The sequence below is a fragment of the Streptomyces sp. NPDC001781 genome (genome assembly GCF_053596035.1).
Genome location: NZ_JBSFFI010000005.1, coordinates 57,256 through 282,701 on the forward strand (window position 1 = coordinate 57,256; position 225,446 = coordinate 282,701).

Annotated in this window: 203 protein-coding genes, 1 tRNA gene, 3 pseudogenes and 1 riboswitch (1 of these 208 running past the window's edge); of the genes and pseudogenes, 127 read left to right on the forward strand and 80 right to left on the reverse strand. The window is 72.6% G+C overall.

Annotation, left to right across the window (positions count from 1 at the left end):
• A protein-coding gene (locus ACWCV3_RS06230) for an aminotransferase class V-fold PLP-dependent enzyme (protein WP_451219131.1) crosses the window boundary here: on the forward strand, positions 1–376 show its 3' end. 974 nt of this gene lie to the left of the window's left edge; the window shows 376 of its 1,350 coding nt (coding positions 975–1,350); its start codon lies beyond the left edge, outside the window; its stop codon occupies positions 374–376.
• 208 nt (positions 377–584) lie between these two features.
• On the opposite strand, the gene ACWCV3_RS06235 is transcribed toward ACWCV3_RS06230, so the two are convergent.
• Both ACWCV3_RS06235 and ACWCV3_RS06240 read right to left on the reverse strand, forming a co-directional pair.
• Entirely contained in the window at positions 585–866 is a 282-nt protein-coding gene (locus ACWCV3_RS06235; RefSeq protein ID WP_451219134.1) for an Lrp/AsnC family transcriptional regulator, read from the reverse strand.
• The gene (locus tag ACWCV3_RS06240) at positions 863–1,633 is read right to left on the reverse strand and encodes a rhomboid family intramembrane serine protease (protein WP_451219137.1); all 771 of its coding nucleotides are present in this window, start codon (positions 1,631–1,633) and stop codon (positions 863–865) included. Before ACWCV3_RS06240 ends, ACWCV3_RS06235 begins: the two co-directional genes overlap by 4 nt.
• Before the next feature lie 163 nt (positions 1,634–1,796).
• On the opposite strand from ACWCV3_RS06240, the gene ACWCV3_RS06245 reads away from it, so the two are divergent.
• The 5 genes from ACWCV3_RS06245 (at position 1,797) to ACWCV3_RS06265 (ending at position 7,096) form a co-directional block, all read left to right on the forward strand.
• On the forward strand, positions 1,797–2,036 hold the full coding sequence (locus tag ACWCV3_RS06245) for a hypothetical protein (protein ID WP_030810317.1): 240 nt from the start codon (positions 1,797–1,799) through the stop codon (positions 2,034–2,036).
• A 65-nt stretch (positions 2,037–2,101) separates the two neighbouring features.
• A complete protein-coding gene (locus ACWCV3_RS06250) occupies positions 2,102–3,445 on the forward strand; it encodes an NYN domain-containing protein (protein WP_451219140.1) in 1,344 nt (447 codons plus the stop codon).
• A gap of 209 nt (positions 3,446–3,654) precedes the next feature.
• Positions 3,655–4,695: an NlpC/P60 family protein gene (locus ACWCV3_RS06255; protein WP_451219143.1), complete on the forward strand. Its 1,041-nt coding sequence runs from the start codon at positions 3,655–3,657 to the stop codon at positions 4,693–4,695.
• Between the two features lie 179 nt (positions 4,696–4,874).
• Positions 4,875–5,879: an NlpC/P60 family protein gene (locus ACWCV3_RS06260; protein WP_451219146.1), complete on the forward strand. Its 1,005-nt coding sequence runs from the start codon at positions 4,875–4,877 to the stop codon at positions 5,877–5,879.
• Between the two features lie 29 nt (positions 5,880–5,908).
• A complete protein-coding gene (locus tag ACWCV3_RS06265; protein WP_451219149.1) occupies positions 5,909–7,096 on the forward strand; it encodes a hypothetical protein in 1,188 nt (395 codons plus the stop codon).
• Positions 7,097–7,099: 3 nt separating this feature from the next.
• Here the strand turns inward: ACWCV3_RS06265 and ACWCV3_RS06270 are convergent, their stop codons facing one another.
• Complete coding sequence (locus ACWCV3_RS06270) at positions 7,100–8,335, reverse strand: glycosyltransferase 87 family protein (RefSeq protein ID WP_451219152.1); 1,236 nt, start codon at positions 8,333–8,335, stop codon at positions 7,100–7,102.
• Positions 8,336–8,463: 128 nt separating this feature from the next.
• Here ACWCV3_RS06270 and ACWCV3_RS06275 point away from each other — a divergent pair, with 128 nt between their 5' ends.
• On the forward strand, positions 8,464–9,606 hold the full coding sequence (locus tag ACWCV3_RS06275; protein ID WP_451219155.1) for a glycosyltransferase family 4 protein: 1,143 nt from the start codon (positions 8,464–8,466) through the stop codon (positions 9,604–9,606).
• A gap of 50 nt (positions 9,607–9,656) precedes the next feature.
• On the opposite strand, the gene ACWCV3_RS06280 is transcribed toward ACWCV3_RS06275, so the two are convergent.
• Positions 9,657–11,465, reverse strand: coding sequence for an AMP-dependent synthetase/ligase (locus ACWCV3_RS06280; RefSeq protein ID WP_451219158.1), 1,809 nt, complete (start codon positions 11,463–11,465; stop codon positions 9,657–9,659).
• Positions 11,466–11,718: 253 nt separating this feature from the next.
• Here ACWCV3_RS06280 and ACWCV3_RS06285 point away from each other — a divergent pair, with 253 nt between their 5' ends.
• From ACWCV3_RS06285 to ACWCV3_RS06310, 6 genes are all read left to right on the forward strand, one after another.
• Positions 11,719–12,516: a metallophosphoesterase family protein gene (locus ACWCV3_RS06285; protein ID WP_451219161.1), complete on the forward strand. Its 798-nt coding sequence runs from the start codon at positions 11,719–11,721 to the stop codon at positions 12,514–12,516.
• A 97-nt stretch (positions 12,517–12,613) separates the two neighbouring features.
• Positions 12,614–13,054 carry an SRPBCC family protein gene (locus ACWCV3_RS06290; RefSeq protein WP_451219164.1) on the forward strand — a complete coding sequence of 147 codons (441 nt, stop codon included), beginning with the start codon at positions 12,614–12,616 and terminating at the stop codon, positions 13,052–13,054.
• Between the two features lie 49 nt (positions 13,055–13,103).
• Positions 13,104–14,276, forward strand: a complete 1,173-nt coding sequence (locus tag ACWCV3_RS06295; protein WP_451219167.1) for an ArsA family ATPase — start codon at positions 13,104–13,106, stop codon at positions 14,274–14,276.
• Positions 14,277–14,332: 56 nt separating this feature from the next.
• A complete protein-coding gene (locus ACWCV3_RS06300) occupies positions 14,333–14,839 on the forward strand; it encodes a DUF5304 domain-containing protein (RefSeq protein ID WP_451219170.1) in 507 nt (168 codons plus the stop codon).
• Between the two features lie 67 nt (positions 14,840–14,906).
• Entirely contained in the window at positions 14,907–15,860 is a 954-nt protein-coding gene (locus ACWCV3_RS06305) for an ROK family glucokinase (RefSeq protein ID WP_451219173.1), read from the forward strand.
• A gap of 66 nt (positions 15,861–15,926) precedes the next feature.
• Positions 15,927–16,682 (forward strand): endonuclease/exonuclease/phosphatase family protein, encoded by a 756-nt coding sequence (locus ACWCV3_RS06310; RefSeq protein WP_451219176.1) that lies wholly within the window; start codon positions 15,927–15,929, stop codon positions 16,680–16,682.
• Between the two features lie 3 nt (positions 16,683–16,685).
• On the opposite strand, the gene ACWCV3_RS06315 is transcribed toward ACWCV3_RS06310, so the two are convergent.
• Positions 16,686–17,273, reverse strand: coding sequence for a hypothetical protein (locus tag ACWCV3_RS06315; RefSeq protein WP_451219179.1), 588 nt, complete (start codon positions 17,271–17,273; stop codon positions 16,686–16,688).
• Positions 17,266–18,045, reverse strand: a complete 780-nt coding sequence (locus ACWCV3_RS06320; RefSeq protein WP_451219182.1) for an alpha/beta hydrolase — start codon at positions 18,043–18,045, stop codon at positions 17,266–17,268. The genes ACWCV3_RS06315 and ACWCV3_RS06320 overlap by 8 nt, the downstream gene beginning before the upstream one ends.
• A 160-nt stretch (positions 18,046–18,205) precedes the next feature.
• On the opposite strand from ACWCV3_RS06320, the gene ACWCV3_RS06325 reads away from it, so the two are divergent.
• From ACWCV3_RS06325 to ACWCV3_RS06340, 4 genes are all read left to right on the forward strand, one after another.
• On the forward strand, positions 18,206–18,955 hold the full coding sequence (locus tag ACWCV3_RS06325; RefSeq protein WP_451219664.1) for a lysophospholipid acyltransferase family protein: 750 nt from the start codon (positions 18,206–18,208) through the stop codon (positions 18,953–18,955).
• 29 nt (positions 18,956–18,984) lie between these two features.
• On the forward strand, positions 18,985–20,178 hold the full coding sequence (gene macS / locus ACWCV3_RS06330; RefSeq protein ID WP_451219185.1) for a MacS family sensor histidine kinase: 1,194 nt from the start codon (positions 18,985–18,987) through the stop codon (positions 20,176–20,178).
• A complete protein-coding gene (locus ACWCV3_RS06335) occupies positions 20,175–20,849 on the forward strand; it encodes a response regulator (protein WP_451219188.1) in 675 nt (224 codons plus the stop codon). The genes macS and ACWCV3_RS06335 overlap by 4 nt, the downstream gene beginning before the upstream one ends.
• Before the next feature lie 89 nt (positions 20,850–20,938).
• Positions 20,939–21,967, forward strand: coding sequence for a 6-phosphofructokinase (locus tag ACWCV3_RS06340; RefSeq protein ID WP_451219191.1), 1,029 nt, complete (start codon positions 20,939–20,941; stop codon positions 21,965–21,967).
• 7 nt (positions 21,968–21,974) lie between these two features.
• On the opposite strand, the gene ACWCV3_RS06345 is transcribed toward ACWCV3_RS06340, so the two are convergent.
• Entirely contained in the window at positions 21,975–23,894 is a 1,920-nt protein-coding gene (locus ACWCV3_RS06345) for an anthranilate synthase family protein (RefSeq protein ID WP_451219194.1), read from the reverse strand.
• 127 nt (positions 23,895–24,021) lie between these two features.
• Positions 24,022–24,078, reverse strand: coding sequence for a trp operon leader peptide (locus ACWCV3_RS06350; protein ID WP_401007001.1), 57 nt, complete (start codon positions 24,076–24,078; stop codon positions 24,022–24,024).
• 122 nt (positions 24,079–24,200) lie between these two features.
• Between ACWCV3_RS06350 and ACWCV3_RS06355 the strand changes: the two genes are divergently transcribed.
• Both ACWCV3_RS06355 and ACWCV3_RS06360 read left to right on the forward strand, forming a co-directional pair.
• Positions 24,201–25,556, forward strand: a complete 1,356-nt coding sequence (locus ACWCV3_RS06355) for a class II 3-deoxy-7-phosphoheptulonate synthase (RefSeq protein WP_451219197.1) — start codon at positions 24,201–24,203, stop codon at positions 25,554–25,556.
• A gap of 154 nt (positions 25,557–25,710) precedes the next feature.
• The gene (locus tag ACWCV3_RS06360; protein WP_451219200.1) at positions 25,711–25,962 is read left to right on the forward strand and encodes a (2Fe-2S)-binding protein; all 252 of its coding nucleotides are present in this window, start codon (positions 25,711–25,713) and stop codon (positions 25,960–25,962) included.
• A 19-nt stretch (positions 25,963–25,981) separates the two neighbouring features.
• On the opposite strand, the gene bfr is transcribed toward ACWCV3_RS06360, so the two are convergent.
• Positions 25,982–26,470 carry a bacterioferritin gene (bfr, locus tag ACWCV3_RS06365; RefSeq protein ID WP_451219202.1) on the reverse strand — a complete coding sequence of 163 codons (489 nt, stop codon included), beginning with the start codon at positions 26,468–26,470 and terminating at the stop codon, positions 25,982–25,984.
• Between the two features lie 153 nt (positions 26,471–26,623).
• Between bfr and ACWCV3_RS06370 the strand changes: the two genes are divergently transcribed.
• Complete coding sequence (locus tag ACWCV3_RS06370; RefSeq protein WP_451219205.1) at positions 26,624–27,256, forward strand: sulfite oxidase-like oxidoreductase; 633 nt, start codon at positions 26,624–26,626, stop codon at positions 27,254–27,256.
• Here the strand turns inward: ACWCV3_RS06370 and ACWCV3_RS06375 are convergent.
• From ACWCV3_RS06375 to thiO, 5 genes and pseudogenes are all read right to left on the reverse strand, one after another.
• Positions 27,220–28,167: a deoxyribonuclease IV gene (locus ACWCV3_RS06375; protein WP_451219208.1), complete on the reverse strand. Its 948-nt coding sequence runs from the start codon at positions 28,165–28,167 to the stop codon at positions 27,220–27,222. The two genes, ACWCV3_RS06370 and ACWCV3_RS06375, sit on opposite strands and share 37 nt — an antisense overlap.
• A gap of 57 nt (positions 28,168–28,224) precedes the next feature.
• The gene (pknB, locus tag ACWCV3_RS06380; RefSeq protein WP_451219211.1) at positions 28,225–30,162 is read right to left on the reverse strand and encodes a Stk1 family PASTA domain-containing Ser/Thr kinase; all 1,938 of its coding nucleotides are present in this window, start codon (positions 30,160–30,162) and stop codon (positions 28,225–28,227) included.
• A 91-nt stretch (positions 30,163–30,253) separates the two neighbouring features.
• A pseudogene (locus tag ACWCV3_RS06385) lies at positions 30,254–31,045 on the reverse strand (thiazole synthase); the annotation flags it as partial.
• A gap of 2 nt (positions 31,046–31,047) precedes the next feature.
• Positions 31,048–31,248, reverse strand: coding sequence for a sulfur carrier protein ThiS (gene thiS, locus ACWCV3_RS06390; protein WP_451219214.1), 201 nt, complete (start codon positions 31,246–31,248; stop codon positions 31,048–31,050).
• A complete protein-coding gene (gene thiO, locus ACWCV3_RS06395; RefSeq protein WP_451219216.1) occupies positions 31,245–32,429 on the reverse strand; it encodes a glycine oxidase ThiO in 1,185 nt (394 codons plus the stop codon). The genes thiS and thiO overlap by 4 nt, the downstream gene beginning before the upstream one ends.
• Positions 32,426–32,538, reverse strand: a riboswitch (TPP riboswitch). (Overlaps the previous gene by 4 nt.)
• Before the next feature lie 53 nt (positions 32,539–32,591).
• On the opposite strand from thiO, the gene ACWCV3_RS06400 reads away from it, so the two are divergent.
• The 6 genes from ACWCV3_RS06400 to ACWCV3_RS06425 all read left to right on the forward strand — a co-directional run bounded on the left by ACWCV3_RS06400 (position 32,592) and on the right by ACWCV3_RS06425 (position 37,403).
• The gene (locus tag ACWCV3_RS06400) at positions 32,592–32,942 is read left to right on the forward strand and encodes a hypothetical protein (protein ID WP_451219219.1); all 351 of its coding nucleotides are present in this window, start codon (positions 32,592–32,594) and stop codon (positions 32,940–32,942) included.
• An 83-nt stretch (positions 32,943–33,025) separates the two neighbouring features.
• Positions 33,026–34,213: an NAD(P)/FAD-dependent oxidoreductase gene (locus ACWCV3_RS06405; RefSeq protein ID WP_451219668.1), complete on the forward strand. Its 1,188-nt coding sequence runs from the start codon at positions 33,026–33,028 to the stop codon at positions 34,211–34,213.
• Positions 34,214–34,279: 66 nt separating this feature from the next.
• Positions 34,280–34,645: an Rv2175c family DNA-binding protein gene (locus tag ACWCV3_RS06410; RefSeq protein ID WP_161201646.1), complete on the forward strand. Its 366-nt coding sequence runs from the start codon at positions 34,280–34,282 to the stop codon at positions 34,643–34,645.
• Between the two features lie 109 nt (positions 34,646–34,754).
• The gene (gene thiE / locus ACWCV3_RS06415) at positions 34,755–35,402 is read left to right on the forward strand and encodes a thiamine phosphate synthase (RefSeq protein ID WP_451219223.1); all 648 of its coding nucleotides are present in this window, start codon (positions 34,755–34,757) and stop codon (positions 35,400–35,402) included.
• Positions 35,403–35,499: 97 nt separating this feature from the next.
• A complete protein-coding gene (gene metF, locus ACWCV3_RS06420; protein WP_451219226.1) occupies positions 35,500–36,423 on the forward strand; it encodes a methylenetetrahydrofolate reductase [NAD(P)H] in 924 nt (307 codons plus the stop codon).
• A gap of 56 nt (positions 36,424–36,479) precedes the next feature.
• Positions 36,480–37,403 (forward strand): SCO2102 family sporulation regulator, encoded by a 924-nt coding sequence (locus ACWCV3_RS06425; RefSeq protein ID WP_451219229.1) that lies wholly within the window; start codon positions 36,480–36,482, stop codon positions 37,401–37,403.
• Between the two features lie 7 nt (positions 37,404–37,410).
• On the opposite strand, the gene ACWCV3_RS06430 is transcribed toward ACWCV3_RS06425, so the two are convergent.
• The 4 genes from ACWCV3_RS06430 to ACWCV3_RS06445 form a co-directional block, all read right to left on the reverse strand.
• A complete protein-coding gene (locus ACWCV3_RS06430) occupies positions 37,411–38,901 on the reverse strand; it encodes a phytoene desaturase family protein (RefSeq protein ID WP_451219232.1) in 1,491 nt (496 codons plus the stop codon).
• A gap of 362 nt (positions 38,902–39,263) precedes the next feature.
• A complete protein-coding gene (locus tag ACWCV3_RS06435; RefSeq protein WP_451219235.1) occupies positions 39,264–39,890 on the reverse strand; it encodes a TetR/AcrR family transcriptional regulator in 627 nt (208 codons plus the stop codon).
• Positions 39,891–39,946: 56 nt separating this feature from the next.
• Complete coding sequence (locus ACWCV3_RS06440) at positions 39,947–42,031, reverse strand: YhgE/Pip family protein (protein ID WP_451219238.1); 2,085 nt, start codon at positions 42,029–42,031, stop codon at positions 39,947–39,949.
• Positions 42,003–42,806 carry an ATP-binding cassette domain-containing protein gene (locus ACWCV3_RS06445; RefSeq protein WP_451219241.1) on the reverse strand — a complete coding sequence of 268 codons (804 nt, stop codon included), beginning with the start codon at positions 42,804–42,806 and terminating at the stop codon, positions 42,003–42,005. The genes ACWCV3_RS06440 and ACWCV3_RS06445 overlap by 29 nt, the downstream gene beginning before the upstream one ends.
• Positions 42,807–43,003: 197 nt before the next feature.
• Between ACWCV3_RS06445 and ACWCV3_RS06450 the strand changes: the two genes are divergently transcribed.
• The 3 genes from ACWCV3_RS06450 (at position 43,004) to ACWCV3_RS06460 (ending at position 45,148) form a co-directional block, all read left to right on the forward strand.
• Positions 43,004–43,507, forward strand: a complete 504-nt coding sequence (locus tag ACWCV3_RS06450; protein WP_451219244.1) for an SAV_6107 family HEPN domain-containing protein — start codon at positions 43,004–43,006, stop codon at positions 43,505–43,507.
• Between the two features lie 189 nt (positions 43,508–43,696).
• Positions 43,697–44,485: a methyltransferase gene (locus tag ACWCV3_RS06455; RefSeq protein ID WP_451219247.1), complete on the forward strand. Its 789-nt coding sequence runs from the start codon at positions 43,697–43,699 to the stop codon at positions 44,483–44,485.
• Positions 44,486–44,761: 276 nt separating this feature from the next.
• The gene (locus ACWCV3_RS06460) at positions 44,762–45,148 is read left to right on the forward strand and encodes a DUF3040 domain-containing protein (RefSeq protein ID WP_451219250.1); all 387 of its coding nucleotides are present in this window, start codon (positions 44,762–44,764) and stop codon (positions 45,146–45,148) included.
• A gap of 155 nt (positions 45,149–45,303) precedes the next feature.
• Here the strand turns inward: ACWCV3_RS06460 and ACWCV3_RS06465 are convergent, their stop codons facing one another.
• The 4 genes from ACWCV3_RS06465 to ACWCV3_RS06480 all read right to left on the reverse strand — a co-directional run bounded on the left by ACWCV3_RS06465 (position 45,304) and on the right by ACWCV3_RS06480 (position 50,842).
• Positions 45,304–47,661, reverse strand: a complete 2,358-nt coding sequence (locus tag ACWCV3_RS06465; RefSeq protein ID WP_451219253.1) for a transglutaminase family protein — start codon at positions 47,659–47,661, stop codon at positions 45,304–45,306.
• Positions 47,658–48,971, reverse strand: coding sequence for a DUF58 domain-containing protein (locus ACWCV3_RS06470; protein WP_451219256.1), 1,314 nt, complete (start codon positions 48,969–48,971; stop codon positions 47,658–47,660). Before ACWCV3_RS06470 ends, ACWCV3_RS06465 begins: the two co-directional genes overlap by 4 nt.
• Positions 48,971–50,050, reverse strand: a complete 1,080-nt coding sequence (locus ACWCV3_RS06475) for an AAA family ATPase (RefSeq protein ID WP_451219259.1) — start codon at positions 50,048–50,050, stop codon at positions 48,971–48,973. Before ACWCV3_RS06475 ends, ACWCV3_RS06470 begins: the two co-directional genes overlap by 1 nt.
• Positions 50,051–50,272: 222 nt before the next feature.
• Positions 50,273–50,842, reverse strand: coding sequence for a beta-class carbonic anhydrase (locus tag ACWCV3_RS06480; RefSeq protein ID WP_451219262.1), 570 nt, complete (start codon positions 50,840–50,842; stop codon positions 50,273–50,275).
• A gap of 418 nt (positions 50,843–51,260) precedes the next feature.
• On the opposite strand from ACWCV3_RS06480, the gene rsmH reads away from it, so the two are divergent.
• The 16 genes from rsmH to ACWCV3_RS06560 all read left to right on the forward strand — a co-directional run bounded on the left by rsmH (position 51,261) and on the right by ACWCV3_RS06560 (position 69,098).
• Positions 51,261–52,217 (forward strand): 16S rRNA (cytosine(1402)-N(4))-methyltransferase RsmH, encoded by a 957-nt coding sequence (rsmH, locus tag ACWCV3_RS06485; protein ID WP_451219265.1) that lies wholly within the window; start codon positions 51,261–51,263, stop codon positions 52,215–52,217.
• Positions 52,218–52,260: 43 nt separating this feature from the next.
• Positions 52,261–52,803, forward strand: a complete 543-nt coding sequence (locus ACWCV3_RS06490; protein ID WP_451219268.1) for a hypothetical protein — start codon at positions 52,261–52,263, stop codon at positions 52,801–52,803.
• A 5-nt stretch (positions 52,804–52,808) separates the two neighbouring features.
• Positions 52,809–54,779 (forward strand): peptidoglycan D,D-transpeptidase FtsI family protein, encoded by a 1,971-nt coding sequence (locus tag ACWCV3_RS06495; protein WP_451219271.1) that lies wholly within the window; start codon positions 52,809–52,811, stop codon positions 54,777–54,779.
• A 44-nt stretch (positions 54,780–54,823) separates the two neighbouring features.
• Positions 54,824–56,503: a UDP-N-acetylmuramoyl-L-alanyl-D-glutamate--2,6-diaminopimelate ligase gene (locus ACWCV3_RS06500; RefSeq protein WP_451219274.1), complete on the forward strand. Its 1,680-nt coding sequence runs from the start codon at positions 54,824–54,826 to the stop codon at positions 56,501–56,503.
• Positions 56,504–56,507: 4 nt separating this feature from the next.
• Positions 56,508–57,923 carry a UDP-N-acetylmuramoyl-tripeptide--D-alanyl-D-alanine ligase gene (locus tag ACWCV3_RS06505; RefSeq protein ID WP_451219277.1) on the forward strand — a complete coding sequence of 472 codons (1,416 nt, stop codon included), beginning with the start codon at positions 56,508–56,510 and terminating at the stop codon, positions 57,921–57,923.
• On the forward strand, positions 57,920–58,993 hold the full coding sequence (gene mraY / locus ACWCV3_RS06510) for a phospho-N-acetylmuramoyl-pentapeptide-transferase (RefSeq protein WP_030810142.1): 1,074 nt from the start codon (positions 57,920–57,922) through the stop codon (positions 58,991–58,993). The genes ACWCV3_RS06505 and mraY overlap by 4 nt, the downstream gene beginning before the upstream one ends.
• Positions 58,975–60,417: a UDP-N-acetylmuramoyl-L-alanine--D-glutamate ligase gene (gene murD, locus ACWCV3_RS06515; RefSeq protein WP_451219280.1), complete on the forward strand. Its 1,443-nt coding sequence runs from the start codon at positions 58,975–58,977 to the stop codon at positions 60,415–60,417. Before mraY ends, murD begins: the two co-directional genes overlap by 19 nt.
• 70 nt (positions 60,418–60,487) lie before the next feature.
• Entirely contained in the window at positions 60,488–61,846 is a 1,359-nt protein-coding gene (ftsW, locus tag ACWCV3_RS06520) for a putative lipid II flippase FtsW (RefSeq protein ID WP_451219283.1), read from the forward strand.
• Between the two features lie 6 nt (positions 61,847–61,852).
• Positions 61,853–62,941, forward strand: coding sequence for an undecaprenyldiphospho-muramoylpentapeptide beta-N-acetylglucosaminyltransferase (gene murG, locus ACWCV3_RS06525; protein ID WP_031183759.1), 1,089 nt, complete (start codon positions 61,853–61,855; stop codon positions 62,939–62,941).
• Between the two features lie 28 nt (positions 62,942–62,969).
• Positions 62,970–63,764 (forward strand): cell division protein FtsQ/DivIB, encoded by a 795-nt coding sequence (locus ACWCV3_RS06530; protein ID WP_451219286.1) that lies wholly within the window; start codon positions 62,970–62,972, stop codon positions 63,762–63,764.
• A gap of 277 nt (positions 63,765–64,041) precedes the next feature.
• Positions 64,042–65,259: a cell division protein FtsZ gene (gene ftsZ, locus ACWCV3_RS06535; protein ID WP_451219289.1), complete on the forward strand. Its 1,218-nt coding sequence runs from the start codon at positions 64,042–64,044 to the stop codon at positions 65,257–65,259.
• A complete protein-coding gene (gene pgeF, locus ACWCV3_RS06540; protein ID WP_451219292.1) occupies positions 65,256–65,984 on the forward strand; it encodes a peptidoglycan editing factor PgeF in 729 nt (242 codons plus the stop codon). Before ftsZ ends, pgeF begins: the two co-directional genes overlap by 4 nt.
• 6 nt (positions 65,985–65,990) lie before the next feature.
• Complete coding sequence (locus tag ACWCV3_RS06545; protein WP_451219295.1) at positions 65,991–66,710, forward strand: YggS family pyridoxal phosphate-dependent enzyme; 720 nt, start codon at positions 65,991–65,993, stop codon at positions 66,708–66,710.
• Positions 66,711–66,839: 129 nt separating this feature from the next.
• The gene (gene sepF, locus ACWCV3_RS06550; RefSeq protein ID WP_451219298.1) at positions 66,840–67,481 is read left to right on the forward strand and encodes a cell division protein SepF; all 642 of its coding nucleotides are present in this window, start codon (positions 66,840–66,842) and stop codon (positions 67,479–67,481) included.
• 50 nt (positions 67,482–67,531) lie between these two features.
• Positions 67,532–67,822 (forward strand): YggT family protein, encoded by a 291-nt coding sequence (locus ACWCV3_RS06555; protein WP_451219301.1) that lies wholly within the window; start codon positions 67,532–67,534, stop codon positions 67,820–67,822.
• Between the two features lie 52 nt (positions 67,823–67,874).
• Complete coding sequence (locus ACWCV3_RS06560) at positions 67,875–69,098, forward strand: DivIVA domain-containing protein (RefSeq protein WP_451219304.1); 1,224 nt, start codon at positions 67,875–67,877, stop codon at positions 69,096–69,098.
• 271 nt (positions 69,099–69,369) lie between these two features.
• Here the strand turns inward: ACWCV3_RS06560 and ileS are convergent, their stop codons facing one another.
• Positions 69,370–72,507 (reverse strand): isoleucine--tRNA ligase, encoded by a 3,138-nt coding sequence (gene ileS / locus ACWCV3_RS06565; protein ID WP_451219307.1) that lies wholly within the window; start codon positions 72,505–72,507, stop codon positions 69,370–69,372.
• A gap of 748 nt (positions 72,508–73,255) precedes the next feature.
• Here ileS and ACWCV3_RS06570 point away from each other — a divergent pair.
• The 5 genes from ACWCV3_RS06570 to ACWCV3_RS06590 all read left to right on the forward strand — a co-directional run bounded on the left by ACWCV3_RS06570 (position 73,256) and on the right by ACWCV3_RS06590 (position 77,855).
• Positions 73,256–74,041, forward strand: coding sequence for a TraR/DksA C4-type zinc finger protein (locus ACWCV3_RS06570; RefSeq protein WP_451219310.1), 786 nt, complete (start codon positions 73,256–73,258; stop codon positions 74,039–74,041).
• A gap of 73 nt (positions 74,042–74,114) precedes the next feature.
• Positions 74,115–74,687 (forward strand): signal peptidase II, encoded by a 573-nt coding sequence (gene lspA / locus ACWCV3_RS06575; RefSeq protein WP_451219313.1) that lies wholly within the window; start codon positions 74,115–74,117, stop codon positions 74,685–74,687.
• A 68-nt stretch (positions 74,688–74,755) separates the two neighbouring features.
• Positions 74,756–75,700: an RluA family pseudouridine synthase gene (locus ACWCV3_RS06580; protein WP_451219316.1), complete on the forward strand. Its 945-nt coding sequence runs from the start codon at positions 74,756–74,758 to the stop codon at positions 75,698–75,700.
• Entirely contained in the window at positions 75,697–76,173 is a 477-nt protein-coding gene (locus ACWCV3_RS06585) for a GNAT family N-acetyltransferase (protein WP_451219318.1), read from the forward strand. The genes ACWCV3_RS06580 and ACWCV3_RS06585 overlap by 4 nt, the downstream gene beginning before the upstream one ends.
• A 95-nt stretch (positions 76,174–76,268) precedes the next feature.
• Complete coding sequence (locus tag ACWCV3_RS06590; protein ID WP_451219321.1) at positions 76,269–77,855, forward strand: Na+/H+ antiporter; 1,587 nt, start codon at positions 76,269–76,271, stop codon at positions 77,853–77,855.
• A gap of 96 nt (positions 77,856–77,951) precedes the next feature.
• On the opposite strand, the gene ACWCV3_RS06595 is transcribed toward ACWCV3_RS06590, so the two are convergent.
• A complete protein-coding gene (locus ACWCV3_RS06595) occupies positions 77,952–79,058 on the reverse strand; it encodes a mechanosensitive ion channel family protein (protein WP_451219323.1) in 1,107 nt (368 codons plus the stop codon).
• Between the two features lie 113 nt (positions 79,059–79,171).
• On the opposite strand from ACWCV3_RS06595, the gene ACWCV3_RS06600 reads away from it, so the two are divergent.
• The gene (locus ACWCV3_RS06600; RefSeq protein ID WP_451219326.1) at positions 79,172–79,741 is read left to right on the forward strand and encodes a dienelactone hydrolase family protein; all 570 of its coding nucleotides are present in this window, start codon (positions 79,172–79,174) and stop codon (positions 79,739–79,741) included.
• Positions 79,742–79,758: 17 nt separating this feature from the next.
• Here ACWCV3_RS06600 and ACWCV3_RS06605 read toward each other — a convergent pair whose 3' ends face one another.
• The 4 genes from ACWCV3_RS06605 to ACWCV3_RS06620 all read right to left on the reverse strand — a co-directional run bounded on the left by ACWCV3_RS06605 (position 79,759) and on the right by ACWCV3_RS06620 (position 84,523).
• Positions 79,759–81,429: an alkaline phosphatase D family protein gene (locus ACWCV3_RS06605; RefSeq protein WP_451219329.1), complete on the reverse strand. Its 1,671-nt coding sequence runs from the start codon at positions 81,427–81,429 to the stop codon at positions 79,759–79,761.
• 94 nt (positions 81,430–81,523) lie between these two features.
• Positions 81,524–82,348, reverse strand: a complete 825-nt coding sequence (locus ACWCV3_RS06610; protein ID WP_451219332.1) for a thioredoxin domain-containing protein — start codon at positions 82,346–82,348, stop codon at positions 81,524–81,526.
• 92 nt (positions 82,349–82,440) lie between these two features.
• Positions 82,441–83,136 carry a hypothetical protein gene (locus tag ACWCV3_RS06615; RefSeq protein WP_451219335.1) on the reverse strand — a complete coding sequence of 232 codons (696 nt, stop codon included), beginning with the start codon at positions 83,134–83,136 and terminating at the stop codon, positions 82,441–82,443.
• Positions 83,137–83,194: 58 nt separating this feature from the next.
• Positions 83,195–84,523 carry a DUF2252 domain-containing protein gene (locus ACWCV3_RS06620; RefSeq protein ID WP_451219338.1) on the reverse strand — a complete coding sequence of 443 codons (1,329 nt, stop codon included), beginning with the start codon at positions 84,521–84,523 and terminating at the stop codon, positions 83,195–83,197.
• A 201-nt stretch (positions 84,524–84,724) separates the two neighbouring features.
• On the opposite strand from ACWCV3_RS06620, the gene dnaE reads away from it, so the two are divergent.
• Positions 84,725–88,264 (forward strand): DNA polymerase III subunit alpha, encoded by a 3,540-nt coding sequence (gene dnaE, locus ACWCV3_RS06625; RefSeq protein WP_451219341.1) that lies wholly within the window; start codon positions 84,725–84,727, stop codon positions 88,262–88,264.
• 94 nt (positions 88,265–88,358) lie between these two features.
• Here dnaE and ACWCV3_RS06630 read toward each other — a convergent pair whose 3' ends face one another.
• Positions 88,359–88,529 carry a hypothetical protein gene (locus tag ACWCV3_RS06630; protein WP_451219344.1) on the reverse strand — a complete coding sequence of 57 codons (171 nt, stop codon included), beginning with the start codon at positions 88,527–88,529 and terminating at the stop codon, positions 88,359–88,361.
• Positions 88,530–88,754: 225 nt separating this feature from the next.
• On the opposite strand from ACWCV3_RS06630, the gene ACWCV3_RS06635 reads away from it, so the two are divergent.
• The 4 genes from ACWCV3_RS06635 to ACWCV3_RS06650 all read left to right on the forward strand — a co-directional run bounded on the left by ACWCV3_RS06635 (position 88,755) and on the right by ACWCV3_RS06650 (position 92,675).
• On the forward strand, positions 88,755–89,969 hold the full coding sequence (locus ACWCV3_RS06635) for an NYN domain-containing protein (protein ID WP_451219347.1): 1,215 nt from the start codon (positions 88,755–88,757) through the stop codon (positions 89,967–89,969).
• Positions 89,970–90,051: 82 nt separating this feature from the next.
• Positions 90,052–91,062, forward strand: coding sequence for an ABC transporter ATP-binding protein (locus tag ACWCV3_RS06640; protein WP_451219671.1), 1,011 nt, complete (start codon positions 90,052–90,054; stop codon positions 91,060–91,062).
• Between the two features lie 76 nt (positions 91,063–91,138).
• On the forward strand, positions 91,139–91,960 hold the full coding sequence (locus ACWCV3_RS06645; protein ID WP_451219350.1) for an ABC transporter permease: 822 nt from the start codon (positions 91,139–91,141) through the stop codon (positions 91,958–91,960).
• 34 nt (positions 91,961–91,994) lie between these two features.
• A complete protein-coding gene (locus tag ACWCV3_RS06650; RefSeq protein ID WP_451219353.1) occupies positions 91,995–92,675 on the forward strand; it encodes an AAA family ATPase in 681 nt (226 codons plus the stop codon).
• 5 nt (positions 92,676–92,680) lie between these two features.
• Here the strand turns inward: ACWCV3_RS06650 and ybaK are convergent, their stop codons facing one another.
• From ybaK to ACWCV3_RS06670, 4 genes are all read right to left on the reverse strand, one after another.
• On the reverse strand, positions 92,681–93,181 hold the full coding sequence (gene ybaK / locus ACWCV3_RS06655) for a Cys-tRNA(Pro) deacylase (protein ID WP_451219356.1): 501 nt from the start codon (positions 93,179–93,181) through the stop codon (positions 92,681–92,683).
• A 24-nt stretch (positions 93,182–93,205) separates the two neighbouring features.
• A complete protein-coding gene (locus tag ACWCV3_RS06660; RefSeq protein ID WP_451219359.1) occupies positions 93,206–93,946 on the reverse strand; it encodes an LON peptidase substrate-binding domain-containing protein in 741 nt (246 codons plus the stop codon).
• Positions 93,947–94,045: 99 nt separating this feature from the next.
• Positions 94,046–95,062, reverse strand: coding sequence for a hypothetical protein (locus tag ACWCV3_RS06665; protein ID WP_451219362.1), 1,017 nt, complete (start codon positions 95,060–95,062; stop codon positions 94,046–94,048).
• 157 nt (positions 95,063–95,219) lie between these two features.
• Positions 95,220–96,803 carry an oxidoreductase gene (locus ACWCV3_RS06670; RefSeq protein ID WP_451219365.1) on the reverse strand — a complete coding sequence of 528 codons (1,584 nt, stop codon included), beginning with the start codon at positions 96,801–96,803 and terminating at the stop codon, positions 95,220–95,222.
• A gap of 232 nt (positions 96,804–97,035) precedes the next feature.
• Between ACWCV3_RS06670 and hisD the strand changes: the two genes are divergently transcribed.
• The 9 genes from hisD to ACWCV3_RS06715 are packed head-to-tail and all read left to right on the forward strand — an operon-like array spanning position 97,036 to position 104,041.
• Positions 97,036–98,361 carry a histidinol dehydrogenase gene (gene hisD / locus ACWCV3_RS06675; RefSeq protein ID WP_451219368.1) on the forward strand — a complete coding sequence of 442 codons (1,326 nt, stop codon included), beginning with the start codon at positions 97,036–97,038 and terminating at the stop codon, positions 98,359–98,361.
• The gene (locus tag ACWCV3_RS06680) at positions 98,358–99,482 is read left to right on the forward strand and encodes a histidinol-phosphate transaminase (RefSeq protein ID WP_451219371.1); all 1,125 of its coding nucleotides are present in this window, start codon (positions 98,358–98,360) and stop codon (positions 99,480–99,482) included. Before hisD ends, ACWCV3_RS06680 begins: the two co-directional genes overlap by 4 nt.
• A complete protein-coding gene (gene hisB, locus ACWCV3_RS06685; RefSeq protein ID WP_085208601.1) occupies positions 99,479–100,072 on the forward strand; it encodes an imidazoleglycerol-phosphate dehydratase HisB in 594 nt (197 codons plus the stop codon). Before ACWCV3_RS06680 ends, hisB begins: the two co-directional genes overlap by 4 nt.
• Before the next feature lie 4 nt (positions 100,073–100,076).
• On the forward strand, positions 100,077–100,241 hold the full coding sequence (locus ACWCV3_RS06690; protein ID WP_401444687.1) for a hypothetical protein: 165 nt from the start codon (positions 100,077–100,079) through the stop codon (positions 100,239–100,241).
• Positions 100,232–100,879, forward strand: coding sequence for an imidazole glycerol phosphate synthase subunit HisH (gene hisH / locus ACWCV3_RS06695; protein WP_451219375.1), 648 nt, complete (start codon positions 100,232–100,234; stop codon positions 100,877–100,879). The genes ACWCV3_RS06690 and hisH overlap by 10 nt, the downstream gene beginning before the upstream one ends.
• A gap of 4 nt (positions 100,880–100,883) precedes the next feature.
• Entirely contained in the window at positions 100,884–101,609 is a 726-nt protein-coding gene (priA, locus tag ACWCV3_RS06700; RefSeq protein WP_451219378.1) for a bifunctional 1-(5-phosphoribosyl)-5-((5-phosphoribosylamino)methylideneamino)imidazole-4-carboxamide isomerase/phosphoribosylanthranilate isomerase PriA, read from the forward strand.
• Positions 101,606–102,001 (forward strand): RidA family protein, encoded by a 396-nt coding sequence (locus ACWCV3_RS06705; RefSeq protein WP_451219381.1) that lies wholly within the window; start codon positions 101,606–101,608, stop codon positions 101,999–102,001. The genes priA and ACWCV3_RS06705 overlap by 4 nt, the downstream gene beginning before the upstream one ends.
• Positions 101,998–102,756: an imidazole glycerol phosphate synthase subunit HisF gene (gene hisF / locus ACWCV3_RS06710; protein WP_451219384.1), complete on the forward strand. Its 759-nt coding sequence runs from the start codon at positions 101,998–102,000 to the stop codon at positions 102,754–102,756. The genes ACWCV3_RS06705 and hisF overlap by 4 nt, the downstream gene beginning before the upstream one ends.
• Complete coding sequence (locus tag ACWCV3_RS06715; protein WP_451219387.1) at positions 102,749–104,041, forward strand: MFS transporter; 1,293 nt, start codon at positions 102,749–102,751, stop codon at positions 104,039–104,041. Before hisF ends, ACWCV3_RS06715 begins: the two co-directional genes overlap by 8 nt.
• Here ACWCV3_RS06715 and ACWCV3_RS06720 read toward each other — a convergent pair.
• A complete protein-coding gene (locus ACWCV3_RS06720; protein WP_451219390.1) occupies positions 104,022–104,420 on the reverse strand; it encodes a VOC family protein in 399 nt (132 codons plus the stop codon). The genes ACWCV3_RS06715 and ACWCV3_RS06720 overlap by 20 nt on opposite strands.
• Positions 104,421–104,436: 16 nt before the next feature.
• Positions 104,437–105,072 (reverse strand): TIGR03085 family metal-binding protein, encoded by a 636-nt coding sequence (locus ACWCV3_RS06725; protein ID WP_451219393.1) that lies wholly within the window; start codon positions 105,070–105,072, stop codon positions 104,437–104,439.
• An 82-nt stretch (positions 105,073–105,154) separates the two neighbouring features.
• Between ACWCV3_RS06725 and hisI the strand changes: the two genes are divergently transcribed.
• The 11 genes from hisI to lgt all read left to right on the forward strand — a co-directional run bounded on the left by hisI (position 105,155) and on the right by lgt (position 114,046).
• Positions 105,155–105,535 (forward strand): phosphoribosyl-AMP cyclohydrolase, encoded by a 381-nt coding sequence (hisI, locus tag ACWCV3_RS06730; RefSeq protein WP_451219396.1) that lies wholly within the window; start codon positions 105,155–105,157, stop codon positions 105,533–105,535.
• A gap of 14 nt (positions 105,536–105,549) precedes the next feature.
• Positions 105,550–107,031, forward strand: a complete 1,482-nt coding sequence (locus ACWCV3_RS06735; RefSeq protein WP_451219674.1) for an anthranilate synthase component I — start codon at positions 105,550–105,552, stop codon at positions 107,029–107,031.
• A gap of 49 nt (positions 107,032–107,080) precedes the next feature.
• Complete coding sequence (locus tag ACWCV3_RS06740; protein WP_451219399.1) at positions 107,081–107,719, forward strand: TIGR02234 family membrane protein; 639 nt, start codon at positions 107,081–107,083, stop codon at positions 107,717–107,719.
• 168 nt (positions 107,720–107,887) lie between these two features.
• A complete protein-coding gene (locus ACWCV3_RS06745; RefSeq protein WP_086696430.1) occupies positions 107,888–108,145 on the forward strand; it encodes an HGxxPAAW family protein in 258 nt (85 codons plus the stop codon).
• Positions 108,146–108,238: 93 nt separating this feature from the next.
• Positions 108,239–108,697, forward strand: coding sequence for a DUF2752 domain-containing protein (locus ACWCV3_RS06750; RefSeq protein WP_451219403.1), 459 nt, complete (start codon positions 108,239–108,241; stop codon positions 108,695–108,697).
• A gap of 134 nt (positions 108,698–108,831) precedes the next feature.
• On the forward strand, positions 108,832–109,641 hold the full coding sequence (gene trpC / locus ACWCV3_RS06755) for an indole-3-glycerol phosphate synthase TrpC (RefSeq protein ID WP_451219406.1): 810 nt from the start codon (positions 108,832–108,834) through the stop codon (positions 109,639–109,641).
• 22 nt (positions 109,642–109,663) lie between these two features.
• A complete protein-coding gene (trpM, locus tag ACWCV3_RS06760) occupies positions 109,664–109,894 on the forward strand; it encodes a tryptophan biosynthesis modulator TrpM (protein ID WP_451219409.1) in 231 nt (76 codons plus the stop codon).
• Between the two features lie 82 nt (positions 109,895–109,976).
• Positions 109,977–111,263, forward strand: a complete 1,287-nt coding sequence (gene trpB / locus ACWCV3_RS06765; RefSeq protein WP_451219412.1) for a tryptophan synthase subunit beta — start codon at positions 109,977–109,979, stop codon at positions 111,261–111,263.
• Positions 111,260–112,078: a tryptophan synthase subunit alpha gene (gene trpA, locus ACWCV3_RS06770; RefSeq protein ID WP_451219415.1), complete on the forward strand. Its 819-nt coding sequence runs from the start codon at positions 111,260–111,262 to the stop codon at positions 112,076–112,078. Before trpB ends, trpA begins: the two co-directional genes overlap by 4 nt.
• A gap of 81 nt (positions 112,079–112,159) precedes the next feature.
• The gene (locus tag ACWCV3_RS06775; RefSeq protein ID WP_451219418.1) at positions 112,160–112,936 is read left to right on the forward strand and encodes a DsbA family protein; all 777 of its coding nucleotides are present in this window, start codon (positions 112,160–112,162) and stop codon (positions 112,934–112,936) included.
• An 84-nt stretch (positions 112,937–113,020) separates the two neighbouring features.
• Complete coding sequence (gene lgt, locus ACWCV3_RS06780; RefSeq protein WP_451219420.1) at positions 113,021–114,046, forward strand: prolipoprotein diacylglyceryl transferase; 1,026 nt, start codon at positions 113,021–113,023, stop codon at positions 114,044–114,046.
• Positions 114,047–114,105: 59 nt separating this feature from the next.
• On the opposite strand, the gene ACWCV3_RS06785 is transcribed toward lgt, so the two are convergent.
• Genes ACWCV3_RS06785 through ACWCV3_RS06815 form a run of 7 tightly spaced genes read right to left on the reverse strand, consistent with a single transcriptional unit; the run spans position 114,106 to position 121,814 of the window.
• Positions 114,106–114,912 (reverse strand): HpcH/HpaI aldolase/citrate lyase family protein, encoded by an 807-nt coding sequence (locus ACWCV3_RS06785; RefSeq protein ID WP_451219422.1) that lies wholly within the window; start codon positions 114,910–114,912, stop codon positions 114,106–114,108.
• Positions 114,909–116,123, reverse strand: coding sequence for a CaiB/BaiF CoA transferase family protein (locus ACWCV3_RS06790; protein ID WP_451219425.1), 1,215 nt, complete (start codon positions 116,121–116,123; stop codon positions 114,909–114,911). Before ACWCV3_RS06790 ends, ACWCV3_RS06785 begins: the two co-directional genes overlap by 4 nt.
• Positions 116,120–117,013 (reverse strand): ribokinase, encoded by an 894-nt coding sequence (rbsK, locus tag ACWCV3_RS06795; protein WP_451219427.1) that lies wholly within the window; start codon positions 117,011–117,013, stop codon positions 116,120–116,122. Before rbsK ends, ACWCV3_RS06790 begins: the two co-directional genes overlap by 4 nt.
• Positions 117,010–118,374, reverse strand: a complete 1,365-nt coding sequence (locus ACWCV3_RS06800) for an ADP-ribosylglycohydrolase family protein (RefSeq protein ID WP_451219430.1) — start codon at positions 118,372–118,374, stop codon at positions 117,010–117,012. Before ACWCV3_RS06800 ends, rbsK begins: the two co-directional genes overlap by 4 nt.
• Entirely contained in the window at positions 118,362–119,546 is a 1,185-nt protein-coding gene (locus ACWCV3_RS06805) for an ADP-ribosylglycohydrolase family protein (protein WP_451219433.1), read from the reverse strand. Before ACWCV3_RS06805 ends, ACWCV3_RS06800 begins: the two co-directional genes overlap by 13 nt.
• A 7-nt stretch (positions 119,547–119,553) precedes the next feature.
• Positions 119,554–120,666: an ADP-ribosylglycohydrolase family protein gene (locus tag ACWCV3_RS06810; RefSeq protein WP_451219436.1), complete on the reverse strand. Its 1,113-nt coding sequence runs from the start codon at positions 120,664–120,666 to the stop codon at positions 119,554–119,556.
• Positions 120,663–121,814: an ADP-ribosylglycohydrolase family protein gene (locus ACWCV3_RS06815; RefSeq protein ID WP_451219439.1), complete on the reverse strand. Its 1,152-nt coding sequence runs from the start codon at positions 121,812–121,814 to the stop codon at positions 120,663–120,665. Before ACWCV3_RS06815 ends, ACWCV3_RS06810 begins: the two co-directional genes overlap by 4 nt.
• 272 nt (positions 121,815–122,086) lie before the next feature.
• Here ACWCV3_RS06815 and ACWCV3_RS06820 point away from each other — a divergent pair, with 272 nt between their 5' ends.
• The 3 genes from ACWCV3_RS06820 to ACWCV3_RS06830 all read left to right on the forward strand — a co-directional run bounded on the left by ACWCV3_RS06820 (position 122,087) and on the right by ACWCV3_RS06830 (position 129,297).
• Positions 122,087–122,818, forward strand: coding sequence for a VIT1/CCC1 transporter family protein (locus ACWCV3_RS06820; RefSeq protein WP_451219442.1), 732 nt, complete (start codon positions 122,087–122,089; stop codon positions 122,816–122,818).
• Positions 122,819–123,236: 418 nt separating this feature from the next.
• The gene (gltB, locus tag ACWCV3_RS06825; protein ID WP_451219445.1) at positions 123,237–127,841 is read left to right on the forward strand and encodes a glutamate synthase large subunit; all 4,605 of its coding nucleotides are present in this window, start codon (positions 123,237–123,239) and stop codon (positions 127,839–127,841) included.
• Positions 127,834–129,297, forward strand: a complete 1,464-nt coding sequence (locus tag ACWCV3_RS06830; protein ID WP_451219448.1) for a glutamate synthase subunit beta — start codon at positions 127,834–127,836, stop codon at positions 129,295–129,297. The genes gltB and ACWCV3_RS06830 overlap by 8 nt, the downstream gene beginning before the upstream one ends.
• 99 nt (positions 129,298–129,396) lie before the next feature.
• Here the strand turns inward: ACWCV3_RS06830 and ACWCV3_RS06835 are convergent, their stop codons facing one another.
• Positions 129,397–130,314 carry a rhomboid family intramembrane serine protease gene (locus ACWCV3_RS06835; protein WP_451219451.1) on the reverse strand — a complete coding sequence of 306 codons (918 nt, stop codon included), beginning with the start codon at positions 130,312–130,314 and terminating at the stop codon, positions 129,397–129,399.
• A 291-nt stretch (positions 130,315–130,605) separates the two neighbouring features.
• Here ACWCV3_RS06835 and ACWCV3_RS06840 point away from each other — a divergent pair, with 291 nt between their 5' ends.
• The gene (locus ACWCV3_RS06840; RefSeq protein ID WP_451219454.1) at positions 130,606–131,817 is read left to right on the forward strand and encodes an esterase/lipase family protein; all 1,212 of its coding nucleotides are present in this window, start codon (positions 130,606–130,608) and stop codon (positions 131,815–131,817) included.
• A gap of 32 nt (positions 131,818–131,849) precedes the next feature.
• Here the strand turns inward: ACWCV3_RS06840 and ACWCV3_RS06845 are convergent, their stop codons facing one another.
• A complete protein-coding gene (locus tag ACWCV3_RS06845; protein WP_451219677.1) occupies positions 131,850–132,743 on the reverse strand; it encodes a hypothetical protein in 894 nt (297 codons plus the stop codon).
• A 147-nt stretch (positions 132,744–132,890) separates the two neighbouring features.
• Here ACWCV3_RS06845 and ACWCV3_RS06850 point away from each other — a divergent pair, with 147 nt between their 5' ends.
• A complete protein-coding gene (locus ACWCV3_RS06850; protein WP_031182885.1) occupies positions 132,891–133,229 on the forward strand; it encodes a chorismate mutase in 339 nt (112 codons plus the stop codon).
• 89 nt (positions 133,230–133,318) lie between these two features.
• Positions 133,319–135,799: an aminopeptidase N gene (gene pepN, locus ACWCV3_RS06855; protein ID WP_451219457.1), complete on the forward strand. Its 2,481-nt coding sequence runs from the start codon at positions 133,319–133,321 to the stop codon at positions 135,797–135,799.
• A 24-nt stretch (positions 135,800–135,823) separates the two neighbouring features.
• Here pepN and ACWCV3_RS06860 read toward each other — a convergent pair whose 3' ends face one another.
• Positions 135,824–136,318, reverse strand: a complete 495-nt coding sequence (locus ACWCV3_RS06860; RefSeq protein ID WP_451219460.1) for a GNAT family N-acetyltransferase — start codon at positions 136,316–136,318, stop codon at positions 135,824–135,826.
• Between the two features lie 149 nt (positions 136,319–136,467).
• Between ACWCV3_RS06860 and ACWCV3_RS06865 the strand changes: the two genes are divergently transcribed.
• On the forward strand, positions 136,468–137,826 hold the full coding sequence (locus ACWCV3_RS06865; RefSeq protein WP_451219463.1) for a pyridoxal phosphate-dependent decarboxylase family protein: 1,359 nt from the start codon (positions 136,468–136,470) through the stop codon (positions 137,824–137,826).
• Positions 137,823–139,256, forward strand: coding sequence for a lysine N(6)-hydroxylase/L-ornithine N(5)-oxygenase family protein (locus tag ACWCV3_RS06870; protein ID WP_451219466.1), 1,434 nt, complete (start codon positions 137,823–137,825; stop codon positions 139,254–139,256). The genes ACWCV3_RS06865 and ACWCV3_RS06870 overlap by 4 nt, the downstream gene beginning before the upstream one ends.
• Here ACWCV3_RS06870 and ACWCV3_RS06875 read toward each other — a convergent pair.
• A complete protein-coding gene (locus tag ACWCV3_RS06875; RefSeq protein WP_451219469.1) occupies positions 139,253–141,064 on the reverse strand; it encodes a bifunctional metallophosphatase/5'-nucleotidase in 1,812 nt (603 codons plus the stop codon). The genes ACWCV3_RS06870 and ACWCV3_RS06875 overlap by 4 nt on opposite strands.
• A gap of 150 nt (positions 141,065–141,214) precedes the next feature.
• Between ACWCV3_RS06875 and ACWCV3_RS06880 the strand changes: the two genes are divergently transcribed.
• Both ACWCV3_RS06880 and pyk read left to right on the forward strand, forming a co-directional pair.
• Positions 141,215–141,898, forward strand: coding sequence for an SIMPL domain-containing protein (locus ACWCV3_RS06880; protein WP_451219472.1), 684 nt, complete (start codon positions 141,215–141,217; stop codon positions 141,896–141,898).
• 159 nt (positions 141,899–142,057) lie between these two features.
• Positions 142,058–143,494, forward strand: coding sequence for a pyruvate kinase (pyk, locus tag ACWCV3_RS06885; RefSeq protein WP_451219475.1), 1,437 nt, complete (start codon positions 142,058–142,060; stop codon positions 143,492–143,494).
• A 4-nt stretch (positions 143,495–143,498) separates the two neighbouring features.
• Here pyk and ACWCV3_RS06890 read toward each other — a convergent pair whose 3' ends face one another.
• Positions 143,499–144,275 carry a transcriptional regulator gene (locus tag ACWCV3_RS06890; RefSeq protein WP_451219478.1) on the reverse strand — a complete coding sequence of 259 codons (777 nt, stop codon included), beginning with the start codon at positions 144,273–144,275 and terminating at the stop codon, positions 143,499–143,501.
• Between the two features lie 106 nt (positions 144,276–144,381).
• Positions 144,382–144,456 (reverse strand) — tRNA-Leu (locus ACWCV3_RS06895).
• A gap of 100 nt (positions 144,457–144,556) precedes the next feature.
• Here ACWCV3_RS06895 and ACWCV3_RS06900 point away from each other — a divergent pair.
• Entirely contained in the window at positions 144,557–145,216 is a 660-nt protein-coding gene (locus ACWCV3_RS06900; RefSeq protein ID WP_135790517.1) for an ANTAR domain-containing response regulator, read from the forward strand.
• 74 nt (positions 145,217–145,290) lie between these two features.
• Here the strand turns inward: ACWCV3_RS06900 and ACWCV3_RS06905 are convergent, their stop codons facing one another.
• From ACWCV3_RS06905 to ACWCV3_RS06935, 7 genes are all read right to left on the reverse strand, one after another.
• On the reverse strand, positions 145,291–146,007 hold the full coding sequence (locus ACWCV3_RS06905) for an ABC transporter ATP-binding protein (protein WP_451219481.1): 717 nt from the start codon (positions 146,005–146,007) through the stop codon (positions 145,291–145,293).
• Entirely contained in the window at positions 146,004–146,912 is a 909-nt protein-coding gene (locus ACWCV3_RS06910; protein WP_451219484.1) for an ABC transporter ATP-binding protein, read from the reverse strand. The genes ACWCV3_RS06905 and ACWCV3_RS06910 overlap by 4 nt, the downstream gene beginning before the upstream one ends.
• Positions 146,913–146,917: 5 nt before the next feature.
• On the reverse strand, positions 146,918–148,750 hold the full coding sequence (locus tag ACWCV3_RS06915) for a branched-chain amino acid ABC transporter permease (RefSeq protein WP_451219487.1): 1,833 nt from the start codon (positions 148,748–148,750) through the stop codon (positions 146,918–146,920).
• A gap of 5 nt (positions 148,751–148,755) precedes the next feature.
• A complete protein-coding gene (locus ACWCV3_RS06920; protein WP_451219490.1) occupies positions 148,756–149,688 on the reverse strand; it encodes a branched-chain amino acid ABC transporter permease in 933 nt (310 codons plus the stop codon).
• A gap of 114 nt (positions 149,689–149,802) precedes the next feature.
• Entirely contained in the window at positions 149,803–151,035 is a 1,233-nt protein-coding gene (locus ACWCV3_RS06925) for a branched-chain amino acid ABC transporter substrate-binding protein (protein WP_451219493.1), read from the reverse strand.
• 946 nt (positions 151,036–151,981) lie between these two features.
• A complete protein-coding gene (locus tag ACWCV3_RS06930; RefSeq protein ID WP_451219496.1) occupies positions 151,982–152,461 on the reverse strand; it encodes a PaaI family thioesterase in 480 nt (159 codons plus the stop codon).
• A 57-nt stretch (positions 152,462–152,518) separates the two neighbouring features.
• Positions 152,519–154,819, reverse strand: a complete 2,301-nt coding sequence (locus ACWCV3_RS06935; RefSeq protein ID WP_451219499.1) for an FdhF/YdeP family oxidoreductase — start codon at positions 154,817–154,819, stop codon at positions 152,519–152,521.
• Positions 154,820–154,985: 166 nt separating this feature from the next.
• Here ACWCV3_RS06935 and polA point away from each other — a divergent pair, with 166 nt between their 5' ends.
• Positions 154,986–157,709 (forward strand): DNA polymerase I, encoded by a 2,724-nt coding sequence (gene polA / locus ACWCV3_RS06940; RefSeq protein WP_451219502.1) that lies wholly within the window; start codon positions 154,986–154,988, stop codon positions 157,707–157,709.
• A 425-nt stretch (positions 157,710–158,134) separates the two neighbouring features.
• On the opposite strand, the gene ACWCV3_RS06945 is transcribed toward polA, so the two are convergent.
• Positions 158,135–159,019 carry a DUF4184 family protein gene (locus ACWCV3_RS06945; protein WP_451219505.1) on the reverse strand — a complete coding sequence of 295 codons (885 nt, stop codon included), beginning with the start codon at positions 159,017–159,019 and terminating at the stop codon, positions 158,135–158,137.
• Positions 159,020–159,332: 313 nt separating this feature from the next.
• Here ACWCV3_RS06945 and ACWCV3_RS06950 point away from each other — a divergent pair, with 313 nt between their 5' ends.
• Complete coding sequence (locus ACWCV3_RS06950) at positions 159,333–161,117, forward strand: lytic murein transglycosylase (RefSeq protein ID WP_451219508.1); 1,785 nt, start codon at positions 159,333–159,335, stop codon at positions 161,115–161,117.
• Between the two features lie 6 nt (positions 161,118–161,123).
• On the opposite strand, the gene hrpB is transcribed toward ACWCV3_RS06950, so the two are convergent.
• Both hrpB and ACWCV3_RS06960 read right to left on the reverse strand, forming a co-directional pair.
• The gene (hrpB, locus tag ACWCV3_RS06955; protein WP_451219511.1) at positions 161,124–163,688 is read right to left on the reverse strand and encodes an ATP-dependent helicase HrpB; all 2,565 of its coding nucleotides are present in this window, start codon (positions 163,686–163,688) and stop codon (positions 161,124–161,126) included.
• Between the two features lie 25 nt (positions 163,689–163,713).
• On the reverse strand, positions 163,714–164,535 hold the full coding sequence (locus ACWCV3_RS06960; protein WP_451219514.1) for a class I SAM-dependent methyltransferase: 822 nt from the start codon (positions 164,533–164,535) through the stop codon (positions 163,714–163,716).
• 386 nt (positions 164,536–164,921) lie between these two features.
• On the opposite strand from ACWCV3_RS06960, the gene rpsA reads away from it, so the two are divergent.
• The 4 genes from rpsA (at position 164,922) to ACWCV3_RS06980 (ending at position 168,678) form a co-directional block, all read left to right on the forward strand.
• On the forward strand, positions 164,922–166,421 hold the full coding sequence (rpsA, locus tag ACWCV3_RS06965; RefSeq protein ID WP_350749492.1) for a 30S ribosomal protein S1: 1,500 nt from the start codon (positions 164,922–164,924) through the stop codon (positions 166,419–166,421).
• 237 nt (positions 166,422–166,658) lie between these two features.
• Positions 166,659–167,597, forward strand: a complete 939-nt coding sequence (locus tag ACWCV3_RS06970) for a PAC2 family protein (protein WP_451219518.1) — start codon at positions 166,659–166,661, stop codon at positions 167,595–167,597.
• A 32-nt stretch (positions 167,598–167,629) separates the two neighbouring features.
• Positions 167,630–168,247 carry a dephospho-CoA kinase gene (gene coaE / locus ACWCV3_RS06975; RefSeq protein WP_451219522.1) on the forward strand — a complete coding sequence of 206 codons (618 nt, stop codon included), beginning with the start codon at positions 167,630–167,632 and terminating at the stop codon, positions 168,245–168,247.
• A gap of 50 nt (positions 168,248–168,297) precedes the next feature.
• Positions 168,298–168,678 (forward strand): tetratricopeptide repeat protein, encoded by a 381-nt coding sequence (locus ACWCV3_RS06980; RefSeq protein WP_451219525.1) that lies wholly within the window; start codon positions 168,298–168,300, stop codon positions 168,676–168,678.
• A 10-nt stretch (positions 168,679–168,688) separates the two neighbouring features.
• On the opposite strand, the gene ACWCV3_RS06985 is transcribed toward ACWCV3_RS06980, so the two are convergent.
• Positions 168,689–169,009 carry a DUF6343 family protein gene (locus ACWCV3_RS06985; protein ID WP_451219528.1) on the reverse strand — a complete coding sequence of 107 codons (321 nt, stop codon included), beginning with the start codon at positions 169,007–169,009 and terminating at the stop codon, positions 168,689–168,691.
• 116 nt (positions 169,010–169,125) lie between these two features.
• Here ACWCV3_RS06985 and ACWCV3_RS06990 point away from each other — a divergent pair, with 116 nt between their 5' ends.
• Positions 169,126–169,830, forward strand: a complete 705-nt coding sequence (locus tag ACWCV3_RS06990) for a class I SAM-dependent methyltransferase (protein ID WP_451219531.1) — start codon at positions 169,126–169,128, stop codon at positions 169,828–169,830.
• A 24-nt stretch (positions 169,831–169,854) separates the two neighbouring features.
• Here the strand turns inward: ACWCV3_RS06990 and ACWCV3_RS06995 are convergent, their stop codons facing one another.
• Positions 169,855–170,391 (reverse strand): RNA-binding S4 domain-containing protein, encoded by a 537-nt coding sequence (locus ACWCV3_RS06995; protein ID WP_451219534.1) that lies wholly within the window; start codon positions 170,389–170,391, stop codon positions 169,855–169,857.
• A gap of 134 nt (positions 170,392–170,525) precedes the next feature.
• Here ACWCV3_RS06995 and ACWCV3_RS07000 point away from each other — a divergent pair, with 134 nt between their 5' ends.
• Together ACWCV3_RS07000 and ACWCV3_RS07005 are read left to right on the forward strand one after the other, a co-directional pair.
• A complete protein-coding gene (locus ACWCV3_RS07000) occupies positions 170,526–172,046 on the forward strand; it encodes a YfcC family protein (RefSeq protein ID WP_451219537.1) in 1,521 nt (506 codons plus the stop codon).
• 34 nt (positions 172,047–172,080) lie between these two features.
• On the forward strand, positions 172,081–172,782 hold the full coding sequence (locus tag ACWCV3_RS07005) for a uracil-DNA glycosylase (protein WP_451219540.1): 702 nt from the start codon (positions 172,081–172,083) through the stop codon (positions 172,780–172,782).
• Position 172,783: 1 nt separating this feature from the next.
• Here the strand turns inward: ACWCV3_RS07005 and ACWCV3_RS07010 are convergent, their stop codons facing one another.
• Positions 172,784–173,233, reverse strand: a complete 450-nt coding sequence (locus ACWCV3_RS07010) for a GNAT family N-acetyltransferase (protein WP_451219543.1) — start codon at positions 173,231–173,233, stop codon at positions 172,784–172,786.
• Positions 173,230–173,640 carry a RidA family protein gene (locus ACWCV3_RS07015; protein WP_451219546.1) on the reverse strand — a complete coding sequence of 137 codons (411 nt, stop codon included), beginning with the start codon at positions 173,638–173,640 and terminating at the stop codon, positions 173,230–173,232. The genes ACWCV3_RS07010 and ACWCV3_RS07015 overlap by 4 nt, the downstream gene beginning before the upstream one ends.
• Before the next feature lie 94 nt (positions 173,641–173,734).
• On the opposite strand from ACWCV3_RS07015, the gene ACWCV3_RS07020 reads away from it, so the two are divergent.
• From ACWCV3_RS07020 to ACWCV3_RS07035, 4 genes are all read left to right on the forward strand, one after another.
• A complete protein-coding gene (locus ACWCV3_RS07020) occupies positions 173,735–174,556 on the forward strand; it encodes a nucleotidyltransferase domain-containing protein (RefSeq protein ID WP_451219549.1) in 822 nt (273 codons plus the stop codon).
• A 57-nt stretch (positions 174,557–174,613) separates the two neighbouring features.
• A complete protein-coding gene (locus ACWCV3_RS07025) occupies positions 174,614–176,464 on the forward strand; it encodes an FUSC family protein (RefSeq protein WP_451219552.1) in 1,851 nt (616 codons plus the stop codon).
• Between the two features lie 98 nt (positions 176,465–176,562).
• Positions 176,563–177,207, forward strand: a complete 645-nt coding sequence (locus ACWCV3_RS07030; protein WP_451219554.1) for a DUF899 domain-containing protein — start codon at positions 176,563–176,565, stop codon at positions 177,205–177,207.
• 189 nt (positions 177,208–177,396) lie between these two features.
• Positions 177,397–177,621: a hypothetical protein gene (locus ACWCV3_RS07035; RefSeq protein WP_451219556.1), complete on the forward strand. Its 225-nt coding sequence runs from the start codon at positions 177,397–177,399 to the stop codon at positions 177,619–177,621.
• On the opposite strand, the gene ACWCV3_RS07040 is transcribed toward ACWCV3_RS07035, so the two are convergent.
• The 3 genes from ACWCV3_RS07040 to ACWCV3_RS07050 all read right to left on the reverse strand — a co-directional run bounded on the left by ACWCV3_RS07040 (position 177,587) and on the right by ACWCV3_RS07050 (position 179,237).
• Positions 177,587–177,727 (reverse strand): hypothetical protein, encoded by a 141-nt coding sequence (locus tag ACWCV3_RS07040; protein ID WP_451219558.1) that lies wholly within the window; start codon positions 177,725–177,727, stop codon positions 177,587–177,589. The two genes, ACWCV3_RS07035 and ACWCV3_RS07040, sit on opposite strands and share 35 nt — an antisense overlap.
• Positions 177,728–178,116: 389 nt before the next feature.
• The gene (locus ACWCV3_RS07045; protein WP_451219680.1) at positions 178,117–178,509 is read right to left on the reverse strand and encodes a hypothetical protein; all 393 of its coding nucleotides are present in this window, start codon (positions 178,507–178,509) and stop codon (positions 178,117–178,119) included.
• A gap of 26 nt (positions 178,510–178,535) precedes the next feature.
• Entirely contained in the window at positions 178,536–179,237 is a 702-nt protein-coding gene (locus ACWCV3_RS07050; protein WP_451219561.1) for an ATP-binding protein, read from the reverse strand.
• Positions 179,238–179,478: 241 nt separating this feature from the next.
• Here ACWCV3_RS07050 and ACWCV3_RS07055 point away from each other — a divergent pair, with 241 nt between their 5' ends.
• A complete protein-coding gene (locus tag ACWCV3_RS07055; RefSeq protein ID WP_451219563.1) occupies positions 179,479–180,339 on the forward strand; it encodes a helix-turn-helix domain-containing protein in 861 nt (286 codons plus the stop codon).
• The gene (locus tag ACWCV3_RS07060) at positions 180,340–180,594 is read left to right on the forward strand and encodes a DUF397 domain-containing protein (RefSeq protein ID WP_030809830.1); all 255 of its coding nucleotides are present in this window, start codon (positions 180,340–180,342) and stop codon (positions 180,592–180,594) included. It begins immediately after the preceding gene.
• A gap of 93 nt (positions 180,595–180,687) precedes the next feature.
• On the opposite strand, the gene ACWCV3_RS07065 is transcribed toward ACWCV3_RS07060, so the two are convergent.
• On the reverse strand, positions 180,688–182,175 hold the full coding sequence (locus ACWCV3_RS07065) for a glutamate synthase subunit beta (RefSeq protein WP_451219566.1): 1,488 nt from the start codon (positions 182,173–182,175) through the stop codon (positions 180,688–180,690).
• A 240-nt stretch (positions 182,176–182,415) separates the two neighbouring features.
• Positions 182,416–183,177: a DUF2293 domain-containing protein gene (locus tag ACWCV3_RS07070; RefSeq protein ID WP_451219569.1), complete on the reverse strand. Its 762-nt coding sequence runs from the start codon at positions 183,175–183,177 to the stop codon at positions 182,416–182,418.
• Positions 183,178–183,280: 103 nt separating this feature from the next.
• Between ACWCV3_RS07070 and ACWCV3_RS07075 the strand changes: the two genes are divergently transcribed.
• Positions 183,281–183,913, forward strand: a complete 633-nt coding sequence (locus ACWCV3_RS07075; protein ID WP_451219571.1) for a uridine kinase — start codon at positions 183,281–183,283, stop codon at positions 183,911–183,913.
• Positions 183,914–183,944: 31 nt separating this feature from the next.
• Here ACWCV3_RS07075 and ACWCV3_RS07080 read toward each other — a convergent pair whose 3' ends face one another.
• Entirely contained in the window at positions 183,945–185,072 is a 1,128-nt protein-coding gene (locus ACWCV3_RS07080; protein WP_451219574.1) for a magnesium and cobalt transport protein CorA, read from the reverse strand.
• 176 nt (positions 185,073–185,248) lie between these two features.
• Here ACWCV3_RS07080 and ACWCV3_RS07085 point away from each other — a divergent pair, with 176 nt between their 5' ends.
• Positions 185,249–186,043 carry a methyltransferase gene (locus tag ACWCV3_RS07085; protein WP_451219577.1) on the forward strand — a complete coding sequence of 265 codons (795 nt, stop codon included), beginning with the start codon at positions 185,249–185,251 and terminating at the stop codon, positions 186,041–186,043.
• A gap of 12 nt (positions 186,044–186,055) precedes the next feature.
• Here ACWCV3_RS07085 and ACWCV3_RS07090 read toward each other — a convergent pair whose 3' ends face one another.
• From ACWCV3_RS07090 to ACWCV3_RS07105, 4 genes are all read right to left on the reverse strand, one after another.
• Complete coding sequence (locus tag ACWCV3_RS07090) at positions 186,056–187,009, reverse strand: carbohydrate kinase family protein (RefSeq protein WP_451219683.1); 954 nt, start codon at positions 187,007–187,009, stop codon at positions 186,056–186,058.
• A complete protein-coding gene (locus ACWCV3_RS07095; RefSeq protein WP_451219580.1) occupies positions 186,994–187,902 on the reverse strand; it encodes a pseudouridine-5'-phosphate glycosidase in 909 nt (302 codons plus the stop codon). Before ACWCV3_RS07095 ends, ACWCV3_RS07090 begins: the two co-directional genes overlap by 16 nt.
• Before the next feature lie 91 nt (positions 187,903–187,993).
• A complete protein-coding gene (locus tag ACWCV3_RS07100; RefSeq protein WP_451219583.1) occupies positions 187,994–188,548 on the reverse strand; it encodes a methylated-DNA--[protein]-cysteine S-methyltransferase in 555 nt (184 codons plus the stop codon).
• 48 nt (positions 188,549–188,596) lie between these two features.
• On the reverse strand, positions 188,597–189,466 hold the full coding sequence (locus ACWCV3_RS07105) for a glycerophosphodiester phosphodiesterase (RefSeq protein ID WP_451219586.1): 870 nt from the start codon (positions 189,464–189,466) through the stop codon (positions 188,597–188,599).
• Between the two features lie 279 nt (positions 189,467–189,745).
• Here ACWCV3_RS07105 and ACWCV3_RS07110 point away from each other — a divergent pair, with 279 nt between their 5' ends.
• From ACWCV3_RS07110 to aroQ, 7 genes are all read left to right on the forward strand, one after another.
• The gene (locus ACWCV3_RS07110) at positions 189,746–190,621 is read left to right on the forward strand and encodes an MHYT domain-containing protein (RefSeq protein WP_451219589.1); all 876 of its coding nucleotides are present in this window, start codon (positions 189,746–189,748) and stop codon (positions 190,619–190,621) included.
• A 41-nt stretch (positions 190,622–190,662) separates the two neighbouring features.
• Positions 190,663–192,810 (forward strand): excinuclease ABC subunit UvrB, encoded by a 2,148-nt coding sequence (gene uvrB / locus ACWCV3_RS07115; RefSeq protein ID WP_451219592.1) that lies wholly within the window; start codon positions 190,663–190,665, stop codon positions 192,808–192,810.
• A gap of 156 nt (positions 192,811–192,966) precedes the next feature.
• Positions 192,967–193,545: a TerD family protein gene (locus ACWCV3_RS07120; protein WP_030809798.1), complete on the forward strand. Its 579-nt coding sequence runs from the start codon at positions 192,967–192,969 to the stop codon at positions 193,543–193,545.
• Positions 193,546–193,586: 41 nt separating this feature from the next.
• Positions 193,587–195,353, forward strand: coding sequence for a TerD family protein (locus tag ACWCV3_RS07125; protein WP_451219595.1), 1,767 nt, complete (start codon positions 193,587–193,589; stop codon positions 195,351–195,353).
• Between the two features lie 221 nt (positions 195,354–195,574).
• On the forward strand, positions 195,575–196,570 hold the full coding sequence (locus tag ACWCV3_RS07130) for a TerC family protein (protein WP_451219598.1): 996 nt from the start codon (positions 195,575–195,577) through the stop codon (positions 196,568–196,570).
• Positions 196,571–196,733: 163 nt separating this feature from the next.
• Positions 196,734–197,834, forward strand: coding sequence for a calcium:proton antiporter (locus ACWCV3_RS07135; RefSeq protein WP_451219601.1), 1,101 nt, complete (start codon positions 196,734–196,736; stop codon positions 197,832–197,834).
• Positions 197,835–197,941: 107 nt separating this feature from the next.
• Positions 197,942–198,415, forward strand: coding sequence for a type II 3-dehydroquinate dehydratase (gene aroQ, locus ACWCV3_RS07140; RefSeq protein ID WP_451219604.1), 474 nt, complete (start codon positions 197,942–197,944; stop codon positions 198,413–198,415).
• 12 nt (positions 198,416–198,427) lie between these two features.
• Here aroQ and ACWCV3_RS07145 read toward each other — a convergent pair.
• From ACWCV3_RS07145 to ACWCV3_RS07155, 3 genes and pseudogenes are all read right to left on the reverse strand, one after another.
• A pseudogene (locus tag ACWCV3_RS07145) lies at positions 198,428–198,611 on the reverse strand (MBL fold metallo-hydrolase); the annotation flags it as partial.
• Positions 198,612–198,829: 218 nt separating this feature from the next.
• Entirely contained in the window at positions 198,830–199,666 is an 837-nt protein-coding gene (locus tag ACWCV3_RS07150) for an oxidoreductase (RefSeq protein ID WP_451219607.1), read from the reverse strand.
• Between the two features lie 34 nt (positions 199,667–199,700).
• Positions 199,701–200,273: a helix-turn-helix domain-containing protein gene (locus tag ACWCV3_RS07155; RefSeq protein ID WP_451219610.1), complete on the reverse strand. Its 573-nt coding sequence runs from the start codon at positions 200,271–200,273 to the stop codon at positions 199,701–199,703.
• A gap of 174 nt (positions 200,274–200,447) precedes the next feature.
• On the opposite strand from ACWCV3_RS07155, the gene ACWCV3_RS07160 reads away from it, so the two are divergent.
• Positions 200,448–201,134 carry an NADPH-dependent F420 reductase gene (locus ACWCV3_RS07160; RefSeq protein WP_451219613.1) on the forward strand — a complete coding sequence of 229 codons (687 nt, stop codon included), beginning with the start codon at positions 200,448–200,450 and terminating at the stop codon, positions 201,132–201,134.
• Positions 201,135–201,210: 76 nt separating this feature from the next.
• Positions 201,211–201,831 (forward strand): TetR/AcrR family transcriptional regulator, encoded by a 621-nt coding sequence (locus tag ACWCV3_RS07165; RefSeq protein WP_451219616.1) that lies wholly within the window; start codon positions 201,211–201,213, stop codon positions 201,829–201,831.
• 245 nt (positions 201,832–202,076) lie between these two features.
• Here ACWCV3_RS07165 and ACWCV3_RS07170 read toward each other — a convergent pair whose 3' ends face one another.
• Positions 202,077–202,730 (reverse strand): MBL fold metallo-hydrolase, encoded by a 654-nt coding sequence (locus ACWCV3_RS07170; protein WP_451219619.1) that lies wholly within the window; start codon positions 202,728–202,730, stop codon positions 202,077–202,079.
• A gap of 46 nt (positions 202,731–202,776) precedes the next feature.
• Entirely contained in the window at positions 202,777–203,463 is a 687-nt protein-coding gene (locus tag ACWCV3_RS07175) for a maleylpyruvate isomerase family mycothiol-dependent enzyme (protein WP_451219622.1), read from the reverse strand.
• Positions 203,464–203,688: 225 nt separating this feature from the next.
• Here ACWCV3_RS07175 and uvrA point away from each other — a divergent pair, with 225 nt between their 5' ends.
• Entirely contained in the window at positions 203,689–206,691 is a 3,003-nt protein-coding gene (gene uvrA, locus ACWCV3_RS07180) for an excinuclease ABC subunit UvrA (protein ID WP_451219625.1), read from the forward strand.
• A 70-nt stretch (positions 206,692–206,761) separates the two neighbouring features.
• Here the strand turns inward: uvrA and ACWCV3_RS07185 are convergent, their stop codons facing one another.
• The gene (locus tag ACWCV3_RS07185) at positions 206,762–207,673 is read right to left on the reverse strand and encodes a carbohydrate kinase family protein (RefSeq protein ID WP_451219628.1); all 912 of its coding nucleotides are present in this window, start codon (positions 207,671–207,673) and stop codon (positions 206,762–206,764) included.
• Entirely contained in the window at positions 207,670–208,758 is a 1,089-nt protein-coding gene (locus tag ACWCV3_RS07190; RefSeq protein ID WP_451219686.1) for a LacI family DNA-binding transcriptional regulator, read from the reverse strand. Before ACWCV3_RS07190 ends, ACWCV3_RS07185 begins: the two co-directional genes overlap by 4 nt.
• Positions 208,759–209,023: 265 nt before the next feature.
• On the opposite strand from ACWCV3_RS07190, the gene ACWCV3_RS07195 reads away from it, so the two are divergent.
• Positions 209,024–209,449: a Rieske (2Fe-2S) protein gene (locus tag ACWCV3_RS07195; RefSeq protein ID WP_451219631.1), complete on the forward strand. Its 426-nt coding sequence runs from the start codon at positions 209,024–209,026 to the stop codon at positions 209,447–209,449.
• A 39-nt stretch (positions 209,450–209,488) separates the two neighbouring features.
• On the opposite strand, the gene ACWCV3_RS07200 is transcribed toward ACWCV3_RS07195, so the two are convergent.
• Positions 209,489–210,439 (reverse strand): hypothetical protein, encoded by a 951-nt coding sequence (locus tag ACWCV3_RS07200; protein WP_451219634.1) that lies wholly within the window; start codon positions 210,437–210,439, stop codon positions 209,489–209,491.
• Between the two features lie 312 nt (positions 210,440–210,751).
• Here ACWCV3_RS07200 and uvrC point away from each other — a divergent pair, with 312 nt between their 5' ends.
• The 12 genes and pseudogenes from uvrC to ACWCV3_RS07260 form a co-directional block, all read left to right on the forward strand.
• Positions 210,752–212,851 (forward strand): excinuclease ABC subunit UvrC, encoded by a 2,100-nt coding sequence (uvrC, locus tag ACWCV3_RS07205; RefSeq protein WP_451219636.1) that lies wholly within the window; start codon positions 210,752–210,754, stop codon positions 212,849–212,851.
• On the forward strand, positions 212,848–213,849 hold the full coding sequence (gene rapZ, locus ACWCV3_RS07210) for an RNase adapter RapZ (protein ID WP_451219639.1): 1,002 nt from the start codon (positions 212,848–212,850) through the stop codon (positions 213,847–213,849). Before uvrC ends, rapZ begins: the two co-directional genes overlap by 4 nt.
• The gene (locus tag ACWCV3_RS07215; RefSeq protein WP_451219642.1) at positions 213,846–214,934 is read left to right on the forward strand and encodes a gluconeogenesis factor YvcK family protein; all 1,089 of its coding nucleotides are present in this window, start codon (positions 213,846–213,848) and stop codon (positions 214,932–214,934) included. The genes rapZ and ACWCV3_RS07215 overlap by 4 nt, the downstream gene beginning before the upstream one ends.
• Positions 214,925–215,914, forward strand: a complete 990-nt coding sequence (gene whiA / locus ACWCV3_RS07220) for a DNA-binding protein WhiA (protein ID WP_030809753.1) — start codon at positions 214,925–214,927, stop codon at positions 215,912–215,914. The genes ACWCV3_RS07215 and whiA overlap by 10 nt, the downstream gene beginning before the upstream one ends.
• A gap of 163 nt (positions 215,915–216,077) precedes the next feature.
• Positions 216,078–219,056 (forward strand): M14 family zinc carboxypeptidase, encoded by a 2,979-nt coding sequence (locus ACWCV3_RS07225; protein ID WP_451219646.1) that lies wholly within the window; start codon positions 216,078–216,080, stop codon positions 219,054–219,056.
• A 297-nt stretch (positions 219,057–219,353) separates the two neighbouring features.
• Positions 219,354–220,364, forward strand: coding sequence for a type I glyceraldehyde-3-phosphate dehydrogenase (gene gap / locus ACWCV3_RS07230; RefSeq protein ID WP_451219649.1), 1,011 nt, complete (start codon positions 219,354–219,356; stop codon positions 220,362–220,364).
• Between the two features lie 144 nt (positions 220,365–220,508).
• Complete coding sequence (locus ACWCV3_RS07235) at positions 220,509–221,720, forward strand: phosphoglycerate kinase (protein WP_451219652.1); 1,212 nt, start codon at positions 220,509–220,511, stop codon at positions 221,718–221,720.
• A 6-nt stretch (positions 221,721–221,726) separates the two neighbouring features.
• Positions 221,727–222,503 carry a triose-phosphate isomerase gene (tpiA, locus tag ACWCV3_RS07240; protein ID WP_451219655.1) on the forward strand — a complete coding sequence of 259 codons (777 nt, stop codon included), beginning with the start codon at positions 221,727–221,729 and terminating at the stop codon, positions 222,501–222,503.
• 122 nt (positions 222,504–222,625) lie between these two features.
• Complete coding sequence (secG, locus tag ACWCV3_RS07245) at positions 222,626–222,862, forward strand: preprotein translocase subunit SecG (RefSeq protein WP_030809737.1); 237 nt, start codon at positions 222,626–222,628, stop codon at positions 222,860–222,862.
• A 251-nt stretch (positions 222,863–223,113) separates the two neighbouring features.
• A complete protein-coding gene (locus ACWCV3_RS07250; RefSeq protein ID WP_003957010.1) occupies positions 223,114–223,449 on the forward strand; it encodes an RNA polymerase-binding protein RbpA in 336 nt (111 codons plus the stop codon).
• A 197-nt stretch (positions 223,450–223,646) separates the two neighbouring features.
• Positions 223,647–224,840 (forward strand): MFS transporter, encoded by a 1,194-nt coding sequence (locus ACWCV3_RS07255; RefSeq protein ID WP_451219689.1) that lies wholly within the window; start codon positions 223,647–223,649, stop codon positions 224,838–224,840.
• A gap of 76 nt (positions 224,841–224,916) precedes the next feature.
• Positions 224,917–225,446: pseudogene (locus ACWCV3_RS07260) on the forward strand (glucose-6-phosphate isomerase); the annotation flags it as partial.

Sequence of the window (225,446 nt, forward strand, 5' to 3'; positions counted from 1 at the left end):
GGGCCTCGCCGAGGTGCCCGGGCTGCGGGTGCTCTCGCTGTTCGGCGACGACGCCCCGCGGGTGGGCGTGCTCTCCTTCGTGGTGGAGGGCTGGAACAGCTCCCACCTGGCCGCCGCGCTCTCCGCCGAGTACGGCATCGGCGTCCGCGACGGCCTCTTCTGCGCCCACCCCCTGGTGCACGCCCTCCTCGGCACGGAGGCCGCCGAACAGGCCGGCTGCGGCACCGGATCCCTGAACGCCGTCCGCGTCAGTTTCGGCGCGGGTACGCCGGACGAGCACGTGACCCGTTTCGTGGCGGCGGTGCGCGAGCTGGTCACCCGGGGCGCCCGCTGGACCTACCGCACGGAGAACGGCCGCTGCGTCCCGGAGAGCTGAGCCCGAGCCGGGCGGCCTCGAAGACCCGGCCCGGCCGGAAGACCCTGGTGCTGTGACCGGAAAGGTTCACCGGCTCGCGGCGTCCGTCACGGCACCTCGCCGCATTGGCGCATCGCCCGAGTACATCCCGTACGCGGGCGGTGCTCCGCCTTGCGATGCACCGCACCGGACGCCGCTAGCTTTCCGGCAGACCTTTCCGGTCACAGCACTAGCTGTCCAGGCCGATGGCGAAGGCCGCTTCCAGGTCGTGCTGGGAGTAGGTGCGGAAGGCGACGTGGGTGTCGGTGCCCTCCACGCCCGGGATCTTGCTGATACGGCCGGGGATGACCTCGGCGAGGTCCTCGTGGCGGGCCACGCGGACCATGGCGATCAGGTCGTAGGTACCGGTGACGGAGAAGACCTCGCTCACGCTCTCCAGCGCGGCGATCCGCTCGGCGATCTCCGGAATCCGGTCCACGCTGGTCTTGATCAGGACGATCGCGGTGATCACGGCTGGTTCTCTCCCTTGGACGCCGTAGCCGGGGCGGCCCCAACTCTAGCCTCGCCCGGCCCGTCCTTCTCGCTCTGCTTCCGCCCGTACCTGAGCCAGGCGTAGCCGAAGCCCAGGCAGAAGCCGATCACATGGGCGAGGTAGGCGACGCCCGGGCCCTCGGGCGCGCGGCCCGCCGCGTACCACTGCAGGCCCGCCCAGAAGGGCAGCACCACCCAGGCCGGGAAGCGCAGCGGGAGGAAGAAGAGGAAAGGGAGGAGACTGGTGACACGGGCCCGCGGAAAGAGGTGGAGGAAGGCGCCGAGGACCGCGGAGATGGCTCCCGAGGCGCCGACCAGGGACTGCTCGGAGCCCGCGTTGGCCAGCGCGTACCCGAGCAGGGCGAGGTAGCCGCAGCCGACGTAGAAGAGGGCGAACTCGACGCGGCCCATCCGTTCCTCGGTGAGCACGCCGAAGACGAAGAGGAACAGCATGTTGCCGAGCAGATGCACCCAGCTCCCGTGCACGAACAGCGCGGTCACCGGGGTGAGCGCCTCGCGCACCGGCTCCGCGAAGAGCCCGGCCGGGATCACCCCCCAGTGCCGGAAGTACGCCCGCTGCGCCGCGAGCAGCGCGTCCCCGGTGCCGTACGCGCGGGTGAACCCGGAGGCCGGGCCCATGACGAAGATCAGGCAGCACAGGGCGATGAGGCCGTACGTCAGCGGCGCCGGGGTGCCCCGGACCGCCCTGACGGTCCGGGCGGCGGTCGAGCTCCACTCTCTGATCATGAACACAGAGCATGACGTAACCGGACGCAGTGGTACAGACCGCCTCGCCGCTTCGGACAGGCGGGCGGCGAACACCCGGCAGGCCGTAGGGTTACGGCCACACGCGCTCTACCCGGCGTGCGTCCAGTCCGCCAGACGCGACGAGAAGGAAGCGAGCTGCACCATGACGGTTCCTCCGCCGACCGCCACGACACGCTGGCGCTGCACCCTGTGCGGCAACCTCACCCGGTTCGACGTGACCCGTTCCTCCAAGGTCGTCGAGTACGTCCACCTCGACCTGGCCGGCGAACCGACGGTCGAGGAGCGCGAGGTGGTCAGTGAGACCATCGAGTCGGTCCGTTGCCGCTGGTGCAACGCGGTGGACCAGGTGGAACTCGTGGACAGGCCGGGCGCCGCCTCCTGAGGGCGGGGCGGTCCGCACGGGATCGGACAGGTGGATCGGGCATGTCGGGCATTGGGGTGTGACGGATGGTGGAGACCGCGGGCGGGGGGCCGGAGGACGGCACCGCCGAGGTGCTTGACCGTCCGCTGCCCGACGGCGTGCGCCGCCGCGTCGTGGGAATCGTCTCGGACGCCTTCGGCGCCCTGACCATGGCCGAACTGCCCGCCCCGCTGCGGCAGTACGCCCGGTTCACGCCTAACCGCCGGGCCAGGTTCGCCGGGAACGCGATGGCCGCCGCGCTGGAGACGGAACGCCTCTTCCGGCAGCGGATCGGCGAGCGGTACAAGGAGACCCAGCCCGAGCTGTGCGGCGCGCTGGAGGCGGGTTCCCCGCCTCCGGCGGCCGACCCCCTCGACGTCGCGGCCGCCGCCTACGTACTGCGCCCGCCCGGCTGGGCCAAGCTGGTCGCCGCGGCCGGCGAGGAGGCCGAGCGCGCGGACGCCGAGCGCGTGGACGAGGAGAGCCGCGCCGAGCTGGAGCAGCTGCGTGAGGAGCTGGAGCGGGCCCGCGAACACACCCGCGCCGAGACCGCCCGGCTGCGCGCCGAGCTGGACGCGGCGAAGAAGGAGGCCGACGCGCTGCACCGCAAGCTGCGCTCGGCCCTGAGCGACGTCAAGCGCGGGGAGGCCGCGCTGCGCAAGGAGCGCGCCGAGACCGAGTCCGCGCGGGCCGAGAGCCAGGCTGCCGTCTCCGCCGCCGAGAGCGAGTCCCGCCGGCTCAAGACCCGCCTGGGCGAGTCGGAGGCCGCGCTGGAGGCGACCCGCCGCGCGGTCCGGGAGGGCCGCAGCGTGGAGGACATGCGGGTACGGCTGCTGCTCGACACCGTCCTGGAGGCGGCCCAGGGGCTGCGCCGCGAACTCGCCCTGCCGCCGGTGTCGGTGCGGCCGGCGGAGACCGTGGACGCGGTCGAGCCGGGCCGGATGACGCCGAAGGACATCGCCGCCCGCGCTCTGTCCGAGCACGACCCGGCCGTCCTCGACCAGTTGCTCGCGCTGCCGCAGGCCCATCTGGTGGTCGACGGCTACAACGTCACCAAGACCGGCTATCCGCAGATGCCGCTGGAGAAGCAGCGGCTCAGGCTGCTCGGCCAGCTCTCCGCGCTCGCCGCCCAGACCGGCGCCGAGGTCACCTGTGTCTTCGACGGCGCCGAACTGGTCGCCCCGGTGCTGCTGGCGCCGCCGCGCGGGGTGCGGGTGCTGTTCTCCAAGCCGGGCGTGACGGCGGACGAGCTGATCCGCCAGCTCGTGCGGGCCGAACCGCCGGGCCGGCCGGTCGTCGTGGCCTCCACCGACCGCGAGGTGGCGGACGGCGTCGCCCGCGCCGGCGCCCGCCCGGTGGCCTCTGCGGTACTTCTCAAGCGACTGTCCTGAACGCCCGACGGACGTGCGTCATGCCCCTATTGGGGCTTGTGTGGACGACGGAACGTCAACCGGCTGTCACGCCTGGTGTGTTGAATGCAAAATATGCGGCGAGGGACGGGATTTTCTGCTGTGAGGATTTGAACTGATCACAACTGGGTCACTAGGGTCGGTTCGAACCTCCGAGCGGGTGATCACTCACAAGAAGGAGTTCGTCCTCCGTGGCGTCCCATCGTCGACCCAAGCAGCCGAGCCGCACGCGTGTCACCGTGCTCACCACCGCGGCTGCCGCCGCCGTCGCGCTGAGCGCGAACGCGGCCAACGCCGCCCCGAGCGAGAAGCCGGGCAAGACCGAGGTCAAGGCGCAGGTCGACAAGCTCTACGAGCAGGCCGAGCAGGCCACCGAGAAGTACAACGGCGCCAAGGAGAAGCAGGAGAAGCTCCAGAAGGAGATCTCCACGATCCAGGACAACGTCGCCCGGGGCCAGCAGGACCTCAACAAGCTGCGCGACGGCCTCGGTTCGCTCGCCACCGCCCAGTACCGCAGCGGCGGCATCGACCCCTCGGTCCAGCTCTTCCTCTCCGCCGACCCGGACGACTACCTCGACAAGGCTTCCACGCTCGACCAGTTGAGCGGCCAGCAGGTCGAGGCGCTGAAGAAGATCCAGGACAAGCAGCGCGAACTCGCCCAGCAGCGGGCCGAGGCCACCGAGAAGCTCAAGGACCTCGCCTCCACCCGCACCGAGCTGGGCAAGAAGAAGAAGGAGGTCCAGGGCAAGCTGGGCGAGGCGCAGCGCCTGCTCAACACCTTGACCGCCAAGGAGAAGCAGGCCCTGGCCGCCGAGCAGCAGCGCGCCGACCGCTCCTCCTCCGAGCGTGTCCAGCTCGGCAACGCCGTCCCCGCCTCGGGCCGCGCCGGAGCGGCGTTCTCCGCCGCCCAGAGCAAGATCGGCACCCCGTACGTCTACGGCGCCACCGGCCCCTCCTCGTACGACTGCTCGGGTCTGACCTCCTGGGCCTACGCCCAGGCCGGTGTCTCCATCCCGCGCACCTCCGAGGCGCAGGCCAACATCGGCACCCGGATCTACTCCACGAGCGACCTCCAGGTCGGCGACCTCGTCTTCTTCTTCAACGACATCCACCACGTGGGCCTCTACGCGGGCAACGGCCAGATCCTGCACGCCCCGCGCACCGGCACCGTCGTCCGCTACGAGTCCATGAGCACCATCGGCGGCCCGTTCATGTTCGGCGTCCGCGTCTGACACCCCCGCCACACCCGCCCGAACGGGCGAATCACGGCACCGCGCGACTCCTGGCGCCCCGCCGCTGACCTGCGTCGGCGCCGGGGCGTCACCGTGTGTGCGCACGGCGGTCGTTGGCCGGTGGGTGCCGCTCGGGCTACTGTCTGGCGCGTTTCCCGTCGTCCAGGGGAAGGACCGCCGTGGCGTCCCATCGCCGTCCCGCAACATCCGGATGCGACCGGGGTGCCGCCGCCCTGTGCGTGCTGTCGGCCGCGGCCGCCGCCCTCGGCGCCGTACCCGCCGCCCACGCGGCGCCCCGCGACGGCGCCCGCGCCGAACTGGACCGGCTCTACGCGGCGGCCGAGCGCGCCACCGAGGACTACGACCGGGCCGGCGAGCGCGCGGACAAGCTCCGCCACGAGGTCCGCGACGCCCAGGACCACCTCGCCCGCACCCAGCAGCGGGTCAACTCCCTGCGCGAGCGGCTCGGTTCGCTCGCTGGTGCCGAGTACCGCTCCGGAGGCATCGATCCGGCCGTCGCCCTGCTGTTCTCCGCCGACCCCGACGACTATCTCGACAAGGCGTCCGTCGTCGACCGCGTCGACACCCGTCAGGCGGGACAACTGCGCGAGCTGACCGGCGCGTTGCGCGACCTCGCTCAGGAACGGGCCGAGGCCGGGGCCAGGCTCGGCGACCTGGAGCGCAGCCGCAAGGCGGTGGCCACGCACAAGCGGCAGGTGCGCGAGCGGCTCGCCCGCGCCCGGCGCCTGTTCGACTCGCTGCCCGCCGCCGACCGTTCCGACTACGACCGGCCCTCCCGCTTCGGCCGCCCCGACCTCACCGGCCTCGGCGACCTCGACCCCCGTGCCGCCGCCGCGCTCGCCGCCGCCCGCTCGGCCCTCGGCCGCCCGTACGTGTGGGGCGCCAACGGGCCCTCCGGCTTCGACTGCTCGGGCCTCATGCAGTGGTCGTACGCCCGGGCGGGCGTCCAGCTCCCGCGCACCTCGCAGGCCCAGCGTGACGCCGGACACCGGGTCCCGCTCTCCCAGGCCCGCCCCGGCGACCTGGTGATCTACCGCTCCGACGCCAGCCATGTGGCGATGTACGTCGGCAACGGCCAGGTGATCCACGCGCCCCACCCCGGCGCCGCGGTGCGCTACGACCCGGTCGGCATGCTCCCGGTCTCCGCGGTGACCCGGCCCTGAGCCCAGCCCGCGCCCCGTACGATCGGACGGTGGAAGGCCGGGAGAGGGCGTGGCGAGCGGCGGCGGCGGGACTCTGCCTGCTGCTCCTGCCGGCGTTCTCCGGATGCGGCCACCGCGCCCCCGGCGCCGGCGCCCGCGCCGAGGTGCAGCGGGTGCTCGACCGCCGGGCCGCCGCCCTGCTCCGCCACGACGCGGCCGCGTACGCCACCACCGGCACCCGTACCCCCTACACCCGGCTCCGGGCGCTCCCGCTGGCATCCTGGGCCTACCGGATCACTTCGGTGCGCGCGGACGGCGCCGGTGCCGAGGCCGAGCTGAGCTACCGGGTCGCCGGGCTGGACACCGCGCCCGTCACCGCCCGCCGCACCCTCACCCTGAGCCGCACCGCCGACGGCGGCTGGTACGTCGCCGCCGAGGGGCCCGCGCGGGGCGCCGGGCAGCAGCTCTGGGACCAGGGGACGGTCGCCGCCGTCAGCGGCGCGCACAGCCTGGTGCTGGGCACCGGGCAGAGCACCGGGGAGCTGCGCGGCTACGCCCGGCTCGCCGACCGCGCCGTACCGGCCGTCTCCCGCGCCTGGGGCGCCCGCTGGGCCCGGCGGGTGGTCGTGCTGGTGCCCCGCTCGCTGGACGGCATGGCCGCGCTGCTCGGCTCGCCCGCCGCCCGGTACCGGGGCATCGCGGCCGTCACCACCGCCGAGACACCGGGCGCCGGACGGGCCCCCGCCGACCGTGTGGTGGTCAACCCCGAGGCCTACTCGGCCCTCGGCGACCTGGGCAGACAGGTCGTGCTCAGCCACGAGACCACCCACGTCGCGACCCGCTCCGCGACCACCGCCGCCACCCCGCTCTGGCTGTCCGAGGGATACGCCGACTGGACCGGGTACCTCGGCACGGGCCGCACCCCCGCGGACGTCGCCCCCGAGCTGACCCGCGCCGTCGCGGGCGGACGCGTCCCCGACGTGCTCCCCGCCGACGGGGACTTCGGCTTCACCGGCGACCCGGCCGGGCTGGCCCGCGCCTACGAGTCCGGCTGGCTGGCCTGCCGGATGATCGCGGAGCGCTGGGGCGAGGACGAACTGCGCGCCTTCTACCGGGCCGTCGGCGCCCACCGCACCCGGCCGGGCGCGGTGGAGGGCGCGCTGCGGCAGGTGCTGGGCACCACGCAGGAGGAGTTCACCGCCCAGTGGCGGGACTACGTCCGGGACCGACTGGGCTGACCCTCAGGGCGAGACGGGCGACCCGTCCGCCCGGTCCGCCGCGGCGGGGGCGGCGGCGGGGGGCACCGGGGAGACGGTGGAGCGCCACAGGATGCGGCCCGCCGTCAGGGAGGCGGCGACCAGCAGACCGTTGCGCACGACCATCAGCGTCACGCCGTACCAGTCGCTCGTCACCACGTGGATGAAGCCGATCGGGAACTCCAGCAGCGTGACCAGGGACGCCACGGCGACCATCAGCGCGGGCGCGGTCATCCGCGACGCGCGGTGCGTCAGGCACACCGCGGCCAGGCCGATCAGCCAGACCAGGTACTGCGGGCTGATCACCCGGCTCGTCACCGTGAACAGCAGCACCGCGGTGAACGCGGCCTCGGGCAGGGTCGGTTCGCCGGTCCGCGCCACCCGCAGCCGCCACAGCACGAGCCAGCCGAACACGGCCCCGGTCAGCACCAGCGCGGCCGTGCTCACCACCCCCACCCACGGGCCCAGGAACTCGATCGAGCCGTAGTTCAGCAGGACCTGGCCCTCCCAGCCGAAGTGCCGGGCCAGATGGAAGACCAGCGCGCCCAGCGACTCCACCTCGGTGCCCCGGTCCCGCTGGAAGGTCAGGAAGGCGAAGGCACCCGGCATCGACATCGCGAACAGGACCGCGAGCCCGGACGCCGTCACCGCCGCCGAGGCCCACGTACGGCGCCGGAAGGAGCCCGTCAGCAGCAGTGCCGGCCAGACCTTCACCATCGCGCCGAGCGCGGTCAGCACCCCGGACGCGCGGGGGTGCCGGGCGGCCACCAGCAGCGCGGCCACGGCCGGCGCGGTCACCATCACGTCGTAGCGCGCGTAGACGGTCGGCCCGAGCAGCGGGACGGCCGCCGTCCACAGCCAGGCACCGCGCGGCGAGCGCCCCGGCTCCCGGCCGTAGCGCACCAGCAGGCCGAGCACCGCGAGGTCGGTGAGGCAGCACAGGACGAAGAACGCGTGCGTGTAGTCCAGGAACGGCAGCAGACCGGGGGAGAGGACCGCCAGCGCCGCCGCGGGCGGGTACTGCCAGGTCACGTCGTCCAGCGGAAACGTTCCCTGACGCAGTACCTCGTACCAGCCCCGGTAGATCACCGACACGTCCGAGGTGACGTCCGGGCCCGCGACGGTGATCACCTTGAACACGGTCAGCAGCAGGACGGCACGGCTCGCCCCCCACACCGCCACGAGCCACGCCGCAGACCGCCCGGCGCCCTTGGTGTCCACGTGATCCCCTGCCGTTCGCTCGTGCGCCCTGCGCGCCGGAAGACTCATGATGTCCCTTACGGCCGTGTCCCTGCCACAGACTCCGCCCGGCCCGGTCCCGTAAGTCCCACCCGGTAGGGTCGGCGGCGATGCACAAGACCTTGATCGTGACCAACGACTTTCCGCCCCGCCCCGGCGGCATCCAGGCGTTCCTGCACAACATGGCGCTGCGCCTGGACCCGGACCGGATCGTCGTCTACGCCTCGACCTGGAAGCGCGGCCGGGAGGGCGCCGAGGCGACCGCCGCCTTCGACGCCGAGCAGCCCTTCACCGTCGTACGCGACCGTACGACCATGCTGCTGCCCACCCCGGCGGTGACCCGGCGGGCGGTGGGGCTGCTGCGGGAACACGGCTGCACCTCGGTGTGGTTCGGGGCGGCGGCGCCGCTCGGGCTGATGGCGCCCGCGCTGCGCCAGGCCGGCGCCGAGCGGCTGGTGGCCACCACCCACGGTCACGAGGCGGGCTGGGCCCAGCTGCCCGGCGCCCGCGGGCTGCTGCGCCGGATCGGCGAGTCCACCGACACCATCACCTACCTCGGCGAGTACACCCGGTCCCGGATCGCGGCCGCGCTCACGCCTCAGGCGGCCGGGCGCATGGTCCAACTGCCGCCCGGCGTGGACGAGAAGACCTTCCACCCCGGCTCCGGCGGGGACGAGGTGCGCGCCCGGCTCAAGCTCACCGGCCGGCCGGTCGTGGTGTGCGTCTCCCGGCTGGTGCCGAGGAAGGGCCAGGACACACTGATCCGGGCCATGCCCCTCATCCTCGCCGCCCAGCCGGACGCCGTACTGCTGATCGTGGGCGGCGGCCCCTACGAGGCCGACCTGCGCAGGCTGGCCGCCGAGGCAGGTGTCGCGGACTCCGTACGGTTCACCGGCGCGGTGCCCTGGGCGGAGCTGCCCGCGCACTTCGGCGCCGGGGACGTGTTCGCCATGCCGTGCCGCACCCGGCGCGGCGGGCTGGACGTGGAGGGGCTCGGCATCGTCTACCTGGAGGCGTCCGCGACCGGGCTGCCCGTGGTCGCCGGGGACTCCGGCGGCGCGCCGGACGCCGTGCTGGACGGCGAGACCGGCTGGGTGGTCCGGGGCGGCGAACCCGCCGAGGCCGCCGAACGCATCAACGCCCTCCTCGCCGACGAGGACCTGCGCCGCCGCATGGGCGGGCGCGGACGGCAGTGGGTCGAGGAGAAGTGGCGCTGGGACCTGCTGGCCGAACGCCTGAAGGTACTGCTCTGACACGGCGGCGCCGGGGACTGCCCGGCGCCGCGTCGCTCCACGACGGTTCGTCAGGAGGCGGGCTGCTTGGCGTAGAGCGCCTCGATGTCGGCCGCGTAGTCCTTGGCCACCACGTTCCGCTTCAGCTTCAGCGAGGGCGTCAGGTGTCCCGACTCCTCGGTGAACTGGATCGGCAGGATACGGAACTTGCGCACCGACTCCGCCTTGGAGACCGCCGCGTTGCCGTCGTCCACGGCCGCCTGGACCGCCGCGTTCAGCTCCGGGTCGTCGCGCAGCGACTCCGCCGTGGAACCGGCGGGCTTGCCGTGCTCGGCGGCCCAGCGGCCCAGGAACTCCTCGTCGACGGTGACCAGCGCGCCCACGAACGGCCTCCCGTCGCCCACCACCATGCACTCCGCGACCAGCGCGTGCGCCCGGATGCGGTCCTCGATCACGGCCGGAGCGACGTTCTTGCCGCCCGCGGTGACGATGATCTCCTTCTTGCGGCCGGTGATCCGGAGGTAGCCGTCCTCGTCCAGGGTGCCGATGTCCCCGGTGTGGAACCAGCCGTCGGCCAGCGCCTCGGCGGTGGCGTCCGGGTTGTTCCAGTACTCCTTGAACAGGTGCTCGCCGTGCAGCAGCACCTCGCCGTCGTCCGCTATCCGCACGACCGAGCCGGGCAGCGGCTGGCCGACCGTGCCGATCTTCTGCCGGTCCCACGGATTGAACGCCGTCGCCGCGCAGGACTCGGTCAGGCCGTAGCCCTCCAGCACCGAGAAGCCGATGCCCCGGAAGAAGTGGCCGAGCCGCTCGCCCAGCGGGGCGCCGCCGGAGATCGCGTACTCGCCCCGGCCGCCGAGCACCGCGCGCAGCTTGCCGTAGACCAGCTTGTCGAAGACCTTGTGCTTGAGCCTCAGCTTCAGCGACGGGCCCGACGGGGTGTCCAGCGCGCGGCTGTAGGCGATGGCCACGTCCGCGGCCCTGTCGAAGATCGCGCCCTTGCCGTCGGCCTGCGCCTTGGCCCGCGCGGTGTTGTAGACCTTCTCGAAGACGCGCGGGACACCGAGGATCAGCGTCGGCCGGAAGGCGGACAGCTCCTCGGTGAGGTTCTTGATGTCCGGGACGCAGCCCAGCTTGATCGGCGCCATCATCGGCGCGACCTGCACCAGCCGGCCGAAGACGTGCGCCAGCGGCAGGAAGAGCAGCACGGAGCACTCACCGGTGCGGAACAGCGGACGCAGCCGCTCCACGATGTTGCCGCACTCCGCGAAGAAGCTGCGGTGGGTCAGCACACAGCCCTTGGGGCGCCCGGTGGTGCCGCTGGTGTAGACGATGGTCGCCGGATCGTCCGCCTTGGCCAGTGAGCCGCGCTCGGTGACCGTCGCGTCGGAGACGTCCTGCCCGAGCCGCGTCAGCTCCTCCAGGCCCCCGGCCTCGATCTGCCACATGTGCTTCAGCGCCGGCAGCGACTCGCGCACCGAGTCCACGGCGGCCGCGTGGCCGTCCAGCTCCACGAAGACGGCGGTCGCGCCCGAGTCGGAGAGGATCCAGCGCACCTGCTCCGGCGAACTGGTCTCGTACACCGGCACGGTGACCGCGCCCGCGCTCCAGATGGCGAAGTCCAGCAGGGTCCACTCGTAGCGGGTGCGGGACATCAGGCCGACCCGGTCGCCCGGCTGCACGCCGGCGGCGATCAGGCCCTTGGCGGCGGCGTGCACCTCGGTGAGGAACTGCCGGGCCGTCACGTCCTGCCAGGCGCCGTCCACCTTGCGCGCCATGACGGCGACGTCCGGGTGCTGAGCGGCGTTTCTGCGGACGATGTCCGTCAGGTTGCCGTCGGCGGGGACCTCGTACAGAGCCGGAAGGCTGAACTCGCGCAAAACTGCTGCTCCTCGGGGCGGGTGCTCGCGGGGTCCCGCCTGCCGGGTTGTTTCTCCGGAGCACGACCGGACTGCCCGGACGTTACCCGCCGGTATGACCTCTGGGACAGGGGGTCCGTGCCAGATGTTCCATGCGTCACACGGGATGTCCCCCTTGAGCGCACAGTAGTCCACCACTTGACCAACGAGCGAGTAACCGCAGGCCAGACGGGCCACTGTTCACGTAGACCGCACACCTCTACCCTTGATCGCCATGGCTTCCACACCCGCCCGCGGCCCCCGGACCCGCGTCCACGTGATCAGCGACGTGCACGGGAACGCCCGTGATCTCGCGCGGGCCAAAGAAGGCGCCGACGCGCTGATCTGCCTCGGCGACCTCGTCCTCTTCCTCGACTACGCCGACCACTCGCGCGGCATCTTCCCCGACCTGTTCGGCGCGGAGAACGCCGACCGGATCGTGGAGCTGCGCACCGCCCGCCGCTTCGAGGAGGCGCGCGCCTTCGGACGGAAACTGTGGTCGGGGATCGGCACCGACCGGGAGGCCGCGATCGAGCGGGCGGTACGCCGCCAGTACGCCGAGATGTTCGCCGCCTTCCCCACTCCGACCTACGCCACCTACGGCAACGTCGACATGCCGGCCCTGTGGCGTGAGTACGCCGGACCCGGCACCACCGTGCTGGACGGCGAGCGGGTGGAGATCGGCGGCCGCGTCTTCGGCTTCGTCGGCGGCGGCCTGCGCACCCCGATGCGCACCCCGTACGAGATCGACGACGAGGAGTACGCGGCGAAGATCGAGGCCGTCGGCGAGGTCGACGTGCTCTGCACCCACATCCCGCCCGAGGTGCCGGAACTGGTCTACGACACCGTCGCGCGCCGCTTCGAGCGCGGCAGCCGCGCCCTGCTGGCCGCCATCGAGCGCACCCGGCCCCGCTACTCCCTGTTCGGCCACGTCCACCAGCCGCTCGCCCGCCGGATGCGGATCGGCGCGACCGAGTGCGTGAACGTGGGCCACTTCGCCGGGACCGGCAACCCGTGGGCGCTGGAGTGGTGACGGCGTGCCCGGGGCGGCGCGGTAGCCTTCACGCTGCACACACGTGCGCACCCCGCGCGTGAGAGAACGTCCGGCCGCATCTGGAGGAGCCACGGCGATGGCGGAACACACCAGTTCGAGCATCACGATCGAGGCGGCCCCGGCCGATGTCATGGCGGTGATCGCCGACTTCTCCCGCTACCCGGACTGGACCGGCGAGGTGAAGGAGGCCGAGGTCCTGGAGACCGACGGCCGCGGCCGCGCCGAGGAGGTCCGCCTCGTCATGGACGCGGGCGCCATCAAGGACGACCAGACCCTCGCCTACACCTGGACCGGCGAGCACGAGGTCTCCTGGACCCTGGTGAAGTCCCAGATGCTCCGCTCCCTGGACGGCAGCTACCTGCTCAAGTCCGTGGGCCCCGGCTCCACCGAGGTCACCTACCGCCTCACCGTGGACGTCAAGATCCCCATGCTCGGCATGATCAAGCGCAAGGCCGAGAAGGTCATCATCGACCGGGCGCTGGCAGGCCTGAAGAAGCGCGTCGAGACGGGTTCCTGACCCCGCGTCCCGCTCCGGCCGCGCCGAGGCTCCGTTACCGTTCAGCCTCATGCGCACCCTCCTGATCACCGGGCCCGGCGGCAGCGGCCGCACCAGTGTCGCCGCCGCCACCGGGCTCGCCGCGGCCCGCACCGGCGCCCGTGTGCTCGTGCTCGGCGCCGACCGTGCCGACACGCTCGGCGCCGCCCTCGGCACGGTGACGGGGCCCACGCCCACCGAGGCCGCCGAGAACCTCACCGTCTGGCGCCCCGACGCCGGCGCCCGCTTCCGCGAGGACCTCACCGCCTTCCAGAGCCGCGCCGGAACCGTCCTCGACCTGCTCGGCGCCTCCCGCCTGGACGCCGAGGAGGTCACCCCGCTGCCGGGCGCCGAGGAGCTGTCCGTGCTGCGCGCCCTGCGCGACGCGGCCCTCTGCGAGCGCTACGACCTGCTCGTGGTCGACCTCCCCCCGCTGGCCCGGGCCCTCGCCCTGCTCGCGCTGCCCGAGGAACTCCGCCGCTACCTGCGCCGCCTCCTGCCGCCCGAGCGGCAGGCCGCCCGCGCCCTGCGCCCGGTCCTCGGCCGCCTCGCCGGGGTCCCCATGCCGGCCGACCGGCTGTACGAGACGGCCGCCCGCTGGGACCTGGAGCTCGCCGCCGTCGAAGCCGTCCTCGCCGACAAGGGCACCACGGTCCGCCTGGTCGCCGAACCCGGCCCGGCCGGGGACGACGCCGTCCGCACCGCCACGCTCGGCCTCGCCCTGCGGGGACTGCGCCCCGAGACCGTGATCGCCAACCGTGTGCTGCCCGAGTCCGCCGACGGCACCTGGCTCGCCGGCCCCCGCGCCCAGCAGCTCAAGACCCTGGCCGACTGGGCCGGGGAGTACGACGTGCACACCGTCCCCCACCTCGGCCGTGACCCGCGCGGCACCGACGACCTCACCGCGCTCGCCCCGCCCGGCGTCAACCCCGTGCCCGCCCCCGTCGAGTGGCCGGTCACCGACCGCCTCGCCGAGGACGGCACCCTCGTCTGGCGGCTCCCGCTGCCCGGTGCCGTACGCGACGACCTCGACCTCATCCGGCGCGGAAACGAACTCGTCGTCACCGCCGGGCCCTTCCACCGGATCGTCGCCCTGCCCTCCGCCCTGCGCCGCTGCACCGTCGCCGGGGCCGCCCTGACCGACGGCGAGCTGTGCGTCCGGTTCGCGCCCGATCCCGCCCTGTGGCCCGGCACGAGACGGTGAACGGACTGCGCCGTTCGGGTAACGTCGAAGACGCGAACCGTAGTCAGGAGCCCGCCATGAGCGAAGAGCGCCCCGCAGCCCAGCCCCCCGAGGAGCCCGAAGCTCCTGAAGCGCCGCGCACGGGCGACGCCGACGCCTGGGCCACCGCCACCGCGGAGGACCTGGCCGCCGAGAAGGCCCGCCGCCGCGGCAACGGCCCGCCGCCCCCCGGCACGGCCGCCGAGGAGCTCGGCCGGCTCATCGACTCGGTGGCCGACAGGCTCTCCGGCCTGCGGTCCCCGTTGCTCGGCGCGGTCGCCGGGCCCGCCGCCCAGCAGGCGGTGCGCCAGATGGTCCAGCAGGCCAAGGCCGCCGTCGAACCGGTCGTCGAGCGCAACCCCCAGGTCTTCGACCACCTCGCCGCCGCGGGCAGCGAGCTGCTCGCCGCCTACCGCTCCGCCGTCCAGGCCCAGGAGCGGCGCTGGACCACCGGCCCCACCCCGCCGCCGGCGGACGAGCCGCCGGCCGGCCGCCGCGACCCCGGCGAGGGCACCGGACCGGGCGAGCGCATCGACCTGGACTGACGGTCTGCCCCCGTGGGGCCTCGGGTACCGTTGGCCCTAGCGGGGCTCGACCGGAACTGAGGGATTCATGGGACTCACCATCGGCGTCGACATCGGCGGCACCAAGATCGCGGCCGGCGTGGTCGACGAGGAAGGCAACATCCTCTCGACCTTCAAGGTGCCGACCCCCAGCACGCCCGAGGCCATCGTGGACGCCATCGCCTCGGCCGTGGAGGGCGCGCGTGCCGGACACGACATCGTCGGCGTGGGCATCGGTGCGGCCGGCTACGTGAACCGGCAGCGCTCGACCGTGTACTTCGCGCCCAACATCGACTGGCGCCAGGAACCGCTCAAGGAGAAGGTCGAGGCCCGCGTGGGCCTCCCGGTCGTCGTGGAGAACGACGCCAACGCGGCCGCCTGGGGCGAGTACAAGTTCGGCGCGGGCAAGGGCCACCGCAACGTCATCTGCATCACGCTAGGCACCGGCCTGGGCGGCGGCATCATCATCGGCAACAAGCTGCGCCGGGGTCACTTCGGCGTGGCCGCCGAGTTCGGCCACATCCGGATGGTCCCGGACGGCCTGCTGTGCGGCTGCGGCTCGCAGGGCTGCTGGGAGCAGTACGCCTCCGGCCGCGCCCTGGTGCGGTACGCCAAGCAGCGCGCCAACGCCACCCCGGAGAACGCCGACATCCTGCTCGGCCTCGGCGACGGCACCCCCGACGGCATCGAGGGCAAGCACATCTCGGTGGCCGCCCGCCAGGGCGACCCGGTGGCCGTGGACTCCTACCGGGAGCTGGCCCGCTGGGCGGGCGCCGGCCTCGCGGACCTGGCCTCGCTCTTCGACCCCTCCGCCTTCATCGTGGGCGGCGGCCTCTCGGACGAGGGCGAGCTGGTCCTCGACCCGATCCGCAGGTCCTACAAGCGCTGGCTGGTGGGCGGCAACTGGCGCCCGGTGGCCGACGTCATCGCCGCCCAGCTCGGCAACAAGGCCGGCCTGGTCGGCGCGGCGGACCTGGCGAGGGAGCCGGACCCGGTCATGTAGACCGGACGAGTGCACCGGCCTCAGGGGCGCGGGGACCGGTCCCCGCGCCCCGAGTAGGTTGGCCACATGCCATCCCCGTTCCCCAACTCCCGTACGGAGTCAGACGGTTCCGCGGTCATCAGGGTGCTCAGCTACAACGTCCGCTCCCTGCGCGACGACGTGGAAGCCCTGGCACGGGTGATCAACGCCTGCGCCCCGGACGTGCTCCTCCTCCAGGAGGCCCCCCGCTTCTTCCGCTGGCGCAAGAAGCTGGCCCGCCTCGCCAAGGACACCGGCCTCGTCTACCTCACCGGCGGAGCCCCCGCCGCGGGCCCCGCGATCCTCTGCTCCCTGCGGGCCCGGGTCGAGCGCACCGAGGACGTCCTGCTGCCGCTCACCCCCGGCCGGCACCGAAGGGGTCTCGCCACCGCGGTCGTCCGCTTCGGCACGGCGCGTGTCGGACTCGTCTGCTGCCACCTCGGCCTTGAGAAGGCCGAACGCCGAACCCAGAGCGGCCTGCTCCTGGACCGCCTGGGCGAACTGGGCGTGGACCACGCCGTGATCGGCGGCGACATCAACGAGGGCCCGGCCGGCCCCGCCTTCACCCGGCTCGCCGAAGCCCTCCAGGACGCCGCCGCCGTGGCCCCCCGGGGCGGCACGGACACCTTCCCCGCCGAGGCACCGGCCCGCCGCATCGACGCCGTCCTCGCCACCCGGGGCATCGAGGTGCTCGCCTGCGGCGTCCCCACCGGACTGCCCGGCGTCACCGGGAGCGACCTGAGGGCGGCCACGGACCACCTCCCGGTCCTGGCCGCCCTCAGAATCCCGGCGAGCTCCCGGTAGGGCTCAGACGACGGCCCCCCGGCCGGGGTCGTCGTCACCCTCGTCGTCCGTGCGCATCCGGGTCACCAGGGTGACGAACCCGCCGAGGAAGCCGCCGATGGCGAGCGTCGTCAGCCACCACGTCATCTCCCAGCCCAGCAGCACGGCGAGCAGCAGCAGGACGGGCCCGCCGACCACCCCGAGCCACGCGAACTTGGCCGTGGTGTCGGCGACGGGCAGCGGGGGCGGCTCGGGCGGTACGAAATGCCCCTCGTCGTCGTCATCGTCGTCGCCGGACTCCCCGGCGGTGTCCCCGGCCGGCTCGGCCGGGGTGTGGTCGCGCGGGCCGACGCCGGGAGCGAAGGTGACCGAGCTCCCCAGCGGCCGTACCGGCGCGGGCTTCTCACCGGTACCGTCCTCGTTTGGCTCCGGCTCCGTGTCCTTCTCCGGGAGCGCGAGGTCCTCGATGGAGCGGAAGGGCCTGGAGCCGGGCGGGTCCGGCGGCTCGTCGCCGTACCCCGCGACGATGGCACGCCAGGCGGCGTCCTCGTCGAAGGGCGTGCCGTGCTCGTCCGGCTCGCGGCCCTCGCGGTCGGAGTCGTGCTCAGCCAACGGGAGCCGTCCCTTCCTCACCGACACGTGGAGCGAGCCGGTCGAAGAAGGTGATGCTCTCCTCGACGATCCGGTCCGCGTCATGGTCCAACGTCGCCACGTGGTAGCTCTGTTCCAGCACGCTCTCGGTCACGTCCGTGGAGGACACCCGGCTCAGCACCCGCGCCGAGTCGGCGGCCGGGACCACGTGGTCGACGGCGCTGCGCAGCAGCAGCAGCGGCTGCGTGACCTGCGGCAGCTCACCGTCCAGCACGCGCAGGAAGCGGCGCAGGGAGTGGGCGGCGTGCAGCGGGACCCGGTCGTAGCCCAGCTCGGTGACGGCGCCCTTGGCGATGTCGCTGGCGATCCCCCTGGTCGAGGGCACCAGGTGCCGGAGCACGGGCAGGGCGTGCGCGGCGAGTCCGTGCACCCGGTTCGCCGGGTTGACGACCACCACGCCGGTGACGCGCTCGCCGTGCCTGGCGGCCAGCCGCAGCGCCAGCGCGCCGCCCATGGACAGCCCCGCGACGAACACCCGCTCGCAGCGCTCGGAGAGCTGCCGCAGCTCACGGTCGACGTGCGCGTACCAGTCCTCCCAGCCGGTGACCCGCAGGTCCTCCCAGCGGGTGCCGTGACCGGGCAGCAGGGGCAGCGACACCGACAGGCCGTGCGCGGCGAGGTGCTCCGCCCAGGGGCGCAGCGACTGGGGCGAGCCGGTGAAACCGTGGCAGAGGAGAACCCCCACCTCCCCGCCGTCGTGGCGGTACGGCTCGGCTCCGGGAAGGACCGGCACCTTTGGGGCTCCTGTTCCGGTATGTGGATCTCTGGGGAGTGCGGTACGGGCGGATGTGCTTCACCGTACGCGACCGCGTCGCCACCGACCAGGGTCGTCGGCGCCATCGGCGGCGGTCCGGGTTAAGGTCTGTGCGACGGAAACGGGAGGCACGCGGGTGTTGTACGGCACGATGAAGGTTGCCATCGGAGGGCCGCTGAAGGTCGCCTTCAGACCCTGGGTCGAGGGACTGGAGAACATCCCGGCCGAGGGGGCCGCCATTCTGGCGAGCAACCACCTGTCCTTCTCGGACTCGTTCTTCCTGCCCACGATGCTGGACCGCAAGGTCACCTTCATCGCCAAGGCCGAGTACTTCACCACCCCCGGAGTCAAGGGACGGCTGACGGCCGCCTTCTTCAAGGGCGTCGGGCAGCTCCCCGTCGACCGCTCCGGTGCGCGGGGTGCGGGCGAGGCCGCGATCAAGAGCGGCATAGAGGTGCTGGAACGCGGTGAGCTGTTCGGCATCTATCCCGAGGGCACCCGCTCGCCCGACGGCCGCCTCTACCGGGGCAAGCCCGGCGGTCTGGCCCGCGTGGCGCTGGCCACCGGGGCGCCGGTGATCCCGGTCGCGATGATCGACACCGAGAAGATCCAGCCGCCCGGCAAGGTGATGCCGAAGCTGATGCGTCCCGGCATCCGGATCGGCAAGCCGCTGGACTTCAGCCGCTACCAGGGCATGGAACACGACCGGTTCGTGCTGAGGGCGGTGACGGACGAGGTCATGTACGAGATCATGAAGCTCTCCGGCCAGGAGTACGTCGACATCTACGCGACCGCCGCCAAGCGGCAGATCGCGGAGGCGGCGAAGGCGGCGAAGGAAGCCGGCAAGGCCGGGAAGGACGCGGCGAAGGCGGAGAGGACCGGGGCCTAGCGACCCGGCCCGGGGGAGGCGGGGGCGCCATGGCCAGGGGCGAACGGGTCATGCGGATGTCGGTCGAGCTGCCGCTGTGGCGCGCGCTCACCGGCTACCGCGTCCTGACCATGCTGTACGCGATCGGTCTGGGCGCCGCCGCCCGCACCCACTTCGTGCGCCCCTGGCTGGCCCTCGCCTACTACGCGCTGCTGGTCCTGTGGACCCTCGCCACCGTGACCCGGGTGACCAGCGCGGCCCGCTGCACCCGGCGGTTCCTCGCGGCCGACCTGGCCGTGGCGGTCCTCGGCATCCTGCTCACCCCGCTCGCCGACGACCCGCAGCGGATCGCGGACGGCGGTTCCACCCTGCCGTCGATATGGACGGCGGGCGCGGTGCTGGCCTTCGCCCTCAAGGGCGGCTGGCGCTGGGCGGCCGGCGCCTCCACGGCGGTCGCCGCGGCCAACCTGGTCGAGCGGGGCGCCCCGGCGCGGGACACCGTGCACAACGTGATCCTGGTCTGGGTCGCGGCCATCGCCATCGGCTACGTGGTCGAGGTGGCCCGCGCCTCCGAGCGCACCCTCGCCCGCGCCCTGGAGATCGAGGCCGCCACCCGCGAGCGGGAGCGCCTGGCCCGCGACATCCACGACGGCGTGCTCCAGGTCCTGGCCATGGTGCAGCGGCGCGGCGCGGTCATCGGCGGCGAGGCGGCCGAACTGGGCCGGCTCGCCGGGGAACAGGAGATCGCCCTGCGCACCCTGGTCTCCAAAGGTCTGCTCCCCGCCGCCTCGACGCCCGCCGGGCAGGCATCGGCCGGCACCGGCCCGCTCGACCTGCGCTCGCTGCTCGCCCCGTACGCCGGGTCCCGCGTGAGCCTCGCCGAACCGGGGGCGCCGGTCACGCTGGAGGCGGCGGCGGCGCGGGAGGTGGCGGCCGCCGTCGGGGCGGCGCTGGACAACGTGCGGCGGCACGCGGGCGAGGACGCCCGTGCCTGGATCCTGGTCGAGGACGAGCCCGGCGAGATCGTCGTCACCGTCCGCGACGACGGCCCCGGCATACCGAAGGGCCGGCTCGCGCTGGCCGAGGGAGAGGGCCGGCTCGGCGTGGCCCAGTCGATCCGGGGACGGCTGCGCGAACTCGGCGGCAGCGCCGAGGTGATCTCCGTGCCCGGCCAGGGCACCGAGGTCGAGTTGAAGGTACCGAAGAGCGCCGGGACGGCGCGGGGGAAGGCGGAACGGCGATGACCGAGCAGGACCCGATCAAGGTGATGGTGGTCGACGACCACCCCATGTGGCGCGACGCGGTCGCCCGCGACCTGGCCGAGTCCGGGCTGCACGTCGTCGCCACGGCGGGCGACGGCGAGCAGGCGGTGCGCCGCGCCATGGCCGCCGCCCCGGACGTGCTGGTGCTCGACCTCAACCTGCCCGCCAAGCCCGGTGTGCAGGTCTGCAAGGAACTCATCGCCCACGACCCGGCCCTGCGCGTCCTGGTGCTCTCCGCCAGCGGCGAGCACGCCGACGTGCTGGAGGCCGTGAAGTCGGGCGCCACCGGCTATCTGCTGAAGTCGGCGTCCACCGGTGAACTGCTGGACGCGGTCCGCCGTACCGCCGTCGGCGATCCGGTGTTCACCCCCGGCCTCGCCGGACTGGTCCTCGGCGAGTACCGGAGGCTGGCCGCCGAGCCCGCGCCGGCCCCCGAGGCCGGAGCGCCGGGCGCGCCGCGGCTCACCGAGCGGGAGACCGAGGTGCTGCGCCTGGTCGCCAAGGGCCTGAGCTACAAGCAGATCGCGGAACGCCTGGTCATCTCGCACCGCACGGTCCAGAACCACGTCCAGAACACCCTGGGCAAGCTCCAGCTCCACAACCGGGTGGAACTGGTGCGGTACGCGATCGAGCGCGGCCTGGACGACGACTGATTCACCGGTTTCGCCCTTTCCACCTCGTTGGGTGACGGGTATCACCATTAGCGTGACTGAGTCGGTCATCGCGGCGAAAGGGACGGACCATGCGCGTCGGAGTGCTGACCGGAGGCGGCGACTGCCCGGGCCTCAACGCCGTCATCCGGGCCATGGTCCGCAAGGGCGTCCAGGAGTACGGCTACGACTTCACCGGCTTCCGGGACGGCTGGCGCGGCCCTCTCGAAGGCCGGACCGTCCCGCTCGACATCCCCGCCGTGCGCGGCATCCTCCCGCGCGGCGGCACCATCCTCGGCTCCTCGCGCACCAACCCCCTCAAGGCCGAGGACGGGGTGCGCCGCGTCCGGGAGACCCTCGCCGAACAGGGCGTCGACGCGCTGGTCGCCATCGGCGGCGAGGACACCCTCGGCGTCGCCGCGACCCTGTACGAGAAGCACGGCGTGCCCTGCGTCGGTGTGCCCAAGACCATCGACAACGACCTGTCCGGCACCGACTACACCTTCGGCTTCGACACCGCCGTGAACATCGCCACCGAGGCCATCGACCGGCTGCACACCACCGCCGAGTCCCACATGCGGGTGCTGGTCTGCGAGGTGATGGGCCGGCACGCGGGCTGGATCGCGCTGCACTCCGGGCTCGCCGGCGGCGCCAACGTCATCCTCATCCCCGAGCACCGCTTCGACCTGGACGAGGTGTGCGGCTGGATCACCTCCCGCTTCGAGGCGGCCTACGCCCCGATCGTGGTCGTCGCCGAGGGGGCGATGCCGAGGGACGGCGAGATGGTGCTCAAGGACGAGTCGCACGACTCCTTCGGCCACGTCCGGCTGTCCGGGGTGGGGGAGTGGCTGGCCAAGCAGATCGAGCGGCGCACCGGCAAGGAGGCCCGCACCACCGTGCTCGGGCACGTCCAGCGCGGCGGCACCCCGAGCGCCTTCGACCGCTGGCTCGCCACCCGCTTCGGTCTGCACGCCGTCGACTGCGTCCGCGACGGCGACTTCGGCAAGATGGTCGCCCTGCGGGGCACCCGCATCGTGCGCATCCCGATCTCCGAGGCGACCGCCCGGCTGAAGACGGTCGACCCGGAGCTGTACGCGGAGGCCGGGGTGTTCTTCGGCTGACCCCCCGCTACGATCCGGTGCGCGCCGTCAGCAGCCCGGAGACCAGCTCCCGCACCAGACCGGCGCCGTTGACGGTCAGCACCGACTCCGGGTGGAACTGCACCGACGCGAACCGCCCCGAGCGCAGCGCGTGCACCTCGCCGTCCGGGGTACGGCTCACCTGCACGCCGTGCGCGGCGAGTTCCCGCGCGGCCTCGTCGTCGCAGCGGGCGGTGAAGCTGTTGTAGAAGCCGACCGTCTCCGCCCGCCCGAACAGGTCGATCACCGTCTGCGCCCCCTGGTACGGCACCCGCTTGCGGACGATGTCGAGCCCGAGCTCCGCCGCGATCAGCTCGTGCCCCAGGCACACCCCGAGCACCCCGTGCCGGTGCTCGCGCAGCACGGTCGCGGTCAGCCCGCGCAGCCGCCGCATCCTCGCGTCGCCCGCGTCCGAGGGGTCACCGGGGCCCGGCCCGAGGACCACCGGGCCCTCGTGCGCCCGCACCGCCTCCGTCAGCCCCGGCTCGTCGAAGCGCCGTACGGTCACCTCCAGGCCGCCCGAGCGCAGCACGTGCGCCAGCATCGCGGTGAAGGTGTCCTCACCGTCGACCACCAGGGCGTGGGCGCCCAGCGGCGCGGCCGGTTCCCGCATCCGCAGCCAGAACGGCGCCAGCGCCGAGCGGCGCCCGTCCAGCGCGGCCCGCACCCGCGGGTCCTCCGCCAGCCGGGGCCGCTCCCGCTCCGTGCGCGGCCGGGCCGGGCGCACCCCGAGCGCGGCCAGGACGCCCGCCGCCTTGGCGTGGGTCTCGGCCACCTCGCCGGCCGGGTCCGAGCCGCGCACCAGGGTCGCGCCGACCGGCACGCTCAGCCGGCCGTCGGCGGCAATGTCGGCGGTGCGGATCAGGATGGGGGAGTCCAGGGTGCGGGCGCCCCCGGCGTCCCGGCCGAGCAGGGCGAGCGCGCCCGCGTAGTAGCCGCGCCCGGTGGGCTCGTACCGCTCGATGACGCGGCAGGCGTTCTGCACGGGCGAGCCGGTGACGGTCGCGGCGAACATGGTCTCGCGCAGCACGTCCCGGACGTCCAGCGAGGTCTTCCCGCGCAGCTCGTACTCGGTGTGCGCGAGATGGGCCATCTCCTTCAGCCGGGGGCCGACCACGACGCCGCCCCGGTCGCCGACGGTGCACATCATCTTCAGTTCCTCGTCGACCACCATGGACAGCTCCTCGGTCTCCTTGGCGTCGGCGAGGAAGTCCAGCAGGTGCTCCGGGGTCGGCCCCCCGGCGGGATAGCGGTACGTCCCGCTGATCGGGTTCATCACCACCGTGCCGCCGGACATCCGCACATGGACCTCGGGACTCGCCCCGACCAGCGTGCGCCCACCCGTCGCCCGCCCCCGCCCTTCCGGGGAAGGCCCTTCGGGCCCTTTCCCGGTGTGCACCACGAACGTCCAGTACGCGCCCCGCTCGCCCGTCAGCAGCCTGCGGAACAGCGCGAGCGCGTCGGCCCGCGAGAACCCGGGGATCTCGCCCCGGTAGGTCCGCCGGATCACGAAGTTGGCGCCCTCGCCCCGCCCGATCTCCTCGCGCAGCACCCGGCCGACGATCTCCCCGTACTCCTCGTCGGGCACGTCGAACCCGCCGTCCTCGACCCGCACCGGGTGGGTGGGCAGGGTGTCCAGCGCCCACGCGAGGGGGACCTCGTACGACTCCTCGGGGTGCAGCACCAGCAGCGGGGTGCCGTCGTCGCGGACGTCGAAGCCGCGCTCGCGGATCTGCCGGAACGGGATCAGCGCCAGGCCCTCGTCGGGCAGGTCGGCCAGCGCGTCGTGGGAGGTGACCGGGCCGAGCAGCACCTCCACGCGGGAGGTGTCGCGGCCTGGGGTGCGGCGGTGCAGCAGGGCGAAGGGACGGTCGCCGTCGGCGAGACGGGCCAGGTCGGGCAGGTTCATGGGGGTCCTTGTGCGTCGGGCGGTCCAAAAGCGGGGACGACGGACGCCGTTCGTGGAGCGGACCCCGGAAAACACCGAAGGCCGCCCCCCGGGCGGCCTTCGCGTAGGTCTCGGTGCTGCGCGCGAATCAGTGGGCCGCCGAAAGAGCGGTCCACCACCAGTTCTGGATCTGCTGCGCGAACATGGCGCCGACCCTACCGCACCGGTCCGTCCCGGCGGAGGCAGGGGCGTCCACGGAGCAGTCACCCCGTCTCACCCTTCGAGCGAGGCGGGGACCACCGGTTGCGACCCCGTAATGTGGGGAGGGTGACCGTGAACGCTGATTCCCGAGCCGTGGCCGCCGAGGCGACCTGGCGAGACCTGCCCGCGGCGCAGCAGCCCGAATACCCGGATACCGAGGCTCTGCGCGAAGTGATCGCGGAGCTGTCGACCTATCCGCCCCTCGTCTTCGCGGGCGAGTGCGACCAGTTGCGCGCCCGGCTCGCCGCCGTCGCCAAGGGTGAGGCGTTCCTGCTCCAGGGCGGCGACTGCGCCGAGTCCTTCGACGCGGTGAGTGCCGAGCACATCCGGGCCAAGGTCAAGACGATCCTCCAGATGGGCGCCGTGCTGACGTACGCCGCGTCCGTCCCGGTGGTCAAGGTCGGGCGGATCGCGGGCCAGTACTCCAAGCCGCGCTCCAAGCCCACCGAGACCCGCGACGGCGTGACCCTGCCGGTGTACCGGGGCGACTCCGTCAACGGCTTCGACTTCACCGAGAAGAGCCGCTACCCGGACCCCGAGCGGCTGAAGCGGATGTACCACGCCTCCGCCTCCACGCTGAACCTGGTCCGCGCCTTCACCACCGGCGGCTACGCCGACCTGCGCCAGGTGCACGCCTGGAACCAGGACTTCGTGAGGTCCTCGCCCTCCGGCCAGCGCTACGAGCAGCTCGCCCGCGAGATCGACCAGGCGCTGAACTTCATGCGGGCCTGCGGCGCGGAGCCGGAGGAGTTCAAGACCGTCGAGTTCTACTCCTCGCACGAGGCGCTGCTGCTGGACTACGAGTCCGCGCTGACCCGCGTCGACTCCCGCACCGGCAAGCTGTACGACGTCTCCGGGCACATGGTGTGGATCGGCGAGCGCACCCGGCAGATGGACGGCGCGCACATCGAGTTCGCGTCCAAGATCCGCAACCCGATCGGCATCAAGCTGGGCCCGACCACCACGGCCGAGGACGCGCTGCGCTACATCGACCGCCTCGACCCCGACCGCGAGCCGGGCCGGCTGACGTTCATCGTCCGCATGGGCGCCGACAAGATCCGCGACCGGCTGCCCGAGCTGGTGGAGAAGGTCACGGCGTCCGGCGCCACGGTGGCCTGGGTGACCGACCCGATGCACGGCAACACCTTCGAGGCGGCCTCCGGGCACAAGACCCGCCGCTTCGACGACGTGCTGGACGAGGTCAAGGGCTTCTTCGAGGTCCACAAGGGCCTGGGCACCCACCCAGGCGGCATCCACGTGGAGCTGACCGGTGACGACGTCACCGAGTGCGTGGGCGGCGGCGACGAGATCTTCGTCGACGACCTCCACCAGCGCTACGAGACGGCCTGCGACCCCCGGCTGAACCGCAGCCAGTCGCTGGACCTCGCCTTCCTGGTCGCGGAGATGTACCGGGACCAGTGAGGTCGCCTCGCCGCGGAGCGTGAAGTAGGGCGCGGATCACACGCGATCCGCGCCCTTCCCCTTCCCCGGCCCCCGCTCACTGGGTTAGGTTAGGTTTGCCTCACCGAGATCCGGCGACGGCGCTACACGGCGGTTTCGTCGGGAGGTGGACCTGGTGTTCGTCTGCAGTTGCTTCGGCGTCACCGAGCAGCAGGTCAAGCGGCACGCCGAGAACGGCGCCTGCACCCCGCGCCAGATCGCCTCCGCCTGCAAGGCCGGCACCGACTGCGGCGGCTGTGTCCGTCGCATCCAGGCCCTTCTCGGCCGGGGCGCGTGCCCGCGCCGCGAGCAGATCGCCGAGCGCCCGCCGGTGCTCGTCACCGCCACCGCCGAGGCGCCCGTACGCCGCCTCGGTGACGCCGCCTGACCCCGCCCGGCCCTTGGGTTCAGCCCGCGTCCGGCTGGACCTGCTCGATCACCGTGGACAGGTAGAGCGGCTCGCCCAGCTTCTCGATCAGGTCGAGCTGGGTGTCGAGGTAGTCGATGTGCAGTTCCTCGTCGGCGAGGATCGCCTCGAAGACGTTGGCCGAGGTGATGTCGCCCTTCGCGCGCATGATCTCCACGCCCCGGCGCAGCCGGTCGATGGCCTCGACCTCGATCTGCCGGTCCGCCCGGAACATCTCCGTCACCGTCTGGCCGACCGAGACGTGGAACAGCCGCTGGTAGTTGGGCAGGCCGTCCAGCATCAGGATGCGGTCGGTCAGGGTCTCCGCGTGCCGCATCTCGTCGAAGGACTCGGCCCTGGTGTACCGGGCGAGCTTGGTCCACCCCTTGTGGTCCTGGAGCTTGGCGTGCAGGAAGTACTGGTTGATCGCGGTCAGCTCGGCGGTGAGCTGTTCGTTGAGCAGCTCGATGACCTCGGGGTCGCCTGACATCGCAGTGGGCTCCTTCCGGACATTCCTGGCAGATTCTGCCGCATGATTCCACCGGCGCCCCGAGCCGTCCAGTAAGCGCACACTTAGTGGTTTATGCCCGAAATGTTCCTGCACTGGTCCGGTACACCCCGCCGGGTCTGTCAGGATGGAGGCATGGGGCATCCGGTGGAACGCGCGTCTGGGACGGGGGCAGCGGCAGATCTTCCGCCGGGGCAGCGGCACCAGCGCGGCTGGCCGGTCACGCACTACGGGCCCGTGCCCAAGTTCCGCCCCGAGCGCTGGGACTTCCGGGTCTTCGGCGCCACCGCCGACGGCGACAAGCGGTCCTGGACCCACGAGGAGTTCACCGCCCTGCCGTACGCCACCGTCGTGGCGGACCTGCACTGCGTGACGAAGTTCAGCATGCTCGGCGCCGAGTGGGGCGGGGTGCCCGCCCGCGCGATCCTCGACCTGGTCCCGCCGGCGCCGGAGGTCACCCACGTGATGGTCTGGGCGGAGTACGGCTTCAGCGCCAACCTCCGGCTGGCCGACTTCGCCGACGACCGGGCCATCTTCGCCATCCACAAGGACGGCGAACTCCTCACCGCCGAGCACGGCTTCCCGGCCCGCCTGGTCGTCCCGCACCTGTACGCCTGGAAGGGCCCGAAGTGGGTCCGGGGCGTGGAGTACATGACCGCCGACCGCCGGGGCTTCTGGGAACAGCGCGGATACCACAACGTGGGCGACCCCTGGAAGGAACAGCGCTACTCCTACCAGGAGGAGCCGGGCGACGGTCCGGAGCTCTGAGCCAGGTCCCGGCCGTCCCGGAGGCGCTTGAGCCGGGCCACGTCCGCCGCGTGGCCCTCCTTGCCGCCGGGGGTCTCGATGACCAGCGGGACGCCCGCCGTGGCCGGGTGCGCCATCAGGGCGCGGAACGGCTCCTCGCCGATGTGCCCGGAGCCGATGTTCTCGTGGCGGTCCTTGTGCGCGCCGGCCACGTCCTTGGAGTCGTTGGCGTGGATCAGCTTCAGCCGTCCCTCGCCCACGGTCTCCACCAGCAGATCGAGGGTCTGCCGCATGCCGTCCGGACCGGTCAGGTCGTGCCCGGCGGCGTAGACGTGGCAGGTGTCCAGGCAGACGCCGAGCCTCGGGTGGGCGTCCAGCGCCTCGAAGTACGGGCCGAAGTCCCAGGTCCGCGAGCACAGCGAGGAACCCTGCCCGGCCGTCGACTCCAGCAGCAGGAACGGGTCGTCGTCGTGGGTCAGCTCCTCCAGCAGCGGCAGCAGACGCTCGCGCACCTGCTTCAGGGCCACCTCGCGAGGACGCCCGCCGGTCGCGCTGCCGGTGTGCACCACCACGCCGAGCGCCCCGATGTCCCGCCCGCGCCGCAGCGAGTGCCGCAGCGACTCCACCGAGCGCTCCACCGTCGCCTCGGTGTGCGAGCCGAAGTTGATCAGATAGGGCGCGTGCACGTACGCCGGTACCGACTCCGCCGCGCAGGCCGCCCGGAACGCCTCGTCCTGGGCCGGGTCGCCGGCCGGGGTGGCCCAGCCGCGCGGGTTGGCGACGAAGACCTGCACGGTCTCCGCCCCCAGCTCACGGGCGTACCCGAGCCCCGTGGAGTGCAGCCCGCCGGCCACCGGCACATGCGAGCCGACGGGGTTGCGGAGGGCACCGGGGACGGTGAGGGGAGCTGCGGGGGACGGCTGGACTGTCACCCGTTCAGGGTGTCACGCCGTCCCGTCCGCCCGGACCGGCGGCCGCGGTGAGACCGGTCACCGGATGGTGATCGTGATCTCCGAGCCCTTGGGCGCCTCGTCGCCGCCCGCCACCGACTGCTTCTTCACGGTGTCGCCGAACAGCCCCAGCAGCCCGCGGTCCTCGCGCACCTCGAACCCGGCCGCCTCCAGCTTCCGGTGGGCGTCGTCCACGTTCGACCCGGTCACGTCCGGCACCCTCACCATCTCCGGGCCCTTGGACAGCGTCAGCGTCACCGTGTCGCCCTCGGCGCCCTGAGCACCCGGCTCCGGCGACTGGGCGGCGACCTGGCCCCTGTCGTAGTCGGAGTTGACGCGCTCGGCGGCGATCCGCACCTTCAGCCCGGCGTCGGTCAGGTCCTGCCGCGCGCTCTCCGCGTCCTCCCCGCCGACGTCCGGGATGTCGACGGGGGCGCCCTTGCTCACGACCAGCGCGATCGCCGAACCGGCGTGCCGCTCGGTGCCCGCCTCCGGCGTCGTACGGATCACCGAGCCCCGGCCGGCCTCGTCGCTGAACTCGCGGGTGACCATGCCGGGCTCCAGCCCGGCCGCCTTCAGCCGCTCCCGCGCCCGCTGCAGCGACTGTCCCGCCACCCTGGGCACCGCGACGGTACGCGGGCCCAGCGAGACCGTGAGCCCCACCGGACCGTGGCCCCGGACACGCGAGCCGGCCGACGGGTCGGTGCTGATGACCGTGCCCCGGTCCACCGTGTCGCTGTAGGCGCGCTTCACGCCGCCCACCTCCAGACCGGCCGCCCGCAGCCGCTGCTCGGCCTGTTCCTGGGTGCGCGACAGCACCGGCGGCACCTTGGTGAACTGGCCCGAGTTGATGTACCAGACACCGCCGCCTACGCCGAGGACCACCAGCACGGCCGCCAGCAGGGTCAGCAGCCCGCGCCGGGGCCGCCGCGAGCGTCCCGCGCCGCGCCGGGCGGTCGGCGGCTCGATGTCGGAGGTGTGCAGCACGCTGGTGACGTCGCGGACCGCCTCGTCGTCCCCGTCGACCGGGAGCGGCCGGACCGTCATGGCGCGCGGCAGCACGCTCGTCCGGTCGCCCGCGTTGTCGTGGACGCCGGAGCGGGCCTGCGGGGGCAGCGCGTCGAGCTGCTCCTCGGTGAGCGCGCCGCGCACCCTCAGCACCTCGCCCAGCAGCGCGGCCGCGTCCGCCGGGCGCAGCGCCGGGACGCGGGAGGTGGCCGCCGCCACCAGCCCGTCCAGCTCGGGGGCCAGACCCGGCGCCAGCGCCGAGGGCGGGGGCACGTCGTCGTTCAGGTGCTTGTAGATGACCTGGGCGGGGGAGTCGCCGGAGTGCGGCTTGGCGCCGGTCAGCATCTCGTAGAGCACGACACCCGAGGCGTACACGTCCACGCGCGGGTCGGCGGCGCCCTGCTCGATCTGCTCCGGGGCCAGGTAGGAGACGGTGCCGAGAACCGCGCCGGTGGTGCTGGTGACCGTGTCCACCGAGCGCACCAGACCGAAGTCGGCGACCTTGACCCGGCCGTCGTCCCCGATCAGCACGTTCTCCGGCTTCATGTCCCGGTGCACGAACCCGGCCCGGTGCGCCGCGCCCAGCGCGGCGAGCACCGGCTCCACGATGTCCAGCGCCGCCCTCGGCCGCAGCGCACCCCGCTCGCGCAGCACGTCGCGCAGGGTGCACCCGGCGACGTACTCCATCGCCAGGTAGACGTAACCCCCGTCGGTGCCCTGGTCGAAGACCTGCACCACGTTGGGGTGGGACAGCCGTGCCACCGACTTGGCCTCGCGGATGAACCGGTCCACGAAGGCGCCGTCGGCGGCCAGCGCCGGATGCATCACCTTGAGCGCCAGGACCCGGTCCAGCCGGATGTCCAGGGCCCGGTACACGGTCGCCATCCCGCCGACGGCGATCCGCGCCTCGACGCGATAGCGGCCGTCGAGCACCTGGCCGAGGAGGGGGTCGGAGAGGGTCGTATCCACGCGGGCGAGTCTACGAGGGGTGCGCTGCGGTGGCTCCCGCTGAGCCGTCCGGGTGAGCGGCTGCAGCAGAGCTGTGACCGTTCGGCGAGGTGAACGCCGGCCGCTCGGGGTCGAGGTCGGCCCGCCCCCCGCCGGGCGAGGACGCCCGCGCGAAACGGCGGCGGGGGATGCGTCCCGCCCGGTGCGCCAGGTATCCGGCGCGCACGGCGTGCCGCATGGCGGAGGCCATCGTCTCGGGGTCCTGGGCGCGGGTGACGGCCGAGGCGAGCATCACACCGGCGCACCCCAGCTCCATCGCCAGCGCCACGTCGGAGGCCGTACCGGCCCCGGCGTCCAGGATCACCGGCACGTGGGACTGCTCCGTGATCAGCTCGAAGTTGTGCGGGTTGCGGATGCCGAGCCCGGAGCCGATCGGGGAGCCCAGCGGCATCACGGCCGCGCACCCCACGTCCTGGAGCCTGCGGGCGAGCACCGGGTCGTCGTTGGTGTACGGCAGCACGGTGAAGCCGTCGTCGACCAGCGTCTCGGCCGCCTCCAGCGTCTCCACCGGGTCCGGCAGCAGGGTGCGCTCGTCGGCCACCACCTCCAGCTTCACCAGGCCGGTGCCGAGCGCCTCGCGGGCCAGCCGGGCGGTCAGCACCGCCTCCCCGGCGGTGAAGCAGCCCGCGGTGTTGGGCAGCACGCGGATGCCGAGCCTCTCCAGCACCGAGAGCACGGAGCCGTGCGCGCCCGGGTCGACCCGGCGCATCGCCACCGTGGTCAGCCCGGTGCCGGACGCGATCAGCGAGCGCTCCAGCACGTCCAGGCTGGGGGCGCCGCCGGTGCCCATGATCAGCCGGGAGTCCAGGGACAGGTCACCGAGGACCAGCGGATCGTCGGTCACGGTCAGCCTCCCTGCACGGCGGTGAGGACCTCGACCCGGTCGCCCTCGGCGAGGCCGGTCTCGGCCCACCGGGTGCGTGGGACCACGGTCTCGTTGACGGCGGCGGCCACCCCCGAGGACGCCGGGGTGAGGCCGCGTACGACGGCGTCCAGGGCGGTGCCGGGCGCCACCTCGCGGTGCTCGCCGTTGACGGAGATGTTCATGCGGAGGTCTCCAGAGTGCGGGAGGGGGCGGCGAAGCGGCGCGGCGAGAACGGGCGGGCCACCTCGGGCAGGCCCGCGCCGCACAGCACGTCGGCCATGACGTCCCCGGTGACGGGCGTGAGCAGCACGCCGTTGCGGAAGTGCCCGGTGGCCAGCAGCAGGCCGTCCAGGCCGGACGGGCCGAGCAGCGGGGCGTTGTCGGGGGAACCGGGGCGCAGCCCCGCCAGGGTCTCGGTGAGCGGCAGCTCGGTGATGCCGGGCACCAGCTCGTGGGCGTCCCGCAGCAGCTCGTACACCCCGCCCGCGGTGACCGTGGTGTCGTATCCCAGCTCCTCACTGGTCGCGCCGACCACCAGCTCGCCGTTCTCGCGCGGGACCAGGTACACCGGGCCGCCGCGCACCACGGCCCGCACGGTACGGCTGAGGAAAGGACGGTACCGGGGCGGCACGGTCAGCCGCAGCACCTGCCCCTTCACCGGGCGCACCGGCGGTACGAACGCCTCGGGCACCCCCTCCAGCCGCCCGCTGAGGCAGCCGCCCGCCAGCACCACCTGACCGGCGGCCAGGGAGGTGCCGTCCGCCGCGGTGATCCCGGTGGCCCGGTCCCCGGCGGTGTCGAGCCGCGCGGCCCGGGTGCGGTGGAAGGCCACCCCGGCCCGCTCGCAGGCGGTCAGCAGCGCGGCCGCCAGCCGCCGGGGGTCTATCCGGTGGTCGCCGTCGGCCCGCAGCCCGCCGCGCACACCGGGCGCCAGCATCGGTTCCAGCCGCCGGCACTCCCGCCCGGACAGCCACTGCGAGTCCAGCCCGCAGCGGAGCTGGAGGTCGTGCACCTCGCGGAGCTGGGCGCGGTCGTCGGTGTCGAAGGCGACGGCCAGCGTGCCCGAGCGGCGGTAGCCGAGGTCGTGGCCGGTCGCCTCGGACAGCTCGGCGGCGAACGCGGGATAGCGGCGGGCGGAGGCCAGGTTGAGGGCGAGTAGCCCCTCCTCGCCGTGGTGCAGCTCCGTGACCGCGGCCAGCATGCCGGCCGCGACCCGCGCGGCCCCGCCGCCTGGACCGGGGTCCACGACGGCGGCGCTCAGCCCCCGCCCGGCCGCGCGCCAGGCGGTGACCAGGCCGATGATCCCGCCTCCGACGACGAGGACGTCCGGGGCACCGGATCGTTCGGACGTACGTGACGGCATGGGCGTCTCGCCCCTCCCTTCGCCGGCATGACCCGGATCAGGTTCGTACGGTCGGAGGCCGCCAGCCTCCCTCTCAGCCCGGTGCGTCCGGGCTCCCGCGAGTGCAGTTACGGTTGGCCAGCCTAGCCGCCCGCCCAGCTCACCCGTAAGGGAGCCTCGCCCATGCCCCGCTCGCTCGACGGACTCACCCTCGCCCCCGTGGCCGACCAGGCGCCCGGCCAGGTGGGCACCGGCACCCGGTTCGCCTACCACGAGCACGACGGGCGGATCTGGGCCGAGTACGCGGGCGGCGACATCGCGCGCGGCCACCTCGTGGGCACCCGCGCCGGGGACCGGCTCGACTTCCGCTACGTGCAGCTCCGGCAGGACGGCACCACCGCCTCCGGGCACTGCGTCTCCACCGTGGTCGTACTGCCCGACGGCCGAATCCGGCTGGAGGAGGAGTGGGAGTGGGAATCCGGGCCGGGCGCGGGCACCAGCGTGGTGGAAGAGGTCGGTGCCGCCGCGCACTGACCGACGGTGAGCCGGACGACAGCCCCTAAGGTGGCGACGTGAACGAGCAGAGATCTTCGGCGGTCCAGTCACAGGAGCGGCGCGTGGTCGTCGTCGGGGCGGGCATGGCCGGGGTGCAGACCGCCGTCGCCCTGCGCGAACAGGGCTGCGCCGGTCCCGTCACCCTGATCGGCGCCGAGCCGCACCAGCCGTACGACCGGCCCCCGCTGTCCAAGGCCGTCCTGCTGGGCACCGCCGACGGCTCCGCCTTCGACGTGGACTTCGACTCGCTCGGCATCGACCTCCGGCTCGGCTGCGAGGCACTCGGCGTCCGCCCCGCCGACCACGAACTGGACACCGCCGCCGGACCCGTCCCGTACGACGTGCTGGTCCTCGCCACCGGCGCCGAACCCGTCCGGCTGCCCGGCACGGACCAGGCGCCCGGCGTACACCTGCTGCGCACCCTGGACGACGCCGAGCGGCTGCGCCCGGTACTGGCCGCACAGCACGACGTGGTGGTCGTCGGCGCGGGCTGGATCGGCGCCGAGTTCGCCACCGCCGCCCGGGAGGCGGGCTGCGCGGTGACCGTCGTCGAGGCCGCCGACCGCCCACTGGCGGGCGCCCTGCCCGCCGACGTCGCCGCCCCGATGACCACCTGGTACGCCGACGCCGGCGTCACCCTGCGCACCGGCGCCCGGGTGGCGGCCGTCGAGCCCGGCGCGGTCGTCCTGGACGACGGCACCCGCCTGCCCGCCGGCGCCGTCGTGGTCGGCGTCGGCGCCCACCCCGCCACCGGCTGGCTGGCCGGTTCCGGCATCGCCCTCGGCCCCCACGGCGACGTACTGGCCGACGACCGGCTGCGCACCTCGGCCGAGGACGTGTACGCGGTCGGCGACTGCACCTCCTTCCCCTCGGCCCGCTACGCCGAGCGGCTCCTCGTCCACCACTGGGACAACGCCCTCCAGGGCCCCCGCAGGGTCGCCGCCGACATCCTGGGCGAGGAGGCGGCGCCCTACGACCCGGTGCCGTACTTCTGGTCCGAGCAGTTCGGGCGGTTCGTGCAGTACGCGGGCCACCACGCGGCCGCCGACCGCACCGTGTGGCGCGGCGACCCGGCCGATCCCGCCTGGACCGTGTGCTGGCTGCGCGGAGGCCGCCTGGTGGCCCTGCTGGCGGTGGGCCGCCCCCGCGACCTGGCGCAGGGCCGACGGCTGATCGAGGCGGGCCGGCAGATGGACGCCGACGCCCTGAGGGACCCCGCGCTCCCGCTGAAGCAGGCCGTCGCGGGATAGGCCGTGCGCCCGCGCGCGGAGTGGCCCGACTACCGGCTGTCGGTGGGGGATGGCAGGCTAGACGTCGTGACCGAGATTGACACCAAGACCGACGCTCTTGTCCCCGCCTGGCTCACCCTCCCCGACATCGCCGAAAAGCTCGACGTCGAGGTGACGCGTGTACGGCAGCTGGTCAAGGAGGGCCAGCTCATCGCCGTACGCCGCGGCGAGAACCGCGCGCTGCACGTCCCCGCCGCGTTCATCGACGAGGACAAGGTCGTCAAGGGCCTCACCGGCACCCTGACGCTCCTGCGGGACAACGGTTTCACGGTCGAAGAGATGATCGAGTGGCTCTTCACCCCGGACCCCTCCCTGCCCGGCACCCCCGCGCAGGCCCTCAGTGAGAACCGCGGCACGGAGGTGAAGCGCCGGGCCCAGGCGCTGGCCGTCTGACCCACCGCGCCCCGACCCCGCCGAGGGCGGCGCCCGCCGGGTGCCGCCCTCGGCGGGTGCCGCCCGCCCGCAGCACGACCCGCACACCGAACACCGGGGGACCCACCGCATGCCCGACACCGCCCGCGCCCGCCTCGCCGACGCCCGGCTCTACCTCTGCACGGACGCCCGCAGGGAGCAGGGCGACCTCGCCGAGTTCCTGGACGCGGTCCTGGCCGGTGGTGTCGACGTCGTCCAGCTGCGCGACAAGGGCATGGAGGCCGCCGAGGAGCTGGCCCACCTGGAGGTGTTCGCCGACGCCTGCGCCCGGCACGGCAAGCTGCTCGCGGTCAACGACCGGGCCGACGTGGCCCACGCCGCCGGGGCCGACGTGCTCCACCTCGGCCAGGGCGACCTGCCGGTGCCCGCGGCCCGCGCGATCCTCGGCGACCGGGTCCTGACCGGCCGCTCCACCCACTCCGAGGCGGAGGCCGCCGCGGCCGCCGTGCAGGACGGCGTGGACTACTTCTGCACCGGCCCCTGCTGGCCCACCCCCACCAAGCCCGGCCGCCACGCCCCCGGCCTCGGCCTGGTCCGGTACACCGCGGGCCTGGGGACCGAGCGCCCCTGGTTCGCCATCGGCGGCATCGACCGGACCAACCTGGACGAGGTACTCGACGCGGGCGCCCGCCGGGTGGTCGTGGTCCGCGCGATCACGGCCGCGGACGATCCGGGCGCCGCGGCGGCCGAGTTCGCCGGGCGGCTGCGGGAGATCTGAGCGCCGACCGTCCCAAGGGATGGACGAAGACCCGGCAATTCGGCCAAATCGCCGCTGCCCGGTTGGGCCACCGGCCGCCCGTGGCTAACCTGCGGGTATGGCCCTCGGAACCGCATCCACCAGGACTGATCGCGCCCGGACCGTCCGGGACATCCTCGCCACCGGCAGGACGGCGTACTCCTTCGAGTTCTACGCGCCGAAGACCCCGCAGGGCGAGCGCAACCTGTGGAACGCGCTGCGCAGGGTCGAGGCCGTCGCGCCCGACTTCGTCTCCGTCACCTACGGCGCGGGCGGCACCACCCGTGCCACCACGGTCAAGGAGACCCAGCAGATCGTCGTCGACACGACGCTCACCCCGGTCGCCCACCTCACCGCCGTCGACCACTCCGTGGCCGAACTCCGCAACATCATCGGCCAGTACGCGGACGCCGGGATCCGCAACATGCTCGCCGTGCGCGGCGACCCGCCCGGCGACCCTATGGGCGACTGGGTCGCGCACCCCGAGGGGCTGACCTACGCGGCCGAACTGGTGCGCCTCATCAAGGAGTCGGGGGACTTCTGCGTAGGCGTCGCCGCCTTCCCGGAGATGCACCCCCGCTCCGACGACTGGGACACCGACGTCGCCCACTTCGTGGACAAGTGCCGCGCGGGCGCCGACTACGCCGTCACGCAGATGTTCTTCCAGCCCGAGTCCTACCTCCGGCTGCGCGACCGGGTCGCCGCCGCGGGTTGCGAAACCCCCGTCATTCCGGAGATCCTTCCGGTCACCAGCGTGAAGATGCTGGAACGGCTGCCGAAGCTGAGCAACGCGCTGTTCCCGCCCGAACTGAAAGAGCGCATCCTCTCGGCGAAGGACGACCCGGCGGCGGTACGCTCCCTGGGGATCGACTTCGCCACGGAGTTCTGTGCCCGGCTGCTCGACGAAGGAGTGCCCGGACTGCACTTCATCACGCTGAACAACTCCACGGCGACGCTGGAAATCTACGAGAACCTGGGCCTGCACCACCCCCCGCGGGCCTAGACCGGCCGCACCGCGATGAGACACACTGCGTAACGGTCACTGGGAGAGGGGCGTACATGGGCTGGACGGTCCTCTACATCGCGTTCGGCGTCGTCGCGCTGTGGTTGCTGGGCGAAGTGCTGCTGCAGTACAAGGCGCGGCTGCGCTGGCGGCTGCTCGCCTTCACCGGGTTCCTCGGTGTGGTGGTCGGCGTGCTGATGCCGTCGGTCGTCGTGATCGCCCTGGGTGCGATCGCGTTCGCCGTCGGGCAGACCTACGTCACGCTGTCGTTCCGCAAGGGCTTCGCGGCGGGCTGGGCCGTCAAGCGCCCCGACGACGAGGAGGCGGGCCCGGTCACCCGGCGTCGCCGCAACCGCGCCGAGCACCAGGACCCGGTCCTCGGCGCACCCGGCCCGGACGAGTCCGCCGACTTCGCCCAGGACCACCCCGGCCCGGAGCCCGCCGCCTACGGCACCGACGGCTACGACCACGACGACGCCTACGACCGCGACGACGTGTTCACCCCGGCCCGGCCGGACCAGACCGCCGCCGAGACCACCGCGGTCTACGAGCCCCAGCCCATGCCCGACGACACCGGCAGCTACGGCGTCTACGGCGACGGCACCCCGGCCCGGCCCCAGCCCGAGCAGACCGGCCAGGCGTACGCCTACGACTACTCGGGCTACGACCAGCAGGGCTACGCCCACAGCGGCTACGACACCGGCGCCCAGCAGACGTACCCCGGCTACACCGACCCGTACGGTCACGGCTACGCGAACGGCTACGACAACTCCGGCTACGCGCAGCAGGGTTACGCCCCGCAGGACTACGGCCAGGACGCCTACGGCGGCCAGGGCGAGACCCCGGCGGGCGGTGTGTGGGTGCCGCAGCAGCGCACCGACGAGAACCAGCACGGCGAACTCCCGCCGGAGCAGCAGTACCCCTACCAGGGCCAGACCCAGCAGCAGAACACCGGCTACGACGAGCAGTACCGCTACTGAGCGCCGCTCACGTCGAGCCGCGGAACTCCGGCCCCTCCACGACGAGTCCGGCCACCATCGCCCCCGACATCCCCGCGTGCGGCAGCCCGCCGCCGGGATGGGACCAGCCGCCCACCCGGTACAGACCGGGCAGACGCGTGGAGTTGGCGGGGTGCAGGAAACCGCCGTCGCCCGCCGCCAGTGAGGGGGCCGGGACCGCGCCGTGACGGGCACCGGTCTCGGCGGAGTTGTGGTCCGGCGTGCGGATCTCGTGCCAGAGCAGGCGGTCGCGCAGGGCCGGGACCGCCTTGGCGGCCGCGTCGAGCAGGACCTCCGCGTGGCCCGCGTCCGCTTCCAGGCCGGCGGGCAGGGTCGCCCACACCACCGCCGACTCGTGGCCGGCGTCCGGACGCAGCGCCGGGTCGTCGGGGCGCAGCACGGTGACCGTGGGGACGGGGAAGGGATCGCAGCCCGGGTTCGCCAGGAAGTCCAGTTCGGTCTCCGCGTCCGGGGCGTGCACGACCGTACGGTGCGCGGCCCCCGCCTCGCGGGCGCCCCTCAGCGCCAGCAGCAGGGTGAGCCGGGCGGCGCCGCGCCCACCGGGGCGCACATCGCCGGAGCCGTCCAGTGGGCGGTCCGTCAGGCGGCCCAGCAGCGCCGGGTCCACGTCGGCCACCACGTGGTCGGCGCCGGCCACCGTGCCGTCGGACAGCTCGACGCCCGCCGCACGGCCGTCCTTCACCGTGATCCCGGTGACCTCGGCGCCGAACACGAACTCCACCCGGAGCCGCACACAGCGCTCGTACACCGCGCGGGCCAGCTCGCGGATGCCGCCGCGTACGTACCAGGTGCCGAAGGCGTGCTCCAGGTAGGGCAGGACGGCCGCGCTCGCCGGGGTGGTGCGCGGTTCGAGGCCGTGGGCGAGGGCGTGGCCGGTCAGCAGGGCCGTGAGGCGGTCGTCGCGCAGTTCCCGGTCGGCGACCTCGGCGAGGGTGGTGGCCCGGCGGGTGCGCAGCAGCCGCTTGTGCGGGACGGCCGGGTAGGGCTCGCGCTCGGCCAGCACCTGCCAGTTGGGCCACAGCGGCTCCTCCAGCAGAGGGCGCCGGGTGCGGTCCCACGCCTCGCGGGCCCGCACCAGGAAGTCGCCCCAGCGCTGCCCCACTCCGGCGCCCAGCGCCTCGTCCAGCGCGGAGACGACACCGGCGCGCGAGGCGTTGGGCACGGCGACCTCGGTGCCGTCGGCGAAGAGGTGGCGGGAGGAGGGGTCGACCTGGACCAGCTCGACCAGGTCCTCCAGCGGCTCCTTGCCGGTCTTCAGGAACAGGTCCCGCCAGACCGCGGGCAGCGGCAGCAGACCGGGTCCGGTGTCGAAGGCGAACCCGTCCCGCTCGAAGCGGCGCACCGCCCCGCCGTACGTGTCCGTCCGCTCGTACACCGTCACCCGGTGGCCCGCGACGGCCAGCCGGGCGGCCGCCGCCAGCGCGCCCATCCCGGCGCCGATCACCGCAATCCGTGCCATGACCGCGACTTTACCGACCACCGCGGACAGAGTTCCTCCGGGCCCGAACGCGGGGGTCTGAGTACCCGTACCTAGACGTACGGATGAGTAGCCGCGCGGATGGGCAGGGAACCGGCCGGACGGCAGAGTGGGGACACGGCCAGGGGGCGCGGCCCGGCACCGCCGACACGGGGCGGCGGAACGGGCCCGCCCGCCGGCCGTTCCGTCCGCCGATCCGTCGGTGGAAGCGGGACACGGGGCCGTGGCCGTCGGCCACGGGGACCGCGGTGGGAACCGCACGGGGGAGAGCGAGGGCGCCGGACCGGCACGAAGCGGTCCGGCGCCCTTCGCGCCATCCCGGGGCAGTGTGCCCGGGGCCCTGGTCAGCCCCCGCTGACCCGCCCCTGCAGCAGCCGGGACAGCGCGCGGTGCACGTCGTCCAGCGACCGCTCCGCCTGGAACGCCTTCCAGTCCAGCGCTGCCACCAGCACCATCCCGACCAGCGCGGCCGCGGTCAGCGGTACGTCGATCTCCTCGCTGAACTCGCCGGCCGCCACGCCCTCGCGCAGCACCTCCTCGACCACGGCCACGGCCTGCTGGCGCACCACCGAAAGGGTCGACTGCCAGGCCCGGTTGGTGCGCCACAGCTCGGCCACGTAGAGCTGGGTGAAGGCCGGGTAGCGGTCGATGAAGACCAGGCCCGCCCGGACCATCGCGTCCAGCGCGTCCACCCCGCCGCCGCCCTCGCGGGCGGTGCGCTCGGCGGCCTCCCGCAGCGAGGCGGTGAGCAGGCCGACGCCGTGCCGCAGCAGCTCCTCGAAGAGCACCGACTTGCTGGCGAAGTTGTAGTAGACGGTGCCCTTCGCCACCCCGGCGCGCTCGGCGATCTCGTCCACCGTGGTCGCGGAGAACCCCTGCTCGGCGATGAGGGTGACGGCCGCCTCGTAGAGCTTCTGCCGGGTGGCCTCACGGCGCGTGCCGCCGGCGGGCCGGACACTGGTGCTTTCCATGGACCCGATTCTCACAGGTGCGCCGGGCCGCCGGGCCCACTCCGCCGCTCCCACGCTCACAGGCTCAGCTCCGGGTGCAGCCGCTGGAGCGTCCACACCTGGCGGCGCCGGGCGGTGAGCGCGGTCAGCGCCAGAACGCCGGCGGTGAACGCCGTCAGCACCACGCACGCCTGCCACACCGGGCCGAGCCCGCCGCCGGTGATCAGCCTGCGGAGCGCGGAGACCACGTAACTCATCGGAAGGAGCGGGTGGACGGCGTTGAAGAAGCCCGGACTGGTCTGCACCGGGTAGGTGCCGCCCGCCGACGTGAGCTGGAGCATCAGCAGCGCGAGCACCAGGATGCGGCCGGCCGCGCCGAAGCGGGCGTTGAGCCACTGCACGATCGCCGTGAAGCACGCCGTGACCAGGAACAGGAACAGGGTCGTCCCGGCCGCCCGGGCCATCTCCAGACCGATGCCGAAGTGCAGTACGGACAGCAGCGCCGCCGTCTGGAGCACGCCCACCGCCAGCACCGGCAGCCAGCCCGCCAGCGCGATCCGCCAGGACGGGGCGCCGGCCGCCAGGGCCCGCCGGTTGAGCGGCGGGATCAGCATGTAGGCGACCATCGCGCCGACCCACAGCGACAGCGGGATGAAGTACGGGGCGAAGCCGGTGCCGTAGTTGGGCGCGTGGTGCAGGTCGGCGGAGGAGAGCCGGACCGGGTCGGCCATCACGCCGGTGCGCTTGTCGCGGGTGTGCTCGTCGTAGTCGGGGATCTTCCCGGCGCCCTCGTGCAGGCCGTCCGCCAGCCGCTCGGAGCCCCCCACCAGCTTGTACAGGCCGCTGTCCAGGGCCTTGGCGCCCGACTCGGCGGTGCCGACGCCCCGGTGGAGGTCGTCCGCGCCGGACCGGGCGGCGCCGAGACCGGTGTGCAGCTTCCTCGCCCCGGCGGCGACGGCGTTCGCGCCCGAATTCAGCTTGTCGATCCGGGCGACCGCGTCGGCGACGTCCCGGTGCAGGTGCGGGGCGCGCTCGGCGAGTGCGTCGGCCTGCGCGCGCAGAGCGGTCAGGTTCTTCCGCATGGTCGTCAGATCACCGCCCTGCGCGGCGACGACCCTGTTCAGGTCGTCCGCCACGGCCGCCACGTCGTCCGCCGCCTTCTGGGCCTTCGCCAGGTCCGGGCAGGCCGGGTCGGGCACGGGCGGTGTCTCGCAACGGGTCCTGTGCACCTGGTCCAGCGCGGCGGCGGAGGCGTGGGCCGTCTTCGCGGCACCGGGGGCGAGCCGGACCAGGGTGTCGAGGTTGTCCTGCACGGCGCGGGCCGAGTCGGAGACCAGGCGGGCGGTGGCGCCGATCGTCCTCCCGTTCCTCTGGAGGAAGGGGCCGGCCTTCGCGTACGCCCCGTCGACCTCGGCCGCCAGAGTCCGGGTGCCGGCCGCGACCTGCCGGGAGCCGTCCTCCAGGTCGCCCGCGCCCTTGTCGAGCCGGGTGAGGCCCTTGGCGAGCCTGCCGCTGCCGCTGTCGGCATCCTTGAGCCCGTCCGCCAGCTTCCGGGCGCCCTTCTCCGCCTTGTCCAGGCCGTTCCTCAGCTTGTCGGCGCCCTCGGCGGCGGTCTCGGTCCTGTCGTGCAGGGTGGAGAAGTCGATGAAGATCCGGTCCAGGAAGGTCCGGGAGGTCTTGGTGGACGCTGCCGAGCGGACCTCGGCGAACACGGTCCGCGAGATCTGGCCGACGATGTAGTTGTTCGCGTCGTTGGTGCGCACCTGGAGCGCGCCGGTCTCGGGGGAGTCACCCGAACTGGAGGCGATACGGCGGCTGAAGTCGGCCGGGAGGGTCAGTGAGAGGTAGTAGGTGCCGTCCTCCGTACCCCGGCGGGCCTCGGCGGCGTCGACCTCGTGCCACTCGAAGGTGCGCCGCTCGCGCAGGCCCTCGACGATGTCGGCACCGGCGTGGATCCTCTTCCCGTCAACTGTCGCGCCCTGGTCCTCGTCGACGAGGGCGACGGGGACGCGGTCCAGGCGGCCGTACGGGTTCCAGAACGACCACAGGTACAGGGCGCCGTAGAGCAGGGGCAGCACCAGCAGCGCGACCAGCGCGGCGCGGGGCAGCCGGCCCCGGCCGAACCGGCGCAGCTCAAGCGCGGCCAGCTTCGGTGAGCGCATCGGGGGCCTCCTCTCGGGGCGCGTCCTCGGCGGGGCCGGTTCCCTTGGTTCCCTCGGTGCCGCCGGCGTCCCTCACGGGGTCGGCCCCGGCAGGCACCGTGGAGACACCGACGCAGCCCTCAGGGGCGTTGCGGCACACGGCCAGTACGGTCGTCCCCGCGTCGGCCAGGGAGCGCAACAGCTCCCACACCTCGGCGCGTTCGCTCTCCGAGAGCCTCAGCTCCACGTCGTCCACCGCCAGCAGCCGGGGCCTGCCGATCAGCGCCAGCGCCACCGACAGCCGCAGCTCCTCCAGCCGTTCCAGATCCCGTACGGCCGTGCGCGAGCCCTTCGGAAGCGCGTCCATGTCGAGTCCGGCGGCGGCCAGGGCCGCGTCCGCGCGCAGCCGGGCCTCGTGGGCGCGCTGCGGGCGGGGGTGCAGCGCCTCCCGCAGCGAGTCGCCGAACCGGCGCTGCAGCAGGGCCCGTTCACGCAGGTGCTCGCCCACGGTCAGCGCGGGCTCCAGGTCGGTCACCCCGGCGACGTTGGCCACCGCGCTGAGCCGGCGCACCGCCCCCATCCGCCGGGGGAGCGCCAGGCCGCCCACGGCCGCTTCGCCCTCGCTTGGCTTCATCCGCCCCGTGAGCGCCAGCAGCAGGCACGTACGGCCGGAGCCGGACGGTCCCTCCACAGCGATCAGCGAACCCGGTCCTGCCTCGAAGCCGATGCCCCTGAAGGCCCACCCCCGCGGACCCTTGAGCCCGAACCCCCCGGCCGTGACGTCCACGCCGTGCACAAGCCCCCGCCTCTCCCCGCTACCACTTTTGAACTGACTGGTCAGTTCAAAAGTATGCCCGAACAGGCGTGCGCGACAAAGCCCGGCCACCCCACACGTGTTCCCCGATACCCCCGATTCCAGCCCCAGTTGGGGTGAAACCGCAGGTCGGAACGGATTGTCAGTGGCATACCGCACGATGTGGGCATACGGCATCCATGCCGTCACCGGACGACAGGAGGTTCGTCATGACCAGCCCGTCAGCGGCCACCGCCGCGAGCGACGTCCACCCCGTGCCCCGCCGGTCCACGGCCCCGCCCGCCGCCGTCGCCCTGCTCGGCCAGGCGCACACGACGCTGGACGAGGCCGCCGCCATGGAGACCCCGAACGAGCGGTACGCCCTGGCCCACCTCGCCGCCCTCCGCGCTGCCGCCGCCGTCCTCGCCGTCCGGGAGCGCCCCGAGGCCACCCCGCGCCGCCGGGCCCGCATCCGTCCCGCCTGGGAGGTGCTGCCCGAGCTGGCGCCGGAGCTGGCCGAGTGGAGCGCCCTCTTCGCCTCCGGCGCCGACCGCCGCGCCCGCGCCGAGGCCGGCATCGAGGGTGCGGCCGGCCCCCGTGACGCGGACGAGCTGATACGCGACGCGGGCATGTTCCTCCGCCTGATCGAGCGGATGCTCGCCCTCCAGCCGGTGCTGCCCCGGACGAGCCCGGAGACCGTCTGACCCGGCGTTCTCGTCCGGTGGGCGAGACGCGGACCACCGCACCCGGCCGGGGTGACCGGGTGCGGCGGGCGAGGCCATAGGGTGGAGGCGCCTTACGTCTCCACCTGCCGCGCACCTCCCCGTGACCGGCCGGGGAGCCCCCATCGCGCCGCCGGGCAACGGGCGGCGCCGTGCCGAGGAGCAACAGCCGTGCCGGACCCGACGCGCCCCCGCGCCTCTCTCCGTACCGCCGTGGTGTGGGACGTCCTCCGGGACGCCCTCGACCGCCGGGTCAAGGCCACGGGGCGGGACTCGCTGGACGTGCTCGACACCGGCGGCGGCAGCGGCAACTTCGCCGTGCCCGTCGCCCGGCTCGGCCACCGGGTCACCGTCGTCGACCCGAGCCCCAACGCGCTCTTCGCCCTGGAACGCCGGGCCGCCGAGGCGGGGGTGGCCGAGCGGGTCCGTGGCGTCCAGGGCGACGCCCACGGCCTCTTCGACGTGGTCGAGCGCGGCGGCTACGACGTGGTGCTCTGCCACGGCGTGCTCGAGTACGTGGACGACCCCGCCGAGGGCGTCGGCAACGCGGTGGCCGCGCTGCGCCCCGAGGGCGTGCTCAGCCTGCTCGCGGCCGGCCTCGGCGGTGCCGTGCTGGCCCGCGCTCTCGCCGGGCACTTCACCGAGGCCCGCCAGGCCCTCGCCGACCCGGACGGCCGCTGGGGCGAGGGCGACCCGGTGCCGCACCGCTTCACCCCCGCACAGCTCACCGCCCTGGTCGAGGGCGCGGGCCTGCGGGTCGGCGCGGTGCACGGCGTACGCGTCTTCGCCGACCTCGTGCCCGGCGTCCTGGTGGACACCGAGCCGGGCGCGCTGGACGCCCTGCTGCGACTGGAGGCCGCCGTGGCGGAGCTGCCCGCCTTCCACTCCGTGGCCACCCAGGTCCATGTGCTCGGCGAGACGGGCGGGACACAAGCGCCCGCCGAGGGCACCCAGGATTGAGCCCGCCCCATGGGACACGGCCCTGATCAGGGGCGCGGCGGCGGATGGAGTACGCCACAAGCCCCCCGATCGAGGGGTTTGCGCCGTATGATCGAGGTACACCGACCGGCATGACGGGTCGGCCGCCGGGGAATGACAGCCTCAGCGAGCCGGGACGCCCTGACGGACCGGTTGGCCAGTTGGCGCAGAGGGGCGGGTTTCACGGGGGCGATTCCCTGCCTATCCTGAAAGGACCCCCCAGAGTCGCCCCGGCGACTGCACGATGAGGAGGACTCCGTGCCGCTCTCGGAGCACGAGCAGCGCATGCTCGAGCAGATGGAGCGAGCGCTGTACGCCGAAGATCCCAAGTTCGCGTCGGCGCTTGAGGGAAACGGGCTGCGGACCTACACCCGGCGCCGCGTCTATCAGGCGGTCGCGGGCTTCCTCGTCGGTATCGCGCTGCTCATGGCCGGTATGGTCGCCCAGTTGATCTGGATCAGTGTCGTCGGCTTCCTCGTGATGCTCGGCTGTGCCGTGCTCGCCGTCACCGGGTGGCGCAAGGCACCCAAGCCGGGTGAACAGCCGGGGGGCCGTACCAAACCCCGCCCGGTCCGGCGGAAACGTACCGTCATGGAACGCATCGAGGACCGCTGGCAGCGCCGCCGGGACGAACAGGGCCACTGAGCCGCCCGCGGACTTTGAAGCCTCGTACGAAGGGGTGACCACCGGATCCGGTGGTCACCCCTTCGGTCGTGCACGGCTGCGCCAGGGTCTCTCGTCCGGATCAGGCCGCGGCGGGCACCGGGCCCGCGAGCCCGGCCTGATCCGGACGAGAGGCCCTACACCTCCCCGCGCACCGGCCGCAGCGCCGCCGCCCGCGCCCGGAGCGCCGACCAGCCCTCCTGGGCCGACCACAGCACCCGGCGCGCGGAGCGCGGCGCGAACAGCGCCCGCAGCCGGGTGCTCCGGCTCACCGGGGCCGCCAGTCCGGCGATCACCCGCCGCACGTCCCTGGCGAGGTCCGGGGCCGGTGGCGGCTCCGGGGCGTACAGGACCTGTTCCAGGGCAGCCGCCACCCGGTGCACCGCGGCCGCGGCCTCGCCCTCGAGCCGCCCCAGCCGCACGATCCGGGCCGCCGAGCCGCGCGGGGTCAGCGAGTCCTCGGGTACCACCCCGTGGTCCCAGGCGCTGTCGGTCAGCTCCCGCCAGGCCGCCAGGGTCCGCTCCGCCGGGTCGGGGGAGTGCCCGTCCAGCCGTCTGGCCCGTACCCGCGTCCGCCACAGCATCGGGGACAGCGGGAGCACCACCAGGGCAAGTACCCCCAGCACGATCAGCGCGGCCCACAGCCCGCCCGACGGACCCCCGCCCCCGCTGGGTGCCGCCACGGCCGCCGACGGGTCGGCACAGTTCCCCGGCCTCTCACCCCCCGCGCAGCTCTCACCCCGGGTGGGCGCCGCCGAAGGCTCCCTGGACGCCCCGCGCGAGGGCAGCTCCGGGTCCGGGCGGGCGCTGCTCGGGGTGTCCTGCTGGGTGTACGCCGGGGTCGTGCCCCGCGTGGGCGTCGGCTCGAACCGGGTCCAGCCCACACCCTGGAAGTACAGCTCCGGCCAGGCGTGCGCGTCCTTCAGGCTCACCGACACCGAGCCGTCGCCCTGCGGGGTACCCGGCGCGAACCCCACCGCCACCCTGGCCGGAATGCCCAGGGTGCGGGCCATCGCCGCCATGGCGAAGGAGAAGTGGACGCAGAACCCCTCCTTCCTCCTGAGGAAGTTGGCGATCGCGTCCGCGCCCCGGCCCACCTGCACCTCGGTGTCGTACCGGAAGCCGCCGTCCGCCGAGAACCAGTCCTGGAGGCGCACCGCCTCCTCGTAGTGGTTGCGCGCCCCCGAGGTGACCTTCTCGGCGGTCCGCGCCACCATGTCCGGCAGCCGGGACGGCACCCGTGTGTACTCCCGCTCCAGCGCGGTCGGCGGCTTGGGCGCGTCGGCGAGCTGCTTCGCGGTCGGCTGCAGATCCAGGCTGGTGACCTGGTAGGTCTCGCCCCGCGTGGTCTGGCCGCGGTCGCCGACCAGGGTCATGCCGACCGGCTCGTACCGCCAGTTGCCGTCGATCCGGACCCCGCTCGGCGGGTACGGCATCGGCAGCCAGTCCTGGGCGTACCAGTCCGCCGCCGTGATCACCGTGCGCACCGTGGTCCGCCTGACGTCGTCGCTCAGGCCCGCCGGGGCCGGGAAGACGCCGGGCACCGCGGCGATGCGGCGCTGGGACGGCTTCCAGTCGGTGCCGTCGAAGTCGTCCAGGGACACTATCCGCACGTACATGTCCGGCACCTCGCCGGAGCTGGGCCGCAGGGAGAGCACCTCGCGGTCGTCGTCCACGTTCAGGCTGTCCCGCAGCGACACCAGCGGGTTCACCGCCGAGATCGTGCCGCCCCGGCCGTTGCCCGCGCCTACGCCCGACCCCCCCCGGCCCAGCAGGCCGCCGTGCAGCGTCGGCAGGGCCATCGGCACCACCAGGGCCGCGCCCAGCGCCATCGCGCCGATCCGCCGTCCGGTGCGCGCCGGCGCCGTCACCCCGGCCGCCGGGGCGCCCCCGCGCGGAGTGCCGCCGAAGACCCGGCCCCACTGGGCGAGCCGCTCCCCGCCCTCCGCGAGCAGCAGCATCAGATAACCGGCCGCCGCCACCAGGAACCACAGCCAGTCCGCCGCCCCGTCCGACAGCCCGGCCGCCACCGAGTACAGCGCCAGCAGGGGCAGCCCCGCCGGGGCGGCCCGCCGGAAGGTCACCGCGAGGGTGTCCACCAGCAGATGCACCAGCAGCACCCCGCCGACCAGCAGCAGCCGGATGCCGTCGGTGACCGGCGCCGGGATCGCGTAACGGCTCACGTCCTGCGAGCCCTGCCCGAACAGCGCCCCGAACCGCAGGAACGCGTCCGGGCCGGGCAGCAGCCCGCCCAGCGCCTCGGCCCGCGCGAAGACCAGCGTCAGCAGCACCAGCGTCACCAGCAGTTGCGCCAGCAGCGTCAGCGACCGGGACAGCGGGATCCGCCGGGCCGTGACGCCCACCCCCGCCTGCACGCCCACCAGCAGCGCCGACAGCAGCAGCCAGGTCGGGCCGTCGACCAGCGGGAGCAGAGCCGAGGACGCCATCAGGGTCGCCGCCGCCGCGTTCAGCGCCAGTCGTGCCCGCCCGCTCATCCTCGCGCCTTCCCGCTCAGCACGGCCGGACCCGGCCGCTCCCGGTCCGCCCGCCGCCACAGCTCCTCCAGCGGGGCCCCGGACGGCACGCCCAGCGCCGTCCAGCCCGCCTCCCGCAGCACCCGGAGCCGCTGGGGGAGCGGGGCGTCCGGTTCGGGCACCGCCGTCGGCTCGCGCGTCCAGTCGTCCGGGTCCAGCACGAAGGCGACCGCACCGCCGCGCCTGCGCATCCGCGCCACCGAGGCGGCCTGTCCGCCGTCCAGGTCACCGAGGAAGGCGACCAGCAGGCCGTCGTGGCCGTCGCGCAGCACGTCGCAGGCGCCCGACAGGTCCGTGCCGTCGGAATGGTCGATCACCGCGAGGGTGTCCATCATCAGCGCGGCCGCCGCCGCCCGTTCGTGCCCCGAGCCGCCCTCGCCCGACACGGTCAGCCCGAAGTCCGTCAGCAACCGCACCGAGAACCCCCGCTCCAGCATGTGCGCCACCACCGAGGCGGCGCCCGACACCGCCCACTCGAAGGCCGAGCCCGGCCCCGAGCCCTCGTAGGCCGCAGCGCGGGTGTCCAGCAGCACCGTGCAGCGTGAGCGGCGGGGCTGCTCCTCGCGGCGCACCATCAGCTCGCCGTGCCTGGCGGTGGAGCGCCAGTGCACCCGGCGCAGGTCGTCGCCGTGCCGGTAGCCGCGCGGGATCAGGTCGTCCTCGCCGGCCAGCGCCAGGGAGCGCTGCCGTCCGTCGCCGTGTCCGAGCGCCTCCCCGCCGAACCGGACCGCCGGCAGCGGCTCCACGCGGGGCAGCACCGTGAGGGTGTCGTACGCGGAGAAGGAGCGGGTCAGCTCGCACATCCCGAACGGATCGCTCAACCGGACCTGGAGCGGGCCGAGCCGGTATCTGCCGCGCAGGTCCGAGCGCAGCCGGTAGGACACCTCGCGGTGCCCGCCCGACTCGACCCGGTCCAGCACGAAACGCGGCCGGGGCCCCAGCACGTATGGCACCCGGTCCTGGAGCATCAGCAGGCCGGTGGGCAGGCGGGAGACGTTGTCCACGCGCAACCGGACCCGCGCCTCACCGGTCGCGGGCACCCGCGTGGGGGCCAGGCCGCGCTCGGCGGTCACCCGGTGCCGGGTGCGGTGCAGTACGGTCGCGCAGAGCAGCGGCAGCACCGACAGCAGCAGTCCCACCCGCAGCAGGTCGTCCTGGCCCAGCACGTAGGCGCAGATCGCGGCCGCGATCCCGGCGGCCAGGAAGGAACGCCCGCGGGTGGTGAGCCCCGACAGCGTCGCGCGCACCCCGCCCCGCCCCCCGGCGGACATCACAGACCCCTGGGAGGCCGCAGCGGGCGCGGGGGACGGGCCGGCGAGGCGCCCGGGCCGTCGTGACCGCTCTGCCGGGCGGTGGTGGGCACGGACGTGCGCTGGATGATCTCCCGCACCACGTCCTCGGCCGTGCGGCCGTTGAGCTGGGCCTCCGAGGTGGGCAGCAGCCGGTGGGCCAGCACGGGCGGGGCGAGCGCCTGGAGGTCGTCGGGCAGCGCGTACTCCCGGCCCTCCAGCGCGGCGGACGCCTTCGCCGCGCGCAGCAGGTGCAGCGTCGCGCGCGGAGAGGCGCCGAGTCTGAGGTCGGGGTGGACCCGGGTGGCGGCGACCAGCTCCACCGCGTACCGCCGCACGGCCTCCGAGACGTGCACCGTGCGCACCGTCTCGATCAGCTTCACGATCTCGTGCGCGTGCGCCACCGGGTCCAGGTCCTCCAAGGGGGAGGCCCCGCCGTGCACGTCCAGCATCCGCAGCTCGGCCTCGACGCTCGGATAGCCCACGGAGACCCGGGCCATGAAACGGTCCCGCTGGGCCTCGGGCAGCGGATAGGTGCCCTCCATCTCGACCGGGTTCTGCGTCGCCACCACCATGAACGGGCTCGGCAGTTCGTAGCTGTGGCCGTCGATGGTGACCTGGCGCTCCTCCATGGACTCCAGCAGCGCCGACTGGGTCTTGGGGGAGGCCCGGTTGATCTCGTCACCGATCACGATCTGCGCGAAGATCGCCCCCGGCTTGAACTCGAAGTCGCCGCCCCGCTGGTCCCAGATGGAGACACCGGTGATGTCCGAGGGCAGCAGGTCGGGGGTGAACTGGATGCGCCGCACCGAGCAGTCGATGGACCGCGCCAGCGCCTTGGCCAGCATGGTCTTGCCCACGCCGGGGACGTCCTCGATCAGCAGATGCCCCTCGGCGAGCAGCACGGTCAGCGCGAGCCGGACGACCTCGGGCTTGCCCTCGATCACGTCCTCCACCGAAGCGCGGACACGCTCCGCGGTGGCGGTCAGATCCCGCCCCGCGTCCGACTCCGTCCGAGCGGCGACGCCCCCCTGGCTCGCCCGATCGTCATAGGTCGTCACCCGGCCCTCCTCGGCCCGTCGTCACCCAGGGCCTGTGCACGCGAGCGCGACCGGCCCACCCCGGAACTGCGACGCCGCGCGGACCAGGCCGCGCGCCGTCACCCCCGCATTCTTGCCGCCGTCACGGATTCGTGTCACCGCCTGTGGACAACTGCCCCCGTGATGCCGGGCTTGCGGTCCTTTTCCCCCCGCCACGAGGGCGGGAGGAGGACGACCGGGACGTCAGGCCGACGGGGCGGCGCCGTCGGCCGGGTCGATCTCGCGGAGCAGACCGGTGCGCACGTCGAAGACGAAGCCGCGCACGTCGTCGGTGTGCAGCAGGAACGGAGAGGTCCGCACCCGCTGCATCGACTGCCGTACGTCCTGGTCCACGTCCCGGAACGCCTCCACCGCCCACGCCGGGCGCTGGCCGACCTCCATCTCCAGGTCGTGCCGGAACTCCTCGGTGAGGGACTCCAGGCCGCACCCGGTGTGGTGGATCAGGACCACGCTGCGGGTGCCCAGCGCGCGCTGACTGATGGTCAGGGAGCGGATCACGTCGTCGGTGACCACGCCGCCCGCGTTGCGGATGGTGTGGCAGTCACCCAGCTCCAGGCCGAGCGCGGCGTGCAGGTCGAGGCGGGCGTCCATGCAGGCGACGACGGCGACCTGGAGCACCGGACGCGCGTCCATGCCGGGGTCGGTGAACTCGCTCGCATACGTCTGGTTGGCGCCGACCAGGCGGTCCGTCACGCTGCCGCCACCCGGCGTGGCGTTCTCGGACCCGGTCGGAACTGCTGCGGAAGTCGTCATGCCCCCGACGTTACTGGTCACCGGTGGTCCCAGCCCGCTGTGGACGGCCACAAAGAACCACATCGTGGCTTGTTGTGAGCCAACCCACACGGAGCGCGAACCTGCGCCGGACGGGTGAATCCCGGCGAATCGCCAGGCCCGCCCGGAAGCCGTACGCGACGCGCAGGCCGGTTGATTGACCGCGACACAGGGTGGACTAAAGTGACGCGAAGCGGGAGGCGCGGCTCTTCCCGCTGGTGACACCCCCGGAGATCCCGGCACTCCGCCCGGACCGTCTCCCCGCGTGCGCGGCGCGTACGTGCGGCTCGGCCTCCTCCCGCTCCCGGCCGGCCGACGCCTCCGGCGCCGGCGGGCCTCCCCTTCACGGAGCGGGCGGGGACCCGGCGGTGCGTACCGCCCGCCGGAATGAGAGGCCCCCTTGACCGAGAGTCGACACGTCCCGGTGATGCTCCAGCGGTGCCTGGACCTGCTGGCGCCCGCCCTGGAGCGGCCGGGAGCGGTGGTCGTCGACTGCACCCTCGGCCTCGGCGGCCACAGCGAGGCACTGCTGGCGCGCTTCCCCGAGGCCCGGCTGATCGGCCTCGACCGGGACAAGGAGGCCCTCCGCCTCTCCGGCGAACGCCTCGCCCCCTACGGCGACCGCGCCACCCTCGTGCACGCCGTCTACGACGAACTCCCCGAAGTCCTCGAACGGCTGGGCATCCCGTCCGTCCAGGGCGTCCTCTTCGACCTCGGCGTCTCCTCCATGCAGCTCGACGAGGCCGACCGCGGCTTCGCCTACGCCCAGGACGCCCCGCTCGACATGCGCATGGACCAGACGACCGGCATCGGCGCCGCCGAGGTCCTCAACACCTACCCGGCCGGTGAACTGGTCCGCATCCTGCGCGCGTACGGCGAGGAGAAGCAGGCCAAGCGGATCGTCTCGGCGATCGTCCGCGAGCGCGAGAAGGAGCCGTTCACCAACAGCGCCCGTCTGGTCGAGCTGATCCGTGACGCCCTGCCGCAGGCCGCCAAGCGCACCGGCGGCAACCCGGCCAAGCGCACCTTCCAGGCCCTGCGCATCGAGGTCAACGGCGAGCTCTCCGTGCTGGAACGGGCCGTACCGGCCGCGGTGAAGGCGCTCGCGGTCGGCGGGCGGATCGCCGTGCTGTCGTACCAGTCGCTGGAGGACCGGCTGGTCAAGCAGGTCTTCGCGGCCGGCGCCGCCAACACCGCGCCGCCCGGACTGCCCGTGGTGCCCGAGCGCTACCAGCCCCGCCTGAAACTCCTCACCCGAGGTGCCGAACTCCCCACCGAGGAGGAGATCGCCGAGAACCGCCGGGCCGCCCCGGCCAGGCTGCGCGGCGTCGAGCGCATCAGGGAGGACGCCGAGTGAACGATCGGGGCCGGCCGGTCTCCGCGACCCGCCGGGAGGGGCAGTGAGCGGCAGGCCCGCGCCTCGGGGGAGGGCGGCCCGGCTCGCCCGGCTCATCCCCGCGGGCCGCGCCCGCGCGGCCCGCACCCCCTTCGTCCTCCTCGTCGTCCTGCTCCTGGGTGGCGGGCTCCTCGGTCTGCTGGTGCTCAACTCGGCGCTCAGCGAGGGGTCGTTCGAGCTGGACGACATACAGCGCCGGACCAAGAGCCTCACCGACGAGGAACAGGCTCTCCAGAGGGACATCGACGCCTACTCCGCGCCCGACGCACTCCAGCGCCGCGCCCGCGAACTCGGCATGGTCCCCGGCGGCGACCCCGCCTTCCTCGGCCCCGACGGCAGCGTCAAGGGCGTCCCCAGCGCCGCCCCGCGCTCCGCCGTCCTGCCCGTCCCCCGCGCCCCCGAGGCGCTGACCGCAGCCCCGAGCACGCTCCCGCCGGCGACACCGGGCAGCAGGGCTAGCGGCACCCCGGCGAGCCCCGCCGCCACGACTCCCGCGCCGGGCGGCACCCTCCGGTCCGCCCCCACCACCCCGACCCCCGGCAGGTGACGGAAGTGTCCGACAGGGAAACGCCGCGCCGCCGCGTGCCCGGACCCGCGAGGCCGCCCCGTCCCCGGGGCGCGGCCCCCCGCCGCCCCGGCTCCCAGGGCCGCCCCGGCCCCCAGCGCGGCCCCGCCCGCCGCCCCTCCCCGGGCCGTCGGCCCCCGGCCAGGCCCGCCCTGCGGCTCGGCAGCCCCCGGCCCCGGCTGCGCCTGGTCGGCCTGGCCCTCGCCCTGGTGCTGACCGCCTTCACCGTTCGCCTCCTCCAGGTGCAGGCGGTGGACGCCGGCACCTACAGCGCCAAGGCCGAGCAGAACCGCTACGTGGCGCACATCCTCACCGCGGAGCGGGGCGGCATCACCGACCGCAACGGCGTCGCCCTCGCCGTCAGCGAGGACGCCTACGACATCACCGCCGACCCGATGATGTTCAACCGCGAACAGCTCAAGATCTCCGACGGGCCCGAGCAGGCCGCCGCGCTGCTCGCGCCGATCCTCGGCCAGGACCAGGAAGCGCTCGTCGAGAAGCTCCGCCCGGCCAACAAGCGCTCCCGCTACGCCCGGCTGGCCTCCCGGCAGACCCCGCAGGTCTGGAAGCAGATCAAGGACCTCAAGGCCGCCTTCGTCAAGAAGGGCACCCCCAACGTGCTCGCCGGGGTCTTCGCCGACCCCAGCAGCCAGCGGGTGTACCCCAACAAGGAGCTGGCCGCCGGGATACTGGGCTGGGTCAACAGCGAGGGCCGGGGCGGCGGCGGTGTCGAGCAGCAGCTCGACAAGCAGCTCTCCGGCAAGGACGGCAAGATCCGTTACGCCCAGTCCGGCGGCCGCGAGGTGCCCACCGCGGGCTCCACCGAGACGCCCGCCGTGCCCGGCAGCGACGTCGAGCTGACCATCGACCGCGACATCCAGTGGGCCGCGCAGAACGCGATCTCCGAGCAGGTGAGGAAGTCCAGGGCCGACCGGGGCTACGTCGTCGTCCAGGACACCGCCACCGGCCAGATCCTCGCCATGGCCAACTCGCCCGGCTTCGACCCCAACGACCTCTCCAAGGCCGACTCCGCCGCCATGGGCAATCCGGCGCTGCAGGACGCCTACGAGCCCGGTTCCACCGCCAAGGTGATGTCCATGGCCGCCGTGCTGGAGGAGAACGCGGCCACCCCGCTCACCCACGTCGTCGTACCCAACCGGCTGCACCGGGGCGACCGGCTCTTCCAGGACGACGTCGACCACGCCACCTGGCACCTCACCCTCAACGGCGTGCTCGCCAAGTCCAGCAACATCGGCACCATCCTCGCGGCCGGCCAGCTCGGCAAGACCCAGCGGGCCGCCAACGACACGCTCTACTCGTACCTGCGCCGGTTCGGCATCGGCCGCTACACCGGGCTCGGCTTCCCCGGCGAGACACCGGGCATCCTCGCGCCCTCGGCCAAGTGGTCCACCTCGCAGCAGTACACGATCCCTTTCGGCCAGGGCTTCTCCATCAACGCCTTGCAGGCCGCCTCCGTCTACTCCACGATCGCCAACGGCGGAGTCCGCGTCGCGCCCACCCTCGTGCGCGGCACCAGGGGCGCCGACGGCCGCTTCGCCCCGGCGCCCGAGCCCGGGAAGATCCGGGTGGTCAGCGAGAAGACCGCGAAGACCGTCGCCCAGATGCTGGAGTCGGTCGTCGACGACGAGCAGGGCACCGGCGTCAAGGCCCGCATCCCCGGCTACCGGGTCGCGGGCAAGACCGGCACCGCCAACCGCGTCGATCCGGCCACCGGGAGGTACCACGGCTACACCTCGTCCTTCGCCGGGTTCGCCCCCGCCGACAAGCCGCGCCTCACCGTCTACTGCGCCATCCAGAACGCCACCTCCGGCAGCTACTTCGGCGGCCAGATCTGCGGTCCGGTCTACAAGCAGGTGATGGAGTTCGCGCTGAAGACCATGCAGGTGCCGCCGACCGGAGCCAAGGCCGCCGCCCTGCCCGTCTCCTACCAGCCCTGACCCGCCCCCGGCGGAACCAGGCACCGACCACCAGGAACGAGCCCGTGACAACGATCACTCCCGACGACCGGAACCGAGGGACCCACCGCAACGGGCGCGAGACCCGTTTTAGCTCCGGAGCGGGTACTCCCGGTACGCTCACCGCCGTGCCACACGCCGATCAGTCCCAAACCACTCAGAAAGGCGCTTCCGTGACAAATCCGGGACCGCCGCGACCGGTTCAGGTCTCCGCCATCTCCCTCGCGGAACTGGCCGGTCAACTGGGTACCGCCGCACCCGCCGAGTCCGCCGCCCCCGTCGGCGTCACCGGGATCACCCACGACTCGCGGGCCGTCCGCCCCGGTGACGTGTACGCCGCCCTGCCCGGCGCCAGACTGCACGGCGCCGACTTCGCCGACCAGGCGGCGGGCCTGGGCGCCGTCGCCGTCCTCACCGACCCGGCGGGCGCCGACCGCGCCGCCGCGACCGGCCTGCCGGTCCTGGTCGTCGAGGACCCGCGCGCGCAGATGGGCGAGCTGGCCGCGACCATCTACGGGCACCCCGGCCGGGACATGCTCCAGATCGGCATCACCGGCACCTCCGGCAAGACCACCACCGCCTACCTGGTCGAGGGCGGCCTGCGGGCGGCCGGCCGGGCCACCGGGCTGGTCGGCACCGTCGAGACCCGCATCGGCGACGAGCGCATCAAGTCCGAGCGCACCACACCCGAAGCCACCGACCTCCAGGCCCTGTTCGCCGTCATGCGCGAACGCGGCACCGACGCCGTCGCCATGGAGGTCTCCAGCCACGCCCTGGTCCTCGGCCGGGTCGACGGCTGCGTCTTCGACATCGCGGTCTTCAACAACCTCAGCCCGGAGCACATGGAGTTCCACTCCGGCATGGAGGACTACTTCCAGGCCAAGGCGAGCCTGTTCACCCCCGAGCGCAGCCGGCTCGGCGTGGTCAACGCCGACGACGAGTACGGCCGCAGGCTCGTCACCGAGGCCGGCGTGCCCGTGGTCACCTTCTCCGCGGAGGGCCACCCGGACGCCGACTGGCGCGCCGAGGACGTCCAGATCGGCCCCATGGACTCGACGTTCACCGCGCTCGGCCCCAAGGGGGAGCGGGTGCACGCCCGTTCGCCGCTGCCCGGCCCGTTCAACGTCGCCAACACCCTCGCCGCCCTGGCCGCCCTGGCCGCCGCCGGGATCGACCCGCAGACCGCCGCCGACGGCATCGCCGCGGTGCCCGGCGTCCCCGGCCGCCTGGAGCGCGTCGACGCCGGACAGCCCTACCTCGCCGTCGTCGACTACGCCCACAAGACCGACGCGGTCGAGTCGGTGCTCAAGGCGCTGCGCAAGGTCACCAAGGGCCGGGTGCACCTCGTGCTCGGCTGCGGCGGCGACCGCGACCGCACCAAGCGCGGCCCGATGGGCGCCGCCGCGGCCCGGTACGCCGACACGGCCGTACTGACCTCCGACAACCCCCGCTCCGAGGACCCGCTGGCGATCCTGGCGACCATGCTCCAGGGCGCCGCCTCCGTCCCCGCGCACGAGCGCGGCGAGGTGCTGCTGTTCGAGGAGCGGGCAGCCGCCATCGCCGCCGCCGTGGGCCGCGCCGCAGCCGGTGACACCGTGCTGGTCGCGGGCAAGGGCCACGAGCAGGGCCAGGACATCGCCGGCGTGATCCGTCCCTTCGACGACCGCCAGGTGCTCCGCGAAGCCATCGAGAACACCCAGGGATGAACTTGTGATCGCCCTCTCCCTCGCCGAGATCGCAGCAGTCGTCGGCGGGCAGACGCACGACATACCGGATACGTCCGTCCAGGTCACCGGGCCGGTCGTCCGGGACTCCCGCGAGGTGGTGCCCGGCACCCTGTTCGTCGCCTTCGTCGGCGAGCGGGTGGACGGCCACGACTTCGCCGCCCAGGTCGTCGAGGCGGGCGCGGTCGCCGTACTGGCGTCGCATCCCGTCGGCGTGCCCGCGATCGTCGTGGACGACGTCCAGGAGGCCCTCGGCGCCCTCGCCCGCCATGTCGTCGAACGGCTCGGCGCGACCCTCGTCGCGCTGACCGGCTCGGCAGGCAAGACCAGCACCAAGGACCTCATCGCCCAGGTCCTCGGCGGCAAGGCGCCGACCGTGTTCACGCCCGGCTCGCTCAACAACGAGATCGGGCTGCCCCTCACCGCCCTGTCCGCCACCGAGGAGACGAAGTTCCTCGTGCTGGAGATGGGAGCCCGCGGCATCGGGCACATCCGCTACCTGGCCGAACTCACCCCGCCGAAGATCGGGTTGGTGCTCAACGTGGGCAGTGCCCACATCGGCGAGTTCGGCGGCCGTGAGCAGATCGCCCAGGCCAAGGGCGAGTTGGTGGAAAGCCTGCCCTCGGCGGCGGACGGCGGCGCGGCGATCCTCAACGCCGACGACCCGCTGGTGCGCGCGATGGCCTCCCGTACCAAGGCGAAGGTGGTCCTTTTCGGAGAGTCGGCCGAAGCGGACGTACGTGCCGAGAACGTACGACTCACGGACAGCGGACAGCCCTCGTTCAGGCTTCACACACCCTCCGGTGCAAGTGATGTGACCATGCGCCTGTACGGTGAGCACCACGTGTCGAACGCGCTCGCCGCGGCCGCCGTCGCCCATGAGCTGGGCATGTCCGCAACCGAGATCGCGACCGCGCTCTCCGGGGCGGGCACCCTCTCCCGCTGGCGCATGGAGGTCACCGAGCGCCCGGACGGCGTGACCATCGTCAATGACGCCTACAACGCCAACCCCGAGTCCGTACGGGCCGCCCTCAAGGCGCTCGTGGCCATGGGCAAGGGGCGCCGCACGTGGGCGGTGCTCGGCAAGATGGCCGAGCTGGGGGACGAGGCTCTCGCCGAGCACGACGCGGTCGGACGGCTCGCCGTCCGGCTCAACGTCAGCAAGCTCGTCGCGGTCGGTGGCATCGAAGCCTCCTGGCTGCAACTGGGCGCATACAACGAGGGTTCGTGGGGTGAGGAGTCGGTGCACGTGTCCGACGCACAGGCGGCGATCGACCTTTTGCGCAAGCAGTTGCGTCCGGGGGACGTCGTGCTGGTGAAGGCGTCCCGGTCGGTGGGGCTGGAGAGGGTCGCGCAGACGCTCGCCGAGGCCGGTACCGAGGGTGAGGTCGCCGCCCGATGATGAACCAGGTCCTGTTCTCGGGCGTCATCGGCCTCTTCCTGACGCTGATCGGAACCCCGCTGCTGATCAAGCTCCTCGCCCGCAAGGGGTACGGCCAGTACATCCGCGACGACGGCCCGCGCGAGCACGCCAGCAAGCGCGGTACGCCGACCATGGGCGGTATCGCCTTCATCCTGGCCACGATCGCCGCGTACTTCCTCAGCAAGGTGATCACCGGCAAGCCGCCGACCTACTCCGGCCTGCTGGTGCTCGGCCTGATGTTCGGCATGGGCCTGGTCGGCTTCCTCGACGACTACATCAAGATCGTCAAGCGTCGCTCGCTCGGCCTGCGCGCCAAGGCGAAGATGGCCGGACAGCTCATAGTCGGCATCGGGTTCGCCGTCCTCGCCCTGCAGTTCCCGGACAACCGGGGCAACACGCCGGCCTCCACCAAGCTGTCGTTCATCACCGACTTCGGCTGGACCATCGGCCCGGTGCTGTTCGTGGTCTGGGCGCTGTTCATGATCCTCGCCATGTCCAACGGCGTGAACCTCACCGACGGTCTGGACGGCCTTGCCACCGGCGCCTCCGTCCTCGTCTTCGGCGCCTACACGTTCATCGGGGTCTGGCAGTTCCAGGAGTCCTGCGCCAACGCCATGACCCTGACCAACCCGGCCGCCTGCTACGAGGTGCGCGACCCGCTGGACCTCGCGGTGGTCGCCTCCGCCCTGATGGGCGCCTGCCTGGGCTTCCTGTGGTGGAACACCTCGCCGGCCAAGATCTTCATGGGCGACACCGGCTCGCTCGCCCTCGGCGGTGTCCTCACCGGCCTGGCCATCCTCTCCCGCACGGAGCTGCTGGTGGCCATCATGGGCGGCCTGTTCGTCCTCATCACCATGTCGGTCGTCATCCAGGTCGGCTCCTTCCGGCTCACCGGCAAGCGCGTCTTCCGGATGGCACCGCTCCAGCACCACTTCGAACTCAAGGGCTGGTCCGAGGTCCTTGTCGTGGTCCGCTTCTGGATCATCCAGGGCATCTGCGTCATCGTCGGACTGGGCCTCTTCTACGCGGGATGGGCAGCGGACAAGTGACCTCCTCGGTGCCTTCGGGAACCAGCGAATTCCAGGGCAAGCACGTCACCGTCGCCGGGCTCGGCGTCTCCGGCCTGCCGGCCGCGAAGGCGCTGCACGCGCGCGGGGCGATCGTCACGGCCGTCAACGACGGCGACGACGCCCGCGCCCGTGAGCAGGCGGCGGAACTGGAGGCGCTCGGCATCACCGTCCGCCTCGGCGACGGCGCGACCCTGCCCGAGGGCACCGAGCTGATCGTCACCGCCCCCGGCTGGCAGCCCGGAAAGCCGCTGTTCCGCGCCGCCGGGGAGGCAGGCGTCCCCGTCTGGGGCGACGTCGAGCTCGCCTGGCGGCTGCGCGGGCCCGACGCGGCCCCCTGGCTCGCCGTCACCGGCACCAACGGCAAGACCACGACCGTGCAGATGCTCGCCTCCATCCTCAGGGCGGCGGGCCTGCGCACGGCCGCGGTCGGCAACATCGGCGTCTCCCTGCTGGACGCCGTCCTCGGCGACGAGCCGTACGACGTGCTCGCCGTCGAGCTGTCCAGCTACCAGCTCCACTGGGCGCCCTCCCTGCGCGCCCACTCCGGCGCGGTCCTCAACCTCGCCCCGGACCACCTCGACTGGCACGGCTCCATGGACGCCTACGCCGCCGACAAGGGCCGCATCTACGAGGGCAACAAGGTCGCCTGCGTCTACAACGTGGCCGACCCGCGCACCGAGGACCTGGTGCGCGAGGCCGACGTCGAGGAGGGCTGCCGGGCCGTCGGGTTCACGCTCCAGGCGCCCGCAGTCTCCCAACTCGGCGTGGTGGACGGCATCCTGGTCGACCGGGCCTTCGTGGAGAACCGGCACAAGAACGCGCAGGAGCTGGCCGAGGTCACGGACGTCGACCCGCCCGCTCCGCACAACATCGCCAACGCCCTCGCCGCGGCGGCCCTCGCGCGCTCCTTCGGGGTGCCGGCGCAGGCGGTGCGCGACGGACTGCGCGCCTTCAAGCCCGACGCCCACCGCATCGCGCACGTCGCCGACGTCGACGGCGTGGCGTACGTGGACGACTCCAAGGCCACCAACACCCACGCCGCCGAAGCCTCGTTGGCCGCCTACGAGCCGATCGTGTGGATCGCGGGGGGACTGGCCAAGGGAGCCGAGTTCGACGAGCTGGTGGCCAACTCCGCGAAGCGGCTGCGAGGCGTCGTACTGATCGGCGCCGACCGCGCGCTGATCCGGGAGGCCCTGGCGCGACACGCCCCGGAAGTACCCGTCGTGGACCTCGACCGGACCGACACTGGGGCGATGCTCCAGGCGGTGACGGAGGCGAAGCGGCTGGCCCGGCCCGGCGACACGGTACTGCTGGCCCCGGCCTGCGCCTCCATGGACATGTTCACCAACTACAACCAGCGCGGCGACGCGTTCGCGGCCGCGGTCCGCGAGCTCGGCGCCTGACCCCGGCCGCCCGTGCCGGGCGGACCTTGGGAGGGACGCGTGGGACGGTCGACGTTCAGCGGAGGCCAGGATGCCCGGTAGCCGTACCGGACGGCCGCCCGTACAGCGGGCGGCCCGTCCCGCACCCCCGAGGACAGCGGGCGAGAACCCGCTGCGCCGGCTGCCCGACCGCGCCCGCAGGGCGTGGGACCGGCCGCTGACCGCCTACTACCTGATCCTGGGCGGCAGCATGCTGATCACCGTCCTGGGCCTGGTGATGGTCTACTCGGCCTCCCAGATCACCGCGCTGCAGCTCTCGCTGCCCGGCTCCTTCTTCTTCCGCAAGCAGTTCCTCGCCGCGCTCATCGGCGGCGCGCTGCTCTTCGCCGCCTCCCGGATGCCGGTCAAGCTGCACCGGGCGCTGGCCTACCCGATCCTGGCCGCCGCCGTGTTCTCCATGGCCCTGGTGCAGGTGCCGGGGATAGGGATGTCGGTCAACGGCAACCGGAACTGGATCTCGCTCGGCGGCTCCTTCCAGATCCAGCCCAGTGAGTTCGGCAAGCTCGCCCTGGTGCTGTGGGGCGCCGACCTGATCGCCCGCAAGCAGGACAAGCGGCTGCTGACCCAGTGGAAGCACATGCTGGTCCCGCTCGTCCCGGTCGCCTTCCTGCTGCTCGGCCTGATCATGCTCGGCGGGGACATGGGCACCGCGATCATCCTCACCGCGATCCTCTTCGGCCTGCTCTGGCTGGCCGGCGCCCCGACCCGGCTCTTCGCCGGGGTGCTGTCGGTGGCTGCGCTGATCGGTGTGATCCTCATCAAGACCAGCCCCAACCGGATGGCCAGGCTCGCCTGCATCGGCGCCACCGAACCCAAGGCGGGTGCCGCCGACTGCTGGCAGGCCGTGCACGGCATCTACGCCCTGGCCTCGGGCGGGATCTTCGGTTCCGGGCTGGGCGCCAGCGTGGAGAAATGGGGTCAACTCCCTGAAGCCCACACGGACTTCATCTTCGCCGTCACAGGTGAGGAACTGGGCCTCGCGGGCACGCTGTCGGTACTGGCCCTGTTCGCGGCTCTAGGCTATGCGGGTATCCGCGTGGCCGGACGCACGGAGGACCCCTTCGTGAGGTACGCCGCGGGAGGCGTGACGACGTGGCTCATCGCCCAGGCGGTGATCAACATCGGTGCGGTGCTCGGCCTGCTGCCGATCGCCGGCGTCCCGCTCCCGCTGTTCTCCTACGGAGGGTCCGCCCTGCTGCCGACCATGTTCGCCGTCGGGCTGCTGATCGCGTTCGCGCGTGACGAGCCCGGTGCGCGGGCGGCACTTGCGATGCGGCAACCTCGCTTTGGTAGAAAGCGGTCGGGGGGCTCCCGTGCCGAGCGGGTGCCACGGAGATGGAACACGATGCGACGGCGCGCCTCGGCGGCGCGTCCGTCCGGAGAGCGGTGAATTTCGGTGCATGTCGTACTCGCCGGCGGGGGTACCGCGGGCCACATCGAGCCCGCGCTCGCCCTCGCGGACGCCCTGCGCAGGCAGGACCCCACCGTGGGGATCACGGCCCTGGGCACGGAGCGCGGTCTGGAGACCCGGCTCGTCCCCGAGCGCGGCTACGAGCTGGCGCTGATCCCGGCGGTCCCGCTGCCGCGCAAGCCCACGCCCGAGCTGATCACCGTGCCGGGCCGGCTGCGCGGCACGATCAAGGCCGCCGAGCAGATCCTGGAGCGCACCAAGGCGGACGCGGTGGTCGGCTTCGGCGGCTACGTCGCGCTGCCCGGCTACCTGGCCGCCAAGCGCCTCGGCGTGCCGATCGTGATCCACGAGGCCAACGCCCGCCCCGGCCTGGCCAACAAGATCGGCTCCCGCTACGCGGCCCGGGTCGCGGTGTCCACGCCCGACAGCAAGCTGCGTGACGCACGCTACATCGGCATCCCGCTGCGCCGCTCCATCGCCACCCTGGACCGTGCCGCCGCGCGTCCGGAGGCCCGCGCCCGGTTCGGCCTGGACCCCAACCTGCCCACGCTGCTCGTCTCCGGCGGTTCCCAGGGCGCCCGGCACCTCAACGAGGTCGTCCAGCGGGTCGCGCCCTGGCTCCAGCAGGCCGGCATCCAGATCCTGCACGCGGTCGGCCCGAAGAACGAACTGCCGCAGGTGCAGCAGATGCCGGGGATGCCCCCGTACGTCCCGGTAAGTTATCTGGACCGGATGGACCTCGCGTACGCCGCCGCCGACATGATGCTCTGCCGCGCGGGCGCGATGACCGTCGCCGAACTGACCGCCGTCGGACTCCCGGCCGCCTACGTCCCGCTGCCCATCGGCAACGGCGAACAGCGGCTGAACGCCCAGCCGGTGGTCAAGGCGGGCGGCGGGCTGCTCGTGGACGACGCGGAACTGACGCCGGAATGGGTGCAGCAGAACGTGCTCCCCGTCCTCGCCGACCCGCACCGCCTGTACGAGATGTCCCGCGCCGCCGGTGAGTTCGGCCGCCGGGACGCCGACGACCTGCTCGTCGGCATGGTGTACGAGGCCATCGCCTCCAGCCGTTAGGCACCGCACGACGAAGGGATCAGCGAGCGTGGCCGGTTCGACCACCGCCGAGCGCGGTGAACGCCAGCAGGAGTCGGCCGGCCCGCCGCTCGTCCGGCGATTCAAGCGCCCCCGTCTTCGTGTGATCATCGCATCGGCCGTCGCGCTGGCCCTCTTGGGCGCCGGCACCGTCTGGCTGCTCTACGGCTCCGAGTGGCTGCGCGTACGGCACGTCTCGGTCTCCGGCACCGAGGTGCTCACCCCCGCGGAGGTCCGCGACGCTGCCGCCGTGCCGATCGGCGCTCCGCTGGCCTCCGTCGGCACGGACGCCGTCGAGGCCCGGCTGCGGGGGAAGTTGCGCCGCGTCGACACCGTCGAGGTGTCCCGGTCCTGGCCCGACGGCATCACCCTGAAGGTCACCGAGCGCACCCCGGTGCTGCTGGCCCGCGAGAAGGGCAGGTTCACCGAGATCGATCACGAGGGCGTACGTTTCGCCTCCGTGGGGAAGGCGCCGAAGGGTGTACCGATGCTCGAACTCACCGCTTCCCGCAAGGGATCGGGTGCCGCCAGCCTGCGCCGCTTCGGCAGCGGACGCCTCGTGCGCGAGGCGGTCCGGGTGGCCGGCAGCCTCCCGCCCGCCGTCGCCCGCGACACCGGGACGGTCAAGGTGGGCTCGTTCGACGCCATCACCCTGGAGTTGGACCGCGGGCGCACCGTGGAGTGGGGGAGCGGTGAGCAGGGGCGTGCCAAGGCACGGGCCCTCACAGCTCTCATGAAAGCAGCTCCACGCGCCCGGTACTTCGACGTGAGCGTGCCCACCGCCCCGGCGTCAGCGGGGAGTTGACGCACATCAGCGCAGGCCAGCACCCTGGTTGGGCACTGCTACGGCTGATCACATAGGGTGAAAAGAAAAACGGGAGGTTCGGCGTGTTCGTTGAACGGGCGCCGCTTGTCGACTTAGTGTCCTGTTCAGAAGACTCCAGGGAACAGACACACTGGTAACCCTAAACTTCAGCGTTAGGGTTCGGGTCGGCGTTCGGACCGTCCCAATTCGGCATCCGTCGTCCCGGTCGGGGAACCGCCCGGCGCGACAACGTAATTCGAGGCGAGAGGCCTTCGACGTGGCAGCACCGCAGAACTACCTCGCAGTCATCAAGGTCATCGGTGTCGGCGGCGGTGGTGTCAATGCCATCAACCGGATGATCGAGGTCGGCCTCAAGGGCGTCGAGTTCATCGCCATCAACACCGACGCGCAGGCACTGTTGATGAGCGACGCCGACGTCAAGCTGGACGTCGGCCGTGAACTGACCCGCGGGCTCGGCGCCGGCGCCAACCCGGCCGTCGGCCGCAAGGCCGCCGAGGACCACCGCGAGGAGATCGAGGAGGTCCTCAAGGGGGCCGACATGGTCTTCGTGACCGCCGGCGAGGGCGGCGGCACCGGCACCGGCGGCGCGCCCGTCGTGGCCAACATCGCCCGCTCGCTGGGCGCCCTCACCATCGGCGTGGTCACCCGCCCCTTCACCTTCGAGGGCCGGCGCCGCGCCAACCAGGCCGAGGACGGCATCGCGGAGCTGCGCGAAGAGGTCGACACCCTCATCGTGATCCCCAACGACCGGCTGCTGTCCATCTCGGACCGCCAGGTCTCGGTCCTGGACGCCTTCAAGTCCGCCGACCAGGTCCTGCTCTCCGGTGTCCAGGGCATCACCGACCTGATCACCACCCCCGGTCTGATCAACCTCGACTTCGCCGACGTCAAGTCGGTCATGTCCGAGGCCGGTTCGGCTCTCATGGGCATCGGCTCGGCCCGCGGCGACGACCGCGCCGTGGCCGCCGCCGAGATGGCTATCTCCTCGCCGCTGCTGGAGGCGTCCATCGACGGCGCCCGGGGCGTCCTGCTCTCGATCTCCGGTGGTTCCGACCTCGGCCTGTTCGAGATCAACGAGGCGGCCCAGCTCGTCAGCGAGGCCGCCCACCCCGAGGCCAACATCATCTTCGGCGCGGTCATCGACGACGCCCTCGGCGACGAGGTGCGAGTCACCGTGATCGCGGCCGGCTTCGACGGCGGCCAGCCGCCGGCCCGCCGGGACAACGTCCTCGGCTCGTCCTCGGCCTCCTCCAACTCCTCGGCCCAGCGCCGCGAGGAGCCGGCCCCGCCGCGCCAGCAGCAGGCGGAGAGCCGTCCGACCTTCGGCTCGCTCGGCAGCGTGACGCCGAAGGAGGAGCCGGAGCCGGCCCCCGAGCCCGTGGTCGAGATCCCGGTGGCCCCGCCGGTGCCGCAGTCCCGTACCTACGCGGACAGCGCGGCCGAGGAGCTGGACGTGCCGGACTTCCTGAAGTGATAGGACAGCGCGAGGACGTGAGCGGCGCGCACTTCGCCTTCACCGACAGGTGGGGCGGGGTGAGCGCCGCTCCGTATGCGGAGCTCAATCTCGGCGGCGCGGTCGGCGACGACCCCGGCGCCGTGCGGACCAACCGCGCACGGGCCGCCGCCGCGCTGGGCGTGGACCCGGCGCGGGTGGTCTGGATGAACCAGGTGCACGGCGCCGGGGTCGCGGTCGTGGACGAGCCCTGGGGCGAGCGCCCGGTGCCGGAGGTCGACGCGATCGTCACCGCCCGCCGCCGTCTCGCCCTCGCCGTGCTCACCGCCGACTGCGTACCGGTGCTGCTCGCCGACCCCGTCGCGGGTGTCGTCGCGGCGGCGCACGCGGGACGGCCCGGCATGCTCGCCGGGGTCGTCCCGGCCGCCGTCCGCGCGATGACCGAACTCGGCGCCGAGCCCGGCCGGATCGTCGCCCGTACCGGACCCGCCGTGTGCGGCCGTTGCTACGAGGTGCCGGAGGCGATGCGCGCCGAGTGCGCCGCCGCCGAACCGGCGGTGCACGCCGAGACGAGCTGGGGCACTCCCGCCGTCGACGTCAGCGCCGGAGTGCTGGCCCAGCTGGACCGGCTCGGGGTGCGCGACCGGCAGCAATCCCCGGTGTGCACAAGGGAGTCGGACGATCACTTCTCGTACCGCCGCGACCGCTCCACCGGACGGCTCGCCGGCTATGTGTGGCTGGACTGATGGGGCATGACGGACCGTAGGACCGAACTCACCGACAATCTGGCGAGGGTTGAGGAACGCATCGCCGCCGCATGCGCGGCCGCGGGGCGGGCACGCGAAGAGGTGACCCTGATCGTGGTCACCAAGACATACCCGGCCGACGACGTACGCGTCCTGTCGGAACTGGGAGTGCGCCAGGTCGCGGAGAACCGGGACCAGGACGCGGCACCCAAGCACGCCGAGTGCGCGGATCTGCCCCTGGAATGGCACTTCGTGGGTCAGTTGCAGACCAACAAGGTTCGTTCCGTGGTCGGTTACGCCGATGTCGTGCAGTCCGTCGACCGGGACCGGCTCGTCACCGCACTCTCCAAGGAGGCCGTGCGGGCCGGGCGTGAGATCGGCTGCCTCATCCAGGTCGCCCTGGACGCGGGGGCGAGCGGCCGGGGCGAGCGGGGCGGGATCGCGCCGGCCGGGATCGGGGACCTGGCCGACCTGATCGCCGGCTCGCCCGGGCTGCGGCTGGACGGGCTGATGACCGTCGCGCCGCTCACCGGCGAGTACGCGGGACGCGAACGCGCCGCGTTCGAACGGCTCGTGGATTTGTCGACCGACCTGCGCCGGACCCATCCTGCTGCGACCATGGTGTCCGCAGGGATGAGCGCGGACCTCGAAGAGGCCGTGGCGGCCGGGGCGACACATGTGCGCGTCGGCAGCGCGGTACTCGGAGTCCGTGCCAGGCTCGGGTAACGTCGCCAGGAAGTCGGACCACAGCAGAAAATATGGTCAATGCCCGCCGAAAGCGGGCGCAACGACCGAGTGGATCGCGGGAACTTGGCAGTCGTCACCCGATCCACCACAGAGCGGAGGACTCAGAGCATGGCCGGCGCGATGCGCAAGATGGCGGTCTACCTCGGCCTCGTGGAGGACGATGGGTACGACGGCCGGGGTTTCGACCCCGACGACGACTTCGAGCCCGAACTGGACCCGGAGCCCGAGCGGGACCACCGACGACATGAGCCGACACACCAGCCGCACAGCGCACATGTGTCCCAAAGGGATGAATCGGTGCGAGTGGCGCAGCCTCCGGCGCAACGCGAACCGGTGTCCCATTCCCCGGCGCTGACCGCGGAATCGGGCCGCCCGGCGCGCATCGCGCCCGTGGCGTCCATCACACAAGAACGTCAGTCCCTGGAGAAGAACGCGCCGGTGATCATGCCCAAGGTCGTGTCGGAACGAGAGCCGTACCGCATCACCACCCTGCACCCCCGGACCTACAACGAGGCCCGTACCATCGGGGAACACTTCCGCGAGGGCACTCCGGTGATCATGAATCTGACCGAGATGGACGACACCGACGCGAAGCGACTTGTCGACTTTGCGGCGGGTTTGGTGTTTGGACTTCACGGCAGTATCGAACGGGTGACGCAGAAGGTCTTCCTGTTGTCTCCTGCTAACGTCGATGTCACGGCGGAGGACAAGGCCCGCATCGCAGAGGGCGGGTTCTTCAACCAGAGCTGAAGACGCACCACCGGAAGACGCAGGGAACAGGGGAGAGGGAACCAGCAGCCATGAGCGTGTTCGCGCAGGTGATCTACATCGCGCTGATGGTGTTTCTCGTCGTCCTGATCTTCCGGCTTGTCATGGACTACGTCTTCCAGTTCGCCCGCTCGTGGCAACCCGGCAAGGCGATGGTGGTCGTACTGGAGGCCACCTACACTGTCACCGATCCACCGTTGAAGCTTCTGCGGCGGTTCATCCCGCCGTTGCGGCTCGGGGGCGTGGCACTCGACCTGTCCTTCTTCGTCCTGATGATCATCGTCTACATCCTCATCACCGTGGCGGGGAGCTTCGCGCGATGAGAGTGGACGATACGGTCTTGCCGACTGCCGATGACTACGTTGAGGTGAAGAGATGCCGTTGACCCCCGAGGACGTGCGGAACAAGCAGTTCACGACCGTCCGCCTCCGAGAAGGCTATGACGAGGACGAGGTCGATGCCTTCCTCGACGAGGTCGAAGCCGAACTGACCCGTCTGCTCCGCGAGAACGAGGATCTGCGCGCCAAGCTGGCCGCCGCCACGCGGGCCGCCGCGCAGAACCAGCAGAACATGCGCAAGCCCCCGGAGCAGGGGCAGGACCAGCAGCAGGGCATGCGTGGACCCGGCGCTCCGGTCCCCGCCGGGATATCGGGCCCGCCGCAGCAGCAGATGGGTGGCCCCATGGGTGGCCCGCCCCAGTTGCCGAGCGGTGCCCCGCAGCTCCCCGCCGGTCCCGGCGGACAGGGCGGCCCGCAGGGCCCCGGCCCCATGGGTCAGGGTCAGATGGGTCCCGGTCCGATGGGCCAGGGCCAGGGACAGATGGGCCAGGGCCCGATGGGTCAGGGTCCGATGGGCCAGGGCCCCGGCCCCATGGGTCAGGGTCCCGGTCCGATGGGCCAGGGCCCGATGGGCGGCCAGCCGCCCATGCCCCAGCAGATGGGCGGCCCCATGGGCGGTCCGATGGGCGGCCCCGGCCTGCCCGGCCAGGGTGGCCCCGGCGGCGACAGCGCCGCGCGTGTCCTCTCGCTGGCCCAGCAGACCGCCGACCAGGCGATCGCCGAGGCCCGCTCCGAGGCCAACAAGATCGTCGGTGAGGCCCGCAGCCGCGCCGAGGGTCTGGAGCGCGACGCCCGTGCCAAGGCCGACGCCCTGGAGCGGGACGCCCAGGAGAAGCACCGCGTGGCCATGGGCTCCCTGGAGTCCGCGCGCGCCACGCTGGAGCGCAAGGTCGAGGACCTGCGCGGCTTCGAGCGGGAGTACCGGACGCGTCTGAAGTCGTACCTGGAGTCTCAGCTCCGTCAGCTCGAGACGCAGGCCGACGACTCGCTCGCCCCGCCTCGCACTCCGGCCGCCGCCTCCCTGCCGCCGTCCCCGGCGCCCTCGATGGCTCCGGCCGGCGCGAGCGCCCCGTCCTACGGTGGCGGCAACCAGGGCATGGGTGGCCCCCAGTCGCCCGCCGGACCGTCCTACGGCGGCCAGCAGCAGATGACGCCGGCCATGACCCAGCCGATGGCTCCGGTCCGGCCGCAGGGCCCGTCCCCGATGGGTCAGGCTCCCTCGCCGATGCGCGGGTTCCTGATCGACGAGGACGACAACTGACGGCCCCGCACGGCCTTTAGTACGCCACAGGCGTCGGCAGCGTTCAGGGCGGCCCCCGGACCACGGTCCGGGGGCCGCCCTGTTTTACGCGTGTTGAGAGGGGTTGGAGACCGGGCCGGGGCCGAAGGCGGCCACGCCAGGCACGCCAGGGGTGCGGGGCCGCGGGGGACGACGGCTCCGTCGCGTGAGCCCGGCCGGCCACGACGCGCTCGCAGGCGGAAACAGCGACGGCGGCCACCCGCGGGCGGCCGCCGTCGTGCTGCGCGGAGAGTTACGCCTTGCGCAGACGGAACGTCAGGGACAGCCCCTCGTCCTTGAAGGCCTCCCCGAAGCTCTCATCGCCCTCGCCCTGGGCGAAGTCCGTGGCGAGGACCTCCTCCGCGATGAGCCCGGAGTGCTCGGCCAGCGCCGCCACCACCGCGGGTTCACCCGCCGACCACCGCAGCGAGATCCGGTCGGCCACGTCGAGCCCGCTGTTCTTGCGCGCCTCCTGGATCAGCCGGATGGCGTCCCGCGCGAGCCCCGCCTGCCGCAGCTCCTCGGTGATCTCCAGGTCCAGTGCCACCGTCGCACCGGAGTCGGAGGCCACCGACCACCCCTCACGCGGCGTCTCGGTGATGATCACCTCGTCCGGGGCGAGCGTCACCGTCTCGCCGTCCACCTCGACCGAGGCCGTGCCCTCGCGCAGCGCGAGCGACAGCGCGGCGGCGTCGGCGGCGGCGACCGCCTTGGCCACGTCCTGCACCCGCTTGCCGAACCGCTTGCCCAGCGCCCGGAAGTTGGCCTTGGCGGTGGTGTCCACCAGCGAGCCGCCGACCTCGGACAGCGAGGCCAGGGACTCCACGTTCAGCTCTTCGGTGATCTGCGCGCGCAGCTCGGCGCCGAGGGTGTCGAAGCCCGCCGCGCCGACCAGAGCGCGGGACAGCGGCTGACGCGTCTTCACGCCCGACTCGGCACGCGTGGCGCGGCCCAGCTCCACCAGGCGCCGGACCAGGACCATCCGCTGGGACAGCTCCGGGTCGATCGCCGACAGGTCGGCCTCCGGCCAGCTGGAGAGGTGCACCGACTCCGGGGCGTCCGGGGTGACGGGAACGATCAGGTCCTGCCAGACCCGCTCGGCGATGAACGGGGTGATCGGGGCCATGAGCTGGGTGACCGTCTCGACCACCTCGTGGAGCGTGCGCAGCGCGGCCTTGTCGCCCTGCCAGAACCGGCGGCGCGAACGGCGCACGTACCAGTTGGACAGGTCGTCCACGAACGCGGAGAGCAGCTTGCCGGCGCGCTGGGTGTCGTACGCCTCCAGCGCCCTGGTCACCTGGTCGGTGAGGGCGTGGAGTTCGGACAGCAGCCAGCGGTCCAGCAGCGGGCGGTCGGCCGGGGCCGGGTCCGCCTCGCTGGGGGCCCAGCCGGAGGTGCGGGCGTACAGGGCCTGGAAGGCGACGGTGTTCCAGTAGGTGAGGAGGGTCTTGCGGACGACCTCCTGGATCGTGCCGTGGCCGACCCGGCGGGCCGCCCAGGGGGAGCCGCCGGCCGCCATGAACCAGCGCACCGCGTCCGCGCCGTGCTGGTCCATCAGCGGGATGGGCTCCAGGGTGTTGCCCAGGTGCTTGGACATCTTGCGGCCGTCCTCGGCGAGGATGTGGCCGAGGCACACCACGTTCTCGTAGGAGGACTGGTCGAACACCAGGGTGCCGACGGCCATCAGCGTGTAGAACCAGCCGCGGGTCTGGTCGATCGCCTCGGAGATGAACTGTGCCGGGTACCGGCTCTCGAACAGCTCCTTGTTCTTGTGCGGGTAGCCCCACTGCGCGAACGGCATCGAACCCGAGTCGTACCAGGCGTCGATGACCTCGGGCACGCGTGTGGCGGTGTCGCCGCACTCCGGGCAGGGGAAGGTCACCGCGTCGATGTAGGGGCGGTGCGGGTCCAGCCCGGACTGGTCGGTGCCGGTCAGCTCGCTCAGCTCGGCGCGGGAGCCGACGACCGTGAGGTGGTCGTCGTCGCAGCGCCAGACGGGCAGCGGGGTGCCCCAGTAGCGGTTGCGGGACAGCGCCCAGTCGATGTTGTTGCTCAGCCAGTCGCCGAAGCGGCCGTGCTTGACCGTCTCCGGGAACCAGTTGGTGCCCTCGTTCTCCGCGAGCATCCGGTCCTTGACGGCGGTGGTGCGGATGTACCAGGACGGCTGGGCGTAGTACAGCAGCGCGGTGTGGCAGCGCCAGCAGTGCGGGTAGCTGTGCTCGTAGGGCAGGTGGCGGAAGAGCAGGCCGCGCTCGCCCAGATCCTCGGTGAGCCGCTCGTCGGCCTTCTTGAAGAAGACGCCGCCGACCAGCGGGACGTCCTCCTCGAAGGTGCCGTCGGGGCGGACCGGGTTGATCACCGGCAGGCCGTAGGCACGGCAGACCTTGAGGTCGTCCTCACCGAATGCGGGGGACTGGTGCACCAGACCTGTGCCGTCCTCGGTGGTGACGTACTCCGCGTTGACCACGTAGTGCGCGGGCTCGGGGAACTCCACCAGCTCGAAGGGGCGCTGGTAGGTCCAGCGCTCCATCTCGGCGCCGGTGAAGGACCGGCCGGTGGTCTCCCAGCCCTCACCGAGGGCCTTCTCCACCAGCGGCTCGGCGACGACGACCTTCTCCGTGCCGTCGGTGGCCACGACGTAGGCGACGTCCGGGTGGGCGGCGACGGCCGTGTTGGACACCAGGGTCCACGGGGTCGTCGTCCACACCAGCAGGGACGCCTCGCCGGCCAGCGGACCGGAGGTCAGAGGGAAGCGGACGTAGACGGAGGGGTCGACGACCGTCTCGTAGCCCTGGGCCAGCTCGTGGTCCGACAGGCCGGTGCCGCAGCGGGGGCACCAGGGGGCCACGCGGTGGTCCTGGACCAGCAGGCCCTTGTCGAAGATCTGCTTCAGCGACCACCAGACCGAGTCGATGTACTCGGGGTCCATGGTGCGGTACGGGTCCTCGAGGTCCGTCCAGTACCCCATGCGGGTGGTGAGCTCGGCGAAGGCGTCCGTGTGCCGGGTCACCGACTCGCGGCACCTGGCGTTGAACTCGGCGATGCCGTACGCCTCGATGTCCTTCTTGCCGGAGAAGCTCAGCTCCTTCTCCACGGCCAGCTCGACCGGCAGGCCGTGGCAGTCCCAGCCCGCCTTGCGGCCGACGTGGTAGCCGCGCATGGTGCGGAAGCGGGGGAAGACGTCCTTGAAGACGCGGGCCTCGATGTGGTGGGCGCCCGGCATGCCGTTCGCGGTCGGCGGGCCCTCGTAGAACACCCACTCGGGGCGGCCCTCGGACTGCTCCAGGGTCTTGGCGAAGATCTTCTGGTCGCGCCAGAAGTCGAGCACGGCGTGCTCAAGCGCGGGCAGGTCGACCTGGGCGGGCACCTGGCGGTACGTCGGCGCTGTCATCTGCGGGCATCCTCCAACGGAACTTGCTGCCTTCCGTCGGAGGGACGAGAGCGTTCTTCCTGTTCACGCCGTGTGCGGCGCGCTCCCGCGGTACCACCCTCCTTGGCCCGCCACCGGGGTCCGTCCGGCGGTGAGCCCCCTCATTGGGGTCGCGAAGCCGGTTCTACTCGCCCCGAGCGGGCTTTCCTCCGGCGGCTCCGGGGTGATCTTCACATCGCGCTCGCCACCGGGCTTCCACCGACCCCGGCTCGCTCTTGGCTGCGTTACGACGCTACTCGTCCCCATCCACGCTTCTCGCTCCGCCCAGTGTACGGCGCCGGGCGGACAGCGGCCGACCGCTTTTACGGGCCGGAGGTGTGACCCGAATGGCGGCGGGGGCGGGAGTGACGGGTTAGGGGCCGGGGAGCCGGGCACAACGGATGCAGGTCCGCTGCGCGGGGGCGCGGGGCGGGCGGAGCGGGCGGCGTGCCCCGTTGCCGCGGGACTGAAGTCGATTTATCGTCCCAGCACGATTCGCCTGCAATCTCGCATATGTGAAGGGGTCCCGGCCATGGTGGCGAAGAAGACCTCCGGCGGTTCGGCGGAAAGGGGGATCGGGCGGCCGGCGACGACGGACCAGGCCGCCGGCGCGGGCGCCGCCCGGAACAGAGGCGCAGGCGAGGAGCGCGCGCCCGTCGCGAAGAAGACGACCACGGCCAAGAGGACGTCCGCAGGGCGGGCGGCCGGTGAGAGGACGGGTGGCGAAACGGTGACTCCCAGAAGGACGGCCGCCAAGGCCACCGCCGCCGAGGCGGCCTCCCCGCAGGGCACGACGGCCGGGCGGGCGGCGGCGAAGAAGCCGGCCGTCAGGAAGACCGCCGCCCAGAAGACGGCCTCCGCGACCGCGGCCACGAAGGCGCCCGACAAGAAGCCCGCCGCCCGGAAGACGGCGGGCACGAAGGCGGTCGCAAGGAAGAGCACCACCGGGAAGACCGCGGCCCGGAAGGCGCCCGCGAACAAGACGGTCGCCGGACGGGCGGCCGGTAAGAGCACGGCCGACAAGACGGGAGCCACGAGGGTGGTTGCTGAGAAGACTCCTGGCACGGCCACGGCGGAGGGTGGTGCCCTGCCGGGCACGCGCCTGACCGCCGCGGAACCCGGTGACCTGCCCGTACGTCCCGGCGAGGACCCCTGGACCCCGGAGGAGGCCGCCGAGGCGCGCGCGGAGCTGGCCTCCGAGGTCGACCGGCTCGGCACCGAGATCTCCTCCTCGGAGGCGTCCCTGGTCGGCATGATGCGCGACTCGGCGGACGGTGCCGGCGACGACGAGGCCGACACCGGGAGCAAGAACATCACCCGCGAGCACGAGCTGGCGCTGGCCGCGAACGCGCGCGAGATGCTCAGCCAGACCGAGCGCGCCCTGGAACGGCTGGACGCGGGCACCTACGGCCTGTGCGAGAACTGCGGCAACCCCATCGGCAAGGCCCGCATGCAGGCGTTCCCGCGGGCCACCCTGTGCGTGGAGTGCAAGCAGAAGCAGGAACGGCGCTCCTAGGGTCCGCTCTCCGCTCGTACCGGGGGCGTGCCGTACTCTCTCCTCAGTCAGGCACCTAGGTCGAGGGACTCACGTGACAGAGGCGGAGCGCATCATCGGTACGCCGGACACTCCGGAGGACAGCGGAGAGCGGGCGGGCGCCCCCGCGCCCCGGACCGGGCGCGGCCGCCGGATCGCCGTGCTCTTCGCGGTGGCCGCGCTCGCCTACGCCCTCGACCTCGGCAGCAAGCTGCTGGTGGTGGCGAAGCTCGAGCACCACGCCCCGGTCCAGGTGGCCGGCGACCTGCTGGAACTGCACGCCATCCGCAACCCCGGCGCCGCCTTCGGCTTCGGCGCGGCCTTCACGGTCATCTTCACGGTGATCGCCGCGGCCGTGATCGTGGTGATCGTCCGGCTCTCCCGCAAGCTCTACAGCTTCCCGTGGGCCGTCGCGCTCGGCCTGCTGCTCGGCGGCGCCCTCGGCAACCTCACCGACCGGATCTTCCGCGCCCCCGGCGTCTTCCAGGGCGAGGTCGTCGACTTCATCGCGCCCCGCGGCTTCGCCGTGTTCAACCTGGCGGACTCCGCCATCGTGTGCGGCGGCATCCTGATCGTGCTGCTCTCCTTCCGCGGCCTGGACCCGGACGGCACCGTCCACAAGGACTGACGGGCCTCCCGCGCCGGTTTTCCACAGGCTCGGTCGGGGCCCTCCGGGCCGTCCGTCATACTCGACGGGTGAGCACGTTTCCCGAGATCCGAACCCTGCCCGTGCCCGACGGCCTGGAGGGCGAGCGCGTCGACGCCGCCATCTCCCGGATGTTCGGCTTCTCCCGCACGAAGGCGGCCGAGCTGGCCGCGGCCGGCAAGGTCCAGGTCGACGGCGCGGTGGTCGGCAAGTCCGAGCGCGTGCACGGCGGCGCCTGGCTGGAGGTGGAGATGCCCCAGGCCCCGGCCCCGGTGCAGATCGTCGCCGAGCCGGTCGAGGGCATGGAGATCGTGTACGACGACGACGACGTGGTCGTGATCGTCAAGCCCGTCGGCGTGGCCGCGCACCCCTCGCCGGGCTGGACCGGCACCACCGTCATCGGCGGCCTCGCCGCCGCCGGGTACCGGATCTCCACCTCGGGCGCCGCCGAGCGCCAGGGGATCGTGCACCGGCTGGACGTGGGCACCTCCGGCCTGATGGTGGTCGCCAAGTCCGAGCGGGCCTACACCTCGCTCAAGCGCCAGTTCAAGGAGCGCACGGTCGACAAGCGCTACCACACCCTGGTCCAGGGCCACCCGGACCCGACGAGCGGCACGATCGACGCCCCCATCGGCCGCCACCCCCAGCACGACTACAAGTGGGCCGTCACCGCCGAGGGCAAGCCCTCCGTCACGCACTACGACCTCATCGAGGCGTTCCGCTCCGCGTCGTTGCTGGACGTGAAGCTGGAGACCGGCCGCACCCACCAGATCCGCGTCCACATGGCCGCCCACCGCCACCCCTGCGTCGGCGACCTCACCTACGGCGCCGACCCCACGCTCGCCAAGCGCCTCAAGCTGGAGCGCCAGTGGCTGCACGCGGTCCGGCTCGGCTTCGAGCACCCGGCGGACGGCCAGTGGGTCGAGTTCGAGAGCGACTACCCCGAGGACCTCAGCCACGCCCTCGACCGGGTCCGCGAGGAGACGTACGCGTGAGCACCGCCTACCGCGTCCGGGTCGCCGGGGACCCCGCGGACCGCGAGGCGTGCTTCGCGGTCCGCAAGGAGGTCTTCGTCGGCGAGCAGGGCGTGCCGCAGGACATCGAGTACGACGCCTACGACGCCACCGCCCTGCACGTGCTGGCCATCGGCGCGGACGGGGTACCGCTCGGCACCGGCCGGCTGCTGTACGGAGAGGCGGCCGCGGGCAGGACCGGCCAGGACGCCTCGGTGGGCTCGCTGGGCCGGCTCGCGGTCACCCGGCGGGCGCGCGGCCTCGGCGTCGGAGCGGCCCTGGTGCGGGCCATCGAGGAAGCGGCACGGGACCTCGGCCTCACCGCCGTCGACCTGCACGCCCAGACCCAGGCCCTCGGTTTCTACGAGCGCCTCGGCTACACCGCGTACGGTCCCGAGTTCCAGGACGCCGGGATCGCGCACCGGGCGATGCGCCGCCCCGTGGGCCCCGCGTAGGCCCGCCCTGCGAGGGCGGGCCGTTGACCGGGCTTCTCCGGCCGGCGTGGCAGGCTGGAGACCTGCGATGATCGTTTACCTCCGGAGCGCGCTACGTGGATCAGTTGGCCCTGTTGTTCGTGATCCTGCTGGCCGCTCTGGTGAGCGTGCCGGTGGGCGAGTACTTCAACCTCCCCGCGCCGGTGCTGATGACGGTGTTCGGCGGGGTGCTCGCCGTCCTGCCCTTCGTCCCCAACGTCGACATCCCGCCCGACCTGATCCTGCCCGCCCTGCTGCCGCCCCTGCTCTACGCCGCCGTACGGCGCACCTCCTGGCGGCAGTTCACGGCGAACGTCCGGCCGATCCTCCTGCTGGCCGTCGCCCTGGTCTTCGTGACCATGATCTGCGTGGCCGCGGTCGCGCACGTCATAGTGCCGGGCCTGCCGGTCGCCGCCGCCGTCGCGCTGGGCGCGCTGATCGCCCCGCCGGATCCGGTCGCCGCGACCGCCGTCGCCGGTCAACTGGGCCTGCCGCGCCGTCTGGTGTCCATCCTGGAGGGCGAGGGGCTGTTCAACGACGTCACCGCGATCGTGCTCTACCACGTGGCCATCGCCGCCGCGATCAGCGGTGAGTTCTCCCCCTGGGAGGCCGGGCTCGACCTGGTGCTCTCCGCGGTCGTCGCCGTCGTCATCGGCCTCGCCCTGGGCTGGGGCGCCAACAAGCTGATGTCCCTGCTGGGCGACGCCACCCTCCAGATCGGCCTCTCCCTGCTGGTGCCCTACGCCTCCTACGTGCTCGCCGAGGAACTGCACGGTTCGGGTGTGCTCGCCGTGCTCACCACCGCCCTGTTCCTCTCCGAGTACGCCTCCGACGCCGACGACGTGATGACCCGGCTGGCCGGGCACACCTTCTGGAACATCATCGACACCCTCGTCACCGGCGTCGCCTTCGGGCTGATCGGCCTCGAACTGCACAACGCCGTCCGCACCGCCTCCGGCCGCTGGGGCGAGCTGCTCGGCTGGGCCGCGGTGGTCGCCGCCGTGGTGGTCCTGGTCCGCCTCCTGTGGCTGCTCCCGGCGACCTGGCTGACCAAACGGCTGCACGCCCGGCGGGACATCGACGAGGAGATCCCCGTCGGCTGGCGCGAGACCGTGGTGATGTGGTGGTCCGGCATGCGCGGGGTGGCCTCGGTCGCGCTGGCCCTCGCCATCCCGCTCACCACCGAGGACGGCAAGCCCTTCCCGGACCGGGACATCATCGTCTTCATCGCCTTCGGGGTGATCATCGCCACCCTGGTGCTCCAGGGACTCACCCTGCCCTCGCTCGTGCGCAGGCTCGGGGTGCGGTCCGACTCCGAGCGGGAGAAGGACTTCGAGAAGGATCTGGCCGTCCGCGCCACCAAGGCCGCCCGGCGCAAGCTGCGGGAGATCGAGCAGGTCGAGGACCTCCCCGAGGAGCTGTCCGAGCAGATGCTGCGCCGCGCCTACGACATCGGCATCCGCATCAGCCCCGACATGGGCGAGGAGGAGCGCCGCGAGGCCCACCAGAAGCGGGCCCGGCGCCTGAAGCGGGTGCGGCAGATCCAGTCCGAGATGATGAGCGCCGCCCGCCACGAGGTGCTCGCGGCCCGCAGCGAGCCGGGGGCGGACCCGGAGATCGTGGACCGGGTGCTGCGCCACCTCGACGTACGCAGCCTGCGCTGAGCCCCCCGGCTGCTTCCGTCAGCCGGGGGACTCCCGGTCGGATCAGGCCGGGCTCGCGGGGTCCGGCCTGATCCACCGGGGATGACGGGACAGCCCTCAGACCCGGCCGGTGCGCGGGAAGTCGTACGCCTTGCGCAGGGTGGACCGGTCGGGGGAGGGGATCTGGTGCGGGGCCTTGACCGCGTCGGAGGTGTTGACGCGGGGGAGCGCGTACGGGTGCTCGGCGGAGAGCCAGGCGATGAGCTGCTCGCGGACCGTGACCCGGACCGTCCAGATGTCGTCCGCGTCCTTCGCGGTGACCAGGGCGCGCACCTCGATGGTGTTCGGGGTCGTGTCGGTCACCACCAGGCCGTAGGCGCGGCCGTCCCAGGCGGCGCAGTGGCGCAGGATGTCGCGGAGCTTCTCCCGCATCGCCTCCACCGGTGCGCTGTGGTCCAGGTACCAGAAGACGGTGCCGGTCATCTGCGGGGTGCCGCGCGACCAGTTCTCGAAGGGGCGCGAGGTGAAGTAGGAGACCGGCATGGTGATCCGGCGCTCGTCCCAGGTCCGTACCGTCAGGAAGGTCAGGGTGATCTCCTCGACGGTGCCCCACTCGCCGTCCACCACCACGGTGTCGCCGATGCGCACCATGTCGCCGAAGGCGATCTGCAGTCCGGCGAACAGGTTGGACAGTGTCGACTGGGCCGCGACACCGGCCACGATGCCGAGGATGCCGGCCGAGGCCAGCAGGGAGGCACCGGCCGCGCGCATCTCCGGGAACGTCAGCAGCATCGCCCCCACCGCGACCACCCCGACGGTGGCGGACACCACCCGCATGATCAGCGTGACCTGGGTGCGTACCCGGCGCACCCGCGCGGCGTCGCGGTGTACGCGCGCGTAGCGGCTGTACGAGGTCTCCACGACGGCGCCCGCGATGCCGATGACGAGCCAGGCGGTCGAGCCGATGAGCACCAGGGTCATGGTCTGCCCGATGCCGACCCGGTGGCCGCGCAGCCACGGCACCTGGGCGTAGGAGCCTCTGAGCAGGGCGGCGAGCAGGACGAGCTGGTAGGGGATGCGGCAACGGCGCAGCAGGCCCCACAGCGGGGTCTCGCCGTGCCGTTCGTCGGCCTTGCGCAGCAGCAGATCGGTGGCCCAGCCGAGCAGCACGGTGAGCGCGACGGCACCGCCGACCACGGCGAGGGGCCGGATGACGTTCTCCATGAGGGGGAACGTAACCGCGTGGCGGCGGCATGAACCTGTGTGTTCGGTCTCGCACGGGGTAGACGGGCCGCGCCGGTAACGCCCTGACCTGGAGCGGCTGGCACCATGGGGGCATGAACATCATGCTCTTCCACTCGGCCTACGGCCTCACCCCCGCGGTGCGCGACGCGGCGGACCGGCTGCGCGCGGCCGGGCACGAGGTGTGGACGCCGGACCTCTTCGAGGGCCGCACCTTCGACTCGGTCGAGCAAGGCATGGAGTACCGGAGTTCCGTCGGCAAGGACGAGCTGCTCAAGCGGGCCGTGCTGGCCGTCGCTCCCTACTCCGACCGCGGGCTCGTCTACTCGGGGTTCTCGATGGGCGCCTCGGTCGCGCAGACCCTGGCCCTCGGCGACGACAAGGCGCGCGGGCTGCTGCTCCTGCAGGGCACCTCGGACATCGCGCCGAACGCCGTCGCGGACGACCTGCCGGTGCAGCTGCACGTGGCCGAGCCGGACCAGTTCGAGACGGACGACTGGCTGAGCGCCTGGTATCTCCAGATGGGCCGCACCGGCGCGGACGTGGAGGTCTACCGCTACCCCGGCGCCGGCCACCTCTACATGGACCGCGACCTGCCCGACCACGACGCCGAGGCCGCCGAGGCCACCTGGCGGGTGGCGCTCGGCTTCCTCGAGAGCCTCTAGCCGGCCCGCGAGCGGAGCTACACCGGCGTGTAGCTCCGCTCGACCCTCTGCGTCCCGCTGCGGGTGCGGTACGACCGCGCCCACGCCGCCGTGGCGCCCGGGTTCGCCCGGTCGGAGATCACGTAGTAGTCCATCTGCGCCCGCTCGGCGGTGATGTCGAGCACGCCGTAGCCGTGGCGGTCGGTGTCGACCCAGTGGACGTGCCGGTTGGCGGCCTTGATGACCGGTGCCGCGACGGCGGAGACGGTGCCTTCGTGGACCTTGACGATGTCGTCGAGGTTGTCCGAGGTGAGCGAGGTGACCACGAACTCGGTGGCCGCCGACGGCGACAGCGGGTAGGTGCCCGCGTCGTAGGGCACGTCGTTGGCCCACGCCATGTGGATGTCACCGGTGAGGAAGACGGTGTTGCCGATGGCGTCGGCCTTGAGGTGGGCCAGGAGCTCGCGCCGGTCGTCGGTGTAGCCGTCCCACTGGTCGGTGTTCACCGCGATGCCCTCCCGCGGCAGCCCGAGCAGCTCGGCCAGCGGCCGGAGCAGATCGGCGGAGAGCGCGCCCACCGCGAACGGCGAGATCATCACCGAGTTGCCGACCAGCCGCCACTTGGTGTCCGATGCCGTCAACCCGGCCTTCAGCCAGTCCAGTTGGGCCCGGCCGGTGAGCGTGCGGTCCGGGTCGTCCACCGAGCCGGAGGCGATCGCGGCCTGCTGGGAGCGGAACGAGCGCAGGTCCAGCAGGGACAGGTCGGCCAGCTTGCCGAAGCGCAGCCTGCGGTAGGTGGTGCCCGCGACGGCCGGGCGGACCGGCATCCACTCGAAGTACGCCTGCTTCGCCGCAGCCTGACGGGCCGCCCACGCGCCCTCGGCGCCCTCGGTGTGGTTGGCCGCGCCGCCCGACCAGGCGTTGTCCGCGAACTCGTGGTCGTCCCAGATGGCGATGACCGGCGCGGCCAGGTGCAGCGCCTGGAGGTCGGGGTCGGTCTTGTAGGTGGCGTGCCGTATCCGGTAGTCGGCCAGGGTGAGGATCTCGTGCGCGGGGGAGTGCGGGCGCACCACGGTGCCGCGGGTGCCGTACTCGCCGGTGCCGTACTCGTAGATGTAGTCGCCCAGGTGCAGCCACGCGTCGAGGTCGCCGCGGGCCGCGAGGTGGCGGTAGGGGCTGAAGTAGCCGGCCTCCCAGTTGGCGCAGGAGACCACGCCGAAGCGCAGGCCGGGGACGGCGGCGTCGGGGGCGGGCGCGGTGCGGGTGCGGGCCACGGGGGACTCGTCACCGCCGCTGGTGAAGCGGAACCAGTAGTCGGTACCCGGCTTGAGGCCCCGGATGTCGGCCTTCACGGTGTGGTCGGTGGCCGCCGTGGCGGTCATCGAGCCGGTGGCCACGACATCGGTGAACGCCTTGTCACGGGCGACGGCCCAGCCGACCTCGGTGTCCGGGCCGGCCCCGGAGCCGGGCAGCGCCTCGGGCACGGGGGTCACCCGCGTCCAGAGCAGGACGCCGTCGGGCAGCGGGTCGCCGGACGCGACGCCGTGCCGGAAGACGGGGGTCTGAGTGGCGGCGCGGGCCGGGAGCGCGGCGGCGAGCGGCCCGGCCAGGACGGCGCCGGCCGCCGCGGCCTTGACGACCGTACGGCGGCTGGGAGCGGGGGTGTTGCGGGCCGGTACGGCCCCGACGGATCTCTGAGGACTGGTCACGGCCGATCAGGTTACTGATCAGTATGCAGAAAGAGCGGGCGAACCCCGAAAGTTCGCCCGCTCTTCACGCGGTACCCGGCGGCGCGGCCGGGGCTCAGCCCTTGAGGGCCTTGGTGATCGCGGTGACGTACTCGGCCTGCGTCATCGGCGCGTTCTGGCCGTCGGAGCCGGTGACCTTCTTGCCGTCCATCAGCAGCGTCGGCGTGCCCTGGAAGTCGTACTTCTTGCCGTCCGTGTTGAACTTCTCGCTCATCACCAGCGCCCACTTGTCGTAGGTGCCGTCCTTCAGGGCCTTCTGGAAGGCCGCGTTCCCCTTCAGCGCGGGCACGGTGTCCGCCACCTTGATCAGGTAGGCGTCGCTCTTGAACTTGTCGTCCTGCTCGTCGGGGTGGTACTTCGCCGAGTACAGCGCCGCCTTGTACTCGAGGAACGCCTCCGGGTCGACGTTCAGGGCCGCGCCGAGCGCGCTGAGCGCGTTCTTGGAGCCCTCACCCGGGATGTTGTTGTCGATGAAGGTCGCGCCGACGTACTGCATCCTGTACTTGCCGTCCGCGACGTCCTTGTCCACGGTGGCACCGGCCGCCTGCTCGAACGAGGCGCAGACCGGGCAGCGCGGGTCCTCGTACATGGTGAGGGTCTTCTTCGCGGTGTCCTTGCCGATGACGACCGTCGTGCCGTCCTTGCCCGTGGTGTGGGCGGGCTTGACCAGGGGGGCCTTCTCGGCCGCCTCCCAGCCGCTCGGCTTGTTGTTCTGGACGACCGCGTAACCTATGCCGCCCGCGGCGGCGAGCACCGCCACGACCGACAGGCCGACGATCGCCTGCCGCTTCACCTTGTCCCGCTTGGCCTGGCGCTCGCGCTCCTCGCGCAGCCGCTCACGTGCCGCAGTCTTCGCCGCCTGGGTGTTCCGCTTGCTCATGTTCGTGATCTCCATAGGGGACGCGCACATGCCGTACGCCATGTACGTGTGCGCGGGATGTATGTGGGGAGCGGGGTCGTGCCCGGTGTCGCTCAGGGATGGGCGAGCGCGAGGGAGCACGGCGGTCCGCGCCGTCCCAGGGAGTACGCGAGGAGCAGGGCGGTCCGCGCGGCGGCCGGACGCGGCGCCGGCCGGGGCGTGCGGCGGACCGGGGCCGGCCGGACCGTGCCGGCGGCGACCGCCAGCAGCAGCGGCCGGAACGTGGTCACGGCGACCGCCCGCACCAGCGCGGCCAGGGCCCGCTCGCCCCGGCGCAGCCAGGCGGCGGCCAGCAGCCCCACCCCGACGTGCGCGGCGAGCAGCAGCCAGGAGGCCGCCGGATCGGTGTGCGCGAGCAGCGCGCCCGCGCGGTCCGGGCCGCCGGGCACGTGGGCGGCCAGCGGGCCGCCCACGGCACCGCCCCGGCACAGCAGGTCCAGGCCCACCGCGTGCAGCGGGCCGGTCACCGGGCCGCCGGCCCGGCCGTAGCAGGCGTGCTGGCCGGTCGTGAACACGGTGTCGGCGGCCAGCTCCAGCGGGATCAGCAGGGCCGCGATGGGGCCGAAGCCGCGCTCCCGGCCCGCCAGCGCGTAGGCGGCGGTGAACACCGCGGCCGCGACCGCGAGGACGGTCGCCGCCGGCAGCGGGGACCGGGACAGCAGCACGTGCGACGCGGTGCTGAGCGTCACGGTGAAGGCCGTGAACAGCGCCGCGCGCACGGCTCTGAGCTGAATCCCGGATATGTCCATGGCGAGAGGAGAGTGTGTCACGGACCGCTGTGAGACACCCGTAAAGGGGGTGCGGCGGCTACAGACCCGGAATCCGGCCGTTGCGGAACAGGTCCACGAACGTCTGGTGGTCGGCGCGGGCCCGGGCGCCGTAGGTGTGCGCGAAGTCCACCAGCAGGGGCGCGAACCCCTCCTCGTCGGCCGCGATGGCGGCGTCGATGGCCCGCTCGGTGGAGAACGGCACCAGGGACTCGCCCGAGGTGGTCTCGTCCGCCGCCGCGTGCATGGTGGCCGTGGCCCGCCCCAGGTCGGCGACGACGGCCGCGATCTCCTCCGGGTCGTCGATGTCGCCCCAGTCCAGGTCGACCGCGTACGGCGAGATCTCGGCCACCAGCTGGCCCGTGCCGTCCAGCTCGGTCCAGCCCAGCCACGGGTCGGCGTGCGCCTGGAGGGCGCGCTGGGAGATCACCGTGCGGTGGCCCTCGTGCTGGAAGTAGCCGGCGATGGCCGGGTCCGTGATGTGCCGGGAGACGGCCGGGGTCTGCGCCTGCTTGATGTAGATCACCACATCGTTCTCCAGCGCGTCCGTGGCCCCCTCCAGCAGGATGTTGTACGAGGGCAGCCCGGCCGAGCCGATGCCGATGCCCCGCCGCCCCACCACGTCCTTGACCCGGTACGACTCCGGGCGGGCCAGCGAGGTCTCCGGGAGCGTCTCCAGGTAGCCGTCGAAGGCGGCCAGCACCTTGTACCGGGTGGCCGCGTCCAGCTCGACCGAGCCGCCGCCCGGCGCGAACCGGCGCTCGAAGTCGCGGATCTCCGTCATCGACTCCAGCAGCCCGAACCGGGTCAGCGAGCGGGCGTCGCGCAGCGCGTCCAGCAGCGGGCCCTGGGCGGTGTCCAGGGTGAAGGGCGGCACCTCGTCGTCCTTGGCGCCGGTCGCCAGGGCGCGTACGCGCTCGCGGTAGGCGGCCGCGTAGATGGTCACCAGCTCGGTGATCTGCTCGTCGCTGAGCGCCTTCGCGTACCCGATCAGCGCGACGGAGGCGGCGAAGCGCTTGAGGTCCCAGGTGAAGGGGCCGACGTACGCCTCGTCGAAGTCGTTGACGTTGAAGACCAGGCGGCCGTTGGAGTCCATGTAGGTGCCGAAGTTCTCGGCGTGCAGGTCGCCGTGCACCCACACCCGCGAGGTGCGCTCGTCCAGGTACGGGCCGCCCCGCTTCTCGGCGTCGAGATCGTGGTAGAAGAGGTTCGCCGTGCCCCGGTAGAAGGCGAAGGCGCTCGCGGCCATCTTGCGGAACTTCACCCGGAACGCGGCCGGGTCCGCGGCCAGCAGCCGGCCGAAGGCGGTGTCGAAGACGGCGAGGATCTCCTCGCCGCGCTGCTCGTCGCTGAGCTGGGAAACCGGCATCGCGGGGTGCCTCCTGGTGCGGGATCGTGCGTGAGGTGAGCGGGAACACGGAGGGGAGCCGTGCCCCCCGTCCACAACGGGCGACGCCACGCCGGAGTGCCCGGTTCCCACCTGAAGGTACGCCGACCGGCCCCGGCGGTGTCGGTGCCGGGGCATAGACTTCCTCGCTGTCCCCTTCTTGTTCATCCGGAGGCCGAAACCGTGTCGAAGCCGCCCTTCACGCACCTGCACGTCCACACCCAGTACTCGCTGCTGGACGGTGCCGCGCGGCTCAAGGACATGTTCAACGCCTGCAACGAGATGGGCATGACGCACATCGCCATGTCCGACCACGGCAACCTGCACGGGGCGTACGACTTCTTCCATTCCGCGAAGAAGGCCGGGATCACCCCGATCATCGGGATCGAGGCGTACGTCGCCCCCGAGTCCCGGCGCAACAAGCGCAAGATCCAGTGGGGCCAGCCGCACCAGAAGCGGGACGACGTCTCCGGCTCCGGCGGTTACACCCACAAGACGATGTGGGCGGTGAACCGTACCGGCCTGCACAACATCTTCCGGCTGTCCTCGGACGCGTACGCCGAGGGCTGGCTGCAGAAGTGGCCGCGGATGGACAAGGAGACCATCTCCAAGTGGTCCGAGGGGATCGTGGCCTCCACCGGCTGCCCCTCCGGCGAGGTGCAGACCCGGCTCCGGCTCGGCCAGTTCGACGAGGCCCTCAGGGCCGCCTCCGACTACCAGGACATCTTCGGCAAGGACCGGTACTTCCTGGAGCTGATGGACCACGGCATCGACATCGAGCACCGGGTCCGCGACGGCCTGCTGGAGATCGGCAGGAAGCTCGGCATCCCGCCGCTGGTCACCAACGACTCGCACTACACCTACGCGCACGAGGCGGCGGCCCACGACGCCCTGCTGTGCATCCAGACCGGCAAGAACCTCTCCGAGCCCGGCCGCTTCAAGTTCGACGGCACCGGCTACTACCTGAAGTCCACGGACGAGATGTACGCCATCGACTCCTCCGACGCCTGGCAGGAGGGCTGCGCCAACACCCTCCTGGTGGCCGAGATGGTCGACACCACGGGCATGTTCGAGGCCAGGAACCTCATGCCCAAGTTCGACATCCCCGAGGGCTACACCGAGGTCACCTGGTTCAAGGAGGAGGTGCGCCGCGGCATGGAGCGCCGCTTCCCCGGCGGCGTGCCCGAGGACCGGCAGAAGCAGGCCGAGTACGAGATGGACGTCATCATCTCGATGGGCTTCCCCGGCTACTTCCTCGTGGTCGCCGACTTCATCATGTGGGCCAAGAACAACGGCATCGCGGTCGGCCCCGGCCGAGGCTCCGCGGCCGGCTCCATCGTCGCCTACGCCATGGGCATCACCGACCTCGACCCGATCCCGCACGGCCTGATCTTCGAGCGGTTCCTCAATCCCGAGCGCATCTCGATGCCCGATGTCGACATCGACTTCGACGAGCGCAGGCGCGTCGAGGTGATCCGGTACGTGACCGAGAAGTACGGCGCGGACAAGGTCGCCATGATCGGCACCTACGGCACCATCAAGGCCAAGAACGCGATCAAGGACTCCGCGCGCGTGCTGGGCTACCCGTACGCGATGGGCGACCGGATCACCAAGGCCATGCCCGCCGACGTGCTCGGCAAGGGCATCAACATCGACGGCATCACCAACCCCGAGCACCCCCGTTACTCGGAGGCGGGCGAGGTCCGGTCGATGTACGAGAACGAACCGGACGTGAAGAAGGTCATCGACACCGCGCGCGGTGTGGAGGGCCTGGTCCGGCAGATGGGTGTGCACGCCGCCGGCGTGATCATGTCCAGCGAGACCATCACCGAGCACGTCCCGGTCTGGGTGAGGCACACCGACGGCGTGACCATCACCCAGTGGGACTACCCGAGCTGTGAGTCGCTCGGCCTGCTCAAGATGGACTTCCTGGGCCTGCGCAACCTCACGATCATGGACGACGCCGTCAAGATGGTGAAGGCCAACAAGGGGATCGACATCGATCTCCTGAGCCTCCCGCTCGACGACCCCAAGACCTTCGAGCTGCTCCAGCGCGGCGACACCCTCGGCGTCTTCCAGTTCGACGGCGGCCCCATGCGCTCGCTGCTGCGCCTGATGAAGCCGGACAACTTCGAGGACATCTCCGCCGTCTCCGCCCTGTACCGGCCGGGCCCGATGGGCATGAACTCCCACACCAACTACGCCCTGCGCAAGAACGGGCAGCAGGAGATCACGCCGATCCACCCGGAGCTCGAGGAGCCGCTGCGGGAGGTCCTGGACGTCACCTACGGCCTGATCGTGTACCAGGAGCAGGTGCAGAAGGCCGCCCAGATCATCGCGGGCTACTCGCTCGGCGAGGCCGACATCCTCCGCCGCGTGATGGGCAAGAAGAAGCCCGAGGAACTGGCGAAGAACTTCGTCCTCTTCCAGAAGGGCGCCCGCGACAAGGGCTTCAGCGACGAGGCCATCCAGGCGCTGTGGGACGTGCTGGTCCCCTTCGCCGGATACGCGTTCAACAAGGCGCACTCAGCCGCCTACGGCCTGGTGTCCTACTGGACCGCCTACCTCAAGGCCAACTACCCGGCCGAGTACATGGCCGGACTGCTCACGTCGGTCAAGGACGACAAGGACAAGTCGGCGGTCTACCTCAACGAGTGCCGCCGCATGGGCATCAAGGTGCTCCCGCCGAACGTCAACGAGTCGGAGTCCAACTTCGCCGCCCAGGGCGACGACGTGATCCTCTTCGGCCTCTCGGCGGTGCGCAACGTGGGCACCAACGTGGTCGAGGCGATCATCCGGGGCCGCAAGACCAAGGGGAAGTACCTCTCCTTCCCGGACTACCTCGACAAGGTCGAGGCGGTCGCCTGCAACAAGCGGACCACCGAGTCGCTGATCAAGGCCGGCGCCTTCGACTCGATGAACCACACCCGCAAGGGCCTCACCGCGCAGTACGAGCCGATGATCGACAACGTGGTCGCGGTCAAGCGCAAGGAGGCCGAGGGCCAGTTCGACCTCTTCGGCGGCATGGGCGACGACGCCGGCGACGAGCCCGGCTTCGGACTCGACGTCCAGTTCACCGACGAGGAGTGGGAGAAGACCTATCTCCTCGCCCAGGAGCGGGAGATGCTCGGTCTCTACGTCTCCGACCACCCGCTCTTCGGCCTGGAGCACGTGCTCTCCGACAAGGCCGACGCGGGCATCTCGCAGTTGACCGGCGGCGAGCACTCCGACGGCGCCGTCGTGACCATCGGCGGCATCATCTCCGGCCTCCAGCGCAAGATGACCAAGCAGGGCAACGCCTGGGCCATCGCCACCGTGGAGGACCTCGCGGGCTCCATCGAGTGCATGTTCTTCCCGGCGACCTACCAGCTCGTCTCGACCCAACTCGTCGAGGACGCCGTGGTGTTCGTCAAGGGCCGGCTCGACAAGCGGGAGGACGTGCCCCGGCTGGTCGCCATGGAGCTCCAGGTCCCCGACCTGTCCAACGCGGGCACCAACGCCCCCGTGGTGCTCACCATCCCGGCGGTCCGGGTCACGCCGCCGATGATCAGCCGCCTCGGTGAGATCCTCACCCACCACAAGGGCGACAGCGAGGTCCGCATCAAGCTCCAGGGCCCGACCAAGACCACCGTGCTCCGTCTGGACCGGCACCGGGTCAAGCCCGACCCCGCCCTCTACGGCGACCTGAAGGTCCTGCTCGGCCCGTCCTGCCTGACCGGCTGAGCCGGGAGGCGGGCGAAGGCAAAAGGGGCGCACCCCGCGGAGGTGCGCCCCTTTTCGTATGCCCGCTGCGGGCTCAAATGCCCTGCTGAGACATTCAGTTGTGACCGAAGCGCTTGTTCTGCCTGCGGGTGTGGTCCTGCTGGCCGCCCGCGATCTGGGCGGTGGCCTCCTGTGCCTGGGGGGCCTGCTCCGAGCGCGGGGACTGCTCGGCCTGGGAAGCGCGGTTCTTCGGGCCGGTCTGCTTGCGGTTCTTGTTCTTGGCCATGGGGATCTGCCTCCTGAAGGGGGTCTAGGGGCCAGGGCCGAAATTAGATTCACATACGCTGACATCAAGCGCATGTCGGATAATTACCGTGTGTGACAGGGGTGGTGGGGACACCGGCTCCCGAAACGCCACGCCGAAGATCGAGTTCCGGCCGTGAACCCCCGCGCGGTCGGGCAGACTCGAAGGAACGCCGAAGCAATACCTCCCGGAAAGAGGGTGAGTCGCGTGGACCGCTGCATCGTCCTGGTGGACGCCGGGTATCTGCTGGGAGCCGCCGCGAGCCTCCTCGCCGGTGAGCCCTCGCGGTCCCGGATCATCGTCGACCACACCGCCCTCATCCAGGCGCTGCGTGAACGCGCCGAGTCGGAGACCGGCCGCCCGCTGCTGCGCATCTACTGGTTCGACGGCGCCCCCGACCGGGTCCCCCAGCCGGAGCACCGCAGGCTCCGGGTGATGCCCCGCGTGACGGTCCGGCTCGGGGCCCTGACCAGAAGCGACGGCCGCTGGGCGCAGAAGGGCGTCGACGCGGCCATGCACGCCGAGCTCACCGAGCTGGCCCGCAACCGCGCCTGCTCGGACATCGTCCTCGTCACCGGCGACGGCGATCTGCTGCCCGGCATGATGGCGGCCAAGGAGCACGGCGTAGCCGTCCACCTGTGGGCCGTCCAGGCCGCCGACGGCGACTACAACCAGTCCGAGGACCTGGTCGCCGAGGCCGACGAACGGCGTGTGCTGGACCGGGCCTGGATCATCAAGGCGGTCCGCGCCAAGGAACTGACCGGTGTCTGCGCCCCGTCCCCGGCGCCCCGCCCCGAGATCGCCGCGATCCTGTCCGCGCCGCTGCCCGAGTCCGCGCTCCCCGGCCGCGAGCGCACCGCCGGGGAGGACGCCCGCCGCCCGGCCGCCGCCCCGGAGAACGGCACCCAGGACCGGGTCGCCGTCCACAAGGGCGTCCCCACCCCCAAGGACCTGGCGGCGCTGCGCACCCCCGGCGCCCCGCCGGCCCCGCATCCCGCGAACGCCACCCTGCGCTGGTCCTCGGACAAGGGCTGGGTGGACCGGCCGGGCACCCCCGCCGAGCCGCCGGAGGTCGCCGCCATGCCGACCCTGGCCCAGCTCACCACAGCCGAGCAGCGCTGGGCGGACCGCGAGGAGGACATCACCACGGTCGGCGGCGACCCCAACGAGGTCGGCCAGGTCTTCGCCCGCCGCTGGATCGCCCGGCTCGGCGACCAGGGCCACCTCCAGCGGCTGTCCGCGATGTACCCCCGCATCCCGCACCGCATCGACGGCGAGCTGCTGCGCTACGCGGCCCGCTTCGGGCTGCTCGCCCACAAGGACGACCAGATCGACGAACACGACCGCTACGCCATCCGGGCGGGGTTCTGGCGTGAGTTCGACGTCCCGGTCCCGGCGGAGAACGCCACCGCCGGGGAGTGAGCGCGCCCCGGCCCGCGGATGCCGCGATGAGGTGCCCCAAAGGCGAGTAAAGGGCCCGCACCGCGTAGTCTCGTCCCTCGTGATGACGCGCGCGGGAGAGCCAATCGGGTACGACGACGTCGTACGCGTGCGCGCGCTCAGCAAGACCTACCCGCCCGTCAGGGGCCGGCGCGAAGCGCCCGGCGCCCCCGAGGTACGGGCCACCGACCAGGTGACCCTGGACGTGCGGCACGGCGAGATCTTCGGTCTGCTCGGCCCGAACGGCGCCGGCAAGTCCACCCTGGTCCGCCAGCTCACCGGGCTGCTTCGCCCCGACTCCGGCAGCGTCGAGATCCTCGGCCACGACATCGTGCGCCACCCCGAGCGGGCCGCCCGCCTCCTCGCCTACCTCGGACAGGAGTCCTCCGCGCTGGACGAGCTGACCGTCGCCCTCGCCGCCGAGACCACCGGCCGGCTGCGCGGCCTGGAGGCCCGTGCCGCCCGCGCCGAACGGGACGCCGTGCTGGACGAGCTGGGCCTCGCCCCGCTCGCCGGGCGCCCGCTGAAGAAGCTGTCCGGCGGCCAGCGGCGGCTCGCCTGCCTGGCCGCCGCGCTCGTCGGTGCCCGCCCGCTGCTGGTGCTGGACGAGCCGACCACCGGCATGGACCCGGTGGCCCGGCGCGCGGTCTGGGCCGCCGTCGACCGGCGCCGCGCCGAGCAGGGCGCGACCGTGCTGCTGGTCACCCACAACGTCATCGAGGCCGAGACCGTGCTCGACCGGGTCGCCGTGCTCGACGAGGGCCGGGTGATCGCCTGCGACACCCCGGCCGGACTCAAGGAACGGGTCTCCGGCGAGGTCCGGGTCGAGCTGGTCTGGCGGGAGCGGGCGCCGCTGGACGTGCCCGAGGTCGCCGCGCTGCGCGAGCGGGCCGTGGAGGCCGGGCGCCGCTGGACGCTCCGGCTCGCCCCCGAGGAGGCCCGGGCCGCCGTCGCCACCGTCACCGGCGGGGCCGCCTTCGCCGCGCTGGACGACTTCACCCTCGCCACACCCAGCCTGGAGGACGTCTACCTCGCCCTGGGCGGGGAGGCCCGGCAGGGGCTGGTGAAGGCGTGAGCGCGATCCCCGTCGCATCCGTATGGTCCCTGGGGGACGTCCGTCCGGCCGCCGCCGGGAAGAGGAGCAGCGCGTCGTGAGTGCCGTACCCGCCGAGGTCCTGCCGGGCGGCGCGAGGAGTGTGCCGGGGCAGGCGCGACGCGTGGCCGAACTGGGGCCGCCCGTGCGGCTGTGGCCGGCGCTGGCCGCCGTCTACCGGGCCCAGTTGTCGCGTGCCCGGGTGGCCCGCATCCCGCTGCTGTTCGTGGCGACCTTCCAGTCGGTGGGCATCGCCGTGATGATGCGGGGCGTCGTGGACAGCGGACCCGAGGCGCAGTCCGTGGTCGCCGGGTCCTCGGTCCTGGTCGTCGCCTACGTGGCGCTGAACCTGCTCTCGCAGTACTTCGGCCAGCTGCGCGCCAGCGGCGGGCTCGACCACTACGCCACGCTGCCGGTACCGCCCGCCGCCGTGGTGCTGGGCGCGGCGGCCGCGTACGCCTCCTTCACCGTGCCGGGAACGCTCGTCACCGCGGTCGTGGGCTGCGCGCTGTTCGGGCTGCCGCTGTCCAACCTGTGGGTGCTGCTGGCGGTGATCCCGCTGGCCGGGGCCGCGCTGTCCGGGCTCGGCGCCGCGTGCGGGCTGCTCGCCCCGCGCCCCGAACTCGCCACGCTGCTCGGCCAGCTCGGCATGTCGGCGGCGCTGCTGCTCGGCGTGCTGCCCGCCGACCGGATGCCCGGCGTCGTGCGCCTCGCCCGCGATCTGCTGCCCTCGACGTACGGGGTGGAGGCGTACGCCCGCACCTTCGGCCCCCACCCCGACTGGGCGGTGGTCCTCGCTGACCTGGGCGTGTGCGCGGGCGTCGGGGTGATCTCGCTGGCCGTGGCGACCCGCGCCTACCGCAGGGCGGCCGTCCGGTGACGCGGCGCCCGACGCGACCTGGCACGATGTCAGGGTGACCGCACCGCTGACACCGCCCCCGCCGCCGCACGACGACGACTTCGCGCATCAGCACGGAGGGGGCCCCTCGGGCGGGACACCGGTCGCGGACCCGTACGGACAGGACGGCCCCGGTATGAAGACCGAAGTACGCGAAGCCGTCGTCGTGGCCGTGGCGGTGGCGCTCTCCGGGGTGCTGCTGGGGCTGCTGTGGTGGTGGCTGGCCCCGCACGTGCCGCTGGTGGGCGAGGAGACCGACCGGAGCTGGGTGGTCTACCTCAAGGACACCGAGGGCGAGCAGGCGGCCGGGGTGGACGGCACCTTCGCCCTGCTGGGCCTGGCGTTCGGCCTGATCAGCGCGGTCCTGGTGTTCCTGCTGCGGCGGCGCGGAGGTGCGCCGCTGGTGGTGGGCCTCGGCGTCGGCGCCCTGCTCGCCTCCCTGCTGGCCTGGCGGCTCGGCGTCTGGCTGGGCCCGACCTCCGACGTCATCGCGCACGCCAAGGCGGCCGGCGCCGGCGTCACCTTCCCGGCCCCGCTCCGGCTCGGCGCCAAGGGAGCCCTGCTGGCCTGGCCGCTGGCCGCGCTCCTGGTCCACCTGGGCCTGACAGCCCTCTTCGGCCCCCGCGACCCCGACCCGTACGAGCAGGGCCCCTTCGGCCCAGCGCCGCAGGGCCCGTACGGGACGCCCCCCGCGTAGGGGCGTCAGCCGCGGCCGACGGGGGCCAGGACGGCCTTCGTCAGGGTGGCCAGGTCGGCCGGGGCGAGTTCGACCTCCAGGCCGCGCCGGCCCGCCGAGACACAGACCGTCGGGTGCGCCACGGCCGACTCGTCCAGCACGGTGGGCAGCTTCTTGCGCTGGCCCAGCGGGGAGATGCCGCCGCGCACGTAGCCGGTGGTGCGCTCGGCCAGCGCGGGATCGGCCATCGCCGCCCGCTTGCCGCCTACGGCCGCCGCCAGCGCCTTGAGGTCCAGCGTGCCGGAGACCGGGACCACGGCGACCGTCAGGGTGCCGTCCACGTCGGCCACCAGCGTCTTGAAGACCCGGTCGGGGGAGACACCCATCGCCTCGGCGGCCTCCTCGCCGTAGGAGGGGTGCGCCGGGTCGTGCTCGTAGGAGTGGACCGTGTGGTGCACGCCCGCCGCGGTGAGGGCCACCGTGGCGGGCGTGCCGCCCGCCTGCTGCTTCTTCGACTTCTTCGCCATCGCGGGTGCCGGCCCTCTGTTCCTTCAGTTCAGACTGGTGCGCGCCCGCGTCAGCTCGAACGCGGGCAGTGACGGCAGACTACGGATGATCGCCGTCTCCGAGCGAAGCAGTTTCAGCTCGTCCCGCAGCCGGGACGCGGTGTCCGGGGCCTGGAGGAGCCGCTGCTTGGTCGGGGTGTCCAGCACCATCGCGGCCGCCACCAGGTAGGAGATCACACCGGGGTCGTCCGGCAGGTCGGAGTCGGCGGAGATGGAGCGCTCGTGGGCGCCCGCCAGCCGCTTCTGGTACTGCTGGAAGGAGCGCAGCACCCCCTCGGCGAGCGCGCCCGCCTCGTCGCCCGGCTCCTCCGGCAGCTCCTCCACCTCGGCGGTGAGGAACGACCCGGAGTCGTCCACCGAGAGCAGCTTGACGCGGGTGGTGCCGGTGCACAGCACCTCGAAGGTGCCGTCCGGGCGCTCCCGGATGGTCGCGGCGTCCGCCACACAGGCCACCCGGTGCAGCGCCTTGAGCGGGTCCGGACCGAAGCCCCCCGCCGGGGCCTCCTCGGTACCGGCGTCGGGGTCCGGCAGGCCCGTACCGCTCGGCGCCACCTGGTGGCCGTCACGGATCGCCACGACGACGAACCGGCGCGGTTCGTCCTCCGGGGTCTTCAGCAGCTCGCGCATGATGGCGCGATACCGCTCCTCGAAGACGGACAGCGGCAGCACGAGTCCCGGGAACAGCGCCGTGTTCAGCGGGAAGAGGGGCAGGCGGGCGGTGGTCACGACGCCCCAGCCTAATGGTCCCGCCCGGGGGAGCGCCCGCGGCGCCAGCGGTTGTCCCGCCGATCCCTGCCCCAGGGGCCCGGCCGGCCCTGGCCGGCCTCAGACGCGGTCGCGCGGCGGGGTCGGGAGCAGGGCGGCCAGGGCCGCGGGCGGGGCGCCGGTCAGCAGGGCGTCGCGCAGCCGCAGGAAGTGGCCGAGCGGGTCCTCCGACACCCGGTTCCAGGGGAACGAGGTGGCGTACGGGCCGATCAGCGCGAGCTGGGTGCGGGCCTCCTCCCGGCGCTCCAGGCGCAGCAGGACGTACAGCAGCATGTTGCGGACCTCGGCCGGGCGGGGGTCGGCCGCCGGGAAGCGGGCCGAGAGGGCCGCCGCGCGGTCGGCCGCCGCGAGCAGCCTCTCCCGGGGCACCTCGGGGCCGCAGGCGTCGGTGAGGTAGCCGAAGGCGGCCCGCAGCGGGAGCGCCTGCACCAGCGAGCCGGGCGGGGCGTCCTGGGCGGCGGGCTCGGCGAAGTCGAAGCACTCGCGGTGCGAGCCGTGCCAGAAGGTGGCCAGATAGCGCAGCGCGGCCACGTGACAGCCGTAGTGGTGCGGGGCACGCCGTACGGCCGCCTCCCACAGCTCCCCGAAGTAGCGGTGGCCCGCGCGGGAGCCGCGCGCGTGGTCCAGCGCGATCCGCCAGGGCACCGGGTCGCGGTCGTCGGCGCGGGCGGCGGCCGTGATCAGCGGGCTGGCCTCGCGCAGCAGCTCGGCCCGGCCCGGCGACGGCCAGGCGCGGTCCACGGCCAACTGGGCGCCGACGAGCAGCACGCCGGGGTCCCCGGGGTCGGCGGCGCGCCACGCCTCGAACCACTCCGGGCGGGAGCGGGCGAAGGCGGCGAGCCGGGTGGCGTAGGCGTCGCGCTCCTCCCACTGGCCCGCCGCGCGGGTGGCCGCGAGCAGGGCGGCGGCGACCGCGAACCCGCCCTGCCCGGCCGCGACCAGGGCGGGGGAGAGGTGGTCGTCGGGCGCGTCGAGGATGACGTCGTCGGCCGGTGCGGGGGAGTCCGGGCGCGAGGCGCGTCGTGTCTTCCGGGTGGGGCGGAGGAACGCCGGCAGCAGAACCATGGTGCCGACCATTGAAAGTCCGCAGGTCGGGCCCGCGCCAGAGGGTTGGGGCAAGTCGTGGAAGGTTGTGCCGGCGCCGGTCAAGGAAGGGTAAAAAGGCGGCTTTTCCCCTCTTGTCAGGCCCCTGCCGCCAGAAGAGGCCCCACGAGTCCCGCGCGGCCCCCTCGCATCAGCTCCGCCGCAGCAGCCGTGTCGCCCCCGCAGCCACCGCCGTCGCCAGCACCCAGCCCAGCATGATCAGCACCGCCGCCAGCCACGGCCACGCCCCGCGCAGCCGCCACTGGTCGAGCTGGCCCAGGTCGATCACCGGCAGCAGCAGGTCCAGCGTGAGCAGCGCCGGGCTCCACGCCGGATGGTCCTCCGAATGCGCCGGGGGCGGATCGGCGTGCGCGAACGCCAGCGTGCCCGCCGCCCACAGCACCGCGAGCCACAGCGCCGCCCGTCCCGGCCGGTACCCGTAGGCGACCGTCCAGTCCTGGGCGTACCCCCACAGCTTCGCCGCCAGCGGCAGGGTCTCGCGGCGTCTGCGGTGCTTGGCCAGCAGCACGTCACGGGCGTCCTCGTCCTCCCCGGCCGCGCGCAGCACGGCGGCCAGCCGCTCGTACGGCTCCGGGTGGTACTCGGCGGTCGCCGCCGCCACCCAGGCCAGCCGGTGGGCCAGCGGAAAGGGGCCGCGCGGGACGAGGTTCTCGTACGTGAAGCCGCTCATCTGGAGGTTCCCCGGCTCCGGCCAGCTGCCCGCGTCGTCCACCAGGTTGACGATCCGGGCGCCCGACAGCACCACCCGGCCCGACGGCGGCCGGTCCCCGAGGAAGCGCAGCTCGGGCGTCTGCACCCGGCGCAGCGACAGTTCCTGGTCGTCGGTGAGCACGAACCGCGACCCCTCCAGGTCCACCGCGTCCCCGAAGCGCCCGTCGTCCAGCCGCGTCCCGCCCCGGCACTCGAACCGCTGCACCCGCGTCCCGCGCGCCGGTGTGGTCCCGCTCAGCAACGGGCTGCCCACCGCGGCCGGCGTCAGATACAGGGTCCGCTCCACCGTGAGCTGCGGGGCGTTGAGCGCCAGCCGGGCGTACGGGTTGGAGAGCCGGGCTCCGCGCAGGCTCAGTGACACCCCGACCTGGGCGCCACGCAGCCGCAGCTCGCCGTAGGACTCCAGCATCTCCGCCTGGAGGTCCTGGCCGACCGTCATGCCGTCCGCCGCGATCGACCGCCCGCCCCGGTCCCGGTGCGCCACGGCCTCGTTCAGCATCAGGTCGGTGCCTATCCGGGCGTCGGTCAGCCGGATGCCGGTACGGAAGCGGCAGCGCGCCAGATGCAGATCGCCCTCGGTGCGCACCCGCGCCGCCTCGAGCCGGGGCACCGCGCAGTCCACCAGGCGCACGGTGGTGAAGTGCGCCTCCGGCACCCGCACCTCGTCGTCGAACCGGCAGCACCGCAGCTCCACGTACGGCGTGACGGTGCCGCCCGCCAGGTCCACCGTGCCGGTGACCCGCACCCCGGTCAGCTTCAGCGAGGAGACCCGGCCCGCGAGCGCGGGCGGGCCGTCCAGCAGCAGCCAGCACACCACCCGGGCCCGCACGCTGCGCTCCGGGCCCCAGGGGATGCCGCCGTGCGGATCGTCCACGGCCGGATCTCCACTGCTCAGGTCGTACACGCTGCCGTTGCGGAACGCCTGCCACATGCCCGCCTCGGCCGGAGTCAGATCGTCCGGCAGCTCCTGGGCGCCCGGACCCGCCGCCAGTGCCTCGGTCACCGCGGCTCCTCTCCCGCGAGCCGGCCACGGGCGTCACCGCCCGGCTCGCCGCCCACGTCCGTCCCACACGTCGTTTCCCGGCTCATGCCCGGTGAGTGACGGGTTCGACACACATAGTGAGAGTGAAATCACGGGTTCCGGCCACGCTCTGTGCCACCGGTTGTCCCACGATCTGTATCAGCCATTGATACGCGCGGACGGGCTACGGCGCCGGTCTGAGAGAATTGGGACTGTGATCTCCCGAATCGATCTGCGCGGCGACGCCCTCCCCGAGGGCCCCGCCCTGCGCGACCTGCTGCCCCGAGCCGACTTCGACGTCTCGGCCGCCCTGGAGAAGGTGCGGCCGATCTGCGAGGCCGTGCATCATCGAGGCGACGCTGCACTGATCGACTTCGCGGAGAAGTTCGACGGGGTGCGGCTGGAATCCGTCCGTGTCCCGGCCCAGGCGCTCACCGACGCGCTCGCGGCCCTCGACCCGGCCGTACGCGCCGCCCTGGAGGAGTCCATCCGCCGGGCCCGCCTGGTCCACCGCGCCCAGCGCCGTAGCCCCCACACCACCCAGGTCGTCCCCGGCGGCACCGTCACCGAGAAGTGGGTCCCCGTCGACCGGGTCGGGCTGTACGCGCCCGGCGGCCTCTCGGTCTACCCCTCCTCCGTGATCATGAACGTGGTGCCCGCGCAGGAGGCCGGCGTCGGCTCCGTCGCACTCGCCTCCCCGCCGCAGGCAGAGTTCGGCGGGCTGCCGCACCCGACCATCCTCGCCGCCTGCGCCCTGCTCGGCGTGGACGAGGTGTACGCGGCCGGCGGTGCCACCGCCGTGGCGATGTTCGCCTACGGCACCGAGTCCTGCCCGCCCGCCAACATGGTCACCGGCCCCGGCAACATCTGGGTCGCCGCCGCCAAGCGCTTCTTCACCGGCAGGATCGGCATCGACGCGGAGGCGGGCCCGACCGAGATCGCCGTCCTCGCCGACGACACCGCCGACCCGGTGCACGTCGCCTCCGACCTGATCAGCCAGGCCGAACACGACCCGCTGGCCGCCGCCGTCCTCGTCACCGACTCGGCCGCCCTGGCCGACGCGGTGGACGAGGAGCTGAAGAAGCAGGTCGCCGCCACCAAGCACGTCGACGACCGCATCGTGCCCTCGCTCAACGGGCGGCAGTCCGCGATCGTCCTGGTCGACGGCGTCGAGGAGGGCCTGCGCGTGGTCGACGCCTACGGCGCCGAGCACCTGGAGATCCAGACCCGCGACGCGGCCGCCGTCGCCGACCGGGTGCGCAACGCGGGCGCCGTCTTCATCGGCCCCTGGGCGCCGGTCTCCCTCGGGGACTACGCGGCCGGGTCCAACCACGTGCTGCCCACCGGCGGCTGCGCCTGCCACTCCTCCGGTCTGTCCGTGCAGTCCTTCCTGCGCGGCATCCACATCGTGGACTACACCGAGGACGCCCTCGCCGAGGTCGCCCACCACGTGGTGACCCTCGCCGAGGCGGAGGACCTGCCCGCACACGGCGCGGCGGTCAAGGCCCGCTTCGGCTGGAAGGTACCGGGTAGCAAGTGACCGGCAACAGTACGCAGTCCCCCTGGGACGAACTCCCCATCCGTGACGAGCTGCGCGGCAAGTCCCCCTACGGCGCGCCCCAGCTCGACGTCCCCGTCCGGCTGAACACCAACGAGAACCCCTATCCGCTGCCCGAGCCGCTGGTGGAGCGGATCGCGGAGCGGGTGCGCGAGGCCGCCCGGAACCTGAACCGCTACCCCGACCGGGACGCCGTCCAGCTCCGCACCGAACTGGCCGGGTACCTCACCACGACCGGCCACCACCGCCTCGGCGCCGAGAACGTCTGGGCGGCCAACGGCTCCAACGAGGTCATCCAGCAGCTCCTGCAGACCTTCGGCGGGCCCGGCCGCACCGCGCTCGGTTTCGAGCCGTCGTACTCGATGCACGCGCTCATCGCGCGCGGCACCGGGACCGGCTGGATCTCCGGGCCGCGCGGCGCGGACTTCACCATCGACCTGCCCGCGGCCGAGCGCGCCATCGCCGAGCACCGGCCCGACGTCGTCTTCGTCACCACCCCCAACAACCCCACCGGCAACGCCGTCCCGCCCGGGACCGTCCTCGCGCTGCACGACGCCGCGCAGGCGGCGAAGCCGTCCATGGTGGTCGTGGACGAGGCGTACATCGAGTTCAGCCACGGCGACTCGCTGCTGCCGCTCCTCGAGGGCCGCCCGCACCTGGTGATCTCGCGGACCATGTCCAAGGCGTTCGGCGCCGCCGGACTGCGCCTCGGCTACCTGGCCGCCGACCCCGCCGTGGTGGACGCCGTCCAGCTGGTCCGGCTGCCCTACCACCTGAGCGCCGTCACCCAGGCGACCGCGCTGGCCGCGCTGGAGCACACCGGCACGCTGCTCGGCTACGTCGAGCAGCTCAAGGCCGAGCGGGACCGGCTCGTCGCCGAACTGCGGGCCATCGGCTACGAGGTGACCGAGTCCGACGCCAACTTCGTGCAGTTCGGCCGCTTCGAGGACGCCCACGACGCGTGGCGGCGCATCCTGGGCCACGGGGTGCTGGTCCGGGACAACGGCGTGCCCGGATGGCTGCGGGTGACCGCCGGAACCCCCGAAGAGAACGACGCGTTCCTCGACGCGGTACGGGACTTGAAGAAGGAGCTTGACGCATGAGCCGCACCGGACGCGTACAGCGCACCACCAAGGAGACCTCGGTGCTGGTCGAGATCGACCTCGACGGCACCGGCAAGACCGACATCGCCACCGGCGTCGGCTTCTACGACCACATGCTCGACCAGCTCGGCCGGCACGGTCTGTTCGACCTCACCGTGAAGACCGACGGCGACCTGCACATCGACTCCCACCACACCATCGAGGACACCGCCCTCGCGCTCGGCGCCGCCTTCAAGCAGGCGCTCGGCGACAAGGTGGGCATCTACCGCTTCGGCAACTGCACGGTCCCGCTGGACGAGTCCCTCGCCCAGGTCACCGTCGACCTCTCCGGCCGCCCCTACCTCGTGCACACCGAGCCCGAGAAGATGGCGCCGATGATCGGCGAGTACGACACCACGATGACCCGGCACATCCTGGAGTCCTTCGTCGCCCAGGCCCAGATCGCGCTGCACGTGCACGTGCCCTACGGACGCAACGCGCACCACATCGTGGAGTGCCAGTTCAAGGCCCTCGCCCGCGCGCTGCGCTACGCCAGTGAGCGCGATCCGCGCGCGGCCGGCATCCTCCCCTCCACGAAGGGCGCGCTGTAACCCCATGACCGGACTGTCCACCATCCTGATCGTCGTCGGCCTCTTCCTGGTCGGCGGCATCATCTCCTTCGTCAAGCAGAAGATGCCCACCAGCCTGATCGTGCTGGTCTCCATCGGTGCGGCCATGTGCCTGGTCGCCGGCGTCATGCGGCTGGAGGTGTGGAGTTGAGCGACGTGAAGAAGGTCGTGGTCTTCGACTACGGCTTCGGCAACGTCCGCTCCGCCGAGCGCGCGCTCGCCCGCGTGGGCGCCGAGGTGGAGATCACCCGCGACTTCGACAGGGCGATGAACGCCGACGGCCTGCTGGTGCCCGGCGTCGGCGCGTTCGCCGCCTGCATGACCGGCCTGCGCGAGGCCCGCGGCGACTGGGTCGTCGACCGGCGCCTGGCAGGCGGCCGCCCGGTGCTCGGCATCTGCGTCGGCATGCAGATCCTGTTCGCGCGCGGCATCGAGCACGGCGTGGAGACCGACGGCCTGGACGAGTGGCCGGGCACGGTCGGCCCCCTCAAGGCCGACGTGGTGCCCCACATGGGCTGGAACACCGTCGACGCCCCGGCCGGCTCCCGCCTCTTCGCGGGGCTCGACCCCGCCGACCGCTTCTACTTCGTGCACTCCTACGCCGTGCAGGACTGGGACTTCGAGCAGCTCAACGCCGCCATGACCCCGCCCGCGGTGACGTGGTCGACGTACGGCGGGCCGTTCGTGGCCGCGGTGGAGAACGGCGCGCTGTCCGCCACCCAGTTCCACCCCGAGAAGTCCGGCGACGCCGGTGCCCAGCTCCTCACCAACTGGATCGGAACCCTCTGAGATCATGGCCAAGCTCGAACTGCTCCCCGCCGTCGACGTCCGCGACGGCCAGGCCGTCCGCCTCGTGCACGGCGAGTCCGGCACCGAGACCTCCTACGGCTCCCCGCTGGAGGCGGCCCTCGCCTGGCAGCGCGCGGGCGCCGAGTGGCTGCACCTGGTCGACCTGGACGCCGCGTTCGGCACCGGGGACAACCGGGCCCTGATCGCCGAGGTCGCCAGGGCCATGGACATCAAGGTGGAGCTGTCCGGCGGCATCCGCGACGACGACACCCTCGCCGCCGCCCTCGCCACCGGCTGCACCCGCGTCAACCTCGGCACCGCGGCCCTGGAGACCCCCGAGTGGGTCGCGAAGGTCATCGCCGGGCACGGCGACAAGATCGCCGTCGGCCTCGACGTACGCGGCACCACCCTGCGCGGCCGCGGCTGGACCCGCGACGGCGGCGACCTCTACGAGACGCTCGCGCGCCTCGACAAGGAGGGCTGCGCCCGCTACGTCGTCACCGACATCGCCAAGGACGGCACCCTCCAGGGCCCCAACCTGGAACTGCTGAGGAACGTCTGCGCGGCCACCGACCGCCCGGTCGTCGCCTCCGGCGGCGTCTCCTCGCTGGACGACCTGCGCGCCATCGCCGGCCTGGTGCCGCTCGGCGTCGAGGGTTCCATCGTCGGCAAGGCGCTGTACGCCAAGGCGTTCACCCTGGAAGAGGCCCTGGCGGCGGTGTCCCGGTGAGCGACGTACGCCGGGTGAGCACCGGTGCGCCCTGGGAGGACCAGTTCGGTTACTCCCGCGCCGTCGAACTGCCCAACGGCCTGGTGCTGGTCTCCGGCTGCACCTCCGTCGTGGACGGGCAGATCGCCGGAGGCGGCCCGTACGAGCAGGCCGTCAACTCCTTCGGCGTCGCGCTCGGCGCGCTGGCGCAGGTGGGCCTCGGCCGGGACGACGTGGTGCGCACCCGTATGTACCTCACCCATGCCCGGGACGTGGAGGAGGTCGGACGCGCGCACAAGGAGATGTTCGGCACCGTCCGGCCCGCCGCATCCATGATCATCGTCTCCGGTCTCGTCGACCCCAGCCTGGTCGTCGAGATCGAGATGGAGGCGTTCCGAGGAGTGTCCGCATGACCCTGGCCGTACGCGTGATCCCCTGCCTGGACGTGGACAACGGCAGGGTCGTCAAGGGCGTCAACTTCCAGAACCTGCGCGACGCGGGCGACCCGGTGGAGATGGCCAAGGTCTACGACGCCGAGGGCGCCGACGAGCTGACCTTCCTGGACATCACCGCCTCCTCCGGCGACCGGGAGACCACCTACGACGTGGTGCGCCGCACCGCCGAGCAGGTCTTCATCCCGCTCACCGTCGGCGGCGGCGTCCGCACCGCCGAGGACGTGGACAAGCTGCTGCGGGCCGGCGCCGACAAGGTGGGCGTCAACACGGCCGCCATCGCCCGGCCCGACCTCATCCGCGAGATCGCCGAGCGGTTCGGCCGTCAGGTGCTGGTCCTCTCGGTGGACGCCCGGCGCACCCCGTCCGGCTCCTTCGAGGTCACCACCCACGGCGGCCGCACGGGCACCGGCATCGACGCGGTCGAGTGGGCGCACCGGGCCGCCGAGCTGGGCGCGGGCGAGATCCTGCTCAACTCCATGGACGCCGACGGCACCAAGGACGGCTACGACCTCGACATGCTGGCGGCGGTCCGCAAGCACGTGTCGGTCCCGGTGATCGCCTCGGGCGGCGCGGGCGCGCTCTCGCACTTCCCGCCGGCCGTCGACGCGGGCGCGGACGCGGTGCTGGCCGCCTCCGTCTTCCACTTCGGCGACCTCCGCATCGGCCAGGTCAAGCAAACCCTGCGCGAGGCGGGCCACCCGGTCCGTGTCTGAACGGAGCCCCCGCACCGGCACCGGGACACGCCCGGCCGTCCCCACGGACGGCCGGGCGGCGCATCGTGACCCCAACGTCCTGCGCTGGCTGGGCGCGTACACCGCGTCCATGCTCGGGGACAACGTGTACTACATCGCCCTGTCCTGGGCCGCCGTGCGGGCCGGCAGTCCCTCGCAGGCCGGGCTCGTGATGGCGGCCAGTGCGGTGCCCAGGGCGTTGCTGCTGCTGGGCGGCGGGGTGATCGCGGACCGGTTCGGGCCGCGCCGGGTGGTCGTCGGCAGCGACGCCGTGCGGTGCGCGGCCGTGCTCGCGGTCGCCGCGCTGCTGTCCGTCACCACCCCCGGCCTGTGGCCGCTGGCCGCGCTGGCGCTGGTCTTCGGCGCCGTCGACGCCGTCTTCATGCCGGCCGTCGGCGCGCTGCCGGCCCGGATCACCACGCCCGGCCAGCTCGCCCGTGTCCAGGGCCTGCGCGGGCTCGCCATCCGGATCGCCGGCGTCGTCGGCGCCCCGCTCGGCGGGCTGGGCGTCGCCACGGGCGGCGCGCCCACCGCGTTCGGCCTCGCCGGACTCCTGATCGCGTTCTCGCTGCCCCTGCTGATCACCGTCCGGGTCAGGCCGCTCCCCCCGGAGGAGACCGCCCGCGAGGCGGGCACCGCGTGGGCCGATCTGGTGGACGGCCTTCGCCACATCCGCCGCCATCGCGTCCTCGGCCCGCTGATGCTCGCCATCGCGCTCGGCGACTTCGGCTTCGTCGGCCCGCTCAACGTCGGCCTCACCCTGCTCGCCGACCGGCGCGGCTGGGGCGCCGCCGGCATGGGCTGGGTGCTCGCCGGGTTCGGCGTCGGCGCGGGCGCCGTCTCGCTGCTGCTCGCGGTGCGCGGCCGGCTCCCGCGCGCCGGACTGACCGCGGCCTGCTCGATCCTCGCAGGCTCCGTCGCCATCGCCGCCCTCGCATACGTGAGGGCGCTCCCCGCCGCGGTCGGCGTGGCCCTGCTGGTCGGGCTGCTCGCCGGACTCAGCGGCGCGATGTGCGGTGCGCTGCTCCAGACCCAGGCCGACCCCGCCTACCTGGGCCGGATCACCGCCGTCGCCAGTCTGGTCAGCCTGGGGCTCGCCCCGCTGAGCATGCCGTTCGCGGCCACTGCGATCGGCGTCTGGGGGCTGGGGCCGGTGTTCGTGACCAGCGCGGCGGTGTGCGGGCTCGGCGGGGTCGTCGTGCTGTGTTTTCCGCACCTCAGGCGGGCCGAACTGCCCGGCCGAGCGGTCAGCGCAGTCGCTGGGTGAGCTGGACCAGGTTGCCCACGGTGTCGTCGAGCACGGCCGCCAGTACCGGACCCTGCTCCTGCGGGGGATGGGTGAAGCGGACACCGGCGGCGCGCAGCCGCTCGTACTCCACGCGCATGTCGTCCACCTCGAAGACGATGGTCGGCAGGCCCGCCTCGTACAGGGCGGTGCGGTACGGCTCCGCGATGGGGCCCCCGCCGGGCTCCAGCAGCAACTGGAGGTCCGGCTGGGCTCCCTGGGGCGCGCCCACCGTCACGAACAGCACGCCGTCGCCGAGGTCCATGCGGAGCCGGGTCTCGAACCCCAGCACCTTCGTGTAGAAGGCGTGCGCCCGCGCCACGTCGTCCACGTACACCCCGGTCATGGCGACCTTGATCATGACGGCTCCCGACGGGTCAGAGGCCGAGCTGACGGGAGTCGTGCAGGGCGGTGATCGCGTCCGCGTCGCCCTCCAGCGCGACCTTGGCCGAATCCTGCCGGCCGTAGGCGAACATCAGCAGCTCCGCGGGCTCGCCGGTCGCCGTCACCACCGGCGTGCCCCGGTGCGCCACCACCGTACGGCCGTCCGGGCGGCGCAGCACCAGGCCGGTCGGGGCGTGCCGGCCGGTCATCCGGGCGGTGCGCTCCAGCCGTGACCAGAGCACGTCCTGGAACACCGGGTCCAGCTCGCGCGGGTTCCACTCCGGCTGGGCGCGGCGCACGTCCTCGGTGTGGACGTAGAACTCGACGGTGTTGGCGGCCTCGTCCACCTGCTTCAGCCGGAACGGGGAGAACTTCGGGGGGCCGGTGCGGATCAGCCGGATCAGCTCGTCGTAGGGCTTGGCCGCGTACTCGTCCATCACCCGGTCCAGCCGGGCGGCCAGCGGCTTGGCGAGCATCCCGGCCGCCGCGTCGGGGCGGCGTTCGCGCACCACCACGTGCGCGGCCAGGTCACGGGTCGCCCAGCCCTCGCACAGGGTCGGTGCGTCCGGGCCGGCGGTTTCCAAGAGGTCTGCGAGCAGGAGCCGTTCACGCTTGGCGAAGGTCGACATGACTTCAGCGTACGGCCACCGCCGAGGACCACGCAGCGGACACGGAACGTGACCTGGGGCGCCGCACGGCACAATGGCACCCATGACCCGTACGACCGGCAGCCCCCGTCCCAGCGGCCTCGATCCCGAGATCGCCGCCCGCCTCAAGCGCGACCCGGACGGCCTCGTCCCCGCCGTGGCCCAGCAGTACGACACCGGCGAGGTGCTGATGCTCGGCTGGATGGACGACGAGGCGCTGCACCGCACGCTCACCACCGGCCGCTGCACGTACTGGTCCCGCAGCCGCCAGGAGTACTGGGTCAAGGGCGACACCTCCGGCCACGTCCAGCTCGTGAAGTCGGTCGCGCTGGACTGCGACGCCGACACCGTGCTGGTCAAGGTCGACCAGACCGGCGCCGCCTGCCACACCGGCGACCGCACCTGCTTCGACGCGGACGTGCTGCTGAAGGGGGAGGAGCAGTGAGCACCCCCACCGCCATGGACCTGGACACCTTCCGCAAGCTCGCCGCCGACCGGCGGGTCGTCCCGGTCACCCGCAAGCTCCTGGCCGACGGCGACACCCCCGTCGCCCTCTACCGCAAGCTCGCCGCCGAACGCCCCGGCACCTTCCTCCTGGAGTCCGCCGAGAACGGCCGCTCCTGGTCCCGGTATTCCTTCGTCGGCGTCCGCTCGGCCGGCACGCTGACCACGCGCGACGGCGAGGCCCACTGGCTCGGCACCCCGCCGGTCGGCGTCCCCACCGACGGCGACCCGCTCGCCGCGCTGCGCGCCACCCTCCAGGCCCTGCACACCCCCCACCTCCAGGGCCTGCCGCCCTTCACCGGCGGCATGGTCGGCTACCTCGGCTACGACATCGTCCGCCGCCTGGAGAAGGTCGGCCCCGGCGAGCGCGACGACCTGAACCTGCCCGAGCTGACCATGCTCCTCAGCAGCGACCTCGCGGTGATGGACCACTGGGAGGGCTCGGTCCTGCTGATCGCCAACGCGATCAACCACAACGACCTCGACACCGGAGTGGACGAGGCGTACGCCGACGCGGTCGCCCGGCTCGACGCCATGGAGGCCGACCTGGCCCGCCCGGTCGCCCAGCCCCCGGCCGTGCTGCCGCCCTCCGAGCTGCCCGAGTACACCGCGCTGTGGGGCGGCCCCGACTTCCGGGCGGCCGTGGAGGACGTCAAGGAGCGCATCCGCGCCGGCGAGGCGTTCCAGGTCGTCCCCTCCCAGCGCTTCGAGACGCCGTGCACCGCGAGCGCCCTGGACGTGTACCGGGTGCTGCGGGCCACCAACCCGTCCCCGTACATGTACCTGTTCCGGTTCGAGGGGTTCGACGTGGTCGGCTCCTCGCCCGAGGCACTGGTCAAGGTCGAGGACGGCCGCGCCATGGTGCACCCCATCGCGGGCACCCGGCACCGGGGTGCCACCCCGCAGGAGGACCAGGCGCTCGCCGACGAGCTGCTGGCCGACCCCAAGGAGCGCGCCGAGCACCTGATGCTGGTCGACCTCGGCCGCAACGACCTCGGCCGGGTCTGCGAACCCGGCTCGGTGGAGGTCGTCGACTTCATGTCCATCGAGCGCTACTCGCACGTGATGCACATCGTCTCCACCGTCACCGGCGAGGTAGCCGGCGGCCGGACGGCCTTCGACGTGCTCACCGCCTGCTTCCCCGCCGGCACCCTCTCCGGCGCCCCCAAGCCCCGCGCGATGCAGATCATCGACGAACTCGAGCCCTCCCGCCGCGGCCTGTACGGCGGCTGCGTGGGCTACCTCGACTTCGCGGGCGACTCCGACACCGCCATCGCCATCCGCACCGCCCTGCTGCGCGACGGCACGGCGTACGTCCAGGCCGGAGCGGGGATCGTCGCGGACTCCGACCCGGTCGCGGAGGACCAGGAGTGCCGCAACAAGGCGGCGGCCGTGCTGCGTGCCGTGCACACAGCCAACCGGCTGGGCACGATGTGACCCGATCGCGAGAACCCCGGATGACGCTTCGTCCGGGGTTCAGGCGATAGTGGAGTACGTGACTGCCGTACCGCACCCCCGTTCCGAAGCCGCCGCGCCCGCCCGCTCCGCCCGGCGCAGCCTCGCCCTCGCCCTGCTGTCCGGCGCGCTCGGCGCGGCCCTGGCGCTGCTGGCGACCCGGCAGCGCTGGGCCGAGGGGACCGCGACCGTCGCCGGCGGAAGGTTCCCGCTGACCGCCACGGGCAGCGACGTCACCGGTGTCCCGGCCGCGCTCGCCGTCGTGGGCCTGGCCGCGCTGGTCGCCGTGTTCGCGGTGCGGCGGGCGGGCCGGTTCGCCGTCGCCGCGCTGCTCGCGCTCTCCGGTGCGGGCATCGCCGCGGCCGCGCTCGCCGGGGTGGCCGACGGCTCCGCGCTGGACGAGAAGGCGGCCTCCACCACCGGGGACACCTCGGCCACCGTGCAGGCCCTCAGCCACACCGCCTGGCCCTACGCGGCCGTCGCCGGAGGCGGGCTGATCCTGCTCGCCGGGCTCCTCGCGCTGCTTTACGGCAACCGCTGGCCCGCCATGTCGGGCCGTTACGAACGCGGCACGGGCCGCCCCCGGCGCAGCGCCCGCCCGGTCGACCCGGAGCGCCCCGAGGAGATCTGGAAGGCCCTGGACCGCGGCGAGGACCCGACCGGAGCCTGAACCGCCCCCCGAGTGTGGGCAAACAGACTCCCACCCCCGCGTCGATCGTGCAGGGGCGTACGGGAGAATGGACCCCGAGCGACCCGGCTCGGACAGTGACGGGCGGGCTCGGACCGTACGACCTGTACGGCATGTACTCGACACGTACACAGCAACGAGGAGCAAGTCATGGCGGGCAGCAGCCACGGTCACACCCCGGCCGCCTGGACCGGTGTCATCATCGCCTTCATCGGTTTCTGCGTCTCGGGCGCGTTCATCGTGATGGCCCAGCCCGTCGGCTTCTGGGCCGGCATGGTCGTCGTGGCCCTCGGTGGCGTCGTGGGCTGGATCATGCGCTCCATGGGCCTCGGCATGCCCAAGGAGAACGCGGCCCCGGTCCGCCCCACCGCCGCGGCCACCCGTGAGCCGGTCGCCGCGGAGAGCTGAGCGAAGCACCCGCGAGGGGCGCCCAGGAGCCGTCCGCACGGCTCGGGGGCGCCCCTTCGCGCGTCCGCGTCCGGGGCACGGCAGAATGCCAGGGTGAACGCCGACAGCGGTGCCCCGCCCCTCGCCCCGCACGCGCGGACCCCCCACGCCAAGCCCCCGCCGTGGCGGCGCCTCGCCACCCCGGCCGGCGTCCTCGCCGCGGTGGCCGGAGCCTTCGCCTACGTCGGCACGGTCGACCCCAACCGGCCCGGCCACTACCCGGTCTGCCCGCTCTACGCGCTGACCGGGCTGTACTGCCCCGGATGCGGCGGACTGCGCAGCGCGCACGCCTTCGTGCACGGTGACCTCCTCGGTGCCCTGCACGACAACGCCGCCGGAGTCGCCGCCTACCTCGCCTTCGCCGTGCTGTGGACGCTCTGGGCGGTCCGTGCCGCGCGGGGCCTGCCGGTGCGCCTGGTCCTCGGCCGCACCCCGCTGTGGTTTCTCGGCTCCGCGCTGCTGCTCTTCACGGTCGTCCGGAACCTGCCGTTCGGTGGCTCGATCCGTCCTTGATCAGCAAGGAACGTCCAGGTAGGGGGACCGCCCGCCGCTGGATGCGAGCCCAGGCGGCTCCTGCGGATACCATCGCAGTGACCATGGGTTTTCGAACCCGCCCCAGGACCAACCGCTGGAAGGGGGCCGCTCGCGTGAGCGTGCTCGACGAGATCATCGACGGAGTCCGGGCCGACCTCGCGGAGCGGCAGGCCCGCGTGAGCCTCGACGAGCTCAAGGAGCGCGCGGCCCACGCCCCGGCCGCCAAGGACGGCGTGGCCGCCCTCAAGGGCGACGGCGTCAAGGTCATCTGCGAGGTCAAGCGCTCCAGCCCCTCCAAGGGCGCGCTGGCCGCCATCGCCGACCCCGCCGCCCTGGCCGCCGACTACGAGGCGGGCGGCGCCGCAGTCATCTCCGTCCTCACCGAGCAGCGCCGCTTCGGCGGCTCGCTGGCCGACCTGGAGGCCGTCCGCGCCAGCGTCGACATCCCGGTGCTGCGCAAGGACTTCATCGTCACCTCCTACCAGCTCTGGGAGGCCCGCGCCTACGGTGCCGACCTGGCCCTGCTGATCGTGGCGGCGCTGGAGCAGCCCGCACTGGAGTCGCTCATCGAGCGCGCCGTGTCCATCGGGCTCACCCCGCTGGTCGAGGTGCACGACGAGGACGAGATCGAGCGCGCCGTGGACGCCGGAGCCCGGATCATCGGTGTGAACGCCCGGAACCTGAGGACCCTGGAGGTCGACCGGGGCACCTTCGAGCGGATCGCCCCGGAGATCCCGGACGAGCTGGTCAAGGTCGCGGAGTCCGGCGTACGCGGCCCGCACGACCTGATCGCCTACGCCAACGCGGGCGCCGACGCCGTCCTGGTCGGCGAGTCCCTCGTCACCGGCCGCGACCCCAGGACCGCGGTCGCCGACCTGGTGGCCGCCGGCGAGCACCCCGCGCTGCGGCACGGCCGCGGCTGATCCCCCGGTAGGCTTGACCCCGATGACTCCCACCCTGACCACCGCCGTGGACCGCCACGCCCGCCTCGCGCGCGGCTGCCGTCCCCGCGGCTGCCGTGCCCCGGCCCGGCGCGTCCGCGGCCGCAGGGTCAGGTACCACATCGGGGCCGAGCCCGGCCAGGTCAACGGCATGCGATGGCGACAGCCGACCGCCAGGGGTGCGGGGCACCGCAGGATTCCGCGGCTTCGCCGCGTGGACGCGACCGGCCACTGACGGCGCGCGGCCGCCGGACGGTTCCCCGCCCCCCACGGCGATCAGTGTCGATTTTCACACGCACTCACCGTGAGGTACTGGCATGCCCAGCAACAACTACTTCTTCCCCGACGCGGAGGGCCAGGTCCCGACCGTCCAGGGCTACTTCGGCGCGTTCGGCGGCAAGTTCATCCCGGAGGCCCTCGTCGCCGCCGTGGACGAGGTCGCCGTCGAGTACGACAAGGCCAAGGCGGACCCGGAGTTCGCCCGCGAGCTGAATGGCCTCCTGGTCGACTACACCGGCCGCCCCAGCTCGCTCACCGAGGTTCCCAGGTTCGCCGGACACGCCGGCGGCGCCCGCGTGTTCCTCAAGCGCGAGGACCTCAACCACACCGGCTCGCACAAGATCAACAACGTGCTCGGCCAGGCCCTCCTCACCAAGCGCATGGGGAAGACCCGTGTCATCGCGGAGACCGGCGCCGGCCAGCACGGCGTCGCCACCGCCACCGCCTGCGCCCTGTTCGGCCTCGACTGCACCATCTACATGGGCGAGATCGACACCGAACGCCAGGCCCTCAACGTGGCCCGGATGCGCATGCTCGGCGCCGAGGTCGTGGCCGTGAAGTCCGGCAGCCGCACCCTGAAGGACGCCATCAACGAGGCGTTCCGGGACTGGGTCGCCAACGTCGACCGCACCCACTACCTGTTCGGCACCGTCGCCGGACCCCACCCGTTCCCGGCGATGGTCCGCGACTTCCACCGCGTCATCGGCGTGGAGGCCCGCCGGCAGATCCTGGAGCGCGCCGGGCGCCTGCCCGACGCCGCCATCGCCTGCGTCGGCGGCGGCTCCAACGCCATCGGCCTCTTCCACGCCTTCATCCCCGACGCGGACGTGCGCCTGATCGGCTGCGAGCCCGCCGGGCACGGCATCGACACCGGCGAGCACGCGGCCACCCTGACCGCGGGCGAGCCCGGCATCCTGCACGGCTCCCGCTCCTACGTGCTCCAGGACGACGAGGGCCAGATCACCGAGCCGTACTCGATCTCGGCCGGCCTGGACTACCCCGGCATCGGCCCGGAGCACTCCTACCTCAAGGACTCCGGCCGGGGCGAGTACCGCGCGGTCACCGACGACGCCGCCATGCAGGCGCTGCGCCTGCTGTCGCGCACGGAGGGCATCATCCCGGCCATCGAGAGCGCGCACGCGCTGGCCGGTGCCCTGGAGGTCGGCAGGGAACTGGGCCCGGACGGGCTGATCGTCGTCAACCTCTCCGGACGCGGCGACAAGGACATGGACACCGCCGCCCGGTACTTCGGGCTCTACGACACCGACGCCGAGGTCGCGGCCGACGAGGCCCACACCGCCGAGATCGAGGGGGACGCCAAGTGAGCGGCAACATCAACCTGCTGTCGGACACCCTCGCCGCCGCCAGGGCCGAGGACCGCGCCGCGCTCATCGCCTACCTCCCGGCCGGATTCCCGACCGTGGACGGCGGCATCGAGGCGATCAAGGCGGCCTTCGACGGCGGCGCCGACGTCGTGGAGGTCGGCCTGCCGCACAGCGACCCGGTGCTCGACGGCCCGGTCATCCAGACCGCCGACGACATCGCCCTGCGCGGCGGTGTGAAGATCGCGGACGTGATGCGCACGGTCCGCGAGGCCCACACGGCCACCGGCAAGCCGGTGCTCGTGATGACCTACTGGAACCCCATCGACCGCTACGGCGTCGAGCGGTTCACCGCCGAACTGGCCGAGGCCGGCGGCGCGGGCTGCATCCTGCCCGACCTGCCCGTGCAGGAGGCCGCGCTGTGGCGCGAGCACGCCGACAAGCACGGCCTCGCCACCGTCTTCGTCGTCGCCCCCAGCAGCCGGGACGCCCGCCTGGCCGAGATCACCGCGGCGGGCAGCGGCTTCGTCTACGCGGCCTCGCTGATGGGTGTCACCGGCACCCGCGAATCCGTCGGAGCACAGGCCGAGGACCTGGTGACGCGCACCCGCGCCACCCGCTCCGACCTGCCCGTCTGCGTCGGACTCGGCGTCTCCGACGCGGCCCAGGCCGCCGAGGTGGCCGCCTTCGCCGACGGTGTCATCGTCGGCTCGGCCTTCGTCAAGCGCATGCTGGACGCCCCCGACGACGCCGCCGGTGCCGACGCCGTCCGCGCGCTCGCCGCCGAACTGGCGAAGGGCGTCCGCCGGAGCGCCTGACCCCGCTCGCTCCACATCACTCGAACGGGTGGACATCCAGCCGGGGAGGCGCAATGCGTCTCCCCGGTTCGTTCAGGGGGTGTGAGCGAGAAGAACCGTGACGGAAAGCGCAACGCCCGCCAGCGTCTGGCCGCCGAGCGCGAGAAGCAGAAGTCCGCGGAGAAGCGCAGGCGCGCGCTGATCGTAGGCGTCAGTGTCGTCGGCGTGCTGGGCCTCGCCGCGGTGATCGGGGTCATCGCGGCCAACGCGGGCAAGGACAAGGGCAGCAAGAACGCGGGCCCGGTCGTGGCCCCCTCCGGCGCCCAGGGCAAGGACAGCCTGGCGATCCCGGTCGGCAGGGAGAGCGCCAGGTCCACGCTCACGGTCTGGGAGGACTTCCGCTGCCCCGCCTGCCAGTCCTTCGAGACGCGGTACCGCTCCACGCTGCACGAGCTGACCGACGCGGGCAAGCTCCGCATCGAGTACCACCTGGTCCGGCTGATCGACGCCAACGCGGGCGGCACCGGCTCGCTGCACTCGGCCAACGCGGCGGCCTGCGCCCAGGACGCCGGGAAGTTCCGCGACTTCCACGACGTGCTGTACGAGAACCAGCCCCCGGAGACCGACGACGCCTTCGCGGACAACGGCAAGCTGATCGGCCTCGCGGGCAAGGTCAAGGGCCTCGACACGCCGGCGTTCCGCACCTGTGTGAACGACGGCACGCACAACGCCTGGGTCGAGCGCTCCCAGAAGGCGTTCGCCGCCGGCGGCTTCGGCGGCACACCGACCGTGCTGTTCGGCGGCAAGAACATCTACCAGGACCAGTCCCTGACCCCCCAGAAGCTCAAGGAGATGGTGGAGAGCGCCGACCGCGGGTGAGGGGCTTTCTCACCTCCCCGTTATGGACCCGTAGCCCGGCCGCGCGGCGACCGCGCGGCCCGGCACGGTAGCGTCGGTCCTGCCATGGAACTTGCCTACATTCCCAGTCCTTCGCGCGGGGTGCTGTACCTCGGCCCCGTCCCGCTGCGCGGTTACGCCTTCTGCATCATCATCGGCGTCTTCGTCGCCGTCTGGCTCGGCAACAAGCGCTGGGTCGCGCGGGGCGGCCGTCCCGGCACGGTCGCCGACATCGCGGTGTGGGCCGTGCCCTTCGGCCTCGTCGGCGGCCGGCTCTACCACGTGATCACGGACTACGAGCTGTACTTCAGTCCGGGCCGCGACTGGGTGGACGCCTTCAAGGTGTGGGAGGGCGGCCTGGGCATCTGGGGCGCCATCGCCCTGGGCGCACTCGGTGCCTGGATCGGCGCCCGGCGCATGGGCGTGGCCCTGCCCGCCTACGCCGACGCCGTCGCACCCGGCATCGCCTTCGCGCAGGCCATCGGCCGCTGGGGCAACTGGTTCAACCAGGAGCTCTACGGCCACGAGACCCACCTGCCCTGGGCCCTGCACATCACCTCCTCCGAGGGCGGCCGGGTACCGGGGTACTACCACCCGACCTTCCTGTACGAGTCGCTGTGGTGCGTGGGCGTCGGCTTCCTGGTCATCTGGGCCGACCGCCGCTTCAAGCTGGGCCACGGCCGTGCCTTCGCGCTGTACGTCGCCGCGTACTGCACCGGCCGCGCGTGGATCGAGTACATGCGGGTGGACGACGCCCACCACATCCTGGGCCTGCGGCTCAACGTCTGGACCGCCGTCCTGGTGTTCCTGCTCGCGGTGGCCTATCTGGTGCTCTCCGCCCGGCGCAGGCCGGGCCGGGAAGCGGTGGTCGAGCAGGGCGCCTCGGACGATCCGGGCGACGGCGGGGCCGCGGACGCCGGTGACGGTGAGGCCGGCGCCAAGGACGGGGCCGAGCCCGGCGCGACCGGGACGGACGAGACGGAGAAGGCCGAGAGGGCCGAACCCGAACCCGAGCGCGAGTCCGGGGCCGAACCGGACGCCGGGACCGGAGCCAAGGACAAGGACACCGCCGACTCGGGCAAGAAGGGCTGACTCGCGGCCCGTACATGGCGGAGGGCGCCCGGAATTCCACCGGGCGCCCTTTGGCGTGTTCAGGCGCCCCGGGCCGTCGACAGGATGCGCCGCGCCTGCGCCACCGCCGCCGCGTCGATGAACCGGCCGTCCGGGAGGGCGAGCGCTCCCTGCTCGGCTGCCGCCGCCTTCAGTACCGTCTCCGCCTCCGCGATCTCCTCCGGGGTGGGGAGGTAGGCCCGCGCGATCACCGGAAGCTGGCGGGGATGGATCGCCGCCCGGCCCACGAAGCCGAGAGCGCGGCCGTGGGCGCAGGACGCGGCGAGCCCGTCCAGGTCCCGTACGTCGGGATGCACCGACTGGGGCGGCGGGGCGAGGCCCGCCGCACGGGCGGCCACCACCACGCGGGAGCGGCACCAGTCCAGGCCCGCGTCGGCCCGCACCCCGAGGTCGGAGCGGAGGTCGGCCTCGCCCAGGGAGAGGCCGCGCAGCAAGGGGTGGGCGGTGGCGATGGCGTAGGCGTGCTCGATGGCGAGGGCGGACTCCAGCAGCGCGTACAGCGGGAGCGCGGTCGCCTCGGCGGTGCGGCGGATCTGGTCCGGTGCGGCCACCTTGGGCAGCCGCAGCCCCGAGACGCCCGGCAGGGTGCCCAGGGCGGCGAGGTCGGCCGCCGCCCAGGGTCCTCCGGGGCCGTTGAGGCGGACGTGGACCGGGACGGGCTGCGGGCCGGCGAGCCGCTCGGCGGTGGCCGCGCGGGCGTACTCCTTGCGGTCCGGGGCGACCGCGTCCTCCAGGTCGATCACCACCACGTCGGCGCCCGCCGCGAGTGCCTTGTCCACCACGTGCGGCCGGTCGCCGGGGACGTACAGCCAGGTCAGCGGGGTCACAGCGCACCTTCTTCGCGCAGTGCGCCGATCTCGGCCGGGCCGAGGCCCAACTCGGTGAGGACCGCGTCGGTGTCCGCGCCGTGCCCGCGTCCGGCCCAGCGGATCGCACCGGGGGTCGCGGAGAGCCGGAAGAGCACGTTCTGCATGCGCAGCGGGCCGAGGTCGGGGTCGGCCACGGTGGTGACCGTGTCCAGCGCCAGGTACTGCGGGTCCTCGAACACGTCCCGTACGTCCTGCACCGGCGCGATGGCCGCCTCCGCCTTCTCGAAGGCGGCCAGCACCTCGTCGCGGGGGCGGGCGGCGATCCAGTTCCCGACCGCCTCGTCCAGCACGTCGGCGTGCGCGGCCCGCTGCACGCCGGTCGCGAACCATGGTTCGCCGATCAGCTCCGGGCGGCCCACCAGGCGCATCACCCGTTCCGCCACCGACTGCGCGGAGGTGGAGACCGCGACCCAGGAGCCGTCCAGGGTGCGGTAGGTGTTGCGCGGCGCGTTGTTCGCGGACCGGTTGCCGGTGCGCTCCTGGACGTAGCCGAGCTGGTCGTACCAGGTCGGCTGGGGGCCGAGCATCGCGAGCATCGGCTCGATGATCGCCATGTCGACGACCTGTCCGGCGCCGGTGCGGTGCCGGGCGGCCAGCGCGGTGAGCACGGCGTAGGCGGTGGCCAGGGCGGCGACGGAGTCGGCGAGCCCGAAGGGCGGCAGCGTCGGCGGCGCCTCCGGCTCGCCGGTGAGGGCCGCGAAGCCGCTCATCGCCTCGGCCAGCGTGCCGAAGCCGGGCCGGTGCGCGTACGGGCCGAACTGGCCGAAGGCGGTGACCCGCGCCAGGACCAGCCGGGGGTTGGCCGCCGACAGCTCCGGCCAGCCCAGGCGCCATTTCTCCAGGGTGCCGGGGCGGAAGTTCTCGATCACCACGTCCGCGGTGGCGGCCAGCCTCAGCAGGGTGTCCCGGCCGCCGGGGCGGGACAGGTCCAGGGTGATGGTCCGCTTGTTGCGGCCGAGCATCTTCCACCACAGGCCGATGCCGTCCTTGGCCGGGCCGTGCCCGCGGGACGGGTCGGGCCGCAGCGGATGCTCGACCTTGATCACCTCGGCTCCGAAGTCACCGAGCATGGTGGCGGCCAGCGGGCCGGCGAAAAGGGTGGCCAGGTCCAGCACCCGCAGGCCGTCCAGCGGCGGGCGGGTGGCGTCGTCGGGGCGGTCGGCGCTCATGCGGTGTACTGCGCCTCGATCTCGGGGCGGTACGGCATCGAGGCCGACGCGCCCTCCCGCTGCACCGACAGCGCGGCCGCGGCCACCGCCCAGGACAGCGCCTCCCGCAGCGGCTTCTCCTCGGCGACGGCGACCGCGTACGCCCCGGCGAAGGTGTCGCCCGCACCGGTGGAGTCGATCGCGGCGACCTGGTGGGCGGGCACCGCGAGCGGTTCGGTGTCGCGGGACACGTACAGCACGCCCGCCTCGCCGAGAGTGAGGACCACCTCCGGGACCAGGTCGAGCAGGCCGACAGCCGCGTCGAGGGGGTCGGTGCGGCCGGTGAGAGTGACGGCCTCGTACTCGTTGGGCACCAGCACGTCGGTCACACTCAGCAGCTCCTCCGGCAGCGGCTGCGCGGGGGAGGGGGTGAGGACCGTACGCACTCCGTGGCGCCGGGCCGCCTCCGCGCCCGCGATCACGGCCGGGAGCGGTACTTCGAGCTGGAGCAGCAGGGTGTCGGCGGAGGCGATCAGCCCCTCGTCGCCGGGGGAGAGGTGGTCGACGGTGCCGTTGGCGCCGGGGACGACGACGATGGCGTTGCCGCCGGCGTCGTCCACCACGATGTGCGCGGTGCCGGACGGGCCCTCGACCGTACGGAGGAAGTCGGTGTCCACGCCGGAGTGTTCGAGGGTGTCACGGAGCCGTACGCCGTACGCGTCGTTGCCGACCGCGCCGATCAGCGACACCGTGGCGCCCGCGCGGGCGGCGGCCATCGCCTGGTTGGCCCCCTTGCCGCCGGGGATGGTGCGGAACTCCCGGCCGGTGACGGTCTCGCCGCGCTGCGGGGCCCGGGCGACGTAGGTGACGAGGTCCATGTTCGTGCTGCCGAGCACGACGATGTGGGTCATGGGCGGGTCGCCTCCAGGCGGGTGAGTCGGGCGAGGGTGTCGAAGCCGGTGCCGTCGAAGTCGGCGACCGTGGTGGCGAGCCGGTTCTTCAGCGGGGCCCGCCAGTGCTCGGGCAGCGCGTCGGGGGTGCCCGCGAGCAGGCCCGCCACACAGCCGGCCGTGGCGCCGTTGGAGTCGGTGTCCCAGCCGCCCGACACCGCCCGGCAGACCGAGCCGGTGAAGTCGCCGTCGGCGTGGGTGAGCGCGGCGGCGATCAGGGCGGTGTTGGGCAGGGCGTGCACCCAGTGGTGGGTGGGGCCGTACACCATATGGAGCGCATCCACCACGTCGTCGAAGTCCGTTTGCCGCTCCGCCAGTTGGACGGCGTGGCGGAGGGCACGCGCCAGCCGGGAGCCGGGCGGGACCACCGTGAGGCCGGTGCGCAGGCAGGCGTGCACGTCCTGAGTGCCGGTGGACGCGGCGGCGATGACCGCGGCCGCGAACATCGCCGCGTGCACGCCGGTCGCCGTGTGGGTGAGGACCGCGTCCCGGTGCGTCTGCGCCGCGGCCGCCCCCGGATCGCCCGCATTGGTCCAGCCGTGCACGTCGGCCCGGATCAGGGCGCCGATCCACTCCCGGAACGGGTTTCGGAACCGGGCGGTGTGCGGGGGCTCGATTCCGGAGAGGAGGTTGCGCAGGGCGACGCGCTCGGCGGTGAAGGCGCGGCCGGGCGGCAGCTCGTCCAGCCAGACCCGGGCCAGGTCGTCGGTGGTGAAGTCCCGGCCGTGGCGGCGGAGCAGAAGCAGGGCCAGCAGGGGGTGGTCGAGGTCGTCGTCCTCCGGCATGCCGTCGATGTTCTCGGCCAGCGAGGTGGTGGCGGAGCGGCGGTTCCAGGGGTGCCGGGCGAGCAGGTCCCCGGGTACGCCCTTGGCGGTGAACCAGGTGCTCAGCGGCCAGTTGCCGGTGGCCCGGGCCAGCTCGCGGATGCCGTCCAGCGGGAGCTTCTCCACCGGCTTGCCGAGCAGGCAGCCGATGGCCCGGCCCAGCCAGGCGGCCTCCAGCCTCTCCGGACCTGGGGCCGTGCGTACGGCCGGGGAGGCGGGCCAGCCGGGACACAGGGCGATGATCCGGTCCAGGGCGGTGGGCTCCAGCTCGGCCATGTCGCTGGGCAGCTCGGCCAGTTCGTCCAGCAGGTCCTCGGCCAGCAGTCGCAGACAGCGGGAGGGGGGCTCCGGCGAGGCTCCGGCGCGCGCGGGGGCGTCCGCGCCGCCCGCCGCGCGCCAGCGGGCCTCGATCCGGGCGGCGTCGCGGCCGTCCAGGCGGGCCTGGCGCAGCTCGTGGCCGACCAGGTCCTCGGGCTGCACCCAGGTCAGTCGGAGCATGCCGGGCCTCCCAGCGCGGCGAACGCCCGCTCGTGCGCCCGGCGCCGCCCGGTGTCCCGGACGAAGACCTCGCGGGCGACCCCGGTCAGTTCGCGGGCCGGGGCCCACAGGTCCAGGCGGCTCGCCTCCGCGACCGTCTTGGCCCACTCCTCGGGCACCGGTGAGCCCAGCGCGCCGGAGAGGGCACCGGCCATGGTGGCGATCGAGTCGCAGTCCCGGCCGTAGTTGACCGCGCCGAGCACCGCGTGCCGCAGGTCGCCGCCCGCGACCACCAGCATGCCGAGTGCGACGGGGAGTTCCTCGATGGCGTGCAGCCGGGAGGGGCGGCGGGCACCGAGCGACGGGGCGCGGTAGTCGGGGCCGACCGTGTCGTACGGGGCGACGGCCTCGCGCAGCGGGACCAGCGCCGACTCGAAGTCCCCGTGTCCGGCGGCCACTTCGCAGACCTTCTCGATGGCCTCGCGGGTGCCGTCCTTGGCCAGCGCCAGGCAGGCGGCCACCACCGAGTCCGGGGTCGCGCCCGGCGCGCAGGCGGCGGCCACGGCGGCCGCGAACACCCCGGCCGCCTCCCGTCCGTACGACGACTGGTGGGCGCCGGCCACGTCCAGTGCCTCGGCGTAGGCGCCCGCCGGGTTGGCCGCGTTGACCAGGCCGACCGGCGCCATGTACATCGCCGCCCCGCAGTTGACGATGTTGCCGGTGCCCGCCTCGCGCGGGTCCACGTGCCCGTACGCGATGCGGGCCACCAGCCACTTCTCCGCGAGGAAGATCCGCTGCAACGGCAGCGCCTCAGCCTCCAGCTCGGGAATCCAGCGCGGCTCGGTCATCAGGTCCGGCACCAGGTGCTCCGCGACGGAGTACGCGTCGAGGTGGTCCCGGACGCGGCTGTAGACCCGGATCAGCGCGTGCGTCATCAGGGTGTCGTCGGTGACGTGCCCGTCTCCCTTGTGGTACGGCGCGATCGGGCGGGCGGTGCGCCAGCCGTCGCCGTTCCAGGGGCCGACGATCCCGTGCACCCGCCCTCCGTGCCGTTCGACGATCTGGTCGGGGCTGTACCCCTCGACCGGTCCGCCGAGGGCGTCGCCCACGGCGGCGCCGAGCAGGGCGCCGGTGATCCGCTCGTCCAGACCGGGCCCACCGGAAGGTGAGATTTCATCACTTTTAGGCATCATGCCCGCATCATCCCCTCGGCAGGGTCGGTTGGGTGGCTTCCAGCAGCCCGGCGAGTTCCACCAGATCGGTGCCGGTCAGTCTGGGCAGCGCGCAGCCGGAGAGGGTCCGGCAGGCGTGCCGCCACGCCTCCGGCACGCACTCCCCGCCGCCCAGCGCGCCGCAGAGCGCTCCGGCCAGCGCGGGCGCGGAGTCCGCGACACGGGAGAGGCAGGCCGCGGCCGGTACCGCCTCCGCGATCCGCCCCGCCGCCGCGAGGGTCAGCGCCAACGCCACCGGTACGGTCTCGGCGGCGGCGATGCCGTAGCTGTAGACGTGGTCCACGATCTGGTGCTCCAGCAGCGGGACCAGGGCGAACGCGGTGTCGGTGGCGGCCACCAGGGCCAGCGCCTGCCGGGCGTTGCGGCCGATCTCGGTGCCCTCGGGCAGCTCGTCCAGCGCGGCCGCCACGCACGCGTCCGCGCCCGCGCCGGACAGCGCCGTGGCCAGCGCCGCCGCCATCGCCCGCGCGCCGCGCACCCCGTCGCCGTCCTGGGTGTAGCGGGCGTCGAACTCCGCCAGGTCGGCGGCGCCCGCCGGGTCGCCGGGGTGGGCCACCGCCAGCACGCAGGCGCGCACGCAGGCCGCGTCGTCGAAGTAGTGCGGGTTGTCGTGACCGGTGGCGGGCGGGCGCAGCCCGGCGGCCAGGTTGCCGAGCCCGGCACGCACCGAGATGCGGGCACGCAGGGGGAGTACTGCCGACTCGATCTCGGGCGCGCGTTCGGCGGCCGCCGCCACCTCGGAGGCCACGGCGGTCCAGGTCAGGTCGATGGCGGCGCGTATCCGGCGGTCCCGGCTCAGGTCACCGAGCACGTCGTCCCCGGCCCGCAGGACGGCCTCCGCCGCGAAGGCCGCCCACTCGGCGTCGTCGGAGGGGCCGAGGCGCAGCGGCTCCGGGGGCTGGTTCAGCGCGATGGGCACCGGCAGCGTGGTGGTGGCGTTCTGCTCGGCGAAGGTGTCCAGCTCACGGGTCAGCCGCCGCGTCCACTCCGGCATCCGGGCGGCCCGGTGCCGGGCGGCGGGCCACCCGGACGCGTCCCCGGCGGCGAGGCCGAGCAGCAGCCCCTCGATGCGCCGGGTCACGACCGGTCCTCCAGGTTCGCGTTCCGCACCACCGCCGCGCGGGGGAACGGTGCCTCCACGATGCTGCCCACCAGGGTGAGCGGCGGCTCCACCGCCGGCCGCAGACCCTCCGGGAGCAGGTCCGGCAGCACCACCCCCTCGCCCCACTTGCCGCCCTCCTCCGGGGTCAGCAGCTCGGCCACGTCGAGGATGTGGTGGCCCGACATGGCCGGCAGACACCTGCCCCGCGCCGGACCGATGGCGGCGGCCCACACACCGGGAATGGCGGCGACCCCGTTGGTCGCACCTGCCAGGGCGCCGGCGACGGCCGCCGTGGTGTCGGCGTCCCGGCCCATGTTGACGGCCGTCAGCACCGCCTCCCGGAAGTCCCCGTCGGCCGCCGCGTACGCGCCGAAGGCCAGGGCGACCGCCTCGGGGGCCAGGTCGGTCCAGGGGTAGCCGCCGATCACCACCGCCGTACGGACCGCGCGCTCGCCCCGGTGCGCCACGGCGACGGCCCGGCGCAGCGAGCGGGCGGTCCAGGAGTCGTCCGGTACGACGGCGAGGGCGGCGGCGATCACCACGGCCGGTTCCGCGCCCGCCATCGCGGCGGCCACCCCGGCCGCGACCGCCTGCCCGCCGTAGATGCCCTCGCCCTCGTGGCTGATCGAGCCGTCGATCGCCACCAGCCGGGCCGCCTCCGAGGGCCGCCCCGCCGCGAACACCCCGAACGGCGCCGCCCGCATCGCCAGCCCGTCGCTCCAGGCGTGCCGGTGCTGGGCCGAGATGGGCGCCGCCAGCCCCCGGCGCAGGTTCTCCAGCGTGCCCCGCTCGCTGAACCCCGCACCCCGGAAGGGGCCCTCGGCCCGGTCGGCGATCCACTGGTGCCAGGCGGCCTCGACATGGGCCGGGGTGAGCGCGGAGCCGTGCCGGGCGAGCAGCAGGCCGGAGAAGATCGCGTACTCGGTGTCGTCGGTGCCGGACGGCCGGTCGGTGACGTACCCGGTGATGCGGCCCCAGCGGGCGCGGATCTCGGAGGGCTTCAGGTTCTCGGCGGGAGCCCCCAGCGCGTCGCCCACGGCCAGGCCGAGCAGCGCGCCGCGCGCCCGCTCGCGGAGTTCGGATCCGGCGGGGGCGGGCAGTGGGGAAGCGGGTGCGTTCGATGCCATGGGCGGGACCCTCCTTCGCCAGGACCGCGTGGACCGCGTGGCCCTTTGCGGATGTGTCCCACCCGAGGGGCGGTGCCCTAGCCTCCGGGCCGCCGCCATCACCCTCTCGGTACCGGGAAATCCCCGCTCCGGGTGCCTGAGCTGGAAGGACGCCGGAGGTTAGCGCAGCCTGGCCTTGCTGGCGGCGGACCGGAAATCCCCGTAGGTTGGAGGACGTTCAAATACTAGAACCAGTCCAAAGTTAGCTTTGGCTCAGCTTACCGGGGGTCCTCATGGCCGTCATCGAGACCGGGGCCGCGCTGCACGAGGCGCACCGCGACAACCACACGCACCGCGACGTCAACGGCGGCTGGCTGCGTCCCGCCGTGTTCGGCGCGATGGACGGCCTGGTCTCCAACCTGGCCCTGATGACCGGTGTCGCGGGCGGCTCGGTGGGCCACCAGACGATCGTGATCACCGGCCTCGCCGGGCTCGCGGCCGGGGCCTTCTCGATGGCGGCCGGCGAGTACACCTCCGTCGCCTCGCAGGCCGAGCTCGTCCAGGCCGAGCTGGACGTCGAGCGCCGTGAGCTGCGCAGGCACCCGCAGGCCGAGCAGGACGAGCTGGCCGCGCTGTACGCCTCCCGCGGGGTGGAGCCCGACCTCGCCCGCGAGGTGGCCCGGCAGCTCTCCGAGGACCCCGAGCAGGCGCTGGAGATACACGCCCGCGAGGAGCTGGGTGTCGACCCCGACGACCTGCCCTCCCCGCTGACCGCCGCGGTCTCCTCCTTCGGTTCCTTCGCGCTGGGCGCCCTGCTGCCCGTCCTGCCCTACCTGCTGGGCGCCACCGCGCTGTGGCCCGCCGTACTGCTGGCGCTCGCCGGACTCTTCGGCTGCGGCGCGGTGGTGGCCCGCGTGACCGCCCGCAGCTGGTGGTTCAGCGGCCTGCGCCAGCTCGCGCTCGGCGGCGCGGCTGCCGGGGTCACCTTCGCCCTGGGCAGCCTCTTCGGGACCGCTGTGAGCTGAGAGACCCTGGACATATGCCGGGGCCCGCATAAATAATTGTTACTCGCGGGTTTCGCGCGCTCGGCCGTCGGGCATGAGCCGTAAGCACTGCGGGCAACGGCGCCCGCGGTGCACTCGCGGAACGGGCGACGACGCCTCTTCCGCCCCCCCGGGCCCGACCGGTCACCACCCGTGTGGCCCAGACGCAGGACCCCGCTCGAAACAGCAGTGAATCCCCCGCTTTCCCGCCGCCCCGAGCGGCGCCCGCCGTACCCCACGGCACCCCGCCGCGCCTCCTGTGGCGTCCGCATGGTGGAACGGAGTATCCCGTTCCCGACAGGCGTTCCATCATGTAACCTGCACGAAATTTTGCACCAGCAGAGGGCCAACGTCGTCCCTCGGCACCTGCCACACGCCACTGACGACGACGGGAGAGCCGATGCGTACGACGCGCCAGCCGTCCCCGCATTCCGTGACCGACCGCGCCTGGTCCTTCATGGATGCCCGCCCTGCCGCGCAGGGCATGTACGACCCCCGCGACGAGCACGACGCCTGCGGCGTCGGCTTCGTGGCCACGCTCACCGGTGAGGCGAGCCACGCTCTGGTCGAGCAGGCGCTGACCGTCCTGCGCAATCTCGAACACCGCGGCGCGACCGGCTCCGAGCCCGACTCCGGTGACGGCGCCGGCATCCTCTCCCAGGTGCCCGACGCGTTCTTCCGCGAGGTGGCCGGACTCGACCTGCCTGCCGCCGGCTTCTACGCCGTGGGCACCGCCTTCCTGCCCGAGGACGACACCGACGGATTCGTCTCACGGATCGAGACGATCGCCTCCGAGGAGGGCCTCACCGTCCTCGGCTGGCGCGAGGTCCCGGTCGCCCCCGAACTGCTCGGCGCGACCGCCCGCTCGACGATGCCCGCCTTCCGTCAGCTCTTCGTCGCCGACGGCGTCAGCGAGGGCATCGCGCTGGACCGCAAGGCGTTCGTCGTGCGCAAGCGCGCCGAGCGGGAGGCCGGGGTCTACTTCCCCTCCCTGTCCGCCCGGACGATCGTCTACAAGGGCATGCTGACCACCGGCCAGCTCGAACCCTTCTTCCCGGACCTGTCCGACCGCCGGTTCGCCTCCGCGATCGCGCTGGTGCACTCCCGCTTCTCCACGAACACCTTCCCGTCGTGGCCGCTGGCTCACCCGTACCGCTTCGTCGCCCACAACGGCGAGATCAACACCGTCAAGGGCAACCGCAACTGGATGCGCGCCCGCGAGTCCCAGCTCGCCTCGGACCTGTTCGGCACCGAGGACAACCTCGCGCGCACCTTCCCGGTCTGTACGCCGGACGCCTCCGACTCGGCGTCCTTCGACGAAGTGCTGGAACTGCTCCACCTCGGCGGGCGCTCGCTGCCCCACGCGGTGCTGATGATGATCCCGGAGGCGTGGGAGAACCACGCCACCATGAACGTGAAGGACGCCGACCGCCGGGCCTTCTACCAGTTCCACTCCACGATGATGGAGCCCTGGGACGGCCCCGCCTGCGTCACCTTCACCGACGGCACCCAGGTCGGCGCCGTGCTCGACCGCAACGGCCTGCGCCCCGGCCGCTACTGGGTCACCGACGACGGCCTGGTCGTCCTCGGCTCCGAGGTCGGCGTCCTCGACATCGACCCCGCCAAGGTCGTCCGCAAGGGCCGCCTGCAGCCCGGCCGCATGTTCCTCGTGGACACCGCCGAGCGCCGCATCATCGAGGACGACGAGATCAAGGCGTCCCTCGCCACCGAGCACCCCTACGCCGAGTGGCTCGAGGCCGGCGAGATCGAGCTGGGCGACCTGCCCGAGCGCGAGCACATCGTGCACACCCACGCCTCCGTCACCCGCCGCCAGCAGACCTTCGGCTACACCGAGGAGGAGCTGCGCGTCATCCTCGCCCCGATGGCCAAGTCCGGCGCCGAACCCATCGGCTCCATGGGCACCGACAGCCCCATCGCGGCCCTCTCCGAGCGCCCCCGGCTGCTGTTCGACTACTTCACCCAGCTCTTCGCCCAGGTCACCAACCCGCCGCTGGACGCCATCCGCGAGGAACTCGTCACCTCCCTGCGCTCCTCGCTGGGCCCCCAGGGCAACCTGCTCGACCCCGGCGCGGCCTCCTGCCGTTCCGTCGTGCTGCCCTTCCCGGTGATCGACAACGACGAGCTGGCCAAGCTCATCCACATCAACGCCGACGGCGACATGCCCGGCTTCAAGGCCGCCACCCTCTCCGGCCTGTACCGGGTCTCCGGCGGCGGCGACTCGCTCGCCGCGCGCATCGACGAGATCTGCGCCGAGGCGGACGCCGCCATCGACAACGGCGCCCGGCTGATCGTGCTCTCCGACCGGCACTCCGACGCCGAGCACGCCCCGATCCCGTCGCTGCTGCTCACCGCGGCCGTCCACCACCACCTCATCCGCACCAAGGAGCGCACCCACGTCGGCCTGCTGGTCGAGGCCGGTGACGTGCGCGAGGTGCACCACATCGCCCTGCTGATCGGCTACGGCGCCGCCGCGGTCAACCCGTACCTGGCGATGGAGTCCGTCGAGGACCTGGTCCGCGCGGGCACCTTCCTGCCCGGCATGGAGCCCGAACAGGCCATCCGCAACCTCATCCACGCCCTCGGCAAGGGCGTGCTGAAGGTGATGTCCAAGATGGGCATCTCCACCGTCGCCTCCTACCGGGGCGCGCAGGTCTTCGAGGCCGTCGGCCTGGACGACGCCTTCGTGGCCAGGTACTTCGACGGCACCACCACGAAGATCGGCGGCGTCGGCATCGACGTCATCGCCCAGGAGGTCGCCGCCCGCCACGCCAAGGCCTACCCGGCCAGCGGAATCGCGCCCGCGCACCGCACGCTCGACATCGGCGGCGAGTACCAGTGGCGCCGCGAGGGCGAGCCGCACCTGTTCGACCCGGAGACGGTCTTCCGCCTCCAGCACTCCACCCGCTCCGGCCGCTTCGACATCTTCAAGCAGTACACCGACCGGGTGAACGAGCAGTCCGAGCGCCTGATGACGCTGCGCGGCCTGTTCGGCTTCGACTCCGGGCGCGCCCCCGTCCCGGTGGACGAGGTCGAGCCGGTCTCGGAGATCGTCAAGCGCTTCTCCACCGGCGCCATGTCGTACGGCTCCATCTCCCAGGAGGCGCACGAGACGCTCGCCATCGCCATGAACCAGCTCGGCGGCAAGTCCAACACCGGTGAGGGCGGCGAGGACCCGGAGCGGCTGTACGACCCGGCCCGGCGCAGCGCCATCAAGCAGGTCGCCTCCGGCCGCTTCGGCGTCACCTCCGAGTACCTGGTCAACGCCGACGACATCCAGATCAAGATGGCCCAGGGCGCCAAGCCCGGCGAGGGCGGCCAGCTCCCCGGCCACAAGGTGTACCCGTGGGTGGCCAGGACCCGGCACTCCACGCCCGGCGTCGGCCTGATCTCGCCCCCGCCGCACCACGACATCTACTCCATCGAGGACCTCGCCCAGCTCATCCACGACCTGAAGAACGCCAACCCCTCGGCCCGCATCCACGTGAAGCTGGTCTCCGAGGTCGGCGTCGGCACGGTCGCGGCCGGCGTGTCCAAGGCGCACGCCGACGTGGTGCTGGTCTCCGGCCACGACGGCGGCACCGGCGCCTCCCCGCTCACCTCGCTCAAGCACGCGGGCGGCCCCTGGGAGCTGGGCCTCGCCGAGACCCAGCAGACCCTGCTGCTCAACGGGCTCCGGGACCGGATCGTTGTCCAGACCGACGGCCAGCTCAAGACCGGCCGGGACGTGGTCATCGCCGCGCTCCTCGGCGCCGAGGAGTTCGGTTTCGCCACCGCGCCCCTGGTGGTCTCCGGCTGCGTGATGATGCGCGTCTGCCACCTGGACACCTGCCCGGTCGGCATCGCCACCCAGAACCCGGTGCTGCGCGAGCGCTTCGAGGGCAAGGCCGAGTACATCGTCAACTTCTTCCGGTTCATCGCCGAAGAGGTCCGCGAACTCCTCGCCGAGCTGGGCTTCCGCTCCATCGAGGAGGCCGTCGGCCACGCCGAGGTGCTCGACGTGGAGCGCGCGGTCGGCCACTGGAAGGCCCAGGGCCTGGACCTGGAGCCGCTGTTCCACGTGCCCGAGCTGGCCGAGGGCGCGGTCCGCCACCAGGTCGTGCCGCAGGACCACGGGCTGGAGAAGGCGCTCGACAACGAGCTGATCCGGCTCGCCTCCGACGCGCTGGCCGCCACCGACGCCACCGAGGCGCACCCGGTGCGCGCCCAGGTCGCCATCCGCAACATCAACCGCACGGTCGGCACCATGCTCGGCCACGAGGTGACGCGGAAGTTCGGCGGCGCGGGCCTGCCCGACGACACCATCGACATCACCTTCACCGGCTCGGCCGGCCAGTCCTTCGGCGCCTTCCTGCCGCGCGGGGTCACGCTCCGCCTGGAGGGCGACGCCAACGACTACGTCGGCAAGGGCCTCTCCGGCGGCCGGATCGTGGTCCGCCCCGACCGGGCGGCCGACCACCTCGCCGAGTACTCCACCATCGCGGGCAACACCATCGGCTACGGCGCCACCGGCGGCGAGCTGTTCCTGCGCGGCCGTACCGGCGAGCGGTTCTGCGTCCGCAACTCCGGGGCCCTGGTGGTCTCCGAGGGCGTCGGCGACCACGGCTGCGAGTACATGACCGGCGGGCACGCGGTCGTCCTCGGCCCGACCGGCCGCAACTTCGCGGCGGGCATGTCCGGCGGCATCGCGTACGTCATCGACCTCGACCCGGACAACGTCAACGCGGGCAACGCGGACGCGGTCGAGCCGCTGGACGACGCCGACCGGACCTGGCTGCACGACGTGGTGCGCCGCCATGCCGAGGAGACCGGGTCCACGGTCGCCGAGAAGCTCCTCGCGGACTGGGACCGGTCCGTGGAGCGCTTCAGCAGGATCATCCCCAGCACGTACAAGGCAGTGCTCGCCGCCAAGGACGCCGCCGAGCGAGCCGGTCTCTCCGAGACCGAGATCACCGAGAAGATGATGGAGGCGGCGACCAATGGCTGATCCCAAGGGCTTTCTCAACCACGGCCGCGAGGTCGCCCGGACCCGCCCCGTCGACGAGCGCGTCAAGGACTGGAACGAGGTCTACGTCCCCGGCGCCCTGCTGCCGATCATCAGCAAGCAGGCCAGCCGGTGCATGGACTGCGGCATCCCGTTCTGCCACAACGGCTGTCCGCTCGGGAACCTGATCCCGGAGTGGAACGACTACGCCTACCGGCAGGACTGGGCGGCCGCCTCCGAGCGGCTGCACGCGACCAACAACTTCCCCGAGTTCACCGGGCGGCTGTGCCCCGCGCCCTGTGAGTCGGCCTGTGTGCTGGGCATCAACCAGCAGCCGGTCACCATCAAGAACGTCGAGGTCTCGATCATCGACCAGGCGTGGGAGACCGGGGACGTGGCCCCGCGCATCCCCGAGCGCCTGTCCGGCAAGACGGTCGCGGTCGTCGGCTCGGGACCGGCCGGGCTCGCCGCCGCCCAGCAGCTCACCCGCGCCGGCCACACGGTCGCGGTGTACGAGCGCGCCGACCGCGTCGGCGGTCTGCTGCGGTACGGCATCCCCGAGTTCAAGATGGAGAAGCGGCACATCAACCGCCGCATCGAGCAGATGCGCGCGGAGGGCACCCGGTTCCGCACCGGCGTGGAGATCGGCCGCGACCTCAAGGCCGGCGACCTGAGGAAGCGGTACGACGCGGTCGTCATCGCCGCCGGTTCCACCACCGCCCGCGATCTCCCCGTCCCCGGACGGGAGCTGAACGGCATCCACCAGGCGATGGAGTACCTGCCGCTGTCCAACAAGGTCCAGGAGGGCGACTTCGTCGCCCCGCCGATCACGGCCGAGGGCAAGCACGTCGTGGTCATCGGCGGCGGCGACACCGGCGCCGACTGCGTGGGCACCGCCCACCGCCAGGGAGCGGCCTCCGTCACCCAGCTGGAGATCATGCCCCGCCCGAACGACGCGCGGCACCCGCTGGACCAGCCCTGGCCGACCTTCCCCATGCTCTACAAGGTCACCAGCGCCCACGAGGAGGGCGGCGAGCGGGTCTACGCCGTCTCCACCACCCACTTCGAGGGCGACGAGGACGGCAACGTCCAGGCGCTGCACCTGGCCGAGGTCGAGTTCGTCGACGGCAGGCCGACCCCGAAGCCGGGCAGCGAACGGAAGATCCCGGCCCAGCTCGTCACGCTGGCCATGGGCTTCACCGGCACCGACCGGGAGAACGGCCTGGTCGACCAGTTCGGCCTGGAGCTGGACGAGCGGGGCAACATCGCCCGCGACGCCGACTTCCAGACCAACGTCCCCGGTGTCTTCGTCGCCGGTGACGCGGGCCGGGGCCAGTCCCTGATCGTGTGGGCCATCGCCGAGGGCCGTTCCGCGGCCCGCGGGGTGGACCGCCACCTCACGGGGGCGAGCGACCTGCCCGCCCCGATCCGCCCCACCGACCGCGCCCTGGCGGTCTGACACCCCACACCCGGTGTGCCGTACAACGGCGTACGGAACATCAGACGGCGCCTGCCCGACAGTCCCCGACCGGACGCCCGGGCAGGCGCCGCCGCCTTCTCAGTGGGTGCCGCCGGTCAGCGTGGCCACCCTCACCGCCGCCAGCCCCAGCAGCAGGACCAGCAGGCCCGCGCAGGCGGCCCACTGGATCAGCGTGAGGCGCTCGCCGCGCGGGGCGCAGGCGAAGGCGAGGGTCACCACGGCGCCCGCGAGCAGGCCGCCCAGGTGGCCCTGCCAGGAGGTCGCGAAGGCCGAGATCACCAGCCAGATCAGCAGGCCCGTCATGTACTGGTTGACCGACCGCATGTCGTAGCCGAGCCGGCGCCCCATCACCCAGTAAGCGGCGCCCAGGCCGAACACCGCGCCGGAGGCGCCCACCGTCGGCACGTCCGGTGCGATCAGCAGGACCAGGACCGAGCCGCCGAGCGCCGAGAGAAGGTACAGCGCGAGGTAGCGGGCCCGGCCGAGCTGGGTCTCCACCACCCGGCCGACGTTCACCAGCGCCACCATGTTCAGCACGATGTGCACGACGCCGATCCCGTCGTCCGGCGGCAGGTGCAGGAACGCGCCGGTCAGCAGCCTCTCCCACTGCCCGCCCGCCACCCCCTCCGGGGTCAGCACCGCGTCGTACGGGTACTGCCACAGGTAGTGGCCGCCGTCCGGGCCCGCCAGCCCCGCGCCCAGCATCCCGAACCGGTCCACGAGCGAGGGCCGGGCCAGCTCCGCGAGGTAGGCGAGCACGTTCAGCGCCACCAGCACCCAGGTGACCAGCGGAAACGTACTGATCCGGCCGCCGAACGCGGTCCGCGCCTGCCGCACCGAGCGCGCGCCCTCCCGCACGCACTCCACGCACTGGTGGCCGACCGACGCCTCGCGCATGCAGTCCGGGCAGATGTAACGGTCGCAGCGGGTGCAGCGGACGTGCGACTCCACCCTGGGATGGCGGAAGCACGTGGTAACAGCGGACTCGGCGGTCACGGCCGGCTCCTCGGAGGAAAGGGGTGTCGAAGGTGGGCCGGTGGGGACGGCGGCGAACAAAATATCGGATCGTCGAAGGATCACCGCACCGGCGGCTGTGATCAACCGATTTCCCGACGCCGCGTCACCGCCCGGCCCGCTCCGCACTCGTGCGGATGAACCCACCGGCGAGGGACGTTCCGCGGGCCGCGCAGGCGTGCTGATGATGGCCCGGAGCGCCGCGCCAACCGCAGCCCCCCAGCCCGCGTTTGACGGGCTGATGCGCCGTGCGCGGTCCGGAAGGAGCCGGCCTTGGCCGAGCAGATCGAGCAGGCGGAGCGCGGCGTCGGGGAGTTCACCCTCAGCGGCCCGCTGACCAGCGCATCCCCGGCCCGGCACACCGCCCCCGAGCCCGACGAGAAGTGGACACTCCGGGGCGGTCACGCCCACGTCCACTACGGCGAGCGCAACCAGGGCATCGTCCGCCCGGTGGTCATGGCCGACGGCTTCGACCTCGGCAGGAGCGACCTCGCCCGGTTCCACGCGGGCCTCGACGGCGACTTCCCCCTCCTGACCGAACTGCGCCGCCGTGGCCGCGACGTCATCCTGGTCGGCTTCGACGAGCGCAGCGCCTCGGTCCTGGACAACGCCCGGACCGTGACCGAGGCCGTGATGCGGACCCTCGCCGAACAGCTCGGAGACGCCCGCCTCACCGTGGGCGGCTTCAGCACGGGCGGCCTGGTCAGCCGCTACGCGCTCGCCCGGATGGAGCACGAGCGCGTGGACCACCGGACCGGCGTGTACTTCTCCTGGGACACCCCGCACCGCGGCGCGTACATCCCCATCGGCCTCCAGGCGTTCGCGCACTTCATCCCGGTGCCCAACGACTTCGCCCGGCAGGTGAACAGCCCGGCCGCCCGCCAGATGCTCTGGCGGCACTACGACGCGATGACCGGCCAGAACGGCATCGCCCCCGAGCGCCGCGAGCTCCTCCGGCGCCTGGACGACGTCGGCGGCTGGCCGCGCGTCCCGCGCGTCCTCGCCCTCGCCAACGGCCGCGGCGACGGCACCGGCACCGCCGTCCCGCCCGGCGAGGCGGTGCTGAAGTCGGAGCGCGTCTACCCGGGCACCGTCTTCTACGCCCAGGCGCAGGGCCGCGAGGTCACCGTGGCCGAGCTGAAGCGCCGCTTCCCCGCGTCCGAGAAGACGATCACCGTTGGCGACCTCCCCGAGACGGACGGTGCTCCCGGCGGCACCCTGCGCTCCTACGGCATCCTCGCCGACGCCCTGAGGCAGGCCGGCGCCCAGGTCGATCTGCGGCACGAGGAGATCTGCTTCGTACCCACGGTCAGCGCGGCCGCCCTGCGCGACCTGGACCAGCACAAGGACCTCTACGCGAACCTGGAGGACCTCGCCCCGGACGAGAGCGAGGCCGACGACTTCGTCTGGTCCTCCACCACGACCCCGCACACGGCGGTCACCGAGGAACTCGGCACCTGGCTGCTGGACCGCCTCCCCGACTGAACCCGACCCGGCACGGCTCGGGGAGACACCCCCTAGGTGTCGCAGTCCAGCACCGTCCGGCACAGCCCGCAGCGGGCCCTGACCCGGCCCCTCACCGGCACCCGGATGCGCTGGTGGCACACCGGGCACGGGAAGGAGACCTTCAGCCCCGCCCCGTCCGGGGCGAACTCGTAGAGGGCGCCCGGACGGGGCCGGCCGGTGCCGTGCCGGGCGGTGTCACGCCGGTCGTGGGCGTAGCGCCGCCGCGCCGCCCAGCCCGCCCCGGCGAGCGGCGCCCGCCGCTCGTCCGCCCGTGCCCGGTCCCGGCCCGCGACGTACGCCGTGTACGCCTGCGGGCTGGTGAACCACACCGCCGGGTCCTCCCCGAACACCGCCGCCCGCTTCGCCAGGACGTAGCCGAACTCCTCCGGGGTGAGATAGCCGAGCTTCTGCGACGCCTCGCCGTGCTCGCGGTAGGCGTCCAGCAGCAGCCAGCCCGCGCCGAGATACGCGGTCGCCGTGTCGGTGAGGATCTCGTTCTCCGCGGTCGACGGGAACGCCAGGTCCAGCCGGTGCAGATACACATGGGCCACCTCATGGGCGAGGGCCGCGCCGATGTCCCGCCGGTGGGTACGGAAACGGTCGTTCAGCTCCACGAAGTACTCCGGGCCCGCCGCCAGTTCCACGTCGGCGGCGTGCCTCATCTCCCGGAAGCAGACGACCAGCCGCGCGTCCGGCAGCCGGAAGTGCCGCACCAGCTCCCGCGCCACCCGCTGCGCGCCCAGATGCAGGTCGTCCTCGTCCCCGAAGGCCACGTCGGCCGGGGCCACGCTCGCCGCGAAGGTCCGCAGGCCGTCCTCCGACAGCCGCCGGTACAGCGCCGTGACCGCCGACCGCACCGTCTCCAGATGCGGGAAGCCGTGCTCCACCGGTCCGCCTGCCGCCACGCCCGCACCCCCGAAGGTCGCCCGGAACACCCCTCCCACTGTAGAACCGCCCACCGCACGCCGCCCGCGCCCCTGAAGGCCCTGCCGTCCGGCGCCGGCCCCCGGGGCGGACGACGGGAGTGCGGCGAGGGCCTAGGGTTGACGCCCATGACCATCAGCAACACCGGCACCGGTGACGTCGACCCCGAGGCCCGCGAGGAACTGGAGCGGCTGCGGGCCAGCATCGACAACATCGACGCGGCCGTCGTCCACATGCTGGCCGAACGCTTCAAGGCCACCCAGCAGGTCGGCCGTCTCAAGGCCCGCCACCACCTGCCGCCCGCCGACCCCGGCCGTGAGGCCCGCCAGATCGAGCGGCTGCGCAGCCTCGCCGAGGACGCCCGCCTCGACCCCGCCTTCGCCGAGAAGTTCCTGAACTTCATCGTCGCCGAGGTGATCCGGCACCACGAGCGCATCGCCGAGGACTCCGCCCACACCCGCCCCTGACCCGCGCACGCCCGGCGCGGGACCGGACATAAGCCGCCTACCGAACCGCCCCTGTCCGCCGCCGGGGGCGATCGGGCAGCATGGCCCCCATGTCCGTACTGACGCGCGACGAAGCGCAAGCCCGAGCAGAGTTCCTCGACGTCCACCGCTACACCGTCGATCTCGACCTCACCACCGGTGACGAGACCTTCGGCTCCCGCACCGCGGTCCGGTTCACCGCGCGCGCGGACGGGGACACCTTCGTCGAGCTGAAGCCCGCCGAGCTGCGCGCCGTCACCCTCGACGGACAGCCCCTGCAGAGCGCCACCCTCGACGGCAACCGGCTGCCGCTGAAGAACCTCACCGCGGGCGAGCACGAACTCACCGTCGACGCGGTCATGCGCTACTCCCGCACCGGCGAGGGCATGCACCGCTTCACCGACCCCACCGACGGCGAGACGTACGTCTACACCCAGCTCTTCCTCGACGACGTCCAGCGCGTCTTCGCCGCCTTCGACCAGCCCGACCTCAAGTCCGTCTTCGACGTGACCGTCACCGCCCCCGAGGGCTGGCAGGTGCTCGCCAACGGCATCACCGAGCATCTCGGCGAGGGCCGCTGGCGCGCCGCCACCACTCCGCTGATCTCCACCTACCTCGTCGCCGTCGCCGCCGGCCCCTGGCACTCCGTACGCACCGAGCACCGCGGCCTGCCCTTCGGCATCCACTGCCGCCGCTCGCTCGCCCCTTACCTCGACGCCGACGCCGACGAGATCCTGGACATCACCCGCGCCCTCTACGACCGCTACCACGAGAAGTTCGAGGAGCCCTACCCGTTCGACTCCTACGACCAGGCGTTCGTCCCCGAGTTCAACGCCGGCGCCATGGAGAACCCCGGCCTCGTCACCTTCCGCGACGACTTCGTCTTCCGCTCCGCCGTCACCGACACCGAGCGGCAGACCCGCGCCATGGTCGTCGCACACGAGATGGCCCACATGTGGTTCGGCGACCTCGTCACCCTCAAGTGGTGGGACGACATCTGGCTGAACGAGTCCTTCGCCGAGTACATGGGCTACCAGACCACCCTGGAGGCCACCCGCTTCACCCAGTCCTGGGTCGAGTTCGGCGTCACCCGCAAGTCCTGGGGCTACGACGCCGACCAGCGCCCCTCCACCCACCCCGTCGCCCCCGAGTCCGTCGACGACACCGCCGCCGCGCTGCTCAACTTCGACGGCATCTCCTACGCCAAGGGCGCCTCCGCCCTGCGCCAGCTCGTCGCCTGGCTCGGCGAGAAGGACTTCCTGGCCGGCATCAACGTCCACTTCGCACGGCACCGGTTCGGCAACGCCACCCTCGCCGACTTCATCGACTCCCTCGCCTCCGCCACCGAACGCGACGTACCCGCCTGGGCCGACGCCTGGCTGCGCACCACCGGCGTCGACAAACTCACCCCCCGCCCCAGCACCGCGGACGGCGTGTGCACCCTGGCCGTCGAGCACGACGGCAGCCGTCCGCACCGCGTCACCGCCGGCCTCTACGACCACGACCTCACCGAGGAGCGCCGCCTCGTCCTGCGCGAGCGCGTCGACCTGGACATACCCCAGACGGCGCCCCAGCCGCTCGGCAAGCGGCCCGCGCTGCTCCTCCTCAACGACGGCGACCTCACCTACGCCAAGATCCGCTTCGACCCCGAGTCCTTCCAGACCCTGCGCACCAGCCTCTCCGGCCTGCCCGACCCGCTCACCCGCGCCGTCGTCTGGAACGCCCTGCGCGACGCGGTGCGCGACGGCGAACTCCCGCCCACCGCCTACCTGGAGACCGCCCGCGCCCACCTGCCGCTGGAGACCGACCTCGCCCTCGTCGAGGGCGTCCTGGCCTTCGCCGGAACCCACGTCGCCGACCGCTACCTCACCCCCGAGGAGCGGCCCGCTGCCCTCGCCACCCTCCGCTCCCTCTGCCGCGACCTGCTGCGCCGCACCGAGGACGGTGACAACCCCGGCCTGCGCCTGGTCGCCGTAAGGCACTTCATCGACGTCGCCGCCCAGCCCGACACCGTCGCCGCCTGGCTCGCCGACGGCACCGTGCCCGGCGGGCCCGAACTCGACCCCGAGCTTCGCTGGCGCATCCTGGGCCGGCTCGCCGTGCTCGGCGCCACCGACGAGGCCGCCATCGCCGCCGAACTGGAGCGCGACCCCTCCGCCAACGGGAAGGAAGGCGCCGCCCGCTGCCGCGCCGCGCTGCCCGACGCGGAGGCCAAGCGGCGGGCCTGGGAGGCCATGTTCGCCACCGACGACCTCTCCAACTACCTCTTCAAGGCCACCGCCCAGGGCTTCTGGCAGCCCGAACAGGCCGACCTCGTCGGTGAGTACCTACCCCGCTACTACGACGAGGCGGTCGCGGTGTCCGCCCGGCGCGGGCCCGCCATCGCCGCCGCCGCCGGTGCCTGGGCCTTCCCGCACCACGCCGTCGACGCCCGGAACCTGGAGCTGGGGCGGGCGTGCCTGCGCGACGCCGACCCCGTGCCCGCGCTGCGCCGCCGGCTCACCGACGAACTCGACGACCTGGAAAGGGCGTTGCGGGTGCGCGGGGAGTAACCCCCGAGCGCCGGGCCGCGTGGCTCAGGACCCCCTCAGCCACTCCGCCCGGCGCAGCGCGCCCCTCGGCCCCCGAAGGGTGAAGCCGAGCCCCTCCAGGAACCGCTCACCCGCCTTCCACCCGGCCGGCACCGTCGCCGTGACCCGCCACGCGCCCCGCTCCAGCAGCGTCCTGGCCACCGCCCGGCCCAGACCCCGGCCCCGCGCCCACGGAGCCAGCAGGAACAGGCCCACCGCCACCGCGCCCGCCTCCGGCCAGTCCCGCACCGCGTCCACCAGGCCCGCGACCTCGCCGTCGCGCTCCACCAGGAGCAGCACCTTGTCGCCGGGGTCCGCGCCCTCGGGCAGCGCGTAGTACAGGCTCTGCACATCGCCCGGCGCCGACGGCAGCCCCGTCGCAGCCGTGAACCAGTCCTCGCACTCCTCGAACAGCCGCAGCAGCGCCGCCTCGTCGGCCGGGCCCGGCTCGCGCAGCAGCACCCGCTCACCGGGAAGCTCCACCATCCACGTACCGCTCATCCCGGCGACGGTAGTGCCGCCCGGACGCAGCTCCAACGCGTTCTCCCCGTACGGCAGTACCCATTTCCCGCTCCCGCTCGTTGTGCAGCGCGGACACCCGGCTCCCGAACCTCAGCGCCGGCGCGTGTCCCCGCCCCGCAGGAGAGCCCATGAGCACCCCGCCCCTCGCCTCAGGACCCCACGGCCCGGACGCCCTGCGCCCGCTCCTGGACACCGTCCTCGGCGCCCTCACCACCGGTGCGGCCGCCCGCGGCGGCCCCCTGCCCGCAGGCGGGCCCGACGCCGTCGCCGCCCGCGTCGGCGACGCCCTCGGCGACGTACTCCCCGAACACGGCGACCCCGACGCCCTGCGCGCCCTCACCCACGCCCTCGCCGCGGGCGCCGCCGACCCCGCCGACCCGCTCTGCGCCGCCCACCTGCACTGCCCGCCGCTCGCCGTCGCCACCGCCGCCGACCTTGCCGTCAGCGCGCTCAACCCCTCCCTGGACTCCTGGGACCAGGCGCCCGCCGCCTCCGCCCTCGAAGCCCGCGTCACCCGCGCCCTCGCCGCCCGCCTCGGCCTCGCCGACGCCGTCGTCACCACCGGCGGCACCGAGGCCAACCAGCTCGCCCTGCTGCTCGCCCGCGAGGCCCACGGCGCCCACATCCGGCTGGTCTGCTCCGCCACCGCCCACCACTCCCTGCCCCGCGCCGCCTGGCTGCTCGGCCTGCCCGACCCCGTCGTCCTCCCCGCGCCGGGCGGCACACTGGACCCCGCCACGCTGGACGCCGCCCTCACCGAGCTGACCGGTCCCCTCCTCGTCGCCGCCACCGCCGGCACCACCGACGCCGGGCTCATCGACCCGCTCCCCGAGATCGCCGCCCGCTGCGCCGCCCACCGCGTCCGGCTGCACGTCGACGCGGCCTACGGCGGCTGCCTCGCCCTCAGCGACCGCCACCGCGCCCTGCTCACCGGGCTCGACGCCGCCGACACCGTCGCCCTGGACCTGCACAAACTCGGCTGGCAGCCCGTCGCCACCGGATTCCTCGCCGTCGCCGACCCCACCGCGCTCGACGCCCTCCACCAACACGCCGGCTACCTCAACGCGGGCGACGACACCGAGGCCGGCCTCCCCGACCTCCTCGGCCGCTCCACCCGCACCACCCGCCGCCCCGACGTCCTCAAAGCCGCGGTCACCCTGCGCACCCTCGGCCGCACCGGCCTCGCCGACCTCATCGACCGGGTCCTCACCCTCGCCCGGGACCTCGCCGACCGCGTCGAGGCACACCCCGGCCTCGAACTGTACGACCGCCCCACCCTCGCCACCGTGCTGTTCCGGCCCGCCCACGCCGACGACGCCGCCGTCGCCGCCGTCCGCCGCACCCTGCTGCACGAGGGCCGCGCCGTCCTCGGCCGGGCCCACGCCGACGGCCGCCTCTGGCTCAAAGCCACCCTCCTCAACCCCCACACCGGGCCCGACGACCTGGCCCACCTGCTGAAACTCGCCGAAGGACACACCCCCGCATGAGCCACCCGCCCCACCGCCCACACCAGGAGCCCGAGTCCCCCCGCGACCTCGTCGGCATCGGCATCGGCCCCTGCAACCTCTCCCTGGCCGCCCTCGCCGCGCCCCTCGCCGAACTCGACGCCGTCTTCTACGAACAGCGCCCCGGCTTCGACTGGCACCCCGGCCTCCTCATCGACGGCGCCACCCTCCAAGTCCCCTTCCTCGCCGACCTGGTGACCCTCGCCGACCCCACCAGCCCGTGGAGCTTCCTCAACTGGCTGCGCACCCGCGACCGGCTCTTCCCCTTCTACTTCGCCGAGCACTTCCACATCCAGCGCACCGAGTACGACGCCTACTGCCGCTGGGTCGCCGGACAGCTCCCCGGACTCCGCTTCCGCCACCAGGCCGACGCCGTCCGCTGGAACCCCGGACGCGACGTGTTCGAGGTCGACTTCACCCGCCTCGACGCCGACGGCCACGCCGAGGCCCTCGGCCGCACCCGCACCCGCAACATCGTCGTCGGCATCGGCAGCGCCCCCCACGTCCCCGAACCGCTGCGCCCCCTGGCCGCCGCCCCCGGCGTCCCCGTCCTGCACGCCGCCGACTACCTCGCCCACCGCGAGGCGCTGCTCGCCGCCGGACACGTCACCGTCGTCGGCTCCGGCCAGTCCGGCGCCGAGGTCTTCCTCGACCTGCTCCGCCACCGCCCCGCCGGCCGCGAACACCTGCACTGGATCGGCCGCACCGCCGCCTTCGCGCCCATGGAGTACTCCAAGCTCGGCCTGGAACACTTCACCCCCGACCACACCCGCTACTTCCACGCCCTCACCGAGCCCGTCCGCGACCGGCTCGTCGCCGCGCAGTGGCAGCTCCACAAGGGCGTCGACGCCGGCACCCTCGCCGCCATCCACGACGAGCTGTACCGGCACACCCTCGACGGCGGCTGGCCCGACGCCGTCCTCACCCCCGGCGTCCAGGTCCGCACCGCGGGACGCCTCGGCACCGGACAGATCGAACTCCACCTGGAACACCTCGACCAGGGCAGCCGCACCCGCCTCGCCACCGACGCCGTCGTCCTCGCCACCGGCTACCGCACGCGATCCCTCGACGGCCTCCTCGCCGGACTCGACCCCCACCTGCGCCGCGACAACGCCGGACGCCCCCTCGTCGACGACGAGTTCCGGCTCGTCCTCGACCCCGCCGTCAGCGGCCGCGTCCACGTCCAGAACGCCGAACTGCACACCCACGGCGTCGGCGCCCCCGACCTGGGACTCGCCGCCTGGCGCAGTGCCACCATCCTCAACTCCCTGACCGGCAAGGAGCAGTACCCGCTCCCCGCCCGCACCGCCTTCACCACCTTCGGCCTGCACCCGCAACGCCGAAGCCCCGGCGACGGCGCGACCGGAGCGGCCCGCACCGTCACCGGGGCCTCACCCGGACCGGCGTACTAGAACACCGGCGTGCCGTTCCGCGTCAGCTTCCAGTCCACCGACGCGAAGTCCTTCGGGTCCAGCACACCCTTCGCGGTCACCCACTCCGCGATCCGGGTCCGGATCTCCGTCGACTCCGACCACAGCTCCTTCGCCGACGCGACGTACGGGAACGCGCCGCCGCCGTTGGCCCGGTAGTTGTTCACCGCGAGCACGAACTGGGCCGCGTCGTCCAGCGGAGCCCCGCCGAAGGTGAGGTTCCTGATCCGCGACCCCGCGGGCTGCGCGATGTCGATGTCGTACGACAGCCCCGACACGTAGTCGTAGTTGTAGTCCGGGCGGTCCGCCGCGTTCGTCAGCTTGTCCACGTCCACCGGCGCGCCCGGCGCCGTCTGCACGTAGTACTGCGCCGAGAACTCCAGGTACGCCCGCATCTGGGCGCCCGTCATCAGCTTCGCCACCAGCGTGTTGTCGTACACGTACAGACCCGACAGGTCCCGGATGGTCACGTCGCCCGCCGGGATCTCGCTCGTCCGGGAGAACGGCGACGCCTGCGCCAGCACCGGCAGCGAGGCGTACTCCGTGCCCGCCAGCGCGGCCTTGACCACGTCCTCCTGCACCTTGGTGATCAGGTCGATGATCGGGGCGTCCTTGTACCGCGCCTCCACCGTGGTCAGCGTCTCGGTCGCCCGGCCCACCACCTGGTTGACGTACGCCACCACCTTCGCGTGCTCCTTGGAGAGCAGCTTGGTGATCTTCGGGTCGTCGGCCACGGTCCGGGAGTCCCTGAGGGACGCCTTCACCGACTCCACCTGCCAGCGGCCCCGCGTGAACACCAGCTCGAAGTCGAACAGGGTCAGCCGCTCCGCGAAGCACAGCGGCTCCGACAGCACGACCGTCTTCCCCGACTTCTCGTTGACGACCCGCAGCTCCGGGATCTCCAGGTGCGCGTGCCCGACCAGGATCGCGTCGATCCCCGGCACCTGCCGCGCCACGTTCGCCGCCGCGTTCTCCACGTACGGCACCTGGTCACCGTAGGACGACGTGCCCGAGGTGCCCGAGTGCGCCGAGACCACCACGATGTCCGCGCCCATCGACCTCAGCCTCGGCACCCACTTCGCGGCCTGCTCCTCCAGACCCTCGAAGGCCAGCTTGCCCTGCACGTACGCCTTGTCCCAGATGGCGATGCCGGGGTTGGTCAGACCCAGCACCGCGACCTTCACCGGCGGCGCGCCCGGCACGTGGAAACGCTTCATGTAGTACGGCGCGAACGCCGGCTTCAGCGTCTTCGCGTCCACCGCGTTCGCGCCCAGCAGCGGGAAGTCGAGCTGGTGCTCGAAGCGGCGCAGCGTCTCGATGCCGTAGTTGAACTCGTGGTTGCCCAGCGCCGCCGCGTCGTACCCGATCGCGTTCATCGCCTTCGCCATCGGATGCACCGGTCCGCCCTCGGCGGTGATCGGGTCCACCTTGGCGTAGTAGTACGTCAGCGGGGTGCCCTGGATGGTGTCGCCCGCGTCCAGCAGCAGGGTGTTGCGGCGGCCCTTCTCCGCGCGGACCTGGTCGACCAGCGTCGAGACCCGGGCCAGGCCCAGGGCGTTGCCCGCCGCGTCCTTGTAGTCCGCGTTCTTGAAGTAGTCCCAGTTGAAGACGTGGCCGTGCAGGTCGGTGGTGCCCATCACGGTCAGCGCGTACCGCTTCTCGTGGTGGCCGCGACGCACCCCGGCGGCCTCGGCCGCCTGGGCCGCCGGGGCTCCCGCCCCGCCCGCGATCGCCACACCCGCCCCGGTGACGGCGGACTGCTTCAGGAACTTCCGGCGGTCGAACGGCATCTCTCAGATCTCCTCGGCAGGGGTCTACAACGCGCGTAGATTGTGGCCCGACCATGACAGGTCGCAACAGACCCCCCAGGTTGCGATCCGGTGACCGATTTCCGTCAACTCCCCCCGTCCCCACACCGGACACATGACAGAGTGGGACGTATGACCCCTGAGGCGAACCCCGCGCACGGCACCGCCGACGCCCCCCTCCTCGCCGTCCGGGGCGAGGCCGAGTTCCGGACCGAGGCCGAGATCGCCCGCATCGGCGTCACCGTCACCGCGCGCGGCCGCGACCGCCGCGCCACCCTCGACGACCTGGGCCGCCGCAACACCGCCGCGCTCGACATCCTCAAGTCCTACGGCGACGCCGTGCCCGACCTCACCACCGGCTCCCTCGGCGTCACCCCCGAACTCAGCGAACGAGGCCGGGGCGAGCGGGTACGCAGCCATCAGGGGATCGTCCGCATCGACGCCGAGATCACCGACTTCGGCGTCCTGGGCGAACTCGTCACGCGACTGGCCGAGTTGGAGCTGACCGAGCTGGACGGCCCCTCCTGGTCGCTGCGCCCCGACTCGCCGGCCCACGCCGAGGCCCGCCGCCGCGCCGTCGCCGACGCCCTCCAGCGGGCCCGCGCCTACGCGGACGCGCTCGGGACCTCCCTCGCCGCGCTGACCGAACTCGCCGACACCGGTGCCGACCGCCCACGCGACGTCTCCGCCTTCGGCCGCTCCGCCCGCCGGGCCGCCCCGGCCGAATCCGCCGAGCCGTTCGATCTCCAGCCCGCGCAACTGTGGGTCTCCGCCCAGGTCACCGCGCGATTCACCCTCGTACCGCCCCGGCTTTGACGGAGTTTCCCGGGCGGAAGAACTCTCGCGCGAAAAACTTCGCTCATAGGAGCGGGTCATCGCACAATTCAACACTTGTCAATGACCCTTTTCCCGAAGGCCATTGAGTGGCCATGGAGCCCGAATTCCCTACCCGCGGGTAAGCCATAGGCTCGGCCCATGCGCCGAGCAAAGATCGTCTGCACCCTGGGGCCCGCCACCGACTCGTACGACCAGATCAAGGCACTGGTCGAGGCCGGAATGGACATCGCCCGGTTCAACCTCAGCCACGGCACCCACACCGAACACGAGGCGCGTTACCAGCGCGTCCGCAAGGCCGCCGACGAGACCGGCCGCAGCGTCGGAACCCTCGCCGATCTTCAAGGCCCGAAGATCCGGCTCGGCACCTTCACCGAAGGTCCCGTACTCCTCGAACGCGACGACACCTTCACCATCACCGTCGAAGAGGGCGTCCAGGGAGACCGCCACCGGTGCGGAACCACCTACGCCGGCCTCGCGGAGGACGTCCGCCCCGGCGAACGCGTGCTCGTCGACGACGGCAGGGTCTGCCTGGAGGTCACCGCCGTCGACGGCCCCCGGGTGCGCACCCGCGTGGTGGAGGGCGGAGTGGTCTCCGACCACAAGGGACTCAATCTCCCCGGTGCCGCCGTCTCCGTCCCCACCCTCTCCAAGAAGGACCAGGACGACCTGCGCTGGGCGCTGCGCACCGGCTTCGACGTCGTCGCCCTGTCCTTCGTGCGCAGCGGACGCGACGCCGCCGAGGTGCACCGGATCATGGCGGAGGAGGGACGCCGGCTGCCCGTCATCGCCAAGGTGGAGAAGCCGCAGGCAGTGGAGAACATCGAGGACGTCGTCGACGCCTTCGACGGGCTCATGGTCGCCCGGGGCGACCTCGGTGTGGAGCTGCCGCTGGAGCAGGTACCGATCGTGCAGAAACGCGCCGTCAAGCTCGCCAAGCGCAACGCCAAGCCGGTCATCGTCGCCACCCAGATGCTCGACTCGATGATCGACAGCGCGCGGCCCACCCGCGCGGAGGCCTCCGACGTGGCCAACGCGGTCCTCGACGGGGCGGACGCGGTGATGCTGTCCGCCGAGACCAGCGTGGGGCGCCATGCCGTCGAGGCCGTCTGCACCATGGCGAAGATCGTCGCCGCGGCGGAGGAGGAGATGCTGGCGAAGGGACTGCCGCCGCTGACCGAGCGGAACAAGCCGCGCACCCAGGGCGGCGCCGTCGCACGGGCGGCCGCCGAGATGGGGGACTTCCTCGGAGCCCGCTTCCTGGTCGCCTTCACCCAGTCCGGCGACACCGCCCGCCGCCTCTCCCGCTACCGCTCACCCATCCCCGTCCTCGCCTTCACCCCCGAGCCCGCCACCCGCTCCCAGCTCAGCCTCACCTGGGGCGTCGAGACCTTCCTCGGCCCCCACGTCGACTCCACCGACGCGATGGTCGAACAGGTCGACGAGCTGCTGCTGCGCTACGGCCGCTGCAGCAGGGGTGACGTCGTCGTCATCACCGCCGGCTCCCCGCCGGGCCTTTCCGGCACCACCAACCTGGTCCGCGTCCACCACATCGGTGAGGACGACAGCCCGAAGTAGGCGGTCAGTACTTGGGGCCCACATGCACGTCCATCAGGGCTACGGAGGCTTTGCGGGCGACGGAGATGTGGACCGGTCTTCCGTTGCGCGTGCACTGGGTCCACTCGACGCCGAGTCTGTCCAGAGTGTCGGTGAAGAGGCGCCGGATGTCGGTGGAGATGTTGGTGAAGAAATACCTGGGGTACTCATAGCGCCTTCGTTCCCCGCCGATCAGCCGCGTCGTCCAGTTGGTGATGCGGCAGCCGTCGGAGTGGATGAGACCGCGAACGAAGTCCCAGGGGTGGGCGTCGACGAGCGCTTGCTGCCAGGGCTCGAGAGTGATCGCGCGCTCGTGCTTCTTGCCCGGACCATGCTGGGGGAAGAGGCAGCGCCAATGCCGGCTGTAGCCGACCACGGACGTGTACCCGACAGCTTGGACCCGGCACGCCTTTCCGCTGGGATTGATGGTTTCGACCGCGGTGACACATGCGTCGATGAGGCCCGGCCAGCTGTCGCAGCATGCGATGCGCAGGTAGTAGCCCGCCTTCCTGTCCGGGCTGATGCAGCCGTCACCGAGGTAGAGGCCGAGAAGGTAGCTGTACGAAGCCTTGTCCTCAGGTGGTTCGCCCGTCGGACCGCACAGTGAACACGGATCGCTCCGCATACGGGGGAGCGGTGCTATGCGGGTTTGCCAGCATCGAATCGCACTGCGGGAGATGCCGGTTTCCCTACTGACAGAGCTGAGGCTGCGGCCTTGGGCCACCAGTGCGAGCGCCCGCTCACGTGTGCCGAGGTCGTACATACGGCCACCTTGTGCGTCCGATCGCGACGACACGCAGCAAAAAGCGGATGTTCACGAGAACGTGAGCATCCGCTTAAAAGGTCAATCCTGCGAATTGAAGGAAAAGTGCCCCGAGTCGGATTCGAACCGACACTGTATGGGTTTTGAATCCATTGCCTGCTGCCAATTGGGCTACCGGGGCTCGCAGATTCCAAGGAGTCCCTTGACCCTCCGCGCGTCCACCATACCGTAGCTAGGTAGGCTCTTGTCAGCAGCACCCCTGCCCTGAACGGAGAGCCCCAGTGACGACCCCCGAGTCGCCCCAGCCCGCAGACGTGTCCGACGACGACAAGTCGCATGTGCCCCCGCTGACGACCCGGGTCGTCATCGCCGAGGACGAGGCGCTGATCCGGCTCGACCTCAAGGAGATGCTGGAGGAGGAAGGCTACACGGTCGTCGGTGAGGCCGGGGACGGCGAGCAGGCCGTGGAACTGGCCCGTGAGCACAAGCCGGACCTGGTCATCCTGGACGTGAAGATGCCCAAGCTGGACGGCATCTCCGCGGCCGAGAAGATCGCCGAGGAGTCCATCGCCCCGGTCCTGATGCTGACCGCCTTCTCGCAGCGCGACCTCGTGGAGCGGGCCCGCGACGCCGGCGCGATGGCGTACCTGGTGAAGCCGTTCAGCAAGACCGACGTGGTCCCGGCGATCGAGATGGCCGTCTCCCGCTTCACCGAGCTGAAGCAGCTGGAGCAGGAGGTCGCCGACCTCAGCCAGCGCCTGGAGACCCGCAAGCTGGTCGACCGCGCGAAGTCGATCCTCCAGACGGAGTACGGCCTGAGCGAGCCCGCCGCGTTCCGCTGGATCCAGAAGACCTCGATGGACCGCCGCCTGTCGATGCAGCAGGTCGCGGAGGCGGTCATCTCCGACGACCAGGAGAAGAAGTCGGCCAAGAAGGGCTGACCGCGCGCCGAGAGGCCCGCGTCCCCCCGAGCCGGGGGGACGCGGGCCTCTTCGTGTGCTGTTCAGTGCCTGTTTCAGTCCTCGCCGAGGTACGCCTTGCGCACCGACTCGTCGGTGAGCAGGTCCCGCCCGGTGCCGGAGAGCACGATGCTGCCGACCTCCATGACGTGCCCCTGGTCGGCGAGCGAGAGCGCCGCCTGGGCGTTCTGCTCGACCAGCAGGATCGTCGTGCCGCCCGCCTTCAGCTCGGCGATGGTCGCCATGATCTTCTGCATCATGATCGGCGAGAGCCCCATGGACGGCTCGTCCAGCATGAGCAGCTGCGGCTGGGACATCAGCGCCCGCCCCATGGCGAGCATCTGCTGCTCACCGCCGGAGAGGGTGCCCGCGGCCTGCTTCCGCCGCTCCCCGAGGATGGGGAAGAGGTCGTAGGCGCGCTGGATGTCCTTCTCGATGCCGGGCTTGTCGTTGCGCAGGAAGGCCCCGAGGCGCAGGTTGTCCTCGATGGTCATGCGCGGGAAGATGTGCCGGCCCTCGGGGGAGTGGGCGAGCCCGAGGGAGACCACCTGGTGGGCGGGGACCTTCTTCAGCGACCTGCCGTTGAAGCGGATCTGTCCGCCGACCGGCTTGAGCAGCCCGGACAGGGTGCGCAGGGTGGTGGTCTTGCCCGCGCCGTTGGTGCCGATGAGGGTGACGACCTGGCCGGCCTCGACCTTGAACGAGATGCCCTTGACGGCCTCGATCTTGCCGTAGGCGACGCGCAGGTCCTCGACTTCCAGCAGTGCGGTCATCGCTCGTTCTCCTTGCCGGGCGCGGTGTCCTTCGTGGTCCCGGCCTGTGCCTCGGCCGCCGCGACCTCGGTGGCCTCCTCGGCCTTGGGGGCGTCCTCGAAGGGCTCGCCGAGGTAGGCGGCGACGACGCGCTCGTCGCCCTGGACGGTGGCGCTGTCGCCCTCGATGAGCTTCTGGCCCTGGACGAGCACGGCGACGCGGTCGCAGAGGTTGAAGATGAAGCGCATGTCGTGCTCGATGACGAGGACGGCGATGCCTTGGTCGCGGATGGCGAAGACCAGTTCCTCGGTGGCGCGGGTCTCCTGTGGGTTCATGCCGGCGGTGGGCTCGTCGAGCAGGAGCAGTCCGGGCTCGCTGGCCAGCGCGCGGGCGATCTCCAGCTTGCGCTGCTCGCCGTAGGGGAGGTTGCGGGCGAGGTGCTCGGCCTTGGCGTCCAGGCCGACGAAGGCGAGGAGTTCCATGGCGCGGGCGCGGGAGGCGGCTTCGGCCCTGTGGAAGCCGGGGCCGCGCAGCAGGGCGGACCAGAGTCCTTCCTTGGTGCGGGTGTGCCGGCCGACGAGCACGTTCTCCAGGACGGTCATGTTGGCGAAGAGCCGGATGTTCTGGAAGGTGCGGGCGATGCCGGCCGCGGTGACCTTGAAGGACTTGGGCGGCAGGACGGTGCCCTTGTAGCGGACCTCGCCCTCGGTGGGGACGTAGAGGCCGGTGAGGCAGTTGAAGAAGGTGGTCTTGCCGGCGCCGTTGGGGCCGATGAGGCCGACGATCTCGCCGCTGTTGACGGTGAGGTCGACGTCGCGGACGGCGGTGAGGCCGCCGAAGCGCATGGTGACGCCGCGGGCGTCGAGGACCGTCTCGCCGGGGGTGGTGCCGGGTGCGGCGTCCTGGATGGTGGTGTCGGTGGTCATGGTGGTCAGGCCCCTGCCTTGCTGAGGACGGCGGGCGCGGCGGTGTCCTCGTGGAACTCGAGTTGGCGGCGCCGGTTGGGGATGAGGCCCTCGGGGCGGAAGCGCATCAGCAGGACGAGCGCGACGCCGAAGGCGAAGAGCTGGTATTCGCCCAGGAACTGGAGCTTGGCCGGGATCAGGTAGAGCAGGGAGGCGCCGACGAGGGGCCCGGAGATGGTGCCCATGCCGCCGAGGACGACGGCGGCGAGCAGGAAGGCCGAGTTGGGCGGGACGACGTGGGCGAACTGGTACTGCTCGGGTGTCACGGTGTAGGTGACGTGGGCCTGGACGGAGCCGGCGAGTCCGGCGAGACCGGCGCCGAGGGCGAAGGCGATGAGCTTGACCCGGAAGCCGTTGATGCCCATCGCGAGTGCGGCGGTCTCGTCCTCGCGGATGGCGATCCAGGCGCGGCCGATGCGGGAGTCGCTGCTGCGCCGGAAGACGACGACCACGACGAGGGTGATGAGGAGCATCAGCAGGAAGTAGTTGGCGAACCGCCCGATGGTGGCGCCGAACAGCTGGTGTTCCTGGCCGAAGTCGAAGCCGAGGATGTCGAGGTTGGGGACCGAGGAGATGCCGTTGGAGCCGTTGGTGACGTCGGGTCCGGAGGTGCCGTCCATGTTGAGGACGGTGATGCGGAAGATCTCGCCGAAGCCGAGGGTGACGATGGCGAGGTAGTCGCCGCGCAGCCGCAGGGTCGGTGCGCCGATGAGGACGCCGAAGATCATGGCGACGAACGCGCCGAGCAGGGCTGACGCCCAGAAGGGCCAGTGCACGTGCAGCGGTGAGGAGGGCGAGCCGGAGACGAGGGCGGCGGTGTAGGCGCCGACGCCGAGGAACGCGACGTAGCCGAGGTCGAGCAGGCCGGCGAGGCCGACGACGATGTTCAGGCCGAGGGCGACGGTGGCGAAGATGAGGATGTAGACGCCGATGGTGGCGTACTGGTCGTCGGACTGGGTGAAGGGGAAGGCCGCGGCGGCGACGAAGGCGCCGGTCATGGTGACGGTGCGGTGCCGCGAGGTGATCGCCGAGATCCGGGCCACGAGTCCGGCCTTGGCGAGGGCGGCGAAGCCGAAGCCGGCGGTGATGAGGAAGCCGATGAAGAGTTCGTCGTACTCGGTGCCGATGCCGTAGGTGAAGACGAGCAGGCCGAAGGCCATGACGCCGGTGATGACGAGGATCTCCGCCCAGGCGGGCAGGGTGCGGCCGGGGGCGGGGGAGTCGGCGGCGAAGGCGGACTTGAAGACGGTCCAGTTCTGCCGGGCGCGGTGCCGGAAGGCTTCCCAGCCGGTGTCGTCGGGGTCGGCCGGGTCGGGTTCGGGCCGCTGGAAGGGCAGCGCGAGGGCGCCGAGCAGGGCGGCGAGGGTGGCGAGGGCGACGAGGTAGCCGCCGGGTTCGAGGTTGACGACGCCGCCGAGCTTGGCGCTGATGGCGATGACGGTGTACCAGGCGGTGGCGAAGGTGCCGAGCGCGGCGAGCCTGAGGGCGCTGTCGGCGTTGCCGGGGGTGAGGACCGTGAGGCCCTTGACGCCGTAGGAGGCGAGGCCGAGCAGGGTGGTGAGCAGGCCGCCGATGAGGACGAGGACCTGGAGGCCGCCGGGGTAGCCGTAGACGGTGAGGTCGCCGGGGAAGGCGGAGGTCCAGGTCCAGGCGAGGAAGGTGGAGACGACGGCGAGGGCGCCGCCGCCGGTGGCGAGGGCCCGGCCGAGGGAGGTCGGCAGGCCGATCAGGCCGGTGGCGGCGGGGGAGACGGTGTCCGGGGTCTCCGGGGTGCCGGGTGCGGTGGTCTGTGTGGTCATCGGTGTCACGCCCTGTCCGCGACGCGCTCGCCGAGCAGGCCCTGTGGCCTCAGCAGGAGCACGAGGATGAGGAGTACGAACGCCCAGACATCTGCCCAGGACTGGCTGCCGAACTTGTCCATGCCGGGGATGTCGGCGATGTAGGCGGTGGACAGGGCCTCGGCGACGCCGAGGACGAGACCGCCGAGCATGGCGCCGTAGATGTTGCCGATGCCGCCGAGGACGGCCGCGGTGAACGCCTTGAGGCCGAGGATGAAGCCCATGCGGAAGTCGATCTGGCCGTACTTGAAGCCGTAGGCGACGGAGCCGACGGCCGCGAAGACGGCGCCGAGGGCGAACGCGATGACGATGATGCGGTCGGTGTTGACGCCCATCAGCTTGGCGGTGTCCGGGTCCTGGGCGGTGGCCTGCATGCCGCGTCCGGTGCGGGTGCGCATCACGAAGTAGGCGAGGACGGCCATGCTGAGCGGGGCGGCGGCGACGAGGAAGACGTCTCCGGTCTGGATGGTGACGTTGCCGATCTCGAAGGGTCCGCCGGGGATGCTGGGGAAGGTGCGCGCGGACTTGGCCTCGGGGTACCAGGCCCACACGGCCTGCTGGAGGGCGAGGGAGAGGCCGATGGCGGTGATCAGCGGGGCGAGCCGGGGGGCGCTGCGCAGCGGCCGGTAGGCGAATCGTTCCGCTCCGACGGCGACGGTCACGGCGACCACGATGGCGCCCACCAGCATCAGCGGCAGGGCGATCCACATGGAGGTGCCGTCGGGAAGGATGTACACGTAGACCGTGAGGGCGCCGAAGGCGCCGGTCATGAATATCTCGCCGTGGGCGAAGTTGATGAGCTGGACGATGCCATAGACCATGGTGTAGCCGATGGCGACCAGCCCGTACATGGAACCAAGTAGCAGGCCGTTGACGAGCTGCTGCGGCAGTTCGTTCACCGCATGTCCTCCGAGCGTGGGATAAGCGACGGATGTGGCCGGGAGTGGCCGGATGCGAGTCCGCGCGGGGCGCCTCTTGAGCGCCCCGCGCGGCTCGGCTGGTGCGGCTGTGGGTCAGGACCCGTTGTAGGTGCCGGACTCCACGGCCTTCCAGGCACCGTCCTTGACGGAGTACACCGTGAGCTGCTTGTTGGTGGCGTCGCCGTACTCGTCGAAGGAGACCTTGCCGGTCACGCCGTCGAAGGAGACGTTCTGGAGGGCGGCGGTGACCTTCGCGCGGGCGTCGGAGGGCAGCTTGCCGTCGTTGTCGTCGACGACCTTCTTGACGGCCTCGATGATCGACCAGGCGGAGTCGTAGGAGTAGCCGCCGTAGGCCGCGTACGCCTCCTTGTAGCCCGCAGCCTTGTAGTCGGCGACGAACTGCTTGGCGGAGGGGAGGGTCTCCACCGGGGCACCGACGGAGGTGGCGTAGTCGCCGGTCGCGGCGGGGCCGCCGAGCTTGAAGAAGGTGTCGTCCTTGATGCCGTCGCCGCCGACCAGCGGCACCTTGGCGCCGGCGGCCTTGATCTGCTTGGTGAGCGGGCCGGCCTGCGGGTACTCACCGCCGTAGTAGACGACGTCGGCGCCGGAGTTCTTCACCTTGGTGGCGACCGCGGAGAAGTCCTTGGTGTCGGGGTTGATGTGCTCGGTGCCCACGATCTTGCCGCCGAGCTTCTTGAACGCCTCGGTGAAGGTGGCGGCGAGGCCGGCGCCGTAGGTCTTCTTGTCGTCGATGACGAAGACCTTCTTCTTCTTGGCCTTGTTGAAGACGTACTCCGCCGCGTACGGGCCCTGGATGGCGTCCGTGGTCGCGGTGCGGAAGTACGACTTGTACTGGCGCACCTTCTTCTTCTGCCAGTCCGGGCCCTGGGTGAGGCCGGGGCCCGTGTTGGCGGGGGAGACCTGGGCCAGCTTGGCGTCGTCGAGGACCTTCTGCATCGACTCGGCGACGGAGGAGTTCAGCGGTCCGACGACACCGAGGACGCTCTTGTCGGTGACGAAGGCGGTCGAGTTCTGCTGGCCGGACGAGGGCTGGGCCTGGTCGTCCTTCGCGTCGATCTTGAAGGTGACGCCCTTGACGAACTCCTTCTTGTTCGCGGTCTTGACCGCGAGGTCCACCGAGTTCTTGATGCCGAGGCCCAGCGCGGACAGGTCGCCGGTCAGCGGGGCGTCGATGCCGATGGTGACGGTGGTGCCGCCGTTGGCGTCGGAGCCGTTGTCGCCGCTGTCGCGCGAGCCGCAGGCGGTGAGGGTGAGCGCTCCCGCGGACAGCGCGGCGGTGATGGCGATGAGCGAACGTTGACGCACGATCAGTCCTTTCCCTGGACGACCGCATCCCCATGGAAACGGTCGAGCCGCGCGCCTGGCCGAAATGGTGAATCCGGGGCGCGGTGACTGGCCGTGACTCTAGGCGTGTGATGGGAACGTGGAGGAGGGCTTGACCAAGGCTGTGACGCTCTTGTTATGACACGAGGTAATGCAGAGCGGTACGCCCTGGGGGGAACGCTGGAATTCCGGCCGATTCGCCCTGTCCGCATGCTGAGAACGTGCAGCACGCGCCCTCAACTGTTCAGGTGTCTCGGGGGTTTTGGTGATGACGGCGCACTTTCGCCGCAGGCGTCCCCGAGTGCGCGGGAGAGGTATCGGGTGTAGCGCGGGCCGAGGATGAAACTCTGGGTTTGTATTGCGCGCGGATTACGCAGTGTTACTTCCAGGAAAGGCAGTGCGGCGTTTTCGGGTACCCTTCCGCATTCCGTGACACGCATGGTCACAGTGATCACCCGGGACGAGCCGGGTGCGGTCCGGAAGGGGGCGCGGGGCTCGGAATCGGCCGACATCCCGGCGTAGGGCTGGCTCACCCGTGTCACGGTGACCGGGGGTCCGGCCTCCACGGCGAGGCGCACGTCGAAGGCGAGGCGGTGGGGCGCGGTGGTCCGGCCGGCCAGGAAGGCCATGGTCACCGTCTGTGCGGGAAAAGGGAGTTCGGGCGGGGGCGCCGGACGCGGGCGGGTGCCCCAGAGGGCGGCTCCGGCCGCCAGTACGGCGCACGCGGTGGCCGGAATCAGCAGGGTGCGGCGGCGCCGGGACCGGGATGCCGGGCGTGCTTCGGCGGGCTCGCGCACCCAGGTGCCCTCGCCGGGTTCCAGTGGGCCGATACCGGTCACCGCCGGAGTCCGAGCCGTTCGAGAAGCACCGCGCCCCGTCCCATGTGCCGAAAGGTACGGCGCGGGACGGGGCGGGGCAACGGGGAACGTCAGTCCTTGGCCGGGGCCCCGCCCGCCGGGAGGTCGCGCAGGAGGCAGGTCAGCCGGGCCGTGCAGACGCGGCGGTCCTGCTCGTCGGTGATGACGATCTCGTACGTCGCCGTGGAGCGGCCCCGGTGGACCGGGGTGGCGACGCCGGTGACCAGACCGGAGCGGACGCCCCGGTGGTGGGTGCAGTTCAGGTCGACGCCGACGGCGACCTTGGAGCTGCCGCCGTGCAGCATCGAGCCGACCGAGCCGAGGGTCTCGGCGAGCACCGCGGAGGCGCCGCCGTGCAGCAGGCCGTACGGCTGGGTGTTGCCCTCCACCGGCATGGTGCCGACCACCCGCTCCGGTGCCGCCTCGACGATCTGCACGCCCATCCGCGTCCCCAGGTGGCCGGCGGAGAACATCGCGGGCAGGTCCACGCCGAGCGCCGCGTACTCGTCGATGATCTCCTGCGGGAATCTCACCTGCTGCTGCTCACCCATGCCCGGCTCCGTTCTCGTCCGCCTGTCCGGCGGCTACCGATATCACTGAGCGAACGCTCAGTCGGTCGCCGATTGTTCCAGACGGCCTTCCGGGCGCGCCTCCAGCCGGACCACCACCGACTTGCTGGCCGGGGTGTTGCTGGTGTCGGCGGTGGCGTCCAGCGGCACCAGCACATTGGTCTCCGGGTAGTAGGAGGCCGCGCAGCCCCGCGCGGTCGGGTAGTACACCACCCGGAATCCGGGCGCCCGCCGCTCCACCCCGTCGCTCCACTCGCCCACCAGGTCCACCTGACTGCCGTCGCTCACGCCGAGTTCGCGCGCGTCCTCCGGGTGGACCAGCACCACGCGGCGGCCGCCGGTGATGCCCCGGTAGCGGTCGTCCAGGCCGTAGATCGTGGTGTTGTACTGGTCGTGCGAGCGCAGCGTCTGGAGCAGCAGCCGGCCCTCGGGCAGCTCGGGGTGCTCCACCGGCGCGGCGGTGAAGTTGGCCTTGCCGGTGGCGGTCGGGAAGCGGCGCTCGTCGCGCGGGGCGTGCGGCAGGGTGAAGCCTCCGGGGCGGGCGACGCGGGCGTTGAAGTCCTCGAAGCCGGGGACCACCCGTGCGATGCGGTCGCGGATCGCCGCGTAGTCCCGCTCGAACTCCTCCCACGGCACGGTGCTGTCCGGCAGCACCCGCCGGGCCAGCCGGGCGACGATGGCGGGCTCGGACAGCAGGTGGGGGCTCGCGGGCGCCAGCCGGCCGCGCGAGGCGTGCACCATGCCCATGGAGTCCTCGACGGTGACGAACTGCTCGACCCCGCCCTGGACGTCGCGCTCGGTGCGGCCCAGCGTCGGCAGGATCAGCGCGCGGGCGCCGGTGACCACGTGCGAGCGGTTGAGCTTGGTCGACACGTGCACGGTCAGCCGGGCCCGCCGCATGGCCGCCTCGGTCACCTCGGTGTCGGGGGAGGCGGAGACGAAGTTGCCGCCTATGGCGAAGAACACCTTCGCCTCGCCGTCCCGCAGCGCGCGGATGGCCCGAACGACGTCGAAGCCGTGCTCGCGCGGCGGGGCGAAGCCGAACTCGCGCTCCAGCGCGTCCAGGAATGCGGGCGCGGGGCGCTCGAAGATGCCCATCGTGCGGTCGCCCTGCACGTTGGAGTGGCCGCGCACCGGGCACACCCCGGCGCCGGGGCGGCCGATGTTGCCGCGCAGCAGCAGGAAGTTGACCACCTCGCGGATGGTCGGCACCGAGTGCTTGTGCTGGGTGAGGCCCATGGCCCAGCAGACGATGGTCCGCTGCGAGGCCAGCACCATCTCCAGGGCCCGCTCGATCTCCGCGCGGTCGAGCCCGGTCGCCGCCAGCGTCTCCTCCCAGTCGGCCTTGGCCGCCGCGTCGGCGAACTCCTGGTACCCGTGGGTGTGTTCGCGGACGAACTCCTCGTCGACCGCGCCGTCCGTCTCCAGGATCAGCCTGTTCAGCAGTCGGAAGAGGGCCTGGTCGCCGCCGATGCGGATCTGCAGGAACAGGTCGGTCAGCGCGGCGCCCTTGAGCATGCCCTGCGGGGTCTGGGGGTTCTTGAACCGCTCCAGGCCCGCCTCGGGGAGCGGATTGACGCTGATGATCCGCGCGCCGGCCGCCTTGGCCTTCTCCAGCGCGGAGAGCATGCGCGGATGGTTGGTGCCGGGGTTCTGCCCGGCCACGATGATCAGGTCGGCCCGGTACAGGTCCTCCAGCAGCACGCTGCCCTTGCCGATGCCGATCGTCTCCGAGAGCGCCGAACCGGACGACTCGTGGCACATGTTGGAGCAGTCGGGCAGGTTGTTGGTGCCCAGCTCGCGGGCGAGGAGCTGGTAGAGGAACGCCGCTTCGTTGCTGGTGCGTCCCGAGGTGTAGAAGACGGCCTCGTCCGGCGAGCCGAGGGCCCTGATCTCCTCCGCGACGATGTCGAAGGCGCGCTCCCAGGTGACCGGCTCGTAGCGGTCGGCGCCCTCGGGCAGGTACATGGGGTGCGTGAGACGGCCCTGCTGGCCCAGCCAGTAGCCGCTGCGCCCGGCGAGGCCGGCCACCGGGTGGGCGGCGAAGAACTCCGGGGTGACCCGGCGGAGTGTGGCCTCCTCGGCCACCGCCTTGGCGCCGTTCTCGCAGAACTCCGCCCTGTGCCGCTGCTCCGGCTCCGGCCAGGCGCAGCCGGGGCAGTCGAAGCCGTCCTTCTGGTTCACCCGCAGCAGGGTCAGCGCGGTGCGGCGCACCCCCATCTGCTGCTGCGCGATCCGCAGGGAGTGCCCCACGGCGGGCAGCCCCGCCGCCGCGTGCTTCGGCTCCCCTGTCCGCGGCGCGTCCTGCACCGGATCACCCTTGGGCGGCTTCGTCGCCATCGCCCGCTCCCCTTCGATCGTCCTGCTCGCATCCGGCATCCCCCGGTCCCGGATGACAAGCATGCCCCGCGAGCTTCCGCGGCGGGAGCCCTGTGGACAGTGTGCGATCTTCCGGCGGAACGGTGCGCGGATCCGGCTGTCGGTGCGGCGTGGCAGGATCGGGGGCGTGGCAGAGACAGCATCGAAGAAGACCGACACCCCTCCCGGCGGCCGACCCCGCCTGATGCTCATGGACGGGCACTCACTGGCGTACCGCGCGTTCTTCGCGCTGCCCGCGGAGAACTTCACCACCGCGACGGGCCAGCCGACGAACGCGGTGTACGGCTTCGCCTCGATGCTGGCCAACACCCTGCGTGACGAGGCGCCCACGCACTTCGCGGTCGCCTTCGACGTGTCCCGCAAGACCTGGCGCTCCGAGCGGTTCACCGAGTACAAGGCGAACCGCTCCAAGACACCGGACGAGTTCAAGGGGCAGGTCCAGCTGATCGGTGAGCTGCTGGACGCGATGCACGCGCCCCGCTTCGCCGTGGACGGCTTCGAGGCGGACGACGTGATCGCCACCCTCGCCACCCAGGCCGAGGCCGAGGGCTTCGACGTACTGATCGTCACCGGCGACCGGGACTCCTTCCAGCTGGTCAGCGAGCACACCACGGTGCTCTACCCGACCAAGGGCGTCTCGGAGCTGACCCGGTTCACCCCGGAGAAGGTTCTCGAGAAGTACGGGTTGACCCCCGCGCAGTACCCCGACTTCGCCGCCCTGCGCGGTGACCCGTCCGACAACCTGCCCGGCATCCCCGGGGTCGGCGAGAAGACCGCCGCGAAGTGGATCAACCAGTTCGGCTCGTTCGCCGAACTGGTCGAGCGGGTCGAGGAGGTCAAGGGCAAGGCCGGGCAGAACCTCCGCGACCACCTGGAGTCGGTCAAGCTCAACCGCGTGCTGACCGAGCTGGAGCGCCAGGTGGAACTGCCGCGGACGGTGGCGGACCTCGGCCGTGAGCCGTACGACCGCAAGGGTGTCGCCGCGTTCCTGGACACCCTGGAGATCCGCAACCCCTCGCTGCGCGAGCGGCTCTTCGCGGTCGATCCCGGCGCCGAGGAGGCCGAGGCCGCCCCGGTCGTCGCCGACGGCGTCGAGGTGGACGGCACCGTCCTGGGCACCGGCGAGCTGGCCGGCTGGCTGGCCGGGCACGCCGCCGAGCCGCTGGGCATGGCCACGGTCGACACCTGGGCGCTGGGCTCCGGCTCGGTCGCCGAGGTGGCGCTCGCCGCCGCCGGTGGAGCGGCCGCCTTCTTCGACCCCGCCGAGCTGGACGAGGCCGACGAGCGGGCGTTCGCAGGCTGGCTGGCCGACGCCGCGCGGCCCAAGGTGCTGCACAACGCCAAGGGCGCCATGCGGGTGCTGGCCGAGCACGGCTGGCAGGTCGAGGGCGTTTCCATGGACACCGCGCTCGCCGCCTACCTGGTCAAGCCCGGCCGCCGGTCCTTCGACCTGGACGCGCTCTCGCTGGAGTACCTGCACCGCGAGCTGGCCCCGGCCGCCGCGGCCGACGGCCAGCTCGCCTTCGGCGGGGACGACGGCGCCGAGGCCGACGCCCTGATGATCAAGGCCCGCGCCATCCTCGACCTGGGCGAGGCGCTGGAGACCCGGCTCACCGAGGTCGGCGCCGCCGACCTGCTGCGGGACATGGAGCTGCCCACCTCCGCCCTGCTCGCCCGCATGGAGCGGCACGGCATCGCGGCCGACCGCCCGCACCTGGAGACCATGGAGCAGACCTTCGCGGGAGCCGTGCAGCAGGCCGTGAAGGAGGCGCACGCCGCCGCCGGGCACGAGTTCAACCTCGGCTCGCCCAAGCAGCTCCAGGAGGTCCTCTTCGGGGAGCTGGCCCTGCCCAGGACCAAGAAGACCAAGACCGGCTACACCACCGACGCCGACGCCCTGGCCTGGCTCGCGGCGCAGACCGACAACGAACTGCCGGTGATCATGCTCCGCCACCGGGAGCAGGCCAAGCTGCGGGTCACGGTCGAGGGCCTGATCAAGACCATCGCCGCCGACGGCCGTATCCACACCACCTTCAACCAGACGGTGGCGGCGACCGGCCGGCTGTCCTCCACGGACCCCAACCTCCAGAACATCCCGGTCCGCACCGACGAGGGCCGCGCGATCCGCCGGGGCTTCGTGGTCGGCGAGGGCTTCGAGTCCCTGATGACGGCCGACTACAGCCAGATCGAGCTGCGCGTCATGGCCCACCTCTCCGAGGACGCCGGCCTGATCGAGGCGTTCACCTCCGGCGAGGACCTGCACACCACGGTCGCCTCCCAGGTGTTCTCCGTCGGCCGGGACGCGGTGGACGCGGAGATGCGCCGCAAGATCAAGGCCATGTCGTACGGCCTCGCCTACGGCCTGTCCGCCTTCGGCCTCTCCCAGCAGCTCAACATCGAGGCCGGTGAGGCCCGCGCGCTGATGGACACCTACTTCGAGCGGTTCGGCGGGGTGCGGGACTACCTGCGCCGCGCGGTCGACGAGGCGCGGGCCACCGGCTACACGGCGACCCTCTTCGGCCGCCGCCGCTACCTGCCCGACCTCAACAGCGACAACCGCCAGCGCCGCGAGGCCGCCGAGCGGATGGCGCTGAACGCCCCGATCCAGGGCACCGCCGCCGACATCGTCAAGATCGCGATGCTCAACGTCGACCGGGCGCTGCGCGAGGCGGAGCTGAAGTCCCGGATGCTGCTCCAGGTCCACGACGAGATCGTGCTGGAGATCGCCCCCGGCGAGCGCGCGGCCGCCGAGAGGATCGTCCGCCGCGAGATGGCCGACGCCGTCAGCCTGCGCGCCCCGCTGGACGTCTCGGTGGGCGTCGGCCCGGACTGGGAGTCGGCGGCGCACTGAGCCACCGCGAACCCCGCGGGGAGCAGCCCTCCCCGCGGGTTTCACTCACGTGGCCCCCGCCGGAACGCGCCCCCCGCCCACCACCCGCGAGACTGCGGGCATGGGTATACGCATGCTTCACCGCCTCAGGCCCGTCCCGCGGCACGGCAGTACGGAGCGTACGGACACCGGCCCGGCGCCGGAGGCGTGCGGGACCGCCGTACCCGTCGTCGCGGCCGGTGCCAGCGCCGCCCGTCACCCCGCGTGCCCGCTCTCCCGACTCCGCGCCGCGGGCGCGGGCGGCCGCCGTGCGCTGGCCGCGCGGTCCCACCGGCTCCCCGACTGGCGGGCCTGGGCCGACCTCGCGCGCGGCTACCTCGCGCTGCTGCTGACCCACCTGCCGAAGGCACGGCCACGGCACACGCTCACCGTGTTCGTCGCCTCCCTCACCGACCGCCCCGCCCCTGCCGTCCGGCGCCGGCCGCCGCACCCCGTGACACCGCGTCCCCGCTCGGAACGGAAGCGGGCGTAACCCGCCGGTACCGCCGCACCCTCAGCGCGCCCGCGTACAGCACCACACCCAGCAGCAGTCCGGCGCCCGCGCCGAAGCAGAGGGCGGGCACCAGGTCCCAGGGCCGGGCGACCGCACCCCAGTACGCCCACCAGCGCACCGCCCGCACCGCCGCCGCGCCCAGCGCGCAGCCGCTCAGCAGCGGCAGGGCCCAGCACCTGTCCCGTACGGAGAGCAGGGGCACGCCCACCGGGTCGGCGGCCGGGACCGTCCGGAGCGACCGGAGCAGGAAGCCGGTGATCGCCACGCCGGCCAGCGCCGAGGTGCCGTACTGGAGCCACTGGAAGAGGGGAGTTCCGGCCACCGTGCGGTCGAGCGCCGGGACCAGCCGGGTGCCCCAGCGGTCGTGGTGGGTGAAGGCGTCCCAGACCACGTGGGTGAGCCCGGCGAGCACCGCCGAGACGTACCACCGCAGTGCCAGGGAGGCTCCGGCCCGGGCACGCGCTGCCCCGCAGCGCAGCAGGGCGGCGGGCCCCGCCTGCCAGGGCCGGGGAAGCAGCGCCACCAGCGGCTCGCGCACCAGCAGCCAGAGCGCCACCAGTGCCCAGGTGATCATCACGTCCACCGTGAGCACACCGGTCAAGGAGTGCGTGACCGTCCCGAACTCCATCGCCTCCGGGCGGACACTGGCCGCGTAGTAGGTCAGGTCGGGCGCGAAGGAGCCCGCGACGAGCACCGCGGGGACCAGCGGTCCACGCCCGGTGCCGTCGCGGCGGACGGCGGGCAGTACGGCCGCGGCGTGGCTGAGTGTGAACGGCAACGAGTCCTCCCGGAACGGCCGGCACGGGCCGCGCCGGTGAACGCGCGCCCAGTATGCGTGATCCGCCCTCAGCGGCCCTCCGGGCGTAAGGAGTCGGCCGACTCGGGAAAACGCGGTCACCACGGGTGCCTCGGGGCAGGGGAGTTGACGTAGGGTCGGGCGGGGCACATCTGTCGTGCACACGGTCAGGTGACCCGCCACACAGACCTCGGTACGGCACGCCGGGCAACCGCGGCACCGGCTCGGCCGTCACACCTTCAGTCGGGACAGGCGCAGACGGACGCCGAGGGCGTCCACGGGAGGGGTTCACTCTATGGCGGCGCACAAGGGCAGGCGGCTGAGCAAGGGAGCGGCGACGACCGCGGCGGCCGCCTTGGCGGTCGCGGCACTCTCCGCGTCCCAGGCACCGGGCGCGACCGGCGCCCCCGACACGCTCCAGACCAGCGCGGGCCGAAGCGCCCCGGTGCCGGAGGTGCCGGCGGACGGCAACGCCACCGGCAACTCCCCGTACTACACGGATCTTCCGCCGCTGAACAGCCCCCTCCCGAGCCCGTCCTCGACGATCGGCACGCCCGTCTCGCGGGGCGAGGGCGAGGCGGGTATCCCCGCGACCGTCCTCGACGCCTACCAGAAGGCCGAGGCCGAACTCCGCACCGCCAAGCCCGGCTGCAACCTGCCCTGGCAACTCCTCGCCGCCATCGGCAAGGTGGAGTCCGGTCAGGCCAGGGGCGGCCGCGTGCGGGCCGACGGCACGACGGTCAGCCCGATCATCGGCCCGCAGCTCGACGGCAACGGCTTCGCCCTCATCAGGGACACCGACCACGGCGCCTACGACGGCAACAGCTCCTACGACCAGGCCATCGGCCCGATGCAGTTCATCCCCTCCACCTGGGCGTGGGCGGGCCGCGACGGCAACGGCGACGGCAAGGCCGACCCGAACAACGTCTACGACGCCGCCCTCGCCGCGGGCCACTACCTTTGCCGCAACGGCTGGGACCTTTCCACGGAACGCGACCTGCACCGCGCGATCCTCAGTTACAACAACTCCACCGACTACCTCGACCTCGTGCTGAGCTGGGTGGACTACTACCGCAAGGGCACCCACCCGGTCCCGGACGGCACCGGCGGCGTCCCCGGCCACCGCAGCGACGACGACCTGCCGCGTACGAGCCTGCCCGCCACTGCGGGCACCGCCGGGCCGAAGCCCACGAAGCCCACGAAGCCCACGAAGCCCACGAAGCCCACGAAGCCGGCCAAGCCCACGAAGCCGGCCAGGCCCTCCGACCCGCCCGAGGACAAGCCCGCAACGCCCGGCAGCCCCTCGCCCGAGCCGAGCCGGCCCGGCGGGACGCCCACCCCGTCCGAAACGGTGGACCACCTCGTGTCCCCCGACCTGGACGGCACCGCGCTGACCGCCACGGCCGGGGACGCCTTCGAGCGGCGGATCGGCGCCCGCGCGGTGACCGGGGACGGCCGGTCCGTCGCCAGGATCCGGGTGCGGTTCACCATCAGCGGCGACACCGACGCCACCTTCACCGGCGGCGAGCGGGTGGCCACCATCGCCACCGACGCCAAGGGTGTCGCGCTCGCCCCGCAGCTCCTCGCGGGGGAGACGGCCGGCACCTTCGAGGTCACCGGCGTCGTGGTCGGGCACGCGGCCAAGGGCGTCGGCTACACGGCCACGGTCACCCCGCGCCCCGCCGACAAGCTGGTCCTCACCTCCGACACCGCGCAGACCTGCGCTCCGGGGGGTGAGTTCGCCGATCAGATCCAGGTGAAGGCCACGTACAAGGGCGCTCCGGCGGCCAAGGTCGGCGCCACCGCCACCCTGATCAAGTCCGCGTCCGACCCCACCGCGAACACCGCCGGGCCGTACTTCAAGGACGCGGCCGGCCGGCCCGTCCGCACCCTCACCGGGCTCACCACCGACGCGAACGGTGTCGTCACGCTGCCCAGGCTGTACGCGGACCTCTTCAGCGGCACCTACCTGCTCCGCGTCACCACGCCGGGCGGCGGGAGCGTCACCGTCGAGCTGAAGGTCTCGGTCCCCGCGAGCGCCCCGGCCGACCCGTCGCCGAGCCCCTCGGCCAGTTCCTGAGGCCGTTCACCGCCTGAGCCGGGCCGTCGTGTGACGGGTCGGCTCGGCGGTGGCCGGGTCCTCGGGCCAGGGATGCTTCGGGTACCGCCCGCGCAGCTCGGCCCGGACCGCCCGGTAGCCCTCCCGCCAGAACGAGGCGAGGTCCGCCGTCACGGCGGCGGGCCGCCCGGCTGGCGACAGCAGGTGCACCAGCAGCGGCACCCCGGCCACCTCCGGGGTCTCCCGCAGCCCGAACATCTCCTGCAACTTGACGGCCAGCACCGGCCGGTCGGGGTCCGCGTAGTCGACCCGCACCCGTGACCCGCTCGGTACGGCGATCCGCTCCGGTGCCAGTTCCTCCAGCCGGGCCGCCTCCCCGCCCGCCCACGGCAACAGCCGCGTCAGCCCCTGTCCCGCGTCGATCCGCCCCAGGTCCGCCCGGCGCAGGGCCCGCCCCAGCTCCGGTTCCAGCCAGTCGTCCACGCGAGCCAGCAGCGCCCCCTCCGACACGTCCGGCCACGGCTCCCCGAGCCGCGCCCGCAGGAACGCCAGCCGCTGCCGCAGGAGCCGAGCGTGCTCGGACCACCGCAGCAGCCCCAGCCCCTCATTCGCCAGCCCGTCGAGCAGAGCGGCCCGCACCCGCTCGGGGCCGGGCCGCGGAAGTGGCCGGACAGCCAGCTCCACGGCCCCCAGCCGCTGAACCCGCCGCGCCACGACCTCCCCCTCGGCCCAGCGCACCTCCTCCCTCTCCTCCAGCAACGAAGCGGCGGCCGCCCGGGCGACCTCCTCCCGCACGGCCGCCCCGAGCCTCACCCGCCCGTGCCCCTTCCCCGCGGGCCGTTCCGCCACAGCCACCACGATCCACGGCGCCCCCCGCAACGCCGACCCCTCGACCAGCTCGACCCGGCTCCCGGACACCATCAGGTACGACGTTCCGTCCAGCCGGGCGATCCGCTCGGGGAACGCCAGCGCGGCGACCTGGCCGACGGCGGCTTCGTCACCGGGCAGGTCGGAGACGGAGACGGACGAGCCCTGGCGCGAGTCGCCGTCCGGCGCAGCCGCCCGGTCCGGGCCGCTCCGCCGTGCCCGCCCGTCGCCCGCCGGACGCTCCGCCACGCCCCGCAGGCGCCGTACCTCCGCCGCCCAGCGCCCCGCGTAGGCGTCGCCTCCCCGGCGGGCCCGCCGCAGTGCTCCCGCCAGGTCGTCGCCGTACTCGCGGGGAACCTCCTCCGAGAGGAGGGCGACCGTCTCGGCGGCGGAAGCGGGGGAGTCGAGCAGGGCCCGGCCGAGGCGGGGATGGAGCCCGAGGCGGGAGAGGCGGGTGCCCCGGGTGGTGGCCCGGCCGGCGGGGCCGACGGCGCCCACGGCCGTCAGGACGTCGCGGGCCGCCGCCATCGCGCCGGCGGGCGGCGCGTCCAGCAGCGCGAGGCCCGTGGCGTCCGGGTCACCCCAGCAGGACGCCTGGAGGGCGAAGGCCGTGAGGTCGGCGACCCTGATCTCCGGGGCCGGGAAGGCGGGGAGACGGGTGTCCTCGGCACGGTCCCAGCAGCGGTAGACCACGCCGGGCGCCTCGCGTCCGGCCCGCCCCGCGCGCTGGGCACCGGCCGCGCGGGACGCCCGCACCGTCGCCAGGCCGCTCAGGCCGCGCGCGTGGTCCACCCGGGGTTCCCGCGCGAGCCCCGAGTCGACGACGACCCGCACGCCCGGCACCGTGAGGGAGGACTCGGCCACGGAGGTCGCCAGGACCACCCGGCGCCGTTCGCCCAGGGAGAGCACCGCGTCCTGCACGGCGGCGGGGGCGCGGCCGTGCACCTGGAGCACGTCCACGTCCGGAAGCCGGCCCAACTGCCCTGCCACGCGGGCGATCTCGCCCACGCCGGGCAGGAAGCACAGCACGTCACCGCTGTGCTCGGCGAGAGCCCGCCGGACGACCGAGGCCACGTGCGCGAGGAGCGCCGGGTCCACCCGCATCCCGTGCGGCGGCCGTACCGGACGCGCCGGCGGCGCCCAGACCACGTCCACGGGGTGCGACACCCCGGCCGCCTCCACCACCGGCGCGCCGCCGAGCAGCCGGGCCCAGCCCTGGGCGTCGGTGGTCGCGGAAGCGGCCACCAGACGGAGGTCGGGCCGGAGGGTCCCCCGTACGTCCCAGAGGAAGGCGGCGGCCGTGTCCGCGTCGAGGTGCCGTTCGTGGCACTCGTCGAGCACCACCACGTCGACGCCGGTCAGTTCCTGGTCCCGCTGGAGCCGCTGGAGGAGGACACCGGTGGTCACGACCTCGACGCGGGTGTGGCGTCCCACCACACGTTCACCGCGCACGGTGTGGCCGACGCTCGCTCCCGGCTGCTCGCCCAGCAGCCACGCCATCCGCCGGGCGGCGGCCCGCGCCGCGATCCGGCGGGGCTCGGCCACCACGACCCGCCGCGCCGGACCCCCGCCGACCAGCCCGGCCAGCACCAGCGGCACGAGCGTCGTCTTGCCGGTACCGGGCGGCGCCACCAGTACGGCGGTGCCCCGCTCGTCCAGCGCGGCGGTCAGGTCGGGCAGGGCGGAGCGCACGGGCAGCGCTGCGAGGGCGTCGTCACGGATCACGCCCCCAGTGTCGTACGCCGGGCGGTCAGTCCCGTTCGCAGACGAAGATCGCGGTACCGGGGATCAGGCTGCCGCGCAGCGGGGACCAGCCGCCCCACTCGGAGGTGTTCCAGGCCGGCCACTCCGGCTCCACCACGTCCACCAGCCGGAACCCGGAGGACACGACGTCCCGTACCCGGTCACCGATCGTTCGGTGGTGCTCCACGTAGACGGCACGCCCCTCGTCGTCCTGCTCCACGTACGGAGTGCGGTCGAAGTAGGACGACGCCACCGACAGCCCCTCCGGGCCGGGCTCGTCCGGGAACGCCCAGCGGATCGGGTGCGTCACCGAGAACACCAGCCGCCCGCCCGGCCTGAGCACCCGCCGCACCTCGCGCAGCACCAGCCGGGGATCGGCCACGAACGGCAGCGCACCGTACGCCGAGCACACCAGGTCGAAGGACGCGTCCGCGAAGGGCAGCGCGCCCGCGTCCGCGCACACCAGCGGGAACCCCGAGCCGATGCGCAGCGCGTGCTGGAGCTGCCGGTGGGAGAGGTCGAGCGCGACCGGGCGCGCCCCCTGGGCGGCCAGCCAGCGCGCGCACTGCGCCGCGCCCGCGCCGATCTCCAGCACGTCCCGGCCCTTGAGCTCCTCCGCCGGACCGAGCAGCTCCGCCTCCACCTCGTCCAGCCCCTCCGGGCACCAGACGAAGCGGTCGTCACCGAGGAAGGTGCCGTGCTCGACCTGGTACTCGTCGGCGTTGCGGTCCCACCAGCCGCGGTTGGCCCTGCTGCTCTCCGCGACCCCCGCGTCACGGCGGGTGGCTTCCGGCTCTGATTCTTCCGACCCCTCCGGGTCGTGCCCCACAGGCTCTTGGATGATCGGCTCCCTCGTCGTACTCTTCCGTCCAACCGGCCCGCCGGACGCGCGTCACGGAAGGGACCGCGCGGCCACACGCGCCCAGTTGGGCGATTGTTCCGCCGGGTATGCGGGGTTCCGTCCGCGGTGTGCGCCTTCGCGCATTGACCCTGCCCGGCCGCCCCCGTATGCTACAAGTTGCGCTGCGGGCCTGCGCACCTCAGACGTAGCAGGTCGCGCTCGCATCTGTATGTATCCCTCGGTTCTCGAGGCGCCACCGGGCACCCGTTGCTCATGTGGCGCTTCCTTGGCTGTCCGGCTTCTGCAGAGCGAAACGGGCTCCCGGCGTAAGCAGTGCCTACGACTTCAATGTCCGTACCGGAGCCCTTTCCCACATGACGAGCAGCACCGAGACCACCGCCACCACCCCGCAGGTTGCGGTCAACGACATCGGTAACGAGGAAGCCTTCCTCGCCGCGATCGACGAGACGATCAAGTACTTCAACGACGGCGACATCGTCGACGGCGTCATCGTGAAGGTCGACCGGGACGAGGTCCTGCTCGACATCGGTTACAAGACCGAAGGTGTCATCCCGAGCCGCGAGCTCTCGATCAAGCACGACGTCGACCCGAACGAGGTCGTCAAGGTCGGCGACGAGATCGAGGCCCTGGTTCTCCAGAAGGAGGACAAGGAAGGCCGCCTGATCCTCTCGAAGAAGCGCGCCCAGTACGAGCGCGCCTGGGGCACCATCGAGAAGATCAAGGAAGAGGACGGCATCGTCACCGGTACCGTCATCGAGGTCGTCAAGGGTGGTCTCATCCTCGACATCGGCCTCCGCGGCTTCCTCCCGGCCTCCCTGGTCGAGATGCGCCGCGTCCGCGACCTCCAGCCCTACGTGGGCAAGGAGCTCGAGGCGAAGATCATCGAGCTGGACAAGAACCGCAACAACGTGGTCCTGTCCCGCCGTGCCTGGCTCGAGCAGACCCAGTCCGAGGTCCGCCAGACGTTCCTCACGACCCTCCAGAAGGGTCAGGTCCGCTCCGGCGTCGTGTCCTCCATCGTCAACTTCGGTGCCTTCGTGGACCTGGGTGGCGTCGACGGCCTGGTGCACGTCTCCGAGCTGTCCTGGAAGCACATCGACCACCCGTCCGAGGTTGTCGAGGTCGGCCAGGAAGTCACCGTCGAGGTCCTCGACGTGGACATGGACCGCGAGCGCGTCTCCCTGTCGCTGAAGGCGACCCAGGAGGACCCGTGGCAGCAGTTCGCCCGTACGCACCAGATCGGCCAGGTCGTCCCGGGTAAGGTCACCAAGCTGGTTCCGTTCGGCGCGTTCGTCCGTGTGGACGAGGGCATCGAGGGTCTGGTCCACATCTCCGAGCTGGCCGAGCGCCACGTGGAGATCCCGGAGCAGGTCGTCCAGGTCAACGACGAGATCTTCGTCAAGGTCATCGACATCGACCTCGAGCGTCGCCGCATCAGCCTCTCGCTGAAGCAGGCCAACGAGGCCTTCGGTGCCGACCCGGCCTCGGTCGAGTTCGACCCGACCCTGTACGGCATGGCCGCGTCCTACGACGACCAGGGCAACTACATCTACCCCGAGGGCTTCGACCCCGAGACCAACGACTGGCTCGAGGGCTACGAGACCCAGCGCGAGGCGTGGGAGGGCCAGTACGCCGAGGCGCAGCAGCGCTTCGAGCAGCACCAGGCCCAGGTCATCAAGTCCCGCGAGGCGGACGAGAAGGCCGCTGCCGAGGGTGGCGACGTCGCGGGTGCCGCTCCGGCCGCGTCCGGTGGCGGTTCCTACTCCTCCGAGGGTGCGGACACCTCCGGTGCCCTCGCTTCGGACGAGGCGCTCGCCGCGCTCCGCGAGAAGCTGGCGGGCGGCCAGAGCTGAACGCTCACCGCTGAGGCTTAGCCGCTCAGGCTGACCAGAGGGACCCGTACCTTTCGAGGTGCGGGTCCTTCTGGTGTTCCCGGTGCGTTGTCAGGCGTGCCGGTCCGCGGGGCGTCGAGCGCGCAGTTCCCCGCGCCTCCGGGGGGAACCGGCGTCGGCCCCTCTTTCAAGTGATCTTGGGAATGGTGCCCGGTCCCGCGGTGTTGGGATGTACTGACACAAGGAGGGGCGGTCATCGTGGTTGATCCGCAGGGTTTGTTCGCTTGGGAGCCGAAGGGGCTTGCCGTGGTGGACATGGCGTTGGCTCAGGAGTCGGCCGGGCTGGTCATGCTCTACCACTTCGACGGGTACATCGACGCGGGCGAGACGGGCGAGCAGATCGTGCGGCGCGTCCTCGACACGCTGCCGCACCAGGTCGTGGCCCGGTTCGACCACGACCGGCTGGTGGACTACCGGGCCCGCCGTCCGCTGCTGACCTTCCAGCGGGACAGCTGGACCGACTACGAGGTGCCTGCCATCGAGGTCCGCCTCGTGCAGGACGCCACCGGCGCGCCGTTCCTGGTGCTGTCCGGGCCCGAACCCGACGTGGAGTGGGAGCGGTTCGCGCTCGCCGTCCAGCAGATCGTGGAGCGGCTGGGTGTCCGCCTGTCCGTCAACTTCCACGGCATTCCGATGGGCGTGCCGCACACCCGGCCCGTGGGCCTCACCCCGCACGGCAACCGCACCGATCTCGTCCCCGGACACCGCAGCCCCTTCGAGGAGGCCCAGGTGCCGGGCAGTGCCGCCGCCCTGCTGGAGTACCGGCTCAGCGAGGCCGGCCACGACGTCCTCGGGGTCGCCGCGCACGTCCCGCACTACCTCGCCCGTTCCGCCTACCCGGACGCCGCGCTGACCGTTCTGGAGGCGATCACCGCCGCGACCGGACTCGTCCTGCCCGGCGTCGCCCACGGCCTGCGCACCGAGGCCCACCGCACCCAGACCGAGATCGACCGCCAGATCCGCGAGGGTGACGAGGAACTGACCTCCCTCATCCAGGGCCTCGAGCACCAGTACGATGCGGCGGCCGGCGCCGAGACCCGCGGCAACATGCTCGCCGAGCCCGTCGACATCCCCTCCGCCGACGAGATCGGCCGCGAGTTCGAGCGCTTCCTCGCGGAGCGTGAGGGCGAGGCGTAGGCCCCGCGGTGGCAGAGGCTAGGCTGCGCGACATGCTGAAAGTGGGGCTGACCGGCGGCATCGGGGCCGGCAAGAGCGAGGTGTCGCGGCTGCTCGTGGAGCACGGAGCCGTGCTGATCGACGCGGACCGGATCGCGCGGGAGGTCGTGGCGCCGGGCACGCCGGGGCTCGCGGCCGTGGTTGAGGCGTTCGGGCCGGAGATCCTCGCCGAGGACGGCTCGCTGGACCGGCCCCGGCTCGGGTCCGTCGTCTTCGCCGACCCGGAGAAGCTGGCCGTCCTCAACTCGATCGTGCATCCGATGGTGGGCGAGCGGTCCCGCGAGCTGGAGAGTGCCGCGAGCGCCGACGCCGTCGTCCTGCACGACGTGCCACTGCTCACCGAGAACGGGCTTGCTCCGCTGTACGACCTCGTCGTCGTCGTGGACGCGGCCCCCGAGACCCAGCTCGACCGGCTGGTCCGGCTGCGCGGGACGACCGAGGAGGACGCCCGCGCCCGTATGGCCGCGCAGGCCACACGCGAGCAGCGCCGCGAGATCGCCGACATCGTGATCGACAACGACGTGCCGCTGGACGCGCTGGAGAAGCGGGTCGCGGAGGTCTGGGCCGAGCTGACCCGGCGCGCCGCCGCGCGGAGCGGTGGCCAGGAATAGCCGTTCGGCTCCGGGGCGTTGAAACGGCGGAGTGAGGGAAGGACTGTGCCGTGCCCGAGACCAGTGGTTCCGCCGGCCGTACGCCGGAGACGGATGTCATCGACTTCCGCGCCGCCGAGCATCTGCTCGACGCGCGGGACCCCAGAGGCGCGGTGAAACTGCTCGACGAAGTGATCGCCGCCCACCCCGAGAACACCGCCGCCCGGCTGCTGCGTGCGCGTGCCTTCTTCGCCGCCGCGCAACTACGGCCCGCCGAGCTGGAGTTCACGGTGGTGCTGGAACGGGAGCCGGACAACGCCTTCGCCCACTTCGCGCTGGGCCGCACCTACGAGCGCCAGGGCCGGCCCGGACAGGCCCGGCGGCACTTCCGGCTGGCCGCCGCGCTGGACCCCAACCCGGACTATCTGCGAGCGGCCCGCTTCGACTCCTGAGCCCCGTCCCTCAGGGGTGGTGGTGCCGGGGCGAGGGCAGGCGGGGGAACCCCCGCCGCCGCCGGGGCCGGGGCTCCTCGTGCGCCGGTTCGTACGGGGGTACGTCGCGGCCTGGCTGGTAGTGCGGGCCCTGGCGCAGATGGCGGAGGACCAGGATCAGATCGACCGTGACCACCAGCCACAGCACGGCACACGCCACCGCCCAGCCGGTGCGCCCGGTGACGGCGAAGGCCACGGTGCCGAGGACGGTCCAGACGAACCCCCACACGCTCAGCCACAGCCGTGCCCGCAGCGCACTGCGCGCGGTCGTCGGTTCACTGCCGGTACGCATAGGATCACCGCCTCTCTGGCAACGTACTCCGGTTCCCGAAGCGGTGTGAACCGACTCGAACGAGTGGTGGCGAGCGGGACGGGAACGACTGAACGAAGATCGTCCGTTCTTCCCGCATGGCAGTCGAGATGCGTGAAGGACATCAGGGCACCGGCCCCGGGGCGATCACCCCGGACGGCTGTGCGGTCGAGCTGTACGCCCGCTTCCCACCGGGTGACGAACCGGACGTCATCGCCGCCGCCGTGCCCGCCGGAGCACACATCCTGGAACTGGGCAGTGGCGCGGGCCGGGTCACCCACGCACTGCTGGAACGCGGCTTCCGGGTGACGGCGGTGGACGAGTCCGCCGAGATGCTGGAGCGGGTGCGCGGGGCGGAGCGCACCGTGTGCACGCCGATCGAGGACCTGGAGCTGGGCGAGCGGTTCGACGTGGTCCTGCTCGGCTCCTTCCTGGTCCACACCGCCGACCCGGCGCTGCGCCACGCCCTGCTGGACGCCTGCGCCAGCCATGTGGCGCCGGACGGTCTCGTGCTCATCCAGCGGGAGGGCGCGGACTACCACGAGAACGTGCCCAGGGAACGCGTCGATCCCCGGGGCTTCACCGTCCGGATCGCCTCGGTGGAACCTGTCGGGGACGGGGTCGACTCGGTGCTGGCCGAGTACACGTTCCCGGACGCCGCCTGGACCCAGACCTTCCGCAGCAGGCCCCTGACGAAGGAGCAGTTCGAGGCCGCGCTGGAGGAGGCGGGACTGAGAGCGGACGCCGAGCTGACCGACGACGGGACGTGGGTGCGGGCGGTGCCGGAGGGCGGAGGGGGCTGAGGTGCCGGGCCGGGGCGGCAGGGCTCAGTGGCCCGGCCGGCGCCTGGTGTCGGGGGCGGCGGGGGCGTCCGGCGCGCCGAGGCCGCGCAGGCGCTCCAGTTCCCGGCGGTCCCGCTTGGTGGGGCGGCCGGTGCCCCGGTCGCGGATGCCGACGGGGGCGACCGCCTCGCGGGGCGGCGGAGGGGGCGAGTTGTCGACGTAGGTCTGCGCGGCCACCGGGGCGCCGACCCGCTTGCGGATCAGCCGCTTCACGATCACCACCCGCTCCCGGCCCTCGTGACGCAGCCGCACCTCGTCACCCACTCGCACGGAGTACGCGGGCTTCACCCGCTCCCCGTTCACATGGACGTGGCCGCCCCGGCAGGCGGCGGCGCCCACCGAACGCGTCTTGACCAGACGCACCGCCCAGATCCAGCTGTCGATACGGACCGTCTCCCCGGCGGCGAGCTCCGCTGCCTCGGCGGCGGCCACCGCGGCGGTGATGCCGGGGTCGGGCGCCGGTGCCCCGGGGGCGGTGGCCTCCGGTGTGCCGGCGGCCGGGTCCTGTGAAGCGAGTGCCATGCCGCCGACCCTAGCGCTCCGTCGCACCAGGCCGGTACGGCGTCCTCCGCCACTCCCACGCCCCGCCCCGGATGCGGCCCGCCCACGCACCCCGGAGGCTGTTGCCGAGGTCGCGCCGGGAGCGAGGAGGGGACATGGACACGGAGGCCGAGGCCGAGGAGCCGCCCCGGCACCGGCGGACGTTCACCTTTCCCAGCGCGCTCACGGTGCTCGCCTTCGTCACCATCGCGGTCTGGCTGCTCGCCTTCCTCGTCCCGCCGGGCCAGTACGACCGGAACGCGGCCGGCGCCCCCGTACAGGGGACCTACCACCGCGTCCGTGCCGGCGAGTCCTTCACCGACCGGCTCGACGACCTGTTCCTGTCCCCGGTGAACGGCCTCTACGGCCTCCGGGACCCGAAGACCGGACTGGTGGGGCCGGACCTGGCGGGGGAGCTGTACGGCGCGGCGGGGGTGTTCCTGTTCGTGCTGGCCATCGGCGCCTTCATCACCGTCGTGTTCGCCACCGGCGCGCTGGACCGGGGCATCGCCCGGCTCGCGCACCGGCTGCGGGACCGGGGAGCGCTGCTGATCGCCGGGATCATGGTGGTGTTCTCGGTGCTCGGCACCGTGGAGGGCTTCGCCGAGGAGACCCTCGGCTTCTACGGGCTCATCGTGCCGCTGATGCTGGCCCTCGGCTACGACCGGATGGTGGCCGTCGGCACGATCATCCTGGGCGCGGGCATCGGCGTGCTGTGCTCGACGGTGAACCCCTTCGCCACCGGCGTGGCCTCCTCGGCCGCCGACGTCTCCCTCGGCGACGGCATCTCGCTGCGGTTCGCGATGTGGGTGGTGCTGACGGCCGTGACGGTCGCCCACGTCATCCGGTACGCCCGGCGGGTGCAGCGCGACCCGGCCCGCTCCCTCACCGGTTTCCTGCCCGGTGACCGCGAGCACGCCACACAGGCGCCGCAGGCGGAACCGGAGCTGACCGGGCTGCACCGGGCGGTGCTGACCACGATGGTCCTGGTCTTCGCGTTCATGATCTTCTCCGTGGTGCCCTGGTCCAGCGCGCTCACCGGCGACGCGGACGCCACCCCGTACGGGTTCGAGCTGGACTGGTCCTTCCCGCAGCTCGCCGCGCTGTTCGTCTGCGCGGCCGTGCTGGTCGGACTGGTGGCGCGGATGGGGGAGCAGCGGCTCAGCGCCACGATCGTGCAGGGCGCGGCCGACTTCATCTCGCCCGCGCTGGTCATCGTGCTGGCCCGCGGCGTCACCGTGATCATGAACAACTCCCGGATCACCGACACCGTGCTGCACTCCATCGAGGGCGTGGTGCGGGGCACCTCGTCCGGTGTGTTCGCGGTCATCGTGTTCGTGGTCAACCTGCCGCTGGCCTTCCTCATCCCCTCCACCTCCGGCCACGCCACGCTCGCCATGCCCATCCTCGCCCCGCTGGCGGACTTCGCCGGGGTGTCCCGCGCGGTCGTCGTCACCGCCTGGCAGGCGTCCAGCGGCTGGATGAACCTCTGGGTACCGACCACCGCCGTCGTCATGGGCGGTGTCGCCCTGGCCAAGGTGGGCTACGACAAGTACCTGCGGTTCGCCTGGCCGCTGCTGGCCGTGCTGTTCGCGCTGATCTGCGGGTTCGTCGCACTGGGCGCGGCCGTCACCTGACCGGCCCGGGCTACCGTGAGGGACCGTGAGAGACATGGACGACAGCGGTGGCCTGGCCCGGCTGGACCGGCGCGTGAGCGAGTGCCGGGCCTGTCCCCGCCTGGTGGCGTGGCGCGAGGAGGTGGCCCGTACCCGGCGGGCCGCGTTCGCGGACCGGACGTACTGGGGGCGCCCGGTGCCCGGGTTCGGCCCGGCCGACGCCCGCCTGGCGGTCGTCGGACTGGCCCCCGCCGCGCACGGCGGCAACCGCACCGGCCGCATGTTCACCGGCGACCGCTCCGGCGACGTGCTCTACCAGGCCCTGTACGACCTGGGCCTCGCCTCCCAGCCGACCTCGGTCGCCGTCGACGACGGGCTGGAGCTGTACGGCGTCCGCGTCACCGCGCCCGTGCACTGCGCCCCGCCCGCCAACAGGCCGACGCCCGGCGAGCGCGACACCTGCCGGCCCTGGCTGGTGCGGGAGCTGAAGCTGCTCCGGCCGACGCTCCGGGCCGTCGTCGTGCTGGGCGCCTTCGGCTGGCAGGCGACGCTGCCCGCGCTCACCGAGGCGGGCTGGACCGTGCCCCGCCCCCGTCCCGCCTTCGGGCACGGCACCCACGTCCCGCTCGAAGGCGGCCTCGACCTCTTCGGCTGCTTCCACGTCAGCCAGCGCAACACCTTCACCGGCCGCCTCACCCCTCAGATGCTCCGAGAGACCCTGGGCGCGGCGGCCCGGGCGGCGGGCCTCGGCCGGTGACTCAGGGCTGCCAGACGTACCGCACGTCCGGCTCCCGTTCCTCGTTGTCCTGGCCGTCGGTGCGCTCGACGGCGACGAAGCCGTGGCGCTCGTAGAAGCGGTGCGCGGGCTCGTTCACCTGGAACGTCCACAGCGTCAGCCCGGACGGAACGCGCTCCTTGGCCAGCGCCACGAACCGGTCGCCGAGGCCGCGCCCGCGGTGGGCGGGGTCCAGGTAGAGCTGGGACAGCAGGCCCCCGTCGAGCACCATCATCCCGATGATCGCGCCCTCCTCCGCCTCGGCCACCCACGTCTCGTGCAGCGGGATCACCACGTCGCGGACGTAGGCGCGCACCGCGTCGTCGGAGTGGGGACGGACGACCGCCGGCAGGGCGGCGGCGAAGGAGCGCAGCCAGACGTCGGCCGTGGCGGGGGCGTCCGCCGGGGTGGCCCGACGCAGCAGGACCGTCATTCGCCCGCCTCCGGGATCGCGGCCGTGGCGGTGATCTCCACCAGCTGGCCGGTGTAGCCGAGACAGGCGACGCCCAGCAGGGTGGAGGAGTGCGGGCCCTTGCCGAGGCCGGACGCCTCCACCACCTCCCACACCGACGAGAGCACCGAGGGCTGGTCGCTCACCACGTACACCTCGGTCACCAGCACGTGTTCCAGGCCGCTGCCCACGGCCCGCAACTGCTCCCGCAGGTTGGCGATCACCTGCCCGGCCTGGGCCACCGGATCGCCGGGCCCGACCAGTGCGCCCTCCTCGTCCAGCGGAACCGCGCCCGCGAGGAAGGCGAGCCGGGTGCCCGCCTCCACCACGGAGGCATGGGAGTAGGTCGGCGGTGGCAAGAGACCGGGCACGGTGACACGGCGGATCATGGCGGCTCCCTGGAAGCGCGGGCGGACGACCGCCCATCATGGACCACCCGGAGTCGCCCGCGCATTCGAATATCGATCACAGTGAGGAGCCGCCGTGCCCGCCCCCTCGGACGCCGATTTCCTGTCCGCCACCGCCGACCGGCTGGCCGGGCTGCCCACCGTGCGCGCCGTCGCGCTCGGCGGGTCGCGGGCCCAGGGCACCCACACCGAGGACAGCGACTGGGACCTCGCCGTGTACTACCGGGGTGACTTCGACCCGGACGACCTGCGCGCCCTCGGCTGGGAGGGCGAGGTCTCCGAGATCGGCGGCTGGGGCGGCGGGGTGTTCAACGGAGGGGCGTGGCTCACCGTCGACGGCCGCCGGGTCGACATCCACTACCGGGATCTCCGCAGCGTCGAGCACGAGCTGGCCGAGGCGGAGCAGGGCCGTTTCCGGGTCGAGCCGCTGCTGTTCCACCTGGCCGGGATCCCCACGTACCTGATCGTCGCCGAGCTGGCCGTCAACCGGGTGCTGCGCGGCACCCTGCCCCGCCCCGCCGCCTATCCGGAAGCGCTGCGCCGCACCGCCCCCGCGCGCTGGCGGGACACCGCCCGCGCCACCCTCGGCTACGCCCGCGCCGGCCACGCCCCGCACGGGCGGCTCACCGAGGTCGCCGGTGCGCTGGCCACCGCCGCGGCCCAGGCCGCGCACGCGGTGCTGGCCGAGCGCGGGGAATGGATCACCAACGAGAAACGGCTGCTGGAACGTGCCGGACTGCGCCGGATCGACGAGGTGACCGGCGCCCTCACCCCCGGCGACCTGGAACGCGCGGTGACCGAGGCCGAGGAGATCCTGCTCACGCCCCAGCGACACCTTTCACCTCCCCGAAACCCGCGCGTCGCACCCACCACCGCGCCACCCTCTACCCTGGAGTGACGCCCCACTCGGCCACCGTCGTCCGAAGGCCCCCGCCCTCGTCCGAACAGGAGCCCCGTGTCGCGTCCCGCCGTCCGGTCACTTCCGCCCTGGCTGGCCCACGCCTTCCGCGCCCAGCGCGGCCCCGTGCCCTGGAGCGCGATGGCCCGGGGCGCTCTCGCCGCCGGACCGCTGCTGGTCGCCGGGATGCTCGCCGGACAGACCGCCGAGGGCGTCCTCGCCGCGATCGGCGCGATGCTCGCCGGGATCAACGACCGCCCCGGCAGCCGGCGCGCCGCCGTCGACCGTCTCGGCACCCCCGCCCTGGCCGGAGCCCTCGGCCTGCTCGCCGGCACCTACGGCGGACAGCACCTGTCGGCCGTGCCGCTCACCCTCGCCCTGACCGTGCTCGGCCTGCTGGCGGGCTCGATCAGCGCCGTCGGCCCGGTCGCCTCGGCGGCCGGCACCCAGCTCCTCGTCACCGCCGCCGTCGGCGCGGGTACCCCCGCCGGGCCGCCCGCGTGGCAGGGCGCCCTCGCCTTCCTCGCCGGAGCCTTCTGGCTGATCCTGCTCCGCCTCGCCCTGCCCACCCCCGGCTCCCTCGCGGGCGACTTCCGCTTCGACGGCGAACGCAAGGCGGTGGCCGACGTGTACGACGCCGTCGCCGCCCTCCTCGACGCGGCCGGCACCGACACCGCCCCCGCCCGCCGGGCCGCGCTCACCGCCGCCCTCGACCACGCGCAGGACGCCCTCGCCGGCCCCCGGCTCCGCCGCCGCGCCGCCTCCGCCGCCGAACGCCGCCTGCACGCCCAGTACCGGGCCGCGCTGCCCCTGGGCGAGGCCGCCACCGCCCTCGCCTGGGCCGGCGACCCGCTCTGCGCGCGGGCCTCGGCGGGCCCCCGCAGGCTCGCCGCAGCCGTCCGCGACAACACGGCCGCCGGGCCGCTGCCCGCCCCCACGCGTGCCGCCCCCGCCCTGCGCGCCCTCGACGACGCCCTGCTGCGCGCCGCCGAGGCGTTCGACCGCGCCGGAAGCGCCCGCCCCCTCACCCGGGGCCGGCGCGGCGGCCTACGCGGCGCCCTGCGGGCGATGTCCGGCACGGCGGGCCGCGAGTACGGGCTGCGCGTCGCCCTCTGCTTCGGCGCCGGAGCCGGTATCGCGCAGGCGCTGCACCACACCGGCTGGTACGGCAGCCACCCGCACTGGTACTGGCTGCCGCTGACCGCCGTCTTCCTCGTCAAGCCCGACCTCGGCCCGCTGGTCTCCCGTGTGCTGTGCCGGGCCGCCGGGACCGTGCTCGGCGCGCTGGTGTTCGCCGGCCTGGCCGCGCTGCTGCCCAGCCCGGCGGGGCTGATCGTGCTGGTCACGGTGTGCGGCGCGCTGCTGCCCGTCTCCACCCGTCACTTCGCCGCGCTGACCGCCGTCGTCACGGTGCTCGTGCTCGCACTGGTCATGGCCGGCGGGGAACCGCAGGCGTGCCTCGGCCGGATCGCCGAGACCATGGTGGCCTGCGCGCTGGTCCTGATCGTCGGCCACCTGCCGATGCCGGGCCGCCAGGGCGCCGGCGTACGGGCCCGGCTCGCCGCCGCCGGGGACGCCGCGCACGCCTATCTCGTGCACGTCCTCGCCGAGACCGGCGACCACACCGAACGCTGGGCGCTGCGCCGCGAGGCGTACCGCGCCCTCGCCGAGGCCCGTACCGCCATCGCCGTCTCCGCCGCCGAACTGCCCGCCCTGGCCCGGCACACGCGAGGCACCGACCAGGTGGCCGCCGCGCTGGAACGGCTCGTGGACACCACCACCGCCTGCGCGGTCCACCTCGACGACACCGGCCGCCTCACCCCCCGGCACACCGGGCAGCTCCGGTCGGCGCTGCGGGAACTGGAGGCCGGGGGCCGCGACTGGACCGGACTCGGCACGGCCGCGTAGCCGGCTGCCGCCCGCGGGAAAGAAGTCCGCCCCGCGCCGATGAGTTGTGCCCCCGTCCGCGGTCAGCACCCCGGACGGACCGTCGGACAGGAGGACTCATGTCGCTTCCGGAGATCGTCAGCCGCGAGCGGTGGCGGACGGCACGCGAGGAGTTACGGCGCAAGGAGCTGGCCCTCGAGCGCGCACGGGCCGCGCTCGACGCCGAACGGCGGCGGCTGCCCATGGTCGAGGTCTCCGACGAGTACGTCTTCGAGGGCGGTGACGGCAAGGCCACCCTGCTCGACCTGTTCGGTGACCGTGCCCAGCTCGTCGTGCACCACTTCATGTTCGCGCCGCAGCAGGAGGCCGGCTGCCCCTGCTGCGCGGCCTTCCTCGACCAGATCGGCCCCCTCGCCCATCTGCGGGCCCGCGACACCGCCTTCGCGGCCGTCTCGCTCGCGCCCTTCACCCGGCTGCTGCCCTTCAAGGCGCGGATGGGCTGGACCGTGCCGTGGTACTCCTCATGCCACAGCGACTTCAACCGCGACTTCGAGGCGACCGTGGACCGCGACGGCGCCCCCGCCGAACGCCCCGGCCTGAGCTGCTTCCTGCGCGACGGCGACCGGATCCTCCACACCTACTCGGTGTACGACGAGGCCCTGGACGGCATCGGCGCCTTCTCCGGCCTGCTCGATCTCACCGCCCTCGGCCGCCACCCGCGCGGCGGCGACCGGCTCCGCCTGCACGACGAGTACGACCACTGACCGCACGGTGCCGTCCGGTGTCCGTCCGGGCACCGGGAGCGCCCGCCGCCGTCCCCGCGGCGAGCGGAGGCACCCGTTCGGCTGTGAACCGGTGCCGGCTGTGTCCCAGTCCCGTCACCGGGCGAGGCGAGCACCCCTTCCAGCGCGTCGGCTCCGGTAAGCACGACGCTGGACTGGAGGTGCGAGACGGTGATGGGGCGGACGGTGCTCGAACGCTTTCCCGCGGGCGGCCCGCGCGGCTCATGGCCCGCGGAGGAGTTCGCGCACGCGCGACGGCAGGAAGGGATGCCGGCCGAGGTCGTGATGGACCTGGCGACCGACGCCTTCCTGGTGATCCTGCGCGACGCCGAGGGCGTGGACCGTCCCGCGCGGAGCCGGCTCAGCCGGTCCTCGGCGCGGGAGCGGGGGCGGTGAACTGCCCGGCTTGGAGCGCGTACAGCTCCGCGTACACCCCGCCCCGCGCGAGCAACTCGTCCGGGGTGCCGGACTCCACCAGCCGGCCACGCTCCAGCACATGCACCAGATCCGCGTGCCTGACCGAGGTGCCGGGCCAGTTCCAGGCTGGACGCCAGCATGCCGGGCAGTCGTCGCACCATCGAGCGCAGGCTCAGCTCCAGGAACGCGTCGGCGTGCTCGTTCCACCCCATGTCGTACCGGAGGGGGCCGCCGAAGAGCAGCCGCTCCGACTCGGAGACCTCCGGGCCGTCCGGGTCCTTCGACTCGCCTTGCCTCTTCCGCCCCCGTCGCTGCCGCACCGCGGACCTCCCGCTCGCCGTGACCGAACGGCCACTATCCCGGCGGGCGCCCGGCACGGGCAGAGCGCGAGCGGGGGCAAAGGGGGCGTACGGGGGTGCGCGTGGACAGGCACCCGGGCTGCCGCACCGGGTCCCGCACGGTGTGCGCGTGCCGTCAGGCCGGTATGGGGCGGGACCAGTCCGGGGTGGTGCCGGTGACCCGGCACAGGGCCAGGTACAGCGGGATCGGCGGGGTGTAGGGGATCGTGCCGGCCGGGCGGTGCAGCAGACGGGCGGTGCGGGGGACGGGGGCGCCGGGGGCGTACTGAGCCGGGGCGGGCCAGGGGAGCGCGTAGTCGGAGTCGGCCGGGACGAGCCACCACCAGCGCCCGCCCTCGGCGTACACGCAGCCCACCCGGGGGAGCCGGGGGACTATCAGGGCGGCCAGGCGGTCGGGCACGGCGACGGCGTCGCAGCCGAGCGGGGCGGTCATGCCCTCCGGTACCGCCGGCCCGGGGACCCGGTCCGGAGCGGGGAGGCCGCGTCCGAGCCGTACCAGGGTGTTCATGCCGAGCGGCCGCCCGGCGGCGCCGGTCACGGCCGGCTCCGGGCTTCGGCCCGTTCGGCGGCGTGGACGTACTGCTCGGGCACCCGGATGTGGCGGGCGGGGGCGGAGCGCACGTCCTCGCCGGGAGCACGGGCGGGGTCGGGCTTGCCGCGCGTCCCCCAGCCGAGGTCGCGGCGGGGCTCGGTGGCGGTGCGGGTGCCGGCGCAGGTGTCCGTGCGCACCGGGGTGCCGGGCAGGCCGCCCGCGGTGGGACCGCGGTCCAGCTCGGCCCAGACGAGCAGGCCCGGTCCGTACTCCTGGGCACCCCAGGCGCGGCACAGTGCGGCGACGAGAAGCAACCCCCTCCCGTGCTCCTCGTCGGGCCGCTGTTGTGCCGGGTGGGGCTCACCGGGGCCACACCCCTCATCCCGCACGGCTATGCGCACCATGCCGTCGTGGTCGGCCAGTTCGCACACCACGCGACTGCTCGCGGTGTGCACGACGGCGTTGGTGACCAGTTCGGAGACGACCAGGACCGCGCTCTCACAGGTGTCCGCGCACACCGACCAGTCGGCGAGCCGGGTCCGCGCCAGGCGTCTGGCGCGGGCCGGTGAACCCGGATGCGCGGCCAGCTCGAAACGGAACCGGCGGCCGGTCCCGGCCGTTGCCGGTTCCCGAGCGACGCCGGGACGGGAACGGTCTGCGGCGGAGTCTGTTCCTAAGGGCGCGGACGGAATCACGCTTGCCACTATCTCCCCGCCGTGAACACTTGGCAAGTGCCACTCTGAAAAATGCAGAGTGCGGTATGACGCGGTGAACGGCCGTGGCACACTGCTCGCAACAGCACCTCGCGCGGCGCCAATTGGAACCCTCGCCGATCCGTCCGGATCGCCGAGCCGGTCTTCGAACGGCGCCGCAGGGCTGTCGGGGTCCCTTCTCCAGGTATCCCCGCCCGAGGCAACCGGTATCCCATTCGTCGGAGGTGGCAACGTGAGCGAACCGCGGTCCGCGCCGACCGTCGGTCAGGTGGTCCTCGGCCGCCGCCTGCTGGACCTGCGGGAACGCGCCGGGCTCAAGCGCGAGGAGGCCGCCCGCGTCCTCCGCGTCGCCCCCGCCACCGTGCGCCGCATGGAGATGGCCGAGGTCTCCCTCAAGATCCCCTACCTCCAACTCCTGCTGAGGTCCTACGGCGTCCCGGACGACGAGGCCGAACTCTTCGTCCAACTCGCCGAGGAGGCCAACCGGCCCGGCTGGTGGCAGCGGTTCCACGACATCCTGCCCGGCTGGTTCTCGATGTACGTCAGCCTGGAGGGCGCCGCCGCGCTCATCCGCTCCTACGAGCCGCACTTCGTCCCCGGCCTGCTCCAGACCGAGGACTACGCGCGCGGGGTGCTCAGATCCGGAGCCGTCGGCCAGACCAGCCCCGACGACATCGAGCGCCACGTAGATCTCCGGATGCGCCGTCAGGAACTCCTCACCCGCTCCGACGCGCCGCGCTTCTGGGCCGTGATGGACGAGACCGCCCTGCGCCGCCCGGTCGGCGGCCCCGAGGTGATGCGCGCCCAGCTCGACAAACTCCTGGAGGCCACGACGCTGCCCGGCGTCACCCTCCAGGTGGCCCCGTTCGCCAACGGGCCGCATCCGGGCACGTACGGCCCCTTCGTACTGTTCCGGTTCGCCATGCCCGAACTCCCGGACATGGTCTACAGCGAGTACCTGACCGGCGCCGTCTACCTCGACGCGCGTTCCGAGGTGGCGACCCACCTGGAGGTCATGGACCGCATGGCGGCACAGGCCGCCACGGCACAACGCACGAAGGAGATCCTGCGGGATCTCCGCAAGGAGCTGTGAATGGATCGCATCAATCCGCGCCGCCGCGTCTACAACGGCATGCCCGCGCGGGAGCTGGGCGCCGTGGGCTGGCACAAGCCCTGGAGCGGCGGCAACGGCGGCAACTGCCTGGAGGCCATGAAGCTGGCCGACGGCCGCATCGCCGTACGCCAGTCCACCGACCCGGACGGTCCCGCGCTGATATACACCACCGCCGAGATGACCGCCTTCATCGAGGGCGCGAAGGCGGGAGAGGCGGACTTCCTGCTCTCCTGACCGGCCGTCACTGCTTTTTGACTCTGCGCACCACCCCCGCCCCGCCCCCTTCCCCGCCCCCTCCCCGCCGCCTTCCGTGCGTCCGGCCGCCGGCTACATCGCCATCGGCCGGTCGTTCGGCGAGATGGGTGCCTCCAGCCACGACTCACCCATCAGGTACCGGTCCACGGCCGCCGCCACCGCCCGGCCCTCAGCGATGGCCCACACCACGAGCGACTGACCGCGCGCCGCGTCCCCGGCGGCGAACACACCCGGCACGTTCGTGGCGAACGTTCCGTCCCGCGCGAGCGTGCCGCGCGGCTCCGTCTCCAGCCCCAACTGGTCGATGAGGCCGTCCGTGCGGTCCGGCCCGGAGAATCCGAGCGCCAGCAGCACCAGGTCGGCCGGCAGCACCCGCTCCGTGCCGGTCACCGGCTGCCGCCGCTCGTCCACCTCCACCAGGTGCAGCTCCTTCACCCGCCCGCGGCCGTCTGCGGTGAACCGGAGCGTGGACGCCGCGAACAGCCGCGCGTCCGCGTCCGCCGCCGGAGCGGTCCGCAGCTCGGCCGCCTCCTCGTGCGCACCGGAGAGACGGTAGAGCTTCGGGTACGTCGGCCAGGGTTCCGCCTCCGCGTCCCGCTCGGCACCCGGCCGGGCGTAGATGTCCAGCTGGGTCACGGACGCGGCGCCCTCGCGCACCGCCGTCCCCAGACAGTCGGCCCCGGTGTCCCCGCCACCCACGATCACCACATGCCGTCCGGCCGCCGACAGGGGGTTGGCCTCCAGGTCGCCCGCGCACACCCGGTTGGCCGGCGGCAGGTACTCCATGGCCTGGTGGACCCCGGTCAACTCCCGCCCTGGCACGGGCAGTTCCCGCCATGCCGTGGCTCCGGTGGCGATCACCACCGCGTCGTACCGCGCCCGCAGCTCCGGTCCTGGCACGTCCCGGCCGACCGCCGTCGACGTACGGAACCGCGTCCCCTCCGCCCGCATCTGCTCCAGGCGCCGGTCCAGAAAGCGCTTCTCCATCTTGAACTCGGGGATGCCGTACCGCATCAGCCCCCCGATGCGGTCGTCCCTCTCGTACACCGCCACGGTGTGCCCGGCCCGTGTGAGCTGCTGCGCGGCGGCCAGGCCGGTCGGCCCGGACCCGATCACCGCGACCGTCCTCCCGGACAGCCGGTCCGGCGGCCTGGGTGGCACGAACCCCTCCTCCCAGGCCCGCTCGGCTATCGCCCACTCCACGTTCTTGATCGTGACGGCGGGCTGGTTGATGGCCAGCACACACCCCGCCTCGCAGGGCGCCGGGCACAACCGGCCTGTGAACTCCGGGAAGTTGTTCGTCGCGTGCAGCCGCTCGCTCGCCGCGCGCCAGTCCGACCGGGCCACCAGGTCGTTCCACTCGGGGATCAGGTTCCCCAGCGGACACGCGTCGTGGCAGAAGGGAATCCCGCAGTCCATGCACCGGTTCGCCTGCGCACCGACGATCGGCAGCAACGCCCCCGGCACGTAGACCTCGTCCCAGTCCCGGACCCGCTCCACCACGGGCCGCCGCGGCCATTCCTGGCGCGGTGTGCTCATGAACCCCTTGGGATCGGCCATGCGCGTCTTCCTCGCGGACGTGTACCGGGGTACGGCGGCGGCCGGGAGTGCCACGGTCCCCGCGGCATCGGGCGGCGGTCATCCGGTGACCACCCGGCACCCGGGCGACGCGGTCCCGGTGTCCTTCCGGCCACGATACGTCGCCACCGAGCCTCGCGCAGGGTGGCGGACGCCACCTTCCCGCACTCCTCACACCACCGGTCCGCCCCGGCGAACCACCGCTCCCTGGCCCCACTCCCGTCACACCTCTCCCTGTTCCCGTCCCGGCTCCACCACCTCCCGCGCGGGCTGCTCCCGCCACTCCCGCAGCACTCCCGCCACCGCCCCGTTGATCCGCTCGCGCGCCTCGCGCCGGGGCACCCCGCTCATCAGCAGCGCGTCGTACGGCGTGTCCAGATGCCGTACCGAGGCCGCCACCGCCGAGGTCACCGCGGCCTCCGACAGCGCCCGCCCGGCCGCGCTCCGCCCGACCCGCCCGCTGCCCCGCAGGGCCGCGTGCCCGGCGACCGCCCGCGCCCGGCCGGCCGGACAGCCGGGGAAGAGCCGCCCGATCTCCGCCGCGAACCGTGCCACGAAACGCTCGTCCTCCGCCGCCCGGCGCCGCGCGTCCCGTGCCCGGCGACGCCGGCGGACCTCCGCGTCCGCCAGGCACCGCTCCTCCGCCCGCGCCAGCGCGGCCCCCTCCACCAGCAGGCCCTGGCGCTCGTAGCGGCCACGCCGCCGCGCGAACCGCACCACCACCGCCGACAACGCGCTCTCCTGCCGCGCCCTGCGGGTCAGCGCGGCGTCCCCGCGCGGCAGGAACACCAGGTGCCCCAGATCCGCGCAGTCGAGGCAGCGCGGAACCCCGTCCTCCAGCACCAGCAGCGCCAGCGGCCCCTGCCGGCAGGCCGCGCAGTGCTTCCGCCGCCGCGGCTGCACCACGACCGGGCCGCCCCCGGCGCCGGGCGGCGCGGGGGAGAGACGCTCCACGGGACGGTGTGCACCTGCGGGACGTGCCATACGCGGTTCATTCCCCGCCACAGGCCTGCCCTCCCGCACAGGACGGGGCAGTTGCTGCCTCCCTGCTTTCCGTCCCCTTCCGGCTTCCCGGCATCATGGGCGTGTGCGACTCGAAGCGATCACCTGGGAGCGGCTGGCAGAACGGCTCGCCGACCGCATCCTGGCGCTGGAGCCCGCCGACGGCAGCCCCTGGACGCGGGTGGGCCTCGACGGAGCGCCCGCCGCCGGGCCGGGTGACCTCGCCACCCGGATCTCCGAGGCGCTCCGGGTGCGCGGGCGGTCCTCCCTGGTCGTCGGCGCCGAGGGCTTCCTGCGGCCCGCCTCCCTCCGCCTGGAGCACGGGCGGCGCGACGAGGAGTCCTACTACAGCGGCTGGTTCGACACCGGTGCGCTGTGGCGCGAGGTCCTCGGCCCCCTGGACGCCGGAGGAGACGGGCGGGTACTGCCCGACCTGTGGGACCCGGTCACCGACCGCGCCACCCGCAGCTCCTACGTGCAGCTACCGCCCGGCGGGGTGCTGCTCCTGCACGGGCCCCTCCTTCTGCGGCACTGGTTCCCCTTCGACCTGTCCGTCCACGTCCTGCTGTCTTCCGGCGCCCTGCGCCGCCGCACCCCCGACACCGACCACTGGACCCTCCCCGCCTTCGCCCGCTACGAGACGGAGACCGACCCGGCCGCCGCGGCCGACGTGGTCGTGCGCGCCGACGACCCCCGGCACCCCGCCTGGAACGGCTGACCGCGCCTGCCGGCCCCGGCGGCCGGGCGGATCAGAACCAGCCGTTGCGCCGGAAGCCCCGCCACAGCGCGACACAGGCCAGTGCGGTGATGCCCATGATCACCGGATAGCCGTAGTGCCAGCGCGCCTCCGGCATGTACGTGAAGTTCATGCCGTAGACCCCGCAGACCATCGTCGGCACCGCGACGATCGCCGCCCAGGCCGTGATCTTCCGCATGTCCTCGTTCTGCGCGACCGTCACCTGGGCCAGGTGCGCCTGAAGGATGGAGTTGAGCATCTCGTCGAACGCGGCGATCTGGTCCTTGGCCCGTATCAGATGGTCCATCACATCACGGAAGTACGCCTGTATCTCCGGATCGACCACCCTCATCGGCCGCGTCGCCAGGTCCTCCACCGGGCGCACCAGTGGTACCGCGGCCCGCTTCAGTTCGAGCAGTTCGCGCTTGAGCTGGTAGATCCTTCCCGGATCGGCGCGCCCGCCCTCCTCCGAGAAGACGTCCGTCTCGACCTGCTCGACATCACCCTGCACCGCGTCCGTGACGTTCAGATACTCGTCCACCACGTGGTCCGCGACGGCGTGCAGCACCGCCGAGGGGCCCTTGGCGAGCTGACGCGGGTGCGACTCCAACTCCTCGCGCAGCGGCCCCAGCGAGCCATGGCGGCCGTGCCGCACGGTGATGACGAAGTCCTCGCCGACGAACACCATGATCTCGCCGGTGTCCACCACCTCGCTCGTCGCCGTCAGCTTCTCGTGCTCCACGTAACACACCGTCTTCAGCACCGCGAAGAGCGTGTCGCCGTACCGCTCCAGTTTCGGCCGCTGGTGGGCCTCCACCGCGTCCTCCACCGCCAGCGGGTGCAGGTCGAAGAGCTCGGCGACATCGGTGAACTCCTCTGCGGTCGGCTCGTGCAGACCGAGCCAGACGAAGCCGTCGCCGGTGTTGCGGACCGTCTTCAGCGCCTCGACCACATCGGCGGAGCCCGGCACGCGTATGCCGTCCTGATACATCACGCAGTTCACGACCGAGGAACCCAGCGGTGACCTGGCCGGGTGGCTCAGGTCCACACGCGGCCGGCGCCGGGTCATACCGGCGACCTTGCGCAGGCCGCCGACCTTGCCCAGCTTCGTGACTTTCCGCAGATTCCCCGCCATCGACATCTGGATCTCCTTGCCTGGATCTCCGCACCGACACGTCTCGTGCCGTGCCCGGTCAGTCTGCCAGTCCGCCGAGAAGGCCGGGAAAGCCTGTGGGAACATCAGGTTCCGTTTGATTCCAGCCTGTGGACGGAGGGTCGGCCGCCGCCCACCCGGCGACCGGCTGGGACGATGCCGGCATGACGTCATCGGACGGATACCTCCTGGACAACCGGCAGACCGAGGCGGGCGAGCGCTTCGACGCCTTCGCCTCACTCTTCGACCCCACCACGTTCCGCCACCTCGAACGACTCGGTATCGGTCCCGGCCTGCGCTGCTGGGAGGTCGGCGCCGGCGGCACCTCCGTCGTCTCCTGGCTCGCCCGGAAGGTCGGGCCGACCGGCACCGTCCTCGCCACCGACATCGACACCTCGCGCCTGGAGGCCGTGGCCCGGCCGCCGGTGGAGGTCCGTACCCATGACGTGGGCGCCGAGGAACCGCCGGGCCACGGCTTCGACCTGGTGCACGCCCGGCTCGTGCTCGTCCACGTACCGGACCGGGAGCGGGCGTTGCGTTCCATGATCGACGCGCTGCGGCCCGGCGGCCGGCTGCTGGTCGAGGACGCCGACCCGGCGCTGCAACCCCTGACCTGCCCCGACGAACACGGGCCCGAGGAACGGCTGGCCAATCGCCTCCGCCAGGGCTTCCGCCGGCTCCTCGCCGAGCGCGGCGCCGACCTCTCCTACGGGCGCCGGCTGCCGCGGCTGCTCCGTGAGGCCGGGCTGCTGCATGTCGGGGCCGACGCGTACTTCCCGCTCACCTCACCGGCGTGCAGCGCGCTCGAACTGGCCACGGTCCGGCAGATCCGGGACCGCCTGGTCGAAGCGGGACTCGCCACCGACGAGGACATCGACCGCCACCTCGCCAACGTCGCGGCGGGCGGCATGGATCTGGCCACGGCGCCGATGATCTCGGCGTGGGGGCGCAAGGTCTGAGCGACGCCTGCCTCAGAGGGCGCGCGGCGCAGGCCGGTCGCCGTCCGGGCGCGGCGGCCGGCCGCCCACCCGCTCCACCGCCCGCGCCCCCGCCCGGCACCCCCGTTCGGCCGCGACCTCCGCCCGGGCACCCGCCACCAGAGCCGCGAGGAACGCGCCGGTGAACGCGTCCCCGGCACCCGTGCTGTCCGTCGGCCGGGCCGGCACCGCCGGAATCCGGGCGCTCACCACCCCCGACCGCGCCACCAGCGCCCCCTCCGCCCCCGACTTGGCCACCACCAGCGGCCCGAACCCGCTCAACTCCGCCGCCGCCTCGGCCCAGTCGGGCAACCCGGTCAGCAGGCACGCCTCGTCCCGGCTGGGCAGCAGCACGTCGCACTGCCTGGCGAACTCCAGGTACCGGTCCGGCCCGAACCGCGCGATGAACCCCGCAGAGGCCGGATCCAGGCTGACCCGCACCCCGCGCGCCCGCGCCGCCACCAGAGCGGTCTCGGCCAGCGCCCGGCTGGAGCCGGCGAACAGCAGGTACCCCGACAGGTGCAGCCGGGCCACCCCGTCGAGCAACTCCTCCGACCAGTCGGCCGGTTCGATTCGCAGCGAAGCCCCGCTGGAGGTGAGGAACGTGCGCTCGGCCGCCGCCTCGCCGTCGACCAGACAGATGACCGTGCCGGTCGGCGCCACCGGGTCCACCACCAGCCGTGACCGCACCCCGGCCGCCAGCAGCTCCCGCTCGTGCCACCGCGCCGCGTCCGCGCCCACCCGCGCCAGCAGCCGCACGTCCGCGCACCCCGCGTCGGCCGCCCAGCACGCCACATTGGCGCCCGCGCCCCCCGGCAGGGTCCGGATCACGGCGGCCGTGTCGGTGCGCGCGGCCAGCGGTCCCCGGTGCCGGGCCACCACGTCGGTGATCACGTCCCCGACGACCAGCAGCCCTCCCGCCGGACCGCCGGTCACCTCCTCGCCCAGGCCGTGGCGATCCGCGCCGCCAGCTCCACGTTGCCGCGCACCGCGGCCAGGTTGGCCCGCAGCGACGCCCCGTCCGTGTGCCGGACGAGATGGGCCAGCAGGAACGGCGTGACGGCCTGGCCGGTGATCCCCTCCTGCTCACAGGCCCGCAGCGCCTCCGCCAGCACGCGCGCGTGCAGCTCGGGATCTAGCTGCCGCTCCGGCGGGACCGGATTGGCCACGATCAGCGCCGACTCCGGCCCGCCGAGCGAGTCCTGCGCCCGCATGACCTCGGCGACCTGCTCCGGGTCCCGCAGCGTCCAGTCCACCGGATGGCCCGAGTCGGACAGGTAGAAGCCGGGGAAACGCTCGGTCCGGTAACCGGCGACGGCCACACCCAGGGTCTCCAGCCGCTGCACGGTGGCCGGTACGTCCAGGATCGACTTCACGCCCGCGCACACCACGGTGATCCGGGTCCGGGCCAGCAGCCCGAGGTCGGCCGACTCGTCCTGGGTCGCCGTCCACTGACGGTGCACCCCGCCCAGCCCGCCGGTGGCGAACACCCGGATGCCGGCCAGTGCCGCCAGCCGTGCCGTCGCCGACACCGTGGTCGCTCCGCTCGCCCCGGACGCCATGGCGAGCGGCAGGTCCCGGTGGCCCAGCTTGCGGATGCCGTCCTCGTTGGCGACCCGCTCCAACTGGCCCTTTTCCAGACCGGCATGGGGCTTCCCGTCGAGCACGGCGATCGTCGCGGGCACGGCCCCCTCGCGTCGGACCACGTCCTCCAGCTCCAGCGCCACCTGGAGATTGCGCGGGCGTGGCAGCCCGTGCGCGATGATCGTGGACTCCAGGGCCACCACCGGTCTTCCGGTGCCCGTCGCCTCCCGGACCTCCTCCGACAACACCAGCACCACGCGCCCGCCTCCCGTCAGTCGCCTCCCCTCATTCCTGGCGGACGCGGCCGCCGGCCAAACGCCGGGCCCCGGAATCGGCGGGGAGTCGCCGTCAGAACAGCGGCTCGGGCAGCACGCCCTCCAGCGCGAGCAACCGCCGCTTCGTCTCCAGCCCGCCGCCGAAACCCCCGATCCCGCCGTCGCTCTCCACCACCCGGTGGCACGGCACCACGACCGGCAGCGGGTTGGCGCCCATCGCGGTTCCCACCGCCTGCGCTCCGCCCGGCCGGCCCGCCCGCCGGGCCAGCTCGCCGTAGCCGACCACCGTGCCGTACGGGACGCCGTGGGCCAGCTCGCGCAGCACCGCCCGGTTGAAGCCCGAGACCAGCGACCAGTCCAGGGGCAGGTCGAAGTCCTTGCGCTCGCCCGCCATGTAGGCGTCGACCTGGCGTATCGCCTCGGCCAGCAGGGGCGCGCCCGGCTCCCCGACCGGCTCGGTTCCGTACCGCGCCGCAAGCCGTCTCAGCGCGCGCTCGCACACCGGGCCGGTGGCGTGGAAGACCACGTTGACCAGTCCCTGACCGCTCGCGGCCAGCAGCAGCGGGCCGATACGGCTGTCCACGACCGCCCACACGACCCGCTGCCCGTCCTGCTCCCGGCTGTCCATGCCGGCCACGTTACGGCCCGCCACTGACAGCGGGTCGCGACGCGGGGATCAGTCGTCGCTCAGGGCCGCGCGCACCACGTCCGGCTTGTTGGTGATGACGCCGTCGACGCCGTAGCCCCGGACCTTCCGCGCCGTGGCCGCGTCGTTCACCGTCCAGGCGAAGAGCCGGAGGGGCTTGCCGTGCGGCCCCTTCAGCGCGTGTGCGGTCGAGACGTAGCTCGCGGAGAGGTCCGCGTACGCCGGGTTGACCAGGTCGGCGAAACGGGCGTACCCGCCCAGCTCGGCGACCTTCGGGCGGCCCAGGTAACCGGTGGTCAGCGCGGGCCTGAGCCGGTGCACGGTACGGATGCTGTCCGCGCTGAAGCTCTGCACGATCAGGCGGCTCCGGTGCGCGGGGTCCAGCCAGCCCTCGTTGCTCAGGGTGGTGAGGACCTGTGCCTCGATGCCCGGGTACAGCTCGGGGTTCTTGACCTCCAGCAGCAGCTTCTCGTGGTTGTGCTCGACCCGGCGCATGTAGCGCTCCAGCGTCGGCACGCGCGCGCCCGCGTAGGCGGGGGAGAACCAGCTCCCCGCGTCCAGCCGGGCGATCTCGGCCGCCGTGAAGTCCTTCACCTTCCAGGGCGCGCGGCCGGGGAAGACGTCCTCGACGTCCGTGGTGCGCGCCAGGCTGTCGTCATGGATGACGACCAGCTTGCCGTCCTTGGTGCGCTGCACGTCGTTCTCCACCCAGGAGAAGCCCAGCCGTGCCGCCCTGTCGATGGAGGACAGCGTGTTCTCGGGCGCGTACGCGGAGGCCCCGCGGTGGGCGACCACCGTGGGCTGGACCGTCCGGGCCGGCCGGCCGTCGGAGCCGGGGCTGAGCAGGACCGCCGCCCCCAGGGCCGCGGTGGCCACGGCGGCGACTGCGTGCGCGTACATGCGTACTCCTCACGTCCGGCGAATACCAACAGCACCAGGGTGACAGCAGAGCGTCAACGGCACAGGGGCGCGGAAACGGCCACACGATGAACGGCGATGCCCAACTCCGCACACCGGTGCCGCACAAGTGGGGTGAAGCCGTGGTTCTTTGCCGGAAATTCATTCGACCATTCCGGTGGCGGCCATACTCTCTCCGACAGCCCCGGCCACCGCAGCGGTGCCTGACAGGGGGAACATCGCGTCGGCTGAGGGACGCGAGAAGGCGAGGGAAAGCCGGGCATGCGAGGCACGATCGACGGATTCAGCTACGGGGTGGTCACGCCCCTGGTGGGCTACCTGATGGCCTGCCTGGGCGGCGCCCTCGGCTTGCGCTGCACCACCCGGTCCCTGCTGGTCACGCACTCGTGGCGGCCCGCGTGGCTGGCCCTGGGCTCGACCGCGATCGGCTCCGGCATCTGGACCATGCACTTCATCGCCATGATGGGCTTCTCCATCGACGGGACACCGGTCCGTTTCGACAAACCGATGACCTTCGCCAGCCTCGGCCTGGCCATCGTCATGGTGGGCGTCGGGATCTTCATCATCGGCTACCGGGGCGCCACCGGCGCCTCGCTCGTCACCGGGGGCACGATCACCGGTCTGGGCGTCGCCTCGATGCATTACCTGGGCATGGCCGGCATGCGCTTCGACGGAGAGTTCACCTACGACATCACCGGCGTCGTCGCGTCCGTGGTCATCGCCGTCGTGGCCGCCACCGTCGCCCTCCGGGCCGCCGGGCACGTCAGGGGATGGCGGGGCAGTATCGGCGCCAGCCTGGTCATGGGTCTCGCCGTCAGCGGCATGCACTACACCGGGATGGCCGGACTCACCGTCCACCTCCACGGCACCCCCGACGCCGTCACCGGCGGCTCGTCGGCCGCCGTGCTCGTGCCGATCCTCATCGGACCGCTCGCCCTCCTGCTCCTCGCAGCCGTCGTGGTGATGTTCGATCCCCTGATGGTCAAGGGGGCGCCGCTGCGCGTCCCCGAGGAAGTCAAGCCGGGCGTCCCGGCCGCGACCGTAACCTCCCATCAGCGCGTTCGCCCGCCGCAGCGGGCCTACCGGGAGCCGGTCCACGCCGACGCCCACGGCTCCCGCACCCCGCAGCGGTACTGATTCCCGGCCCGTTGTCAGTGGGGGGTCGTACCGTTGGAGCCATGCGGCCCGTTTCAAAGATCGAACGCACGGTGGCACCTTTCGAGGTCGTCAGCCCCTACCAGCCCAGCGGCGACCAGCCGGCGGCCATCGCCGACCTGGCCAAGCGTGTGCAGGGCGGCGAGAAGGACGTCGTACTGCTCGGCGCGACCGGCACCGGCAAGTCCGCCACCACCGCGTGGATGATCGAGAAGCTCCAGCGCCCGACCCTGGTCATGGCGCCGAACAAGACGCTGGCCGCCCAGCTGGCCAACGAGTTCCGCGAGCTGCTCCCGAACAACGCGGTCGAGTACTTCGTCTCGTACTACGACTACTACCAGCCCGAGGCGTACGTCCCGCAGTCGGACACCTACATCGAGAAGGACTCCTCGATCAACGAGGAGGTGGAGCGCCTGCGCCACTCGGCGACGAACTCCCTGCTCACGCGTCGTGACGTGGTCGTCGTCGCCTCCGTCTCCTGCATCTACGGCCTGGGCACGCCGCAGGAGTACGTGGACCGCATGGTCCCCCTCAGGGTCGGCGAGGAGATCGACCGGGACGATCTGCTGCGCCGCTTCGTCGACATCCAGTACACGCGCAACGACACCGCCTTCACCCGCGGCACCTTCCGCGTGCGCGGCGACACCATCGAGATCTTCCCGGTCTACGAGGAGCTGGCCGTCCGCATCGAGATGTTCGGCGACGAGATCGAGGCGCTCTCCACGCTGCACCCGATCACCGGCGAGATCATCAGCGACGACCAGCAGCTCTACGTCTTCCCCGCCTCCCACTACGTCGCCGGACCGGAGCGCATGGAGCGCGCCGTCAACGGCATCGAGAAGGAGCTGGGGGAGCGCCTGGCCGAGCTGGAGAAGCAGGGCAAGCTCCTGGAGGCCCAGCGTCTGCGGATGCGCACCACCTACGACATCGAGATGCTCCGCCAGATCGGCACCTGTTCCGGCGTGGAGAACTACTCGATGCACTTCGACGGCCGCCTCCCCGGCTCCCCGCCGAACACCCTGCTCGACTACTTCCCGGACGACTTCCTGCTGGTCATCGACGAATCACACGTCACCGTCCCGCAGATCGGCGCCATGTACGAGGGTGACGCCTCCCGCAAGCGCACCCTGGTGGACCACGGCTTCCGGCTCCCCTCCGCACTGGACAACCGACCGCTGAAGTGGGAGGAGTTCCAGGAGCGCATCGGGCAGACCGTCTACCTGTCGGCGACCCCCGGTGCCTACGAGCTGTCCCGCGGCGACGGCGTGGTGGAGCAGATCATCCGCCCGACCGGCCTGGTCGACCCCGAGGTCGTGGTCAAGCCCACCGAGGGCCAGATCGACGACCTGGTGCACGAGATCCGGGAGCGCACCGACAGGGACGAGCGCGTCCTGGTCACCACGCTCACCAAGAAGATGGCCGAGGACCTCACCGACTACTTCGTGGAGCTCGGCATCCAGGTCCGCTATCTCCACAGCGACGTCGACACCCTGCGCCGCGTGGAGCTGCTGCGCGAGCTGCGCGCCGGTGAGTACGACGTCCTGGTCGGCATCAACCTGCTGCGCGAGGGCCTCGACCTGCCCGAGGTGTCCCTGGTGGCCATCCTCGACGCCGACAAGGAGGGCTTCCTGCGCTCCGGCACCTCGCTGATCCAGACCATCGGCCGAGCGGCGCGCAACGTCTCCGGTCAGGTACACATGTACGCCGACAAGATCACCCCGGCGATGGAGAAGGCCATCGACGAGACCAACCGGCGCCGCGAGAAGCAGGTCGCGTACAACACGGCCAACGGCATCGACCCGCAGCCGCTGCGCAAGAAGATCAACGACATCGTCGCGCAGATCGCCCGGGAGGACGTCGACACCGAGCAGCTCCTCGGCACCGGCTACCGGCAGCAGAAGGACGGCAAGGCGCCCAGGACGCCGGTGCCGAGCCTCGGTGGGAAGGCCACCCAGGACGCCAAGGCGAAGGCCGCCAGGACCAAGGCCAAGGGCAAGACACAGCCCACCGACCAGCCGGCCGCCGAACTCGCCGGGCAGATCGAGGAGATGACGGACCGGATGCGCGCCGCCGCCGCGGAGCTCCAGTTCGAGATCGCCGCCCGGCTGCGTGACGAGGTGTCGGAGATGAAGAAGGAACTGCGCCAGATGCGGGAGGCCGGTCTCGCCTGACCCTCCCGACCCGTCCGAACCTCGGCGTGCGCGCCCAGTGTTGCAACACCGACACAAAGCGCGGGCCGGGGTTCGGCCCGGTCGGCGGCGCTGCGTAGGGTTCGGGGCAACCGCGCGACACGCGGCAACAGGGGAACACCGAGAGGGGATTCAGCCGTGACCGTCAACATGACCAAGGGCCAGGCCATCAGCTTGGAGAAGAAGGACGGGGCCACCCTGACCGCGGTGCGTATGGGTCTCGGCTGGCAGGCGGCGAAGCGTCGCGGGCTGTTCGGCTCGCGCACCCGCGAGATCGACCTGGACGCCTCGGCGGTCCTCTTCGCGGAGAAGCAGCCGGTCGACGTGGTCTTCTTCCGTCATCTGGTGAGCGACGACGGCTCCGTACGGCACACCGGCGACAACCTCGTCGGCGGCGTCGGGCAGGGCGGTGACGACGAGGCCGTCCTCGTGGACCTCCAGCGGGTGCCGCCCCACGTCGACCAGATCGTCTTCACGGTGAACTCCTTCACCGGGCAGACCTTCCAGGAGGTGCAGAACGCGTTCTGCCGCCTGGTGGACGAGACCAACGGCCAGGAACTCGCGCGCTACACACTGGCGGGCGGTGGCGAGTACACCGCGCAGATCATGGCCAAGGTGCACCGCCAGGGCGCCGGCTGGACGATGACCGCACTGGGCGAGCCGGCCAACGGCCGCACCTTCCAGGACCTGATGCCGGCGATCCTGCCGCACCTGTAGGACCGGCGCGGCCCGCACCGGCACGACGCAGGGGGACGGCGATGGGGGTCGAACTGGCGCGGGGGCAGAACCACCCGCTGCCCCGGACGCGGCTGGAGATCCTGATCGCGGCCGAGGTACCCGTGCTCGTGGCGGCCGCCCTCGCGGACGAGGGCGGCCGAGTCCAGGACAGCCGCCGGATCGCCCGCCCCGGCGCCCCCGTCCTGCCCGGCATCGAGGTGTCCCGCACAGTGGCCGCCGAGCACCGCGTCCGCGCCGACCTGGGGGAGCTGCCCGAGGCGGTGCACCGCGTCACGGTGCTGCTGGCGTTGCCGGGCCCGGCAGCGCGGTTCGGCGCGACCGCCGCCCCGCGAGCGACTGTCACCGGTGCCGACGGCACGGAGATCGTCCGCTTCACTCTCGCCGGGCTCGACGCCGAGTCGGCCGTCGTCGCGCTGGAGCTGTACCGCAGGCAGGGAGGCTGGAAGGTCCGCGCGATCGGCCAGGGGTACGCGGAGGGCCTCCGAGCGCTCCTGGCGGACCTGGGGCTGCCCGGGGCGCGTGAAGCGGCCGCGGCGATGCACGAAGCGGGGGACTTCGGCGCGGGACGGGCCGCCGTCCCTCGGGAGGCGGGCGCGGTCGACTACACCCACCCCGGCCGCCAGGCCTCCCCGCAGCCGCAGCCGCAGCCGCAGCCGCAGCCGCAGCCGCAGCCCGTCGCGGGTGACGCGGCGGGCCGGTCCATGGAGGAGCGGCTGTACAACCAGGTCTGGGGCATGTTCGAGGACCTGGCCCGCTCCACCGCCGCCCTCCGCGGCGCGGCCGACTTCGCCGCCACCCGCCTGGACCGCGAACTCGACGAGGCACTGGCCGACCCGCGCGCCAGGGTCGGTGGCGCCGGGGAAGCGGCACGACGGGCGGCCCAGGCCAGGCACGACGAGCTGATGGACCGGGCGCGGGCCGCCCACGACCGCGACCTCGCCCAGCTCACCGCCGAGGCGGAGGTCGTCGAGCCCGCCCTGCCGCCGGCGTACGCCCGCTGGGACAGCCCCGTCTGGCAGGGGCACCGGATGCCGGCCGAGCCGCCCCAGGCCGTGAGGCTGGGCGATCTCCACCTTCCCGAGAGCGCCTGCCTGCGCATCCCGATGCTGGTCAGGCTGCCGCTGGAGCGGGGCCTGTGGATCGACAGCGGCGCCACACCGGCCGACATCACGGACTCGGCCGAGCGGCGCCGGGCGGCCCTGGAGGCAGCGGTGGCCCTCGCCGCGCGCTTGCTCGCGGTCCACCCGGTGGGGGAGTTCTCCGTCGAGATCGTCGACCCGGCCGGGGCCGGAGCCGGGCCACTCGGGGCCTTCACCCGGTCGGGCACGCTGACGGGGCCGCCCGCGAGGGGCACGGCGGGCGTCACGCAGGCGCTGGAGTCGCTCACCCGTCGGGTCGACCTGGTGCGCATGGCGATCGGGGGCGGTGCCACCGAGGCGCTGCCGGACGGCTTCGACACCGGCCGTCGGCTGCTGATCGTCAACGACTTCCCGCAGGGCTTCGACGACCGCGCCCTGACCCGGCTCCGCTTCCTCGCCGACGAGGGCCCGGCGGCCGGGGTCCACATCCTGCTGATCGCGGACCCAGCGGAGGCCGGGGAGTACGGGTCGCTGCTCGACCCGCTGTGGCGTTCGCTGCTGCGCCTCACGCCGTCGCCCGACGACCGTTTCGCCGACCCCTGGGTGGGGCACGCCTGGACCTTCGAACCATCCCTCCCGCCGCACGGCGACCCGGTCGTCCAACACGTGCTGAGTGCCGTCTCCGCAGCCAGGATCAAGGGAAGGTAAAGAACATCTGAGCTGCTCACTTGGTCTTCACTTTACCTTTCTCTTTACTGTTCCTTGGTGATTGCGCTACCGTGTTCGTGCGGAGGGGAGTACTCCCTGATGCGGCGACCCCGTCAGTACGGATCCCCATGGATTCCGGGGCGCCGGCCCGTCCCTCGGGTGGAAGAGACCTCCGGCAGCGACAACGCTGATGTTTGCCGTGACGTGATGCCGGAGGTGCAGTGGACGTCTCTATGACCCTGTGGGTCCTGACCATCGTGGGGCTGGCAGCCCTGATCGCGGTGGACTTCTTCATCGGCCGCAAGCCGCATGAGGTGTCCATCAAGGAAGCGGGTATCTGGACGGTCGTCTGGATCGTTCTGGCCGGACTCTTCGGCCTGGGACTGTTCTACTTCGGCGGCGCACAGCCCGCCGGGGAGTTCTTCGCCGGCTTCATCACCGAGAAGTCGCTGAGTGTCGACAACCTCTTCGTCTTCGTCCTGATCATGACCAAGTTCGCGGTGCCCGCGCAGTACCAGCAGCGGGTCCTGCTCTTCGGTGTGCTCATAGCGCTGGTCCTGCGGGCCGTATTCATCGCGGCAGGCGCGGCGATCATCGCCAGCTTCTCCTGGGTGTTCTTCATCTTCGGCGCCTTCCTGATCTGGACCGCCTGGAAGCTCGTCCAGGAGGCCCGCGCCGATCACGACGAAGAGGAGTACGAGGAGAACAAGCTCCTGAAGGCGGCCGAGCGCAGGTTCGGTGTCGCCGACCGGTACCACGGCACCAAGCTGTGGATCGAGGAGAACGGCAAGCGGGTCATGACCCCGATGCTGGTCGTGATGCTGGCGATCGGCACCACCGACGTGCTGTTCGCGCTGGACTCCATCCCCGCGATCTTCGGCCTGACGCAGGACCCGTACATCGTCTTCACCGCGAACGCCTTCGCGCTGATGGGTCTGCGCCAGCTCTACTTCCTCATCGGCGGCCTGCTGAAGAAGCTGGTCCACCTGTCCTACGGCCTGTCCGTCATCCTCGGCTTCATCGGCGTCAAGCTGGTGCTGCACGCCCTGCACGAGCTGGGACTGCACGTCCCGGAGATCAGTATCCCGGTCTCCCTGGCCGTGATCTGCGGCGTGCTGGTCCTCACCACGATCACCAGCCTCATAGCCTCCCGGAAGCAGGCCGCCGCCGAGGCGGCCGGGGGCGACGGCACCTCCAAGGACAGCGTCGACGCCTGACCTGCATCTGCGAGAGGCAGGCGACCCGTACGGAAGGCGCTGCGGCCAGGCGCCTTCCGTACGGGAAGCTCCGCCCCGACCGGTCCCGCCGCGCACGCCGGATTGATGCGCCGGAAGAAATGAACGGAATGCGAACCGTGTACGCCTCTGCCACCATCACTGCATGATCACTCGGCTCAGGTCGCTCGCCGCGCGGTGGACGCTCCTCGTGCCGGTGCTCGCGGTCGTCCTCCTCGTCCTCACCTGGGGCCGCGGCCTGCCCGGCACGGTCGTCGCCCTGGTCACCCTCGTGCTCGCCGGGTCCGTGCTGGCCGCGGTGCACCACGCCGAGGTCGTCGCCCACCGGGTGGGCGAGCCGTTCGGCTCCCTGGTGCTCGCCATCGCCGTCACCATCATCGAGGTGGCGCTGATCGTCACCCTCATGGTCGACGGCGGAGACAAGAGCGCCACCCTGGCCCGCGACACGGTGTTCGCCGCCGTGATGATCACCTGCAACGGCATCGTCGGCATCTGCCTCCTCGTCGGCTCTCTGCGTCACGGCACCGCCGTGTTCAATCCTGAGGGCACCGGAGCCGCCCTGGCCACGGTCGCCACCCTGGCCACCCTCAGCCTTGTGCTGCCGACCTTCACGACCAGCAAACCCGGCCCCGAGTTCTCCTCGGTGCAACTGACGTTCGCCGCCGTCTCCTCACTGATCCTCTACGGCCTCTTCGTCGCCACCCAGACCGTGCGGCACCGCGACTACTTCCTGCCGGTCACCAAGGAGGGCGACATCATCACCGGGGCCGACCACGCGGCACCCCCGACCGCCCGCCAGGCCGGGATCAGCCTCGGCCTGCTCGGTCTCGCCCTGATCGGCGTGGTGGGCCTCGCCAAGGGCGTCTCGCCCACCATCGAATCCGGAGTGGAGGGCGCGGGACTGCCTCCGGCCGTCGTCGGTGTGATCATCGCCCTGCTCGTGCTGCTCCCGGAGACCATCGCCGCACTGCGCGCCGCCCGCCGCGACCGGGTGCAGACCAGCCTCAACCTCGCGCTGGGCTCTGCCATGGCCAGCATCGGCCTGACCATTCCGGCCGTCGCCCTGGCGTCGATCTGGCTCTCCGGACCGCTTGTGCTGGGCCTCGGCTCGACGCACATGCTGCTGCTCGCGCTCACCGTGATCGTCGCCTCGCTCACGGTCGTACCCGGCCGCGCCACCCCGCTCCAGGGCGGCGTCCACCTGGTCATATTCGCCGCCTATCTGGAGCTGGCCCTCAACCCGTAGCCGGGGGCGCCCCACCGGGCCCGCCGGCGGCCTGGCGGGCCGTGATAGACCGGGTGCGAGCAGTGGCCGCCCAGTCGGCCGCCCCCGACGCACCGGAGGAAACCACCGTGCCCCGCAGCCTGGTCAGCGCCCCGATCATGATTCTCAACGGGCCCAACCTGAACCTCCTCGGCCGGCGGCAGCCCGAGATCTACGGCAAGGACACGCTGGCCGACGTGGAGGCCCTGTGCGCCGAGGCGGCGGCCGCGTACGGCGGCACGGTGGACTGCCGGCAGTCCAACCACGAGGGCCAGTTGGTGGACTGGATCCACGAGGCGCGGCTCGACCACGCCGGGATCGTCATCAACCCCGGCGCCTACTCCCACACGTCGGTGGCCATCCTGGACGCGCTCAACGCCTGCGACGGCCTGCCCGTGGTGGAGGTCCACATCTCCAACATCCACCGGCGCGAGTCCTTCCGGCACCACTCGTACGTCTCCCTGCGCGCCGACGGCGTGATCGCGGGCTGCGGGGTGCAGGGGTACGTCTTCGCGGTGGAGCGCATCGCGACACTGGCGGGAGCGGCGCGGGCCGACGCCTGAGCGCGCTCCGGCTCACCAGCCGCGCGCGTGCCACTCCGGCAGGTGCGGGCGCTCGGCACCGAGGCTGGTGTCGTCCCCGTGGCCGGGGTAGACCCAGGTCTCGTCCGGCAGCGCGTCGAAGATCTTCGCCTCCACATCGTGGATCAGCCGCGAAGGCCACGGGGTCCTGGTGGGTGTTCCCCACGCCGCAGGGGAACACGTAGGGCGACGGGAAGCTCCAGGCGACGATGATCGTCTCCGCTGTCGACATCACCGAGGGCCTGCTCGCGAACTGGTCGCGGGGCAAGGCCGTCTATCGCCTGCCCCCCAGGCGCCCCCGCAGCCGGTGCGGGCGGGTCGGCACGCCGCGAGCCCGGAACGCGCGTGTTCGTCGCCCCGGCAGCGGCGGCCCGGGGCGAACGGGCCGGTCCGCTGCTACGCGGTCGCCCGGAACTGCATGCGCAGGTAGGCGTCGAAGACCCGGGCTCCCAGCAGGCGTCGGGTGTGGATCAGCACCTTTGCCGCAGGGGTGACCACATAGCGGGCCTTGGGCCGGGCGGCGGTGATGGCCGTCTCTATCGCCAGGGCGACCCTCTCGGGGGGAGCGGACAGCGCCTTCGATCGGTAGGACTGCGCCATCTGCTGTTCGGCAGCCGTGTTCAGCGCGGCGTAGGGGCCTGTCGGAGTGGCTGAGCCGGCCAGGGTGTGGGCCGCGGTGTCGCCGAAGGCGGTGCGGATCAGACCGGGCTCGATCAGGCTGACCTTGACGCCGAAGGGCGCGGCCTCGACGCGCAGGGCATCGCTCAGGGCTTCCACCGCGTACTTGCTGGCATGGTAGTAGCCGCCCGCGGGGAAGACGAGACGCCCGCCCATCGAACCGACGTTGACGATCCGCCCCTCGCCCGCACGGCGCATGCCCGGCAGGACGAGCTGTGTCATCCGAGCGAGGCCGAAGACGTTGGTCTCGAACTGGCGCCGCACGCCGTCCAGGCCGGTCTCTTCCACGGTGCCGTACGCGCCGTATCCGGCGTTGTTGACGAGGACCCCCACCGAGCCGTGCTCGGCCCCCACGGCCTCCACGGCCTCGACCATGGACGCCTCGTCGGTGACGTCCAGCGGGAGGACGCGGGCTCCCGCACCGGCCAGGTTGGCCAGCGTCTCAGGTCGGCGGGCGGTGGCGTAGACGGTCAGCTCGGGACGGCGGGCCAGACGCAGGGCGGTGGCGCGGCCGATACCTGACGAGGTTCCCGTGATCAGTACGGAGGTGGTCATGACGGTTCCTTCTGAGGTGTGACGTGACGGTCGTTCAGTGCGTGCGGTCGCTCGTGTGGTCCAGGCCGGCGACGAGCAGCGTGACTCCGTGACGCAGACGCCGGGCCGGAGCGTCGGGGTCGGAGAGGTCGGCCTCCAGCCCTCGGGTGAAGGCCAGGAGGAGTTCGGCCACCTCGACGGCTTCCACGTCCGGGTGCTCGGCGGCGACGGCGGTGGCGATCAGGTCGCGCATGGCGGTGTTGTAGCGCTCGATCTGGTCCGCCGACAGCCGGGTGTCGACACCCAGCAGTTCGGCCGCATGCGCCGGGCTGTCGCGCCACAGGCGCAGCGCCAGCCCCAGCTTCGCCTCCAGGGCTCCGATCAGCCGGGCGCACAGGTCGCCGCGGACGTCGATCGCCTCACGCGCACCGTCGAGGGCCCCGTCGAGCAGGCGCACCGCCAGACGACGGAAGGCGTCCTCCTTGTTGCGGACGTACTGGTAGACCGCAGGGCGGGACATGCCCGCCGCACGTGCGATGTCGTCCATGGTCGTGCGCTTGACCCCGTGCCGCGTGAAGCACATGTACGCCGCATCCAGGATCACCGTGACCCGCTCTTCCTCCAACATTCTGACAATTCTTGCACAGAACGTCAGTTTGTCGAAGCGTTGTGCCCCATATCTCGTCTTCCGGGCGGGGCCCCGGTCGTGTCGCGCGTCGGCAATTGAAATACCGAACCACTCGGTTTAGATTTAGGTTCGTACGGCGAGCCCGTTTCCCTGCTCTCGAAAGAAGCCTTGCCCATGCGCTACACCGTTCTCGGAACCGGCATCGTCGGACGGACGATCGCCGCCAAACTGTTCTCCATAGGTCACGAGGTCGTCGTGGGAACCCGCGACCCCGAGACCACGCTGGCCCGCACCGGCCCCGACGCCTACGGCAATCCGTCCTTCGCGGAGTGGCTCGCGGCACACCACGGGGTCCGGCTGGAGACCTACGCCGACGCGGCGGCCTTCGGTGAGAGGATCGTCAACACCACCGCGGGCGCCGGCAGCCTGCAGGCTCTGGAGTCGGCGGGAGCGGCGAACCTGGCGGGGAAGGTTCTCGTCGACATCGCCAACCCGCTGGACTTCTCCCGCGGCATGCCGCCCTCGCTGAGCCCGGTCGACACCGACAGCCTCGGCGAGCAGATTCAGCGGACCTTCCCGGAGGCCAGGGTCGTCAAGACCCTGAACACCATGAACTGCCAGGTCATGGTCGACCCGTCGCGCGTCGCAGGGGCACACACCGTGTTCGTCTCCGGTGACGACGCGGCCGCCAAGCAGGCCGTCACCGAACTGCTCCTCTCCTTCGGCTGGCAGGAGAGCAGCGTCATCGACCTCGGCGACATCAGCACCGCCCGCGGGACAGAGATGCTGCTGCCGATCTGGCTGCGCCTGTGGGGCGCGGTCGGCCACGCCGACTTCAACTTCCACATCGCCGGTGCCTGACGGGGATCGTTCACCGGCGCACGCCTCACGGAACCCGCACCGCACCACCCGGTGCGGGCTCGCCTACTCTGACCGGATGGGTGACATGGAAGCCAGGAGCGCAGGAAGGCCGCGGTCGGCCGAGAAGGACGCCGTCATTCTCCGGGCAGCGCTGGACCTGCTGGCCTCGCACGGTTACGCCCGGATGAGTCTGAGCCAGGTCGCCGCCAGCGCGCAGGTCAGCAAGTCCACCATCCACCTGCGGTGGAAGACGAAGGCCGACCTTCTGACCGCCGCGCTCGCGGCCCTGCGCATGGCCGACGCCCCACCCGCGAGCGGGAACACCCGCGCCGATCTGACCGCCGTTCTCAAGGACTTCGCAGACACGGTGGAGCGTGTCAACGGCATGGCGCTGATCGGCACCTGTCTGTCCGAGGAAGCCCACACCCCGGAACTCCTCTCCCTGCTGCGCGAGCGCACCGTCCTGCCCAGACGGGCCCTGTTGCGCGACGTACTCGAAGAGGCCCGCGCCCGGGGAGAAATTCGCGCCGACGCTGATCTCGAAGCGGCGGTTTCCGCGCTTCTCGGCCCCTACTACGCCGACTACATGGCCGGCCGCGCCGGCCGCCAGGGCTGGGCGGAAGACTCCGTCGCCCTGGTGCTGGCGAGTCTGCGCCCTGCGGAGAGCCGACCGGTCACGAAGACCGGAGAGGCCTGAGCGCAGCCGTGCCTGCAGCGCCGGGGAGTTCATCGGGGCGGCCTGGTGGGCGTCGTGGACGGGATGTTCCTGTGCCTCGTTCCGCCCGCCGTGACTGTGGCGTCACCGTCGTGGTCGTCGGTGTCCATGACTCGGTTGACCTGACCGACGCGAGGTCCACCGCAGGAGGGTGAGTCGAACGGGCCGGCCAGGGCGCACCCGAGCGGGTGTGCCCTGGCCGTATGGAGCCGGTCGTCGTCGGACGCTCACCAGCCTCGCGCGCGCCACTCCGCGAGGTGGGGCCGCTCCGCGCCGAGAGCGGTGTCGTCACCGTGGCCGGGGTAGACCCACGTCTCGTCGGGCAGGACGTCGAACACCTTGGCCTCGAGGTCGTCCATCAGAGAGTTGAACTCCGCGGGCTGTGTTGTCCGGCCGGGCCCGCCGGGGAAGAGGCAGTCGCCGGTGAACACGTGCGGGTGGCCGTGCGGGTCGTCGTAGATCAGCGCGATGGAGCCCGGCGTGTGCCCGACCAGGTGGCGCGCGGTCAGCTCGACCTGGCCGACGCGGATGACGTCCCCGTCGTCGACCGGCACGTCGGTGGCGACCGGGATTCCGGAGGCGTCCTCCCGGCCGGCGTAGGTACGGGCGCCGGTGGCGCCGACGACCTCGCCGAGCGCCTGCCAGTGGTCTCCGTGCTGATGGGTGGTGACGACGGAGGCGATGCCGTCCTCACCGATCATGCCGAGGAGGGTGCGCGGCTCGGCGGCCGCGTCGATCAGGAGCTGCTCGTCGGTGGCCCGGCAACGCAGCAGATAGGCGTTGTTGTTCATCGGGCCGACCGCGACCTTTGTGATCATCAGGTCCTTCAGCTCGTGCACGTCCGCCGGACCGCCGACCCTGACCTCGCCGCTGTACGTCATGACGATCAGCCTATAGCGGGGCGGGGGTTGGCGGCCCGGCGCCGTGTCACAGCGGGGGCAGTGCGGGCAGCTCGCCGCCCTTCACCTCCAGGGAGGCCCCGTCGCGGCGCCCGGCCAGCCAGCCCAGCAGGTCGGCCGGAGTGCCGGTGACGGTCATCTCGGGCCCGGCCGCCTCCTGCCCGGTGCTCCAGGTCCGCGTGCCGTCGCTCAGCAGTGCCGGGGGCACGTCGGGGTGGCCCAGGAAGCGCCGGGCCAGGAACTCGGTCTCGCGCTCGGTGAACTCGGCCGGGAGGTCCTCCAGCTCGTAGCCGACGCCGAGGTCCACGTGGTGCAGCTCCATCTCGGCCCAGCGCCGGAACGGCAGCCGGGCCGCGACGTCGGTGACGCCGTTGCGCAGTTCCACGACACGATTCCAGTCGCCCGGCGCCGAGCCCGCCGCGTCGAACCGGGCCGCGCTGTCGCGCATGTCGGTGAGGTGTGTCTCCAGGGGGCGCTGGGCTCCCCGCTCGATGTCGGCGTCGCGGTTCTCCGGGCTCTTGTACATCGGGCGGCCCTCGAGGACGTTCACGAGGGCGTCGGCGTTGCGGGCGACGTGAGCGAGGACATGTCCGCGTGTCCAGCCCGGAAGCCGTGACGGCTCGGCCAGTGCCGCGTTGTCCAGTACGGCGGCCGCGCTGAGCAGCCGCTCCGTCGCCTCCTGTACACGGGCCAGGTCATGAGCGTGATCGGTCATGAGGCCCGACCCTAGCGGGACCACTCCTTCGGGTGAAGCGGGCGAACATCCTCCGTAATTCGAAAGCGCGTGCTATATCGTCGAAGGCGACGTCGGGCATGCTGGATGGCGGGGGATTGTTGTGCATCCGGAAATCCGACCGGCGTTGTCAGTGGCTCCCCCTAGGCTCGAAGAAGCACGGGGCCCCGGCCCCTGTCACTTCTCTGAAGAAAGGTGCGGACCGGCGTGGCCGACCGTCTCATCGTCCGTGGCGCGCGCGAGCACAACCTGAAGAATGTCTCGCTCGACCTGCCGCGTGACGCGCTCATCGTCTTCACGGGCCTGTCCGGGTCGGGCAAGTCCTCCCTGGCCTTCGACACCATCTTCGCCGAGGGCCAGCGCCGCTACGTGGAGTCGCTCTCCTCGTACGCCCGCCAGTTCCTCGGGCAGATGGACAAGCCCGACGTCGACTTCATCGAGGGTCTGTCGCCCGCGGTCTCCATCGACCAGAAGTCGACCTCGCGCAACCCGCGCTCCACGGTCGGCACCATCACCGAGGTCTACGACTACCTGCGCCTGCTCTTCGCGCGCATCGGCAAGCCGCACTGCCCCGAGTGCGGCCGGCCCATCTCGCGCCAGTCTCCGCAGGCCATCGTGGACAAGGTGCTGGAGCTGCCCGAGGGCAGCCGCTTCCAGGTCCTCTCCCCGCTCGTGCGTGAGCGCAAGGGCGAGTTCGTCGACCTCTTCGCCGACCTCCAGACCAAGGGCTACTCCCGCGCCCGGGTCGACGGGCAGACCATCCAGCTGTCCGAGCCGCCGACCCTGAAGAAGCAGGAGAAGCACACCATCGAGGTGGTGGTCGACCGACTCACGGTGAAGGACTCGGCCAAGCGCCGCCTCACCGACTCCGTGGAGACGGCCCTCGGCCTCTCCGGCGGCATGGTCGTGCTCGACTTCGTCGACCTTCCCGAGGACGACCCCGAGCGCGAGCGGATGTTCTCGGAGCACCTGTACTGCACCTACGACGACCTGTCCTTCGAGGAGCTGGAGCCGCGCTCCTTCTCCTTCAACTCGCCCTTCGGTGCCTGCCCCGAATGCACCGGCATCGGCACGCGCATGGAGGTCGACGCGGAGCTGATCGTCCCGGACGAGGACAAGTCACTCGACGAGGGCGCCATCCACCCCTGGTCGCACGGCCACACCAAGGACTACTTCGGCCGGCTGATCAACGCCCTCGCGGACGCGCTGGGCTTCCGCACGGACATCCCCTTCGCCGGGCTGCCCCAGCGGGCGAAGAAGGCCCTGCTGTACGGCCACAAGACCCAGATCGAGGTCCGCTACCGCAACCGGTACGGCCGGGAGCGGGTGTACACCACCCCGTTCGAGGGCGCCGTGCCCTTCGTCAAGCGGCGGCACGGCGAGGCCGAGAGCGACGCCAGCCGGGAGCGCTTCGAGGGCTACATGCGCGAGGTGCCCTGCCCGTCCTGCGAGGGCACCCGTCTGAAGCCGATCGTCCTCGCGGTCTCCGTCATGGGGAAGTCGATCGCCGAGGTCTCCGCGATGTCCATCAGCGACTGCGCGGACTTCCTGGGCGAGCTGAAGCTGAACGCCCGCGACAAGAAGATCGCCGAGCGCGTGCTGAAGGAGGTCAACGAGCGGCTGCGCTTCCTGGTCGACGTCGGCCTGGACTACCTCTCGCTCAACCGCGCGGCCGGCACCCTGTCCGGCGGCGAGGCCCAGCGCATCCGCCTGGCCACCCAGATCGGCTCCGGCCTGGTCGGCGTGCTCTACGTCCTGGACGAGCCGTCCATCGGTCTGCACCAGCGGGACAACCACCGGCTGATCGAGACCCTGGTCCGGCTCCGGGACATGGGCAATACACTCATCGTGGTCGAGCACGACGAGGACACCATCAAGGTGGCCGACTGGATCGTGGACATCGGTCCGGGTGCCGGCGAGCACGGCGGCAAGGTCGTCCACAGCGGTCACCTCAAGGAACTGCTCGCCAACACCGAGTCGCAGACCGGCCAGTACCTCTCCGGGCGCAAGTCGATCCCGCTGCCGGACGTGCGCCGGCCGCTCGACCCGTCCCGGCAGCTCGTGGTGCGCGGCGCGCGGGAGAACAACCTCCAGGACATCGACGTGTCCTTCCCGCTGGGCGTGTTCACGGCCGTCACCGGTGTGTCCGGCTCGGGCAAGTCGACCCTGGTCAACGACATCCTGTACACCCACCTGGCCCGCGAGCTGAACGGCGCGCGCAACGTCCCCGGCCGCCACACGCGCGTGGACGGCGACGACCAGGTGGACAAGGTCGTGCACGTCGACCAGTCGCCCATCGGCCGCACCCCGCGCTCCAACCCGGCGACGTACACCGGTGTCTTCGACCACGTCCGCAGGCTGTTCGCCGAGACCACCGAGGCGAAGGTGCGGGGCTACCAGCCCGGCCGCTTCTCCTTCAACGTCAAGGGCGGCCGCTGCGAGAACTGCTCGGGCGACGGCACGATCAAGATCGAGATGAACTTCCTCCCGGACGTGTACGTTCCGTGCGAGGTCTGCCACGGCGCCCGGTACAACCGGGAGACCCTGGAGGTCCACTACAAGGGCAAGTCCATCGCCGACGTGCTGAACATGCCGATCGAGGAGGCGACCGACTTCTTCGAAGCGGTGCCCGCCATCTCCCGGCACCTGCGCACCCTCAAGGACGTCGGCCTCGGCTACGTCCGGCTCGGCCAGTCCGCGACCACCCTGTCCGGCGGCGAGGCGCAGCGCGTCAAGCTCGCGAGCGAGCTGCAGAAGCGCTCCACCGGCCGCACGGTCTACGTGCTGGACGAGCCGACCACCGGTCTGCACTTCGAGGACATCAGCAAGCTGCTGAAGGTTCTCACCGGTCTGGTGGACAAGGGCAACACGGTCGTCGTCATCGAGCACAACCTCGATGTGATCAAGACCGCGGACTGGGTCATCGACATGGGCCCGGAGGGCGGCGCGGGCGGCGGTCTCGTGGTCGCCGAGGGCACGCCCGAGGAGGTCGCGGCGGTTCCGGCCAGCCACACCGGCAAGTTCCTGCGCGAGATCCTCGGCGCCGACCGGGTCAGCGACGCGGGGCCGGTGAGGGCCCCACGGGCGCGCAAGACCGCGAAGAAGGCGGCGGCGAAGGCGGCGCCGGCCAAGGCCGACAGCACCGCGACCGCGAAGGCACCGGCCAGGAAGACGGCCGCCAAGAAGGCGACGCGGGCCCGCAAAGCCTGACGGCGGACCCTGGTACGAGCGGCGCTTCGCGGGAGAACTCCCGCGAGGCGCCGCTCGCCGTTTCAGCCGGTCACAACGGGGCGAGCTCAGCCGCGTGGGGCGGTTCCGCGCCCGGTCGGGAGCAGGTGATCGCCGCCGCCCGCGCGGCGAAGCCGAGCAGCCGCCGCCAGGTGTCCGGGCCCAGTCCGGCGAGCGCCCGCGCGGACAGCGCGTCCAGTGTGGACAGGCCGTGCAGCAGGGCCGCGTTCACGGTGTCCCCGGCGCCGATGGTGTCCACCACGTCGACCTTCTCGCCGGGCACCCGGTGCTCGGAGCCGTCGGCGGTGTGGACGGTGAGGCCGTCACCGCCCCGCGTGACGACCACCGCGGAGGGCCCCGCGGCCAGCCACTCGCGCGGGGTGCCCCCCAGCCACCGGGCGTCCTCCTCGGACAGCTTCAGCAGCGTCACCGAGGGCAGCCAGCCCCAGAAGCGCTCGCGGTAGGCGTCCGCGTCCGGGATCAGGCCCGCCCGGATGTTGGGGTCGAGCGCCGTGAACAGGCCCTGCCCGGCGGCCGACCGCATCAGTTCCCCGTAGGCGCTCGCCCCCGGCTCCAGGACGAGCGAGCAGGTGCCGAAGGACACCGCGCGGGTGCCCTCGGGCAGGGCGGCCGGGGTGGTGAAGAGGCGGTCGGCGGTGCCCTCGACGTAGAACGAGTAGGCCGCAGAGCCGCCGGAGTCGACGGTGGCCACCGCGAGCGTGGTCGGCTCAGGACCGCGCTGCACCGCGGACACGTCCACTCCGGCCCGCCGCAGCCCGTCGAGCAGGGCCTCGCCGAAGGCGTCGTACGAGGCGCGGGAGGCGAAGGCGGTCGGCGAGCCCAGCCGGCCGAGAGCCACGGCGGTGTTGAACGGGCCGCCGCCGAGCGCTGGTTGGAGGGTCGCCAGGGCGCTTCGGCCCTGCGGTACCAGGTCGATCAGTGCCTCACCGGCGACGACGATCACGGGGTGGTTCCCTTCTCTGGCTGCGAGGTCGATTCCCTGCTGCGCAGGCTCTTGTTCGGCCGGGGCTCCGGGCAGCCGCAGGAGGCGCGGTGGACGAAGGCGCAGGGCAGCCGTACGGTCCTGGCCTCCCGGTCCGGCGCCGCGAGGCGGTCCAGCAGCACCCGGACTGCCCGGGCGCCCATCTCCCGGCCGGGCTGGGCGATCGCGGTGAGCCGGGGTGTGAACAGGTCGGCCCAGGCGAAGTCGTCGAAGCAGGCGAGGGCGATGTCACCGGGAACGTCCAGGCCCCGCTCCCGCAGTGCGCGCAGCGCGCCGATCGTCATCGCGTTGTTGGCGGTGACCAGCGCCGTGGGCGCGTCGGGCAGGGCGAGCAGCGCGGCCGTGGCCCGCTCGGCGCCCGTGGACTTGGAGCTGCCGGACACCACGAGTGCGTCGTCGGCGTCGAGCCCCGCGGCCGCGAGCCCCTGCCGGTACCCCGCGATCCGTTCGCTGGTGGTGCTGAACCCCGGCAGCCCGGCGACCAGGCCGATCCGCCGGTGACCCAGCGAGGCGAGGTGGGTGACCAACTCGGCCATGGGTCCGGAGTTCTCGGCGCACACCTGGTCGAACGGGCCCTGCCCGTCCGCGGGGCCGGCCGGCTCCAGCACCCGGTCCAGCAGCACCGTCGGTACGGCTCGGCGCCGGAGGTAGGTCACGAGGCCGCCCGGCTCGGCGGAGGGCGCGACGACAAGGCCGTCCACCCGGCGCCCGTGAAGCAGTTGGACCACCTTCAGCTCGTGCGCGGGGTCGTCGTGCGGGTCGGCGATGAGCAGGCTGTACCCCGCCTCCAGCGCGGCCGCCTCCACGCCTTGGAGGATCTCGGTGAAGTAGGGGTTGCTGATCGCCGACACCGCGAGCCCGATCGAACGGGTCCGGGAGGTCACCAGGGAGCGGGCGAGGGAGTTGGGCGTGTAGCCGAGGGCGTCGACGGCGTCCAGCACCGCCTGCCGGGTGTGGGGGAGCACCGGGCGCGTGCCGTTGAGGACGTGGGAGACGGTCGCCACGGAGACACCGGCGCTCCGGGCCACGTCGGCCATGGTGGACAGCGCGATCTCCCTCCCACGGGAATTCCGGAGACTGGTCCCGGCCGCCTGCCGGAACGCGGCGTGCGGGTGCGGACCCCGGCGACCGCCGCCGGTCCCCCGGCGGGAAGGTATCCCATCACCCTCCTGCACGTAAACGCTTGCGCAAGCGTTTACGCACCTGCCCTGGCCCGCAGGCCGAAATCCCCTGCGCCCGCCCCCGCCCCCAAACCGTCCCGCATGCCCCGATAAGGTCGCCCTGCACACCCCCTGACCTGTGGAGAGACCGATGCCCGCCCGATCGTCCGCGAGCCGCCGTACCGTCCTCAGGGGAGCCGCCGTGGCGCCGGTCGCCGGGCTCGGGCTGGCCGCCTGTGCCGCCCCCCAGGATCACCAGGGAGCGTCGGCGGTCACGTCCTCGGTCGACCTCGGGCCCGAGGCCGAGGTGGCCGACGGCGCCGCGAAGCTCTACCGCGACCACGGCGTGGTGGTCGGCCGGGACGCCGAAGGCGGCCTGAAGGCGTACAGCCTGGTGTGCACGCACGCCGGGTGCGTGATCAACAAGCTGCGGGACACGACCCTGGTCTGCCCCTGCCACGGCAGCGAGTTCGACGCCGTCACCGGCAAGGTGGTCCAGGCGCCGGCGACCGAGCCGCTGAGCGAGCTGCCGGTGAAGGTGGCGGACGGCCGGATCGTCGTGGGCCCGGCCGCCTGAGGCAGCCGGGTCACCCCCGCTCAGGGCGTCCGATACGGATCACTCCCACTCCCAGGCGATCCCCACCGTTCCCGGCCGCACCCGAGGCTCCACCACATGGACGCTGCGGTGCGGCTCACTGACCGCCAGCTCCTGCCGTCCCGCGCGCGGTGCGGCGGGTGAGAACTGGGTGAAGCGGTGGCAGCGGGCCGGCAGCGCGGACCCGTCGAAGCGCACCTGCAGCGCGTACTGGCCGCCCGGTGAGCCGAAACGGTGGACGTACTCGTGCGAGGCCCCGGCGGTGCCGTCCGTGATGCCGTACCGGAAGAGGAAGGTGTCGCCGGAGCGCAGCCGGGTGCCGAAGAGCAGCTCGGCCACCAGGACTCCGGTCTCCCGGTCCAGCCGGACGCGGCCGGTACGGCAGTTCTCCAGCGCGTGCACGGCCATGTCGTCCGGACGGCAGCCGGGGTCGCCGTGGTGGACGGCGACGAAGCGGTCCACGCCGTCCCGGTCGGCGCGCACGATGTGCTCGGACTCGCGGCCCGCCAGTTCGCGCCGTCCTCCGATGCGGACGCGTTCGTGGTGGCCGAGGGTGTGCATGCCGCCGTCCGGCGTCCAGTCCAGCTCCGCCCGGAGCCGGTCCAGGGTGTCGGACGCCTCGACCAGGGAGCGGTAGGAGCGGGGCGCCGGACGGTCGTCGCCGGCTGCTCCGGGTGCCTCGGCGAGCAGTCTGATCAGGGATTCCTCGGGCAGCCGGAGGATCTCCTCCAGCGCGCGTACCGCGCGCAGCGACTCCGGGCGCTGAGGGCGGCGGGCGCCCTGTTGCCAGTAGCTGAGGCTCGTCACGCCGACCTTCACCCCGTGGCGCGTGAGGTGGTGCTGCACGCGCTGCAGCGGCAGCCCGCGGGCGGCGATCGCGGCGCGCAGCGCCACATGGAAGGGGCCGCCCCGCAGGGCCGTCTCCAGCTCGGCGGCGGAGGCGAGGTCCGGGTGCTCTGTGACATGCGGCATGCACAGAAGCCTTTCTGTGAGGTGTCACCACGGCTGGTCAGACCGCGGCGCGGGGTCGTGTGCCACCCCGTGGGCCCCGGGGCGCGCTCGCAGGCGGGCACGCCGTTCGCGTGCGCCGGGTGCGCGGCCCCGAGTTCCCCCGCATTGAAGCGTGTTGACCAGACCCCGACAACACCCTGGGTCACGTCATGGCCTGGATCGTGATGCCCCGGCGCCCCGCCGCCCCGGTTGTCCACAGGATGGCCCGACGCCTCCCCGGCCGTTGTCCACAGGCCCGGCACGGTGTCCGCGCTCGCCAGTAGGGTGTGATTCATGGCCGACCCCTCCAGCTACCGCCCCAGGCCGGGCGAGATCCCCGACTCTCCGGGGGTGTACAGGTTCCGTGACGAGCACCGCCGGGTGATCTACGTCGGAAAGGCGAAGAGCCTGCGCCAGCGCCTGGCGAACTACTTCCAGGACCTGGCGAACCTGCATCCCCGTACCCGCTCCATGGTCACCACCGCCGCGTCCGTGGAGTGGACCGTGGTGTCCACGGAGGTCGAGGCACTTCAGCTGGAGTACTCCTGGATCAAGGAGTACGACCCCCGGTTCAACGTCAAGTACCGCGACGACAAGAGCTACCCGTACCTCGCCGTCACGATGAACGAGGAGTTCCCGCGCGTCCAGGTGATGCGTGGTCACAAGAAGAAGGGCGTCAGGTACTTCGGCCCGTACGCCCACGCGTGGGCGATCCGGGACACCGTCGACCTGCTGCTCCGCGTCTTCCCGGTGCGCACCTGCTCGGCGGGCGTCTTCAAGAACGCCGAGCGCACCGGCCGGCCCTGCCTGCTCGGGTACATCGGCAAGTGTTCCGCGCCCTGCGTCGGCCGGATCCCGCCGGATGACCACTACGAACTGGCCGAGGAGTTCTGCGACTTCATGGCGGGCCGTACCGGCACCTACCTCCGCCGTCTGGAGAAGCAGATGGCCGCGGCGTCCGACGAGATGGAGTACGAGCGGGCCGCCCGCCTGCGTGACGACGTCGGCGCGCTCAGAAAGGCCATGGAGAAGAACGCGGTCGTGCTGGCCGACGCGACCGACGCCGACCTCATCGCCGTCGCCGAGGACGAGCTGGAGGCCGCCGTCCAGATCTTCCACGTGCGCGGCGGCCGGGTGCGCGGCCAGCGCGGCTGGGTCACCGACAAGGTGGAGGAGATCACCACCGGCGCCCTCGTCGAGCACGCCCTCCAGCAGCTCTACGGCGAGGAGACCGGGGACTCCGTGCCCAAGGAGGTGCTGGTCCCGGCGCTGCCCGACCCGGTGGAGCCGGTCCAGGAGTGGCTGACCGTCCGGCGCGGGGCCGGCGTGTCGCTGCGCGTCCCGCAGCGCGGCGACAAGAAGGCGCTGATGGAGACCGTCCAGCGCAACGCCCAGCAGGCCCTGGTGCTGCACAAGACCAAGCGCGCCTCCGACCTCACCACCCGCTCACGCGCGCTGGAGGAGATCGCCGACGCCCTCGACCTCGACAGCGCCCCGCTGCGGATCGAGTGCTACGACATCTCCCACCTGCAGGGCGACGACGTGGTGGCCTCCATGGTCGTCTTCGAGGACGGCCTCCAGCGCAAGAACGAGTACCGCCGCTTCCAGATCAAGGGCTTCGCCGGCCAGGACGACGTCCGCTCCATGCACGAGGTGATCACCCGCCGTTTCCGCCGCTACCTGGTGGAGAAGGAGAAGTCCGGCGAGTGGGCGGGCGCCGAGGACACCCCGGTGGACGGCTCGCCCGCCGGCGTCCCCCTGACGGGCGAGGACGACGGCGTCCTCGGCGGCCCCAAGGACGAAGACGGCCGCCCCCGGAAGTTCGCCTATCCGCCCCAGCTCGTCGTGGTCGACGGCGGGCGCCCGCAGGTCGCCGCGGCCCGCCGGGCGCTGGACGAGCTGGGCATCGACGACATCGCCGTGTGCGGCCTCGCCAAGCGTCTGGAGGAGGTCTGGGTGCCCGGTGAGGAGGACCCCGTCGTGCTGCCCCGCAGCAGCGAGGGTCTCTACCTCCTGCAGCGGGTGCGCGACGAGGCCCACCGCTTCGCCATCACCTACCAGCGCGCCAAACGGGCCAAGCGGCTGCGCAGCGGCCCGCTGGACGAGGTGCCCGGTCTCGGCGAGACCCGCAAGCAGGCCCTCATCAAGCACTTCGGCTCGGTCAAGCGGCTGCGCGCCGCCACCATCGAGCAGATCCAGGAAGTACCCGGCATAGGCCGGAAGACGGCCGAGACCATCGCGGTGGCACTCGCCCGTTCGGCTCCGGCCGCACCCGCCGTCAACACGGCGACCGGAGAGATCATTGACGGAGAGGAACCCGACACGACGGGCGGTTCCTCCGGAGAGTCCGTGAGCGCGGGCCTCCCGGACGACCGACGGGGGCAGGAGACATGACCGAGCACGAGGCACGGCCCACGGCCGAGCGGGACCGCGCACACGCGGCGACGGACGACGGCCCGCCAGGGGCAGCGGAACAGGACAACGGAGCACAGGTGAGTCAGGACGTCACGCCGGCAACGGCCAACGATGCGCCCATCCCCGAGCTGGTGATCATCTCCGGCATGTCCGGAGCCGGCCGCTCGACGGCCGCGAAGTGCCTGGAGGACCTCGGCTGGTTCGTCGTCGACAACCTGCCACCCGCCCTGATCCCCACCATGGTGGAGCTCGGCGCACGCTCGCAGGGCAACGTGGCGCGGATCGCGGTCGTGGTGGACGTGCGCGGCCGCCGCTTCTTCGACAACCTCCGGGAGTCCCTCGCCGATCTCGACGGCCGGGGCGTCACCCGGCGCATCGTCTTCCTGGAGTCCTCCGAGGACGCCCTGGTGCGCCGCTTCGAGTCGGTGCGCCGCCCGCACCCCCTCCAGGGCGACGGCCGCATCGTGGACGGCATCGCCGCCGAGCGGGAACTGCTGCGCGAGCTGCGCGGCGACGCCGACCTGGTCATCGACACCTCCAGCCTCAACGTGCACGAACTGCGCGCCAAGATGGACGCCCAGTTCGCGGGAGAGGAGGAGCCCGAGCTGCGGGCCACCGTCATGTCCTTCGGCTTCAAGTACGGCCTCCCTGTCGACGCCGACCTGGTCGCCGACATGCGGTTCCTGCCCAACCCGCACTGGGTCCCGGAGCTGCGCCCCTTCACCGGGGTCAACGAGGAGGTCGCCTCCTACGTCTTCAACCAGCCCGGCGCCAAGGAGTTCCTCGACCGGTACGCCGAGCTGCTCCGGCTGATCGCGGCCGGCTACCGCCGCGAGGGCAAGCGGTACGTGACCATCGCCATCGGCTGCACCGGCGGCAAGCACCGCTCGGTCGCCATGTCGGAGAAGCTCGCGGCGCGCCTCGCGGCGGAGGGCGTGGAGACGGTGGTCGTGCACCGGGACATGGGACGCGAATGACCGACCGTGCACGGCGGCTGCGCGGCCTGCGCCGCGTGGTCCCCGAGGGACGCCTCGGCCGCGCGGAGGCCCGCGCCGCCCGTCCCGTCGAGGTGCGGGGCGCGCGGCCCCGCAGACGCGGCGCCCAGCCCAAGGTGGTCGCGCTCGGCGGCGGCATGGGCCTGTCCGCCTCGCTCGCCGCGCTGCGCCGGATCACCGGGGACCTCACCGCCGTGGTCACCGTGGCCGACGACGGCGGCTCCAGCGGACGCCTGCGTGACGAGCTCGGCGTGCTGCCGCCCGGCGACCTCCGCAAGGCGCTGGCCGCGCTGTGCGGGGACGACGACTGGGGGCAGACCTGGGCCCGGGTCATCCAGCACCGCTTCCAGTCCCAGGGCGACCTGCACGATCACGCCGTCGGCAATCTGCTCATCGTCGCGCTCTGGGAGCAGCTCGGCGACCATGTGATGGCGCTCGACCTGGTCGGCAGGCTGCTCGGCGCGCACGGCAGGGTGCTGCCCATGTCGGCGGTGCCGCTGGAACTGCAGGCCCTGGTCAAGGGACACGATCCGGACCGGCCGGACGACGTGGACACCGTACGGGGACAGGCGACGGTCGCGCTGACACCGGGCGAGGTGCAGTCGGTGCACCTGGTGCCCTCCGACCCGCCCGCCGTCCCGGAGGCGGTCGAAGCGGTGCTGGACGCGGACTGGGTGGTGCTCGGGCCGGGCTCCTGGTTCTCGTCCGTCATCCCGCACCTCCTCGTGCCTGAACTGCTCGACGCGCTCACCCAGACCAAGGCGCGCCGGGTCCTTTCGCTGAACCTCGCCCCGCAACCCGGCGAAACAGAGGGCTTCTCACCGCAGCGTCATTTGGAGGTTTTGGGGCGACACGCCCCTAAACTCGCCCTGGACGTGGTGCTGGCCGACGAGGCGGCCGTGCCCGACCGCGATTCGCTCACCGAGGCCGCCAAGCGGCTGGGAGCGGCGGTCGAGCTGGCGCCGGTGGCCCGGACCGACGGAACTCCCCGGCACGATCCGGAGCTGCTGGCCGCCGCGTACGACCGTATTTTTCGGATGCATGGAAGGATCGGCCCATGGCGATGACGGCAGCGGTGAAGGATGAGATCTCCCGGCTTCCCGTCACCCGGACCTGCTGCAGAAAGGCGGAGGTCTCCGCCATTCTGCGGTTCGCCGGCGGCCTCCACCTGGTGAGCGGGCGCATTGTGATCGAGGCTGAACTGGACACCGCGATGGCGGCCCGGCGCCTCAAGCGGGACATCCTGGAGATCTTCGGCCACAGCTCCGAGCTGATCGTGATGGCGCCCGGCGGGCTGCGGCGCGGCTCGCGCTACGTGGTCCGGGTCGTGGCGGGCGGTGACCAGCTGGCCCGGCAGACGGGGCTCGTGGACGGCAGGGGGCGCCCGATCAGGGGCCTGCCCCCGCAGGTCGTCTCCGGCGCCACCTGTGACGCCGAGGCCGCCTGGCGCGGCGCCTTCCTGGCGCACGGTTCGCTCACCGAACCCGGCCGGTCCTCCTCGCTGGAGGTCACCTGCCCCGGCCCCGAGGCCGCGCTCGCGCTGGTCGGCGCCGCCCGCAGGCTGTCCATCGCGGCGAAGGCGCGCGAGGTGCGGGGAGTGGACCGGGTCGTGGTCCGCGACGGCGACGCCATCGGCGCCCTGCTCACCCGGCTCGGCGCGCACGAGTCGGTGCTGGCCTGGGAGGAGCGCCGGATGCGGCGCGAGGTCCGCGCGACCGCCAACCGGCTCGCCAACTTCGACGACGCCAACCTGCGCCGCTCGGCGCGGGCCGCCGTCGCCGCCGGGGCACGGGTGCAGCGGGCGCTGGAGATCCTGGGGGAGGAGGTGCCCGAGCACCTCGCCGCCGCCGGCCGGCTGCGCATGGAGCACAAGCAGGCGTCGCTGGAGGAGCTGGGCGCGCTCGCCGACCCGCCGCTGACCAAGGACGCGGTGGCCGGCCGCATCCGGCGGCTGCTGGCGATGGCCGACAAGCGCGCCTCCGACCTCGGTATCCCGAGCACCGAGGCCAATCTCTCCGAGGAGCTGGCGGACAACCTCGCGGGCTGAGCGACGCCCCGCGGAAAAGCCGCGCAGACGCCGGCGCCGCCGCCCGTTCGGGTGGTCGGCACCGGCGTTTCGCGTGTCTTTGGGGCGCTCTTGACTCGATCATGCAGTGACATGAGCCTGGCAACCTGTTCGCCACAGTGGCGGACCACCGCGAGGGGGGTTCATGAGACACCGAGTGAGACCCGCGGCCCGGCCCACGGCCCGGCCCGCAGTCAGGGCGGTCCTCGCCGCCGGGGCGCTGCTCGCCGGAGCGGCCTGCCTCACGCCCGTCGCCCAGGCGAGGGAGGGCGCACCCGCCGGCGGCGGCAGCGCGGTCAAGGTCTTCCGGGCCGAGGTGACCCGCGCCCAGGTGCCACTGCTGCTCAGGGCCGGGCAGGACGCCCATGAGCTGGGAGAGAAAGTGGGGTCTCGCGGCCGGACCGCCGTCGAGGTCTACCTCACCGACCGGCAGGCCGGCGGCCTGAGGGACCAGGGCGTCCGCCTCACCGAGCGCTCCCTGCCGAGCGGCGCCGGCAAGCGCCTGGCGGCCGCCGCCCAGGGCGTGTTCCGCCCCTACAGCGGGAGCGGCGGGCTCAAGGAGGAGATCCTGCGGACCGCGCGGGAGAACCCCGGCCTCGCCAAGGTCGAGTCCATCGGCCGCACCGTGCGCGGCCAGGACATCCTCGCGCTCAAGGTCACCAGGAACGCCCGGACCGCGAAGGACGGCTCGCGGCCCGCCGTGCTGTACATGTCCAACCAGCACGCGCGGGAGTGGATCACGCCGGAGATGACCCGGCGCCTGATGCACCACTATCTGGACAACTACCGATCGGACGGACGGATCAGAAAGCTCGTGGACACCACCGAGCTGTGGTTCGTGCTGTCCGCCAACCCCGACGGCTACGACTACACCTTCAAGGACTCCGGCACCCGGCTGTGGCGGAAGAACCTGCGCGACACCAACGGCGACGGGGTCATCGGCACCGGTGACGGCGTCGACCTCAACCGCAACTTCGGCTACAAGTGGGGCTACGACGACGAGGGTTCCTCGCCCAGCCCCGCCAGCGAGACCTACCGGGGCCCGGGCGCGAACTCCGAGCCGGAGACCAGGGCGCTGGACGCCCTGGAGAAGCGCGTCCGGTTCGCGTACGGCATCAACTACCACTCCGCCGCCGAACTGCTCCTCTACGGCGTGGGCTGGCAGGTCGCCACCGACACGCCCGACGACGTCCTCTACCGGGCACTGGCCGGCACCCCCGGCAACCCGGCGATCCCCGGCTACCGGTCCCAGGTCTCCTCGGAGCTGTACACCACCAACGGAGAGGCGGACGGGCAGGCCGCGAACGTCAACGGCATGGCGATGTTCACCCCCGAGATGTCCACCTGTGCGACCGCCTCCGAGTCCGATCCGGACGACGCCTGGAACCCCGACGACTGCCGCTCGGTCTTCACCTTCCCGGACGACGAGACGCTGATCCAGCGGGAGTTCGAGAAGAACGTGCCGTTCGCGCTCTCCGTCGCGGAGACCGCCGCCCACCCCGACCGGCCCGTCTCCACGGTCGGCCTGAGCGCTCCCGACTTCACCCCGGCCACCTTCGGCACCTCCTACGCGAGGGGCGGGGGCCAGCAGGTCTCCGTCGTCGCCCGCAAGGCCGTCCGGAACAAGCGGCTGGTGTACCGGGTCAACGGCGGCCGTACCCATGAGCGCACCCTGCGCCCGTGGAAGGGCGGCGAGACCTACGGCGGCGACGACAACCTCCACTTCGACCAGTACCGCGCGGAAGTACCCGGCGGCCGGGCCGGCGACCGGGTCGAGGTCTGGTTCACGGGAGCGGGCCGCGCGAAGGCGAGCCGCCACTTCACCTACACCGTCGCCGACCGGGGCACCGCCGACACCCTCGTCGTGGCGGAGGAGGGCGCGAGCGCGACCCGAACCCGCGCCTACACCGACGCCCTGAAGGCGGCGGGACGCAGGCCCCTGGTGTGGGACACCGCCCGGCAGGGCGCCCCCGACGCCCTCGGCGTGCTCGCCCACTTCCGTACCGTGGTCCACTACTCCGGCCCCGACGGCCCGGGCAACGCCACCCAGCTCCAGCTGCGCACCCACCTCAACGAGGGCGGCAAGCTGATCGAGGCCGGCGAGCAGGCCGGCGGCGAGGTGGACCTCGGCGGCGGCAACCTCTCCGACGACTTCAGCCAGTACTACCTGGGCGCCTACAGCCGGACCTCGACCAAGGGCGCCACCGGCGTCACCGGCACCGGAGCGCTGAACGGCGTCTCCGCCGCGCTCGGCGACGCACCGGGCGACCCGCTCGACGCGGCGGGTGCCTACGGGGTCACCTCGGACGAGCTGCCGGCCGCCGCGTACCCGCAGTTCCGCAGCGCGGGCGCGGGCCGGTTCACGGGTGCCGTCAGCCCGTACGGGCCGTACGCGGGCTCGTTCATGGCCGCCGCCGTGCACACCGACGACGCCTACAAGCGCCTCACCCGCACCATCGACCTCACCGGTGTCGGCGCCGCCCAGAAGCCCGCCTTCGGCACCCGGCTGCTGTGGGACACCGAGCGCGGATACGACCACGCGGTGGTGGAGGTCCACACCGTCGGTGCCGACGACTGGACGACGCTGCCGGAGGCGGGCGGTGCCACCACCGACGCCGTGCCCGCCGAGTGCGGGGCCGGGTTCCTGGTCGCGGAGCACCCCTGGCTCCGGCACTACCTCACGCTCACGGGCAACGCCTGCACCGCGACCGGGACCACCGGCCAGTGGCACAGCCTCACCGGCCGGTCCTCGGGCTGGCAGCGGGTGGACTTCGACCTGAGCGCCTACGCGGGCAGGCAGATCGAGCTGTCCGTCTCCTACATCACCGACCCCGGCACCGGCGGCCACGGAGTGCTCGCCGACGACGCCTCGCTCGTCGTCGGCGGCAACGCGAAGGAGACGGAAGGGTTCGAGTCCTCCCTCGGCCCCTGGCGTACCCCCGGCCCCCCGGCCGGGAGCCCGGCGGTGCTGAAGGACTGGGCCCGCACCGGCGCCCTCTTCCAGACCTACGGCGCGGTCACCACCGACGACACCGTGCTGCTCGGATTCGGCCTCGACCAGGTCCCGTCGGCGGCCGAACGGAACGCTCTCGTCCGCAAGGCGCTGACCGTACTCGACAGGTGAGCGAACCCCCCTCTCAACGGTGCGCGGAAGGGCCCGGTATCAGGTGAGCCAACCCGCTCACGAACGAGTGAAAAACGCGTCCGCGGTGACCGTCATTCCCTGACAAAGAGGAGTGAATCCACCGCCGTGTTGAGGCGTTCCGTACCCTACTGACGGGTACGGAACGCCTGCCCTTTTATGCGCCATCTCGATGTCACCCCAGGGGCCGTGGAGGGGTAGGGTCGTGGGTGGTCGGGGACATCCCAAATACAGCTCGCCGGCACCGCATGGCCGGCGTACCAACGAGGAGATCGGTTCGTGACGATCCGCGTAGGCATCAACGGCTTCGGCCGCATCGGGCGTAACTACTTCCGCGCTCTGCTGGAGCAGGGTGCGGACATCGAGGTTGTGGCTGTCAACGACCTGGGTGACACCGCGACCACGGCGCACCTGCTCAAGTACGACACCATCCTGGGCCGCCTCAAGGCCGAGGTGACGCACACCGAAGACACGATCACGGTCGACGGTCACACCATCAAGGTGCTCTCCGAGCGCAACCCCGCCGACATCCCGTGGGGCGAGCTGGGCGTCGACGTCGTCATCGAGTCGACCGGCATCTTCACCAAGCGCGACGACGCCGCCAAGCACCTGGCCGGCGGCGCCAAGAAGGTCCTCATCTCGGCTCCGGCCAAGGGCGAGGACATCACCATCGTCATGGGCGTCAATCAGGACAAGTACGACCCGGCGAAGGACCACGTCATCTCCAACGCCTCGTGCACCACCAACTGTGTGGCGCCGATGGCGAAGGTGCTGGACGAGAACTTCGGCATCGTCAGCGGCCTGATGACCACGGTGCACGCGTACACCAACGACCAGCGCATCCTGGACTTCCCGCACAAGGACCTGCGCCGCGCCCGCGCCGCCGCCGAGAACATCATCCCGACCACCACGGGTGCCGCCAAGGCCACCGCGCTGGTCCTGCCGCAGCTCAAGGGCAAGCTCGACGGCATCGCGATGCGCGTCCCGGTCCCGACCGGCTCGGCCACCGACCTGGTCGTGGAGCTCCAGCGCGAGGTCACCAAGGACGAGGTCAACGCCGCGTTCAAGAAGGCCTCGGAGGACGGTTCGCTCAAGGGCTTCCTGTCCTACACCGAGGACGAGATCGTGTCCTCCGACATCGTCGGCGACCCGTCCTCCTGCACCTTCGACTCGTCCCTGACCATGGTCCAGGACGGCAACACGGTGAAGATCCTCGGCTGGTACGACAACGAGTGGGGCTACTCCAACCGCCTGGTGGACCTGACGGTCTTCGTCGGCGAGCAGCTCTGATCCGCCGGATCGGATCCAGCAGGACCTTGAAGTGAGAGCAGGGCCCGGGCAGCGCACGGCCGCGCTGTCCGGGCCCTGTCTCACGCACGGACCACGCCCTCTTACGATCAGGGGCATCACGAGCCCTCTCCAGGAGTCCACTCAATGAAGACGATCGACGAACTTCTCGCCGACGGCGTGAGCGGCAAGCGGGTCTTCGTCCGCGCCGATCTCAACGTGCCGCTGGCCGAGGGGACCATCACCGACGACGGCCGCATCCGTGCCGTCGTGCCCACCATCAAGGCTCTCGCCGACGCGGGAGCCGAAGTGGTCGTCGCCTCCCACCTGGGCCGCCCCAAGGGTGCTCCGGACCCGGCGTTCTCCCTGCGGCCCGTCGCCGAGCGCCTCGCCGAACTCCTCGGCACACCGGTCGCCTTCGCCGAGGACACCGTCGGCCCCGCCGCCCACGCGGCCGTCGACGGCCTGGAGCCCGGCCAGGTCGCGGTCGTCGAGAACCTGCGCTTCAACACCGGCGAGACCTCCAAGGACGACGCCGAGCGCGGCGAGTTCGCCGACCGGCTGGCCGCCCTGGCGGACGTGTACGTGGGCGACGGCTTCGGTGCCGTGCACCGCAAGCACGCCTCCGTCTACGACCTCCCGGCCCGGCTGCCGCACTACGCCGGCTACCTGATCGCGCGCGAGGTCGGCGTCCTGAAGAAGCTCACCGACGACGTCAAGCGCCCCTACGTCGTCGTCCTCGGCGGCGCCAAGGTCTCCGACAAGCTCGCCGTCATCGACGAGCTGCTCGGCAAGGCCGACCGCCTGCTCATCGGCGGCGGCATGGCCTACACCTTCCTCAAGGCCCAGGGCCACGAGGTCGGCATCTCCCTCCTCCAGGAGGACCAGATCCCGGCCGTCAAGGAGTACATGGAGCGGGCCGGGAAGAACGGCGTCGAGCTCGTCCTGCCCGTCGACGTCCTGGTCTCCCCGGAGTTCCCGGACCTGAAGACCAAGGCCCCCTCGCAGCACACGGTGGTCGACGCGGACAAGATCCCCGCCGATCAGGAGGGCCTGGACATCGGCCCGAAGACCCGCGAGCTGTACGCCTCTAAGCTCGGCGACGCCGAGACCGTCTTCTGGAACGGTCCGATGGGCGTCTTCGAGCACCCCGACTACGCCGAGGGCACCAAGGCGGTCGCCCAGGCGCTCGTCGACTCCGACGGCTTCACCGTCGTCGGCGGCGGCGACTCCGCCGCCGCGGTGCGTACGCTCGGTTTCGACGAGAACGCATTCGGCCACATCTCGACCGGCGGCGGCGCTTCCCTCGAGTACCTCGAGGGCAAGACGCTCCCCGGCCTCGCCGCACTGGAGGACTGACCCCGCATGACCACTCGCACGCCGATCATGGCGGGCAACTGGAAGATGAACCTCAACCACCTCGAGGCCATCGCGCACGTCCAGAAGCTCGCCTTCGCCCTGGCCGACAAGGACTACGAGGCCGTCGAGGTCGCCGTCCTGCCGCCCTTCACCGACCTGCGCTCCGTGCAGACCCTGGTCGACGGCGACAAGCTCAAGATCAAGTACGGTGCCCAGGACATCTCCCGGCATGAGTCCGGCGCCTACACCGGCGAGATCTCCGGCTCGATGCTCGCCAAGCTGAAGTGCTCCTACGCGCTCGCCGGTCACTCCGAGCGCCGCCAGTACCACCACGAGACCGACGACGTGGTCAACGCCAAGGTGAAGGCGGCCTTCCAGAACGGCCTGACCCCGATCCTGTGCGTCGGCGAGGAGCTGGACGTCCGTGAGGCCGGGAACCACGTCGACCACACCCTCGCCCAGGTCGAGGGCGGCCTGAAGGACGTCCCGGCCGAGCAGGCCGAGACCGTCGTGATCGCCTACGAGCCGGTGTGGGCCATCGGCACCGGCAAGGTCTGCGGCTCCGACGACGCGCAGGAGGTCTGCGGCGCGATCCGGGGCAAGCTCGCCGAGCTGTACTCCCAGGACGTCGCCGACATGATCCGCATCCAGTACGGCGGCTCCGTGAAGTCCGGCAACGTCGCCGAGATCATGGCCAAGCCGGACATCGACGGCGCCCTGGTGGGCGGCGCGTCGCTGGACCCCGACGAGTTCGTCAAGATCGTGCGGTTCCGCGATCAGTGATCCCGTCCGCGAGTAGGCGGTAGCGGCGATACGTCGTACTCTTGCGGGGGCATGGCCGTCGTGCCGTGCCCCCGTCGTCCAGCTCAATCCGTCCGTCCGAATCCGAGGAAGTTGGTCCAGCCGTGGTTTTGGGGTTCTCGATCGCCCTGATCGTCTTCAGCCTGCTGCTGATGCTGCTGGTGCTGATGCACAAGGGGAAGGGCGGCGGCCTCTCCGACATGTTCGGTGGTGGCATGCAGTCCTCCGTGGGCGGCTCCTCGGTCGCCGAGCGCAACCTCGACCGGATCACGGTCGTGATCGCCGTGCTCTGGTTCGCCTCGATCATCGTGCTCGGCCTGCTCATGAAGTCGAGCGGCTGACCGGACCGCCGAGGCGGGGCCCGCGCGTACAGCCGCAATGCCCCGCACGTCCCACAAGTGCATAGATTCCACACGTAAGGCCCCATGTCCGGTACGCGCTCACGAGCGCGGCCTATCATGGGGCTTGCGTCTGGGCGGAGGCGGTACCTCCCATCACTGGACGCGCGTTGGGCCTTACGTAGACTGAGGCGCTCGCGGCGAAGCGATAGGCCGACCTGCTTCGCGGCACCATCACGCAGGGAGTTACGACCGTGGCAAGTGGCAACGCGATCCGGGGAAGCCGGGTCGGTGCGGGGCCGATGGGCGAGGCCGAGCGCGGCGAGTCCGCACCGCGTCTGCGCATCTCCTTCTGGTGCTCCAACGGGCACGAGACCCAGCCGAGCTTCGCCAGCGACGCGCAGGTCCCCGACACCTGGGACTGCCCGCGCTGCGGCTTCCCGGCCGGTCAGGACCGGGACAATCCGCCGGACCCGCCGCGCACCGAGCCCTACAAGACGCACCTCGCCTATGTGCGCGAGCGGCGCAGCGACGCGGACGGCGAGGCGATCCTCGCCGAGGCGCTCGCGAAACTGCGGGGCGAGATCTAGGAGTTGACGCCGGCCGGGACCTGAGAGGGTGTCCGGCCGGAGCTGTCCTGTCCCACGGCCGGACCCCGTTGTCAGTGGTGCCCCCTACCGTGAGTGAGGTGACTGCGACTCGGGGGACGGCCATGATGGCGACTCAGGTGGTGCCGGGGGCAACACCCGCCTGGCGCGGGGGATTCGGCCGGCTGTGGAGCGCCGCCGTGCTCTCCCGCTTCGGCGACGCGTTGCGCACCGCAGCGCTGCCGTTGCTCGCCGTGCGACTGACCGACGAGCCGCTCGCCGTCGCCGCGGTGACCGCCTGCGGCTACGTGCCTTGGCTGCTGTTCGGTCTGCTGGGCGGCGCGGTGGCCGACCGGGTGGACCAACGCCGCGCCATGTGGGCCGTGGACGTGGCGCGCGGGCTGCTCGTCGCCGCGTTCGCCCTCGCGGTGGCCCTCGGGCACGCCTCGATCCCGCTGCTGATCGCGCTCACCTTCTCCCTCACCGCACTCCAGACCCTGTTCGACAACGCGGCCACCGCTCTGCTGCCCTCCGTGGTCCGGCCGGATTCCCTGGGCAGTGCCAACGCACGCCTGCTGACCGGTCAGCAGCTCGCCGGCGGCCTGCTCGGCGGTCCTCTGGTGCCGCTGCTGCTGACGGCCGGGGCGTTCCTGCCCTATGCGGCCGACGCCGCCACCTACCTCCTGGCCGCCGCCCTCGTGGCGTCCCTGCGCGTGAGGGCACCGTCACGCGGGCCGCGTCCGCCCGGCGCCACCCTGCGCTCGGACGTGGGGGAGGGGCTGCGGCACCTCTGGCGGGACCGCGCGCTCCGCGCGGTCTGCGGGGCGACCCTGCTGTGCAACATCGGCATGGGCGCCCTGATCGCCACCCTCGTCCTGCACGTCACCGGCTGGCTGCACGCGGGGAACGCGGAATACGCGGCCGCCATGACCGCCTACTCCGCCGGCAGCGTCGCCGGCGGCTTCCTGGCCCAGCGCCTGGCGGGCCGCCTCGGCCGGATACGGGCCCTGCTGCTGGGCGGCACCGTGCAGACCGGGGCGCTGCTCCTGCTGGGTTCGGTGCGGGAGCCGGCCGCGCTGTTCGCCGGGATGCTGATGCTCGGCGCGATGGGCACGGTGTGGAACGTCAACCAGGTGACGCTCATGCAGCAGCGGGTGCCGGCCGCGATGACCGGCCGCATCTCGGCCGCCTTCCGCACCGCCTCCACCGCCGGTGCCCCCCTCGGCGCCCTGCTCGGCGGGACCGCCGCCGGCACCCTCGGCCTCAACGCCCCCGCCCTCCTCGCGGCCACCCTCTTCGCGGCGGCGGTACTCGAGCTGATACCGGCGCGCTCGGCGGACGTATCGAAGGACGGGAAGCGGAGCGGTGTCACCACCGGCCCGGCCCCCGGGTGATCAATTAGGTTGGTCCCGCAGTGGGCACACGGGGCAGGACAGGCGACAGGCGCAGAAAGGAAGGCGGAGGCCGGAGATGAACGCAGAAGGCCGTACGGCACTGAACCGGACGCCCGAGTGGGCCGCTCTGAAGGAGCACCGCGAGGGATTCGGCGGGACGAGCCTGCGGGAGCTGTTCGACGCCGACCCGGAGCGCGGGCGGACGCACACCGTCCGGGTCGGGGACCTCTACATCGACTACAGCAAGCAGCTCGTGGACGCCGAGGCGCTGCGGCTGCTGCGCGAACTGGCCGTCGCCACGGATGTGTTCGGGCAGCGGGACGCGATGTTCCGTGGTGAGCGGATCAACACGACCGAGGACCGGGCGGTGCTGCACACCGCGTTGCGTGCTCCCCGGGGCGCGGTGGTCGAGGTCGGCGGGGAGAACGTCGTCCCGGCCGTGCACGCGGTGCTGGACAGGATGGCCCGTTTCGCCGGCCGGGTCCGTTCGGGTGAGTGGACGGGTCATACCGGTAAGCGGATCAGGAACGTCGTCAACATCGGTATCGGTGGTTCCGATCTCGGTCCGGCGATGGCGTTCGAGGCGCTGCGTCCCTTCACCGACCG

What these genes read in the sequence shown, in the direction of transcription:
- ACWCV3_RS06830 (WP_451219448.1), top strand. Translation starts at nt 127,834, where the DNA reads ATGGCTGATCCCAAGGGCTTTCTCAACCACGGCCGCGAGGTCGCCCGG.
- whiA (WP_030809753.1), top strand. Translation starts at nt 214,925, where the DNA reads ATGGCGATGACGGCAGCGGTGAAGGATGAGATCTCCCGGCTTCCCGTC.
- ACWCV3_RS07010 (WP_451219543.1), bottom strand. Translation starts at nt 173,233, where the DNA reads ATGACGGTCCTGCTGCGTCGGGCCACCCCGGCGGACGCCCCCGCCACG.
- ACWCV3_RS07030 (WP_451219554.1), top strand. Translation starts at nt 176,563, where the DNA reads ATGTCGCTTCCGGAGATCGTCAGCCGCGAGCGGTGGCGGACGGCACGC.
- ileS (WP_451219307.1), bottom strand. Translation starts at nt 72,507, where the DNA reads ATGACAGCGCCGACGTACCGCCAGGTGCCCGCCCAGGTCGACCTGCCC.
- pyk (WP_451219475.1), top strand. Translation starts at nt 142,058, where the DNA reads ATGCGCCGAGCAAAGATCGTCTGCACCCTGGGGCCCGCCACCGACTCG.
- ACWCV3_RS06820 (WP_451219442.1), top strand. Translation starts at nt 122,087, where the DNA reads ATGGCCGTCATCGAGACCGGGGCCGCGCTGCACGAGGCGCACCGCGAC.
- ACWCV3_RS07195 (WP_451219631.1), top strand. Translation starts at nt 209,024, where the DNA reads ATGCCCGCCCGATCGTCCGCGAGCCGCCGTACCGTCCTCAGGGGAGCC.
- ACWCV3_RS07160 (WP_451219613.1), top strand. Translation starts at nt 200,448, where the DNA reads ATGCGCTACACCGTTCTCGGAACCGGCATCGTCGGACGGACGATCGCC.
- ACWCV3_RS06285 (WP_451219161.1), top strand. Translation starts at nt 11,719, where the DNA reads ATGGCTTCCACACCCGCCCGCGGCCCCCGGACCCGCGTCCACGTGATC.
- ACWCV3_RS07065 (WP_451219566.1), bottom strand. Translation starts at nt 182,175, where the DNA reads ATGGCCGATCCCAAGGGGTTCATGAGCACACCGCGCCAGGAATGGCCG.
- ACWCV3_RS06935 (WP_451219499.1), bottom strand. Translation starts at nt 154,819, where the DNA reads ATGGCGACGAAGCCGCCCAAGGGTGATCCGGTGCAGGACGCGCCGCGG.
- ACWCV3_RS07170 (WP_451219619.1), bottom strand. Translation starts at nt 202,730, where the DNA reads ATGACGTACAGCGGCGAGGTCAGGGTCGGCGGTCCGGCGGACGTGCAC.
- ACWCV3_RS07060 (WP_030809830.1), top strand. Translation starts at nt 180,340, where the DNA reads ATGGATCGCATCAATCCGCGCCGCCGCGTCTACAACGGCATGCCCGCG.
- ACWCV3_RS06880 (WP_451219472.1), top strand. Translation starts at nt 141,215, where the DNA reads ATGACCCCTGAGGCGAACCCCGCGCACGGCACCGCCGACGCCCCCCTC.
- ACWCV3_RS06950 (WP_451219508.1), top strand. Translation starts at nt 159,333, where the DNA reads ATGGCGGCGCACAAGGGCAGGCGGCTGAGCAAGGGAGCGGCGACGACC.
- ACWCV3_RS07150 (WP_451219607.1), bottom strand. Translation starts at nt 199,666, where the DNA reads ATGACCACCTCCGTACTGATCACGGGAACCTCGTCAGGTATCGGCCGC.
- mraY (WP_030810142.1), top strand. Translation starts at nt 57,920, where the DNA reads ATGATGAACCAGGTCCTGTTCTCGGGCGTCATCGGCCTCTTCCTGACG.
- ACWCV3_RS06860 (WP_451219460.1), bottom strand. Translation starts at nt 136,318, where the DNA reads ATGAGCGGTACGTGGATGGTGGAGCTTCCCGGTGAGCGGGTGCTGCTG.
- ACWCV3_RS06870 (WP_451219466.1), top strand. Translation starts at nt 137,823, where the DNA reads ATGAGCCACCCGCCCCACCGCCCACACCAGGAGCCCGAGTCCCCCCGC.
- ACWCV3_RS06430 (WP_451219232.1), bottom strand. Translation starts at nt 38,901, where the DNA reads ATGGCACGGATTGCGGTGATCGGCGCCGGGATGGGCGCGCTGGCGGCG.
- ACWCV3_RS07100 (WP_451219583.1), bottom strand. Translation starts at nt 188,548, where the DNA reads ATGGACAGCCGGGAGCAGGACGGGCAGCGGGTCGTGTGGGCGGTCGTG.
- rbsK (WP_451219427.1), bottom strand. Translation starts at nt 117,013, where the DNA reads ATGACCCACATCGTCGTGCTCGGCAGCACGAACATGGACCTCGTCACC.
- trpB (WP_451219412.1), top strand. Translation starts at nt 109,977, where the DNA reads ATGCCCAGCAACAACTACTTCTTCCCCGACGCGGAGGGCCAGGTCCCG.
- gltB (WP_451219445.1), top strand. Translation starts at nt 123,237, where the DNA reads ATGCGTACGACGCGCCAGCCGTCCCCGCATTCCGTGACCGACCGCGCC.
- ACWCV3_RS06480 (WP_451219262.1), bottom strand. Translation starts at nt 50,842, where the DNA reads ATGACGACTTCCGCAGCAGTTCCGACCGGGTCCGAGAACGCCACGCCG.
- priA (WP_451219378.1), top strand. Translation starts at nt 100,884, where the DNA reads ATGGCCAAGCTCGAACTGCTCCCCGCCGTCGACGTCCGCGACGGCCAG.
- ACWCV3_RS07110 (WP_451219589.1), top strand. Translation starts at nt 189,746, where the DNA reads ATGCGAGGCACGATCGACGGATTCAGCTACGGGGTGGTCACGCCCCTG.
- hisF (WP_451219384.1), top strand. Translation starts at nt 101,998, where the DNA reads ATGACCCTGGCCGTACGCGTGATCCCCTGCCTGGACGTGGACAACGGC.
- ACWCV3_RS06560 (WP_451219304.1), top strand. Translation starts at nt 67,875, where the DNA reads ATGCCGTTGACCCCCGAGGACGTGCGGAACAAGCAGTTCACGACCGTC.
- pepN (WP_451219457.1), top strand. Translation starts at nt 133,319, where the DNA reads ATGTCCGTACTGACGCGCGACGAAGCGCAAGCCCGAGCAGAGTTCCTC.
- ACWCV3_RS06915 (WP_451219487.1), bottom strand. Translation starts at nt 148,750, where the DNA reads ATGACCACACAGACCACCGCACCCGGCACCCCGGAGACCCCGGACACC.
- ACWCV3_RS06865 (WP_451219463.1), top strand. Translation starts at nt 136,468, where the DNA reads ATGAGCACCCCGCCCCTCGCCTCAGGACCCCACGGCCCGGACGCCCTG.
- ACWCV3_RS06790 (WP_451219425.1), bottom strand. Translation starts at nt 116,123, where the DNA reads ATGAGCGCCGACCGCCCCGACGACGCCACCCGCCCGCCGCTGGACGGC.
- ACWCV3_RS06985 (WP_451219528.1), bottom strand. Translation starts at nt 169,009, where the DNA reads ATGCGTACCGGCAGTGAACCGACGACCGCGCGCAGTGCGCTGCGGGCA.
- ACWCV3_RS06465 (WP_451219253.1), bottom strand. Translation starts at nt 47,661, where the DNA reads ATGAGCGGGCGGGCACGACTGGCGCTGAACGCGGCGGCGGCGACCCTG.
- ACWCV3_RS07175 (WP_451219622.1), bottom strand. Translation starts at nt 203,463, where the DNA reads ATGACCGATCACGCTCATGACCTGGCCCGTGTACAGGAGGCGACGGAG.
- ACWCV3_RS06340 (WP_451219191.1), top strand. Translation starts at nt 20,939, where the DNA reads ATGCGCGTCGGAGTGCTGACCGGAGGCGGCGACTGCCCGGGCCTCAAC.
- ACWCV3_RS06630 (WP_451219344.1), bottom strand. Translation starts at nt 88,529, where the DNA reads ATGGCCAAGAACAAGAACCGCAAGCAGACCGGCCCGAAGAACCGCGCT.
- ACWCV3_RS06620 (WP_451219338.1), bottom strand. Translation starts at nt 84,523, where the DNA reads ATGCCGGTTTCCCAGCTCAGCGACGAGCAGCGCGGCGAGGAGATCCTC.
- lgt (WP_451219420.1), top strand. Translation starts at nt 113,021, where the DNA reads ATGGAACTTGCCTACATTCCCAGTCCTTCGCGCGGGGTGCTGTACCTC.
- tpiA (WP_451219655.1), top strand. Translation starts at nt 221,727, where the DNA reads ATGACCACTCGCACGCCGATCATGGCGGGCAACTGGAAGATGAACCTC.
- ACWCV3_RS06275 (WP_451219155.1), top strand. Translation starts at nt 8,464, where the DNA reads ATGCACAAGACCTTGATCGTGACCAACGACTTTCCGCCCCGCCCCGGC.
- ACWCV3_RS07135 (WP_451219601.1), top strand. Translation starts at nt 196,734, where the DNA reads ATGATCACTCGGCTCAGGTCGCTCGCCGCGCGGTGGACGCTCCTCGTG.
- coaE (WP_451219522.1), top strand. Translation starts at nt 167,630, where the DNA reads ATGCTGAAAGTGGGGCTGACCGGCGGCATCGGGGCCGGCAAGAGCGAG.
- ybaK (WP_451219356.1), bottom strand. Translation starts at nt 93,181, where the DNA reads ATGGCGAAGAAGTCGAAGAAGCAGCAGGCGGGCGGCACGCCCGCCACG.
- ACWCV3_RS06735 (WP_451219674.1), top strand. Translation starts at nt 105,550, where the DNA reads ATGGACCTGGACACCTTCCGCAAGCTCGCCGCCGACCGGCGGGTCGTC.
- ACWCV3_RS06545 (WP_451219295.1), top strand. Translation starts at nt 65,991, where the DNA reads ATGACGGACCGTAGGACCGAACTCACCGACAATCTGGCGAGGGTTGAG.
- ACWCV3_RS07200 (WP_451219634.1), bottom strand. Translation starts at nt 210,439, where the DNA reads ATGCCGCATGTCACAGAGCACCCGGACCTCGCCTCCGCCGCCGAGCTG.
- ACWCV3_RS06310 (WP_451219176.1), top strand. Translation starts at nt 15,927, where the DNA reads ATGCCATCCCCGTTCCCCAACTCCCGTACGGAGTCAGACGGTTCCGCG.
- bfr (WP_451219202.1), bottom strand. Translation starts at nt 26,470, where the DNA reads ATGTCAGGCGACCCCGAGGTCATCGAGCTGCTCAACGAACAGCTCACC.
- ACWCV3_RS07080 (WP_451219574.1), bottom strand. Translation starts at nt 185,072, where the DNA reads ATGTCGATGGCGGGGAATCTGCGGAAAGTCACGAAGCTGGGCAAGGTC.
- ACWCV3_RS07015 (WP_451219546.1), bottom strand. Translation starts at nt 173,640, where the DNA reads ATGATCCGCCGTGTCACCGTGCCCGGTCTCTTGCCACCGCCGACCTAC.
- ACWCV3_RS06400 (WP_451219219.1), top strand. Translation starts at nt 32,592, where the DNA reads ATGCCCCGCTCGCTCGACGGACTCACCCTCGCCCCCGTGGCCGACCAG.
- ACWCV3_RS07000 (WP_451219537.1), top strand. Translation starts at nt 170,526, where the DNA reads ATGGACACGGAGGCCGAGGCCGAGGAGCCGCCCCGGCACCGGCGGACG.
- ACWCV3_RS06875 (WP_451219469.1), bottom strand. Translation starts at nt 141,064, where the DNA reads ATGCCGTTCGACCGCCGGAAGTTCCTGAAGCAGTCCGCCGTCACCGGG.
- ACWCV3_RS06345 (WP_451219194.1), bottom strand. Translation starts at nt 23,894, where the DNA reads ATGAACCTGCCCGACCTGGCCCGTCTCGCCGACGGCGACCGTCCCTTC.
- ACWCV3_RS06745 (WP_086696430.1), top strand. Translation starts at nt 107,888, where the DNA reads ATGGCGGGCAGCAGCCACGGTCACACCCCGGCCGCCTGGACCGGTGTC.
- ACWCV3_RS07125 (WP_451219595.1), top strand. Translation starts at nt 193,587, where the DNA reads ATGGGGGTCGAACTGGCGCGGGGGCAGAACCACCCGCTGCCCCGGACG.
- ACWCV3_RS06610 (WP_451219332.1), bottom strand. Translation starts at nt 82,348, where the DNA reads ATGAGCAAGCGGAACACCCAGGCGGCGAAGACTGCGGCACGTGAGCGG.
- ACWCV3_RS06640 (WP_451219671.1), top strand. Translation starts at nt 90,052, where the DNA reads ATGACGCGCGCGGGAGAGCCAATCGGGTACGACGACGTCGTACGCGTG.
- ACWCV3_RS06890 (WP_451219478.1), bottom strand. Translation starts at nt 144,275, where the DNA reads ATGTACGACCTCGGCACACGTGAGCGGGCGCTCGCACTGGTGGCCCAA.
- ACWCV3_RS06450 (WP_451219244.1), top strand. Translation starts at nt 43,004, where the DNA reads ATGCCGTCACCGGACGACAGGAGGTTCGTCATGACCAGCCCGTCAGCG.
- ACWCV3_RS06720 (WP_451219390.1), bottom strand. Translation starts at nt 104,420, where the DNA reads ATGATCAAGGTCGCCATGACCGGGGTGTACGTGGACGACGTGGCGCGG.
- ACWCV3_RS06250 (WP_451219140.1), top strand. Translation starts at nt 2,102, where the DNA reads ATGGTGGAGACCGCGGGCGGGGGGCCGGAGGACGGCACCGCCGAGGTG.
- ACWCV3_RS06905 (WP_451219481.1), bottom strand. Translation starts at nt 146,007, where the DNA reads ATGACCGCACTGCTGGAAGTCGAGGACCTGCGCGTCGCCTACGGCAAG.
- uvrB (WP_451219592.1), top strand. Translation starts at nt 190,663, where the DNA reads ATGCGGCCCGTTTCAAAGATCGAACGCACGGTGGCACCTTTCGAGGTC.
- murD (WP_451219280.1), top strand. Translation starts at nt 58,975, where the DNA reads ATGGGCAGCGGACAAGTGACCTCCTCGGTGCCTTCGGGAACCAGCGAA.
- ACWCV3_RS07105 (WP_451219586.1), bottom strand. Translation starts at nt 189,466, where the DNA reads ATGTACGCGCACGCAGTCGCCGCCGTGGCCACCGCGGCCCTGGGGGCG.
- sepF (WP_451219298.1), top strand. Translation starts at nt 66,840, where the DNA reads ATGGCCGGCGCGATGCGCAAGATGGCGGTCTACCTCGGCCTCGTGGAG.
- rpsA (WP_350749492.1), top strand. Translation starts at nt 164,922, where the DNA reads ATGACGAGCAGCACCGAGACCACCGCCACCACCCCGCAGGTTGCGGTC.
- thiS (WP_451219214.1), bottom strand. Translation starts at nt 31,248, where the DNA reads ATGAACATCTCCGTCAACGGCGAGCACCGCGAGGTGGCGCCCGGCACC.
- ACWCV3_RS06300 (WP_451219170.1), top strand. Translation starts at nt 14,333, where the DNA reads ATGAGCGAAGAGCGCCCCGCAGCCCAGCCCCCCGAGGAGCCCGAAGCT.
- ACWCV3_RS06615 (WP_451219335.1), bottom strand. Translation starts at nt 83,136, where the DNA reads ATGGACATATCCGGGATTCAGCTCAGAGCCGTGCGCGCGGCGCTGTTC.
- ACWCV3_RS07070 (WP_451219569.1), bottom strand. Translation starts at nt 183,177, where the DNA reads ATGGCACGTCCCGCAGGTGCACACCGTCCCGTGGAGCGTCTCTCCCCC.
- ACWCV3_RS06470 (WP_451219256.1), bottom strand. Translation starts at nt 48,971, where the DNA reads ATGTCCGCCGGGGGGCGGGGCGGGGTGCGCGCGACGCTGTCGGGGCTC.
- ACWCV3_RS07005 (WP_451219540.1), top strand. Translation starts at nt 172,081, where the DNA reads ATGGACGACAGCGGTGGCCTGGCCCGGCTGGACCGGCGCGTGAGCGAG.
- macS (WP_451219185.1), top strand. Translation starts at nt 18,985, where the DNA reads ATGGCCAGGGGCGAACGGGTCATGCGGATGTCGGTCGAGCTGCCGCTG.
- ACWCV3_RS07155 (WP_451219610.1), bottom strand. Translation starts at nt 200,273, where the DNA reads ATGTTGGAGGAAGAGCGGGTCACGGTGATCCTGGATGCGGCGTACATG.
- ACWCV3_RS06815 (WP_451219439.1), bottom strand. Translation starts at nt 121,814, where the DNA reads ATGGCATCGAACGCACCCGCTTCCCCACTGCCCGCCCCCGCCGGATCC.
- ACWCV3_RS06805 (WP_451219433.1), bottom strand. Translation starts at nt 119,546, where the DNA reads ATGATGCCTAAAAGTGATGAAATCTCACCTTCCGGTGGGCCCGGTCTG.
- thiO (WP_451219216.1), bottom strand. Translation starts at nt 32,429, where the DNA reads ATGCCGTCACGTACGTCCGAACGATCCGGTGCCCCGGACGTCCTCGTC.
- ACWCV3_RS06600 (WP_451219326.1), top strand. Translation starts at nt 79,172, where the DNA reads ATGAACATCATGCTCTTCCACTCGGCCTACGGCCTCACCCCCGCGGTG.
- ACWCV3_RS06910 (WP_451219484.1), bottom strand. Translation starts at nt 146,912, where the DNA reads ATGACCACCGACACCACCATCCAGGACGCCGCACCCGGCACCACCCCC.
- rapZ (WP_451219639.1), top strand. Translation starts at nt 212,848, where the DNA reads ATGACCGAGCACGAGGCACGGCCCACGGCCGAGCGGGACCGCGCACAC.
- ACWCV3_RS06295 (WP_451219167.1), top strand. Translation starts at nt 13,104, where the DNA reads ATGCGCACCCTCCTGATCACCGGGCCCGGCGGCAGCGGCCGCACCAGT.
- ACWCV3_RS06930 (WP_451219496.1), bottom strand. Translation starts at nt 152,461, where the DNA reads ATGGGTGAGCAGCAGCAGGTGAGATTCCCGCAGGAGATCATCGACGAG.
- ACWCV3_RS06725 (WP_451219393.1), bottom strand. Translation starts at nt 105,072, where the DNA reads ATGTCGACCTTCGCCAAGCGTGAACGGCTCCTGCTCGCAGACCTCTTG.
- trpM (WP_451219409.1), top strand. Translation starts at nt 109,664, where the DNA reads ATGACTCCCACCCTGACCACCGCCGTGGACCGCCACGCCCGCCTCGCG.
- hisI (WP_451219396.1), top strand. Translation starts at nt 105,155, where the DNA reads ATGACCCGTACGACCGGCAGCCCCCGTCCCAGCGGCCTCGATCCCGAG.
- ACWCV3_RS07045 (WP_451219680.1), bottom strand. Translation starts at nt 178,509, where the DNA reads ATGAACACCCTGGTACGGCTCGGACGCGGCCTCCCCGCTCCGGACCGG.
- ACWCV3_RS07165 (WP_451219616.1), top strand. Translation starts at nt 201,211, where the DNA reads ATGGGTGACATGGAAGCCAGGAGCGCAGGAAGGCCGCGGTCGGCCGAG.
- ACWCV3_RS06990 (WP_451219531.1), top strand. Translation starts at nt 169,126, where the DNA reads ATGGCAGTCGAGATGCGTGAAGGACATCAGGGCACCGGCCCCGGGGCG.
- ACWCV3_RS06555 (WP_451219301.1), top strand. Translation starts at nt 67,532, where the DNA reads ATGAGCGTGTTCGCGCAGGTGATCTACATCGCGCTGATGGTGTTTCTC.
- ACWCV3_RS07215 (WP_451219642.1), top strand. Translation starts at nt 213,846, where the DNA reads ATGACCGACCGTGCACGGCGGCTGCGCGGCCTGCGCCGCGTGGTCCCC.
- ACWCV3_RS06440 (WP_451219238.1), bottom strand. Translation starts at nt 42,031, where the DNA reads ATGCGCTCACCGAAGCTGGCCGCGCTTGAGCTGCGCCGGTTCGGCCGG.
- ACWCV3_RS07085 (WP_451219577.1), top strand. Translation starts at nt 185,249, where the DNA reads ATGACGTCATCGGACGGATACCTCCTGGACAACCGGCAGACCGAGGCG.
- ACWCV3_RS06665 (WP_451219362.1), bottom strand. Translation starts at nt 95,062, where the DNA reads ATGGTCGGCACCATGGTTCTGCTGCCGGCGTTCCTCCGCCCCACCCGG.
- uvrC (WP_451219636.1), top strand. Translation starts at nt 210,752, where the DNA reads ATGGCCGACCCCTCCAGCTACCGCCCCAGGCCGGGCGAGATCCCCGAC.
- ACWCV3_RS06425 (WP_451219229.1), top strand. Translation starts at nt 36,480, where the DNA reads ATGGGCTGGACGGTCCTCTACATCGCGTTCGGCGTCGTCGCGCTGTGG.
- ACWCV3_RS06290 (WP_451219164.1), top strand. Translation starts at nt 12,614, where the DNA reads ATGGCGGAACACACCAGTTCGAGCATCACGATCGAGGCGGCCCCGGCC.
- ACWCV3_RS06595 (WP_451219323.1), bottom strand. Translation starts at nt 79,058, where the DNA reads ATGGAGAACGTCATCCGGCCCCTCGCCGTGGTCGGCGGTGCCGTCGCG.
- ACWCV3_RS07235 (WP_451219652.1), top strand. Translation starts at nt 220,509, where the DNA reads ATGAAGACGATCGACGAACTTCTCGCCGACGGCGTGAGCGGCAAGCGG.
- metF (WP_451219226.1), top strand. Translation starts at nt 35,500, where the DNA reads ATGGCCCTCGGAACCGCATCCACCAGGACTGATCGCGCCCGGACCGTC.
- ACWCV3_RS06370 (WP_451219205.1), top strand. Translation starts at nt 26,624, where the DNA reads ATGGGGCATCCGGTGGAACGCGCGTCTGGGACGGGGGCAGCGGCAGAT.
- thiE (WP_451219223.1), top strand. Translation starts at nt 34,755, where the DNA reads ATGCCCGACACCGCCCGCGCCCGCCTCGCCGACGCCCGGCTCTACCTC.
- hisB (WP_085208601.1), top strand. Translation starts at nt 99,479, where the DNA reads ATGAGCCGCACCGGACGCGTACAGCGCACCACCAAGGAGACCTCGGTG.
- ACWCV3_RS06995 (WP_451219534.1), bottom strand. Translation starts at nt 170,391, where the DNA reads ATGGCACTCGCTTCACAGGACCCGGCCGCCGGCACACCGGAGGCCACC.
- ACWCV3_RS06305 (WP_451219173.1), top strand. Translation starts at nt 14,907, where the DNA reads ATGGGACTCACCATCGGCGTCGACATCGGCGGCACCAAGATCGCGGCC.
- ACWCV3_RS07225 (WP_451219646.1), top strand. Translation starts at nt 216,078, where the DNA reads ATGAGACACCGAGTGAGACCCGCGGCCCGGCCCACGGCCCGGCCCGCA.
- ftsW (WP_451219283.1), top strand. Translation starts at nt 60,488, where the DNA reads ATGCCCGGTAGCCGTACCGGACGGCCGCCCGTACAGCGGGCGGCCCGT.
- ACWCV3_RS06245 (WP_030810317.1), top strand. Translation starts at nt 1,797, where the DNA reads ATGACGGTTCCTCCGCCGACCGCCACGACACGCTGGCGCTGCACCCTG.
- ACWCV3_RS06240 (WP_451219137.1), bottom strand. Translation starts at nt 1,633, where the DNA reads ATGATCAGAGAGTGGAGCTCGACCGCCGCCCGGACCGTCAGGGCGGTC.
- ACWCV3_RS06800 (WP_451219430.1), bottom strand. Translation starts at nt 118,374, where the DNA reads ATGCTCCGACTGACCTGGGTGCAGCCCGAGGACCTGGTCGGCCACGAG.
- ACWCV3_RS06435 (WP_451219235.1), bottom strand. Translation starts at nt 39,890, where the DNA reads ATGGAAAGCACCAGTGTCCGGCCCGCCGGCGGCACGCGCCGTGAGGCC.
- ACWCV3_RS06850 (WP_031182885.1), top strand. Translation starts at nt 132,891, where the DNA reads ATGACCATCAGCAACACCGGCACCGGTGACGTCGACCCCGAGGCCCGC.
- ACWCV3_RS06690 (WP_401444687.1), top strand. Translation starts at nt 100,077, where the DNA reads ATGACCGGACTGTCCACCATCCTGATCGTCGTCGGCCTCTTCCTGGTC.
- ACWCV3_RS06335 (WP_451219188.1), top strand. Translation starts at nt 20,175, where the DNA reads ATGACCGAGCAGGACCCGATCAAGGTGATGGTGGTCGACGACCACCCC.